Source organism: Acidaminococcus fermentans DSM 20731 (assembly GCF_000025305.1).
In the GTDB taxonomy this organism is placed as follows: domain Bacteria; phylum Bacillota; class Negativicutes; order Acidaminococcales; family Acidaminococcaceae; genus Acidaminococcus; species Acidaminococcus fermentans.
In genome coordinates this window covers 632,392-863,077 of the sequence record NC_013740.1, presented here as the reverse complement: position 1 = coordinate 863,077, position 230,686 = coordinate 632,392, and the positions used below count along the sequence as shown (strand labels likewise).

201 protein-coding genes, 17 tRNA genes, 3 rRNA genes and 2 pseudogenes (2 of these 223 running past the window's edge) are annotated in these 230,686 nt (G+C 53.4%); 21 read left to right on the top strand and 202 right to left on the bottom strand.

The window, feature by feature from the left end; translation table 11 throughout:
- The 5 genes and pseudogenes from ACFER_RS10990 to ACFER_RS03910 form a co-directional block, all read right to left on the bottom strand.
- A protein-coding gene (locus tag ACFER_RS10990) for a glycosyltransferase family 2 protein (RefSeq protein WP_012938125.1) crosses the window boundary here: on the bottom strand, positions 1–98 show its 5' portion. 877 nt of this gene lie to the left of the window's left edge; only the first 98 of its 975 coding nucleotides appear in the window; its start codon is at positions 96–98; its stop codon lies beyond the left edge, outside the window.
- Between the two features lie 64 nt (positions 99–162).
- Positions 163–1,212 carry an NAD-dependent epimerase/dehydratase family protein gene (locus tag ACFER_RS03925; RefSeq protein ID WP_012938124.1) on the bottom strand — a complete coding sequence of 350 codons (1,050 nt, stop codon included), beginning with the start codon at positions 1,210–1,212 and terminating at the stop codon, positions 163–165.
- 14 nt (positions 1,213–1,226) lie between these two features.
- A complete protein-coding gene (locus ACFER_RS03920) occupies positions 1,227–1,949 on the bottom strand; it encodes an IspD/TarI family cytidylyltransferase (protein ID WP_012938123.1) in 723 nt (240 codons plus the stop codon).
- Complete coding sequence (locus ACFER_RS03915; protein ID WP_012938122.1) at positions 1,946–2,809, bottom strand: LicD family protein; 864 nt, start codon at positions 2,807–2,809, stop codon at positions 1,946–1,948. The genes ACFER_RS03920 and ACFER_RS03915 overlap by 4 nt, the downstream gene beginning before the upstream one ends.
- 219 nt (positions 2,810–3,028) lie before the next feature.
- Positions 3,029–3,271 (bottom strand): annotated as a pseudogene (locus ACFER_RS03910) (haloacid dehalogenase-like hydrolase); the annotation flags it as partial.
- A gap of 389 nt (positions 3,272–3,660) precedes the next feature.
- Between ACFER_RS03910 and ACFER_RS10790 the strand changes: the two are divergent.
- Together ACFER_RS10790 and ACFER_RS03900 are read left to right on the top strand one after the other, a co-directional pair.
- Positions 3,661–4,029 (top strand): HTH domain-containing protein, encoded by a 369-nt coding sequence (locus ACFER_RS10790; RefSeq protein WP_012938116.1) that lies wholly within the window; start codon positions 3,661–3,663, stop codon positions 4,027–4,029.
- Positions 4,030–4,075: 46 nt separating this feature from the next.
- Positions 4,076–5,074: an IS3 family transposase gene (locus ACFER_RS03900; protein ID WP_012938121.1), complete on the top strand. Its 999-nt coding sequence runs from the start codon at positions 4,076–4,078 to the stop codon at positions 5,072–5,074.
- A gap of 221 nt (positions 5,075–5,295) precedes the next feature.
- Here ACFER_RS03900 and ACFER_RS03895 read toward each other — a convergent pair whose 3' ends face one another.
- The 5 genes from ACFER_RS03895 to ACFER_RS03875 all read right to left on the bottom strand — a co-directional run bounded on the left by ACFER_RS03895 (position 5,296) and on the right by ACFER_RS03875 (position 10,076).
- Entirely contained in the window at positions 5,296–6,462 is a 1,167-nt protein-coding gene (locus ACFER_RS03895; RefSeq protein ID WP_041666098.1) for a lysozyme family protein, read from the bottom strand.
- Positions 6,463–6,640: 178 nt separating this feature from the next.
- Positions 6,641–7,558 (bottom strand): HAD family hydrolase, encoded by a 918-nt coding sequence (locus ACFER_RS03890; protein WP_012938119.1) that lies wholly within the window; start codon positions 7,556–7,558, stop codon positions 6,641–6,643.
- Between the two features lie 37 nt (positions 7,559–7,595).
- Entirely contained in the window at positions 7,596–7,874 is a 279-nt protein-coding gene (locus ACFER_RS11345) for a hypothetical protein (RefSeq protein WP_148213916.1), read from the bottom strand.
- A gap of 209 nt (positions 7,875–8,083) precedes the next feature.
- Entirely contained in the window at positions 8,084–8,746 is a 663-nt protein-coding gene (locus ACFER_RS03880; RefSeq protein WP_041666096.1) for an RloB domain-containing protein, read from the bottom strand.
- Positions 8,747–8,759: 13 nt separating this feature from the next.
- Positions 8,760–10,076, bottom strand: coding sequence for an AAA family ATPase (locus tag ACFER_RS03875; RefSeq protein ID WP_012938117.1), 1,317 nt, complete (start codon positions 10,074–10,076; stop codon positions 8,760–8,762).
- Between the two features lie 316 nt (positions 10,077–10,392).
- Between ACFER_RS03875 and ACFER_RS10785 the strand changes: the two genes are divergently transcribed.
- Both ACFER_RS10785 and ACFER_RS03865 read left to right on the top strand, forming a co-directional pair.
- Positions 10,393–10,761 (top strand): HTH domain-containing protein, encoded by a 369-nt coding sequence (locus ACFER_RS10785; protein ID WP_012938116.1) that lies wholly within the window; start codon positions 10,393–10,395, stop codon positions 10,759–10,761.
- Positions 10,762–10,807: 46 nt separating this feature from the next.
- Entirely contained in the window at positions 10,808–11,302 is a 495-nt protein-coding gene (locus tag ACFER_RS03865) for a transposase (protein ID WP_012938115.1), read from the top strand.
- 159 nt (positions 11,303–11,461) lie between these two features.
- Here the strand turns inward: ACFER_RS03865 and ACFER_RS03860 are convergent, their stop codons facing one another.
- The 4 genes from ACFER_RS03860 to ACFER_RS03845 form a co-directional block, all read right to left on the bottom strand.
- Positions 11,462–12,235 carry a DUF4422 domain-containing protein gene (locus tag ACFER_RS03860; RefSeq protein ID WP_012938114.1) on the bottom strand — a complete coding sequence of 258 codons (774 nt, stop codon included), beginning with the start codon at positions 12,233–12,235 and terminating at the stop codon, positions 11,462–11,464.
- A 334-nt stretch (positions 12,236–12,569) separates the two neighbouring features.
- On the bottom strand, positions 12,570–12,923 hold the full coding sequence (locus ACFER_RS03855; protein WP_012938113.1) for a four helix bundle protein: 354 nt from the start codon (positions 12,921–12,923) through the stop codon (positions 12,570–12,572).
- Positions 12,924–13,191: 268 nt separating this feature from the next.
- The gene (gene glf, locus ACFER_RS03850; protein WP_012938112.1) at positions 13,192–14,313 is read right to left on the bottom strand and encodes a UDP-galactopyranose mutase; all 1,122 of its coding nucleotides are present in this window, start codon (positions 14,311–14,313) and stop codon (positions 13,192–13,194) included.
- A gap of 503 nt (positions 14,314–14,816) precedes the next feature.
- Positions 14,817–15,119, bottom strand: coding sequence for a hypothetical protein (locus ACFER_RS03845; RefSeq protein ID WP_049763442.1), 303 nt, complete (start codon positions 15,117–15,119; stop codon positions 14,817–14,819).
- 112 nt (positions 15,120–15,231) lie between these two features.
- On the opposite strand from ACFER_RS03845, the gene ACFER_RS03840 reads away from it, so the two are divergent.
- On the top strand, positions 15,232–15,750 hold the full coding sequence (locus ACFER_RS03840) for an ATP-binding protein (RefSeq protein WP_081443253.1): 519 nt from the start codon (positions 15,232–15,234) through the stop codon (positions 15,748–15,750).
- A 215-nt stretch (positions 15,751–15,965) separates the two neighbouring features.
- Here ACFER_RS03840 and ACFER_RS03835 read toward each other — a convergent pair whose 3' ends face one another.
- From ACFER_RS03835 to ACFER_RS03570, 55 genes are all read right to left on the bottom strand, one after another.
- Positions 15,966–16,685 (bottom strand): hypothetical protein, encoded by a 720-nt coding sequence (locus ACFER_RS03835; protein ID WP_148213913.1) that lies wholly within the window; start codon positions 16,683–16,685, stop codon positions 15,966–15,968.
- Entirely contained in the window at positions 16,619–16,816 is a 198-nt protein-coding gene (locus ACFER_RS03830; RefSeq protein WP_012938109.1) for a hypothetical protein, read from the bottom strand. The genes ACFER_RS03835 and ACFER_RS03830 overlap by 67 nt, the downstream gene beginning before the upstream one ends.
- 215 nt (positions 16,817–17,031) lie before the next feature.
- A complete protein-coding gene (gene wbaP, locus ACFER_RS03825; protein ID WP_012938108.1) occupies positions 17,032–18,483 on the bottom strand; it encodes an undecaprenyl-phosphate galactose phosphotransferase WbaP in 1,452 nt (483 codons plus the stop codon).
- A gap of 744 nt (positions 18,484–19,227) precedes the next feature.
- Positions 19,228–19,413: a hypothetical protein gene (locus tag ACFER_RS11340; protein WP_148213912.1), complete on the bottom strand. Its 186-nt coding sequence runs from the start codon at positions 19,411–19,413 to the stop codon at positions 19,228–19,230.
- 302 nt (positions 19,414–19,715) lie between these two features.
- On the bottom strand, positions 19,716–20,237 hold the full coding sequence (locus ACFER_RS03820) for a phosphatase PAP2 family protein (protein ID WP_012938107.1): 522 nt from the start codon (positions 20,235–20,237) through the stop codon (positions 19,716–19,718).
- Between the two features lie 127 nt (positions 20,238–20,364).
- A tRNA-Cys gene (locus tag ACFER_RS03815) sits at positions 20,365–20,438 on the bottom strand.
- A 9-nt stretch (positions 20,439–20,447) separates the two neighbouring features.
- Positions 20,448–20,522 (bottom strand) — tRNA-Gly (locus ACFER_RS03810).
- 8 nt (positions 20,523–20,530) lie between these two features.
- Positions 20,531–20,606, bottom strand: a tRNA-Phe gene (locus tag ACFER_RS03805).
- Positions 20,607–20,608: 2 nt separating this feature from the next.
- Positions 20,609–20,685 (bottom strand) — tRNA-Asp (locus tag ACFER_RS03800).
- A gap of 119 nt (positions 20,686–20,804) precedes the next feature.
- The gene (locus ACFER_RS03795; RefSeq protein WP_012938106.1) at positions 20,805–21,488 is read right to left on the bottom strand and encodes a hypothetical protein; all 684 of its coding nucleotides are present in this window, start codon (positions 21,486–21,488) and stop codon (positions 20,805–20,807) included.
- Positions 21,489–21,494: 6 nt separating this feature from the next.
- Positions 21,495–22,199 carry an FAD-dependent thymidylate synthase gene (gene thyX, locus ACFER_RS03790; RefSeq protein WP_176767952.1) on the bottom strand — a complete coding sequence of 235 codons (705 nt, stop codon included), beginning with the start codon at positions 22,197–22,199 and terminating at the stop codon, positions 21,495–21,497.
- The gene (locus ACFER_RS03785; RefSeq protein ID WP_012938104.1) at positions 22,199–22,672 is read right to left on the bottom strand and encodes a Mini-ribonuclease 3; all 474 of its coding nucleotides are present in this window, start codon (positions 22,670–22,672) and stop codon (positions 22,199–22,201) included. The genes thyX and ACFER_RS03785 overlap by 1 nt, the downstream gene beginning before the upstream one ends.
- Entirely contained in the window at positions 22,669–24,114 is a 1,446-nt protein-coding gene (cysS, locus tag ACFER_RS03780; RefSeq protein WP_012938103.1) for a cysteine--tRNA ligase, read from the bottom strand. The genes ACFER_RS03785 and cysS overlap by 4 nt, the downstream gene beginning before the upstream one ends.
- Before the next feature lie 15 nt (positions 24,115–24,129).
- A complete protein-coding gene (gene gltX, locus ACFER_RS03775; RefSeq protein ID WP_012938102.1) occupies positions 24,130–25,602 on the bottom strand; it encodes a glutamate--tRNA ligase in 1,473 nt (490 codons plus the stop codon).
- 22 nt (positions 25,603–25,624) lie between these two features.
- Positions 25,625–26,812, bottom strand: a complete 1,188-nt coding sequence (ispD, locus tag ACFER_RS11900) for a 2-C-methyl-D-erythritol 4-phosphate cytidylyltransferase (protein WP_012938101.1) — start codon at positions 26,810–26,812, stop codon at positions 25,625–25,627.
- 16 nt (positions 26,813–26,828) lie between these two features.
- Positions 26,829–27,938 (bottom strand): PIN/TRAM domain-containing protein, encoded by a 1,110-nt coding sequence (locus ACFER_RS03765; RefSeq protein ID WP_012938100.1) that lies wholly within the window; start codon positions 27,936–27,938, stop codon positions 26,829–26,831.
- A gap of 124 nt (positions 27,939–28,062) precedes the next feature.
- The gene (locus tag ACFER_RS03760) at positions 28,063–28,542 is read right to left on the bottom strand and encodes a CarD family transcriptional regulator (protein ID WP_012938099.1); all 480 of its coding nucleotides are present in this window, start codon (positions 28,540–28,542) and stop codon (positions 28,063–28,065) included.
- A 234-nt stretch (positions 28,543–28,776) separates the two neighbouring features.
- Positions 28,777–29,646, bottom strand: a complete 870-nt coding sequence (locus tag ACFER_RS03755) for a M48 family metalloprotease (protein WP_012938098.1) — start codon at positions 29,644–29,646, stop codon at positions 28,777–28,779.
- Between the two features lie 139 nt (positions 29,647–29,785).
- Entirely contained in the window at positions 29,786–30,970 is a 1,185-nt protein-coding gene (locus ACFER_RS03750) for a pyridoxal phosphate-dependent aminotransferase (RefSeq protein ID WP_012938097.1), read from the bottom strand.
- An 88-nt stretch (positions 30,971–31,058) separates the two neighbouring features.
- Entirely contained in the window at positions 31,059–31,508 is a 450-nt protein-coding gene (locus tag ACFER_RS03745; RefSeq protein WP_012938096.1) for a GatB/YqeY domain-containing protein, read from the bottom strand.
- A gap of 31 nt (positions 31,509–31,539) precedes the next feature.
- The gene (gene rpsU / locus ACFER_RS03740; protein ID WP_012938095.1) at positions 31,540–31,716 is read right to left on the bottom strand and encodes a 30S ribosomal protein S21; all 177 of its coding nucleotides are present in this window, start codon (positions 31,714–31,716) and stop codon (positions 31,540–31,542) included.
- 108 nt (positions 31,717–31,824) lie between these two features.
- Positions 31,825–32,160 (bottom strand): histidine triad nucleotide-binding protein, encoded by a 336-nt coding sequence (locus ACFER_RS03735; RefSeq protein WP_012938094.1) that lies wholly within the window; start codon positions 32,158–32,160, stop codon positions 31,825–31,827.
- 27 nt (positions 32,161–32,187) lie between these two features.
- Complete coding sequence (gene mtaB / locus ACFER_RS03730) at positions 32,188–33,501, bottom strand: tRNA (N(6)-L-threonylcarbamoyladenosine(37)-C(2))-methylthiotransferase MtaB (RefSeq protein WP_012938093.1); 1,314 nt, start codon at positions 33,499–33,501, stop codon at positions 32,188–32,190.
- A gap of 12 nt (positions 33,502–33,513) precedes the next feature.
- Positions 33,514–34,248 carry a 16S rRNA (uracil(1498)-N(3))-methyltransferase gene (locus ACFER_RS03725; protein WP_012938092.1) on the bottom strand — a complete coding sequence of 245 codons (735 nt, stop codon included), beginning with the start codon at positions 34,246–34,248 and terminating at the stop codon, positions 33,514–33,516.
- A gap of 1 nt (position 34,249) precedes the next feature.
- Positions 34,250–35,191 (bottom strand): 50S ribosomal protein L11 methyltransferase, encoded by a 942-nt coding sequence (gene prmA / locus ACFER_RS03720; RefSeq protein WP_012938091.1) that lies wholly within the window; start codon positions 35,189–35,191, stop codon positions 34,250–34,252.
- 107 nt (positions 35,192–35,298) lie between these two features.
- Complete coding sequence (locus ACFER_RS03715) at positions 35,299–40,017, bottom strand: hypothetical protein (RefSeq protein WP_148213910.1); 4,719 nt, start codon at positions 40,015–40,017, stop codon at positions 35,299–35,301.
- Between the two features lie 11 nt (positions 40,018–40,028).
- Entirely contained in the window at positions 40,029–42,101 is a 2,073-nt protein-coding gene (locus ACFER_RS03710; protein WP_012938089.1) for a two-partner secretion domain-containing protein, read from the bottom strand.
- Between the two features lie 27 nt (positions 42,102–42,128).
- Positions 42,129–43,898 carry a ShlB/FhaC/HecB family hemolysin secretion/activation protein gene (locus ACFER_RS03705; RefSeq protein WP_012938088.1) on the bottom strand — a complete coding sequence of 590 codons (1,770 nt, stop codon included), beginning with the start codon at positions 43,896–43,898 and terminating at the stop codon, positions 42,129–42,131.
- Between the two features lie 236 nt (positions 43,899–44,134).
- Complete coding sequence (gene dnaJ / locus ACFER_RS03700; protein ID WP_012938087.1) at positions 44,135–45,304, bottom strand: molecular chaperone DnaJ; 1,170 nt, start codon at positions 45,302–45,304, stop codon at positions 44,135–44,137.
- Between the two features lie 22 nt (positions 45,305–45,326).
- The gene (dnaK, locus tag ACFER_RS03695) at positions 45,327–47,180 is read right to left on the bottom strand and encodes a molecular chaperone DnaK (protein ID WP_012938086.1); all 1,854 of its coding nucleotides are present in this window, start codon (positions 47,178–47,180) and stop codon (positions 45,327–45,329) included.
- A 52-nt stretch (positions 47,181–47,232) separates the two neighbouring features.
- A complete protein-coding gene (gene grpE / locus ACFER_RS03690) occupies positions 47,233–47,850 on the bottom strand; it encodes a nucleotide exchange factor GrpE (protein WP_012938085.1) in 618 nt (205 codons plus the stop codon).
- A 10-nt stretch (positions 47,851–47,860) separates the two neighbouring features.
- Complete coding sequence (gene hrcA / locus ACFER_RS03685; RefSeq protein ID WP_012938084.1) at positions 47,861–48,901, bottom strand: heat-inducible transcriptional repressor HrcA; 1,041 nt, start codon at positions 48,899–48,901, stop codon at positions 47,861–47,863.
- A gap of 109 nt (positions 48,902–49,010) precedes the next feature.
- On the bottom strand, positions 49,011–50,144 hold the full coding sequence (hemW, locus tag ACFER_RS03680) for a radical SAM family heme chaperone HemW (RefSeq protein ID WP_012938083.1): 1,134 nt from the start codon (positions 50,142–50,144) through the stop codon (positions 49,011–49,013).
- A gap of 20 nt (positions 50,145–50,164) precedes the next feature.
- Positions 50,165–51,625, bottom strand: a complete 1,461-nt coding sequence (locus ACFER_RS03675; RefSeq protein ID WP_012938082.1) for a nicotinate phosphoribosyltransferase — start codon at positions 51,623–51,625, stop codon at positions 50,165–50,167.
- Positions 51,626–51,700: 75 nt separating this feature from the next.
- Positions 51,701–53,113 carry an anion permease gene (locus tag ACFER_RS03670; protein ID WP_012938081.1) on the bottom strand — a complete coding sequence of 471 codons (1,413 nt, stop codon included), beginning with the start codon at positions 53,111–53,113 and terminating at the stop codon, positions 51,701–51,703.
- Between the two features lie 169 nt (positions 53,114–53,282).
- The gene (locus tag ACFER_RS03665; RefSeq protein ID WP_012938080.1) at positions 53,283–54,368 is read right to left on the bottom strand and encodes a flavodoxin family protein; all 1,086 of its coding nucleotides are present in this window, start codon (positions 54,366–54,368) and stop codon (positions 53,283–53,285) included.
- A 27-nt stretch (positions 54,369–54,395) separates the two neighbouring features.
- A complete protein-coding gene (locus tag ACFER_RS03660) occupies positions 54,396–55,382 on the bottom strand; it encodes a Rossmann-fold NAD(P)-binding domain-containing protein (RefSeq protein WP_012938079.1) in 987 nt (328 codons plus the stop codon).
- A gap of 28 nt (positions 55,383–55,410) precedes the next feature.
- Positions 55,411–60,345: a phosphohydrolase gene (locus ACFER_RS03655; RefSeq protein WP_012938078.1), complete on the bottom strand. Its 4,935-nt coding sequence runs from the start codon at positions 60,343–60,345 to the stop codon at positions 55,411–55,413.
- A 225-nt stretch (positions 60,346–60,570) separates the two neighbouring features.
- On the bottom strand, positions 60,571–60,843 hold the full coding sequence (locus ACFER_RS03650; protein ID WP_012938077.1) for a helix-turn-helix transcriptional regulator: 273 nt from the start codon (positions 60,841–60,843) through the stop codon (positions 60,571–60,573).
- A gap of 74 nt (positions 60,844–60,917) precedes the next feature.
- Positions 60,918–61,739: a MetQ/NlpA family ABC transporter substrate-binding protein gene (locus ACFER_RS03645; protein ID WP_012938076.1), complete on the bottom strand. Its 822-nt coding sequence runs from the start codon at positions 61,737–61,739 to the stop codon at positions 60,918–60,920.
- Between the two features lie 119 nt (positions 61,740–61,858).
- The gene (locus ACFER_RS03640) at positions 61,859–63,109 is read right to left on the bottom strand and encodes an NAD(P)-dependent malic enzyme (protein ID WP_012938075.1); all 1,251 of its coding nucleotides are present in this window, start codon (positions 63,107–63,109) and stop codon (positions 61,859–61,861) included.
- A 15-nt stretch (positions 63,110–63,124) separates the two neighbouring features.
- Complete coding sequence (locus ACFER_RS03635) at positions 63,125–63,625, bottom strand: metallophosphoesterase (RefSeq protein WP_244830049.1); 501 nt, start codon at positions 63,623–63,625, stop codon at positions 63,125–63,127.
- Positions 63,604–64,197: an RdgB/HAM1 family non-canonical purine NTP pyrophosphatase gene (rdgB, locus tag ACFER_RS03630; protein ID WP_012938073.1), complete on the bottom strand. Its 594-nt coding sequence runs from the start codon at positions 64,195–64,197 to the stop codon at positions 63,604–63,606. The genes ACFER_RS03635 and rdgB overlap by 22 nt, the downstream gene beginning before the upstream one ends.
- A 397-nt stretch (positions 64,198–64,594) precedes the next feature.
- The gene (locus ACFER_RS03625) at positions 64,595–65,239 is read right to left on the bottom strand and encodes a coenzyme F420-0:L-glutamate ligase (protein WP_012938072.1); all 645 of its coding nucleotides are present in this window, start codon (positions 65,237–65,239) and stop codon (positions 64,595–64,597) included.
- Positions 65,232–65,771, bottom strand: coding sequence for a hypothetical protein (locus ACFER_RS03620; RefSeq protein WP_012938071.1), 540 nt, complete (start codon positions 65,769–65,771; stop codon positions 65,232–65,234). Before ACFER_RS03620 ends, ACFER_RS03625 begins: the two co-directional genes overlap by 8 nt.
- Positions 65,768–66,190: an acyl-CoA thioesterase gene (locus ACFER_RS03615; protein WP_041666094.1), complete on the bottom strand. Its 423-nt coding sequence runs from the start codon at positions 66,188–66,190 to the stop codon at positions 65,768–65,770. The genes ACFER_RS03620 and ACFER_RS03615 overlap by 4 nt, the downstream gene beginning before the upstream one ends.
- Positions 66,191–66,349: 159 nt before the next feature.
- A tRNA-Arg gene (locus ACFER_RS03610) sits at positions 66,350–66,424 on the bottom strand.
- A 73-nt stretch (positions 66,425–66,497) separates the two neighbouring features.
- Positions 66,498–66,932 (bottom strand): Rrf2 family transcriptional regulator, encoded by a 435-nt coding sequence (locus tag ACFER_RS03605; protein WP_012938069.1) that lies wholly within the window; start codon positions 66,930–66,932, stop codon positions 66,498–66,500.
- A gap of 117 nt (positions 66,933–67,049) precedes the next feature.
- Positions 67,050–69,548, bottom strand: coding sequence for an EAL domain-containing protein (locus ACFER_RS10780; protein ID WP_148213909.1), 2,499 nt, complete (start codon positions 69,546–69,548; stop codon positions 67,050–67,052).
- A gap of 5 nt (positions 69,549–69,553) precedes the next feature.
- Positions 69,554–69,952 (bottom strand): PAS domain S-box protein, encoded by a 399-nt coding sequence (locus ACFER_RS03595; protein ID WP_199846777.1) that lies wholly within the window; start codon positions 69,950–69,952, stop codon positions 69,554–69,556.
- 538 nt (positions 69,953–70,490) lie between these two features.
- Positions 70,491–71,444 (bottom strand): DUF542 domain-containing protein, encoded by a 954-nt coding sequence (locus tag ACFER_RS03590; RefSeq protein WP_012938066.1) that lies wholly within the window; start codon positions 71,442–71,444, stop codon positions 70,491–70,493.
- A 109-nt stretch (positions 71,445–71,553) separates the two neighbouring features.
- Complete coding sequence (locus tag ACFER_RS03585) at positions 71,554–74,064, bottom strand: excinuclease ABC subunit UvrA (protein WP_012938065.1); 2,511 nt, start codon at positions 74,062–74,064, stop codon at positions 71,554–71,556.
- Positions 74,065–74,536: 472 nt separating this feature from the next.
- Entirely contained in the window at positions 74,537–76,171 is a 1,635-nt protein-coding gene (locus ACFER_RS03580) for a spermidine synthase (RefSeq protein ID WP_012938064.1), read from the bottom strand.
- A 266-nt stretch (positions 76,172–76,437) separates the two neighbouring features.
- Positions 76,438–77,178, bottom strand: coding sequence for a dihydrofolate reductase family protein (locus tag ACFER_RS03575; protein WP_222831716.1), 741 nt, complete (start codon positions 77,176–77,178; stop codon positions 76,438–76,440).
- 304 nt (positions 77,179–77,482) lie between these two features.
- On the bottom strand, positions 77,483–77,779 hold the full coding sequence (locus ACFER_RS03570; RefSeq protein WP_041666093.1) for a hypothetical protein: 297 nt from the start codon (positions 77,777–77,779) through the stop codon (positions 77,483–77,485).
- A 101-nt stretch (positions 77,780–77,880) separates the two neighbouring features.
- On the opposite strand from ACFER_RS03570, the gene ACFER_RS03565 reads away from it, so the two are divergent.
- Positions 77,881–79,026, top strand: a complete 1,146-nt coding sequence (locus tag ACFER_RS03565; protein WP_012938062.1) for a M20 metallopeptidase family protein — start codon at positions 77,881–77,883, stop codon at positions 79,024–79,026.
- Positions 79,027–79,030: 4 nt separating this feature from the next.
- A complete protein-coding gene (locus ACFER_RS03560; RefSeq protein ID WP_012938061.1) occupies positions 79,031–80,380 on the top strand; it encodes an MATE family efflux transporter in 1,350 nt (449 codons plus the stop codon).
- Positions 80,381–80,428: 48 nt separating this feature from the next.
- On the opposite strand, the gene ACFER_RS03555 is transcribed toward ACFER_RS03560, so the two are convergent.
- The 40 genes and pseudogenes from ACFER_RS03555 to ACFER_RS03365 form a co-directional block, all read right to left on the bottom strand.
- On the bottom strand, positions 80,429–80,992 hold the full coding sequence (locus tag ACFER_RS03555) for a chromate transporter (RefSeq protein ID WP_012938060.1): 564 nt from the start codon (positions 80,990–80,992) through the stop codon (positions 80,429–80,431).
- Positions 80,989–81,573: a chromate transporter gene (locus ACFER_RS03550; RefSeq protein WP_012938059.1), complete on the bottom strand. Its 585-nt coding sequence runs from the start codon at positions 81,571–81,573 to the stop codon at positions 80,989–80,991. Before ACFER_RS03550 ends, ACFER_RS03555 begins: the two co-directional genes overlap by 4 nt.
- Positions 81,570–81,893 carry an ArsR/SmtB family transcription factor gene (locus ACFER_RS03545; RefSeq protein WP_012938058.1) on the bottom strand — a complete coding sequence of 108 codons (324 nt, stop codon included), beginning with the start codon at positions 81,891–81,893 and terminating at the stop codon, positions 81,570–81,572. Before ACFER_RS03545 ends, ACFER_RS03550 begins: the two co-directional genes overlap by 4 nt.
- Positions 81,894–82,392: 499 nt before the next feature.
- Positions 82,393–83,427: a threonine aldolase family protein gene (locus ACFER_RS03540; RefSeq protein ID WP_012938057.1), complete on the bottom strand. Its 1,035-nt coding sequence runs from the start codon at positions 83,425–83,427 to the stop codon at positions 82,393–82,395.
- A gap of 545 nt (positions 83,428–83,972) precedes the next feature.
- Complete coding sequence (locus ACFER_RS11960) at positions 83,973–84,173, bottom strand: DUF4160 domain-containing protein (RefSeq protein ID WP_012938056.1); 201 nt, start codon at positions 84,171–84,173, stop codon at positions 83,973–83,975.
- Positions 84,157–84,426 (bottom strand): hypothetical protein, encoded by a 270-nt coding sequence (locus ACFER_RS03535; RefSeq protein WP_012938055.1) that lies wholly within the window; start codon positions 84,424–84,426, stop codon positions 84,157–84,159. Before ACFER_RS03535 ends, ACFER_RS11960 begins: the two co-directional genes overlap by 17 nt.
- 344 nt (positions 84,427–84,770) lie before the next feature.
- The gene (guaA, locus tag ACFER_RS03530; RefSeq protein WP_012938054.1) at positions 84,771–86,315 is read right to left on the bottom strand and encodes a glutamine-hydrolyzing GMP synthase; all 1,545 of its coding nucleotides are present in this window, start codon (positions 86,313–86,315) and stop codon (positions 84,771–84,773) included.
- Positions 86,316–86,393: 78 nt separating this feature from the next.
- Positions 86,394–87,662: a uracil permease gene (uraA, locus tag ACFER_RS03525; RefSeq protein ID WP_012938053.1), complete on the bottom strand. Its 1,269-nt coding sequence runs from the start codon at positions 87,660–87,662 to the stop codon at positions 86,394–86,396.
- A 111-nt stretch (positions 87,663–87,773) separates the two neighbouring features.
- Positions 87,774–87,862: transfer RNA gene (locus ACFER_RS03520), tRNA-Leu, on the bottom strand.
- Positions 87,863–87,875: 13 nt separating this feature from the next.
- Positions 87,876–87,949 (bottom strand) — tRNA-Cys (locus ACFER_RS03515).
- A gap of 9 nt (positions 87,950–87,958) precedes the next feature.
- Positions 87,959–88,033, bottom strand: a tRNA-Gly gene (locus ACFER_RS03510).
- An 8-nt stretch (positions 88,034–88,041) separates the two neighbouring features.
- Positions 88,042–88,117 (bottom strand) — tRNA-Phe (locus tag ACFER_RS03505).
- A gap of 4 nt (positions 88,118–88,121) precedes the next feature.
- Positions 88,122–88,198, bottom strand: a tRNA-Asp gene (locus tag ACFER_RS03500).
- 214 nt (positions 88,199–88,412) lie between these two features.
- Positions 88,413–88,679 carry a 30S ribosomal protein S15 gene (rpsO, locus tag ACFER_RS03495; protein ID WP_012938052.1) on the bottom strand — a complete coding sequence of 89 codons (267 nt, stop codon included), beginning with the start codon at positions 88,677–88,679 and terminating at the stop codon, positions 88,413–88,415.
- A 149-nt stretch (positions 88,680–88,828) separates the two neighbouring features.
- Positions 88,829–89,204 (bottom strand): annotated as a pseudogene (locus ACFER_RS03490) (toxin-antitoxin system HicB family antitoxin).
- Between the two features lie 88 nt (positions 89,205–89,292).
- The gene (gene rplT / locus ACFER_RS03485) at positions 89,293–89,646 is read right to left on the bottom strand and encodes a 50S ribosomal protein L20 (protein ID WP_012938050.1); all 354 of its coding nucleotides are present in this window, start codon (positions 89,644–89,646) and stop codon (positions 89,293–89,295) included.
- Between the two features lie 45 nt (positions 89,647–89,691).
- Complete coding sequence (rpmI, locus tag ACFER_RS03480; RefSeq protein WP_012938049.1) at positions 89,692–89,889, bottom strand: 50S ribosomal protein L35; 198 nt, start codon at positions 89,887–89,889, stop codon at positions 89,692–89,694.
- An 18-nt stretch (positions 89,890–89,907) separates the two neighbouring features.
- Complete coding sequence (infC, locus tag ACFER_RS03475) at positions 89,908–90,441, bottom strand: translation initiation factor IF-3 (protein ID WP_012938048.1); 534 nt, start codon at positions 90,439–90,441, stop codon at positions 89,908–89,910.
- Positions 90,442–90,605: 164 nt separating this feature from the next.
- Positions 90,606–91,208: an energy-coupled thiamine transporter ThiT gene (thiT, locus tag ACFER_RS03470; RefSeq protein WP_012938047.1), complete on the bottom strand. Its 603-nt coding sequence runs from the start codon at positions 91,206–91,208 to the stop codon at positions 90,606–90,608.
- Positions 91,205–92,050, bottom strand: coding sequence for a deoxyribonuclease IV (locus ACFER_RS03465; protein ID WP_012938046.1), 846 nt, complete (start codon positions 92,048–92,050; stop codon positions 91,205–91,207). Before ACFER_RS03465 ends, thiT begins: the two co-directional genes overlap by 4 nt.
- A gap of 20 nt (positions 92,051–92,070) precedes the next feature.
- The gene (locus tag ACFER_RS03460) at positions 92,071–93,405 is read right to left on the bottom strand and encodes a sensor histidine kinase (protein WP_012938045.1); all 1,335 of its coding nucleotides are present in this window, start codon (positions 93,403–93,405) and stop codon (positions 92,071–92,073) included.
- Between the two features lie 18 nt (positions 93,406–93,423).
- Positions 93,424–94,572, bottom strand: a complete 1,149-nt coding sequence (locus ACFER_RS03455) for a S41 family peptidase (protein WP_012938044.1) — start codon at positions 94,570–94,572, stop codon at positions 93,424–93,426.
- A gap of 163 nt (positions 94,573–94,735) precedes the next feature.
- Positions 94,736–95,869 carry a murein hydrolase activator EnvC family protein gene (locus ACFER_RS03450; protein ID WP_012938043.1) on the bottom strand — a complete coding sequence of 378 codons (1,134 nt, stop codon included), beginning with the start codon at positions 95,867–95,869 and terminating at the stop codon, positions 94,736–94,738.
- A 12-nt stretch (positions 95,870–95,881) separates the two neighbouring features.
- A complete protein-coding gene (ftsX, locus tag ACFER_RS03445; protein WP_012938042.1) occupies positions 95,882–96,769 on the bottom strand; it encodes a permease-like cell division protein FtsX in 888 nt (295 codons plus the stop codon).
- Positions 96,759–97,445 carry a cell division ATP-binding protein FtsE gene (gene ftsE / locus ACFER_RS03440; RefSeq protein ID WP_012938041.1) on the bottom strand — a complete coding sequence of 229 codons (687 nt, stop codon included), beginning with the start codon at positions 97,443–97,445 and terminating at the stop codon, positions 96,759–96,761. The genes ftsX and ftsE overlap by 11 nt, the downstream gene beginning before the upstream one ends.
- Positions 97,446–97,507: 62 nt before the next feature.
- On the bottom strand, positions 97,508–98,596 hold the full coding sequence (csaB, locus tag ACFER_RS03435) for a polysaccharide pyruvyl transferase CsaB (RefSeq protein ID WP_012938040.1): 1,089 nt from the start codon (positions 98,594–98,596) through the stop codon (positions 97,508–97,510).
- Positions 98,589–100,688: a DUF5693 family protein gene (locus ACFER_RS03430; protein WP_012938039.1), complete on the bottom strand. Its 2,100-nt coding sequence runs from the start codon at positions 100,686–100,688 to the stop codon at positions 98,589–98,591. The genes csaB and ACFER_RS03430 overlap by 8 nt, the downstream gene beginning before the upstream one ends.
- Positions 100,689–100,707: 19 nt before the next feature.
- Positions 100,708–101,808, bottom strand: a complete 1,101-nt coding sequence (gene prfB, locus ACFER_RS03425; protein WP_012938038.1) for a peptide chain release factor 2 — start codon at positions 101,806–101,808, stop codon at positions 100,708–100,710.
- 130 nt (positions 101,809–101,938) lie between these two features.
- A complete protein-coding gene (gene secA / locus ACFER_RS03420; protein WP_049763480.1) occupies positions 101,939–104,401 on the bottom strand; it encodes a preprotein translocase subunit SecA in 2,463 nt (820 codons plus the stop codon).
- A gap of 186 nt (positions 104,402–104,587) precedes the next feature.
- The gene (hpf, locus tag ACFER_RS03415) at positions 104,588–105,133 is read right to left on the bottom strand and encodes a ribosome hibernation-promoting factor, HPF/YfiA family (protein ID WP_012938036.1); all 546 of its coding nucleotides are present in this window, start codon (positions 105,131–105,133) and stop codon (positions 104,588–104,590) included.
- Positions 105,134–105,280: 147 nt separating this feature from the next.
- The gene (locus ACFER_RS03410; protein ID WP_041666435.1) at positions 105,281–106,000 is read right to left on the bottom strand and encodes an amino acid ABC transporter ATP-binding protein; all 720 of its coding nucleotides are present in this window, start codon (positions 105,998–106,000) and stop codon (positions 105,281–105,283) included.
- A 1-nt stretch (position 106,001) separates the two neighbouring features.
- Entirely contained in the window at positions 106,002–106,658 is a 657-nt protein-coding gene (locus ACFER_RS03405) for an amino acid ABC transporter permease (protein ID WP_012938034.1), read from the bottom strand.
- A gap of 27 nt (positions 106,659–106,685) precedes the next feature.
- The gene (locus ACFER_RS03400) at positions 106,686–107,465 is read right to left on the bottom strand and encodes a basic amino acid ABC transporter substrate-binding protein (protein WP_012938033.1); all 780 of its coding nucleotides are present in this window, start codon (positions 107,463–107,465) and stop codon (positions 106,686–106,688) included.
- 115 nt (positions 107,466–107,580) lie between these two features.
- On the bottom strand, positions 107,581–108,366 hold the full coding sequence (locus ACFER_RS03395) for a basic amino acid ABC transporter substrate-binding protein (RefSeq protein WP_012938032.1): 786 nt from the start codon (positions 108,364–108,366) through the stop codon (positions 107,581–107,583).
- 97 nt (positions 108,367–108,463) lie between these two features.
- Entirely contained in the window at positions 108,464–109,549 is a 1,086-nt protein-coding gene (locus ACFER_RS03390; protein WP_012938031.1) for a glycosyl hydrolase family 18 protein, read from the bottom strand.
- A gap of 30 nt (positions 109,550–109,579) precedes the next feature.
- Positions 109,580–110,338, bottom strand: coding sequence for a peroxide stress protein YaaA (gene yaaA, locus ACFER_RS03385; protein WP_012938030.1), 759 nt, complete (start codon positions 110,336–110,338; stop codon positions 109,580–109,582).
- The gene (gene bcp / locus ACFER_RS03380) at positions 110,335–110,790 is read right to left on the bottom strand and encodes a thioredoxin-dependent thiol peroxidase (RefSeq protein WP_012938029.1); all 456 of its coding nucleotides are present in this window, start codon (positions 110,788–110,790) and stop codon (positions 110,335–110,337) included. The genes yaaA and bcp overlap by 4 nt, the downstream gene beginning before the upstream one ends.
- A 63-nt stretch (positions 110,791–110,853) precedes the next feature.
- Entirely contained in the window at positions 110,854–111,447 is a 594-nt protein-coding gene (locus ACFER_RS03375) for an HD domain-containing protein (RefSeq protein ID WP_012938028.1), read from the bottom strand.
- Positions 111,448–111,493: 46 nt separating this feature from the next.
- Positions 111,494–112,834: an MATE family efflux transporter gene (locus tag ACFER_RS03370; RefSeq protein WP_012938027.1), complete on the bottom strand. Its 1,341-nt coding sequence runs from the start codon at positions 112,832–112,834 to the stop codon at positions 111,494–111,496.
- A gap of 435 nt (positions 112,835–113,269) precedes the next feature.
- The gene (locus tag ACFER_RS03365) at positions 113,270–114,289 is read right to left on the bottom strand and encodes a YeiH family protein (RefSeq protein ID WP_012938026.1); all 1,020 of its coding nucleotides are present in this window, start codon (positions 114,287–114,289) and stop codon (positions 113,270–113,272) included.
- Between the two features lie 111 nt (positions 114,290–114,400).
- On the opposite strand from ACFER_RS03365, the gene ACFER_RS03360 reads away from it, so the two are divergent.
- The gene (locus ACFER_RS03360; RefSeq protein WP_012938025.1) at positions 114,401–115,276 is read left to right on the top strand and encodes a LysR family transcriptional regulator; all 876 of its coding nucleotides are present in this window, start codon (positions 114,401–114,403) and stop codon (positions 115,274–115,276) included.
- 236 nt (positions 115,277–115,512) lie between these two features.
- On the opposite strand, the gene rsmI is transcribed toward ACFER_RS03360, so the two are convergent.
- The 7 genes from rsmI to leuS form a co-directional block, all read right to left on the bottom strand.
- Positions 115,513–116,343, bottom strand: coding sequence for a 16S rRNA (cytidine(1402)-2'-O)-methyltransferase (gene rsmI / locus ACFER_RS03355; RefSeq protein WP_012938024.1), 831 nt, complete (start codon positions 116,341–116,343; stop codon positions 115,513–115,515).
- Positions 116,333–117,067, bottom strand: a complete 735-nt coding sequence (locus ACFER_RS03350; RefSeq protein WP_012938023.1) for a tRNA1(Val) (adenine(37)-N6)-methyltransferase — start codon at positions 117,065–117,067, stop codon at positions 116,333–116,335. Before ACFER_RS03350 ends, rsmI begins: the two co-directional genes overlap by 11 nt.
- The gene (locus ACFER_RS03345; RefSeq protein ID WP_012938022.1) at positions 117,067–117,909 is read right to left on the bottom strand and encodes a PSP1 domain-containing protein; all 843 of its coding nucleotides are present in this window, start codon (positions 117,907–117,909) and stop codon (positions 117,067–117,069) included. Before ACFER_RS03345 ends, ACFER_RS03350 begins: the two co-directional genes overlap by 1 nt.
- A 15-nt stretch (positions 117,910–117,924) precedes the next feature.
- Positions 117,925–118,962 carry a DNA polymerase III subunit gene (locus ACFER_RS03340; RefSeq protein ID WP_041666428.1) on the bottom strand — a complete coding sequence of 346 codons (1,038 nt, stop codon included), beginning with the start codon at positions 118,960–118,962 and terminating at the stop codon, positions 117,925–117,927.
- Between the two features lie 25 nt (positions 118,963–118,987).
- A complete protein-coding gene (tmk, locus tag ACFER_RS03335; RefSeq protein ID WP_012938020.1) occupies positions 118,988–119,608 on the bottom strand; it encodes a dTMP kinase in 621 nt (206 codons plus the stop codon).
- Entirely contained in the window at positions 119,605–121,050 is a 1,446-nt protein-coding gene (locus ACFER_RS03330) for an aminotransferase class I/II-fold pyridoxal phosphate-dependent enzyme (protein ID WP_012938019.1), read from the bottom strand. The genes tmk and ACFER_RS03330 overlap by 4 nt, the downstream gene beginning before the upstream one ends.
- Positions 121,051–121,173: 123 nt before the next feature.
- Complete coding sequence (gene leuS / locus ACFER_RS03325; protein ID WP_012938018.1) at positions 121,174–123,663, bottom strand: leucine--tRNA ligase; 2,490 nt, start codon at positions 123,661–123,663, stop codon at positions 121,174–121,176.
- Between the two features lie 155 nt (positions 123,664–123,818).
- Between leuS and ACFER_RS03320 the strand changes: the two genes are divergently transcribed.
- Together ACFER_RS03320 and lgt are read left to right on the top strand one after the other, a co-directional pair.
- Positions 123,819–124,523 carry a metallophosphoesterase gene (locus tag ACFER_RS03320; RefSeq protein WP_012938017.1) on the top strand — a complete coding sequence of 235 codons (705 nt, stop codon included), beginning with the start codon at positions 123,819–123,821 and terminating at the stop codon, positions 124,521–124,523.
- Between the two features lie 261 nt (positions 124,524–124,784).
- On the top strand, positions 124,785–125,564 hold the full coding sequence (lgt, locus tag ACFER_RS03315) for a prolipoprotein diacylglyceryl transferase (RefSeq protein ID WP_012938016.1): 780 nt from the start codon (positions 124,785–124,787) through the stop codon (positions 125,562–125,564).
- 29 nt (positions 125,565–125,593) lie between these two features.
- On the opposite strand, the gene ACFER_RS03310 is transcribed toward lgt, so the two are convergent.
- Genes ACFER_RS03310 through ACFER_RS03300 form a run of 3 tightly spaced genes read right to left on the bottom strand, consistent with a single transcriptional unit; the run spans position 125,594 to position 130,320 of the window.
- Entirely contained in the window at positions 125,594–127,867 is a 2,274-nt protein-coding gene (locus ACFER_RS03310) for a hydratase (protein WP_012938015.1), read from the bottom strand.
- Positions 127,868–127,888: 21 nt separating this feature from the next.
- Positions 127,889–129,154, bottom strand: coding sequence for an SLC13 family permease (locus tag ACFER_RS03305; RefSeq protein ID WP_012938014.1), 1,266 nt, complete (start codon positions 129,152–129,154; stop codon positions 127,889–127,891).
- A 23-nt stretch (positions 129,155–129,177) separates the two neighbouring features.
- A complete protein-coding gene (locus tag ACFER_RS03300; protein WP_012938013.1) occupies positions 129,178–130,320 on the bottom strand; it encodes a 2-methylaconitate cis-trans isomerase PrpF family protein in 1,143 nt (380 codons plus the stop codon).
- 341 nt (positions 130,321–130,661) lie between these two features.
- Between ACFER_RS03300 and ACFER_RS03295 the strand changes: the two genes are divergently transcribed.
- Positions 130,662–131,570 carry a LysR family transcriptional regulator gene (locus ACFER_RS03295; RefSeq protein ID WP_012938012.1) on the top strand — a complete coding sequence of 303 codons (909 nt, stop codon included), beginning with the start codon at positions 130,662–130,664 and terminating at the stop codon, positions 131,568–131,570.
- Between the two features lie 34 nt (positions 131,571–131,604).
- Here ACFER_RS03295 and ACFER_RS03290 read toward each other — a convergent pair whose 3' ends face one another.
- The 9 genes from ACFER_RS03290 to ACFER_RS03250 all read right to left on the bottom strand — a co-directional run bounded on the left by ACFER_RS03290 (position 131,605) and on the right by ACFER_RS03250 (position 138,446).
- Positions 131,605–132,381 (bottom strand): ADP-ribosylglycohydrolase family protein, encoded by a 777-nt coding sequence (locus ACFER_RS03290; protein WP_012938011.1) that lies wholly within the window; start codon positions 132,379–132,381, stop codon positions 131,605–131,607.
- A gap of 11 nt (positions 132,382–132,392) precedes the next feature.
- Positions 132,393–133,145 (bottom strand): exodeoxyribonuclease III, encoded by a 753-nt coding sequence (locus tag ACFER_RS03285; protein WP_012938010.1) that lies wholly within the window; start codon positions 133,143–133,145, stop codon positions 132,393–132,395.
- Between the two features lie 52 nt (positions 133,146–133,197).
- Positions 133,198–133,908 carry a hypothetical protein gene (locus ACFER_RS03280; RefSeq protein WP_012938009.1) on the bottom strand — a complete coding sequence of 237 codons (711 nt, stop codon included), beginning with the start codon at positions 133,906–133,908 and terminating at the stop codon, positions 133,198–133,200.
- Entirely contained in the window at positions 133,901–134,647 is a 747-nt protein-coding gene (gene recO / locus ACFER_RS03275; RefSeq protein ID WP_012938008.1) for a DNA repair protein RecO, read from the bottom strand. Before recO ends, ACFER_RS03280 begins: the two co-directional genes overlap by 8 nt.
- Positions 134,637–135,521, bottom strand: a complete 885-nt coding sequence (locus tag ACFER_RS03270) for a hemolysin family protein (protein WP_041666091.1) — start codon at positions 135,519–135,521, stop codon at positions 134,637–134,639. The genes recO and ACFER_RS03270 overlap by 11 nt, the downstream gene beginning before the upstream one ends.
- 114 nt (positions 135,522–135,635) lie before the next feature.
- Positions 135,636–136,562: a GTPase Era gene (era, locus tag ACFER_RS03265; protein WP_012938006.1), complete on the bottom strand. Its 927-nt coding sequence runs from the start codon at positions 136,560–136,562 to the stop codon at positions 135,636–135,638.
- 15 nt (positions 136,563–136,577) lie between these two features.
- Positions 136,578–136,964, bottom strand: a complete 387-nt coding sequence (locus ACFER_RS03260) for a cytidine deaminase (RefSeq protein WP_012938005.1) — start codon at positions 136,962–136,964, stop codon at positions 136,578–136,580.
- Positions 136,954–137,436 carry an rRNA maturation RNase YbeY gene (ybeY, locus tag ACFER_RS03255; RefSeq protein WP_012938004.1) on the bottom strand — a complete coding sequence of 161 codons (483 nt, stop codon included), beginning with the start codon at positions 137,434–137,436 and terminating at the stop codon, positions 136,954–136,956. The genes ACFER_RS03260 and ybeY overlap by 11 nt, the downstream gene beginning before the upstream one ends.
- Positions 137,433–138,446: a PhoH family protein gene (locus ACFER_RS03250; RefSeq protein ID WP_012938003.1), complete on the bottom strand. Its 1,014-nt coding sequence runs from the start codon at positions 138,444–138,446 to the stop codon at positions 137,433–137,435. The genes ybeY and ACFER_RS03250 overlap by 4 nt, the downstream gene beginning before the upstream one ends.
- Before the next feature lie 134 nt (positions 138,447–138,580).
- Here ACFER_RS03250 and ACFER_RS03245 point away from each other — a divergent pair.
- Positions 138,581–138,657 (top strand) — tRNA-Val (locus ACFER_RS03245).
- A gap of 80 nt (positions 138,658–138,737) precedes the next feature.
- Here ACFER_RS03245 and ACFER_RS03240 read toward each other — a convergent pair.
- Entirely contained in the window at positions 138,738–139,598 is an 861-nt protein-coding gene (locus tag ACFER_RS03240; protein ID WP_012938002.1) for a fumarylacetoacetate hydrolase family protein, read from the bottom strand.
- 164 nt (positions 139,599–139,762) lie between these two features.
- Between ACFER_RS03240 and ACFER_RS03235 the strand changes: the two genes are divergently transcribed.
- Both ACFER_RS03235 and ACFER_RS03230 read left to right on the top strand, forming a co-directional pair.
- Positions 139,763–139,948 carry a hypothetical protein gene (locus ACFER_RS03235; protein ID WP_012938001.1) on the top strand — a complete coding sequence of 62 codons (186 nt, stop codon included), beginning with the start codon at positions 139,763–139,765 and terminating at the stop codon, positions 139,946–139,948.
- A gap of 277 nt (positions 139,949–140,225) precedes the next feature.
- Positions 140,226–141,899, top strand: a complete 1,674-nt coding sequence (locus ACFER_RS03230) for a carbon starvation CstA family protein (RefSeq protein ID WP_041666090.1) — start codon at positions 140,226–140,228, stop codon at positions 141,897–141,899.
- Between the two features lie 182 nt (positions 141,900–142,081).
- On the opposite strand, the gene ligA is transcribed toward ACFER_RS03230, so the two are convergent.
- Positions 142,082–144,109, bottom strand: a complete 2,028-nt coding sequence (gene ligA / locus ACFER_RS03225) for an NAD-dependent DNA ligase LigA (RefSeq protein WP_012937999.1) — start codon at positions 144,107–144,109, stop codon at positions 142,082–142,084.
- 13 nt (positions 144,110–144,122) lie between these two features.
- Positions 144,123–146,375: a DNA helicase PcrA gene (pcrA, locus tag ACFER_RS03220; RefSeq protein WP_012937998.1), complete on the bottom strand. Its 2,253-nt coding sequence runs from the start codon at positions 146,373–146,375 to the stop codon at positions 144,123–144,125.
- A 109-nt stretch (positions 146,376–146,484) separates the two neighbouring features.
- Here pcrA and ACFER_RS03215 point away from each other — a divergent pair, with 109 nt between their 5' ends.
- Positions 146,485–147,870 carry an NCS2 family permease gene (locus ACFER_RS03215; RefSeq protein ID WP_012937997.1) on the top strand — a complete coding sequence of 462 codons (1,386 nt, stop codon included), beginning with the start codon at positions 146,485–146,487 and terminating at the stop codon, positions 147,868–147,870.
- 57 nt (positions 147,871–147,927) lie between these two features.
- On the opposite strand, the gene ACFER_RS03210 is transcribed toward ACFER_RS03215, so the two are convergent.
- From ACFER_RS03210 to ACFER_RS11530, 3 genes are all read right to left on the bottom strand, one after another.
- Positions 147,928–149,244 (bottom strand): L-cysteine desulfidase family protein, encoded by a 1,317-nt coding sequence (locus ACFER_RS03210; RefSeq protein ID WP_012937996.1) that lies wholly within the window; start codon positions 149,242–149,244, stop codon positions 147,928–147,930.
- Positions 149,245–149,263: 19 nt separating this feature from the next.
- Positions 149,264–149,755: a GNAT family N-acetyltransferase gene (locus tag ACFER_RS03205; protein WP_041666419.1), complete on the bottom strand. Its 492-nt coding sequence runs from the start codon at positions 149,753–149,755 to the stop codon at positions 149,264–149,266.
- A gap of 292 nt (positions 149,756–150,047) precedes the next feature.
- Positions 150,048–150,215 (bottom strand): hypothetical protein, encoded by a 168-nt coding sequence (locus ACFER_RS11530; RefSeq protein ID WP_187287529.1) that lies wholly within the window; start codon positions 150,213–150,215, stop codon positions 150,048–150,050.
- 59 nt (positions 150,216–150,274) lie between these two features.
- Here ACFER_RS11530 and ACFER_RS11525 point away from each other — a divergent pair, with 59 nt between their 5' ends.
- On the top strand, positions 150,275–150,439 hold the full coding sequence (locus tag ACFER_RS11525) for a hypothetical protein (protein WP_012937994.1): 165 nt from the start codon (positions 150,275–150,277) through the stop codon (positions 150,437–150,439).
- A 61-nt stretch (positions 150,440–150,500) separates the two neighbouring features.
- Here ACFER_RS11525 and ACFER_RS03200 read toward each other — a convergent pair.
- The 5 genes from ACFER_RS03200 to ACFER_RS03180 form a co-directional block, all read right to left on the bottom strand.
- Positions 150,501–150,584: transfer RNA gene (locus ACFER_RS03200), tRNA-Leu, on the bottom strand.
- Between the two features lie 16 nt (positions 150,585–150,600).
- Positions 150,601–150,676, bottom strand: a tRNA-Lys gene (locus ACFER_RS03195).
- Positions 150,677–150,679: 3 nt separating this feature from the next.
- Positions 150,680–150,755: transfer RNA gene (locus ACFER_RS03190), tRNA-Gln, on the bottom strand.
- A gap of 18 nt (positions 150,756–150,773) precedes the next feature.
- Positions 150,774–150,849 (bottom strand) — tRNA-His (locus ACFER_RS03185).
- Positions 150,850–150,945: 96 nt separating this feature from the next.
- A complete protein-coding gene (locus tag ACFER_RS03180) occupies positions 150,946–151,374 on the bottom strand; it encodes a HutP family protein (RefSeq protein ID WP_012937993.1) in 429 nt (142 codons plus the stop codon).
- A 112-nt stretch (positions 151,375–151,486) separates the two neighbouring features.
- On the opposite strand from ACFER_RS03180, the gene ACFER_RS03175 reads away from it, so the two are divergent.
- Positions 151,487–151,717 (top strand): hypothetical protein, encoded by a 231-nt coding sequence (locus ACFER_RS03175; protein WP_012937992.1) that lies wholly within the window; start codon positions 151,487–151,489, stop codon positions 151,715–151,717.
- A gap of 34 nt (positions 151,718–151,751) precedes the next feature.
- Here ACFER_RS03175 and ACFER_RS03170 read toward each other — a convergent pair whose 3' ends face one another.
- From ACFER_RS03170 to cdaA, 5 genes are all read right to left on the bottom strand, one after another.
- Positions 151,752–152,960, bottom strand: a complete 1,209-nt coding sequence (locus ACFER_RS03170) for an NADP-dependent isocitrate dehydrogenase (RefSeq protein ID WP_012937991.1) — start codon at positions 152,958–152,960, stop codon at positions 151,752–151,754.
- A gap of 324 nt (positions 152,961–153,284) precedes the next feature.
- Positions 153,285–154,214 (bottom strand): manganese-dependent inorganic pyrophosphatase, encoded by a 930-nt coding sequence (locus ACFER_RS03165; protein WP_012937989.1) that lies wholly within the window; start codon positions 154,212–154,214, stop codon positions 153,285–153,287.
- 130 nt (positions 154,215–154,344) lie between these two features.
- On the bottom strand, positions 154,345–155,946 hold the full coding sequence (locus tag ACFER_RS03160) for an NAD(P)/FAD-dependent oxidoreductase (protein ID WP_148213908.1): 1,602 nt from the start codon (positions 155,944–155,946) through the stop codon (positions 154,345–154,347).
- On the bottom strand, positions 155,927–156,895 hold the full coding sequence (locus tag ACFER_RS03155) for a CdaR family protein (protein WP_012937987.1): 969 nt from the start codon (positions 156,893–156,895) through the stop codon (positions 155,927–155,929). Before ACFER_RS03155 ends, ACFER_RS03160 begins: the two co-directional genes overlap by 20 nt.
- Complete coding sequence (gene cdaA, locus ACFER_RS03150) at positions 156,882–157,751, bottom strand: diadenylate cyclase CdaA (RefSeq protein WP_012937986.1); 870 nt, start codon at positions 157,749–157,751, stop codon at positions 156,882–156,884. The genes ACFER_RS03155 and cdaA overlap by 14 nt, the downstream gene beginning before the upstream one ends.
- A 153-nt stretch (positions 157,752–157,904) precedes the next feature.
- On the opposite strand from cdaA, the gene ACFER_RS03145 reads away from it, so the two are divergent.
- Positions 157,905–159,161, top strand: a complete 1,257-nt coding sequence (locus ACFER_RS03145; RefSeq protein ID WP_012937985.1) for a M20 metallopeptidase family protein — start codon at positions 157,905–157,907, stop codon at positions 159,159–159,161.
- Between the two features lie 97 nt (positions 159,162–159,258).
- Here the strand turns inward: ACFER_RS03145 and argH are convergent, their stop codons facing one another.
- From argH to argB, 5 genes are read right to left on the bottom strand one after another with little or no spacing between them, the layout of a single operon-like run.
- Positions 159,259–160,677, bottom strand: a complete 1,419-nt coding sequence (gene argH, locus ACFER_RS03140; protein WP_012937984.1) for an argininosuccinate lyase — start codon at positions 160,675–160,677, stop codon at positions 159,259–159,261.
- Complete coding sequence (locus tag ACFER_RS03135; RefSeq protein ID WP_012937983.1) at positions 160,677–161,897, bottom strand: argininosuccinate synthase; 1,221 nt, start codon at positions 161,895–161,897, stop codon at positions 160,677–160,679. Before ACFER_RS03135 ends, argH begins: the two co-directional genes overlap by 1 nt.
- A gap of 36 nt (positions 161,898–161,933) precedes the next feature.
- Positions 161,934–162,875 carry an ornithine carbamoyltransferase gene (gene argF, locus ACFER_RS03130; protein WP_012937982.1) on the bottom strand — a complete coding sequence of 314 codons (942 nt, stop codon included), beginning with the start codon at positions 162,873–162,875 and terminating at the stop codon, positions 161,934–161,936.
- A gap of 18 nt (positions 162,876–162,893) precedes the next feature.
- Positions 162,894–164,084: an aspartate aminotransferase family protein gene (locus ACFER_RS03125; RefSeq protein WP_012937981.1), complete on the bottom strand. Its 1,191-nt coding sequence runs from the start codon at positions 164,082–164,084 to the stop codon at positions 162,894–162,896.
- 15 nt (positions 164,085–164,099) lie between these two features.
- Complete coding sequence (gene argB, locus ACFER_RS03120; RefSeq protein ID WP_012937980.1) at positions 164,100–164,987, bottom strand: acetylglutamate kinase; 888 nt, start codon at positions 164,985–164,987, stop codon at positions 164,100–164,102.
- A 366-nt stretch (positions 164,988–165,353) separates the two neighbouring features.
- Here argB and ACFER_RS03110 point away from each other — a divergent pair, with 366 nt between their 5' ends.
- The gene (locus ACFER_RS03110; protein ID WP_012937979.1) at positions 165,354–166,151 is read left to right on the top strand and encodes a transglycosylase domain-containing protein; all 798 of its coding nucleotides are present in this window, start codon (positions 165,354–165,356) and stop codon (positions 166,149–166,151) included.
- A gap of 132 nt (positions 166,152–166,283) precedes the next feature.
- Here ACFER_RS03110 and ACFER_RS03105 read toward each other — a convergent pair whose 3' ends face one another.
- The 8 genes from ACFER_RS03105 to ACFER_RS03070 all read right to left on the bottom strand — a co-directional run bounded on the left by ACFER_RS03105 (position 166,284) and on the right by ACFER_RS03070 (position 175,880).
- A complete protein-coding gene (locus ACFER_RS03105) occupies positions 166,284–167,723 on the bottom strand; it encodes a glucose-6-phosphate isomerase (RefSeq protein WP_012937978.1) in 1,440 nt (479 codons plus the stop codon).
- A gap of 222 nt (positions 167,724–167,945) precedes the next feature.
- The gene (locus tag ACFER_RS03100; protein WP_012937977.1) at positions 167,946–169,457 is read right to left on the bottom strand and encodes a capsule assembly Wzi family protein; all 1,512 of its coding nucleotides are present in this window, start codon (positions 169,455–169,457) and stop codon (positions 167,946–167,948) included.
- 297 nt (positions 169,458–169,754) lie between these two features.
- Entirely contained in the window at positions 169,755–170,552 is a 798-nt protein-coding gene (locus tag ACFER_RS03095; protein WP_012937976.1) for a dCTP deaminase domain-containing protein, read from the bottom strand.
- Between the two features lie 519 nt (positions 170,553–171,071).
- Positions 171,072–171,860: a DUF1828 domain-containing protein gene (locus ACFER_RS03090; RefSeq protein WP_012937975.1), complete on the bottom strand. Its 789-nt coding sequence runs from the start codon at positions 171,858–171,860 to the stop codon at positions 171,072–171,074.
- On the bottom strand, positions 171,857–172,372 hold the full coding sequence (locus tag ACFER_RS03085; protein WP_012937974.1) for a DUF6978 family protein: 516 nt from the start codon (positions 172,370–172,372) through the stop codon (positions 171,857–171,859). The genes ACFER_RS03090 and ACFER_RS03085 overlap by 4 nt, the downstream gene beginning before the upstream one ends.
- Positions 172,373–172,504: 132 nt before the next feature.
- A complete protein-coding gene (gene tnpA / locus ACFER_RS03080) occupies positions 172,505–172,816 on the bottom strand; it encodes an IS66 family insertion sequence element accessory protein TnpA (protein ID WP_041666088.1) in 312 nt (103 codons plus the stop codon).
- A gap of 223 nt (positions 172,817–173,039) precedes the next feature.
- Entirely contained in the window at positions 173,040–174,767 is a 1,728-nt protein-coding gene (locus ACFER_RS03075) for an AAA family ATPase (protein WP_012937973.1), read from the bottom strand.
- Positions 174,768–175,880 (bottom strand): DUF3644 domain-containing protein, encoded by a 1,113-nt coding sequence (locus ACFER_RS03070; RefSeq protein WP_012937972.1) that lies wholly within the window; start codon positions 175,878–175,880, stop codon positions 174,768–174,770. It lies immediately after the preceding gene.
- Between the two features lie 767 nt (positions 175,881–176,647).
- On the opposite strand from ACFER_RS03070, the gene ACFER_RS11950 reads away from it, so the two are divergent.
- Positions 176,648–176,839 (top strand): helix-turn-helix domain-containing protein, encoded by a 192-nt coding sequence (locus ACFER_RS11950; RefSeq protein ID WP_222831715.1) that lies wholly within the window; start codon positions 176,648–176,650, stop codon positions 176,837–176,839.
- On the opposite strand, the gene ACFER_RS03065 is transcribed toward ACFER_RS11950, so the two are convergent.
- The 34 genes from ACFER_RS03065 to ACFER_RS02910 form a co-directional block, all read right to left on the bottom strand.
- Entirely contained in the window at positions 176,814–177,278 is a 465-nt protein-coding gene (locus tag ACFER_RS03065) for an ATP-binding protein (RefSeq protein ID WP_049763439.1), read from the bottom strand. The two genes, ACFER_RS11950 and ACFER_RS03065, sit on opposite strands and share 26 nt — an antisense overlap.
- Before the next feature lie 214 nt (positions 177,279–177,492).
- On the bottom strand, positions 177,493–179,748 hold the full coding sequence (locus tag ACFER_RS03060; RefSeq protein ID WP_012937971.1) for a S8 family peptidase: 2,256 nt from the start codon (positions 179,746–179,748) through the stop codon (positions 177,493–177,495).
- The gene (locus ACFER_RS03055) at positions 179,732–180,805 is read right to left on the bottom strand and encodes an AAA family ATPase (protein WP_012937970.1); all 1,074 of its coding nucleotides are present in this window, start codon (positions 180,803–180,805) and stop codon (positions 179,732–179,734) included. Before ACFER_RS03055 ends, ACFER_RS03060 begins: the two co-directional genes overlap by 17 nt.
- Positions 180,806–180,970: 165 nt before the next feature.
- Complete coding sequence (locus tag ACFER_RS11945; RefSeq protein WP_081443249.1) at positions 180,971–181,243, bottom strand: VanZ family protein; 273 nt, start codon at positions 181,241–181,243, stop codon at positions 180,971–180,973.
- 237 nt (positions 181,244–181,480) lie between these two features.
- Positions 181,481–182,086 carry a dTDP-4-dehydrorhamnose 3,5-epimerase gene (rfbC, locus tag ACFER_RS03045; protein ID WP_012937969.1) on the bottom strand — a complete coding sequence of 202 codons (606 nt, stop codon included), beginning with the start codon at positions 182,084–182,086 and terminating at the stop codon, positions 181,481–181,483.
- Positions 182,087–182,350: 264 nt separating this feature from the next.
- Positions 182,351–183,256 carry a dTDP-4-dehydrorhamnose reductase gene (gene rfbD, locus ACFER_RS03040; RefSeq protein ID WP_012937968.1) on the bottom strand — a complete coding sequence of 302 codons (906 nt, stop codon included), beginning with the start codon at positions 183,254–183,256 and terminating at the stop codon, positions 182,351–182,353.
- 23 nt (positions 183,257–183,279) lie between these two features.
- Positions 183,280–184,299, bottom strand: coding sequence for a dTDP-glucose 4,6-dehydratase (gene rfbB / locus ACFER_RS03035; protein ID WP_012937967.1), 1,020 nt, complete (start codon positions 184,297–184,299; stop codon positions 183,280–183,282).
- A 166-nt stretch (positions 184,300–184,465) separates the two neighbouring features.
- Positions 184,466–184,831 (bottom strand): four helix bundle protein, encoded by a 366-nt coding sequence (locus ACFER_RS11620; RefSeq protein WP_012937966.1) that lies wholly within the window; start codon positions 184,829–184,831, stop codon positions 184,466–184,468.
- 69 nt (positions 184,832–184,900) lie between these two features.
- Positions 184,901–185,782, bottom strand: coding sequence for a glucose-1-phosphate thymidylyltransferase RfbA (gene rfbA, locus ACFER_RS03025; RefSeq protein WP_012937965.1), 882 nt, complete (start codon positions 185,780–185,782; stop codon positions 184,901–184,903).
- A gap of 58 nt (positions 185,783–185,840) precedes the next feature.
- Positions 185,841–187,244, bottom strand: coding sequence for a lipopolysaccharide biosynthesis protein (locus ACFER_RS03020; RefSeq protein ID WP_012937964.1), 1,404 nt, complete (start codon positions 187,242–187,244; stop codon positions 185,841–185,843).
- 43 nt (positions 187,245–187,287) lie between these two features.
- A complete protein-coding gene (locus tag ACFER_RS03015; RefSeq protein WP_012937963.1) occupies positions 187,288–189,807 on the bottom strand; it encodes an AAA family ATPase in 2,520 nt (839 codons plus the stop codon).
- A 100-nt stretch (positions 189,808–189,907) separates the two neighbouring features.
- Entirely contained in the window at positions 189,908–190,876 is a 969-nt protein-coding gene (locus ACFER_RS10775) for a glycosyltransferase family 2 protein (protein WP_049763438.1), read from the bottom strand.
- A gap of 20 nt (positions 190,877–190,896) precedes the next feature.
- On the bottom strand, positions 190,897–191,412 hold the full coding sequence (locus ACFER_RS10970) for a serine O-acetyltransferase (protein ID WP_012937961.1): 516 nt from the start codon (positions 191,410–191,412) through the stop codon (positions 190,897–190,899).
- Positions 191,413–191,442: 30 nt separating this feature from the next.
- On the bottom strand, positions 191,443–192,507 hold the full coding sequence (locus ACFER_RS10965; protein WP_012937960.1) for an EpsG family protein: 1,065 nt from the start codon (positions 192,505–192,507) through the stop codon (positions 191,443–191,445).
- A 2-nt stretch (positions 192,508–192,509) separates the two neighbouring features.
- Positions 192,510–193,640 carry a glycosyltransferase gene (locus ACFER_RS03005; RefSeq protein WP_012937959.1) on the bottom strand — a complete coding sequence of 377 codons (1,131 nt, stop codon included), beginning with the start codon at positions 193,638–193,640 and terminating at the stop codon, positions 192,510–192,512.
- 86 nt (positions 193,641–193,726) lie between these two features.
- The gene (locus ACFER_RS03000) at positions 193,727–194,962 is read right to left on the bottom strand and encodes a nucleotide sugar dehydrogenase (protein ID WP_012937958.1); all 1,236 of its coding nucleotides are present in this window, start codon (positions 194,960–194,962) and stop codon (positions 193,727–193,729) included.
- Between the two features lie 17 nt (positions 194,963–194,979).
- Positions 194,980–195,867, bottom strand: a complete 888-nt coding sequence (locus ACFER_RS02995) for an ATP-grasp fold amidoligase family protein (protein ID WP_012937957.1) — start codon at positions 195,865–195,867, stop codon at positions 194,980–194,982.
- Positions 195,868–195,882: 15 nt separating this feature from the next.
- Positions 195,883–196,653 carry a glycosyltransferase family 2 protein gene (locus ACFER_RS02990; RefSeq protein WP_012937956.1) on the bottom strand — a complete coding sequence of 257 codons (771 nt, stop codon included), beginning with the start codon at positions 196,651–196,653 and terminating at the stop codon, positions 195,883–195,885.
- Positions 196,647–198,044, bottom strand: a complete 1,398-nt coding sequence (locus ACFER_RS02985; RefSeq protein ID WP_012937955.1) for a sugar transferase — start codon at positions 198,042–198,044, stop codon at positions 196,647–196,649. The genes ACFER_RS02990 and ACFER_RS02985 overlap by 7 nt, the downstream gene beginning before the upstream one ends.
- A 97-nt stretch (positions 198,045–198,141) precedes the next feature.
- On the bottom strand, positions 198,142–198,864 hold the full coding sequence (locus ACFER_RS02980) for a CpsD/CapB family tyrosine-protein kinase (protein ID WP_012937954.1): 723 nt from the start codon (positions 198,862–198,864) through the stop codon (positions 198,142–198,144).
- Complete coding sequence (locus tag ACFER_RS02975) at positions 198,852–200,300, bottom strand: GumC family protein (RefSeq protein WP_012937953.1); 1,449 nt, start codon at positions 200,298–200,300, stop codon at positions 198,852–198,854. The genes ACFER_RS02980 and ACFER_RS02975 overlap by 13 nt, the downstream gene beginning before the upstream one ends.
- 17 nt (positions 200,301–200,317) lie before the next feature.
- Positions 200,318–200,971: a polysaccharide biosynthesis/export family protein gene (locus ACFER_RS02970; RefSeq protein WP_012937952.1), complete on the bottom strand. Its 654-nt coding sequence runs from the start codon at positions 200,969–200,971 to the stop codon at positions 200,318–200,320.
- A gap of 432 nt (positions 200,972–201,403) precedes the next feature.
- Positions 201,404–202,198, bottom strand: a complete 795-nt coding sequence (locus ACFER_RS02965) for a tyrosine-protein phosphatase (RefSeq protein ID WP_012937951.1) — start codon at positions 202,196–202,198, stop codon at positions 201,404–201,406.
- A 46-nt stretch (positions 202,199–202,244) separates the two neighbouring features.
- Positions 202,245–203,687, bottom strand: a complete 1,443-nt coding sequence (locus tag ACFER_RS02960) for a TrkH family potassium uptake protein (protein WP_012937950.1) — start codon at positions 203,685–203,687, stop codon at positions 202,245–202,247.
- 15 nt (positions 203,688–203,702) lie between these two features.
- Positions 203,703–205,058 carry a Trk system potassium transporter TrkA gene (gene trkA, locus ACFER_RS02955; protein ID WP_012937949.1) on the bottom strand — a complete coding sequence of 452 codons (1,356 nt, stop codon included), beginning with the start codon at positions 205,056–205,058 and terminating at the stop codon, positions 203,703–203,705.
- Positions 205,059–205,190: 132 nt separating this feature from the next.
- The gene (locus ACFER_RS10770) at positions 205,191–205,742 is read right to left on the bottom strand and encodes a hypothetical protein (RefSeq protein WP_012937948.1); all 552 of its coding nucleotides are present in this window, start codon (positions 205,740–205,742) and stop codon (positions 205,191–205,193) included.
- A gap of 55 nt (positions 205,743–205,797) precedes the next feature.
- Complete coding sequence (locus tag ACFER_RS02945) at positions 205,798–206,880, bottom strand: acyltransferase (RefSeq protein WP_012937947.1); 1,083 nt, start codon at positions 206,878–206,880, stop codon at positions 205,798–205,800.
- A gap of 336 nt (positions 206,881–207,216) precedes the next feature.
- The gene (gene pyk / locus ACFER_RS02940; protein ID WP_012937946.1) at positions 207,217–208,965 is read right to left on the bottom strand and encodes a pyruvate kinase; all 1,749 of its coding nucleotides are present in this window, start codon (positions 208,963–208,965) and stop codon (positions 207,217–207,219) included.
- A 114-nt stretch (positions 208,966–209,079) separates the two neighbouring features.
- Positions 209,080–210,102 carry an electron transfer flavoprotein subunit alpha/FixB family protein gene (locus tag ACFER_RS02935; RefSeq protein ID WP_012937945.1) on the bottom strand — a complete coding sequence of 341 codons (1,023 nt, stop codon included), beginning with the start codon at positions 210,100–210,102 and terminating at the stop codon, positions 209,080–209,082.
- Positions 210,103–210,114: 12 nt separating this feature from the next.
- Positions 210,115–210,906, bottom strand: coding sequence for an electron transfer flavoprotein subunit beta/FixA family protein (locus tag ACFER_RS02930; RefSeq protein WP_012937944.1), 792 nt, complete (start codon positions 210,904–210,906; stop codon positions 210,115–210,117).
- Between the two features lie 306 nt (positions 210,907–211,212).
- A complete protein-coding gene (locus ACFER_RS02925; RefSeq protein ID WP_012937943.1) occupies positions 211,213–214,629 on the bottom strand; it encodes a DNA polymerase III subunit alpha in 3,417 nt (1,138 codons plus the stop codon).
- Positions 214,630–214,780: 151 nt separating this feature from the next.
- On the bottom strand, positions 214,781–215,104 hold the full coding sequence (locus ACFER_RS02920; protein WP_012937942.1) for a cell division protein SepF: 324 nt from the start codon (positions 215,102–215,104) through the stop codon (positions 214,781–214,783).
- A 197-nt stretch (positions 215,105–215,301) separates the two neighbouring features.
- Positions 215,302–217,122, bottom strand: coding sequence for a translational GTPase TypA (typA, locus tag ACFER_RS02915; RefSeq protein ID WP_012937941.1), 1,821 nt, complete (start codon positions 217,120–217,122; stop codon positions 215,302–215,304).
- A 127-nt stretch (positions 217,123–217,249) separates the two neighbouring features.
- Positions 217,250–218,857 (bottom strand): MBL fold metallo-hydrolase RNA specificity domain-containing protein, encoded by a 1,608-nt coding sequence (locus ACFER_RS02910; protein WP_012937940.1) that lies wholly within the window; start codon positions 218,855–218,857, stop codon positions 217,250–217,252.
- Positions 218,858–219,198: 341 nt separating this feature from the next.
- Between ACFER_RS02910 and ACFER_RS02905 the strand changes: the two genes are divergently transcribed.
- Complete coding sequence (locus tag ACFER_RS02905; RefSeq protein ID WP_187287526.1) at positions 219,199–219,489, top strand: hypothetical protein; 291 nt, start codon at positions 219,199–219,201, stop codon at positions 219,487–219,489.
- Between the two features lie 207 nt (positions 219,490–219,696).
- Here ACFER_RS02905 and ACFER_RS02900 read toward each other — a convergent pair whose 3' ends face one another.
- The 11 genes from ACFER_RS02900 to ACFER_RS02855 all read right to left on the bottom strand — a co-directional run.
- Positions 219,697–220,485 (bottom strand): enoyl-CoA hydratase-related protein, encoded by a 789-nt coding sequence (locus ACFER_RS02900; protein WP_012937938.1) that lies wholly within the window; start codon positions 220,483–220,485, stop codon positions 219,697–219,699.
- Positions 220,486–220,781: 296 nt separating this feature from the next.
- Positions 220,782–220,898, bottom strand: a 5S ribosomal RNA gene (gene rrf, locus ACFER_RS02895).
- Positions 220,899–221,037: 139 nt separating this feature from the next.
- A 23S ribosomal RNA gene (locus ACFER_RS02890) occupies positions 221,038–223,942 on the bottom strand.
- A gap of 274 nt (positions 223,943–224,216) precedes the next feature.
- A tRNA-Ala gene (locus ACFER_RS02885) sits at positions 224,217–224,292 on the bottom strand.
- Positions 224,293–224,358: 66 nt separating this feature from the next.
- Positions 224,359–224,435, bottom strand: a tRNA-Ile gene (locus tag ACFER_RS02880).
- Positions 224,436–224,538: 103 nt separating this feature from the next.
- Positions 224,539–226,095, bottom strand: a 16S ribosomal RNA gene (locus ACFER_RS02875).
- The 16S, 23S and 5S rRNA genes sit together here with 2 tRNA genes alongside, the layout of an rRNA operon.
- 299 nt (positions 226,096–226,394) lie before the next feature.
- On the bottom strand, positions 226,395–227,789 hold the full coding sequence (gene scfB / locus ACFER_RS02870; RefSeq protein ID WP_041666085.1) for a thioether cross-link-forming SCIFF peptide maturase: 1,395 nt from the start codon (positions 227,787–227,789) through the stop codon (positions 226,395–226,397).
- Between the two features lie 89 nt (positions 227,790–227,878).
- A complete protein-coding gene (gene scfA, locus ACFER_RS10960; protein ID WP_071142269.1) occupies positions 227,879–228,022 on the bottom strand; it encodes a six-cysteine ranthipeptide SCIFF in 144 nt (47 codons plus the stop codon).
- A gap of 87 nt (positions 228,023–228,109) precedes the next feature.
- A complete protein-coding gene (locus tag ACFER_RS02865; protein ID WP_012937935.1) occupies positions 228,110–228,961 on the bottom strand; it encodes a polysaccharide deacetylase family protein in 852 nt (283 codons plus the stop codon).
- Positions 228,958–229,887 carry a DNA-binding protein WhiA gene (gene whiA, locus ACFER_RS02860; RefSeq protein ID WP_012937934.1) on the bottom strand — a complete coding sequence of 310 codons (930 nt, stop codon included), beginning with the start codon at positions 229,885–229,887 and terminating at the stop codon, positions 228,958–228,960. The genes ACFER_RS02865 and whiA overlap by 4 nt, the downstream gene beginning before the upstream one ends.
- A gap of 2 nt (positions 229,888–229,889) precedes the next feature.
- Positions 229,890–230,686: the 3' portion of a gluconeogenesis factor YvcK family protein gene (locus ACFER_RS02855; protein WP_012937933.1), read on the bottom strand. 577 nt of this gene lie beyond the right edge of the window; the window shows 797 of its 1,374 coding nt (coding positions 578–1,374); its start codon lies off the right edge, out of view; its stop codon occupies positions 229,890–229,892.

Below are 230,686 nucleotides of genomic sequence, written 5' to 3'. Positions count from 1 at the left end.
ATTTCTAAATTCTTATAAGTCTGCTGGATAATACTATCAAGACATTTACAAAGGTATTTTTCTACGTTATAAACTGGCACTATTACACTTAGAAGCATGCAAAGCACCTCCATCTTTTTCATCTTTATTATTACATGACAAACATTTTATTAATTTTAAGAGTTAAAAGTATTGCAAAATCTTAATGGTTTTCTTAATTCCGCTCTTCAAATCATCAAAAGGCTTCCATCCTAATTTTTGCAATTTAGTTGAATCCATTACCCCAACTGTTACCTTAGAAAAGCCCTTTTGTTCCGTAACATCCGGTAGATCAAATACTACCTTACAACCATTCAGACTAGCTATATATTGAGTTATATCTTTAAGAAGCATATTGCACTTTACATCTGCAATATTATAGGCTTCACCACATTTCCCCTTGAGCAAACAATACAGCAAACCCTGGACTACATCACCCACATAACAGTAGGAAAATTTTTGTAAGCCCTCACTTTTGAGAACGATATCTTCTCCTCGCACTCCATTCATCAAAAATTGACTCATTGCTTTGCTGTCGTCCAAACGCATAGTAGGCCCGTAGACCCGAGAAAGACGCGGGATCACTATATCTAAATTATATTTTGAAATATAGGCATTGCAAAGAGCTTCCCCTGCTCGTTTACCTTCAGGATAACAAGCGCGTACAGCATTGCAATCAATATATCCACAATATTTTTCATCAAAAACATCTTCTGTTTTCAATGCCTGACCATAAATTTCAACAGAGGAAAGGAATAACATCCGTTTCATCTTATGAGTGCGACCATATTCCAGCAGATTATATGTTCCTTCCAAGTTAGTCATAAGAGATCCAACCGGATCAGATGCATATAACCGAGGATGCGTATTGCTAGCTGCATGGATAATAAAATCAACTTCATGCTCAATTCGTATTGGGTAATTTACATCCATGGTTACAAAATGAAAATAAGGTCTGTCCCAGTAGTCTCCAAATCTTTCCTGTGCTTTTTGTATATTTCGTCCTGTAGCATAAATTTTACAGTTAAGTTGCTCCTGTTCATTTTTCATCATCAGAACGTCAATTAACATTGTTCCAATAAGCCCAGATGCTCCGGTAATCATCAAGGAAGAATTGTGCAATTTATTCCATGGCAAATTCACTTTGCTAATATTGTGAAGATCTTGCTGATATAAAAGCGACTTAAGATACATAATCTTATCCTCCCTTATTTAAGCCAATCAGCTTGATCCAAATGCAGATAAGCTTTGAACAGTTCCAAATCATCCTTTGTGGTAAGCTTTATATTTTTATCAGATCCCGCAGCAAAATGCAACGTTACTCCCAATTCGACCATCATAGTATTGGTATAGGAAGATCCATAAATCCCAATTTCCTTTTCAAAAGCTTCATGATACTTCTGATCCAACAAATCAAAACGATATGCCTGAGGCGTAGAAACCCGGCGCAGCGTTTCTCTTGGAATATACTGCTTGGTTGTGGAACTATCATCCGGATTGATGATGAAAATCTGTTCATTATAAGGCATGGAAGTAACTGCATTACCATATTTTTGGGCCTTAGTCAGCACATCCGTCAAAACAGAATCATCAACCAAAGGGCGGATACCATCGTGAATCACAATAATGTCGTTTGGCTTTACCTTCCCCTCCAGATTATAGACTCCGTTTCGAATGGATTCCTGGCCAGAAGTGCCGCCAGATACAATCCACTTTAACTTGCTGATGTTAAATTGCCTGGCATAAGCACGGAGTACATCGTGCCATCCATCAATACAAACTACTTCAATAGCATCAATTTGAGGATGCCTTTCAAAACTTTCCCGCGTATAAAGCAGTATCGGTTTATCATATACATTAATAAACTGTTTGGGGATGTCTTGCCCCATTCGCTTTCCAGATCCACCTGCGATTAAGATGGCTATGTTCATTTTTCTCCTCTTCTCCAATATGCTTTAAAATCATGATGTGTAACCCGGTTTTTTAAAGGAGGTAATTCCATAAAATCCCCGTACATATTTCTTAAATAAAGTTTCCAAGCTGCAGATCCCCAAAAATAAGTTTTTTCAAATTCAAAGGGAATTTGTTTTTCAAATAGCTTTCTTGGCATCCGCTCACGGCTTCCACCATAATGGCAGTCAACAATCGCTGCAACTTCATTAGCCTGATTATAATCAAACCGCATTGCATTTTTATTAATAAGGTGAATTAAAGAACTAGTAGGCAATGGATTTAAAATAGTAATTGCAATATATTTTAACAGAGTTCTCAATTTACCTTTAAATTTTGCAAGATAATCCTTTGAATCAGCATACTTAAAACTTTTCGTGTAATTCCATGCTGACCCGTGATACAAAAAATTTAAAAATTCTTGTTCCTTAAAGAAAATAGCTTGTCTAATTCTTGACTTAGGTAAACCATCTACGGGAAAAATATCAATAAAAACTCCATTATCTTTTTTAGGAACGCGTATGCAATCTTCCTCTAAATATGTATGTAGATCAAATACCTTAGCAAAGGTACGCCAATAATCAGCACTATTTTCTATCGATTTGACAATATATCTTTTATTACTGCCATTATACGATTTCACAAATTTTAAATAATCAGGACGTGGCATTAAGATATCAATATCATCGTCCCAAGGAATAAACCCCTTATGTCTTACCGCTCCCAATAATGTGCCACCGCAAATATAGTAATGCAAATTATTATCATCACAATATTTAGCTACATCTTTTAATATATCTAAAGATATTTTTTTCATTTCACTTATAGTTATTTCTTTCATCGGGCTCCCCCACTCATATATTAAAAAAATATTATTCTTTATCCAATGTCTTTACATATTTTTTATAAAACGCAACTACATCCTTGTCTTCCAACATATAAGAAACTTGATGATTTACTTCCCCAATACGGATAATCCTTTTAGCTCATCCTGTGACCAATTTTAAATTCAATTCATTTTCTCAATGATCTTATGAGTTTGGGCAAATGAACCACTTTTCTCCATAATTTTCTCTTTATTGAATACCATCGCTCTGCGGGATTTCTTGGTCATCATGTACATATAAGCTAAATTCTGATCCATATCATTATCCGCAGCCAAGCCATTTAATTCTTGCCAAAAATCTTTTACATCGTAACCGAGTGATTGGATGAATCCCTGTGCCTGCATATCATCAGGAGACAGCGTTTTATCGAAGTCATAGCAGATAGCAATTACGGACTTTTTATAACCTTCATCCAGATCAATCACCCCTTTACAATTTCTTCCATTATAGCAGAGTTAACATAATTCGACAAAAATCTTTTGCGATTGCCAGTCTGCCCCCTGGGCGGGCCGCCGGAACGGCATCTGCCCGGCAGATGGTCTCCAACAACGTGGGACATTGGGCCGTGAGACGTATGCACCAGCGGGCCGCCCGGCGTGCGGCCCCTACGGCATCGCAATGGACCATTTGCACTATACTGTACCCATAAGTGTGGACACTTTTTAAGAGTAGCACCTGCCCACAAAATTAGACAGGCTACAATTTGAATCCTTTAAAATTGACGTGCTCATTTTGGACCCAACCTATTGAACACAATCATATGCATGTGGTATTCTCAAATCCAATAAAGCCAAGGAGAATCCACATGAGCAGAAAACTTTTTACTGAGGAGCAGATTGCAGCGTTGCGCCAGAACCCTTATGTGTATAGCGTAAGCCGCTCTACCCTGGTCCTGAGGAAGTCCTTTAAAGAAATCTTTTACACCGAATATATGGAAGGAGTCTATCCTAAAGACGTCTTCAAAAAATACGGCTTTGACCCTGCTGTGCTGGGCGAAAGACGCATTGGCGGTGCTCTCCAGCATATCAAAGAGGAATATGCCAAATATGGTTGTTTCTATGAAGGCAGGAGACCCGCCGACAGGTCTGACACCGCCGCCAAGGTCAAGCCTGAAGATGACATTAAGGCCCTCAGACATGAAGTTGAATACTTGCGGCAGGAAGTGGAATATTAAAAAAAATTTCCGCGATCAAGAACACAAAAAGGTAGGTTCTCTGCTCATGAACGATTCCTCTTGTGTGTTCGAAATCATAGAAAAGACGGTAAGTACCAGCGAGAACAGACTTTCCATCAGCAGTTTATGCAAGATGGCAGGCGTGTCCCGAAGCGGTTATTATGCCTGGGTAAAGGCGGAAGCATTTCGGCAGGCCCAGGAAGAACAGGACCGCAAGGACTTTGAACTGATCCTTGCCGCTTACAAAAGACGAGGGTACAAGAAGGACGCCCGCAGCATCTATATGGAGCTGCTCCACATGGATCCGCCCGTCATTATGAATGTGAAGAAAATCCGTCGTCTGATGAAAAAGTTCCACCTGCTTTGCCCCATCAGGAAGGCGAATCCCTATCGGCAGCTGGCGAAAGCCCTGAAGACCAATACGGTGGCCGATAATCTGCTGCAGCGCCAGTTTGAGGACTATGGTCCTCGCATGGTACTGCTGACAGATATTACCTATCTTCCTTACAATGGGATTTTTGCTTATCTTTCCACCATACTGGATGCCTATACCAAGCAGATTCTGGCGTATGTCCTCAGCGATTCTTTGGAGGTGGATTTCGTGGTAGAAACGGTGAACAACCTGATTCGAGATCACGGCGTCTCACTGCATGCTGAAACCATCGTGCATTCTGACCAGGGTTGCCATTACACGAGTCACAGCTTCATCGATATCCTCCATGACAAGGATCTCAGACAATCCATGTCATGGCGGGGGAATTGCTGGGACAATGCGCCGCAGGAAAGCTTCTTCGGCCGTATGAAAGACCATGTGAAAAAGAAAATTGCAGCAGCAGTGAGCTTCGAGGAGGTGAAAGCCATCGTAGATGATTACATGGATTATTACAACAACAAGCGCTACCAGTGGGAACTGGCGAAACTGTCGCCAAACGAGTTCTATCAATTTGTAACAACAGGGGTTTATCCGCTCGATATTCCCAAGATGCCCGAGGTTCTTATATTGAAGCGGAGAGCCTGTGAGCTGGGGAACCAGCTCACCTCATAAAATAGCAAAAGCAGCCATTTTATGAGTAAGGAGCCAGTGCATAAGATTGGATGGTTAGGGGCCTTCTGATAGACAATTACCAAACGTCCATTTTAAAGGTACCAGGATTGTTGAACTGTCTAAAACAAGGGGTCCTACTTTTAGAAACTGTCCTTGACAAGGGGTACGTTTTAGTTTAGACTACCCCTTTGCACTCTTTTCTCTTCACTCTACATTATTCATCACGCTGGCAGTGGCGCTTTTAAATTACCTCTAAAACATTGATTCCTCTTATTTTTAATTTTTAGCCTACTATATAAATCGAGTCTACTTCGTTCTCTTAAAATAGCTGCATACAAAACGGCATTATACATTGTTGCATCTGTTGCTCCAATATAATTTTTTGCAATATAATCATATAAATCATTATACCTTGCAGCAATAAATGGATGTTTCTTGTCCTCTAAATATTTATTAATCAATAGACGAATATAACGCGCACAAATTTCAATATTTCTCCCTGGTTTCGCCAACTCTTCTAATGCAGCTCCCTCCGAAATACTTAATAGTTTGCTTGCTGTTGAAATTTTAATTTGTCCAAACCCAATTGACATATCTTTTCTCAGCACAAAAGCAGGAAATCCGTTAATTAATAATCGTTCAATAAAGCATTGAATGATAGAACCTCTATTAAATTCTTCAATAGAAAGAACAGATTTTAATAAATCTGGATCAATTCCATAAACTTTCGCATATTTTTCTATATCTAATCGGTAATGTTTAACAATACTATTTTCTCGACTCATTATATCAAGATTTCTTAGCATTATTGCCGTATCAGTATGCAAGAAATTCATTCTATCTAAATTTATCGTATCATATCTCCATTGTACAGAAAATTGAATAAACAGCGGGAACATGTAAATAAATATACCTAGCGTAAAATTAACAAAGGGGTACGCCATATCGATATAACCCTTTTCACCATAAATTGCAGGAATCATAAATTCTAAACAGGCAAACCCCATAAAAAACAGCACTGCTACATAAAATAAATTAGTACAGAAAAGTCTGAAACGATAAATACTCTTCCAAAATTTATATAATTGGTACCTTACAATAACAGGAAAGACCTGAATCAAAGATACCAACCCTAATGCTGAATAATAGACTGCAGAATTTCTAATATCAAATTTATAGTATCCTAAGAATATAATTGCTCCGATAAAAAAACATCGAATATTTGATGATGTCCAAAACCGCTTTACATCAAATAAGTATACTATTTCATTTAATGCAAAGTATCCTTTAGGGATAATCTTTCTATGAATCGTAAAGCTGGATAGAAACAGAAACATAAAGATAAAAATGGTAAAGAGTTCAGATAAATTATGGATAGCATACAACACTTTTTAAGTACACTCTTTCTTTTATACTTCGGCAGTTTTTAAGATTGAATTCTTAAATTATGCCTACTAAGTCAAAAAATCACGTATTTCAATTCAAAAAGTCATTTATAAGGGTTCTTTGTCTACCTGTTCCTTTCTCTATTCGTCTAATTTAAACAGAAAAATAACATCGTGTTTTTTATTCTTGTATAATATGACGCGGTCCAGAAGATACTGCACTTTCTAATTTATTTTTCTCACTCTTATAAATCCGATCAGCAAATTCTCTAACTTTGTTTGTTATCCACATATAAGCAGTGGTATCTCTCCGATAATCGGCTTCTGCAAACATATTAATTCTACCATCTTTTCGCATCTTTTCTACTTGCCTAAAAGCATTTATATTTCCTTTCGGGTATATTGCAAATGTAGCCCCTCCATTTTTATTTACGAGAGAAAATGCAGGAATATCACTTGGACCATCTGCAATATAAATCATATTCTGGAACTTTACCCTTCTTAATTCTTCGGGCATCTTGTCATTTACATTTATATCAAGGCCTTTATTAATTTCAAAAATAGCTCTTGTTTTCGTAGTGTTATCAATCGTATACCCTACTTCAGAAATCATACCATTCTCCAAATTTTCGTCTAAAGTATTATTATCAATAAATTCACATCCCCATATTTTTTTTACTAAAGGTGCGACCTCTGATCCCTCAATGATCTTCTTGATTCCTGTACTCACAATGTAATTTTCTACTTTAATACCATATTCATCATATATTTTGTTGTTTTCCTTCAGAACTCCATCATTCAAATATTGAATCAAATCCAAAGCCCCGGGATAGAAATTTTGCTTTGAGCCATAACTCTTTAGTTTTTCATTATTAAGATCTGTTAAATTATGCTTTTTTGCATATTGAATCATGTAATTCAAATAAATCGTATCAGCATTAACTTGAATTCCCTTTTCCCTATATAAAATGGGTAATTCGTTGACTTCTTTCCAAAACTGTTGAGGATCAATATTATATTCCGCGAAAAAAGGATCTTGCATGTATCCATTGATCAAAGTTTTATCAAAGTCCCAAATTACCGCAATTATATTTGACATTTTATACCTCTTAAAATCAATACCAGGGTTAAAATCTTTATCTCAAGATCAAAGCGCAATATCTTACCAAACTAATCCCATATCCAAGTAATAGCCCCAAGACTCCAAACTTTATAATATTTTTGGTTTTTACTGATGCATTTGAGTTTTCTGTAGGAATTCCTGCGTCTTTGATAACTTCAGCTTTAGCCAAAGGGAGAGTTTTCTCCAACTGAGACAAATTAATAGATGAGTTACTTTGAACCATTGAAACTTCAAAATCATTGATTGCCGTTTCATTTATAAACCGATTCATTCCATATAGCAGAATTAACATAAATCGACAAAAATCTTTTACGATTGCCAGTCTGCCCCCTGGGCGGGCCTCCCGGCGTGAGGCCCCTACGGTTTTGCAACGGATCGACCGATTTACGCCGTCCCTGCTCTTCACTCTGCACTCTTCACTCTGCACTTGGTTACACCATTCCTGGAATCTGCCCCAGCGGATTCCTTTCTTCGGCTGTTGGCTAGTGACTGTTTTGGCTTTTATCCTTTTTTCATCAGTCCACACTCTGTCAGCACGTCTTTTATCGCCTCCTGGAGCGAACAGTCGGGATTGTCCTTAAAATAAATATATTTCCTTTTATAAACCTCTTTATGGAAATTTTCCTCATTGTATTTTCTTATTCTTTCAGCTCTGGCAATTGCCTTTTTTACATCATCCAAAGTGATATTCTGTAAAATGTTTTGGAAATTCTTTTCCTGCTTATACTTTTTCAACGTCTCAAAATTCTTATGAAACGCCCTGTTTAGTTGTTCCAGATACTGTGCTTTGGTGGTTAAGGGAGTTCTATAATCAATTTTATGCAACAAAATCCATAGTTCAAATGTGAGATTCGAATAACCCAGTTGACAGTCAACCTGCTTTATCCGAGACGCCTGATGCATGTCGTCCAGCATATTCAAAAATGTCTGGCGATCATTGGGCTGGTTTCCTTCATAATCGACAACCTGGACAATTCGGGTCTTTCCCATAAGGGATAAGTGCTTGACCCAGCTTACCATTTTCACATCCCGCTTTATGGTAAAAGATACATTCACAATCCGATTCGGTTCCTGATTAATCAAGTTTTGAAGCCAACGCAAATAACGTTCTTCACATTCCCCTTCAACCAAGAAATAATACTGATTGGATGCTCTTCTTTGCACATCGTCACTTCCCTTACTTGTTATCCTGTTCCTCCAAAATTTTTAGGAAAATATCACTTAAATCAATATTACGGATAGCTCCGTAACGATTTACAAAATAGTTGGTCATGTAATTATTGGTGTTTTTTGCTCTGGTGCTTCCTTTAGTGCCAAAATCTGACAATGCATAAAGTTCACTGCAATGGGTTTCATCATTCCTATCTACGAACTTGATTTCGTCTGTCCGGAAAATATTCCGGTTCAAATAAATAGGATTCTGGGTATTAAAAATCAGCTGCGCATGATTCCTGTTGATTTCATCATTATGGAATACGTTGATGAGGCTGATAATGGCCATGGTATGGATACTGGCATCCAGCTCATCGACCAAAAGGGTTGCTCCATTTAAAAATGCCTTGGCAATAGCAGGAAAAATGCTTACAATCCGGCGGGTACCCAGGGATTCGAACTGGTTGGCCGGTATCAACACTTTTTTATTAGGTGTACCAAATTCGGAAAACAATTTGGGTTGTCCGTCTGGATCATTGATATAGACCATTTCATTGGCACTGCTGCCGATGGCTTTTGCCAAATCATTGATCATGCCAAAAGAGGCATTGGATCTGTTATCTGCCAGATTGGGAAGAATATCTACAAAGGCAGCCTCATAGACAATGAAGAGTTTGTTGGTAAACCAGTCTCTGATCAGTTTGACCAGTTTGGAACTGTAAAAAGCTTTGAAATTTCCTGTAAGAAAAAGTTCCGTAGGTTCTGTCTGCAGGGAGAGCTTGGAAATCCCCTTCAATTCTTCAGTTCCATTCCGATATGCCATGGGAACTCTATTCACAAACTTGACCTTATTCCCTTTGCGGATATAGATTTCTTTACCATTTACAGAAAGTGATTCTGATAAGATTTCCCGTTCTATATGACTGTTGAGGAGATTTTCGCATTGGAAACTGATTTCGTAAGAAAAAAGCAGTCCCTCTGTTACGGCTTCTACTCCCAAGGTTACTGGTTTAATGATTTTATCTCCAGATAAAAAGTAACGGATATTGGGAATGTATTTCAACTGATTGACACTGATATTATTGGTCATCCGTTCTTTATCCCGGATATGCCCTTCCAGGACGATGGCTTTCAGGACTTCTAAGGCTCCTAGGAAAGATGTTTTTCCTGCCGCATTGGGTCCATAGACTACACTGGAGCAAAGTCCACGAACTTTTTTCCTTCCCGCCTTTTCATTCAATACGCTGTAAGAAAGCTGCTGCAGCCGAGGTGCAGGCTGCATATGGAATTCTGCCCGCTTATAAAAAGATTTATAATTCTCGATCCAATATTTTATCAGCATAACCACACCTCCTCTTACTCATATTTTATCGTATACAGGATATATTTCAAGTTTTAATTCCATTTATTGGAAAAATTATAGCGTTTTTTCAAAAAGTCTATAGGTTGTCTGTTAGCAACTAATGACTGTCCCCACAATGGATCTATACTGTCCCCATAAGTGTGGACACTTTTTAAGAGTAGCACCTGCCCACAAAATTGGACAGGCTACAATTTGAATCCTTTAAAATTGGCGTGCTCATTTTTGGACCCAACCTATTGAACACAATCATATGCATGTGGTATCCTCAAATCCAATAAAGCCAAGGAGAATCCACATGAGCAGAAAACTTTTTACTGAGGAGCAGATTGCAGCGTTGCGCCAGAACCCTTATGTGTATAGCGTAAGCCGCTCTACCCTGGTCCTGAGGAAGTCCTTTAAAGAAATCTTTTACACCGAATATATGGAAGGAGTCTATCCTAAAGACGTCTTCAAAAAATACGGCTTTGACCCTGCTGTGCTGGGCGAAAGACGCATTGGCGGTGCTCTCCAGCATATCAAAGAGGAATATGCCAAATATGGTTGTTTCTATGAAGGCAGGAGACCCGCCGACAGGTCTGACACCGCCGCCAAGGTCAAGCCTGAAGATGACATTAAGGCCCTCAGACATGAAGTTGAATACTTGCGGCAGGAAGTGGAATATTAAAAAAAATTTCCGCGATCAAGAACACAAAAAGGTAGGTTCTCTGCTCATGAACGATTCCTCTTGTGTGTTCGAAATCATAGAAAAGACGGTAAGTACCAGCGAGAACAGACTTTCCATCAGCAGTTTATGCAAGATGGCAGGCGTGTCCCGAAGCGGTTATTATGCCTGGGTAAAGGCGGAAGCATTTCGGCAGGCCCAGGAAGAACAGGACCGCAAGGACTTTGAACTGATCCTTGCCGCTTACAAAAGACGAGGGTACAAGAAGGACGCCCGCAGCATCTATATGGAGCTGCTCCACATGGATCCGCCCGTCATTATGAATGTGAAGAAAATCCGTCGTCTGATGAAAAAGTTCCACCTGCTTTGCCCCATCAGGAAGGCGAATCCCTATCGGCAGCTGGCGAAAGCCCTGAAGACCAATACGGTGGCCGATAACCTGCTGCAGCGCCAGTTTGAGGACTATGGCCCTCGCATGGTACTGCTGACAGATATTACCTATCTTCCTTCGGCGCATCCCTCCAGTATCACCGGAATCGTTTGAAATCGTTTGAATCTGTTTCCTGTCAAACTTGACAAAAATAAGTCATTTTGTCCGGATTCACAAAAAACAATAAATATTTCAGTGAACAAGCTGACATCTGACATCTTTCAGCCCCGTCAAGGGCGGTCTGACTTCTTTACATGCGCGGTCTGACCTCTCTTACTGCTTCTTACCAAGAAATTTACGGGCCAAAAACTCCCGAATCTTCTTCGGCCAGTCCACTCTCTCCAAAAATACCACGGGCACTTCCACTTCTTTCAGCCCCTGTTTTTCCAGCCAGACGTTAAAGAGGCGTTCGGACAGGAAGCCGTAGATCCGGGCTTCATAAGGGCTGTAGCTGCTGATGTCGATGCGGCTTTCCAGGGTGAACAGGATATCAAACAGCCAGCTGCAGTACTGGTCGAACAGGGTCTTTTTCATGGCAAACATGTTCAGGATGTGGAGCTTGCGCCGGTTCATGACGGTGGTGAAAGCAGCGCTGTATTGGGGATATTTTTCGGCAATGATGGCTTCCACTTCGTCAAGGTCTTTTTTGTAATGGGCGTGTTCGTACTGGCTGCGCACAGTTTCGATGTAATAGTTCCGCTTTACGGGCAGGATCACATCATACTGGCCCAGCAGCTTTTCGTAATCGGCACCGCTGAAGATGGCCGCCTTTTTCTTTTCCAGGTCGTCCGTATGGACCTGGTGGCCGAAGTACCGTCTGTAATGGCACAGGCCGATATACTCACAGGAAAGATTCTTCCAGGCCCAGTACAATCCGGTTAGTTCGCAGTAATGGGGATTCTTGGAGGAAATATTGTCCCCGGTGTTGTCCGGCGTATATCCCGGAATCAAAGATTTTCCCTCAGCCCCCACCTGCAAAGGCAGGTAAACAGGGTCGGAGGGCATCCAGTAGGGTTTATGGGCGGCAATGAGGATTTTGAGGTCCATTGGTTTCGTTCCTTTCTTTTGAAACGGCGTATGTCGATTAGCAACGTCGTTGTAGATACGGTAGTTTTATGAGATGTCAGATGTCAGAGCGACCCTCACGGGCCTTGAGAAGTCAGCTTGGTAGTACGGGTAGTTCAATTCTACATCCAACCGCTACTTTTACATAAATTCTTCACTTTTGTCCAATTTAGTAGTACTAGCCTACATCTTATCGCCAGACAAGCTGACTTCTGACATCTTTAAGCGAGCAAAGCGAGCGCTCTGACTTCTTATCCAGAGCAAGCTGACATCTGACATCTTTCAGCCCCCTCAGGGGCGGTCTGACTTCTTTATCCTAGTCATAAGACTCTTTCGCTATAAGTGACGTCAGCATCCTTCTTACTTCATCTGACAACGCCATCAGCGGTTTGACTTGCGCTTGAGTCAGATATTCCAGTTCCTGGCAGACTATCAGTTGCGCATGAAGCTCGTTAACAGATCCACGGGCAATGCCCAAAAAATAGCGAGTTTCTCGAGCCGTGACTCTACCAGAACCTTCTGCAATATTGGATATGATAGAAATGGCAGCGCGTCGCATCTGGTCAGATAAGGAGTACAATTCTTCTTTGGGTAAAAATTTTACAAGTCGATAGGTATCAATGGTCAATTTTTTTGCTTTATCCCATACAATCATCTTTTGGAAGAACAATTATCTCACCATCCTTTTCAAGATGTCAGAAGTCAGAGCCGGCCTTCGGCCTTGAGATGTCAGCTTGGTAGTGTGGGCAGTTCGGCCCTGCCTCTAACCGTTACATTTGCGTAAATTCTTCACTTTAGTCCGGATTAGCAATAATATCCTACTACTTATCACCAATCAAGCTGACATCTGACTTCTTTCAGCTCCCTTTAGGGAGCGGTCTGACATCTTTATCCTCGTGGCGGTCTGACTTCTTAACTAACGGGGCAATCCAATAGTACTACTTACGCAATTCTTCCTTTGCCGCAGCCAGTGCGACTCCAAGGACTGCATCCATATCGTAATACTTATACTCTCCGAGCCGGCCACCGAACAGGACATTTTTCTCGTCTGCGGCACGCTGTCTGTACTTTTGATACAGGGCGCTGTTCTTCTCATCGTTTACTGGATAGTAGGGTTCATCCCCTACTTTCCATTCGGAGCTGTATTCCCGGCTGATGACGGTTTTGGACAGGTCGTTGCCGTTATCGTCTTTGCCGAACTGGAACCATTTGTGTTCGATGATCCGGGTCCAGGGTGTTTCCCGGTCGGTGTAGTTCATGGCGGCTACGCCCTGGTAATTGGGTTTATCCAGCAGTTCTGTTTCAAACCGGACGCTGCGGTATTCCAGGGGACCATATTCATAGTGGAAATAAGCATCGATGGGACCGGTATAGACCACTTTATCCGCCAGGGCATCCCATTTTTCTTTGTTCTCCAGATAATCCTCGTTCAGGCGCACTTCGATGCCTTCCAGCATATTGGCCACCAGTCTGGTGTACCCGCCCACAGGGATGCCCTGATACAGGGCATTGAAGTAGTTGTTGTCAAAGGTCAGCCGCACCGGCAGGCGTTTGATGATGAAAGCCGGCAGTTCTGTGCAGGGACGGCCCCACTGTTTTTCCGTATACCCCTTGATTAGTTTTTCGTAGATGTCGGTACCCACCAGGGAAATGGCCTGTTCCTCCAGGTTTCGGGGGTTGGTGATCCCCGCCTGGCGCTTCTGTTCCTCAATTTTGGCAGTGGCTTCTTCCGGTGTCGCCACACCCCACATTTTGTTGAAAGTGTACATGTTGAAGGGCAGAGAGAACAGTTCCCCATGGTAGTTGGCCACTGGGGAGTTGGTGAAGCGGTTGAAGGTGGCAAACCGGTTCACGTAGTCCCATACTTCCTTATTGTTGGTGTGGAAGATGTGGGCGCCATACTGGTGCACATGGATGCCTTCCACGTCCCGGGTATACACGTTGCCGGCAATCTGGGGCCGCTTGTCGATGACCAGGACGGATTTGCCTGCTTCCCGGGCCTGCTGCGCAAAAGCGGCGCCATACAAGCCGGCGCCGACGATGAGGTAGTTGTATTTCATGAATTCTCTCCTTATAGTAGATGCCAGATGTCAGACTCGGCCCTTACGGGCTTCGAGATGTCTGCGTCTATAAAGATGTCAGATGTCAGACTCAGCCCTTACGGGCTTCGAGATGTCAGCTTGGTAGTGCAAGCAATTCGATTCTACATCCAACCGCTACTTTTGTGTAAATTCTACACCTTTGTATGACATAGCATTACTATCCTATGTCTTATTGCCAGACAAGCTGACTTCTGACTTCTTTCAGCTCCCTTTAGGGAGCGGTCTGACTTCTTTTCCGGGGCAAACCGACATCTTGAGTTATAGTCAACCATAATATTACCATTATACGTTTCGCACGGAGAAAAGGCAATGGAAGAAAGACGCAGGCGAGTCGAACAGGACAATCGACCCCTATGGCGGCTGGATGAACCGATAATTCCAACGCCGTAGGGGCCGCCCTTCTGGTCGGCCCGCAATCGCAGTCTTCATAAAGAAAGCAGGGCCGCAGCCCTGCTTGTCCTTTACAACATACCATTCAATTTTCCCAGTTCCCGGATCTGCTCCACCGATACTTTCGTGATGCGGGCGATGGTCTCCATGGGGATCTTTTCCCGCAGCATGCCGAGGATGTTGCTGTTGCGCTCCTGCTGGATGCCTTTTTCCAGGCCCTTTTCCAAGCCCTCTGCCCTACCTTTTTCCGCATATTTCCTGGCAAGGCCTCTGCCATAATCACACATTGTTTCCGCCTCCTTCTCCATTTCCACGGTCATGGGAATTCCATATTCTGCATTTCGTGCCAAATGCTCCAGTTCCATGGAAAACACGGATTCAAGTTTCCCCTGGCAGTATGCTTCCAATACAATATCGTAAGATGCAGGGCAGTGCGGTGTAAGGTCAAAAATATCCGCACCCCTCCATGGCTAACGGAAATCAACGATATGCATATACCAAGGAATCACCCCGCATACGTGGGGTCTACTACTTACGGCTGTAAAACCAGATGAGCACGATCATCTGAACCCGAAGCAAATCCAGGAATTGCGTACGCTTGCTTTTGTGGAACGGAGTGAAAACTTGATTCTGCTGGGCCCGCCAAGAGTGGGCAAGACGCATCTGGCCACTGCGTTTGCGGTAGAAGCCTTGCACCATGGTAAAACCGCATACTTCATTACATTAGCCCACCTTATTGAAGATCTGGAGAAGCGCCGGGAAAAAGGTCTATTGTCCAGGCGATGCAAATTTTACGCCCGACCAGATATCCTGGTAACAGATGAAGTTGGCTATATGCAGCTGAGCCGGCAGCAGGCAGAATTGCTGTTCCAGATTATCTGCGCCCGCTATGAGCGGGGCACCATAATTATGACCAGCAACAAGTATTTCAGCGACTGGGGTGAATTCATGAGCGATTCAGTGATTGCGACTGCTATCCTGGACCGAACTTTACACGCATGCTGATTTTTTGTCAAATAGGAGCGTGGATGTTAAAGTTGTGGGCAAGAATGGAAAGACAAAAGCTAAATGGGCTGACCGGGCGACACGGCTGCACCCGTCTGGTTCAGCCCCTGCGGATTTCCAACGAAGGTTGGTGCAGTTGGCGGGCCGCCCGGCGTGCGGCCCCTACGGTTCCGCAATGGAGCCGTCGATCCAGGCCGTCCAATGCTCTTCACTCTTCACTCTGCACTGTTTTTCTTCCCTCTTCTCTTCTTCGCCGGGCTCATGACGGTTTTGGCCCAGTGGAAGAATTCCTGGGCTCCGTCCCAGAGGAAGTGGAAGTCCAGCACCATAGTAATCAGTTCGCTGCGAGTGAAGGGTTGGTAATAATTCATGTTGGCACCTTCATAGAATACGTTTCCTCCTGCTGCAGCATCCCGAAGGAAGTTCTGGAATCCATTGTACTGGGTCTTAAGCCGTTCTAAAATAACTTGAGCTTCTTTCCATTTTCCCTGTCTGAATTTCAGGAGCGCCATGGACATGGCAAAGAAACAACGATTTTCTTCCCCTTTATTTTCCTGAATCAGCTTACTGGCATTGAATTCGTCTTCGCTGTATACATGCAGGGCCATCAGATAAAAACGAATCCCCTGGTTGTCATTCCTGTTTAGTTTGAGCATTTCTCTGGCTACAGTAATGGCCTGCTGGATCATGCAGCAACTCTCAAGGAGTTCAAAATAATACTGCATGGCCCGCATATAGGGACGGGTATCAATGACCATATAGAAATTCCCCATGGATTCTTTGTACAATTTCTGCCGCTTCAGGTTTTCTTTGCCCAGATCCAGGATTTTTTGACTTCCTGAATGTATTCCCATTTCTGTTTCTTTTCCTATAGCAAGAGCTGCATAAGGACATCCACATCGAAGGGATCCAGTTCTTTGGCTTTTTCCAGGCATTCTCGCTTGGCTTTTTTCGTTTTTTGCTGATCGGACAGTTCCAGCCAGTCGTAAACGGTTTTGGCATCCTCTTTGGACAAAGGAGGTGCATCATCCAAGCTGACATTGTACTGTTCCATGAATTCCTTCAACAGAGCCTCCAGCTGTTCATCAGATTCCAGATTGTGCCCCCCGTTTTTTTATCGACGAATTCATAGAATTGCGAAATGACATTTTCAGAAAGTGTGCTTATTGTTTTTTCCTCCCTATAAGTATAAAGAAGTCAGACCGGCTCTTCGGGCCTTTCAGAAGTCAGACGTCAGCTTGGTGGCTATAAACAAATCTGACCTCTATCTAAAACCGCCTCTCAGTACGCTCCCTTATGCTGCAATACTACCCCGAACGTCCTCCACAGCAGCATGATATCCAGCCATACGCCCCAGTTGCGGACGTACCAGGAGTCCATCTGGACCCGTTCTTCGTAGGTGGTGTCGCTACGGCCGTTCACCTGCCACATGCCGGTGATGCCGGGATGGACCATGTAGAAGTCCTTGATGTAGGGCCCGTATTTGGGGATTTCCGCCGTGACAATGGGCCGGGGGCCCACCAGGCTCATCTGGCCGATAAGTACGTTGAACAGCTGGGGCAGTTCGTCCAGACTGGTTTTTCGCAGCACTTTCCCCACCCGGGTCACCCGGGGATCATCCTTCAGCTTGAATTCCGCTTCCCATTCTTTCCGGGCTTCCGGATTGGCCGCCAGGTATTCTTTCAGTTTCTGATCCGCATCCACGCACATGGTCCGGAACTTCAAACAGGGAAACAGCTTGCCCCCCTTGCCGATCCGCTTATGGGCAAAGATCACAGGGCCCCGGGAATCCAGCTTGATCAGGATGGCCAGGAGCAGGAAAATGGGGCTCAGAAGGACCACGCCGATGGTGGTCAGCACCAGGTCAAAGATTCGTTTGATGACCCGGTTGTAGGACCGGGCCAGGTTGTTCTTCAGGCTCATGAACATCAGCCGTTCGTTGAACAGGGAATCCACTTCAATGCCGTTCACCGGCAGACCGATCAGATCCGGAACAAAGGACAGATTCCGCACATGGGGCTGGATCACATGGATCAGCCGGTTCAGTTTTTCCGGAGTCATCCCAGGCACGGCAATGCACACATCCTGGACCTGGGTCTTTTCGATGACCTCCACCACCTGGCCAAAGGTGCCCAGATAGGGCAGGTTTCCCACGTTTTCTTCCTGAGGACCGGCGTCATCCACATAACCGATTACATTGAAGTTGAGACCGATGTCGTCCCGGATGCCCTGGAGCACCAGACGGGCCGTTTTTCCGGCCCCCACCAGGAGCACCGGAACACTCCCCACCCCAGCCCAGTTCAGCACATGGGTGAAGAAGTACCGGAACAGGGTCACCAGGATAATGGAAAAGATCCAGAGGAGTCCTACGAAAAGCCGGGAGGTGCTGGCAGAAATATGGGACAGGTACACAAAGACCACAATGGCCCCGGCCGCATAGGTACAGGCCCGGAAAATGGTTTCCAGCAGCTTCCAGTACCCAAGATGCTTGGTGTAGATGCCCCCCTGGCGGAAAAACAGCAGGAAAAGCAATGGAAAGGCCACCCAGAAGTTCAGCCAGGGCATATGGAAATGGGTGTTCCCGGTAACAGCCCCCCGCAGGTGGTACGCCAGGAATTCCGCCAGCAGGATCATCACCCAGTCGGTGATGGTATAGATGGTGGGCAGGAAATAATTCAGGTGATGATGGATGAAGGAATCGGGATCGGATTCCGAAAAGGCCGTATGGAACATAAAGAGGCTCCTTTTGCACAACAGAATGGGTATTTGGATATAATTTTCATTTTACCATAAAAACCCGGGGAAATGAAGGAAAAGGGCGGGGAAGTCTGTATCAACAGGTTCTCGGTAAACCCTTCATCATTGACCCATTGCGATGCCGTAGGGGGCGCAGGCCCGGCGCCCCGCCAGACGCCCGTCCCTACCTGTGTCCCCCTGAAAGGGGGAAAGGACCCGCGTCAGCGGGTAGGGGGTTCTGTCAAGGCAAAGAAACCTATACCCATCCACCCACAAAGGCTCCCCGCCGGATTACCATACGAATTTCAATCCACGCCCCCATACGGGGGCGACCGTATTGCTCTAAAATCGGGGCGATGGTCTGGCTATTTCAATCCACGCCCCCATACGGGGGGCGAACCAGAGCCTGTCCACCATGCAGGCTACTGAGGCGATTTCAATCCACGCCCCCATACGGGGGGCGACGTCAGACGGGCCAGCTTGAGTTTCTCAAGTTCTTCCATCTTTTTCCGCGAAAGGCGGTTTCCAGATTTTCCAGTTCCCGTTTCCAGATGCTTGTTCTTTCTGTTCGCTTCCCTCTCGCACTTGCAGGATTATGGAAGCTTCCAGATTGTAGGTCTGTTTGACTCCCGCGAGAACGATAATGATGGTCTCCCATTCTCCCTATATGGGGAAGTTCTCTGTTGTCGAAAAGCTATAGATAACGGAAGAGGATGATATTTTCTTCTTCTACTTCTTCTACTATACCATATTCCCGGTGTAAAAAAACGCCTGGTTTAAAGATATATCGTTCATCGCGACAGTTGATAAAGACGTCAGATTGTCCGGTTTGGATATTGTACCGGCTGCTGGACCATGTTCTTCTGTTGTCCAGGGGGCCTGCAAAATATCGGCTGTTGCCGATGCCCCCATCACCATGCTGCGCATGGTCCCCCGCCCCTCCCGGGGCGGACTTTGGGACGTGCAGTCCTATTATGCGGTACTGCAGGCGGGCCGCCGGGCCTGCGTCCCCTACGGATTCGGCATGAAGCAATCTACGATTTTTTCAGGCACACGAGATGGGGCCAGATGCGCGAATGCGGATGGCCTCCCGGATTCCTCCAGGCGCGGCAGATGTGCCCAGATACGCGAAAGGAGGGATTTGTAAGTTTGGCATAGTACAAAGTGGTACATGCCCAGCTTACAAATCCCTCCTGACAAAGCAGATGGCCTGCTCTGGCGCCCAGGGGTTATGCGAGAGCCCAAAGCAGCAGTCCGGCCACAACCCCCGCCCCCATTCCCGCTGCCACATCGCTGGGATAGTGGACGCCGGCCAGGACTCTTACCACCGCACTGGCCAGGCTGACGGCCAGGAAGGCCAGGCCCAGGGGTGGTTGGAAGTACAGGTAGGTCATGGCGATGATGGTGGAGGAAAACACATGGCGGCTGGGGAAGGATTCTCCCTGCTTGTTCCGGGGCAGCAGGGGCTGCAGGGTCCAGAACTCGTAGGGCCGGGGCCGGTTGATTTTGCTGCGGACCAGGGTGAGCAGCAGGAAGGAAAGGGCCGGGATCCAGAAGGCTTTCTGGAGGGCGGTATTACCGGCCAGGCCGCCCTGCTGCCACAGCTGCCACAGAAGCAGGGGATAGGCGATGTACATGAGGATCACCAGGCCCCCGTTCAGAAGAAACAGGCCCCGGATGGCCCAGGGGCGGGTCCGGAAGGGCCGGGTAAGGCGGGCATAGGTGCGGTCGTAATGGGTTTCCAGGTGCATGGGAAGTCCTTTCTGTAAAAAGGGGCTGTTCAGCCTCATCAACTGTCAGCGGCCAAATGACCAGTTACAAAAGAGGGTGCCGCATGTGTGGGTTTTCACACATGCAACACCCTCTTTAACTTTCATTTGGAGGCGACGCCCAGAATCGAACTGGGGATAAAGGTTTTGCAGACCTCTGCCTTACCGCTTGGCTACGTCGCCATAAAAAATTGGAGCGGAAAACGAGATTCGAACTCGCGACCCCCACCTTGGCAAGGTGATGCTCTACCACTGAGCTACTTCCGCTTGAAGAATGGTGCCTCAGCGCAGAATCGAACTGCGGACACAAGGATTTTCAGTCCTTTGCTCTACCAACTGAGCTACCGAGGCATTGGCGACCCAGGACGGACTCGAACCGACGATCTCCGCCGTGACAGGGCGGCATTCTAACCAACTGAACTACTGGGCCGTTGCGGCGTCTTCTTCAAGCGCCGACTTGTATAGTATAAGAGATAAGGAGAAAAAAGTCAAGGACTTTTTTCTCCTTATCCCCCGCCCTTGTATGGGCGGATATTTCCAATTTCCTTCTTACAGATCATGATCTGCCTGGGTCACTTTCTGCAGGGTGGGTTCCAGGTGTTCTTTCAGTTTGGTTTCCAGTTCTTTCAGGTTCCGGCTGTCAAAATCCATGGACGCATGGAACACGGAATTGATCTTCACCTCTCCGAAAAACTGGTCCCGCAGCCGGTTGTACATGATGATCAGCTGGTCCATCCGCTGAAAATCGGAATAATCGATGAGGATGATGGATCCGTTGATGTGCTCGATGGCATGGGCGGGTTTGATATACAGCTCAAAGGGCCCGATTTTTTCCGGCAGATGGTTGCCGTATTCCCAGGTCAGGATCCCGTGCTCGGCCACCTGTTCCCCCAGGTTCACACTGGTGGGGTCTTCCATGCTGTGGAGGATCCCGGGCAGGTAGGCCCTGACGTTTTTGGCGAACACGTCCCGGTCCTTGTAGATGAACCGGATGTCCCGATAGGAATTCATGCCCATGGTGTGGATCACAATGTAATCGAAAGTTTCCGAGGTGTAGATGATATCCAGTCTGGCCCGGAGTTCCGGAGCCTCATACCGGCAGATGGTGAGCACCTGGCCGCTGATGGTATCCACCAGTTTTTTGGTGAACGGACCCACCTGGTCCGGCAGCTCCCGGATAAAATCCCACTCCCGGGTTTCCTTCTGGATTTCTTCAATCGGTTTGTACCCCATGGCCGGTTACGCCTTCTCCCCGGCTTTGGCGGCATCCTGGGCCAGGAGCTTTTCCAGCCGTCCGCAGCTCATTTTCCCTTCGTGGCAGACCCGGTCACTTTCGCAGGTGGGGCCGGCTTTTTCAAAGAGGATAGGCGCCACTTCCTTCACCTGCCGGAGCATTTCCCAGGCCAGGGCACGGATTTCCCACTGGGCCCGGGAGCAGCACCGGAGCTGGAAGAAATGGAGCAGGCTCCGGGCATTCATGGTGACCACGATCTTGGTCTCCGCCGCGTTGGGCAGGATATACCGGGCATCTTCCGCCGGCACCCCCGCCTCCGTCCATTTGTTGTACAAATCCTGGATCTTTCCGCACAGCTCCTCGAATTCTTTTTTGCATTCGGGCCGGGCAGCCAGGGTGGGCGGCAGGATGGTCTCGAAATCATGTTCCTTCACATACCGCTGGCTCTGCTGGCTGTAGGAAGCGATCCGGTGGCGCACCAGCTGATGGGTCAGTACCCGGGATACCCCTTCGATGGCAAAGGTGAAGCTTACATGCTCAAAGGTGGAGGTATGCCCCATCTGGCCCAGCCGGCGTACCAGGCTGGCCACTTCCTGGTCCGTCATTTTGTTTTCCAGTTCCGCCGCCCCGATGGGAGAATAGCAGAGCCGGGCGCTCATGGCCACGGTCCGGTCCGGTTCGGGGGTATAGCGGAGCAGTTTTACGTGCATCATTTTCTCTTCTGTTTCCTTTCCTCCTCCATGGCCTGGCGGATCAGTTCAAAGGAATGGTCCATCAGGGCCTGGAGCCGGTCTTTCCGGTCCATGAGATACAGATAGCCCATAAGGGCCTCAAAGGCCGTGCCCTGACGGTATTCCCGGACACTGGCGCTTTTGGGCACGGTGCTTTTGGTGTTCCGTCCCCGGCGGGCAATCTGGGCTTCTTCTTCGGTGAGTTCCGGTTCCAGGGCGTCCATGGCTTTGGCCTGCATCACTGCAGACACCATCCGGCTGGCCAGATCGTGGAGCACCTGTACATGGCTGCTGACGGGCAGGATCCGCATCCGCACGTACAGGGAAAACACCGCATCCCCGATATAGGCCAGTTCCACCGGATGGATCAGCCGGGGTTCCGGCATAGTCTGGGTTTCTCCGCAGGTGGCCAGCACATGGTCCAGGAGCCGCTGATACTGTTCGTATCTCACTTTCTCTTCCACCGTACGCCCTGGGGCGTGTCTTCCAGGATGATTCCCTTGGCAGCCAGTTCGTCACGGATGGCATCGGCTTTGGCAAAATCCCGGGCTTTCCGGGCAGCCTGGCGTTCTTCGATCCTGGCGGCGATTTCCGCTTCCTCGTTGCTCACCGCGCCCCCTTCTCCGTTGGCAGCCGGCTGGTTTTCCAGGATCCCGATGACCCCGATCATTTCCTTCCAGGCCTTGTCGATCTGTTCCACCAGTTTGCCATCAGGCTTCTTGGCACCGCTGATGATAGCATTGTGGTATACGTTGATTTCCTTGGCCAGGGCAAACAGGTAGCTGATGGCCAGGGAGGTGTTGAAGTCGTCGCTCATGGCATCGAAGAACCCTTTCCGCAGTTCTTCCACTTTGTCCCGGAGCGCCAGGCTTTCCGCATCCGGCCCCACGGTGATCACCTGCTGGATTTCCTGCAGGTTGTTCTGAGCCGTACGCAGCCGTTCCAGGCTCCGTCCCGCTTCCGCCAGCCGTTCCTGGCTGAAGTCCAGGGGACTGCGGTAATGGGTGTTCAGGATGAAATAGCGGATGGTTTCCGGTTCGTATTCCTTCAGCAGATCGTACACGGTCTTGAAGTTGCCCAGGGATTTGGACATTTTTTCTTCGTTGATGGTGATGAATCCGTTGTGGACCCAGTACCGGACAAAGGGATGGACCCCGGTGGCCCCTTCGCTCTGGGCGATTTCGTTTTCATGATGGGGGAAGATCAGGTCGCTGCCGCCGCCATGGAAATCCAGGGTGTTGCCCAGGTATTTGGTGCTCATGGTGGAGCATTCAATGTGCCAGCCCGGCCGGCCTTTGCCCCAGGGGCTGTCCCAGGAAGGTTCTCCCGGTTTGGCGGATTTCCACAGGGCGAAATCCATGGGGTTCTCTTTCCGTTCGTCCACGTCCACCCGGGCGCCGGCCATCATGTCGTCCAGTTTCCGGCCGGACAGTTCCCCGTAATGGCTGAATCTTTCCACCCGGTAGTACACGTCCCCGTCCACCACATAACCGTAACCGTTGTTGATGAGCTCCTGGACGGTGTGGATGATGTCGGGAATGTGTTCGGAAACCCGGGGATAGATGTGGGCCCGCTTCACATGGAGTTTGTCCATCACTTCGAAATAAGCCTTGATGTACCGGTTGGCAATCACATCCCAGGTGACCCCTTCTTCATTGGCGGCCCGGATGATCTTGTCGTCCACATCGGTGAAGTTCTGGACATAGGTCACATCGTACCCTTCGTGGTCCAGGAACCGGCGGATGGTATCCCACACCACAAAGGGGCGGGCATTGCCGATATGGGGATGGTTGTAGGGGGTGACCCCGCACACATAGATCCCCACTTTCCCCGGATGGAGAGGAACGAATTCCTCTTTCTGCCGGGTCATATCATTATAAACACGGATGCTCATAGGAAGCTCCTTTCCTTACAGGTTCACGCCGGCTTTGGCCAGGCTGCCCCGGATCCGGGATGCCACACGTTCTTTGCCCAGGAGGGGAATCATTTCCGCCAGTTCCGGTCCGTGCTGATTGCCGGTGAGAGCCACCCGGACGGGCATGAATACTTTCTTGCCCCCCAGTTTGGTTTCTTTCTGTACGGCCTTGAACAGGGCCTTGGTGGCTGCATGGTCCAGGCCTTCCGCAGCGGCCAGTTTGTCCAGGAACAGGCCCATCACCTGGGGCACCGTTTCTTCCTTCAGGACAGCTTCCGCTTCCGGGGTTTCGAAATCGAATTCATCGGTGAAGTACAGGGCCACTTTTTCAGGGATTTCCTTCCCGAATTCCGCCTGGTCCCGGGCGGTGAGGATGACCTTCTTCAGCCATTCCAGCTTTTCGCCGGTTTCTTCCCCGGTCATGTAGCCGGCTTCCTTCATGAAGGGCACCGCAAAGGCCACATAGTCCTCATCGGACAGCTGGCGCATATAGTGGGCGTTCAGCCAGTTCAGTTTCTTGATGTCGAATACGGCCGGGTTCTTGGCCACATGGTCCAGAGAGAACTGCTGGATCAGTTCTTCCCGGGAGAAGATTTCCTGGTCGGAATTGGGAGACCAGCCCAGGAGTGCCAGGAAGTTCACAATGGCATCGGGCAGATAGCCCATCTGCCGGTACTGATCCACGGAGGTGGCCCCGTGCCGTTTGCTCATCTTCTTGTGGTCCGGTCCCAGGATCAGGGAAATATGGCCGAAGGTGGGTTTTTCAAAGCCCAGGGCATCGTACAGCAGCAGCTGCCGGGGGGTGTTGGACAGATGTTCTTCTGCCCGGATCACGCAGTTGACCCCCATCAGGGCATCGTCGATGACCACGGCGTAGTTGTAGGTGGGGATGCCGTCGCTTTTCACGATGACAAAGTCCCCGATGCCGTTGGAATCGAAATGCACATCCCCGCGGACTTCATCATGGACCACGATGTCTTCATTTTCCGGTACCCGGAACCGGATGGTGGGTTTCCGGCCTTCCGCTTCGTAGGCGGCCCGCTGTTCCGGAGTCAGGTTCCGGCATTTGCCCATGTACCGGGGCATTTTCCCCTGGGCGGTCAGGGCTTCCCGTTCCGCTTCCAGTTCTTCCGGGGTGCAGTAGCAGTAATAGGCCTTGCCTTCTGCCAGCAGCTTGTCAGTGTATTTTTTATAAATATCCAGCCGTTCCATCTGGCGGTAGGGGCCGTTGGGACCTCCCACGTCCACGCCTTCATCCCAGTCGATGCCCAGCCATTTCAGGGCAGCCTTGATGTTGGCTTCCCATTCCGGTTTGGACCGGTCCCGGTCGGTATCTTCGATCCGCAGCAGCATGACCCCGTTTTCCTTCCGGGCCAGCAGCCAGTTGAACAGAGCGGAACGGGCGCCTCCGATGTGGAACGGCCCGGTGGGGCTGGGTGCAAAACGTACTTTCAGTTTCTTTTCCATTGTATCTTCCTCCCAAAGGTTTTTATCTTGTAAGACTGGCCACGGCTTCGGCAGCGATGCCTTCTCCCCGGCCGGTAAAGCCCAGTTTTTCCGTGGTGGTGGCCTTTACGTTCACAGCGTCCCGGGGCAGCCCCAGGTCTGTGAGCAGATTCTCCAGCATGGCCGGCTCATAGGGAGCCAGTTTGGGCCGCTGGGCGATGATGGTCACATCCACATTGTTCACCTGCCAGCCGGCAGCGCGGAGTTTTTCCAGCACAGCCGCCAGCAGTTTCCGGCTGTCCGCCCCCAGATAGGCATCATCCGTATCCGGGAACAGCCGCCCGATATCCCCCATGCCGGCCGCCCCCAGCAAGGCATCCATCAGGGCATGGAGCGCCACATCCGCATCGGAATGGCCATCCAGTCCCCTGTCCCAGGGCACGGTGACCCCGCAGAGGATCAAGGGACGGCCTTCCACCAGACGATGGACATCATAGCCGGAGCCGATTCGAAATTCCATGTTCTTTCCCTCCCTGCGTGCTGCCAGATCCTGGGCCCAGTCCAGGTCTTCCGGCGTGGTGATCTTCCGGTTGTCATAGGAGCCCATCACCAGGCCCACTTTTTTCCGGAGCGCTTCCACCAGGCTGGCGTCGTCGGTTACATCCAGATGCTGCTCCCGGGCCAGAGAAAAGCCTTCCCGGAGCAGGCCGGGGCGGAAAATCTGGGGGGTCTGGACCGCCCACAGACGGCTCCGGTCCAGGGTCCGTTCCACGGATTTTTCCAGGTCCGCCATTTTGATGGTGTCCTTGCAGGGCACTGCCGCCACAGCCGCTCCCGTTTCCCGGGCCTTGTCCCAGACCCGCTGGATCAGTTCCGGATCCGCAAAGGGACGGGCGCCGTCGTGGACCGCCACCCACTGGGTATTTTCCGGCAGCCGGGCCAGGGCATTGGCCACGGAGTCCTGCCGTTCTTTCCCGCCGGTGACGATGTTCCAGGACAGGTTCGGGAACTGCCGGGGCTGCCATTCTTCCAGCAGCTGCCGGGCCCCCTCCTCTTCTCCCGGGGCTACGGCCACCAGGGCCAGGTCCAGGCCGGGCACCTGGCTCATCTGGTGCAGGCTGCGGACCAGGATGGGGATGCCACGGATACAGGCATAATTTTTATTATACCCCAAACCCAGCCTTTTTCCCATACCTGCGGCGGCAATGATGCAAACCAATTCGTTGTTCATCCCATCATTCCTTATCTTATTTCAGTTTGGCAAAGATCATCCGGCCGGCAGAAGTCTGGAGCACGGAGGTTACGGTCACCGGAACGGTGAAGTTCACGCAGCGTTTGCCCCCTTCCACTACCACCATGGTCCCGTCATCCAGGTACCCGATGGCCTGGCCCGGTTCCTTGCCTTCCTTGGCCAGATAGATCTGGAGTTCTTCCCCGGGCAGGACGGACTGTTTCAGGGCATTGGCCAGGTCGTTGATGTTCAGCACCCGGACTCCCTGGATTTCCGCCACCTTGCTCAGGTTGAAGTCGTTGGTGGCCACCATGCCGCCCCGCTCTTTGGCCAGACGGACCAGTTTGGTATCCACTTCCGTAATGTCGTCATAATCCTTCTCGGCGATTTCCACCACCGCATTCTTGTCTGCCTGGATGGCCCGGACGATGTCCAGTCCCCGCCGGCCCCGGTTCCGTTTCAAGGTATCCCCGGAATCAGCGATTTTCTGGAGTTCTTCCAGGACGAATTTGGGGATCACGATGACCCCTTCCAAAAAGCCCAGGCGGATCACATCCAGGATGCGGCCGTCGATGAGAACGCTGGTATCCAACAGTTTATAAGTGCGGGAAGCATTCCGAGTATTGTTTTTCCGGGTATTGTCCTTGTTCCGGGCAAACCAGACTCGATTGAAGAATAAAAGGATATCCTCGCGTTTGTTCAAAGCCACTTTGGCCCCGATGATGGCCCCCATGATGCTGAAGATCAGGGAAATATAGGGTCCCACAATGGGCAGCCGGGAAAAGGCCGTCCCCAGCAGGGTGGCCACGATCAGCCCGGTAATCACTCCGATGGACAGGACAAAGATGTCCCCGGTGGGCAGATCAGCCAGATAGGAAGCCAGGATTTCGGAATAATGGAGGGTGTAATGGATCAGGGGCGTGGCGGCTGCTTTGCCGATATAGCCGAAGATCAGGGCACCGATGATCCCCATGATCAGATTCAGGGGCGTCACTCCCAGAAAGCCCAGTTTCAGGGTATCGGAAGACACAAATTCACCCAGCAGAGGGGTCGCGATTTCCATAAGGAAAACACCCAGGGCAGCGAAAATCAGGATAATGACAAATTTGATGATTTTTTCAACCATAGTTTCACCTCCTTGTATAATATTCTAAACTTTATTGTACAATAATACGAAAATAAAGAAAAGAGATTGCAACAGAAATTGGAAGAAAGTGTAAAAAATGGGATGCACTTCTCGTGCACCCCTTTCAGACAAATTGATCCAGCCACTTTTCACTTTTTTCTTCGTCCACGCTTTCCACCAGCATGAATTCGCTGAGGAGGATCTGCTTGGCGGTGGTCAGCAGCCGCCGTTCTCCGGCGGACAGTTTCTTTTCCGTTTCCTGTACGGCCAGGGTCCGGACCACATCGGCCACTTCAAAGATGTCCCCGGTCTTCATTTTATCCACGTACATGTTGTACCGGCGGTTCCAGGTGATCCGCTTCATCTTGTTTTCCGGGCGGGCCTTCAGCACATCCTCCACCTTGGGGAGAATGGCTTTGTTCACAATGGGGCGGAGCCCGATTTTATCCACATTGACTTCCGGGATCAGGACCTTCATATCGCTGAGCAGCATCTTCAGTACGAAATAATTCACCGGATGGCCGTCGATCTGCTTCTGCTCCACATTCTTTATCACAGCTGCCCCATGCATGGGGTACAGCACCTTGTCTCCCACTGTAAACATTCTGCTACCTCCTTACGTACAGAGTCGATACAACAACTACAACTGTATTTATTGTAGCACGGAAGCAGCAGAAAGTCAAATTTTTAGATTATAACACTTATCTTATGTTCCTGTCAACATTTTTTCGTGAAAAATCAGGTGCCGTTTTCACGGCTCCTGATATCATTCCTTATCCGTCCCCTGCAAAGGACGGTGGTGGAGTTCGGCCAGAGGCCTTGTACTTTTCTCCGTTCCTCACATTCCGCACTGCTCTCTTATCCGTTCCAGCCTGTCATCGGTGGCAGGATGGTCGGAGAGCATTTTCCCGAAGAACCCCAGCTGGGGACTGTGGTACAGGCTGTCCAGTTTGGCCAGGCCGCTGTACAGTTCCGGTCCCAGGCCCAGCTGGCAGGCGTAGGCATCGGCGGCATATTCATCCTGCCGGGAGCAGTACCGGTTGAACAGGGTAAGAGGCCACCCCAGGAGCCAGTTCCCCAACCGGAGGATGAAGTTCATCACAATACAGAAGAACACCAGGATGAACCCCAGGATGGGGATGAACTGGAGCACCGTCAGAAGGGCCAGGAACAGGCTGTAGATCCGGAAGCAGGCCCGGTTGGCTGTGGACATGCCACAGAGCAGCAGCAGCTTCCATGTGTGCCCTTTCTGCAGGTGACCCATTTCGTGGGCCAGGATCCCGGACAGTTCCTCTACCGTAAAATACTGGAACATGGGCTCGTTGACAATGATGTTGTTGTCCCCCAGGGCACAGGCGTTGAAGGATTTTTCCGGGTTCACATACAGGTGAAAGGTTTCCCCCTGGAGCCCGCCCCGTTGGATCACCGGTTCCAGGGCCTGTTCCAGCACCTGTTGGTAAGGTCCCCGGGCGGATTTCCAGCCGCTGGTAAAGATCATCACCCGCTGGAAAAAGGGAAGCTGCATCAGCAGCCCCGGTACCAGGATCAGCACCGTCATCAGCCATTCCTGCCACCCGGGATTGGCATCCAGGGTGCGAATGGTCTGGGGCGGCAGCAGGAATGCCGCCAGCAGCAGGAAGAACGGGCTCCACAGGGACAGGAGCATATAGTTGACAAAAAAGGATACGATCATCAAAAGGGCGCTCACAGCGTGGACCTCCTTTTTACAGACAGGGGCGGGCCGCCCGGCGTGCGGCCCCTACAGCTTCCCGACTCCGTCCATCGGCTCCGCAGGGGTTCCACGCCGGGGAACCCGCCCTAAACTGGTCCCTCATGGGTAAATGGTTTTATTTGTATTCCTCCGCCAGTTTCTTGAACAGGGGCAGGGATTTTTTGATGGTATCATAGCTGATGCAGTAGCTGGCGCGGAAATAACCCGGGCAGCCGAAATCCGTCCCCGGCACCAGAAGCAGATCGTACTTTTTGGCCCGTTCACAGAAGGCGTAATCGTCCTCTTCAAGGCATTTGGGGAACAGGTAGAAGGCCCCCTGGGGCTTCAGCACGGTGAATCCGGCTTCTTTCAGGCCCTGGTACAGCAGCTGGCCGTTCCGTTCATAGGGCGCTATGTTGGAGGGTTTCCCGGCGCACCGGGCCACCACCAGCTGCCACAGGGACGGAGCATTCACATGGCATTCCACCCGGGCAGCCCCGGCAATGGCGCCGAACACTTTGGCAAAATCTGCCACTTCATTGGGCACCACGATGTACCCGATCCGTTCCCCGGGCAGGGAGAAAGATTTGCTGTAGGAATAGCACACCAGGGTATTTTTGTAGTACAGGGGAATGTAAGGCACCTGGATATCCCCATAGACGATTTCCCGGTAGGGTTCATCGGCGATGATGAAAATGGGATGGCCGTATTCCTTTTCCTTCTTTTCCAGCACCGCGGCCAGATTTTTGATGGTTTCTTCCGAATACACCACCCCGCTGGGGTTGTTGGGAGAGTTGACGATGACCCCTTTGGTGTGGGCATCCACCAGTTTTTCAAAGGCGTTGAAATCGATCTGGAAATCTTCCGTCCGGGCCGGCACCACTTTCAGGCTGGCTCCGGTGGATTCCACAAAGCACCGGTATTCCGGGAAGAAGGGAGCAAAGGCGATGAAGTTGTCCCCCGCTTCCGCCAGGGCCTTGAAGGAGATGGTAATGGCCGCTGCAGCGCCGCCCACCATGAACAGGTTGGCCCCGGTGAAATGGGTGCCAAACCGGCGATTGATGTCTTTGGCCAGGGTTTCCCGGACTTCCGGTTTCCCGGGAGCCACCGTATAGCTGTGGATGGCCTGGGGCGGCAGTTCGTTCATGATGTCGATGACCGCATCCTTGATATAGTCCGGCGCCGGCACATTGGGGTTGCCCAGACTGAAGTCGCAGATGTTCTCCGCCCCCACCTCTTTGGCTCGTTTCTGGCCGTATTCAAAAATGGTCCGGATGGTGGATTTTTTGGAACCCAGTTCATACATTTTTTCGTTTACCATAAGATCACCTGTGTTTCTGTGTGTATTGGTATCATTATAGCATAAAAAAAGAGCCGTTGCTTATGCAACAGCCCTTCTCTCTTTTCTCTCAGCCCAACAGGGATTTCACCATGGCGTTGACCCGCTGACCGCTGGCCTGGCCTTTGGTCCGTGCCATTACGGTGCCCATGACCTTGCCCATATCCTTCATGGATTTGGCGCCGGTCTTTTCAATGGCTTCCGCTACAATGGCCTTCAGCTCTTCGTCACTGAGCTGCTGAGGCAGATACTTCTTCAGCACTTCGATTTCCTGCTGATTTTTCTCCACCACATCAGGACGGTTGGCATCCTTGACCTCTTTGATGGTATCTTCTCTCTGTTTGACTTCCTTCATGATGACAGCCAGAACGGCGTCATCCTTCAGTTCTGTCTTTTCGTCAATTTCTTTGTTCCGAATGGCAGCCCATACCATACGCAAAACGGCCAGCCGAAGCTTGCCGTTTTCCCGGTCTTTCATGGCCTGTTTCATATCGGTTTGCAGAATCTCTCGTAAAGACATCTTCCACGCCCCCAAATCAAGTCAATGAAGATTATCTGGATTTGCGTTTTCTAGCAGCTTCAGACTTCTTTTTCCGTCTTACGCTGGGTTTTTCATAATGTTCGCGTTTTCTCACTTCGGACAGAACGCCAGCCTTCTGCGTAGCCCGTTTGAAACGACGCAGAGCGCTGTCCAAAGATTCGGTTTTGCCAACTCTGATCTCAGTCATCTATATCCCTCCCTCCACGATCTCTTTCGGGAAGTGTAATTTAACATTAACACCTAGCCATTATACCGTAAAAACGCAGTCTCTGTCAACAGAAAATCTGCTGTTTTCTCAGCAGGGCGGCCAGCCCAATTCTTTTCCGCCTAAAATGTGGAAATGCAGATGGGGCACGGTCTGTCCCCCTTCCACGCCGGTGTTCACCACAACGCGGAATCCTTTTTCGGCAATGCCCAGTTTCTTGACGATTTCGGGCAGAACCTTTTTCACATGGACCAGGATCTCAGGGGATGCGGTGAGGATGTTCTCCGTATGTTCCTTGGGAATCACCAGCACATGGACCGGCGCCCCGGGATTCAGATCGTTGATCACGATCACCTGGTCATCTTCGTAAACCCGTTTGCTGGGAATCTCCCCGGAAACGATTTTGCAGAATACGCAGTCAGTCACAGTCTCACCCCCTGTTCATGGAATCCCTTATATTATACCACCCTTCAGCCCGTCCTCAAAGAGATTTTCCAGCCGAACGGCAGAAATTTTTCCCTTCATGTTTTCCGGGCTGTCCGCGTACACCCGCACATAACCGGGAGTCAGTCCTTCCCACAGGCCGTTGTTTTTGTTCCGGCGTTCCCAGAGCACGGTGCTTTCCTGACCGATCTGTTCCTTCCGGTAGGCCAGATTCCCTTCCCGGTCCACCTCTTCCAGCCGGTGGACCCGTTCCTGTTTTTCCTGGTTGGAGATCTGGTCCGGCATCACCGCTGCCGGGGTCCCCTTCCGCTGGGAATAAGGGAAGATGTGGATCTTGCTGAACCGGCACTGGCGGATGAAGTCCAGGGAAGCCTGGAAATCTTCTTCCGTCTCGCCGGGGAAGCCCACGATCACGTCCGTGGTAATGGCCACATTGGGCACCAGGCTCCGGATCTTTTCCAGCAGCTGGGCGAATTTGGCCGTATCATAGGGACGGTGCATCCGGGCCAGGGTGCTGTCGCAGCCGGCCTGGAGGGGCAGATGGAGATGGGCGCACAGCCGGGGCTCCCGGGCCATCAGGTCCAGCAGGGCATCTTCCACTTCCACGCTTTCCAGGCTGCCCAGCCGCAGCCGGGGCACCTGGGGCTCGGCGGAAAGGGCCGCCTTCACCGCATCAGAAAGATGGGGACCGCCGGGGATTTCCTTGCCGTAGCAGCCCAGATGGATACCGATGAGGACGATTTCCTTGTACTGTTCCGCCGTCAGTTTGGCCACTTCTTCCCGGATGTTGTCCAGGGACCGGGAACGGAGATGGCCCCGGGCATAGGGGATGATGCAGTAGGCGCAGTACTGGTCGCACCCTTCCTGGATCTTCAGGAAGGCCCGGTTCCGGCTGGCATCCACCGCCGCATCCAGTTCTTCGAATTCCCGTCCCACCGGCAGGTCGTGGACCGCATTGATGGGGGCTTCGTCCGGGCTTTCTCCCAGCCGTTCCCGGACCAGTTCCACCACTTTGCTCCGGTCCTGGTTGCCGATGATCAGGTCCACCCCGTCGATGTGGACCACTTCGTCCGGAGAAGTCTGGGGATAGCAGCCGGTGACCACGATCAGAGGCTTGGGATCCCGCCGGGCCGCCCGGTGGATGATTTTCCGGCTTTTGCTCTGGCCCATGTTGGTGACCACGCAGGTGTTGATGAGACAGATGTCCGCCGGCTCTTCAAAATCCACGATCTGGAACCCGGCATCCCGGAAGAGTTTTTCCATGGATGCGGTATCCGACTGGTTCACCTTGCATCCCAGTGTATAAAAAGCGATTTTCTTCATGCTGTGTTTTCCTTATCCTCCCAAATTCCCTGTTTCGTACATAATGGCCGTCAGGGTGGCCAGAGCCGCCGTTTCCGTCCGCATGATCCGGGGCCCCAGGCTCACCGAATGCCAGCCCAGTTCCTGGGTCAGGGCGAACTCGTCCTTGGAAATGCCCCCTTCGGGGCCGATCAGGAAGGCGATGGTTCGGGCGTCCTTGTGGGCTGCCAGCACCTCCCGGATGCCCCGGGTATCTTCCACTTCATAGGCCACGATCTTCAGTTCCGCCGGGCACTGGGTCACAATGTCCCGGAATTTCGCCGGCAGGGCCACCTGGGGAATGATGTCCCGCTTGCTCTGCTTGGCCGCCGCTTCGGCGATTTTCTGCCACCGTTCCTGTTTTTTGGCCGCCTTGGCCGGATCCACCTTCACCACGGAATGGTCCATGATGGCCGGGCGGATCTCCGTGACCCCCAGCTCGATGGCTTTCTGGATCACCCATTCCAGTTTGTCCTGTTTGGGCAGCCCCTGGATCAGGGTCACCTTCACCGAAGGTTCATGGCTTTTTTCCAGGGTCTCCACCAGGGCCAGGTCTACCCGGTTTTCTCCGAAGCCGGTGATTTTCATCACTGCCGCCACCTGGTCCAGGCTGACGATCTGGAGCTGTTCCCCCAGCTTCATCCGGAGCACATGGGTGATGTGATGGGCGTCCTGCCCGTCGATGGACATGGTTTCCCCGAAATCCCGGGGTACAAAGAACCGGTACACGTCAGTCTTCCTTTCCCATGGTCACGGCGCACCAGCCCGCCTTCCGTTTCACATCCAGGAAGGTGAAGCCGTTTTCCTTCGCCGCTTTTTCCACATCCGGCAGCCGTTCCTCGATGATGCCGCTGGCCAGGAACCGGCCGTTCTGCCGCAGCTTCACCGCCACTTCCGGCAGCACCAGGATGATGATGTCCGCAATGATGTTGGCAATGATCAGGTCTGCCTGGCCCGGGGTGCCATCCAAAAGGTTCCCCTGGTTCACGGTGACCCGGTCGCTGAGGCCGTTCTGGGCAATGTTCTCCCTGGCCACTTCCACGGCCTTTTCATCGATGTCCACCGCGTGGATGGTTTTGGCTCCCAACAGAGCTGCTGCCATGGCCAGGATGCCGCTGCCGGTGCCCACATCGAACACTTCACAATCCGGCGTCACCAGTTCTTCCAGCCGCTGGATGCACATGCTGGTGGTGGCATGGGTGCCGGTGCCAAAGGCCATGCCCGGATCCAGGGCGATGACCTTTTCTTCCCCCTGGGGTTCGTAGGTTTCCCAGGAAGGTTTGATCACGATTTTCTTTCCCACTTTGGTGGTGTGGAAGTACTGTTTCCAGGTGTTGGCCCAGTCCTTTTCACTGATCTGCCGGAACAGGGTGGGCCCGAAGCGGAATTTCCCGATCCGTTCTTCAATGGTCTGGAGGCCCTGTTCGATGGCATCCAGTTTTTCCTGGAGCTGGTCATTTTCCGGATAGTAGGCGGAAACGGTGACCACCTCCGTATTTTCCTGATGGGGAATGTCGCAGAGTTCCCAGGTGGCGCTTTCCCGCAGCTGGTTCAGCAGCAGAGGGTCTTCGATTTCCACCCCGTTCCGGGCCCCCACTTCCCGAAGCAGATCCGCCACGGCTTCCACAGCCTCATGGGTGACTTTTATACTCACTTGCAGCCAAGATTCCATATGTAACGCTCCTTTGTACAGATATCGTATTATTATACCATATTGTGAGGAAAGAAAAAGGGGGTGTGGAAAATTTCCACACCCCGGTCGCGGTCCGCGACCCTTATTCAATTGAATCTCACATACACTGCCTTCAGGTCTTCCAGCCCCAGGCCCATTTTCTGGAACCCGGTGTGGAGGGCAGCTTCGGACAGTTCTTCGTTTTTCTTCGGGTCCCCTGCTTCCAGCAGCTGGCGGGCTGCTGTATCTACCGGGTGGATATCGAAGGATACTCCGTTGTACACCAGCCGGTAGGTCCCGTCCCCGCCCGGCAGGGTCAGGGTGGTGGTGTATTCCCGGTGCTGGGTCTCAGGCTGATCCGGTTCCGGCAGCCGCATGCCGCTGGGAGTGATCTCCACCTTCTCCGGCATGCTTTCCACGTCAAAGGTTCCGTAGTTGGTCACTTTGCCGTCCAGCACTTTGAAGAAGGGGATGGATTTCTTTTCCCGGTACCAGGTCCGTCCACCGTCCCGGTGTTCTTCTTCCCCACGGAAATCGTCCATGGAAGGTTCTTCCACTTCGCCTTTCCCTTCGGGCACCGGATTGGGTTTCTCCGGGGTGATGTCCGGCTTCACCGGTTTGTCCACCGGGGTGATGGTCACCGTGGCATCCCCGCCCAGGGTGTTGTAGTTTTTCAGGAAGTCCAGGTACTGGTTGGTGGTCTCCGTGGTGAACTCATACCGCCCGGGAGCGTTGGTGTAGGAATTGTTGTCCAGGTAGGCGTTCCCGTAGGACCCGTAGTTGAACTTCAGGTCGGATACGTTCTTTTCGTCCCCGTTGGTCAGGCCCTGCACCCCGGACGTAGTGAACTTCACGGTGCCAAAAGGCGTGGTCACATCCTTGGTGTTGACGTGGAGGTCCGCCTTGTTGACGATGATGACCCCTTTGATGGTGACTTTGTAGTTCCCGCTGGATTCGGTGGTTCCATCCTCATGGACGATCCCGCCGCCGCTGAATGCCAGGTCATCCTTGTAGGTTCCGACATCCGCCGTGGTCCGTCCGGCCCGGTTGGTTTCATAGGCCCCGCCAGCTTTGGGGGCCATGGTGAGCCCAGCTGTGGAAATGGTATCCCCATTCACCAGAGGCGGCGTAGCGATTTCCTTGAAGGACCGGTCCGCCGAACCGTAGGTCTGGATCATCTCGTTATCCACGGTGATGGCCACCGGGGTCAGGGTGACGGTACCAGGTTTATCCAGTACCACATCGTAGTTGTCCAAGGACTTGTTGAATTCCGTGGTAATTTCATAACTATCCGGAGTTTTTCCATCAGCTTTGTACTTCACATCAGCAGTTCTGCCCGTGCCAGGAGTGGTTTCTTCTTTGAGAAGAGCTCCAGAAGTATTCTTGATACCGATTTGAGGAACCAAGTCAGTCAACTTATCCCCATTGGTCTCGCCTTTAATCGTAGTAGCACTCTGCAAGTCCGTTGTTACTTTATCTGCTGCCCCATAGGCTGCCTCATAGTCACCCGTGGACAAATGGAGAGTGGCCTTCTGAATCTTTTCCTTCCCTACGACGCCTTTCGTTACCGTATAGTTCGTCAGGTCCTTGTTGAAAGCCGCCTTGATGTCATAGCCTGGATCCGTATTGGCATCACCTGTCTTTATTTTGCCAGTTGTATCCGTTACCAGAGCACCAGAGGACGTGGTCAGGTTCAGTTCTCTCAGGATGCTGTCTACTGCATCCCCATTGACCGTCTGATCCGTGCCGCCTGCCACATGGAAGCTGGCTGCATTTTTCACATCCTTGGCTACGTTGGTCACATCCCCGTAAATCCGGGTATCTCCTTTCGTGTCTACTACAAGAGCGGCTTTCTCGATTTTTTCCTTCCCTACATTCCCTTTCGTAACTGTGTAGTTCGTAAGTTCTGTCTTGAAAGTTGCATCGATATCATAACCGTCCAGGTTGGCATTGCCGGTTTTCACCACATTGCCTTTTTCATCCTTAATCTGCGCTTTGGAATCCGTAGACAGATTCAGTTCTTTCAAGATACTGTCTACCGTATCCCCGTTGACCGTCTGATTCGTACCGCCTGCCTCATGGAAGCTGGCTGCATTCGCCACGTCGTCGGCCACGTTGGTCACATCACCATAGGTACGGGTGTTCCCTTTCGTGTCTACCACCAGAGTTGCTTTTTCCACCTTAGAAGTCCCCGGCTTCACCACTTTGATGTTGTAGTTGTCCAGGGTCTTGGAGGTGCTGCCGATGATCTGGTAGCTGCCTGCGTTCTGGGTCTTGACAGCTTGGTTGTCGGGATCGGATTTCGCCCCGCCGTTCACATACGTAAAATCGCTGTCCTTGAGGACATCGGTGATGGCCGTTGCGGCATCCCCGTTGGTCAGCCCCTGCAGATCCGCCGCATCCTTTTTATACCCATAGGTTTTGCCGTCAAACTCCTTCCCGTAGGTGGTGGAAACGTCTTTCAGGGTTAAGGTCAGATCCGCTTTATTGACTTTAATAGAACCAATGCTGTTGGTGGTATCGAAAGTATAGTTTTCGTTGAAGAAGTCGCTATCATCTGTCCCATCGGCATTTTTTTTACCGGAAATAGTCGGATTGCTATAATAAACAGAATTCTGATATTCTCCTGCATCTGCTGTGGTCCGACCGGTTGTCTTATTCAGATTGGTTTCGTAAGCACTTCCGCTCTTGATACCATGCTCATAAGTGAAGTTCTTCTCATCGCCATTTGCAAATCCGTTTTTTTTATCGTTCCAAGAGGTATAGGTTTTGTCCCCATATGTCTGTTCACTGGAGCTGGTAATGGTGACAGAACGTTTCTTGATTTCCAGTTTGCCGTTTTCCATATCAATGGCATATCCATCCAATGCCTTGGCATCATTCAAGTTTACCGTCAAATCGTAAACAGCATTTTTACCATCAGCACCGCTCTTTTCAGTAGCTTCATACTTCCCGCCTATACGGGTAGCTGTCGCGTTCGAACCAACACTGGTAACGGTAACTGTATCCTCTCCGGAAACATACTCCGTATAGTCTTTTTCCTGGAAAGCAGAGCTATAATCCGTCATATTATGTTTTTGGCCATCCAGGCCAGTAAAAACTTCCTTGCCATGCAAGAGCTTTTTCAGCGTATGAGCAGAAACCTCATCGCCATAGGTCTTCAGGTAATCGTCAGCGTAGAGAGTAATCACCGGAGTCGCCTGGAAGATGAACTTGTTGCTGCTAGTATCGGAATAGCTGTTGGGAGTCTTGCCATATTTGTTTTTCGTGGCAATGGTGTTAGAAGCCGATATGGAAGTCCACTGGGCATCCGTTCCACTATTAAGATTGGTTCCAAAAGTATCCTTATCCGGAGAAGCACTATAGACCTGCCAGGTGCCTGTAACTTTTTTACCATTAGCATCTGTTGTTTCACCGGTGACAATGGCATTCTCAGCAGTGGTCTTGTTCACAAATCCACCTTTGCTTCCCTGTGCGTCGATAATGACAGCGCCTTGTGTCGTGCTGGCTGCTTTCAGCACACCGCCATTGGTATTTTTCCCATTGTAGTCCACCCCATCACCCAGTGTGATGGTGCCTTCGGTGCCGGTGGAAGTCAGCTTGATTTTGCCGCCTTCTACGTCTGTTCTGGAAGTAGTATTGCCTTTAGAATCAGTAGACGCATTGACTTCAATCCCATGGACGATCAGATTACCGGAAGACTGGATGGTCACGTTGTCCAGATACTCCTTAAAGGAAGCGTCTGCATTTCTCGTGGCTTCCACATTGGTACCGCCGGAATGGATTTCGCCGCCTACGGTTACCTCACCACCATTGATATATACACCATGATCCGCATAGATGGTACCATGATTATATTTGGTAGCCGTATTAGTAGTATTACCGGTAGTCACAGAACCAGAGCCGGCATCAATCTTGACCGTATCCAGACCTACAGATTTCCCGAGATCCCCCTGGAGGGTGACCTTGCCGCCGTCCGTCTTGATGTTCAGGCTGGAGTTGTACAGATTGGTTTCCTGGACGAAGCCTACGGTGGTTCCCCCATCGATGGCAGCATCATCCCAGGCATTGTTGTTGCCATAGCCTACAGTCAGGAAGGGAGCGCTGTTGTCCGGCTGTCCACCGCCGCTCCAGCTGGACCATTTGGTATAGCCATAGACCTGTTCCCCATAATTGGACTTTTTAAGATCTTTGTTCCAGTAAGATTTACTGGTGTCCCAGAATTTTGTTCCCTTCGTCCCGTTTTCATTGGTGACAAGCCCTTCGGGCCCGGTCACCCAATAGAATCCGTCCTGATGGCTGGGATCGGCCGGATACTGGGAATAGGGATTGGTATTTTTATCGTTGGTCTTGTTGCGTACACCGGACCCCATGCCACCGACCCAGAGGGTTTTCTGGGAGTTGGGAGTGGAGAGGGAGTTCTCCAGTGCCGTAGTAATGGTAGCCAGATAGCTGTCCCCGGGATTAGCACCAGTACCGGATTGGGCCAGTTTTTCACTGGCAAACCAGTTATGGGCAATGAGCGCACTGATGTCACTTTTCAGCGTTTCCATTTTGGTGGCATCATTTTTAATCGTATCATAGGTCACCAGATTGGTCTTTGCATTGGTGTTGCCGTTGGCATATTTTACTGCATAATTCTCCGGCTCCGTCCGCCGGTAATAGATCAGCCATTCATTGATGGACATCTGGGAAGTTTCCGGAGTAGTCCCTTCCATGATGAACGAGTTGTATCCTGTTCCAGCCGTAGTCGTTGCATACCAGCGGGTATGCTGGGTATCCAGAGTCGATTCTGAATCCTTGTAAGTCCAGTTTGTACCATTCACATCTCCAGGTTTCAATTCATGGAAAGCATAATGGGATTCCCCTTGTTCGAAAGATTTGGCTTCTGTAGTGTAGCTGTACGTCCCATCTGCATTTTTTTTGTATAGTTGATCCCTACAAAACGATAAGAAGGAACGGAATTGTGATCCAGGTATTCCTGAACCAGCTTTTCTACCAGTTGATTCCATTTTTCTGTCCCGTAAATATAGGTATCATAACTATTCCCAGAATTGACAATTCCAGTAATGTTGACGTTACCGACGGGACTCCCATCTTTTTTACTGGTATCTAAAGTGAGGACACCGCCATTCAAGCCGATGGCCACTTCCCCATCCAGTGTGATGGCTCCGCCATTGGTCGTGATTTTCCGATTGTTTTGTTCCCCTGACAAATCAATAGCGGATTTCCCTTCTGGAACAACATAACCGAAATACGTACCAACCGTATGTCCTGCAATATTGGCCTTACCTTCTAATCCTGTATCAGCATAGGCACCATTGGCCGTCCCATTCGGTACCTTAATCGTTACAGTACCGCCGCTTCCGGAAGTGAAGAAACCGCCATTGGTAGAGATGTCCGCATTGATGATGACCGCACCGACCCCATCTCCGTCCGTATCGGAATTCAGTTTCACATTCAGTTTGCCGCCGTCTTTGTCAGCCGCAATTTCTTTGTTGATGGTGACATTCCGCTGGGCTTCCAGGGTCAGGGTAGCTTCCCTATCCTCTTTCACCTTGGGTTTGATGGCCGAATTCACGGTGATGCTGGCGGCCTGGCTGGTGGAAGCAGCCTGGATGGTTACGTCCGTCCCGGCATTCAGAATATCCGTAATTTTACTGGTTTTAATCCAAGTGGTAGAGCTGTAGGTGGCGTCGGCATTCTGGGTGGCAGAAGGAGGATCATTGTAGGTAATCTGGGTTTCTTTCCCCCCATTCACCGTAGGTAAACTCTGATCACCGGCAGCCTGAAGAGGCTGCTCATCCTGAATCAGGATTTCCAACGGGTCCAACAGCCATTCCCCATGTTTCCCCTTCACACCGGACGCATCAATGGTCAGCCCGTCTCCCAGGTTCAGCACGTCGCCGGAGGTTTCGATCTTGCCCCCGTCCACATCGCCTTTGGCAATAAGGTTGGTGTCATCGTGGACGATGGTCTTCTGGCCGATGACTTTGATGCTGCCTGCGCTCTGTCCGTCTTCCATGCCGGAGGCATCCAGGGTACCGCTCACTTCCACCTGGCCTCTCTTGCCCCCATCCAGGAGGATCTGGCCTTTTTCGTCTTTTCGCAGGGTCCTGGCTTCGAGAGTTCCGGTGTTGTTCACCACAGTCCCCAGCAAATCCTGGGCACTTTTGGCGGTCATCACCACATAGCCCCCGTCGGCCTGGATCCTGCCGCTGTTCAGGGCTTTGGCCTGGGCCAGGTCCCCGTCTACAGCGTAATTCAGTTTCCCGTCGCCGTCAGGAGACAGGGTCAGCTGTTTGGCCGCAGCCAGGGCCACGGTACCGCCCGGATTGCTGATGGTGCCGGTATTCTCCACCTGGGCTGCATGGAGGGCCACCAGGCCGCCCTGGGCCGCAATGGTGCCTTCATTCAGGATGGTGCTGGTGTTCCCCTCCCCGATGGTCAGGTTCAGGTTGGCAGTGCTGCCAGCGAAGCTCTTCATAAAGGTATCGTTCAGCTGGGCCGTGGAAGCCACCAGGCTCCCCACGTCTACGGTGGCGGTCTTGCCGAACACCACCCCGTTGGGGTTCACCAAAAGCAGATTCCCGTTGGCGGAAAGGGCCCCGTCGATCACGGATTTCTGTCCCCCGGTGATCCGGTTCAGGGCCACGGCGTCCCGACCGGGCTGGGCGAATTTCACTGCTTCGTCTTTGGCGATATTGAACTGGGTCCAGTCCACCGCCATTTTCCCGCTGTTCTGGGTCACGGTCATATTCTTCCCGTCCTGGGCAATGGCTCCCTGGCCGGACTGGATCTGGCCCCCGGTGGGCATGGCATAGCCGGTGCCCCCCAGCGCCAGGGCCAGCAGTACGCCGGCCGTCAGGCTGTTCTTCCATTTTCTGCTGTATTTCAAATGGTTATCCATGGTTTTCCTCCGTAAAGTTTCGTTCCATCAGAAGTAAACGCCGCCGATCAGCCAGAAATGGCCGTTCTTGTGGCTGGTGTCGCTGACCGGTTCTTCGGCCCCCAGTCTCCAGGCATAATCCGCCCGGACGAACCAGTCCTGATACCGGGACCAGATCAGCCCGATGCCCACATCCTGGAGATTCCGGTGGTTCTTTTCTCCCGCCGGGGTCAGGCTGCTGTCGTGGTTCATCCACACGCCCCCATGCTCCAGGTAGAAGGCCATGTGCAGCTGCTGGTCCTGTTTTTTAAGGGGCAGCAGCCAGCGGAGTTCCGCCCGGGTCAGATAGCCCGTGTCCCCGGACCCTTCACTGGTGGGATAGGCCCGCAGGCCGTAAGGACCGCCCAGGTAGAAATGTTCGGACGAATCCAGGTTGGAGAAGGCGTACTGGCCCCGGGCGGTCAGCAGCAGGTACGTCCGGTCATTCATATTCTGCCGGCGCTGGATGTAGCCGGTGGCCTTGTGATAGGTGCCATTGGTCCGGTCGCTGCCGGCCAGCCACCGGGTGTAGATGTCGTCGGAATAGAAGGCATCGTTGGTGATGTTCCCCCATTTGTATTCCACCCGCCAGTCAGTGGCTCCCAGGGGGTCCTCGTCGTCCCCGTAAAGAGCCAGTACCCCGGCATCCCCGGTTTTGTCCCCATAGGTGGAATTCCAGATTTTCCGGTATTCGTCCTTGATGTCACTGTGTTCGTAGCGGATCCCGGCGTACAGGTTGTGCTTCCGGCTCCGGCGGATGGCATAATCCAGCCCAAGGGATGCCACTTTGGAATGGCCCACCCCGTCGTATTGGGCGAATTCATCTCCCAGATCGTAGCTGAGCACGTTATACCCGGCAGACAACCGCCACCCGTCCCGAATCACCGGCAGGGTGTAGTTCAGTCCCCAGTCGAACATCTTCCGGCCGGAGGTGGACAGGTTGGCGGTTAGATGATCCCCTTCGTGGGCCAGGTTCAGGAAGTCGTAGTTCACGGAATACTGGTTGTACCCCATGGACCGGCTGCCGTAGTTGCTGGCGGTGAAGAGCCCCTGTTTGCCCTTGTATGCATCCACATCCAGCACCACATGGACGCTGCCGGGCTGGGAGCCTTTCTGGAGGGTGGCCTTGGCATCGGCGCCGGCCAGGTCGGTGAGCAGCCAGACGGCCCGTTCCAGGTTGTCCCGGGTAAGGTATTTTTCCTTTTTCAGGAAGTTGGTTTCCCGTTCCAGGGCTCCCTGGTGGATGCTGGTGTGATTGTTGATGGTAAAGCCATCCAGGGTTCCCACGGTAACGGTGTATTCCACAATACCGTCATTGATTTTCTGTACCGGCAGATAGGCGTGAGCCACCAGATACCCTTTGCCCCGGAAGTACCGGGTCAGAATGTCGGCTCCCTCCTGGAGGTCTTTGAAGGTAAGCAGCTGGCCTTTTTTGTCCGCCAGCAGGGCCTGGAGTTCCGGTTCCGGGATCACATCCTGCCCGGTGATCCTGAAACCGTTCACCTGGACTTTCAGGGTATCCGGGAGATCCAATTTGGGCCGTTCCGTTTCTTCCACCGCGATCTGCCCGGTGGCCGCCGCAGCCCGCTGGGCTTCTGCCCGGGCCCGGTTCCGGGCTTCGTTCTGCAGCATGGAGGCATCACTCTGCCGCTCACGGACATTCCGCAGGGCCGCAGCTTCTTCCCGGCTGGGTGCTGCCCCGGCCACCGCCGCAGGCAGGACCCCCAGGCTCAGGGCAATGGCCGCCCCGATCATCGGATTCCAATGTTTTCTCATCATCCTTACTCCCCTCAGTTTTACTGTAAACTTTTCTGTAATGAATAGTCTATCCATAGTATACACTTGTGTTTCTCAAAATTCTTTTCTCTATTATACAAGAACTATTATTGTATATCTATATTTTTTACAAGATTTTTAATCGAATTACAGATGTTTGCATTTTTGTCACAAAGAAAAAGGAGCTGTGAAGAAATGAGGATTCATTTCTTCACAGCTCCGTATTTCCCTGCCCTGACTTACTTGAACAGGTCCTTTATTTTGTTCAGGAAACTTTTTTCTTCCGGGTTGATGGCGGTCCCGCTGGCTTCTCCAAATTTCCGGAGTGCCTCTTTCTGGGTATCGCTGAGCCCGGTGGGAATCACCACTTTGATCCGGACCATCTGGTCGCCCTTCTGGCCCGTCCGCAGGGATACGATCCCTTTGCCCTTCAGACGCAGGATCTTGTTGGGCTGGGTTCCTTCCGGAATCTTCACCTTCACCTGGCCATACAGGGTAGGAACTTCGATTTCCGCCCCCAGGGTGGCCTGGACGATGTTGATGGGCACTTCACAGGTTACGGTGGTGCCTTCCCGTCCAAAGAACTTGTGGGGTTTCACGTACAGGTATACGTACAGATCCCCAGGCCGTCCGCCCCGGATCCCGGCTTCGCCCTCGCCGGCCACCCGCAGACGGGAACCATTGTCCACCCCGGCGGGAATCTTCACCGTCAGGACTCTCCGTTTCTTCACCCGGCCCTTGCCATAACAGTCCTTGCAGGGATGGGTGACGATCTTGCCGGTCCCATGGCATTTGGGACAGCTCCGGACATTGACCACCTGGCCAAAGAGAGAATTCTGGGTAACCCGGATCTCCCCTGTACCATGGCAGTCCGGACAGGTTTCCGGCGTGCTGCCGGGGGCTGCCCCGGAACCATGACAGGTTTCACATTCCTCTTCCCGGTTCACGGTCACCTTCTTCTCCGTACCAAAGGCCGCTTCCTCAAAGGTGATCTGGGTATCCATCCGCAGGTCAGCCCCCTGCCGGGGGCCATTGTCGGCCCGGCGGCCGGCGCCCCGTCCGGCACCTCCAAAGAACATATTGAAGATGTCGTCCATGCCTTCTCCGCCGCCGAAACCGCCAAAGCCCTGGAACCCGCCGCCGAAGGGGTTGCCGGCACCAGGGCCGGCCCCTCCGCCGTTCTGGAAAGCGGCATGGCCGTACTGGTCATAGGCCGCTCTCTTCTGGGGATCGCTGAGGACACTGTAGGCTTCATTGGCCTCTTTGAATTTATCCGCTGCTTCCGGATTGTCTTTGTTCAGGTCAGGGTGATACTTCCGGGCCAGTTTGTGGTAGGCCTTTTTCAGTTCATCGGCTGTGGCGTTTTTGGAAACGCCCAGCACCTCATAGTAGTCTCTCTTCTCTGCCATCCGTATCTCCCTCTAGGAAAGCTTATTTCTTGTCGTCGTCAACGACTTCCGCATCCACTACGTCGTCGTCGGCTTTCTTGCTTTCGTTCCCTGCATTGGCACCAGCGTTGGCATTGGCACCGGCAGCACCCTGGGCAGCGCCCTGATTCTGCTTGTACAGTTCAGCGCTCAGTTCATACAGAGGTTTCTGCAGGGCTTCGGTATCGGCTTTGATCTTGTCGGTATCGTCGCCTTTCATGGTTTCTTTCAGGGTGGCGATGGCGTCCTGGACCTTCTTGATCAGGTCGTCATGGCCCTTGCCGTTCATGTCTTTCACGGTCTTTTCAGCCTGGTAAATCAGGGTATCGGCCTGGTTCTTGGCTTCCACGGCTTCCTTCCGTTTCTTGTCAGCGGCTTCGTTGGCCTGGGCTTCCTTCACCATCTTGTCCACTTCTTCCTTGCTCAGGCTGCCGGAAGAGGTGATGGTGATCTTCTGTTCCTTGCCGGTACCCAGATCCTTGGCGCTTACGTTTACGATACCGTTGGCATCGATATCGAAAGCCACTTCGATCTGAGGCACCCCCCGGGGAGCTGCCGGAATGCCGGACAGTTCAAAACGGCCCAGGGTCTTGTTGTCCGCAGCCATTTCCCGTTCGCCCTGGAGTACGTGGATATCCACAGAGGGCTGGTTGTCGGTAGCCGTGGAGAATACCTGTTTCTTGGAGGTGGGGATGGTGGTGTTCCGGTCAATGATCTTGGTCATCACACCGCCCATGGTTTCGATCCCCAGGGACAGAGGCGTTACATCCAGCAGCAGGACGTCTTTTACATCCCCAGCCAGCACGCCGGCCTGGATGGCGGCACCCATGGCCACACATTCATCCGGGTTCACCCCGTGAGCCGGTTCCTGGCCCATGGTCCGTTTGATGGCTTCCTGTACCGCAGGGATACGGGAAGAACCGCCCACCAGCAGGACCTTGTTGATGTCTTTGGAGGTCATGTTGGCATCGCTCAGGGCCTTGTTCACGCAGACGATGGTCCGGTCAACCAGGTCGCTGGTCATTTCATCGAATTTGGCACGGGTCAGATCCAGGTCCATATGCACAGGGCCGTTGGGGCCTGCAGAAATGAAGGGCAGGTTGATGTTGGTGGTCAGCATGTTGGACAGTTCGATCTTGGCTTTTTCAGCCGCTTCACGGATCCGCTGCATGGCCATCTTGTCGCCGGTCAGGTCGATGCCGTTCTGTTTCTTGAATTCATCGCACATCCAGTCCATGATCCGTTTGTCGAAGTCATCGCCGCCCAGATGGGTATCCCCGTTGGTGGATTTTACTTCGAACACGCCGTCGCCCAGTTCCAGGATGGACACATCGAAGGTGCCGCCACCCAGGTCATAAACCAGGATGGTATGGTCGTCGGATTTGTCAATGCCGTAAGCCAGGGCTGCAGCCGTGGGTTCGTTGATGATCCGTTTTACATCCAGTCCGGCGATCCGGCCTGCATCCTTGGTGGCCTGACGCTGGCTGTCGTTGAAGTAAGCCGGTACGGTGATGACGGCTTCGGTGACTTTTTCACCCAGATACCGTTCCGCATCGCCCTTCATCTTTTCCAGGATCATGGCGGAAATCTGTTCCGGCGTGTAGTCCTTGCCATCGATGGTCACAGTGTATTTGGTGCCCATGTGCCGTTTGATGGAGCTGATGGTCCGTTCCGGGTTGGATACAGCCTGGCGTTTGGCCAGCTGGCCTACCAGTCTTTCCCCGTTTTTCGTAAAGCCAACCACGGAAGGAGTCAGCCGGCCGCCTTCCTGGGTGGTGATAACCGTAGGTTCGCCGCCTTCCATCACAGCGACTACGGAGTTGGTGGTCCCCAAGTCAATACCAATAATCTTAGACATAATGAATTCCTCCTGTCAAATCTGGAATTGTCAATCGTTCAACACGTTGTTTTCAGTCATTGCGGACAACCCGCACCTTGGAATGACGGATGACGTCATCACCGATCTTGTAGCCCTTTTCCAGGACCAGGTCGATGCTTTCATCCGGCAGATCCGGGTTGCTGCCCTGCATTACGGCTTCATGGATCTGGGGGTCGAAAGGCTTGCCTTCCGCCGGGATCTCTTCGATGTGCAGGGTCTGGAGTGCCTTTTCAAACTGCTTGTGGATCATTTCCATGCCTTTTTGGATGGCCGCTCCGTCTTTGCTGGATTCCATACTGGCTTCCGCCCGTTCGAAATTGTCCAGCACCTTCAAAAATTCCCGGGCTACCTGACCGGTTACATACCGGCCCAGCCGTTCCCGTTCTTCGTTGTTCCGTTTCCGGAAGTTGTCGAAATCCGCCTGCAGCCGCAGGAGTCTGTTCTGCAGGTCAGCGATCTGCTGTTCCTGCCGGGCGATTTTCTCGTCTTTGGGATCAGGAGCCGCTGCTTTTTCGTCTTTTGCCTCAGCCTGGTCAGCTTCCGCTGCCTGGGCCTTTTCTGCGGTTTCTTCTGCCGCTGCCTGGGCTTTGGCCGCTTCTGCCGCTTCCGCCTGGGCGGTTTCTGCGTTCTTCTGCTGGTCCTCTGTCATTGGTCCTCCCCTACTTTTCATCCATTTTATTCATGACCACCCGCAGGTAGTTGTGAAGGTAATCCATGACGGAAATCACCTTCCGGTATTCCATACGGGTCGGTCCCAGGACCGCCAGGGTCCCTACCACCTGTCCGTTGAGACGGTAGGTGGCCTGGATCATGCTGCAATCCTGGATGCCGGAAAATTTGTTCTCGCTGCCGATGGTCACCTTCAGGCCCGAGTCCTTGTCGGCCATCAGCATGTCTTTCAGCATCTGCTCTTCCTCCAGCACGCTCAGCAGCTCCCGGATCCGTTCCGGATCCTTGAATTCCGGCTGGCTGAGCAGCTGTTTGGTGCCGCCCAGGTACATCTTGTTCTCTGACTGGCCGCTCCGCATCTGTCTGACCACCTGGATCAGAGAAGCATACAGGGCTTTGTCCCCGGCCAGGGCATCCCGGACGTCTTTCAGGATCTGGTCTGTGATATCATTCAGCTTCATCCCATGGAGTTTGTTGGTGACTCTCTGGGCCAGGGTGTCCATTTCCAGGCGGCTCATGCCGGCCGGGATCTGGATCACACTGTTGTCCATCCGCCCGTCATTGGCCACGATGCACAGGATGGCCTGGTGCTCGTTCAGGGGCAGGAAGCGGAGATAGGAAAAGACGCTTTCGCTGTCCTTGTTGGCCAGCACCACGGACACGTTCTTGCTCATCCGTGACAGGATCTTGGCGGTGGACTGGAAGATATCGTCGATGCTGTGGACCCGTTCCCGGAACCAGCTGTTGATCAGCGCCACATCATTGGGCGCCAGGGCATCGGGCTTGGCAATGGAATCCACATAGTACCGATAGGCAGCCGCCGACGGGACACGGCCCGCCGAAGTGTGGGGCTGCTCCAGATAACCCAGCAGCTCCAGGTCGGACATTTCGTTCCGGATGGTTGCCGGGCTGATCCCCAGATTGTATTTCCTGGCGATGCTGCGAGATCCTACAGGCTCCGCCGTTTCAATATAGTCTTCAATGATCAGTTGAAGAATTTTTTTCTTGCGGTCACTCAGCACTGTAATCATCTCTCTTCTGGATTGTTAGCACTCTAATTATTGGAGTGCTAACATCTAAGTGTAAAGATACACCTCTTTAGTCAAATTGTCAATAGTTCTTAAAAAAATATTTGCCTTTTTACAAAAATTCCTCAAAGGCCAGATTTCCGTACCGCATCCCCTGTTCCGTCAGCCGGATCCGGTCCCCTTCCCGGGTGATCCAGCCCTGTTTCCGACAGTGGGTGAAACCTTCTTCATATATATGGAAGAAATCTTCTCCCGTCCGTTGGGTGAATTCTTCCAGAGACAGGCCCTTGACGGTGCGCAGGTTCATAAAGACCAGCTCCGCCCGGCGGTCTTCGCAGGTGAGGATTTCCCGTTCCGGCGGGGCTTCCTGGAGATAGGCCTGGAGATTCCGGGGATTGGTCTCCCGGATTTTCCCGTCGAACCGGCAGGCGGCTGCCCCGAAGGCCATATAGGGATCGTAGTGCCAGTACACCTGGTTGTGCCGGGATTCCTGGCCGGGACGGGCGAAGTTGGAAATTTCGTACCGGTGGTACCCGGCCTGGGGCAGGGCCTCCATGAGAAAATCGTACATGGTCCCGGAAGCATCTTCCGAAGGAAGCAGGGCTTTGCCTTCCCGTACCTGTTTCGCCAGCAGGGTCCCCTCTTCCACCGTAAGGCCGTAGACGGACACATGGTCCACCCCGGTATCCAGCAGCCGTTCCAGGGAATCCCGGACGGTTTCCACCGTCTGGCCGGGATAGCCGTAGATCAGGTCTCCGCTGATCCGCCGGAAGCCTGCCTCCCGGGCCAGGGCAATGGCTTCTTCCGCCTGTTCCGCCGTATGGATCCGGCCCATGGCGGCCAGTTCTTCCGGCTGGAAGGACTGGATGCCCAGGCTCAGCCGGTCGAAGCCCAGCTGCCGGTAAAACCGGAGTCTTTCCCGGTCCACCGTCCCCGGATTGGCTTCCAGGGTGGCTTCCGCCGGGTGCTGCCAGAAGCCCCGTTCCTTCAGGGCGGTGACGATGGCCGCCAGATCCTCCAGAGGCAGCACGCTGGGGGTGCCTCCGCCGAAATACACCGTGGCCGTGGGCGAAACCGGCAAAGCCGGCGTCCAGGCGGAGATTTCCTCCACCAGGCGCCGGGCATAGTCGGTCATGATATGGTCGTTGTAAATCTGATAAGAAGCAAAATCGCAGTAGGCGCATTTATGGACACAGAAAGGGATGTGGACATAAAGGGCCTGATAGGATTCCCAGGGATGGGACATGGTGTTCTCCTTTGACCGTCTTATTTCCCCTTCTTCACATCTTCCAGCAGGGCCATCTTCATGGCATAGTACCGGGGACTCATGTCCAGGAAATGCATGTGGGGATTGCTGAAACGCTGTTCTTCGGGCCAGATTTCGTGATTCAGCTGTTTCCGCACGTACCGGCGGATTTCTTCCAGGGACGGGGACGGATGGATCCGTTTCCCTTTTTCCAATACCAATTCCTGGAGTTCCCGGAAGGTGCAGTCCCTGAAAGTCATCTTCTTCCAGGGCCGCTGGGTATCCACAAAGGGAAACTCGGCGCTTTCCCGGGGATCTTCGTCCTGGAGGGTCAGGAGGTCCGCGATGGCATGGCCGGTTTTGTCATACACTCTCCAGGCCCGTTTCCGTCCCGGGTTGGTGATCTTTTCGAAAGTCTCGGAAATCTTGATTTTGGGAATGATGGCTTTGTCTTTGTGGACGGCCACCAGTTTGTACACAGCCCCGAAGACCGGATCACTCTTGGCGGTGATCAGCCGTTCCCCTACCCCGAAGGAATCCACACAGCCCCCCTGTTCCAGGATGGAGCTGATGGTGTATTCGTCCAGGGAGTTGCTCATGACGATGATGGCATCGGTAAGACCGGCATCGTCCAGCATCTTCCGGGCTTTCTTGGAAAGATAAGCCAGGTCCCCGGAATCGATCCGGATACCCTTCAGCCGTTTGCCCATGGGTTCCAGCACTTCCTTGGCCACCCGGATGGCATTGGGCACCCCGGAATCCAGTACATCGTAGGTATCCACCAGGAGGATGGCGTTGTCCGGATAGATTTCCGCAAACCGCTTGAAGGCGGTATATTCGTCATCATAGTACATGACCCAGCTGTGGGCCATGGTTCCGCTGACCGGGATGTTGAACATCTGGCCGGCCAGGACGGTAGCGGTGCTGTCGGCACCTCCGATATAAGCAGCCCGGGCACCGTAGACGGCCGCATCCATGTTGTGGGCCCGGCGGGCACCGAAATCGGATACTCCCCGGCCCTGGGCAGCCTTCACGATCCGCTGGGCCTTGGTGGCGATCAGGGACTGGTGGTTGATTTCGCACAGGATGGCGGTTTCCACCAGCTGTGCATCCACCAGAGGGGCGTATACCGTCAGCAGGGGTTCATCGGGGTAGATGACGCTGCCTTCGGGCATGGCATACACATTCCCCCGGAACTGATAGGTTTCCAGCCACTGGAGGAAGGGTTCGCTGAACACGTGGAGGCTCCGGAGATAGGAAATGTCTTCAGTGGAAAAATGCATGTTTTCCAGGTAGTCCAGCACCTGTTCCAGACCGGCGAAGATGGCGAAGCCCCCTCCGTCCGGATTGTTCCGATAAAATACATCAAAGGACACATAGTCGTCCCTGTCCCGTTTCTTGTCTTCAAAATACCCGTTGGCCATGGTCATTTCATAGAGGTCAAACATCATGGACAGATTGCGTGCATCAAATTGTTTCATGGGTCTCCGCCTTTCCAGGTACAGTATTTGTTACCCATTGTACCACAGTTTCCCCGTTTTCGGAAAATTAAATTTTTACCACATTCCCAGGACCTTCCCCCACAGGCAGCCCACGCCGCCCCAGATCAGCAGGGACAGCAGGGACAGGACGAAGCCGATTTCCCACCAGCGGTTCTGGGACACATACCCGGCACCGAAGAAAATGGGTGCGGGACCGGAGCCGTAATGGGTCAGGCATCCGAACAGGCTGCTGAACCAGGCCAGCACATAGGCGGCCATGGTGGGCGGAGCCCCGGCACTGGCCATGACACTGAGAAAGGCGGCATACATGGCGCTCACATGGGCGGTACTGCTGGCAAAGAGATAATGGGAGTAGAAATACACGGTCCCCAGGATGGCCATGGCCACCAGGCCGTTGGATCCGGATACCAGGAGCCCCATTTCCCGGCTGAACCAGGGAATCATCCCTTTGGTATTCAGGAACCCGGCTTCCATCACCAGGATGGCGAACCAGATCAGGGTATCCCAGGCGGCTTTTTCACTTTTCACATCATCCCAGGTAAGCACGTTGGAAAGGAGCAGCAGACACAGGCCCAGCAGGGCCGTAAGGGTTTCGGTGAGCCCCAGATACCGGCCCCCGGCCCACAGGACGATGAGCAGCAGGAAAATGGCGGCCATGGCTTTTTCTTCCTGTTTCAGGGGCCCCATGGCATCCAGTTTTTTCCGGGCCAGGGCCGGGGCTTCCGGAGTCTCCTTCAGTTCCGGCGGGTTGATCTTGTAGATTACCAGAGGATACAGCACCAGGGACAGCAGGGCCGGCACGCAGGAAGCCGCCAGCCAGCCGCCCCAGGTCATGTTCACCCCCAACAGGTCGCTGGCGAAGCTGACAGCCATGGGATTGGCGGCCATGGAGGTAAGGAACACGGCGGAAATCACCACATCGCACTGGAACACCACGGGCACCAGGAAATTCCCCAGTTTGTTTTCCGTTCCCTCTTTGGGGTCGGAGCCGAAGGTGGTGTTCAGGGATTGGACAATGGGGGCCAGGATGCCTCCGGCCCGGGCAGTGTTGCTGGGCATGGCGGGAGCGATCACCAGATCACTGGCAATGAGCGAGTAGGCCAGGAACAGGGGCTTTTTCCCGAACCGTTCCACAAAAAGATAGGCGATCCGCTCTCCCAGACCGGTCTTCACGATGCCCCGGGAGATGAAGAAGGCCACCACCACCAGCCAGATGGTGGGATTCCCGAAGCCGCTGAGGGCTTCTTTCAGAGTAAGGGTCCGGGCCAAACACAGGCCCACCATCCCCAGCAGGGCCATGACCCCCATGGGCAGGGGTTTCAGGATCAGCCCCACAATGGTGGCGGCAAAGACGCCGAACACATGCCAGCCAGCCACTTTCAGATCTTCCGGCGGAGGAACCAGGAAGAAAAGGGCACCCAGGAGTCCGCAGAAGATCAGTTGTTTCCATTTTTTCGACAGGGTCACGGTTTGCAGGCCTTCTTTCTCGGATAGTTGCCGCTGCGCAATGGACAAAAAGAAGCTGTCCCGCAACAGCCGGTTACAGCTTCTTATTGTACAACATTTAAATTGTTTTAAAAAGGGGGACACAATCTTCGCCGTCCGGACATTCTGCCAGGACGGTGGATGATTCCCCTTACTGTCCGATTCTTTCGGCCATTTCCTCCACCCTTTGCTCCAGCCCTTCATTCTGCAGGATGCTGCCCGGATCGTTGGCGGTTTCCATCAGGGCAAAATGGGGCGGCAGGATGAAATGTTTGTTGCAGTTCAGGGCATCGATCACCTGTTCCGCCACAATGTCTCCCCCGCTGTAACCGCTGACCACCAAGGCAAAGATCCGCTTTTTGGCGAACTCCCGGAAGTCGGTCCGGAACAGGGCGGTCATCCGGTTGAAGAAGGCCATGATGTTGGCACTGACCGCATCATTGTAATTGGGGCAGGCAAAAATCAGGGTATCGCTTTCCCGGATGGCCGGATATCCTTCTTCCACCATGACCCCTCCGTAGAAGCAGTCCCCCTGTTCTCCAAAGTGGAGACAGGCTTCATAGCTGCAGCCCCGGCAGTCCACCACGGTGCCGTTCCGGAGGCTCACTTCCCGGATCAGGGCCCGGTCTTCCATTTTTTGCCGGATCAGGCTCCACAGCAGCAGGGTGTTGGAGGTCTTCCGGCTGCTGGCGTGGAACAGGGCGATCCTGTGCCGTCCTCCTTCCGGTGCCGGTGCCCCGGTAAAGGCCAGGAGTTTTTCCACCAGCCGGTCCACGGCGTTTTCGTAGGCCTCCTGGTTGCCGATTCCCTGGATTTTGGCCCGGATGTTGAAATTGTACAGGGAACCGGTGGCTTCCACCAGGGGGGCTCCCGGAAAGGCGCAGCCGGACCGGTTGGCCATGAAGATCATTTCCCGTCCGGCCTTTTTGGTGAACAGTTCATCTTCCCCATCCACCACCACGCTGCCCACGCAGTTTTCCAGACAATGGGGGTGTAGGGAAATGTAGGCGATGACCCGGGCAAAGCCCACACTGATGCCGCCCCGGGCCAGATTCACTGCAAAGAGCAGCTGGTGAGGCCCCGGTTCCGCAGGACCGCCGGCCGGAAACAGCCTGGCAAAATCACTGACCCGCTCCACCACCTGATGGTGTCTGCCTGCCAGGGCACGGGCCAGGGCCCTGTCCACCCGCCGGGTGGTCCCTTCTTCCTGCCAGCCCATTTTGATCACATAGAACATACCAATCCCTTCCCGCTTTTCCGCCGGTTATTTCATCCGGCACAGATTCAGATAGGCGTGGCGGATCCGGTCATACAGTTCCGGGCACAGGGCCGCGTCTTCATATTCGAAGCCTTTTTCCGTGAGGCGATTCTTCATGCCCAGGAAGGCGCCTTCCTTTTCATCCCCCAGATACAGGGATCCGTAATGCCAGGCGCCCCGAAGGGTGAGCAGGATGGAAATGGCCGCACTGGACAGGGCCGGAGCGATGTAGGGCTTGTACCCCAGCTCCCGGACCGCCAGATTGCAGGTGACGGTTTTCCGGGTCAGTTCCCGGGACAGTTCATCATTGTAGTGCTCCAGGCTGTCGGCGATCACCAGGTCCTGGCCATGGGGCCCGAAAGCCCGACCTTCGGTAAGGTAATGGGCCAGCCGGGGATCCTTTTCCGCATAATAGCAGGCCCGGGCGTTCATGACCCCCAGCCCGTACCCCTGGACCTGCCAGGGAGCCAGTCCGGAACTTTCCAGGAAGGCCCGGCACAGGTTGTCCACTGGGTCGGAAACGATGCAGGCCAGCCCCTTATAGTCCGCCTTCCGGGCCAGATCCCCGAAATGGCGGACCAGCTCACTGTTGGCAGCCAGCTGCACCATCCGCATGTCGCCTTTGGCCCCGATGGGCGGAGTCCCTTTGGTGGCACAGAAAATGAACACGTCACAATCGAACAGTCTGTCTTCGGTGACCATATCCACCGGCGGCAGCACCTGTTCTCCTTCTGCAAAGGGATAGCGGATCTGGTTGATTTCGATTTCCAGCCGCTGGAGGTTCTTTTCGTTCAGGTCACAAAGGCCGATGGAAGCGATTTTATCCGCTCCCAGGAGCCGGAGCCCGATGAGCATGGTCCGCCCCACATCCCCCAGGGCCAGGATATGGACCCGGTTCTTTTCCTTCAGGGCCGGCCGTCCGGCCAGGGACAGGGGCTGATCCACCCCCGCTTCTTTGGGCAGATCGCTGATGTGATGCCAGTTGTTTTCCATAATTCAGTTCTCCTTTCCAGGGGACGGCTCATTCGCCGCCCCGGTTCCGGTCATACAGTCCGCTGCCCGCTTCTCCCCAGCGCAGCCGGACCAGCCGTTCGATATCGTTTTCAATGAACCGGGTGGGATCCATGTTGGGATCGAATTTCACCCCGATGTCCATATCCGGGATCCGGAGTACGGAAATCACTTCTCCCAGCCGCTTCAGGGTCAATCGTTTTTCGTACAGGGCCTGGTATTCGTCCTGAAGGGTCTCCATGATCAGTTTGGCGTTCTGGAGACAGGTGAGGGAATACTGATAGGCTGCGTCCGCATTCCCCTGGCAGATGAATTCGGGTTTTACATAGGGCAGGATCAGATTCACGGAAGGATTCCGGTCGTACCCGCTGTAGTTGTTGGCATTGTCGATGCTGTCCCCGCCAATAAAGGGATAACAGTCCCTTTCATTGAGCCACAGTTCCAGGGAGGGCAGGAAATAGGCGCACTGGCACCGGTAGCCCTGCTGGGCCATGAGATCCATGGCATAACCGGTCATGACCCCCACCAGCACTTCCCGGACATCCACATTGTTCTTTTTCAGGTAGGGGGTAAGCATCCGCATCCGGTGGCCCTTTTCCAGCAGGTCATCGATGAGGATCACCGGCCGGTTGAAGGACCGGATGGTCTTTACCTGGTTGTCCACGGTGGCGTAATGATGGGCTTCCGCCAGGGTAAAGCCCTTGACGGCCCGGTTGAAGTACTTTTCGATGTGGAGAGCCTTGGTCACCGTATTGGGCACCAGCACATCGCTGAGGGCCTTGCCGAAGGGGACGGACATAAAGGGTCCCCGGCGCTTCTTGGGATCTTCCAGGGTGGAAACCCCGTTGAGCCGGGCCACTTTCTGGATGATCCGGTAATGCATGGCGCTGGTGTTGAAGGACAGGATCAGTTTCCCCGGATACAGCTGCCGGAGCACGGCCAGCAGGTTGTTGTGGGCTTTGTCCAGGGCTTTCTGGACCCGCAGGTTTTTGTTGAAGGGATTCTTGATGGTGGTTTCCACATCCCGGAACAGCACCACCGGAGAATTGATGTGGGCCGCATAGAGCGGGTGTTCCGACCCTTCCGGGGCGATATCCACAAATCCCTGGCGGACCAGTGCGGCGATGGCCTTTTCATTGTATCCGGAAGGGTCCACCGGATGGTAAACCACGTAGGTGAAATCCCGGTTCAGCAGCTCCGTCATCATTTCCGTCAGCAGGATCTGTCCCGGATGGGAAATGGAGCTGTCCCCGCTGACGCAGAAGTAGCCCAGGGAGGCAATGCGGCCGGCAGCTTCTTCCCGGATATGCTCGGCCACCCGGGGATCCCGGAATTCCATCAGGAGGCTCCGGGTGGACACCTGATGGACGGCGCCGAATGCCGCCAGACTGTCCCCCCTCTCCCCGGTATCCACATACTGGGTATAGACCCGGGGCTGCCCGTTTTCTCCTTTCCACTGGAGATACTGCTGGAGCACCGGATTGGCCCCGGGATTTCCCAGGAGATTCTGGAGGGCCGGCAGCTGGGCCCAGGTCCGGGGCTGGAATTCCCCGATGCCGATTTCCCGGGCTTCCAGCACATGTTTGTAGGCCGGTTCCCGGAGATACAGGTTGTTGGCATAGATGAAGTTCTGGGCCACCGGATCGATCAGGGCGGAAATGTCCCGGTTCTGGTCGATATTCTCCCGGATCCGGGTGGAGCTCACATCCTCGAAAAATTTATCCAGCTTCAGATGGAGGATTTTTCCCCGGATCTGCTGTTCTGCCAGTTTCTTCTTCTGGACGGCTGCCGGGGCATCAGTATACCAGTTGGCATTCTCCCGGGTCTCCCGTTCAAAGATGATGTGATTCAGGGAATGGATGGAATCCGGAGACGGTTCCAGCCGGTAGGCGGAGGCGTTTTCCACCACATCGGACCCCACCGCCAGGTACAGGTCCTTGTGGGCAAAGACCTGCTTCAGCTTCCGGATGTCTTCCGGGTTGGCGATGTTCACGGACAGGTTCTCCGAAAAAGGATAGATATCTTCCATGTCCGCCACGGACATGTTCATGATTTTCCGGCGCATGAGCCGGGGCTGGGTATGCTTGGACCAGGAAAATTCGTCCAGGGCCAGGTACACCACAAAACCCAGATCCCGGATCCGTTTGGCCACGGCCTTGTGACCGCTGCTGAAGGGGTCGAAAGTGCCGGGGTAGAAGCAGACTTTCTGCTGCCTGGGAAAGACGAAGGGTCCATGGAGGGTCTCTTCCTGGCCCATGTACCGGTACAGGTGGTTAAGCACCCCGGCATTGGTGTAGAAATCCAGCATGTTTTCCGTGTTTTCGTTGAGCAGCACCCAGATTTTCCGGAAGCTGTGGAGGAACAGAAAACTTTTCCGTTCCGCCGGCATCCGGGAACTGGAAAACACATAGGCCGCCAGACTCCGGAAAGCGTCCCGGCTCAGTTCCTTGTTGTAGTGGGCATAGGCCCGGAGGATGGCGTAAAGCAGCCGGAGCTGCCGCTGCTGATTCTTCTTTTCTTCCCGGGGAAAGCGGCTGGAGAAATCCTGGAAATTCTCCAGGACTACTCCCATGGTATTCACCGCCGCTCCCGCCAGCTGGAAATTGGTGGAGTCGATTTCTTCCCGGAGAGACCCCAGGAATTCATCCAGTTCATCCGGCAGCAGTTTCAGGATCATCTTGCCCAGGTATTCCGGCACGTATTTGGTGATCTGGAGGTCGCCGATTTCCAGTCCGTTGAACAGTTCCACGGCCATTTCGTTCCGCTGGGCCCAGGTCATGGAATCGGCGATCCGGAGCAGAGCCTCCCCGGCTGCCTGGCGCACCGCCAGATATTCGCTGACCTTCACCAGATTGCACAGGTGCATGCCCAGATGCATCACATTGCCCTTGTCCTGCTGCCGGAGCAGGGCATGGCACATCAGGTGGATGTTGGCGATCTTGATCAGCCAGTGGATGCCGCTTTTCAGGTCTTCCAGGAACAGGCTGCTTTCCTTTTCCGCGAAAGCCCGGGGATCTTCCGGCAGATCCATGGTCCGGAGCAGCCGATGGACAAAGGCATCTTCGTCCCCGGGCCCGCCGAACAGATGATGGTACCCGTACAGGGCTCCGATCCGCACAATGGAGCTGGGATCCCGGTACCCGTTCTGGAGGGTTTTCTCCACCGCCTGGCGGAAGGATTCCGTCAGGTCTTCAGGACGGAGGGCCAGCAGGGCCTGGAGCAGGATCATCTGCTGCTCCGCCGTTTCCGCCGGTTTCTCGTACCAGGGCTGGAGGATTTCCAGGTAGAGAGCGGTGGGATGTTCCTCTTCTGCAATGTTGGCCAGGGCCGTCCCCACCCGGTGATACCGGGTGGCCAGCACGGAACGGACAAAGGGACCCAGGCAGGATCCGATCCGGTTCTTGTGCTGCTGGGTGTACCGGAGTCCCGGATCGATGATCTGTTCCAGGTACTGGCGGAACAGGGTCCGGTTGGTGATTTTTTTCCGGGGCAGCAGCACTCCCTTGGGCAGCTCCTTGGTGTACCGGTCGTTGAAGTTGGCCACGATCTTCCCCATCAGTTCGGCGGCCTGGACCCGGATATCCTCTTCCTGATGGCTCAGCAGCTCATACAGGAACTGGAGGGTCATCATTTTCTGCCGTTCCGTCATGTAGGTGGAATATTCTTCGAAGATACTGATGTAGGCCCGGAGGTTTTTCCAGTTGGGTTCGCTGCGGGCCGCTTCGATGAGATTCCCGAAATCCCGTTCGCTGCGGAAGATGCTCATGAGCCGGATGTTGTGGGCAATGGCGGCGTATTTCAGCTGCCGGACCACTTCCTGGCCCTCCATCAGCACCTTTTCCTTATGGGGCAGGATCCGTTCCCGTTCCGGAGCCAGGGCAAAATCCACCGGCAGATCGGTGGTGACCCCCAGTTCTTCCATATAGGCTTCAAAATCCACCAGTTTCACATAGACTTTCTGGTACCGCTGGCGTTTGGCCCCGTCCACATCATCCAGTTTGCTGAGAATCACATCGAAAGCTTCCCGGAGGGTATAGAAATGGATGATTTCCCTTCCCTTTTCATCCCGATAGCTTTTCACCCGGAAATCCGCATAGATCAGCAGCAGGGATTCCACGGACAGGTTCTCCAGTTCCAGATCCCATACAGAATGGTTGGCGGCGATGTGCCCCATCTGGGGCACTCCTTCCCGCTCGCAGAACACGTCCGTATAGTAATAATGGAGGTAGGGAACCCGCTTTTCCTCGTCCTTTTTACAGCCGTATTTGCCCATGTCGTGAAGGGCCGCCGCTCCGGCGATCAGGGCCACGTCCACGGGCACCCCCCGGCGGTGGAGCTGCCGGGCCATATAGACGGCCACATAGGCCACTCCCCCGATGTGACCCAGGGTGTTGTAGGGGGTCACTTCCGTCCCCAGGCGCATGAATTCGTAGAGGTACAGGTCCCGGACCAGGGTGCGGAACCGCAGATATTCCCGGGTGCAGTGCTCCTGCCGGATTTCACGGGCGGACAGCAGTTCGATATTCCACCTGGGATCAAAGGGACAGTAGAGCTTTTCGTAGTGGTACAGCCCCCGGAGAATCTGGAGCAGCAGCCGACGGCCGGCCTGATAGCAGATGGCATCGGCAGCCGGTTCCGGTTCCGTGGTTTCCGGAAAGATTTTCCGGAGCAGGGTCTGGTAGCAGTCCATGAGCCATCCTCTGGGTGGCTCATCAGCCAGGGAGGGCAGGAACCCCCGGAAAATTTCCAGCACCACCCCGGCGTTGAACCGTCCCTGGTCATCCAGGGCGTTTTCCAGCAGCGGGCAGGCTTCCTGGAGCCGGCAGGACCGGATCTGCCCTTCCATCTGTTCCCGGGTGAATCCCAGAACCTGGCAGAAATCCGGATCCAGAAGGGCCTCCTGAAGGATTTCCCACAAAGAGGCAGTGTTTATGGTATTGTTCATAATGGATCTCCCATAATAAATCTAAAAATTCCGTTAGTGACAGTTCCATTATACCACGGGGGCGGTTAAGGGGTTAAGGGGTCAGGCGCGGATCCGTAGGGGCGGCAGGCCCGGCCGCCCGCCAAAGCAGCAGTTGTACGTATATTTTGCGGGCCTCCCGGCGTGAGGCCTCTACGGGTTTGCGCAACTAAAAAGGGGGTGTGAAAAAAGTTCACACCCCCCTGTTTACCCCTTCTTATGCGCCTCCACCTTTTCGTCGAACATGAACTGGAGATTCAGCCAGGCGGCGGCGCTGATTTCTGTGGCTTCTTCCAGTTTGCTGGCCAGTTCCAGATCCACCGGGATTTCTCCAGCCAGGAGCTGATCCACGGTTTCCAGGGGTTTCCCCAGTTTGTGGGCGAACTGGGCCGGGGTCATCTGCCAGTCATCCAGCAGGTCTTCCAGGTAGGAACCGGGGTGGAATGCAGTGCCGTCTTCATAAACAATGGTATTGGACATGATGGATAAGGCCTCCGAAGTTTTTCTTTCAGTATAGCAAAAGAGGTGTTGCCGGTGCAACACCTCTTTTGTCATCAGAACGCCGGGATGATGGCGCCCTGGTATTTTTCTTCGATGAATTTCTTCACTTCCGGGCTGTTCAGAGCCTTCATCAGCTTCTGGATTTCCGGACGGTTTTCGTCCCCTTTCCGGATGGCCACGATGTTGGCATAAGGAGAATCCTTGGCTTCGATGAACAGGGCATCTTTGGTGGGATTCAGCTTGGCTTCCATGGCGAAGTTGGAGTTGATCACGGCCAGATCCACATCATCCAGGGTCCGGGGCAGCATGGCGGCTTCCGCTTCGGTGATTTTCAGGTTCTTGGGGTTGTCCACAATGTCATTGGCGGTGGCCAGTACCCCTACCCCTTCCTTCAGTTTCAGCAGTCCGGCTTTTTCCAGGATGGCCAGGGCACGGCCCCCGTTGGTGGGATCGTTGGGAATGGCGATCTTGGCGCCGTCGGGCACGGATTTAATGTCTTTGACTTTCTTGGAATACACGCCCATGGGTTCAATGTGGACTTTGCCCAGGGAAACCAGGGACAGGTTCCGGTCTTTGCAGAACTTTTCCAGATAGGGCAGATGCTGGAAAAAGTTGGCGTCGATTTCCTTGTCGCTGAGGCTCAGGTTGGGTTTCACATAGTCGGTGAATTCCACCACCTGCAGGTCAACCCCTTCCTTGGCCAGGATGGGTTTCACTTTTTCCAGGATTTCCGCATGGGGAACCGGAGAAGCCCCCACCTTCAGGACCACTTTCTTGTCTCCCCCTGCGGGTTTGCTGCCGGTGGAGCTGCCGCATCCTCCGGCGATCCCGGCCAGGGCCAGGAGCCCGGCCAGTACCAGTGCCAGTTTTTTCATCGTTTTTCCTCCCTTTTTTGCATTGACTGGATTTTCAGCAGTCAACGGCCGTTGACCGCTGACCGTTGACACAGGGCGGGTATCCGCCCGTCAGCCGATTTTTCCGCTCTGGGGAAAAATCAGGCATTCCAATTCCGTTCCACCCGTTCTGCTGCTTCTTTCCGGATGTCTTCGGGATCCCGTCTGATCCGGGCAATGCCCTGTTCCATGGCAGTTTTGGCCACGGCGGCGGCAATGGCCGGAACGATCCGCCGGTCAAAGGCGCCGGGAACCACATAGTCTTCCTTCAGTTCGTCGTCGGCGATCAGACCGGTAATGGCCTTTACCGCCGCCACCTTCATTTCTTCGGTGATAGCGGAAGCCCGGACAGCCAGGGCACCACGGAAGATCCCCGGGAACACGCATACGTTGTTCACCTGGTTGGGCGCATCGCTGCGGCCGGTACCAGCTACGGCAGCGCCGGCCGCCTTGGCTTCTTCATAGGTGGTTTCCGGCACCGGGTTGGCCAGGGCGAATACCACGGCATCCTTGTTCATGCTCTGGATGATTTCTTTGGTGAACAGCCGGGGAGCGGAAACCCCCAGGAGCACATCAGCCCCTTTTACGGCCCCTTTCAGATCCCCCTGGTAATGATCTTTGTTGGTGACGCTGGCCAGGTAGGCGGTTGCCATGTCCATATCCCCGGGACGGCCTTCATACACAGCCCCATGGACATCGATCATGGTCAGATCCTTCACGCCCAGACGCACCAGCAGTTTGCCGATGGCGGAACCGGCAGCACCGCAGCCGTTGACCACAACCTTCACCTTGCCGATGTCTTTCTTCACATAGCGGAGAGCCCCCATGATGGCCGCACAGGCGATGATGGCCGTACCATGCTGGTCGTCATGGAACACGGGGATTTTGCACCGTTTGATCAGTTCCGCTTCAATGGCATAGCATTTGGGGGAAGAAATGTCTTCCAGATTGATGCCGCCGAAAGAAGGCTGGAGCTTTTCCACGATGTTCACGAATTCTTCCGGATCCTTGGTGTCGATGCAGATGGGCACGGAATCCACATCCCCGAATTTCTTGTACAGTACAGCTTTCCCTTCCATAACAGGCATGGCGGCTTCGGGACCGATGTCCCCCAGGCCCAGTACCCGGGTGCCGTCACTGATGACGGCCACCATATTGCCCCGGCAGGTGTATTCAAAGGAAAGATCCGGGTTCTCTTTGATTTTCCGGCAGGGTTCCGCAACCCCTGGAGTATAGGCCAGGGACAGGTCGTGACCATTTTCCAGGGGCACCTTGCAGCGCACCTCCAGTTTGCCGTGGTTTTTGGCATGGAGTTCCAGTGCCTCTTTGTTCAGTTCTTCCGTATTTGCCATTTGTTGGCTCCTTTCCTATTCTTTCAATTCCTGCACTTCGAATACCGGTTTTTTCCCTGCTTCCAGGGTCAGGATGCCAAAGCTGGGCACTCCGTTCCGGGGACGGCTGGGACTGCCGGGGTTGATCAGCAGGATCCCGTCTGCTTCCCGGTTCACCGGTACATGGATGTGGCCGAAGACCACCACATCCGCCTGTTTCTCTTCTCCCCAGTACAGCAAACGGCTCCAGTCATTGTACCGGACGTACCGGTGGCCGTGGGTCATGGCCAGGGTGAACCCCAGCTGCTTTGTCACCAGTTCCGCCGGAGCCCGGTCTTCATAGCTGTCACAGTTGCCGCATACTGCATACACCGGAATGCCGGTGATTTCTTCGATATACGGGGCATCCTGGCTGTAGTCACCGGCGTGGAGCCACAGATCCACTTCCCCCGCCTGGTCCAGTACCTGTTCCAGGGCCTGGAAATCTCCATGGGTGTCACTGACCACGCCGATTCTCATCGGTTCATTTTTTTCCATTGATTTACCAGCTTCCGAATGGCCTTGGCCCGATGGCTGATGCCATTCTTTTCTTCCATGGTGGCCTCTCCCAGCGGTTTGTGGAGTTCTGTGGACCAGAACAGGGGGTCATAGCCGAAGCCATTGGTCCCGTGGGGTTCGTGGAGCAGGATCCCGTCACAGATCCCGGCACTTTCCACCAGGATCTTCCCTTCCGGATTGGCCATGGCCAGAGCGCAGAAAAACCGGCAGTTCCGCCGGACCTGCATCTTCATATTGGCCAGGAGCAGTTCGTTGTTTTCTTCATCGGTGGCCTCTTCCCCCGCATAGCGGGCGGAACGGACACCGGGTGCCCCTTTCAGGCTCAGGACCTCCAGCCCGGAATCATCGGCCAGGCAGATCTTGCCAAGGACCTTGGCATAGTACCGGGCTTTCAGCCGGGCATTGGCCGCAAAGGTCCGGCCGGTTTCTTCCGGTTCGGGCACCGGGGCATAATCACTGAGGCAGGTAAAGGTGATGCCGAGTTCATCCATCAGCGACTTGAATTCCTCTACTTTGCCCAGGTTATGGGTTGCGATTACAACTTCCAACATCGTTTCACCTACCTTTTCTATAACTGTTATTGTACCTGTTATGGGGGGAGAAATCCAGAGGAAAAAGTTCCCTGACGGGAACTTTTTCCTGTCACTGGTCCGATTGTCACTGGTCACTGGCCGATGGAAGCCGGCATACGCCGGCCTTGAACATTTTATTTCTACAAATTCCCAGTTTCTTCCAGGCGCACAAGATATGCCCGGATGCGCGAAAGCGCGGAATTTGGTTCGTGGCATAGTACCCCCGATTGCTTCCCTGAGCGTCAGAGTAGGTCAGATGCGTGAAAGGAGGGATTTGGAAGTTGGGCATAATACACGGCGGTATATACCCGGCTTCCAAATCCCTCCTGACAAAGCAGATGGCCTGCTATGGCGCTCAGGGGTTATGCGTTAGCCCTTAGTCGATATAATTCTTGATCACACAAATCGGCGTCTTCTGGCTGTCGTTCCCGAAGGGGTTGTCGATGAGGATCTTTTCCACCTTCCGGGGATCCACGCCTTTGGTGCAGCCCAGGCAGCAGGACCGTTTCAGGTCGTTGACGTCGGCCACGGCAGCCCCGAAGCAGCCCAGTCCTTCCTTGATGCTTTCAGACACCCGCACCGGATTCTTGGGGCCCAGGACGATGTGTTTGTCATAAGGGGGCATGGTACCGGTGATGTCATCGATGAGCCGGGCCTGTTCGCCGCCCAGCTGATAGAACACCCCGTTCTTTCCCAGGCATTTGGCGAAGAAGCCCACCACCACGGCGAACAGCACTTTCAAGGTGCCGGATTCATTGAGCAGGCTCTGCATGGCGGACCAGTTGCCGATGCTCCCGACACCCGGGAACAGCTGGCTCAGGACCTTGGCCGCAAAGGAAATCTTCAGGGTTTCCGGACGGATGGCCCGGTTCTGGGTAATGGCCACCACACTTTCAGCCACACAGACCACATCCCGGGGACCGATCTTGTCGCCGCCGAACTCCCGGACAGCGTCCACGATATTGTCATGGACCGTCAGAATCCGGGTGGGAATTGGAATGATTTCATATTTCTCAGCCATTGTAGGCACCCCCCGCCATTTTTTTCAGTTCATCGGCAAATACCGTGAAGAAGAATTTCCGTACATAATGGGCTTTCCGGCCCACGCCGCAGACGAAAACGGCTGCATCCATATCCACCATCCGTTTCAGGATTTCCCGCATGTCCCGGCCGTTCCGGGCGTGGAGGGTGAGGGTAACGATGAGCTTCCATTCAGACCATTCCTTCAGCACCAGGGCTTCAAAATAATGGTCGTCCCGGCGCCGGTCGCTTTTTTCCACAGTGCCTTCGCACCAGGCATCCGGGAACTGTTCCTGGGGCAGGTAGGGCCGGACGAAGCAGTCGGTGATGGCAGCGCTTTCGCCGCTTTTGTTCCGCAGAGGCACTTCAAAGGACAGCACCGCCTTGTCGTGGTCCAGGCTTTCCAGTTTCAGGGGCGTCTTTTCCTCCATTACCACCCGGGTATCATCGGTGGGTTTCAGAGCGGCGTAGACGATCATTACCAGAAGGCCCAGTACGCACAGTCCCAGAATCAGCAAAATCACATTGATCATGGTTGGATCTCCCTTTCTTGTGCAGCCAGCTGCTGCAGTTTTTCATAATAAACAGGTGTCAGCCGTTCCACCTTCCCCTCCAGGTTCACAAAGGCATTCTTGGATGTGCCTTCGGCCAGCAGAACTCCGTCTTCCTTCCGGAGGATCCGATAGCTGAACTGGATCATGGCCCGGCTGCAGGCCTTGAGGGTGGTCTGGATTTCATACACATCGTCGAACCGGGCAGACTGCCGGTACTTGCATTGGACTTCCACGATGGGGACCATGTAGCCAGCTTCCTGAAGCTGGTTCAGGTCGATGCCCGCCTGTCGGAAATACGCCACCCGGCCCATTTCGAACCAGCGCAGGTAATTGGTATGATGGACCACCGCCATCAAATCGGTTTCTGAAAAACGCACACGATCAGTGATACTAACCACGGCATAACCTCTTTTCTCTCTCATGGAGAAGGAAACCTTTCCATGGATTGACAACTTGTTCATTATACCACTTTTTTCTCTTTGCGGCTTTCTGAAAAAAAGCCCGGGCAACAAAAAACCTCATACCCCGCTGACGCGAACTATGAGGTAAGTTTTGAATGGTACGCCCGAGTGGAATCGAACCACCGCACACGGCTCCGGAGGCCGTTGCTCTATCCACTGAGCTACGGGCGTGTTTACCGAACGAATGTTATTATAGCAGGGTTTCCTAAAAGATGCAAGGGATTTTTTAAATTTTCTTTTGGAATTATTGGCTGCCGATGGCTTTCTGGAGATCCCCCACCACTTCCGCCAGGGTATGGCCCCGAAGATCCTCCTGGAACTGCTTCTGGATATCCAGGAGCTTTCCATCCAGAGCCTGGTGGATGTTCCGCCCCACCGGGCACAGAGGATTGGGATTCTCGTGAAAGTTGAACAGCCGGTCTTTGCGGGTTTCCACCGCATCATACACATCCCGGAAAGTAATCTGGTCCAGAGGACGGGTCACTTCCACCCCTCCGGGTCCCCGGCGTACGGAAATCAGACCGGCTTTCTTCAGGTCCATCATCAGATTCCGGACAATCACCGGATTGCAGCCGATGCTGCCCGCCAGAAATTCACTGGTCACCTTGTGGTCTTTTCCAAAATAAGAAGCCGCTGCCAGGATATGGATGGCAATGGTGAATTTGGTCGATACCTGCATAACGAATCCCGTTCCTTTCTCTTATTGCTCTCATTGTACCAAAGGCTTCTTTTATTATCAATATTTATATTACATCATTGCGGAAAGAAAAAGGGAACCGCTGGCTGAGCAGTCCCCTCAACAGTCTTCCTTTTTGGCGCCCGGGTAATATCTCCAGGCGGCCTGTTTCTCCAGCTCATCCTCCATGGGAGAATGACGGGTGGTATACAGCATATACTTCTTTCCTTCCCGACTCACGGGAAAGATGGAATGGACATCCCAATGGTATTTCCCATCATTGCCCAGGGTCCGGAAAAAGCCGGAAACAGTCCCCGCCGGATTCTTCCGGATCCGGTCCTGGAGGGTCGACCGGTCATTGAATTCCAGGAACCGTTCCCGGTCCTCCGGATAGATCAGATGCCGGGCATATTCCTGGATCATCGCCTGGAGTCCCTTCCGTTTTTCAAAAAAGTACTGCCGGTACGGAGAATTCATCAGAAAAGGAACCGCTTCATCCTTTTCCTCATCCACCAGGGAGATGTTCTGGTACAGGTACAGGATGTTCCGGGTGGCCCAATCCAGATTCCCGATATCCTCTTCCTCCGTATTGATGGAAATGTTAGTCAGGTGGCAGAGGAACAGATGATTTTCCCCATTGGAAGCCAGGTGCCGGGCATCCAGTTTCATGTACTGGCCGTTTTCCGTATAGGTGAGTGTCTTCCCGGTCCGGGTGTGCAGGATATCTTCCATGAAGTTCCACAGGTTCCGGCCGATGGGACCGGATCTGCCGGTAATGATGCTTTCCGCTTCCTCCAGGCTGTTCCGGCCTACGGACCGGAGCGTTTCCCGGAATTCCTCATTGGCAAAGAGATAATGGTAGTGCTTCCGGCTGAATTCCACAATGGCCATGGACTTGTCCGTCAGGAAATCGATGTCTCCCAGGCTCCCGTAATACTGGCGCAGCTGGGGTGTTTCCACTTCCCACTGCTTTTTCCGACGGACATGTTTCAGTTCCGGAAGAGCCATGGGCTTGCCGAAATAATAGCCCTGGAGCAGCTCACAGCCAATGGACCGGGCAAACTCTACCTGTTCCCGGGTTTCCACCCCTTCCACCAGGGTATGGATGCCGATTTCCTTGGCCATCCGGACAATGGCCCGGATGATGTCCTGAGATTTTTCCGTAAACTGGGACAAAAAGGCCATGTCGATCTTGATCTCGTCAAAGGTGTAATCTTTCAGGGTATTCAGGGACGAATAGCCGCTGCCGAAATCGTCCATCCACACTTCATAGCCGGCTTCCCGGAAACGGTCGATTTCCTGCCGAAGCACGTCCCCTTCAGTGACGAAGGCGCTTTCCGTGATTTCCACATACAGCATGTTCCGTGGCATCTGGTACCGCTCCCGGATGGTTTCCACATCCTCGAAAATGGAACCCTGGAAAAAGTCCAGCCGGGACAGGTTAAAGGAAGTGGGAATCACCGTTTTTCCCATTTCCTTCTGGCCCTGGTACATCCGGCAGATTTCTTCCAGCACGTACAGATCCAGTTTCCGGATCTGCCGGCTTTCTTCCAGATAAGGAATGAAAATCCCGGGGGAAATTGTGCCCTTTTTCGGGTCCACCCAGCGGGCCAGTGCTTCCACACTGGCCATGGTGCCGGAAATGCTGCGGATCACCGGCTGGAAATACACCTGGATCCACCGGTTGTCCATGGCTTTCTGGAAATGGTCGATCACATAGCTGCGCAGCCGGCGGGCTTCTCCCATGGCCTTGGTGTAGAAGGAGATGTGCCGGTCCGGGATATCCCGGATCCGGTCGCAGGCCAGCTGGGCCATGCCGCAGGCGCTTTCCACCGGCATATAGGCATCTTCCACCGGATAGATGCCGAACTTCACTTCCAGATGGCTGGAGTCATACAGTTCATGGATTTCCCGGCTGATCACCGGCAGTCTCTTTTCCAGGGAAGACAGGGTGGTCAGCACCATGAAATGGTCATCGGTGAACCGGGAAATCAACCGGTTGGGAAAGTTCTTCTGCAGCACACCGGCCATTTTGATCAGGAACTGATTGCCCTTTTCACTGCCGTTCCGGAGATTGTACCGGTTGAAATTGTGGATGTTGGCATAGACAAAGGCCATCTGCGGCGCCCTTGCATCCAGGGCCGTCAGGGCCAGAACCGTGGCAGCATGCTGAATGAACCGGTTCTTGCCGGGCAGACCGGTCAGGGAATCGATGTCGTAGGCTCTGTATTTGTTGTCATAATCCAGAAAATAGACATAGAAAACCGGGCCCACCCCATCCACATACACCCGGTGGCCAAATTCCTCCACACGCCGGATGGAGCCGTCATTTTTGCAGATCCGGTAATTGACAAAATCTGTTTTGCTCTTGTTTTCCAATATCTGCTCCCGGATTTCCCGTTCCACCCGGTTCCGGTCCTCCGGATAGACCAGGGTGGCAAAGGATCCTCCCGAAAGTTCCAGGAACTCCTCCAGAGAGGAACAGCCAAACATGGTGCAGAGCCGGGTATTGGCATAGAGGATTTCTTCGCCGGGATTGTCCCGATAGATCAGGAGCCCGCCGGGGAGATGCTCCGTCAGATCCCGGAGCAGTACGGACAAGGTACCTTTTTCCGTCATGGAGATCACCGTTCTTCGGGTACAGGATATTCAGCTTCCGGAAGCAACCGGAAATATTCAATGGCTCCCAGGGTCTTTTCCCCTTTGAAAAGGGGTTCCGTATGGACCAGGACCGGAATCCGCCGGCCTGCTTTGTTTTTCAGGAATACTGGCTGTTCCCGGGATCTGCCATCGAAAATGGTGGCCATCATGGGACAGAAATCATGGCACAGGTGGGTGCCTTCCTGATCGATATGGTCCAGCCCCCCGTCAAAACAGTGGCAGCCTGCCATTTCTTCCCGGCTGTAGCCGGTAATGCGTTCCGCCCCCCGGCTCCAGTAAACAATTTTCCGTTCCGTATCCAGTACATAGATTCCAAACGGTGCTTCCTCAACGATGTTGTGGAACAAGTTTGTCATTTCCATATCCATGCGATCACCCCAAGGGAAGTTTTGTTACAGTTAATTCACAGTATAGTATACGGCGTTTTTTTATAAAAATCCATATGATGCTGTAAATTTTCCAGTATAAGACGCCGCTGCGGACAGCTGTAAGAAAAGGAAGCCAGCAAAGCTGACTTTGAACAACGGCAACCGTTATATAAATCGTTCCCGTAGGGGCGCCAGGCCCGGGCGCCCGCCAAATCAGCAGTTGCCCATGTGTTTTGCGGGGCGCCGGGCCTGCGCTCCCTACGGTTTATGCTGTTGCAAAATCAATTGGCAAAAATTGATCTCTATCGACTTCTTCCAGGCGCACGAGAAGGGTCCAGATGCACGAAAGCGGAAAATGGGCCCCGTCTCTCCTTCCAGGAGCGGGAGATGTACCCAGATACGCGAAAGCAGCAGATTGTTGCTGGGGCATAGTACATGGACGTACATGCCACAGTCAAAATCTGCTGCTGACAAAGTAGATGGGTGCATATCCCGCGCCTGGGTTATGCGTCAGCCTTTTCAGCCCTGGCCCTTAGTCCTGATTCGGATTCCAGCTGCTTCCGGAATATTCGATGGGATGGGCGTGACTGAAAGAAGCGCCGCAGCTGGGGCAACCGGTTTCGCCGCAGTCATTGCAGTAGAGGGCACCGCAATTGCCGCATTCATAGAGAACGGGGCTCTTTTCCTCTTCCCCTTCAGCGCTTTCACAATACCCACAGGAATTGCTGTTCCGGCCGGCTTCGTTTTCCAGAGACACTTCCACCTGACGGTCCAGGGATTCCTGGCTGGGGGCTTTTTCCGCGTATTCCGGGAATACGATGGAATTTTCCTTGAAAATGTGGACGAACACATCATTGACGAATTCTTCCAGCAGCTGATAGGTCCGTTTGAAGGTGGCACAGGCATCAGCCGGCACGGTGAAATGATCGGTGAGGGCTTCGATTTCCTTGATGATGTCCCCGGCAGCGGAATGATCGGCTTCCAGGTTCTGGACCAGGGTGAGGATTTCCAGGTTGGGACGGGGATAGGTGCGCATCAGCGGGAACACCAGTTTTTCTTCCCGGGCGAAGTGTTCTTCCAGGTCGGTGCGCAGCAGACCGAACAGATGATGCAGTTTCGTCAGCATCACACCATGATGGGCATAATGGACCAGGAGGATCTTGTTCAGGTCCGTGTCGATTTCGGCCCACAGTTTCCGTTCCACCACATGGTGGGTGGCTTCCAGGTCGGAGAGCATGTCAGGGATGGACAGGCTCTTGAAATGTTCCAGAGAATCGTTCTGGCTGCCCGGTTTGGCATTGTGTTCCGCAATATAGTCATTCAGGTCGGCCGCAATTTTATTGGCATCGAGGTCGGTGCCCTTCACGGCTTCTTCCAGAGGGATCCCGCCGCCGCAGCAGTAATCCAGGTGCAGTTCATTGAAAAAGGGAATCGTTTGGGGATAATCCCGTACCACTTCCGCCAACGTATTTTTTACAGTAATCATGGAGCATTCCTCCCGCATTTGTTTGATGGTTTAAGTATAGCGGAGCAGTGGGAATATTTCCGTTGGTATGACAACGAGCTGACGTCTTTCTAATTTCCCCGCATCCGGGTTATTTGTCATCCCCCAAATAGTATCCAGTCCGGCTCTCCTTACACCTCTCCACCTGTTCAGGCGTCCCGCTGGCCACGATCCGTCCGCCCCGGCAGCCGCCGCCCGGCCCCATGTCGATGATGTAGTCGGCACTGCGGATCAGGTCCAGGTCGTGTTCGATGACGATGACCGTAGCTCCCTTATCCAGGAGACGCTGGAAAACCTGGAGCAGGGTCTGGACGTCCAAGGGATGGAGACCGATGGTGGGTTCATCAAAGACAAAGACAGAATCTCCCTGGCTTTTTCCCAATTCACTGGCCAGCTTCAGACGCTGGGCCTCTCCGCCGGAAAGTCCGGGAGTGTCTTCTCCCAGGGTCAGGTAGCCCAATCCCAGGTCCTGGAGAGCTTGTAGCCGTTTGGATACCAGAGGCAGGTCCCGGCAGGCCTCCAGGGCTTCCGAAACGCTGCAGTTCATCAGTTCCGTCAGGGAACAGGGCTGGCCGCCCTTTTTCGGCTGCCGGCGGATTTCTGCCACGGCCTTGGCATACCGTGATCCTTTGCAGTCCGGGCAAGGGATATCCACGTCCGGCAGGAACTGGACATCTAGACTGATGACCCCGGTGCCGTCACAGGTGGGACAGCGTAGCTGTCCGGTATTGTAGGAAAAATCTCCGGCCTTCCAACCCCGTTCTTGGGCTTCCACCGTCCGGGCATAGACCTTCCGCAGTTCATCATGGATGCCCGCATAGGTGGCCACGGTGGAGCGGATGTTGATACCGATGGGAGTGGCATCGATGAGCTTCACCTGTCGGATGCCCTGGGCTTCCACGGTTTTCACATGGTCCGGCAAGGGATTCCCTTCCAGCTCAGCTTTCAGGGCTGGAACCAGGCTTTCCAGCACCAGGGTGGTCTTGCCAGAGCCGGAAACACCTGTGACCGCCGTCAGTCGGCCTTTGGGGAAATCCACCGCCAGGGGCTGCACCGTATGGATGGGACCGGTGGCCAGATGGATCCGTCCCTCGGCAAAAAGCGGCTGGGATTTTTTTGTCCGGACAATCTCGGCCTTCCCAGAGAGAAAAGGTCCGATCCGGGAGTGGGGATCGGCCGCTACCGCCTCCACCGTTCCCTGGGCAATGACCTGACCCCCGTCCGCCCCGGCTCCCGGTCCCATCTCCACCAGCCAGTCGCTGTGCGCCAGCAGCTGGACATCGTGGTCCACCAAGACAACAGAGTTGCCGTCCGCCAGCAGGTCGTCCATGACCCCGGCGAGCCCCTCCAGATTGGCAGGATGAAGGCCGATGGAAGGTTCATCCAATACATAAAGCACTCCGGTGGTCCGGTTCCGCACCGCCCGTGCCAGCTGCATCCGCTGCCGTTCCCCGGTGGAAAGGGTGGAGGCTGCCCGGTCTAGGGTCAGGTAGTCCAGGCCCAGATCCAGGAGACGGCGGGCAGAAGTCTGGAAGGATTCGCAGATGCTTTGGGCCATGGGACGCATTTCTTCCGGTAGGGACGCCGGCACCCCGTCCACCCACACCACAAGGTCCCCCAAAGTCATCCGGCAGGCATCCGCCAGACTAATGCCCTGGAGCCGGGGAGCCCGAGCCGCTTCGCTGAGCCGGGTACCACTGCAGTCCGGGCACACTTCCTGTTTCAGGAACTTTTCTACTCGTTTCATGCCCTTTTCGTCCTTCACCTTGGACAGAGCATTTTCCACCGTGCGCACCGCATTGAAATAGGTGAAATTCAGCTCCACCAAATCATGGCCCTTGTTGGACTGGACAAGGATGTGTTTCTTTTCCGCCGGGCCATGGAACACTATAGCCTTCTCTTCCGGGGTCAAATCCCGGAAAGGTACATCCGTCCGTACCCCCATGGCCTGGCACACCTTGATCATGACAGTGAACATCAGGGAACTCCAAGGAGCCACAGCCCCCTGTTCTATGGTCTTGCTCTCATCGGGAACCAAAGTGGATTCGTCCACAGTCCGTACAATGCCCGTGCCTCCGCACCGGGGGCAGGCACCCCGGCTGTTGAAAGCCAGGTCTTCCGCTCCCGGAGGTTCCACCCGGGCCCCGCATTCCGGACAGAAAATAGGCTGTTCCGCCGCTACTTTCAGGGTAGGCGGCAGATAGTGGCCGTTGGGACAGCAATGGCTGGAGAGCCGGGAAAACATCAGCCGGAGACTGTTGAGCAATTCCGTTCCAGTGCCGAAGGTACTGCGGATCCCTGGGACCCCGGGCCGTTGGTGGAGAGCCAGAGCCGCTGGGATATACAGCACCTGATCCACCGCCGCTTTGGCCGCCTGGGTCATCCTGCGCCGGGTGTAGGTGGAAAGGTATTCCAGATACCGTCTTGATCCTTCCGCATACAGGACCCCCAAGGCCAAGGAGGATTTCCCGGACCCGGATACCCCTGCGATCCCCACGATTTTGTGAAGGGGGATGTCTACATCGATATTTTTCAGGTTATGGACCCTGGCGCCTCGGACCTCGATGTGTCCAGGAACGGAGGGGAAATGCTTTTCGCTCATGCAGCAAGCCTCCTTGTAGAAAAGCTGTTTCATTTATCATAGCATAAAAAATCCAGTTACGTAAAACAAGACTGGCCCTCTCAGGCCTCTCAGCCGTCAGACTTCAGCTTTGTTCGCTTTGGATGCAGTACCGATCTGCTCATCGCCAACAAGCTGACTTCTGACATCTGCAGGCCTCCGGCCGTGTCTGACGTCTTTCTTCTCCTCCGGCTTCTTCCAGGCGCACGAGATGGGTCCAGATGTGCGAAAGCAGCAGATTTTGGCTGGGGCATAGTACATGGACGTACATGCCGCGGACCAAATTCCCCGCTGACAAAGTAGATGGGCCCAGTTCTCTTCCAGGCGCGGGAGATGTACCCAGATACGCGAAAGCAGCAGATTTTGGCTGGGGCATAGTACATGGACGTACATGCCACAGTCAAAATCTGCTGCTGACAAAGTAGATGGGTGCATATCCCGCGTCTGGGTTATTTTACAGGTCCTGGAGTACTCCCTCAATTCCCTCTTTCCGGTAAATTTCCTTATATCTTTCCGCCTCCTGCCTGATCAGCCCGTCCAGCTCCTGCATCCCCAGCAGCTCCACCGGCGCCTTGTCATCGGTGAACTTCCGGCCGCCGGAATGATACAGGACGGCCCGATTCCCGATGGTCGCCAGCAGGTCCTTCAGCTGGGGATCCCGGACGGTTTGGCTGTTCTGAGCCAGGCTGGCCTTTAGCCCCCGTTCCCCGGCAAACAACTCCCGGTTGGTGTTCCCCGGTACGTCGATGGTCATGACCTCCGGGAACACGCCGGCCACCGTGTCTGCCAGCCAGTCAGCGATGCCCCCCTGCTCCGTGCCGTGCATGTTCAGGTTCACCACCATGACGCCGCCGGGTTTCAGGTGCTGCCGCACGCTCTGAAAGAATTCCACCGAGGACATCTGGAACGGGATGGTGATGTCCTGGTAGGCATCCACCATGATCACATCATATTTCTGCGGGTCCTCGTTGAGGTAGGCCCGGCCGTCATACTCCGTCACCGGCACCTGTGCCGGCAGCTGAAAATACTGGTGGGCCAGGTCCGTGATTTTCCGGTCGATTTCCACCCCGGCCACCTTCGTGCCCGGCAGGTACCGCAGCAACTGCCGGGCATATGTACCCGACCCCATGCCCAGGATCAGCACATCCTGGGCTTTTTGCGTACCACTTTTGGTCAGGAACGGAGCCGTCAGGGCATAGTCGTAGTACATGCCTGTCAGGCCATCACTTTTTTCCAGCACCGATTGGACCCCGAACAACACATTGGTGGAAAGGACCGTCCGCTTCGGGCTGTCCTGGACCCGCAGGTAATTGTACACCGACTCTCCCTCGTACAAAAGCCCCTCCCGGGATTTCCAGAAGGCGAAATCCGTTTTGTACCCCAACAGGCAGGCGGCCACAAAGAGGATGGCAGCAGCCCCGACTTTACGCAGCCTCTTTCCGCTGCTGAGGAAGTACACCGCGGACAGCACCAGCAGGATGCCGGAGAAAATCAGGAACGTGAGATTCGTCCCTATGGCCGGGATGGTCACAAAGGTGGGCAGGAATGTCCCAAGGATGCTGCCGATAGTGTTCATGGCCCCCAGGGTCCCCACGATTTTCCCGTTGTCGGAAAGGGAATCCATGGTGTATTTGGCCAGGGAGGGCGTCACCGTTCCCAGCAGGAACAGGGGGAACACAAAGAGCAGCAGACAGGTGGCAATGGCCGCAATGATCAGGTAGTTGGCATTTACGGAAAAAATCACCACCGCCGAAATGCCCACAATGATGTACTTCCCCAGGAAGGGGATCAGGGCCAGCCAGATGGATGAAAACAGGATCCGCCCGTACAGTTTGTCCGGGTTGGGATCTTTGTCCGCTGTTTTGCCGCCATACACATTGCCTCCCGCCATGGCGATCATGATCATACCGATGATGATGGTCCAGACCACCTGGGACGAGGAAAAATACGGGGAAATCAGGCGCTGGGCTCCAATTTCCACAGCCATCACCGCCATCCCCGCAAAGAATTCCGTGAGATACAGATAGTATTGATTTTGTAAGAGCCGCCGGCCACCCGGTGCAACAGCAGGTGATTGAACAGTATCCATTATGGTTCCCCCCATATATGTCTGATAAGGGAATTGTAGCATAAAATCAGGGACAGGTGATGGATCCTAACGTCTGGGTGTTAAACCCTCTACCCGCAAGCGGGTCCTTTCCCCCTTTCAGGGGGACACAAAATAAAAAACGGGCATCCTATCCCCCGACTCCTTCCAGACGCGGGAGATGTGCCCAGATACGCGAAAAAAATGGTGAGGATTCATCCGTCGGTGGAACAACTGAAAAGTAAAATCCTCAAATCATGCACTGGTCTCTATCTATGAGAGCGGATCATCTCCATGGTTTCTTTGAATTCCGGATCGCTTTCGAAATCAAAGTCCACCTTTTTACCCACCTGATAACGGATCCAGATGGCATCATCCGGCATGATTTTCACTTCCAGCGGTTTGAACAGGACCGGTTGGTCGGTGGTGATGCCTGGTTTGGCCATAAAAAGGGTCTGGGTTTCCGTGCTGCCATCCGCAGCGGGTGCCATGACCAGGCTCAGTTCGTCCACCAGCCCGGCCTGCACCATGCTCCAGTTGAGGACGGCACCGCCCCCAAGCATCACGGAATCCACATGCAGGACATTCTTGATCTTGGCGCAGAGCAGCGGCAGGTCTACGCTGTCCTTACCGCAAATCAGATAGCTGATGCCCTTTTTACGCAGGAACGCCTTGTAGCTGTTGGAAGCTGCTTCCGTGAGGATTTCCACGATATGGCTCTTGACGCCGTCGTATTCATTGAAGTTTTCCTGCCAGGCCAGTTTGCCGTGTCCATCCACCGCCAGCAGGAACTGGCCCAGAGAAACGCCTTCCGCCAGGTAGTCGCCGGCCGGGACCTGAGGCGCATTTTCATCCAGTTCCGGTTTGGCATAAAAAGTGAAATTATCGTCGATAGTCGTACGTCCGTTAAGCATGGCCTGATAGTGGTATTGGGCATCCGGTCCATTCACGAGGGTGCTGAAGCTGTCCGGATTCTCACTGGTGGAGGGCAGCCACAGATACTTACCCATGATTTTCCCATCCGGTGAAATTTCCATATGACAGAAAATAAATGGTTTATCCATTGCGCATCGTCTCCTTCAGAGTTGTATTTTGCACAGCTTACTATATCGAAAAAAACAGGATTTGACCAATGCTTTTTATCTAAGATCCATCATACAGAATGGCTATACCAGCTGCAGGGCTTTCCTTGCCCAGCAGCAAGGAAAGTAAGAATCGAATACCCCGCATCATAAGAACACTCCCCTTTGTTGTGTTTTTGGGGAAGGCTTTTCTTCTACGATATGGACATGCACCGGTTCTACCGGATTGTTTTCATTGGACCAGAAATAAATCAGATAGTACATGCCGCGTTCCAAAATTCTCTCTGACAAAGTAGATGGGTGCATATCCCGCGTCTGGGTTAAGGGATATATATTCTTTTTTGGTGAGCTCCGGCTGCGCCTGGGGACAGGCTGCCTTTCTTCCTTTGTATAACGAAAAGTACAGACTGCAGTCGGTGGCCGTAATGGCCGCACAGCCGCCCCGTTTCATCCAGCAATCCTGGGTGAACCAGTCCTGGCTGCCACCAAAGGCCCCTTCTACACGAAAATACGGAAGTTCCTTCCGCATGGAATCACCGCCCTTTTCCAATATCCCTATCAGTTTACCATATTTTCGACGATTTGTAGTAAGATAGGAGGGAAACGAAATAAAAAGGAGCAATATGACCTATGGATACGACTCTTTTCTCCCAGTCCGACTGGGAAGCCATACTGGAGCTTCGCCACACCCTCCATGCCCATCCGGAACTGTCCGGTGAGGAGCAGGAAACAAAAAAACGGCTGATGGATTTCATCAGCCATCATACCCATTTGCAGCTGGTGGACCGGGGCAGCTGGTTCTATGCCCTGTATGAACCGAAAAAGCGGAACGGGAAACCCGCCATCGGGTTCCGGGCGGACATGGATGCTCTGCCCCTGCCCGAGGCCCGGGACCTGCCCTATGGTTCTACAAAAGCCTGTGTGGCCCACAAATGCGGCCACGACGGACACTCCTCCGCTCTGGCGGCGCTGGCCCTGCTTCTGGAAAAAGATGCGGAAATCCGCCGGCCGGTGTATCTGCTTTTCCAGTCGGCGGAAGAAACGGGAAGAGGAGGCAAACCCTGCGCGGATTTCATCCAAACCGTAGGCATGGGGGAAGTCTATGCCTTCCACAACCTGAGCGGATATCCGGAAAATGCGGTCATGGTCCGGGATGGCCTGACCCAGTGCGCTTCCAAAGGTCTGACCTTTCGGTTCACAGGCAAACGGGCCCACGCCGGTACTCCGGAAGAAGGAAATAACCCCGCCCCGGCCCTGGCGAAGCTGACTCTGTTCGCCCAGGACCTGGTGAGAAAAGTCACCACCGATCCCTTAAAGACCCTGCTGCTCACCCTGGTGGGGCTGAACGTGGGCGGGAAGGATTTTGGCATTTCTCCCGGTGAAGGAGAGATATCCTTTACCCTGCGGGCAGACGAGGAAAAGGACCTGGCAGAGCTGGAACAGTGGCTGCGCCGGAAGGCAGACCAATTGGCAGCGGAATATGGCCTGCGCCGGACCGTCACTGAGGCAGACCCGTTCCCGGCCACAGTGAACCACAAAGAATGTGCGGAAAAGGTGCGCCGGGCCGCCAGGGACCTGGGCCTTACCCTGGTCCCCATGGAAAAACCCTGGCGGCCTTCGGAAGACTTCGGCTGGTATCTGAAAGTCTGTCCCGGTGCCTTGTTTTATGTGGGAAATGGAGAAAACTGGCCGGCGCCCCATCATCCGGCCTATGATTTCAATGACCGGATCCTCCCCACCCCGGCTGCCCTGTTTCTGAAACTGGCGGAGGATTGATGCCATGAAAAACGACTATCTGATCACGGAGAATCCCCTGAAGGCCCTGCTCTATTTTGCTCTCCCCATGATCATCGGGAACTTCTTCCAGCAGACCTATACCATGGCCGACTCCGCCATTGTGGGCCGGTATGTGGGGGAACAGGCCCTGGCAGCGGTGGGCGCCTCTTACGCATTCACTAATATCTTCATCTGGATTGCCATCGGAGGCGGCATCGGGGCCTCCGTAAAGGTCAGCCGGTATTTTGGCGCCGGCCAGTTCCAGAAGATGAAAGAGGCCCTCTATACGGCCCTCCTGACTTTCCTGTTCCTGAGCCTGGTGCTGGGAGGCATCGGGTGGGAATTCAGCCTGGACATCATGAAGCTTCTGGATACCCCGCCGGATGTGCTGGGCCTGGCGGATGTGTATCTCCGGGTATATTTCCTGGGACTGCCCTTCCTGTTCATGTATTCCGTACTGTCCGCCATGTTCAACGCCCTGGGAAAATCCCGGATTCCCCTGTTTTTCCTGATTTTTTCCTCCCTCTTCAATGTGGGGCTGGATTGGATTTTGGTCACCCGGTACGGGCTGGGAGTTGCCGGCGTAGCCTGGGCCACTCTCATCGCCCAGGGGATCGCCGCTCTCCTGTCCTGCGGGGTCCTTGCCTGGGTCCTCCGGCGCATGCCTTCCGAAAAGCCCCGTTTCTTCGCTTCCGAAGAACTGCTGCCCATGGCCCGGATCGCCCTGCCTTCCATCCTTCAGCAGTCCACGGTCTCCATCGGCATGATGCTGGTCCAATCGGTGGTCAACGGGTTCGGTTCTGAAGCCCTGGCCGGTTTTTCCGCCGCTATGCGGGTGGAAGGGCTGTGCGTGGTCCCCATGTCTGCCATTGGCAATGCCATGAGTCCCTATACGGCCCAGAACCTGGGGGCATGCCGTCCGGAGCGGATTCCTGCCGGTCTGAAAGCCGCTTTCCGCCTGGTATTTGCCTTCGCCCTGCTGAACTGTCTCCTTCTGGAACTGGGGAGCCATTCCCTTTCCCTCTTTTTCCTGGGCAGCGAAGGATCTCCTGCCGCTTTCCAGACGGCGGAAAACTTCTTCCGCTTCATGGGCTTTTTCTTCTGTTTCATCGGTTTGAAGATGTCCGTGGACGGAGTGCTCCGGGGTGCCGGCGATATGCAGATGTTCACCATCGCCAACCTGGTGAACCTGGGTCTCCGGGTCAGCCTGGCCATGGCCCTGGCTCCCCGTTTCGGCATCGCCTTTGTCTGGTATGCCGTCCCCCTGGGCTGGCTGGCCAATTTTCTCCTTTCCGGCTGGGAATACAGGCGGGGAAAGTGGAGGGGAAAGACAATGGATCAGTCGGCTGTGTGAGTGGCTGGAAGGGAGTTGCCTGGTTCCAGCCGCGTCTTGTTCTCCTTTCTACCCTCCATAGACGATGATGCCCAAGACAGCGGAAGCCAGGATCAGCCCAATGGGAGAAAGTTTCTTTTTCGTGACCCGTTGGTAACCCATTTTTCCCAAAACCAGGCCAAAGATCACGAAAAGTGCCTGGAACACCTGTTGGGGCTGCTTCTCTTGACCGAGGCAATGCTGGAAAGTCATATAGAGGCCGGTCGCCAGCACAATACCCGTTACGCAGGGTTTCATCCCTCGGAGAAGACTCTGGATATACCGGTTGTCCAGCAGGTGATGGAGCAGCGCCGTGACCAGGAGGATGATCAGGAACGAAGGCAGGACAACGGCGAACGTGGCGATGAGGGCTCCCAGGAAGCCCCCCTGGCTGCTCCCCACATAAGTCGCCAGATTGACCATGATCGGTCCCGGTGTACTTTCACTGACGGCAATCATATAGGTCAGCATGTCGTCATTCAGCCAGCCGTAGGACATGACCACATCCCGGATCAGAGGAATCGCACCGTAAGCACCTCCGAAGGCAAAACATCCGACTTTCAAAAATCCTGCAAATAAATCCAGATAGATCATTTTCTTCCACCGCTTTCTTGATGGGATAGCGCCTGGAGCCTGGAAGATACCAGACTGACCCCTGCTGCCAGGAGCATCAGCCGGATGGAAGAAATCGGCAGGCGAAAAATATCGCTGCAGAGCATGGCCAAGCAGGAACCCAGGAGGATGCCCCGTGACAGCCTGGTCCTGGAGCCTTTTCTCAGCATCATCATGGCTGCCTCCAAGATCAAAAGCCCTACAGCGATCTTGATTCCCTGGAATGCGGCAGCCAGCAGTTTCCACGTAAAGAAATCATACAGGAACAGTGAAACCGCCAGAATGACCAGAAAAGGAGGGACGACAATCCCAAAGGTAGCCGCCAGAGCTCCCGCCATTCCGGCCTGCTTATATCCGGTAAAGGTGGCACAGTTGATGGCGATGGGTCCGGGCGTGGATTCTGCAATCACGGTGATATCCATCAGTTCATCATGTGTGATCCAGTGCTTTTCTTCCACACAGCTGTGCTCGATCATGGAAATCATGGCATACCCGCCCCCAAAGGTAAACAGTCCGATTTGGGCAAAAGTCAAAAACAAATCCCTGAGCTGATCCCGTTTCATACTTTTCTCCCCCGATATTCACATTGGCAGGCTTTTTGCTCGCGATCCACCTGCAGAGAAGCCCTCCGCATCTGTTCCACCTGCTCCGCCAGGAAGTCGATGGCTCCCTGGTCCGGCAGATAGTGCATATGATAGCCGTACTTTTCTCCATAAACCAAACCTGCTTCCCTCATGATCTTCAGATGCTGGGAAATGGCCGATTCCGAGATCCCGAACTTTTTGGAAAGAGACCGGACGCAGTGCTTTCTTTCCAAAAGTGCCTGATAGATCTTCAGCCGCATGGGTTCTCCCAGTGCTTTCAATATACGGTCAAGTTCCATCGTTCCACCCCTTTGATTTAGTATTTACTTAATTATAATCGATGGTCTTTGATTTAGTAAATACTGAATTAAATTTTGATCCCGTGAAGCAGATAGCTCCGACTCTCTCCAGACGCGGGAGATGTAGCCAGATACGCGAAAGCAGCAGATGTTGGCTGTAACATAGTACATGGCCGTATATGCCCGGCTTCCAAATCCCTCCTTCCAAAGCAGATGGATGCATATCCTGCGGGTTCCGGCCAGGCGCACGAGATGGGTCCAGATGCGCGAAAGCAGCAGATTTTGGCTGTAACATAGTACATGGCCGTATATGCCCGGCTTCCAAATCCCTCCTTCCAAAGCAGGTGGATGCATATCCTGCGGGTTCCGGCCAGGCGCACGAGATGGGTCCAGATGCGCGAAAGCGGGGATTTTCGAATGCGGCATAGTACATAATAGTACATGCCGCTTTCGAAAATCCCCGCTGACAAAGCAGATGGGCCCATATCGTGCGCCTGGGTTATGCGTTAGCAATGTCGGCGACTAGCGCCTCCACCTCCCCCTCCTTCGTACTCCAGGAGGTGCAGAAGCGGACCAGGAGACGGCCGTCTTCCAATGTCCCCTCCCGTTCAAAAGCGTATTTCTTTTCCAGATGGGCAGCCTGTTCCGGAGTCAGGAGCACGAACTGCTGGTTGGTGGGGCTGACCACGTATTCAGGGATTCCCTTTTTCCGGAAGGCATCCCGGATCTTCAGGGCAAAAGCATCGGCCCGGGCCGCCATTTTGAAATAGAGGCCATCCTGGAGCAGGGTGCAGAACTGGAGCCCCAGGAGCCAGCCTTTGGCCAGGACGGCACCGTTCTGCTTCATAGAAGCCTTGAACCGGCGGACAGTTTCCGGATGGGTGAGAACCAGTGCTTCCCCGAAGAGAGCGCCGCATTTGGTGCCCCCCAGGTAAAAAGCATCGGCAAGCCGGGCCAGATCCGGCAGGGTCAGGTCGTTTTCAGGGGAAGCCAGCCCGTAAGCCAGCCGGGCTCCGTCCACAAAAAGAGCCATCCCATACTTGCGGCATACTTCGGAAATGGCCGTGAGTTCTGCTTTGGAATAGAGGGTCCCATATTCGGTGGTAAAGGAAATGTAGACCAGGGAAGGCCGGGTGAGCCATTCAGCCTCGCCGGCTTCATAATAGGCCCGGGCTTCTTTTTCAATCTGTCCCGCCGTGATTTTGCCGTCCTGCTGGGGCAGGGCCAGGATCTTATGGCCCGTATTTTCGATGGAAGCACATTCATGGCCGTTGATGTGGCCGGTGGAAGCGCAGATCACACTGTCACAGGAACCTAAGAAAGCAGCGATGGTCACCAGATTGGCCTGGGTAGCCCCCGGGAAAAAATACACCTTCCCCTGGGGACATTGGCACTGGTCCAGGATCAGTCTTTCTGCCTTGTCACACCATTCATCAGTGCCATACCCGCTGAACTGGGTATCATTGGTACGGGTCAGGGCTTCCAGGATGGCAGGATGGGCCCCGTGGTTATAGTCGTTGTTGAAACGGATCATGATACGTCCTCCCTGAAAAAAGTATTTTCTCCCTGATTCTATCATAAATCCGGGCGGTTGGCACAGAACAGGGGAATCACGTATGTGTCAACAAATTCCCGGGAAGACCTTCATCACAGTATAGTTATGCAGCAAAGTGCAAAGTGCACCAATGACCCATTGCGATGCCGTAGGGGGTGTGAAAAAAATTCACCCCCTGGTCAACGGTCAGCTGTCAACGGCCAAAGGAAGCCAGGAAAGCGGGCTTTGAGCAACGGCAACCGTTATATAAATCGTTCCTGTAGGGGCGGCAGGCCCGGCCGCCCGCCAAATCAGCAGTTGACCATGTGTTTTGCGGGGCGCCGGGCCTGCGCCCCCTACAGTTTATGCTGATTCAAAATCAATTTGCAAAAATCGAATACCCCAGATCATGAGAACACTCTCCTTTGCTGTGTTTGATAAATGGTTATTTTATCATATTGTTTGCCATCAGCAATAAAAATGCAGTTCCTCAAAATGCTTTTTCCAAGCTTGCAAAATATAGTCACTGTTGGCCTCGATAATCCTTAAAAGCATGACCAGCGTCCGTTGTGGAATCTTGGAATGGGTTGTTGCTGAGAAGAGCCCCCGCTTTCTGTAATCCACACTTTCGTGGCATTTGGGGAAGGCTTTCCTTCTGCGATATGGACATGCACCGGTTCTACCGGATTGTTTTCATTGGACCAGAAATAAATCAGGTAGGGTCCGATTCTAAACAGCTGTGGCATGGGTGAAACCTCCGGTCTGCGCCAGTTCCAGGATCATATGAGCATTATGATGCAGGAAAACATCGAATTCCTGTATTTTCTCCGCCGAATAGCCCTGTATATCTTTCCATTGATATCCAGGCAGGATACATTCTGCATGATGGAACCCGCCTTCACAAGGTGTTTCGATATATACCCGGACAGTCCCATCATCTCCCATGCTGGAATGGCTGATTTCCGTTTCATCGGCCAAAGTCATATAAGGATACCGCATCTCCTCCACCGCCTTTCTTGATCGTTTGCTATTCATTTTACCATATTTTCAGACAGTTGTCCCTGAGCCTTAGAAGATGGTATGTGTCAACAAATTCCCGGGAATACCTGCATCACAGTGTGGTTATGCAGCAAAGTGCAGAGTGAAGAGTGCAGAGCACGGACGATGAAAACCCAATGACCCATTGCAATACCGCAGGGGGCGCAGGCCCGGCGCCCCGCCAGATGCGCGAAAGCGGGAATTTTGGGTCGTGGCATAGTACTAAAGCGTACATGCCGCGAGCCAAAATTCCCGCTGACAAAGCAGATGGGCGTATATCGTGCGCCTGGGTTATCCGATGGGTATTACTCCCATTCAATTGTCGCCGGCGGCTTGCTGGTGATATCGTAGACTACACGGTTCACCCCGGGAACTTCGTTGACGATCCGGCGGGACACGATGTCCAGCACGTGGTAGGGAATGTGGGACCAGTCGGAGGTCATGCCATCGGTGCTGTTGACGGCACGGAGGGCGATGGTGTTGCTGTAGGTCCGGAAGTCACCCATGACACCGACGCTGCGGATGTTGGGGAGGCAGGCGAAATACTGCCAGATGGACCGGTCCAGACCGGCTTTGGCGATTTCTTCCCGGAAAATGGCATCGGCTTCCCGGACGATGTGGAGCTTTTCTTCGGTCACTTCACCCAGGACACGGATGGCCAGACCGGGGCCCGGGAAGGGCTGGCGCCATACCAGTTCGGAGGGGATGCCCAGTTCTTCGCCTACGGCACGGACTTCATCCTTGAACAGTTCCCGCAGGGGTTCGATGAGGCCCAGTTTCATGTCTTTGGGCAGGCCGCCCACATTGTGGTGGCTTTTGATGGTGGCAGAAGTGCCGGTACCGCCGGATTCCACCACGTCAGGATAAATGGTCCCCTGGACCAGGAAGTCCACGTGACCGATCTTTTTGGATTCTTCTTCGAAGACCCGGATGAATTCTTCCCCGATGATCTTCCGTTTCTTTTCAGGGTCGCTGACCCCTTTCAGTTTGCTGAGGAAACGGTCCTGGGCATTGACCCGGATCAGGTTCATGTCGAAATCCCGTTTGAAGACCTGTTCCACCTGGTCCCCCTCATCTTTCCGCAGGAGACCGTGATCCACGAACACACAGGTGAGCTGCTTGCCCACTGCCTTGTGGACCAGGACGGCGGCCACGGAGGAATCCACCCCGCCGCTCATGGCGCAGAGCACGTTCTTGTCCCCCACTTTTTCCCGGATTTCCCGGATCTTGTTCTGGGCAAAGGAGGACATGGTCCAATCCCCGGACAGGTTGCAGATATTGAACAGGAAATTGCTGAACATCTGCTTCCCAAAGGGAGTGTGCATCACTTCCGGATGGAACTGGACGCCGTAGAGTTTCTTTTCCTCATTCTGCATGGCAGCAATGGGGCATTCTTCCGTGGTGGCAATGACGGAAAAGCCTTCCGGGGCCTTTTCCGCATAGTCCTGATGGCTCATCCAGCACACATTGTTCTTTTCCAGACCGGAGAAGAGACGGGTTTCATTGTCCAGCACTACAGCGGTCTTGCCGTATTCCCCGCTGCCGGCATGGGCCACCACACCGCCCAGAGCCTTGGTCATGAACTGGTCGCCGTAGCAGATGCCCAGGACAGGGATGCCCATTTCGAAAATCCCTTCATCCACGCTGGGGGTATTTTCCGCATAAACACTGTTGGGACCGCCGGACAGGATGATGGCCTTGGGATTCTTGGCTTTGATCTTGTCCAGGGTGTAATTGTAAGGAATGATTTCGCAGTACACACCGCATTCACGAACTCGTCTGGCAATCAGCTGGCTGTACTGTGCGCCGAAGTCAACTACCAGGACAACCTCATGCTGTAAATTATCCATACTCTGCCTCCCTTTGGTACTTTGTAATATTTAAAACAGTATACTATAATTTGCCGTTTCTTTCAATTCCAATTCCGATTATTTTTCGTTGGACAGCCCCAATTTTTCGAAAATCAGGAAAGCCAGGCTGGCCAGGATGGCCACTACCGTCGCCAGCCCCATACCTTTGAGCTGGACGGGCCCGATGTGGACCGCTGCCCCGGAAAGACCGCTGATCATGGTCACAGCCGTGAGAATCAGGTTTTTGGGCTGGGTAAAGTCCACCTTCCGTTCCACCATCATCCGGAGACCGGAAGCGGCAATAAAACCGAACAATAAGATGCAGACGCCGCCCATTACCGGAGTAGGGATCCCATGGATCACCGCAGCGATTTTCCCGATGAAGGAAAACAGGATGGCGAAAATGGCCGCCCCGCCGATGACCCAGGTGCTGTAGACACCGGTAATGGCCATGACCCCCATGTTTTCCCCGTAGGTGGTATTGGGCGTGGATCCCAGGAGCCCGGACAGCACGTTGGACAGCCCGTCAGCCATCAGGGAACGGTGGAGCCCGGGATCCTTGATGAGGTCACGGCCCACAATGTCGCTGGTGACGAACAGATGGCCCAGGTGTTCCGCCAGCACCACAAAGAGCGCCGGAAGGATCATCATGATGGCGGACAGGTTGAACCGGGGCTGATAGAAGGTGGGAAAGGAGAACCAGGCAGCCGTTTCCACGGCGGAAAAGTCCACTACCCCCATGAACCAGCTGAGCACGTACCCGGACACCACCCCGATCAGGATGGGGATGATGGCGATGAAGCCCCGGCCCAGGACCGTGGCCAGGATGGTAACAATCAGGGTGAACATGGAAATGGTCATGGCCTGTCCGTTGGTCATGCCCTGGACCGGATCCATGAAACCGCTCATGTTCAGGGCCAGCGGCGCCAGTTCCAGGCCGATGATGGCCACAATGGACCCCATGGCCGCCGGCGGAAACAGCACGTCGATCCAGTTGGTGCCGATTTTCTTCACCATGAGCCCGATCAGGATGAAACAGAGCCCGAAAGCAATGAAGCCTCCCTGGGCGTCTCCGTAGGTCATCCCCGGGGTGGCGCATACGGCCAGCACAGGGGAAATGAAAGCGAAACTGGACCCCAGATAGGCAGGCAGCTTCCATTTGCAGATGGTCAGGTACAGCAGGGTGCCAATGCCGTTCATGAACAGGGCCGTGGCCGGATCCACATACAGCAGAAAAGGCACCAGCACGGTGGAGCCGAACATGGCAAACAGGTGCTGGAGGCTGAGAGGAATGGTTTCCAGGACGGGAAGTTTTTCCTCCACGTGGATGATTCGTCGTTCTTCCATGGGACAGATCTCCTTTTTCTTTTTTGTTATCTTTTATTGTACCATATCTTTCTTTGGATTCGGCACAAAAAAAGAGACTGTTGCCTGCGCAGCAGTCTCTTTGAATTTCAATGGTGCCGGGGACCGGAATCGAACCGGTACGGAGATCACTCTCCGAGGGATTTTAAGTCCCTTGCGTCTGCCAGTTCCGCCACCTCGGCGAAATAGTTGAATTGGAGGCGACGCCCAGAATCGAACTGGGGATAAAGGTTTTGCAGACCTCTGCCTTACCGCTTGGCTACGTCGCCATATGAAAATGGAGCGGAAAACGAGATTCGAACTCGCGACCCCCACCTTGGCAAGGTGATGCTCTACCACTGAGCTACTTCCGCATAAAGAATGGTGCCTCAGCGCAGAATCGAACTGCGGACACAAGGATTTTCAGTCCTTTGCTCTACCAACTGAGCTACCGAGGCAAATTGGCGACCCAGGACGGACTCGAACCGACGATCTCCGCCGTGACAGGGCGGCATTCTAACCAACTGAACTACTGGGCCGTTGTCTTTCAGCACCCTCAGGCGCTGCCGACTTGATTAGTATACTGTATAGTGAAGAAAATGTCAAGGAGAAAATTTGGGGATGGGAAATGATTTTCCCATCCCCGTCAATGGTCAATGGTCAGATGGCCACAGGAAGGAACCTGGGCGGCGGGTTCCTTTTTGCAAAAAAAGACTGCCCTCTTTGCGAGAACAGTCTTCCTGGCTTTGGGAATTATTTCCGCAGGCCCAGTCTTTCCACGATGCTTCTGTACCGTTCGATGTTTTTCTTCATCAGGTAGTTCAGCAGGCCACGGCGCTGACCAACCATTTTCAGCAGGCCGCGACGGGAATGATGGTCCTTTTTGTTGGCTTTCAGGTGTTCGGTCAGATAGCTGATCCGTTCGGTCAGGATGGCAATCTGTACTTCAGGGGACCCGGTGTCCTGTTCGTTGATGCGGTAGGTTTCGATGAGTTCTTTCTTTCTTGCAGGCGTTAACATTGTTCTTTTCCTCCTTGGTCATAGAAAAGCCCGTGGCTGCAGCTGGCGTCGGAGTGTCGCGCAGCAGCGCCAAGGTTGAAATTATCATGCCCTTTTGGCACGTTGGCATTATAACATACTTTACAGTTTGGTGCAAGAGCGGGTACCCTTCACTCTGCACTCTCCAGTGCATCATTTCTAGATAACAGGTATACACAATACTGATTCATGCTGCCCCCTTCTTCTTTGGAGTGTTCAGCCAGCCGGCGGTGCAGACTTTTGGGAATCCGCAGCTTGAACTGCCCGGAATATCCGTTTGGGGATGCTGGTTCTGCAATCTCCACTCCGCTTTCCAGTGCAGCTGTCAGCCATTCCTTTTTCGCATCTTCTGCATCTTCTGCATTTTTTGCAGCCTCTTCCATGGAACACCCAACGGTAATACATCCGGGCAGATCCGGATAACGGGCCACGTATCCTCCCTCATCCGGATCCGGGAGAATTTCCAGCCGATAGGGAAAGAGCCATATAGTATTCAATCGTTTTTATTTCCAGATTCCTCCACCACCACCAGTGGTTCCCTGCTTCCGTACAAAAAAAGCTGCCTGCGCAGATACGCAGACAGCTTTTGTCTCTCTTACAGAGCAGCCTTGGCAGTTTCCACCAGTTTGGCGAAAGCAGCGGCATCGTTCACAGCCATGTCGGCCAGGACTTTCCGGTCCAGCACAACGCCGGCTTTGGTCAGGCCGCAGATGAAACGGCTGTAGCTCAGGCCGTTGGCCCGGGTAGCAGCGTTGATCCGGGCGATCCACAGCTGACGGAATTCACGTTTCTTGGCTCTTCTGTCACGACGGGCATACATCAGAGCCTTCATGACGGTTTCATTGGCTTTTTTGAACAGCTTGCTCTTGGAACCTCTGTAGCCTTTGGCCAGCTTCAGAATGTGTTTATGACGTCTATGGGCAGTTACGCCGACTTTAATTCTTGCCATTGTTGTTTCCTCCTTGGAATCTCAAAAATCTCGCTTGCAGTGGAATTATGCGTAGGGCAGCATCTTGGCCACGCGTTCGTGATCAGTCTTGTGGACCAGAGCAGCTTTACGCAGGTTTCTCTTACGGGTAGGAGATTTGTGTTCCAGGATATGGCTCCGGAAAGCTTTGCCACGTTTGAATTCACCGGAAGCGGTGGCTTTGAAGCGTTTAGCAGCGGATCTGCGGGTTTTCATTTTCGGCATGATTGGACATCCTCCTTGTTATTTGGAACTTTTGGGAGCAACGATCATGATCATGTTGCGTCCTTCCAGTTTCGGCTTTCTTTCCACAGTGGCAATCTCCTGCAGTTGGTCAGCCATTCTATTCAGTAATTGTTCGCCCAGTTCCGGATGGGTCATTTCCCGTCCCCGGAACATGATGGTCACTTTTACCTTGTCACCGCCCTGTAAGAAGCGGATGGCATTCTTGGTCTTGACTTCGAAATCGTGGTCTTCGATGCGGATCCGGAGTTTGACTTCCTTCACATCGATGGTTCTCTGACGCTTCCGCGCTTCTTTCTCTCTTTTCTGCTGTTCATAGAGATACTTGCCGTAATCCATGATCCGGCAGACCGGAGGTTTGGCTTTGGGAGCGATTTCCACCAGGTCCAGGTGTTTTTCTTCGGCCAGGTGCAGGGCATCGTGCAGGGACATGATACCAAACTGTTCCCCGTCCGCAGAGTTGACACGAACTTCTCTTGCGCGGATGGCTTCATTGATCCGCAGTTCATCTTTTGCTATGACGTTCACCTCCAATAGGTTAAACAGACGATAAAAATAAAACGGGCGAACCAAAGTCCACCCGTCGCAAATCTCTATCACTGACCCTGTCGAGCATTGCCGCAAGGTGAGAAGCAGGTGGCCTCTACTTTGGTTACTCGAATATTATACCACAGAGAAATATTTTTGCAAGCCTTATTTTACATCATCTGCCGGAACCGTTCCATGGGCAGCAGACGGTACAGCACCAGGCAGATCACCAGATCCGGGATCAGGTAGGTTCCGTTGGCCACCAGGGAATACACTGCCGGGGACATGCCGGCCGGTGCGTAGCTGGCAAAAAATGCCACCCCGGAAATGAAATGAAACAGGTACCGGACGGCCACGCCCACCGCCATGCCCAGATAGGGATGACGGGGAAAGAATCCGCAGAGCCCCAGGGCCATGAAGGGCAACGGATAATCGAACAGCACCTGGACCGGCTGGAGGATATAGGGATTCAGCAGCAGGTTCAGGAGCCCGTACACAAACCCGGCCATGATCCCCACTTCCGGCCCGTAGGCGAAGGCAATGAGCATGATGGGCAGCATACCTCCCAGGGTGATGGTGCCTCCATAGGGCATCCGGTACAGGGGCAGAAGGCTCAGCACCAGGGTCAGGGCCAGGAGCAGTCCGCAGCAGGTGGCCTGATGGGTGGTGAGCTTCACTTTCCGGGTCCGCAGCAGGAAAGCCAGGATCAGGAACACTCCGGCCAGGGCCAGCAGGGTCATGGGACTTTTTTCCAGCATGGCAAAGAGTTTCATGCTTTCTCCCCTTCTTCCCGGGCCTGGCGCATCAGGGCGATTTCTTCCTGGTACCCGGTCAGGTCATTGGGGGTTTCCAGGATAAAGGGCAGGTCTCGGAGCGCCGGATGGTTCACCACGTTTTTCAGGGTTTCCAGCCCGATGCAGCCCTGGCCCAGCTTTTCATGCCGGTCCTTGTGGGCTCCCAGGGGATTTTTGCTGTCGTTGAGATGGATGGCCTTCAGCCGGTCCAGGCCCAGGGTCCGGTCAAATTCCTCCAGCACCCCGTTCAGGTCGGATCCGATGTCATAGCCGCCATCCCACACATGGCAGGTGTCCAGGCAGACCCCCACTTTTTCCGGATGATCCAGCCGGTCGATGATGGCCCGGAGCTCGCCAAAAGTCCGGCCCACTTCCGTCCCTTTCCCCGCCATGGTTTCCAGGAGCAGGGTGGTGGACAGGGCCGGATCCAGCACGGCGTTCAGGCACTGGGCAATCAGGCTGATGCCGGTTTCCGACCCCTGCCCCAGGTGGTTCCCCGGGTGCATGTTGTAGTAATTCCCCGGCACCATTTCCATTTTCCGGAGATCATCGGCGATGGTCTCCCGGGCAAAGGTCCGCACATCCTCTTTGGTGGAAGCCGGGTTCAGGGTATAGGGGGCATGGGCCACCAGTGGAATGGCCCGGTTGGTTTCCCACAGGGCCTGGAATTTTTCCACGTCTCTGGGATCCGTTTCCCTGGCTTTGCTTCCCCGGGGATTCCGGGTGAAGAAAGCAAAGGTATCCGCTCCGATGGAAAGGGCCGTCTTCCCCATGGCGGCAAGCCCTTTGCTGGAGGATAAATGACATCCGATATGAAGCATCCTGATTTTTCTTCCTTTCGTTATTTCACGCTGCTGGCAAAATCAAAGGGCAGTTCGATGATGTACCGTACGCCCCTGCCTTCCGCATTGTCCGCCCGGATCTGGCCTCCCAGCAGGGTCACCAGACGCTGGGTCACCACAAGGCCCAGGCCTCCGTGGACTTTAGCGCTGCCCACCTGACGGGTCAGTTCAAAGGGCAGGAAGGCTTTTTCCACCATTTCCTGGGGCACCTTCATGCCAGCACAGAGCACGGTGAACTCCAGGGACACCTTTTTGTTCTTCACCAGCTGCTCCCGGACGGCACAGAGGACTTTCTGTCCCCGGTCCGTAAACAGCAGGGCGTGGGTCAGCAGATTCAGCAGCACCTGTTCCAGCCGCTGTTCATCCCCGATCAGGTTGGGATACAGCAGGGGTTCCACCGTACAGCTGTAGGCAATCCCCCGTTTTTCCGCTTCTTTCCGGAACAGCTGGTTGAGTTTTTCCAGGGTTTCATCCACATTAAATTCTTCGCTGCGGATTTCCAGGTTCCCGTTTTCGATATCGGACAGTTCCTTTACATCCTCGATCATGGACATCAGGTACCGGGTTTCCTGCTGGCTTTCGTCCAGATATTCCCGGCGCCGGTCCGGATCCATTTCGTCCCGGGTCAGTCCCAGGTTTCCCATAATGTCCCGGAGGGCTTCCCGGGTATCCTGGCTGAACCGGTTGAGGAATTCATTTTTGGCCTGGGCGGCTTCCCGGGCCGCGTTCATGTCCAGGCTCAGCTGGGCCCTTTTTTCCATTTCCGCACTGCGGCTGTCGTCCACATCCCGTTTCAGCAGCAGGCAGCTGCGGCTGTGGATTTTGTCATTCTTTACCCCCTGGAACAGGAAGGATTTCCAGTGGAACGTGCCGTCCGCACCTTTTTCCCGGGCGGTGAATTCCACCGGGCAGCAGGTCTTCATGGCCTTTTCGATGGCCCCTTTCAGATAGTCTTCCGTATATTTCAGGGCATCACTGGGATGGAGAGGGCCGATCAGGTCCCCCACCCCTTCGATATCCCGTTCCTGGATTTCCAGGTCACCATTCACAAAATGGTACCGGTACACCTTCTGTTTTTTCCAGTCCACATCTTCCAGACTGTCATAAGTGTCGCACAGATGGGCGATCATCCGGGCAATCCGGTAGCGGATCTTCCGTTCCCGGCGCACCTGGTGGGTGCGGAACCGATAGGCGATCAGCAGCAGGACCAGAAGTCCCAGCAGGACTTCAGCCCCTGTTTTCAGGAGAGGTACAGGGGGCAGATTCCCTGCGGCACCGGTGAGAAAATTCTTCCAGACTGCAATCTGACTGGTCAGGCTATTGATGATTTCCATAATCCACGCTCCTTGCCCTTACTGTTGGAGCTGCTGACGGAGGTACTCTTCCGCCGCCTGCAGCTGGTTGGATCCTTCTTCGTCAGTGGCTTCCACCGCCTGGTCAGGGGTGATGCCCACCTTGTCGATGCTCCGGCCGCTGGGAGTGTAATACCGGGCTACGGTAAGCTTTACGGCCGTTTTGTTGCTCAGGAGGAAGATGTTCTGGACCACTCCCTTGCCATAGGTCTTCACCCCGAAGAGTTTTCCGGAACCGGTATCCTGGATGGCTCCGGATACGATTTCCGCCGCACTGGCCGTACCATGGTTCACCAGCACCGCCAGAGGGAAATCCACCGTTTCCAGGCTGGAAGATTCCGTCTGGGTGTTCCCGTCCTTGTCCGTGACGGAAACGATGGGGCCTTTGGGCACCAGGTACCGGGCCACCCCTACGCCGCTTTCCAGAAGCCCCCCGGGATTGTCCCGGAGATCCAGCACCAGGGCCTTCATGCCCTTGTCCCGGAGGTCCTGGAGACTGGCTCCGAAGTCCCTGGCCGTGTCTTCGTTGAAATTGGTGATCCGGATATAGCCGATGCCCCCGTCTTCCATGCGGCTGTACACGCTTTTCAGCTTGATGTCGCTGCGGGTGACGGCAATATCCCTGGGTTCCTCACTGCCCCGTTTCAGGGTCAGGGTCACCTGGGAACCATCCCGGCCCCGGATCTTCTTCACCACCTGGTTCAGGTTCTGGCCGTTCAGGTCTTCCCCGTCGATCTTCAGCAGGATATCTCCGGCTTTGATGCCGGCTTTGTAGGCAGGAGTGTCCTCAATGGGTGCCACCACCACAAACTGGCCGTCCTTTTTCTGTCCCATCACCATGCCCACGCCGCCAAAATGACCTTCCGTCATGGTGGAGAGGGCCTGGAAATCCTGGTTGTCCAGGTAGGTGGAATAGGGGTCGTTCAGGACCCCCACCATGCCTTTGAGCGCGCCATCATAGATGGCTTTCCGATTGGTTTCCCCCACATAATGTTCCTGGATCAGGTGCATGGTCCGGACGATCTGGAAAAGGGCTCCCGGGTCTCCGATCCAGTTTTTCATCAGATAATATGTCCCGCCGCTGAAAACACCCAGGGACAGGAAGAATACCCCCAGCATCTGGGGAATGGAAAATCTCTTTTTGAACATAGTTTGCCTCTGTGGGACGCTGCCCGGCAGCATCCCTGTCACTGGTCGCTGGTCACTGGAAGGCAAACGCCGGGCGTTTGCCACTGGATGAAGAAATTCTTCGACGATGGCTGCGGCCGTTCCTGCCGCCTCTGCGGTTCGTACCTCTCTTCACTCTGCACTCTTACGGCAGATACTGGAGGGGGCTCACCACTTCCCCGTGGATACGGACTTCGAAATGGCAGTGGGGTCCGGTGGAATTGCCGGTGCTGCCGGCCAGGGCAATGGTCTGCCCCTTGCTCACCTGTTCCCCTTCTCCTACGGTAATGGAGGAATTGTGGCCGTACAGGGTCACCATACCGCCCCCGTGGTCGATCATCACCGCGTTGCCGTAGCCTCCCATCCAGCCGGCAAACACCACGGTGCCGCTGTCGGCTGCGTGGACCGGATCCCCGTAATCGGCGCCGATATCCAGACCGGCATGGAAAATCTGTGTCCCCCAGATGGGATGGACCCGCCAGCCAAAGGGAGAAGTGATCTCCCCGTTCACCGGCCAGGCCAGCTGACCGGTGCCCCCGGCCTGGGGCATCATCCGCCCTTCCTGTTCCATCCGCTGGATCATAGCGGTGATTTCCTGGCTGTTCCGCTGGAGTTCTTCATACTCCGCATCCAGCTGGGCTTTTTCCGCCAGAGCCTGTTCGTACAGCTTCTGCCGTTCCACGGTTTTCTGGGCCACGATTTCCTTTTCCTTCTGGCTTTCCGCATGGGCGGCTGCCAGCTGCTTCCGGATATCGTCCAGTTCCGCTTTCTGCTGCAGCAGGGCCTCCCTCTGTTCTTCCAACCGGTCGATCAGGGCGAAATCCCGGCGGATCACCCGCTGGAGCAGGTACATCCGGGAAGAAAAATCCCGGAAATCCGCCGCCCCCAGCAGTACGTCCAGGTAATTCACCTGACCGTTTTCGTAAATGTCCCGAAGCCGCTTCTTGTACACGGACCGGCTCTTGTCATATTCTTTCTGTTTGGCCGCCAGGGCCGCTTCATTCTGACGGATCTTAATGGACAGGGCCTGCTGCCTGGATTCGATGGCCGCCAGCTTCCGCTTGGCTTCCGCCAGCTCCTCCTGGGTCAGGATCAGCCGTTCCATGGCGTTGCTGATCTCTTTTTTCTTGTCTTCCAGCTGGGCATCCTTCTCTCCCAGTTTCTGCTGGATTTCATCCAGCTGGGCCCGTTTTTCCTCAATGGTTTCCGCCCAGCTTACGGAAGCGGACAGCTGGGTCCCCAACAGGAGGGCGGCCACCAGGGCTGCGCATTTCTTCATCCCCACCGCCTCCTACACATCCAGGAATTTCCGCAGGGAAATGCTGCTGCCCAGGGCCCCGATCAGGGTCCCCACACAGACAAGGCCCCCGCAGAGCCAGCCCATGGTGGGCCAGCTGGGCAGCATGGGGAAGAAAGCCAGGGTCCCGTAGATCTTGGCCTGGATGGCATTGTAGCCTTTGTACAGGGCCACGGAGGCGATCAGGGCTCCCACAAATCCCATGATCATCCCTTCCAGCAGGAACGGCCAGCGGATGAACCAGTCGGTGGCTCCCACGTATTTCATGATGTTCACTTCCCGGCGCCGGGCAAAGACCGTAATCCGGATGGTGTTGGAAATGATGAACAGGGTGGCAATGGCCAGCAGGATGATCAGCAGCACTCCGCCGATCCGCAGCACCCGGGTGAGCTGGAACAGATGTTCCACCACTTCCTGGCCGAACTTGGCCGTTTCCACCCCGGGCATCTGCTGGAACTGGGGAACCAGTTGGGGAATCCGTTCCGGATTGTCCACCTGGATTTCAAAAGACGCCGGGAAGGGATTGTCCTCCCCCAGGGCAGCCAGCAGCTTCTGCTGTTCCCCCAGCCGCTTCTTGAAATCTGCCAGGGCCTGCTCCTTGGTCCGGGGGGTCACTTTCACGATCCCGGGGGTGCTCCGGAGTACCTTTTCCATCTGCTTCAGCTGCTCTGCCGATGCACTGTCCTCCATGTAGATGGTGACCTGGACCTGGTTTTCCAGATGGCTGGCCAGGTTGTTCACATTCAATACCATGGTGAGGAACATGCCCAGCACCAGGATGGACAGAGCCACAGTGCTGATGGACGCGATGCTCATGAGGGAATTCCGCTTCAGAGAGGTAAAGGTCTCTTTGATGTAATACCATTTTGTACTAAACTTCATACCCGTAAACTCCTTTGCGGTCATCCCGGACCAGCCGCCCGTTTTCCAGGGCGATGACCCGTTTCTGCATATAGTCCACCATGGTCTTGTCATGGGTGGCCATAATGATGGTAGTCCCCCGGCTGTTGATTTCACTGAAGATTTCCATGATTTCCTTGCTGGTCTCCGGGTCCAGGTTGCCGGTGGGTTCATCGGCGATCACCAGAAGAGGATCATTGACGATGGCCCGGGCAATGGCCACCCGCTGCTGTTCGCCCCCGCTCATTTCGCCGGGATAGTTGTTTCCCCGGCCCTTCAGACCCACCAGGTCCAGCACTTCATTGACCCGCTGGCGGATCTTGTGGCTGGGGGCTTCGATCACCTGCATGGCAAAGGCCACGTTTTCGTAAGCGGTCCGGTCGTTGAGCAGCCGGAAATCCTGGAACACAATGCCCAGCTGCCGCCGGAGATAGGGAATATCCCCCCGTTTCAGTTTCATCACATCCACTCCGTCCACCAGGATCTGACCGGAAGTGGGTTCGATTTCCCGGGAAATCAGCCGGATGAAGGTGGATTTTCCGGCCCCGCTGGGACCCACCAGGAAAACGAATTCTCCCGGACTGATATGTACATTGATATCCTCCAGGGCCACAGCCCCGCCAGGATAGACCTTGCCTGCATGACGCATTTCCAGCATGGATTTCCTCCTGTCTTGTTGTCTTGAAGAAAACTGGCCCAAAAAAGGCCCGTGAACAGCTGTCAGCGGGCCGCAAGGGCCAGGGCCCTTCCTATATTGGCTCTGGCTTCTTCCCGGAGGGCACGGATCTGTTCCCGGCCCTGTTTCCCATCGGAATTCCAGAGTTTTTCGGCCATGGCCGTCAGTTCTTCTGCCATGATCCGGCCAATGGTATTGACCACCGTCCCTTTCATCCCATCCACGAACCGGTCCACTTTGGGATCATAGGAAATGGCCATGAAAGGCACATCATTGATGGCCGCAAACACCAGAGCATGGAGACGCATACCGATCAGCAGATGGAAGCTGCTGATCAGGTCCTGGTATTCCTGGGTGGAAAACTTCTGATCCAGGATGAACACATCCTGCCGGTTTTCCATGGTCTCCGCCACCTGGGCGGACAGTTCCCCATCAGCGGGAAACTGGAGGGGCACAAAAACGATCTGGGCCTGGAACTGTTCTTTCAGCCGGTCCGCTGTCCGGGCAAATTCCCGGATGAACCGTTTTTCCCCTTTCCAGTGACGGAGGGCAAAGCCCACCACCGGTCGGGAAGGATCCACCCCCATTTTTTCCAGCAGCCGGACACCTTCTTCTTTCCTGCCTTCCGGCAGGGAGAAGACCGCGTCGCTGGTGACGTGGATGGAGTCAGAAGCGAAGCCCATGGATTTCAGATCATCCAGGGAACCATCGTCCCGGACCGTGATCAGATCCGCCTGCCGACACACCAGCCGGGTGAGACGGCGGCTGAACCAGCCCCGGATGGGACCGATGCCCTGGGCAAAGAGCATGATTTTCTTCCCCATAAGAGCCGCAAGCCCGATAATGGAAAGATAGTAGTAGAGACTGAGCCGGCTGGTCACATTCTGGAGCAGACTTCCGCCTCCGGACAGCAGCAGGTCCGTTCCGGCCATGGCCCGGATGATACCAGGCACGTCGAACCGGTGGACCGCCTTCACCGGATGGAGCCGGGCGGTGATTTCCGGATGGCCGGACAGCACCGTCAGTTCCACCTGGGGATCCTGCTGTTTCAAACTGGTTACAATGGCCGTGAGCATGGCCTCGTCCCCGGCATTGGAAAAACCGTAATAGCCGGAAATCAGGATTTTACCCACGGGGATTCCTCCTCTTTTCATAAAACGCCGCCGCATGGGGGTAGGCCAGGGCAAAAATGCCCAAGGCAACCAGCCCCAGCACCAGGCCCACTGCATATCCGTCCAGAGCCCGTACATAGCTCATCAGGATGGGAGAACGCATATGGGCAAAAGTCTGGACGGCACTGCCCTGTCCGATGGCGGCCCCGGTGACGCAGAGCCCGTAGAACCAGGTGGGCAGTTTCTTCCAGGCAGCCCAGGCAGCCAGGAAGAAAGCCGGATGGCCGATCATGAATTCCTTTTCCCTGGGCCGGGCCCACATGGTCTCTTCCAGGAAGAACCGCAGCTTCTGTTCGAAGGCCGGCACCGGAACCCCGGCCGTATGGCCGCTGCGTCCGATGAACACCCAGGCCACAAAAGCGAAAACCCCCAGGATGAACAGGGCTTTCAGATTGAGAGGCCGGTCCAGGAAACCGATGACCCGGCGGAAGGGTTTCCGCCAGTCTTCTCCCTGCTGCCACAGACCGTGGGTCCGCAGGAACAGCAGCAGGGTCAGCAGCACCGGCAGCATGAAGGTCGCCTTCACCCCCCGGTAAATATCCATTTCCAGCAGGAACCGGGTATCGCTGAGGATGCCTCCCACCATGGCTGCCCCGATGAGAGACAGGACGATGGTTTCAAAAAGGTGGAGACAGGTCCGCAGGGCCAGCGTGAACAGGCTTCCCTGGGATCCTTTCTTCCGCCACACACACATCATCCGGTGCATGGAAAGTACCGGGAAGATCACAGCCGCTCCGAAAGCCACGCCCTGCCGGGCCAGAAGGCCCAGAGGACCGGCAAAGAGAGCCCCTGTCACCAGCACCCCGAAAATCCCCACGGCTTTGGGATAGTGCTTTTCAGGCATCACCCCCAGCAGCAGGAAATACAGACACCAGGCAGCGGCCAGGGAGAAGGCCATGGGCACATACCAGAGCCGGCTGGGCTGGTACACTTTGTAGATATCCGCCGGACCCTTGGCAAAGCCCTTGCCGGCCACATCCCGGGTCACCCGGTCCACATAGTCCAGATTGGTCTGGAGCAGGGTCTTGTTGTCCCGGGGTGTCAGGAAGGTCTTGATGTAGTTCACCCGGATGTTCCGTTCCTCGTCCGCCAGGGACCAGCGGCGGAAGGCATCGAACACCTGCATTTTCCGCTGTTCCGCATCGGCGATTACATAGGTCCGGGCCACCTGGTAATTGGCCAGTCTGGCCAGTTCCGTCATCCCTTCCAGTTTGACGAACTGGAGCTGGGTGACCCCTTCCACCATGCCCAGGGTAATGTGCCGCTGGAGCAGGTTCCGGGCCACCAGAGGCAGATACTTGTTGTTCCCCAGCATCTGCTTGCCGCTGCCGATGATCAGGCTCACATTGGCTCCGCTTTCATCCAGCCGGCGGAAGAAGGCATTGATCTGTTCTTCTTCGCTGGCAGCGGAAGCGGTGTACCGTTCACAGTAGTTGGTGGGACGGATGGCCACCATGAAGCCGTTCTTCGTCACATCCTGGAGCTCGTCCGTAGAGGGCCCCAGGTCCATTTCCCGTACACCCCGTTCATCCCCGGCAATGGGATTCTTGCTGATGATGGTGTCCCCGTCGAACCGGAGGATCAGAGGGGACGCACTCAGTTCCACGATCCGTTCCTTCCCGAACCGGAGCCGGATATCCTCTTCCGCTTCTTTCAGGGCCCGTTCACTGGTCCCGGCGGAAATGTACAGGGCATCCACCATAAAGCCCGGATTGTCCACAATGGCCTGCCATTCCGGCCGGAGCTGCTGCACCCGGGCCAGTTCCAGCAGCTGGGCCCCGGTCAGTACGTTGACGGACCCTTTCTGGGCCAGTTTGTCCAGGCTGGTGTCAAACACCGTCAGGGTGGTGACCCCTCTTTCCCGGAATTCCCGGAACACCTGTTCCTTGGGAACCCCTTCCTCCTGGGCCATCCGCACCAGACTGTTGTATTCCATGACGGTTTCGATGGTCTTGTTGGCCCGTTCCACCTGGATCCGCTGCCAGTTCAGGCACAAAGAGGCGGCCAGGCCCAGGCCCACCAGGGCCAGGAATAGTTTCTGATAGGTTTTCATGGTGTCACTCCGTTTGCAATCAGTGCTTCAGGCTGCGCAGGTAGGCTTCCACAAAGGGGTCCAGATCCCCGTCCATCACAGCCTGGATGTTCCCGGTTTCGGCCCCGGTCCGATGGTCCTTCACCATGGTGTAGGGCTGGAACACGTAGGAGCGGATCTGACTGCCCCATTCGATGGCCTGGTAATCCCCGGCCAGTTCACTGATTTTTTTATCCTGGATGGCCTTTTCGTATTCATACAGTTTGGCACGGAGCAGGGCCAGGCAGCGTTCCTTGTTCTGGAGCTGGCTCCGTTCGTTCTGGCACTGGACCACGATCCCGGTAGGGATATGGGTCATCCGGACGGCGGAGGACGTTTTGTTGACGTGCTGTCCGCCGGCACCGCTGGCCCGGTAATAATCCACCCGCACATCATCCATGTTCAGGTTCACTTCCACCGTTTCATCCAGTTCCGGCATCACATCCACAGCGGCAAAGGAGGTGTGCCGCCGGGCGTTGGCGTCAAAGGGAGAGATCCGTACCAGCCGGTGGACCCCCTTCTCGCTTTTCAGGTAGCCATAGGCATTGTGGCCCTGGACGGTCAGGGTGGCACTCTTGATCCCGGCTTCTTCCCCGGGGAGCACATCCAGCAGCTCCACAGTGAAACCCTTCTGTTCGGCGTACCGGGTGTACATCCGCAGCAGCATGTTGGTCCAGTCCTGGGCTTCCGTACCGCCGGCGCCGGCATGGAGGGTCAGGATGGCATTGTTGGCATCGTACTGGTCGCTGAGGAGCATGCCCAGTTCCAGATCCGCCAGGGTTTTCCGGGCGTTTTCCACTTCTTCCTCGATTTCGCCCTGGAGGCTGTCATCCTTTTCCTCCATGGCCATTTCCCACAGGGTCTCCACATCGTCCAGCTTGGCAGCCAGACCATGGTAGGTTTCCACTTCCGTTTTCAGGTTGTTGGCTTCCTGGGCCACGGTCTGGGCCTTGTCCGGATCATCCCAGAATCCGGGAGCCGCCATCTGGTGCTCCAGGTCTTCGATCCGTTCTTCCTTCTGGGCGATTTTCAGGCCGCCTTTCAGTTCTTCCAGTTTATCCTTCAGTTGGGTGATTGCCGGTTTCAATTCTTCCAGTAACAAGATTTTCCAGCCCTTTCTTTTCGAAATGTAAAATGGGAAAAACGAAGCCGGGTTTCCCCAGCTCCGTTTGGTTCATCCGTTTTGCAGCTCCTGCCGTTTCCGCTTCGGGACCTGCTGCCCCGGAGCTCACTTATTTCCGGGGAGCCCCTTCCGGTCCGTGGACTTCCGCCGGAGCCTGGGCTCCTTCCGCAGTGCCGTCCACATTGGGGTTGTTCACGGAAGCGTTGGACAGGTGGTCTTCCACCGTGGGCTGGGTCACCACGTTCACCCGGTACATGTACCGGACCACATCGTCCACAATGGCTTCCTTCATGCCTTCGAACATATCGTAGGCTTCGAACTTGTATTCCACCAGAGGATCCCGCTGGCCGTAGGCCCGGAGACCGATCCCTTCCCGCAGCGCATCCATGGCGTCCAGGTGTTCCATCCAGTGGGTATCCACCACTTTCAGCATCACCAGGTTTTCCAGTTCCCGCATAATGGGAGCGGTGATGGCGGCTTCCCGTTCATCATAATAGCTGTGGGCCAGGCTGTGGAGATGTTCCTCCAGTTCTTCCCGGCTCATATTGGCCAGTTCATCCGCCTTCAGGCTGCCCTGGGGCGCATAGAATTCTTCCGCATACTTGATCAGGGACGGGATATCCCAGTCTTCGCTGTAGGCTTCCTTGGGAGCGTACATGTCCATGGTCCGGTCCACAATGTGGTCCGCCATGCCCAGGACCGTTTCCTTCAGGTCTGCCTTTTCCAGGATCTTCCGGCGCTGGTCGTAGATCACTTCCCGTTGTTCGTTCATCACATCGTCATATTCCAGCACGTGTTTCCGGATATCGAAGTTCCGGCTTTCCACTTTCTTCTGGGCATTTTCGATGGACCGGGTCACCAGCCGGTGTTCGATGGGTTCATCTTCGTCCATTCCCAGCTTGTCCATGATGCCGGAAATGTTGTCAGACCCGAACAGCCGCATCAGATCATCTTCCAGGGACAGGTAGAAACGGGTGGAACCCGGATCCCCCTGCCGGGCGCAGCGGCCCCGGAGCTGGTTGTCGATCCGGCGGGATTCGTGCCGTTCCGTACCGATGATGTGGAGACCGCCCAGTTCGGCCACCCCTTCTCCCAGGGTAATGTCCGTACCACGGCCGGCCATGTTGGTGGCAATGGTCACCGCCCCCATCTGACCGGCATCGGCCACGATCTCGGCTTCTTTTTCATGATACTTGGCGTTCAGCACATTGTGCTGGATGCCCTTTTTCTTCAGCATGGCGGACAGCTCTTCGCTCTGGGCGATGGAGGTGGTCCCCACCAGCACCGGCCGTCCCACGGAATGGAGTTCCTCGATGGCCTTCACCACGGCCCGGTACTTGGCCTTCTTGGTCTTGTAGATCACATCCGGGTAGTCGATCCGGATATTGGGTTTGTTGGTGGGCACCACGTAAACGCTGAGCCCGTAGATTTTCTGGAATTCCTGTTCTTCCGTCTTGGCGGTACCGGTCATGCCGGAGAGTTTGTCGTACATCCGGAAGTAGTTCTGGAAGGTAATGGTGGCCAGGGTCTGGCTTTCCCGTTCCACCTTCACATGTTCCTTGGCTTCGATGGCCTGGTGCAGCCCTTCGGAATACCGGCGGCCATACATGAGACGGCCGGTGAATTCGTCCACGATGATGACTTCCCCGTCCTTCACCACATAGTCCCGGTCCCGGATCATCAGGGCCTTGGCCTTCAGGGCTTCCATCAGCTGATGGGACAGGTCCGTGCCGTTTTCCGGATCGTACATGTTCTTCACGCCCAGGAGTTTTTCCGCCTTGGCGATGCCCGCTTCCGTGGGAGCCACGGTCTTGAGTTTTTCATCCACGGTGTAGTCTTCTTTTTCCTTGAAGTTCTTCACCACATCAGCCATGATGTTGTACAGGTCCGTGGATTTTTCCCCGGGCCCGGAAATGATCAGAGGGGTACGGGCTTCATCGATCAGGATGGAGTCCACTTCGTCCACGATGGCGTAGTGGAGGGGCCGCTGGACCATCTGGTCCAGAGACACTACCATGTTGTCCCGGAGGTAGTCGAACCCGAATTCATTGTTGGTCCCGTAGGTGATGTCTGCCGCATAAGCTGCCTTCCGGGCCGGAAAATCCATGTCATGGACGATCAGTCCCACGCTCATGCCCAGGAACCGGTAGACCCGACCCATGTCCTCGCTGTCCCGGCGGGCCAGGTAGTCGTTGACGGTGACCACATGGACCCCTTTCCCTTCCAGGGCGTTCAGGTAGGCCGGCAGGGTGGCCACCAGGGTCTTCCCTTCACCGGTACGCATTTCCGCAATGTTGCCCCGGTGGAGGATGCATCCCCCGATCAGCTGTACATCGAAATGGCGCAGCCCCAGCACCCGGCGGGAAGCTTCCCGCACCACCGCAAAGGCTTCCGGCAGCAGATCATCCAGGGTTTCCCCCTTGGTAAGCCGCAGCCGGAATTCCTGGGTCTTGGCGCACAGACGGGCATCACTGAGCCCGGATATTTCCGGTTCCAGTGCGTTGATCTTATCCACATAGCCCTGGCAGACCTTCAGTTCTTTCTTATTGGGGTCCCCAAAGACCAGTTTCATCAGGTTTTCCAGCAAGTATATCACTCCTCAGTTCTCTAAGCGCTCCAGGCGCAAAACTAGCACTATGAATCCATTTTTTAATTGTAGCAAATGCGTATATGAAAGTCAAAAAGAGTCGGGGCAAATGCCCCGGCTCTTTGTAAAAATTTCTTGAATTTCCGGTTAAGACCGTCTTGGGGAAAATCCTCAGGCCAGTTCCGGATTGATCAGGCCATAGTCCCCGCTCTTTCTCCGGTATACAATGGCAATCTTTTCCGTTTCCGCATTGAAGAATACGAAGAAGTCATGGTTCAGCATGTTCATCTGCATGATGGCTTCCTGGACACCCATGGGCCGCATGGCGTAATTCTTGGTACGGGCTACGGTGAATTCTCCGGTTTCTTCCGGAACTTCTTCACTGTCTTCCGGCAGCGGAGCCGGTGCCGCATCCTTGAAATTGCTGTATTTCCGTTTCATCAGGCGGGTCTTGTATTTGTGGATCTGCCGTTCGATCTTTTCCACGCACTGATCGATGGATGCATACATATTATCAGAAGTTTCCTGGGCTCTCAGCACGATGCCGCTGGCCGGGACCGTAATTTCAACCGTATGGTTGCCTTTTTCCACCCGCATGACCGCGGTGATCTCACCTACCGTCTTGAACTGTTTGGTGATGGTCTGGACACGTTTTTCCACATAGTCTTTTAATGCCTGGGTTACCTCGATGTTTTTACCACGAACTTTTACTGCCATAGTAACTACCTCCTCACCAATGGGACATTTCCCATCGTTGTTATTATACATATTCTACAACTCAGCAGAAATCCCTGCAAAGAATCTTAAAAATTTGTAACTAATTTTGAAAAAAGACTGCCGTCCATACGCAGCAGCCTCTTTTCCTTACAGAATCTTGGACAGGAAATTCTGGGCCCGTTCGTTTTTGGGATGGGCGAAGAATTCCGTAGGATCTCCCTGTTCCAGGATCTTCCCGCCGTCCAGGAACAGGATCCGGTCCCCCACTTCCCGGGCAAAGCCCATTTCGTGGGTTACTACCACCATGGTCATCCCTTCCTGGGCCAGATTCTTCATAACGTCCAGCACTTCGTTGATCATTTCCGGATCCAGAGCGGAAGTGGGTTCGTCAAAGAGCATGGCCTTGGGTTTCATGCACAGGGCACGGGCAATGGCCACCCGCTGCTGCTGACCGCCGGACAGGCTGCCGGGATAGGCATCCGCCTTGTTCAGCAGGCCCACCTTGTCCAGGTACAGCTTGGCCTTTTCCACCGCTTCTTCCTTCTTTTCATGACGGACGATCATGGGAGCCAGGATCAGGTTGTCCATGACGGTCATATGGGGAAACAGGTTGAACCGCTGGAACACCATCCCCACTTCTTTCCGGACTTCGTTGATGTTGGCTTCCCCGTTGAGAGGGATCCCGTCAAAGGTAATGGTGCCGGATGTGGGCACCTCCAGATAGTTCAGGCACCGGAGAAAGGTACTTTTCCCGCCGCCGCTGGGACCGATGACCACCACCACTTCCTGTTCGGCAATGGTCACGTCGATGCCTTTGAGCACCTCGTTGTCTCCATAGCTTTTCCGGAGGCCCTCCACTTTAATCATTTCACTGTTCATCTTTCTTGTACCGCCTTTCCAGGACGCCTACCAAACGGGCCACGGCAAATGTCATGACCAGGTAGATGATGGCCACGCTGAGCCAGATTTCAAAAGAGGCATAGGTCCGGGCAATGATCAGCTGGCCCCGGCGGGTCAGTTCTTCGAACCCGATGACGGACACCAGGGAGGAGTCCTTCAGCATGGCAATGAATTCATTGCCCAGAGGCGGAATGATCCGTTTGAAAGCTTGGGGCAGGATAATGTGCCGCATGGTCTGCCACCAGGTCATACCCAGGCTCCGGCCGGCTTCCATCTGCCCTTTGTCGATGGATTCGATGCCGCCCCGGAAGATTTCCGCCACATAGGCCCCGGAGTTGATGGAGCAGGCGGAGATGGCGGCTACATAGGCGTCCACCCGATGATGGATCAGGGCCGGCAAGGCAAAATACACCAGAAAGATCTGGACCAGGAGAGGAGTCCCCCGGAGGAAGGTGACATAAATATCGCCCAAAACGCGCAGAGCCCTGATGCCGCAGAGACGGATCAGGGACACCACTACGCCGATGGCCAGCCCCAAACCCACGCTGGCCGCGGTGATTTCTACAGTAATGCCTGCCCCGGCAAGCAGCAGGGGCAGGGATTCCTTCATGATTTCAAAATTCATGCATTCTCATCCTTTTGCAGAAGCTGCTTATTTGGCAGCTTTGGCATCTTTGCCGAACCATTTGGTGTAAATTTTGTCATACTCACCGTCTTTTTTCAGTTCAGCCAGAGCCTTGTTGAAGTCAGCAGCCAGTTTGCTGTCTTTCTTGAAGGCAAAGCCGTAGGATTCCGCATCCATGGTATCCCCTACGATCTTGTCCTTGTCTTTGCCTTCCTTGATCAGGTAGTACTGGGCCACGGGCTTGTCGATGATCACTGCATCAACGCCCTTGTTTTCCAGTTCCAGGAAAACTTCCGCATTGGTATTGAAGGAAGTCACCTTGGCGCCGGGAACCTTGCCAGCCTTGTCAGCACCGGTGGTACCGATCTGTACGGCAATCTTCTTGCCTTCCAGGTCTTTGATGCTCTTTACTCCGTCGTTGTCTTTGGTGACCACGACCACCAGACCGGAAGTATAATAGGGGTCGGAGAAGGTCACGGCCTTTTTCCGTTCATCGGTGATGCTCATGCCGGCTGCGGCCACATCAATGTTGCCGGAATTCAGGGCCGGGATCAGAGCATCGAAGCCCATGTTCTGGATTTCCACTTTTTTGCCCAGTTTCTTGCCGATGGCCCGGGCCAGATCCATATCGAAGCCGGTGAATTCCTTGGAGCCTTTTTCCTGGAATTCGAAAGGAGCAAAGGTGGGTTCGGTCCCTACTTTGATCACTTTCTGTTCCTTGGCCGCCTGTTTGGTATCACTTCCGCAGCCGGCCACAGCCAGCATCAGAGCAGCCAGTACGCACATTACAGCAGAGATTTTCTTCATAATCTTCCCTCCATCTTGATAATGTAATCATTATACAGCGTTACGTATGTTTATACAACCAGTTTTCAATAAAAAGGGCAGGGATGAATTTCTCATTTCTTCCCTGCCCTTTTCTTTATTCCACCTTGAACCACTTGTCGTAGATCTTCTGGTATTCTCCGTCTTTCTTCATTTCTGCCAGGGCCTTGTTCAGCTTGTCGCACAGGTTCTTGTTCTTTTTGGCAGTGGCAATGCCGTAGAAATCACCCTTCTTGGGCGTTCCCACGCTCTTGGCATACTGGCTGCCGCCCTGTTTCAGGAAGTACTGGAGCACCGGCAGGTCACTGATCACTGCATCGGCTCCGCCGTTTTTCAGTTCCAGGCAGGCCAGGTCGGAGGAATCGAAAGTCTTGACCTTGGCCCCTTCGATGGTTTCCGCATATTTGGCCCCGGTGGTGCCCAGTTGGACGGCAATGGTCTTGCCCTTCAGGTCATCCAGGCCCTTGATGGCCTCATTGTCCTTTTTCACCACGGCCATCAGACCGGATTCATAATAAGGATCAGTGAAATTCACTTTCTGTTTCCGGGCATCGGTGATGCTCATGCCCGTAATGGACACATCGATGTTCCCGGATTCCAGGGAGGGAATCAGCCCATCGAAGGCAATGCTCTTGATGGTGACTTTTTCGTAGCCGGCTTTCCTGGCCAGGGCGTTGATCAGATCGATATCGAAGCCCATGACTTTGCCGTCCTTCTTGTCGGTGAATTCAAAGGGAGCAAAGGACGGATTGGTCCCCACCACCAGTTCTTTCTTTTCTGCCGGTTTCTTTTCGCTGGTGCCGGAACCGCCGCCGCAGCCGGCCGCCGCCACACACATCATCAAGCCGGCCAGGATTCCAGCAAACATCTTCATTTTCTTCATAAATATTCCTCCTCATTTGGCCCATATACTGGCTATTCCGTTTTAGATGTGATAATTATACATCTTTGTTTATCTTTATGCAATAAGAAAACAGTCTTCACCGCCATTTTTCCATGGCCGCCCACACTTCCGGCTCTTCCAGACCCTTCCGCCAGTAGGCGCTGCCGGCCAGATTGTACCGGCTGATCAGGGCGTTTTTCAGGGCCAGGCTCCGGGCCTCTTCCTGCCACACCCGGTGGAGCACCCCCTGTTCCCGGTATTCAAAATAATACTGGGCTTCCTCACTGTGCCAGGCGGGCACCAGTCCCTTTTCCGCAATCAGCTTCCGGGCCCCTTCCATGGACAGGGTCCGGGCGCTGACTTTGCCGTTTTCTTCTTTCCAGTCCCGCATGTACAGAGGCATCCCCAACACCAGTTTTTCCGCCGGCACTTCCTTCAGGGTATTCCGGATACCCTGCTCCACCCAGGGCAGACTGGCCACGGAACCGGCTTTGGGAGACAGCCGGGAATGTTCATCGTAGGCCATGAGCATCACATAATCCACCTTTTCCGCCAGGGCCTTCCGGTCGTAACACCGGGACCAGTTGCCGTTGTCTGAAGGCACCGTCACATCGATGGAAACCGTATACCCTCCCTGCTGCAGGGGACCGGCGATTTCTCCCACAAAATCCGTCAGCCGTTCGCTGTCCGCCGCCTGGATGTTTTCGAAATCCAGGTTGATCCCGTCCAGCTGGTACTGTTTCGCCAGGGCCAGGATCCCCTCCACCGCATTCCGCCGTCCGGCCGGGTTATCCAGAAGGCCATGGGTCCGTTCCGGATCGAAACCGTTGGTGATCAGCGCCCATACTTTGTATCCGCTGGCATGGGCCTGGGGCGCATAGTCCGGCGAAGCGTTTTTCACTTCAATATTCCCTTCCGTATCCCGGATCACGAACCAGCTGGGAGACAGCACATTGATTCCCGGCAGTTTCTTTTCTTTGGCCAGGGTGGATGTTTTTTCTCCCGGAGCCTGCCAGTCCCACACCAGTCCCACCGGCCCTTCTGTTTTCTGAGGACGGCAGGGCTCCCGGACCGGCGGATTCTGCACCAGTTCCGCAGATTCCTTTTGGGCCGGACGGGCACAGGCCGTGCCGGTAAAAGTCATCAGGCAAAGACCGAAAATGGCAATCCATCGTTTCTTCATACGCGCTCCCTCTTCTCTTTCAACAGTGCCTCAGCCCCTGGCGGATGGCTGCCGGAGGAATACATACTGGTCGGGCCGGGACCGTTCAGGATCCCAGACATATCCGCTCCAGCAGAAGTCTTTCATGTCTTCCGGGCGGCGGGCTCCTTTTCCGGCCAGATACCGGACCATTTCTCCCCGGGCCATTTTGGCATAGACCCCTTTCTGGACGATCCGTTCCCCGTTCTGCTCTCCGAAGATCACCTCCACCAGCCGGTCCCCCGGCTGGAGATAGGGGGCCACCGCCCGGCTGTATTCTTTGGATGCCAGATTGATCAGGATCCCGTCCTCATCCCGGCAGGCCCGGTACAGCCGGTCTCCCCAAAAATCATACAGGTTCCGGAATCCCTCCGGGGCACCCTTGGCCTGCATTTCCAGCCGGTAGGGCACCACCCGGTCAAAGGGTCTCAGGGCTCCGTAGAAACCGGAAAGGATCCGTACCCGCTCTCCCACCCAGTCCATCTGCCCGTCTTCGAAAACCGCAGGAGCCATGTACTGGTACTGGATTCCCTCATAGGCCAGCAGAGCCGGGGTTGCCGCCTTTTCCAGATCCATCTGCCGGAGCCGTTCCCAGTTTTCTTCCGCCAGGGACTGGCTGCAGGCCCACAGGGTCCGGAGCTGCCCAAAGGAGAGACTCCGGAGCCAGGACAGCAGCTGCCGGGTTTCCGGAAGAAAAAAAGGCGGGGTGCAGGCGCACCCCGATTCCAGATCCACCCGCATTTTCTTGGCGGGAGAAATGATCAGCCTCATCCCAGTTCCTCCAGCATCTGGGCGGGATTTTCCGCCGGTTTCACTTTCCCCAGGGCTTTGACGATGATCCCCTGTTCATCGATGAGATAGGTACTGCGGACCACACCCATGGATACTTTCCCGTACAGTTTCTTTTCTTTCCACACATCATAGGCCTGGAGCACTGTTTTTTCCGGATCGGAAAGCAGGGGAAAGGGCAGCCCGTATTTTTCTTCGAATTTTTTGTGGGATGCCACGGAATCCTTGCTGACGCCCAGCACCACAGCTCCCTTTTCCTGGAACTGGGGATACAGGTCTCCAAAGGCACAGGCCTGTTTGGTGCAGCCGGGCGTATTGTCCCGGGGATAAAAATACAGGACCACTTTCCGTCCCCGATAGTCTGACAAAGAATGCATTTCCCCATTTTGATCCGGCAGGGTGAAATCCGGTGCCGCCGTTCCAATTTCCAGCATGGTACGCCTCCTTGAAAAAAAATGTTGATCCTGCCGTTATTATAACACAGGATCCCCTCCCCGTTACGGCTTCAGGTTCCCCTTCTCCACATTCCGCTCAATGATGGCCTGGACGGCCTGGCCGATCTTTTCACTGCCTTCGTGGGTCCGGGCATTTCGCTTTTCCACCTGCTGCCAGCGGACCTGGTGGAGCCGCCAGTCCTTTCCGTCATTGGCATCGTTCAGCAGGATGGGCTGGAAATTGTCCATGGCATGGGCATACCGGGCTTCCGGGGTGTCCCCCTGTTCAAATTCTTCGAACAGCCCCCGGAACTCCCGGGCCTGGTCCTCCGGCAGCAGGCCAAAGATCCGCTCCGCCGCCTTTTTCTCCCGTTCCCGCTGGGTCTTCACCGCTTCCGGATCATAGGCAAAGGTATCTCCCGCATCGATTTCCACCACATCATGGAGGAGGATCATCAAAAGGGTCCTGGCCAGGTCAAAGGGCTCGTTGGCATATTCCTTCAATAGACAGGCCATCACCGCCATGTGCCAGGCGTGTTCCGCATCATTTTCCTGCCGCCGGTACCCGATGAGATGGGTCTGGCGGAGAATGGTCTTTTCCTTGTCCAGTTCCAGGATGAACCGGACCTGTTTGGCAAAACGTGCATCCTCATGCATTGTATTTCATTGCCTCCTGTTTTGTTTTCATTGGCTGTGGATTCTATTATAGCATGGTGCAGGCGTTTTTCCGTCTCAGCTTCCGAAACAGCCCCATACAGATGAGTACGGAAACCAGGGAGCCGCAGGCGGTGGCCAGGCCCATGGGCAGCAGGGTATACGGGAACGCTTTGCTGGCTGCGTAGACCAGGGGGATCCGGGCCAGGACAATGGAAATCACATTGTGGATAAAGGAAAATTCCGACCGGCCCCAGGCGCAGAAATAACCGCTGAAACTGAAATGGACTCCGGCAAAGAGCACATCCACGATATATCCCCGAAGGTACGGAGCTCCGGCGCTGATGACGGCGGAATCCGAAGTAAAGGTCCCCACAAAGGCCGGTGCTGCCGGCTGCATCAGCAGGATCATCAGGACCCCGAACCCCAGGGCGGTCTTCAGGGCCGTTTCCAGGATGGCCCGGGCCCGCTCCGGCTGATGGGCCCCGATGTTCTGGGCACCCAGGGCGGATACGGTGCTCAAAAGAGAGGAGGGCACAAGGAAGATGAAACTGATGATCTTTTCCACGATGCCCACCGCCGCCGCGTCGGTAATTCCCCGTTCATTGGCGATGACGGTGATCACCAGGAAGGCCACCTGGATGAATCCATCCTGGAGAGCGATGGGCACCCCGATCCGCAGCAGCTTCCGGATCACTTCCCAGCGGGGTCTCAGTTGTTCCCTGGCCAGCGTGATCCCCAGCCGGTACCGGCGGATCATAAAAAGTGAGATGGCCACACTGATGGCCTGGGACAGGGTGGTCCCCAGGGCAGCCCCTGCCGGCCCCATATGGAAGACCCCCATAAAGAGGCAGTCCAGCAAAATATTGGCGGCGCAGGCAATGGCAATGAACACCATGGGACTCCGGGAATTCCCCAGGCCCCGGAAAATGGCACTGATGATGTTGTAGGCGGTGATGAAGGGGATCCCCAGGAAACAGAGGGTCAGGTACTCCACCGTGCCGGGAACGGCTTCCGCCGGGGTATGCATCAGCGCAGCCAGCGGATGGACCAGGAAGGTGAGCCCCGCCGCCAGGACCATACTGGATCCCAGGAAAAAAGTCACCGTGTTCCCGGTAATCCAGGCGGTCTGTTCCCGTTTGCCGCCGCCCACTGCCTGGGCAATGGACACGGTGGTCCCCATGGCCAGGCCCACCAGCATCACCGTCACCATATGCATCACCTGGCTGCCGATGGATACGGCGGTAATGCTGGCCGCCCCTTCGAACTGGCCGATGATGAACAGATCCGCCATCCCATACAGGGTCTGCAGAAAATACGAAAAAAGATAAGGCAGGGCAAATTTCCCCATGGTCTCCCCTATACTGCCCCGGGTGGCATCGATTTGCATAAAAAGACTCTCCTCCGCAACAAGATTCACCTATACAGTAAACCCTATAACGGTTGGAGAGTCAAGCAAAAGGGGCTGTCAACGGTCAACTTGTCAGCAGCCGATGGAAATCAATTTTTGCAAATTGATTTTGAAACAGCATAAACCGTAGGGGCGCAGGCCGGTTGCCCCGCAAAACACATGGTCAACTGCTGATTTGGCGGGCGGCCGGGCCTGCCGCCCCACGGAAACAATTTATAGAACGGTTGCCGTTATTCAAAGGGGGTGTGAAAAAATGCTTTTTCACACCCCGTCACTAGTCACTAGTCTCTAGTCACTAGCCGATGGAAGCCAGCTGACGCAAGCGAAATAAAGGCGCTGTGGATGATTTTTTCACAGCGCCTTCCTTTGGCCGTTGACAGGGGGTGTGAAAGCTATTTTTTCACACCCCCCCTCTCACCACAGCCCCAGCGTCTTCTGGAGCACCAGGCTCACCACGGTGATGCCGATCCAGCAGCAGCCACCCAGCAGGATGGGTTTGCCGCCGGTGCGGATCAGTTTCACAATGTTGCTGTTCAGTCCGATGGCTGCCATGGCCATGACGATAAGAAACTTGCTCAGGGTCTTCATGGGAGCAAACAGGGTGGCCGAAATGCCCATCTGGAGAGCCAGGGTGGTGGCCAGGGACGCCAGGACAAAATACAGCACAAACACAGGCACAGCCTGGGCCAGACGGAACTTTTTCCCGGCCGCCGCCTCTTTCTTCCCGTAATGGAGGGACAGCCCCAGGGTAATGGGGATAATGGCCAGAGTCCGGGTGAGTTTGACCGTAACCGCCTTGTCCAGGGTGGCGGTCCCCAGGTTCCACATGCTGTCCCAGGTGGCAGCAGCCGCCGTCACGGACGAGGTATCATTCACCGCTGTACCTGCAAAGATCCCGAAACCTTCTCCGCTGACGGTGCTGAATCCCAGGGCCGTCCCCAAAAGGGGGAACAGGACGGCTGCCAGCACATTGAAGAAAAAGATGACGGAAATGGCCTGGGCCACTTCCTCATCGTCCGCCCGGATGGCCGGTGCCGCTGCTGCAATGGCGGACCCTCCGCAGATGGAGGAGCCCACCCCCACCAGGGTGGAAATCTTCGTGGGAATGGCCATCAGCCGGTGGAGTACATAGGACAGCACCAGAGAGGTGGTGATGGTGGACAGGATAATGGGCAGGGACTGTTTCCCGGTAGCTGCCACCATATGGAGATCCAGTCCGAACCCCAGGAACACCACCGCTGCCTGGAGCACGATCTTACTGGTCCACTGGATTCCCGGCGCCGCCGCCCCCTTGTCCTTCCATACCAGGGTAATGACCATCCCCAGCAGAATGGCGATGACAGCCCCTCCCACCACCGGGAACTGCTGTCCCAGCAGCCAGGCCGGCAGGGCAATGGCCAGACATGACAGGATTCCTTTTCCTCGTTTTTCCATGTTCCGATTCCTCCTTCAGGTAATTCATCCTGTTGTATTATAGACGGTATCTTTGAAAAGAGAAAATTATGGTTTATAATAATTCCATAAAATATCATTATGGAGGATCCAATGGATACCCAGCTGCGTACTTTTCTTACGGTCTGTGAAACCATGAACTTCACCCAGGCGGCCCGGAAACTGTTCCTGACCCAGCCTGCCGTTTCCCATCATATCCATGGGCTGGAAAAGAAATACGGCCTGCCCCTTTTCAGCCACCGGGGCCGGACGCTGGAACTGACCCCTGCCGGCAGGACCCTGGCCGCTTATGCCCGGCTGCTCCAGACCGATGAGGCCCTGCTGGCCCGGAAGATGGAAGCCTGCCAGAGGGGGACCCGGCAGCTGACCTTCGGCGTGACCATGACCATTGGGGAATACGGCATTGCCCGTCCGGCTGCCCGGTATCTGAAGGCCCATCCGGATGTGGAACTGACCCTGATCTTCGGCAACACCCGGGAACTGCTCCAGCAGCTGGACCAGGGGAAACTGGATTTCGCCCTGGTGGAAGGATACTACCCCCCGGATTCCTATGATCATCTGCTGTTCCGGCTGGAACCCTTTGTTCCGGTCTGCGCCGCCCGGCACCCGTTTTCCCGGGAGCCCCGGCTGTGCCGGGATCTTCTGGGAGAACGGCTGCTGGTCCGGGAACCGGGCTCCGGCACCCGGAATATCCTGGAACGGAACCTGGCCCTTCAGGGGATCACCCTGGACCAGTTCGCCCACCGGATCCAGGTGGGCAATATGCACGCCCTGATTCAGCTGCTGGTGGAAGACTGCGGGATCACCTTCCTGTACCGGATCGCCGTGGAAAAAGAGGCAGCAGCCGGATGGGTCCGGCTGCTGCCTCTGAAAGATTTTTCCATGGTGCATCCTTTTGATTTCATCTGGCCCCGGGACAGCATCTTTGCCCCGGAAATCCGGGCGGTCTGCCGGGAGCTGATGGGATAAGAAAGGAGCCGATGGAAATCAATTTTGCCAATTGATTTTAAACAGGATAAACTGTAGGGGGCGCAGGCCGGTTGCCCCGCATAGCACATGGTCAACTGCTGATTTGGCGGGCGGCCGGGCCTGCCGCCCCTACAGGAACGGTTTACATAGCCCTTGTTCAAAGCCAGCTTTGCTGGCTTCCTTTGGCCGCTGACCGTTGACGGGGATGCTGCACAATCCGTGCAGCACCCCCTTTTTCATTCCCGCACCAGACGGTTGTAGAGCTCCCGTTTGGGCACTTTGTAGGCTTTGGCCACCTGGGCCAGGGCCTCTTTTTTGTCCGTGCCCCGGGCCATCAGGTCCTTTACCGCATCCAGGGGATCCCCCTGGGGTTCCTGTTTTTCCACCGTCCCCTGCTCCACCACCAGGACAAATTCTCCCCGGGGCGGATTTTCCAGCAGATGCTGCCGGCAGGTGGAAATGGTTCCCCGGAAAAATTCCTCATGGAGCTTGGTCAGCTCCCGCCCCAGGGTCATTTTCCGGTCCCCCCACACTTCTTCCATATCCTGGAGCACATCCAGGATCCGGTGGGGTGCTTCATAGAGCACCAGGGTAGCCGGGATGTTCTTCCATTCTTCCAGTTTCTCTTTCCGGTTTTTCCGGCTTTTGGGCAGGAAGGCCCCGAAAAAGAACGGGGTACTGGGCAGCCCTGATGCCACCAGGGCCGTGAGACAGGCATTGGCTCCGGGCACCGGCACCACCGGCAGTCCGGCGGCAATGGCCTGTTGGGCGATCATTTCCCCCGGATCGGAAATCCCGGGAAATCCCGCATCGGTGACCAGGGCGATATCCTTCCCTTCTTCCAGGGCCGCCAGGAGCACCGGCCCCTGTTTTTCCTTGTTGTGTTCATGATAGCTGATCAGCTGACCGTGGATTCCGAAATGGGTCAGCAGCTGCCGGGTATGCCGGGTGTCTTCCGCGGCGATCAGGTCCGCTTCCCGGAGCACCCGCACCGCCCGGGGCGTCATGTCCTCCAGGTTGCCGATGGGGGTGGCGCACAGGTACAGGGTCCCTTTTTTATTTTCCATGGGTTTCGTCCCCTTTCAACGCATAATAGGCCAGGGTTTCCCGGCTGAAGGAACCGTCCGGATTGTACATGCACAAAGGCGGCAGCACTTCCAGTCCCGGTTTTCCTCCCTTGACGAATTCTGCCAGGAAGATCCAGGCCGGCCGGTCCACATAGGCGTGGACCCACTGGAGCCGTTTCAGTTCCAGTTGATACCGGATCCCCAGCTTCACCGCATCGGTGAACCGTTCCGGCAGCTGGACCAGGGCGAACCGTCCCCGGGTTTTCAGGGACCAGGCTGCCGCGGAGAAGAAATCCTCCAGGGTGGTGCCCACTTCATGACAGGCCGCCTGCCCCACCTGCCGGCGCCGTCCTCCGATCCGGTAAGGGGGATTGGCCGCCACCAGGTCCAGGGCATCGCAGGGCAGACCGTCCCGGAAATCCCGCAGGTCACAGACCCTTCCTTCCACCCGGTCTTCCAGATGGTTGTCCCGGATGCTCCGCTGGAACAATTCCACCACATGGGGATTCACATCCACCCCCAGCACCTTTTCCGCCCCCCGGTTGGCCAGCAGCAGGCTCACGGCGCCGGTGCCGCAGCCCAGTTCCAGCACCTTCGCCTTCCGCACCAGATGAGGGAACGCCGCCAGGAACACCGCATCCGTGGTGAAACAGAATTCCCGGCTGTCCTGCCAGATTTTCGTCCTGCCGTCCGGCAGGCAGTCCAGCCGTTCCGTGGTTTCCATTATTTCTCCGTCCGGGCGGATTCCACGATCTCATCCCAGGAGACCACCACCCGGTTCCCGGGGGACAATTCCACCGTCACCGTCTGTTCCCGGCGGCTGATGGTCATGACCATCCCCTCCCCGCTGGGGGTCACCACTTTCATCCCCGGCCGGGGCACCAGGTTCTGTTCTTTCTTCTTTTCCCGCTTTTTGCAGCATTTTCCGCAGTACATGTCGCTTTCATATTTCAGACAGCACAACAGCCGGCCGCAGATCCCGGAAATCTTGGTGGGATTCAGGGACAGGTTCTGTTCCTTGGCCATTTTGATGGACACCGGTTCGAAATCCCCCAGGAAGGTGGAGCAGCACAGAGGCCGGCCGCAGCAGCCGATGCCCCCCAGCATCTTGGCTTCATCCCGTACCCCGATCTGGCGCAGCTCGATCCGGGTACGGAATACGGCAGCCAGGTCTTTCACCAGTTCCCGGAAATCGATCCGTCCGTCGGCGGTAAAGTAAAAGATGATCTTGCCCACGTCAAAGGTGTATTCCACATTGACCAGGTGCATATCCAGCTTCCGGGCGGCGATTTTCTTTTCGCAGATCACAAAGGCTTCTTTTTCCTTCCGGTGATTTTCCTCCACCTTCCGGGCATCGGCCTCGTTGGCTTTGCGGATCACCGTTTTCAGCGGAGAAACGATCTGGCTTTCCTCCACTTCCTGCCGGGGAATCACCACTTCCCCGTATTCAATGCCCCGGGCCGTTTCCACAATGGCATGGTCGCCCTTTTCCAGGTCGTACTTTCCCGGGGAAAAATAATAGATTTTACCGGCCCGTTTGAACCGGATTCCTACGATGGTAACCAATGATTTATCTCCTTTTTACAGCATTTGATGGATTTCCAGGGCCAGCGCCTCCACCGCCATCCGGCGGGTTACGAACGAAGCGATGGCCCGGCGGCATTTTTCTTCCAGCTCCAGGCCCTTCCGGAGCATCCCTTCCGTCCAGCCGGCAAAGCACATGGCCAGCCGCTGGCGCAGATCCTCATTGTATAAAGGCTGGGACAGTCCGGTTTCCAGGATCAGGCCGTCCCGGAACAGGAGCAGCAGCAGTTCCATCAGTACCAGACTCTCCTGCCGGTCGTTTTTCAGCATCCAGGGCAGCCCGTCCGCATAGACCAGGATATCCTCCCGGCCGGCCTGTTCCACAAGGTCCAGGATTTCTTCCCGGAGGGTCAGGGCATCCAGCCGGAACCACTCCAGGGCCTTGCCTGCCGATCCGCCGGCCAGCCGGGCCAGAATGGGCAGCTGCTCACGCCACCGGGCCTCCGCCTGGGAGAGTTCCGCATCTTTCAGGCTTTCCGGCCGGTCGTTTTCCTGCAGCCGGATGGTTTCCAGCACCCGTTCCGTATCCTCCATGGACAGCGGATCGAACCGCAGTTCCATCACCCGGGACCGGATGGTGGGCAGCAGCTTTTCCCGGTCATCCGCCACCAGGATGAACAGCCAGTAATCCGGCGGCTCCTCCAGCAGCTTCAGCAGACTGTTCTGGGCCTCTTCCCGCATGGTATGGGCCTCATCGATGAGACACACTTTGAAGGGAGACAGCACCGGCCCCAAGGCGGCACTGGCCGCCAGCTGATGGATGGCATCCACCCCGATGGTCCGGCTTTTGCCTCCGGGCTCCACCTGGATGAAATCCTGATGGCTGCCGTTATCCATGGCCTGGCAGCTCCGGCAGTGACAGGGAACCAGAGGGTCTTCCAGACACAGGAAACTCCGGGCAAAGGCTCTGGCCATTTTTTTCTTGCCGATGCCTTCCGGCCCGCAGAACAGCAGGGAAGGCGTCTGTCGCTCCCCTGTAAGCATGTTTTTCAGAAAGATTTTGTTGGTTTCATGTCCGATGATGGATTCCCACATGGTGTTCTCTTTCTTCTCCTGCCGGTCACACAAATCTTTCCAGGCTGCAGATGATCTCCTCCGTAACCACTTCCGGTTCCCGGAGGGCATCCACCACCAGGATCCGTTCCGGTTCTTCCTGGGCCAGACGGAGGTAGCCCGCCCGGATCCGGTCCTGGTAGGCCAGCCCCTGGAGTTCGAATTTATCCACGGTTCCCCGGTTTTCCCGGCGCTTCACCAGTTCCCGGGGATCTCCGTCCAGCAGCAGTGTCACATCCGGGCGCAGGCCCCGGGTGGCAAAGTCATTCAGCTTCCGCAGCTGGGCCAGATCCATATCCCGGAGTATGCCCTGGTACACCATGGTGGAATCGGTGAACCGGTCACAGATCACCACTTTGCCTGCTTCCAGGGCCGGCCGGATCACCTGGTCCACATGGTCCGCCCGGGCCGCCAGCTGGAGCAGGGTCTCCGTTTCCGGAGAAAGGTCCAGTGCCGGATCCAGCACCAGTTCCCGGATGCTTTCTGCCGTAGCCGTCCCCCCCGGTTCCCGGGTGATCACCGTTTCCCGGCCGTACAGCCGGAACCAGCGGGCCAGCTGTTGGGCCTGGGTGGTCTTGCCCCCTCCGTCGGGCCCTTCCAGGGTAATGAAAAGTCCTTTTTGTTTCATAGCAATACCTCGATCTGCCGGAGCGCACTGTCCCTGGGACCGCTGACCAGCAGTTTCTTTTTCTGCATTTCCCGGCAGTACCGGATCAGTTTTTCCGTGATCCGTTCCCCTGGCATCAGGAGAGGGATCCCGGGAGGATAGAAGCTGATGGTCTCTCCGGAAATCCTTCCCGCCGCCTGTTCAAATTCCACCGGCTCATGCCGGGCAAAAAAAGCATCCCGGGGCAGCCGCACCATTTCCGGAAGGTCCGCCACCGGCGGCACCGGTTTCAGTTCCCATTCCGGTTTCCGGATGGCTTCCAGCACCCGGACCAGGGTCCCGGCCACCTGTTCCAGTTCCGGTCCCAGGTCCGCATAGGTCACCAGCAGCAGTACATGGTCCTCGTCCACCAGTTCCACGGCGATTCCCGCCTGGCGCAGGGCATCCGCCGCTTCCGGCCCGGTCACGCCCAGGGCACTGACCTGCAGGGTGATTTTCCCCGGATCCAGTGCCGCCACGCCTCCCTTGCCCACCAGTTCCTGTTCCAGCACCGGCAGGCCGGGAATCCTGTGGAGAGCCCGGCGCAGGATCTGAGCCGCCTGTACCGAAGCCTCTCCCATGGCTTTTCCCTGTTCCGTCAGCTGGGCCTGGGCTGCGTCCAGGGCGCCCATCAGCAGATAGTTGGGACTGGTGGTGGTCACCAGGCTCATGGCACCTTCCATGGCTTCCGGTGAAATCCGGTCATACCGCACCTGGAGCAGGCTGCACTGGGTCATGGCCCCCAGGATTTTATGGGTGCTCTGAGCCGCCGCATCCGCTCCTGATTCCATGGCCCCCGGAGGCAGCTGGTCCGTGAACCCCAGATGAGGTCCATGGGCCTCGTCCACCAGCAGCAGGGCCCCGTGACGGTGGGCAATCTCCGCGATGGTCCGGGTCGCCGCCGCCAGGCCGAAATAGTTGGGGGTGGTCAGGAACACCGCCCGGATTTCCGGATCCTGCTCCAGGGCCTGCTCCACCTGTTCCGGCGTCACCTGGAGGGTCAGTCTCCACTGGGGATCATAGGCCGGCTGGAGATATACCGGATGGAATCCGCCCAGCACCAGGGCTCCCAGTACACTCCGGTGGCTGTTCCGGGGAATCAGGATCTTTTCTCCGGGCTTCAGGGCCCCCAGCAGCATCCCGTGGATGACCCCGGTGGTGCCATTGACCCCCAGGAAGCACCGGTCAGCGCCGTACAGACGGGCCGCCAGGGTTTCCGTATCCCGGATGCATCCCTCCGGATGATGGATGTCGTCCAGCTCCGCCATCAGGGACACGTCGCTCTCCAGGGCCACATCCCCCACCAGATGGCGCAGAACCGGATCCGCTCCCCGTCCCCCTTTGTGTCCGGGGGTATGGAGAGGATATACATGTTGAAGACGGTAGTTTTCCACCGCCGTCAGTAAAGGTCGTTTTGCGTTCATGGTTTCACTCCTTGGCAATATCTTATTGTACCATATGGGAGAAAGGTGGGAAAGTACAGAAGCAAAAGGGCAAAAAAAGCTGCCGCATGGGTGAAAGCTTTACCCATACGGCAGCTGCCGTTTTTATTTTGCCACGATATTCACCAGCCGGCCGGGGACGGCAATGACTTTCATCACTTTTTTGTCTCCGATGGCGGCTTTGACTTCTGCCTGTTCCAGGGCCAGGTTTCCCAGATCTTCTTTGCTCATTTCCGGAGCAGCCATGATCCGTGCCTTGGGTTTGCCGTTGACCTGGATCAGCACTTCCACCTGTTCCACTTTGATGGCTTCCGGGTCGTAGGTGGGCCAGGATTCCTTGTGGATGCTGGTTTCGCTGCCCATGGCGTCATGCCACAGTTCTTCCGTGATGTGGGGCGTGAAGGGCGCCAGCATCAGCAGCAGCTTGGAAATGGCTTCGTACACCAGTCCGTCGTTCACCGGTTCGGCTTTTTCCCGGTAGGCGTACAGGGCGTTCACCAGTTCCATCAGGGTGGAAATGGCGGTGTTGAAATTGAACCGCTGGTCGATGTCTTCGGTGACTTTCTTTACGCTCACATGGAGGATGTGCCGCAGTTCCTCATCCGCTTCATTCAGGTGGGCGGTATCATAGGAGGTGGCCTTTTTGGCCAGTACATCCTTGAAATGGTACACGATCCGCCATACCCGGTTCAGGAACCGGAAGGACCCTTCCACTCCCTGGTCGCTCCATTCCAGTTCCCGTTCCACAGGAGCGGCGAACATGATGAAGAGACGGGCGGTATCGGCCCCGAACTTCCCGACGATTTCTTCCGGAGACACCACGTTGCCCAGAGACTTGGACATCTTGGCCCCGTCCTTGATCACCATGCCCTGGGTCAGCAGGTTGGTGAAGGGTTCGTCCGCCTTGACCAGGCCGGCGTCGTGGAGAACCTTCATGAAGAACCGGGAATACAGCAGATGCAGGATGGCGTGTTCGATGCCCCCGATGTACTGATCCACCGGCATCCAGTGGTTCACGGCTTCTTCGCTGAAGGGAGCCTTGTCGTTGTGGGGATCGGTGTAACGCATGTAGTACCAGGAAGAGCACAGGAAGGTATCCATGGTGTCCAGTTCCCGCTTGGCCGGGCCGCCGCATTTGGGGCAGGTGCAATTGACGAACTGTTCACTGGTAGCCAGAGGAGAAGAGGCACCGGCGTCGAATTTCACATCCAGAGGCAGCTTCACCGGCAGGTCTTTTTCCGGCACCAGCACTTCTCCGCAGTGAGGGCAGTACACCACCGGGATGGGGCACCCCCAGTACCGCTGCCGGCTGATCAGCCAGTCACGGAGACGGTAGTTGACCCGCCGTTTGCCCAGGCCTTTTTCTTCCATGTAGTCGATAATGGCCTTCATGGCCTTGTGCATTTCCATGCCCGTGAAGGGACCGGCGTTCACCAGCACCCCGTCCTTGTCCTCATAGGCATCGGTCATTTCTTCCAGCTTCAGTTCCTTGTCCTTGGGCTGCAGGGTAAGGATCTTTTTGATGCCGTATTTGGTGGCAAACAGCCAGTCACGATGGTCCCCGGTAGGCACACCCATGACGGCGCCGGTGCCGTAATCCACCAGCACATAGTTGGTGATCCAGATCTGGACCTTTTCGCCGGTAAGGGGATGGATACAGTCCACACCGGTGTACATGCCCAGCTTTTCAGATTCGCTGCTGGTCCGTTCAATGTCGGAAGTGTTCTTCACCTTGTTGCAGAAGGCTTCCAGTTCCGCCTTTCTGGGGTTGTCCTTCAGCAGCTCTTCCACCATGGGATGTTCCGGCGGAATGACCACGAAAGTGACCCCGTAAATGGTATCCGGACGGGTGGTGTACACCATGAGTTTTTTGTGGAGGCTGGGCACGTCGAACCCGAATTCCAGCCCTTCGCTACGGCCGATCCAGTTCTTCTGCATGGTCTTGACCCGGTCCGGCCAGCCCGGCAGCTTGGCCAGATCGTCCAGCAGCTGTTCCGCGTAGTCGGTGATCTTGAAGAACCACTGGCTCAGCTGTTTCTTTTCCACAGGCTGGTGGCAGCGCCAGCATTTTCCGTCTTCCACCTGTTCGTTGGCCAGCACGGTGCCGCAGGTGTCGCACCAGTTGACGGAGGCTTCCTTCTTGACGGCCAGGCCCCGTTTGTACATCAGTTCAAAGAACCACTGGGTCCATTTGTAGTAGTCTTCCTGGCAGGTGACCACTTTCCGGTCCCAGTCGTAGGACAGCCCCAGTTCCTTCAGCTGCCGGGTCATGTTGGCAATGTTTTCCATGGTCCACTTGGCAGGGGGGATCTTGTGTTTGATGGCGGCATTTTCTGCAGGCATGCCGAAAGAGTCGAATCCGATGGGATGGAGCACGTTGAAGCCCCGCATGGTCCGGAACCGGGCCACCACATCCCCGATGGAATAGTTCCGCACGTGGCCCATATGCAGGTTCCCGGAGGGATACGGGAACATTTCCAGCACATAGGATTTGGGCCGGGGATCCTCATTGCTGACCTGGTAGGTCTTGTTGTCTTCCCAATACTGCTGCCACCGGGCTTCGATCTCGTGTGGCTCGTACTTTTCCTTGAACATGAACATACCTCCTAAAAAAGAAAACCCGTCTGAAACACCTTGCATAAGTTCTCTGGATTCAGTAACATATGAGTATTACAGTGGTTTTTGTCTGTGCAATAGATTCATTATATATTTCACATCTCATAAAGTCAACGCAGGAAGGAGTGGGAACTATGGCAATTTATGCCATGGGGGATCTGCATTTTTCCGGAGAGCCCCCCACCAAGCCCATGGAGGTCTTTGGAGCCCAGTGGCTGGGCCATCGGGAAAAAGTCATCACATACTGGAAGGAAACCGTAAAGGAAGAAGACACTGTACTCCTGGTGGGAGACATTTCCTGGTCCATGGACCTGAGGGACGCAGTGGAAAAGGATCTGGGGCCTCTGGCGGCCCTGCCCGGGGAGCTGGCGATCCTCAAGGGAAACCATGACTACTGGTGGAATTCCTTAAAGAAAATGGAAGCCGCCCTGCCCCCCAAGGTGCATTTTCTCCACAATACCTTCTTCCAGACCGGAGACGTGGCCCTGTGCGGCACCCGGGGCTGGAACCTGCCCAGCATGCCCGGGTTCGGGGAACACGACCAGCTGGTGTACGACCGGGAATGCCAGCGGCTGGAACGGAGCCTGGCGGGAGCCCGGGAAGCCGGGGCCAAGCATCTCATCGCCGCCCTCCACTACCCTCCCCTGTACAATCCGGAAGAAGTCACCGGGTTCACGGAGCTGTGCAAAAAGTACCAGGTGGAACAGTGCATCTACGGCCACGTCCACGGAGACGCAGCCCATTTCCTGAACCTGTTCCAGGGGGAACGGGACGGCACCCGGTACCGGCTGGTGGCTGCGGATTACGTGGATTTCAGGCTGGTGAAGATCAGGGATTGACGAGTCAATCCCTGATCAGTCACTAGCCAAAGGAAGGGGGTGTGAAAAAATGCTTTTTCACACCCCGTCACTAGTCACTAGTCTCTAGTCACTAGCCGATGGAAGCCAGCTGACGCAAGCGAAATAAAGGCGCTGTGGATGATTTTTTCACAGCGCCAGGTTGGAAATCCTTTAAAATTTGCTTCAGCAAATTTTCTTCTTTGGCTGTCGACTAGTGACTAGAGACTAGTGACTCTTATAAGCGTAAGAAAGGACTTTACTGTGCATCAATATCTGTTTTTTATCGGCGATTTTCCTGTGCGGATGTACGGCCTGATGCTGTGCACCGCCATTTTCATGGCCACGGCGGTGGCCTATTTCCTGGCCTGGCGGGATGGCCGGGGCTGGGAGAAATACCTGCCGGACCTCGGCATCTACGGCGGCTTCTGCGGACTCATCGGGGCCCGGCTGTGGGACGTGTTCTTCTTTGACTGGGGCTATTACAGCCAGCACCTTGCTGAAATTCCCTTTGTGTGGCAGGGGGGCATGGCCATCCAGGGAGGCATCCTGGGCGGAGTGCTGGGCGGTGCGGTGTACTGCTGGCGCCACCAGGTGGACTGGATTGACATGCTGGACGTGATCTGCCCGGCTCTGTTCATCGGCCAGAGCGTGGGCCGCATGGCCAATCTGCTGAACGGGGACGCCTTCGGGGCCCCCACCGGCGGAGATTTCGGCATATTGTACCCGGCAGGGACCCTGGCCCGTTCCACCTATGGGGCGGTGCCCCTGTGGCCGGCGGAAGTGTGGGAAGGACAGGTGGATGTGATCCTGTTCGCCCTGCTGCTGCTGTTCCAGACCACCAAGCCCAGAAAAGGACAGCCCTGCTGTCTGTATGTGATGCTCTACAGCCTGCTCCGGTTCTTCCTGGAATTTCTCCGGGGAGATTACGTGGAACCCATGCTGTGGGGCCTGAAAAGCGCCCAGGTAACGGCCCTGGTGTCCTTTACTGTGGCACTGGCGCTGTTTGTATGGGTGGGTATGAGAAAAAAGCCGGCTGCGTGATGCAGCCGGTTTTTTTCTCATACCCTTTTTTATTTCTTCCGGTTGTAATTGATCAGGCACCCGTCCAGGATGATTTCCTTTTCTTCCCGGGTCAGGGGCTTGCAGTAGAGATCGATGGCCACGGGGCCTTCTTTTTTCACCACGTAGCCCCGGATGTTGTCCAGATCCCCTTCCAGGGCCTTCCGGATTTCCGGCAGGTAGATCCAGTCTCCCACCTCAAAAGCCGTGGGTTCCCCTTTCAGGTGCAGGGGCAGCATACCCCAGTTGATCACATTGCTCCGGTACCGTTTGGTGGCGTAATCCTGGGTAATGTTGGCCAGGCCCCCGATCACCCGCTGGCAGCTGGCGGCCTGTTCCCGGGCAGATCCGTCACCGGGCCGGGTGGCGTACACCAGAGACCCGATTTCCGTATTGGCCAGGGTGGCATCTCCCGGCAGTTCCCGGATCCGTTCCAGCACTTCCGCCAGTTCCGGCAGATCCTTCCCGGCTTCCCGGGCCAGTTCCAGTTCCTTCACCGCCTTGGTCCGTCCCACGTACTCCGGATCCCGGCGGCTCAGGGTGAATTCCGCCAGTCCCAGCGGGTTGGACCGGTAGGAAGAAGTCTCTCCGGAGGGAATCAGTTCGTCCGTGGTGGTCACCGGATCCAGGATCTTGGAGCACACCTGGAGGAGTACATTATCCCCCAGAGCGGGCATTTCCGGCCAGTCCTTGATATTGGGACCGTAGAACAGCTTCTCTTCCGGTTCCGGCTTCCCAAATCCGTTGCAGACCCGGGCCTTGTAGGCGCTGTCATCAAAGTGGTAGGCCGGCACCTTCCCGAACACATCGGCAAATTCTTCCGCAGAAGTGAGGATGCCGTTGTTGGCGGCAGTGGCGGCGATGCTCCGGGCATCCATCAATGCCACGGCAGCCATCTGTCCCTGGCCCGGCTTGGACCCTTCCCGGTTGGGGAAGTTCCGGGTGTTGTGCCGGATGGACAGGCCGTTGTTGCCCGGGGTATCCCCGGCACCGAAGCAGGGTCCGCAGAAGGCGGTCTTCACCACGGCCCCGGCGGCCATCAGATCACCCAGCATCCCTTTCTTCATTAAATCCATGTACACCGGCAGGGAGGAAGGATACACGTTCAGGGCAAATTCCCCGCTGCCCATGGAACGGCCCCGGAGCAGAGCGGCCGCTTCCGCCACATTGGAATAGTTGCCCCCGGAGCAGCCTCCGATGACCCCATGCTGGACCTGGAGCTTCCCGTCCCGGATCTTGTCGGTGAGGGTGTAGGGCGCCCGTCCCCGGGCCACCTCCGCCGCTTTCTTTTCCGTCTCCCGGAGGATGTCTTCCAGGTTGGCGTTCAGTTCGTCGATGGTATAAGCGTTGGAGGGATGGAAAGGCAGGGCGATCATGGGCTTCACCGTGGACAGGTCCAGGGTGATGCATCCGTCGTAATAGGCCACGGCCCCCGGATTCAGTTCCCGGTAGTCCTCTTCCCGGCCGTGTTCTTTCAAGAAGGCCCGGGTGTCCTCATCGGTCCGCCAGATGGAGGACAGACAGGTGGTTTCCGTGGTCATCACATCCACTGCGTTCCGGTAATCGGTGGTCATGGAGGAAACCCCCGGTCCCACGAATTCCATCACCTTGTTCTTCACATAGCCGTTCTGGAACACCGCCCGGCACAGGGCCAGGGCGATATCCTGGGGCCCCACCCAGGGCTGGGGACGGCCGGTCAGATAAACGGCCACCACTTCCGGATAGTCCGTATCCCAGGTGTCCCCCAGGATCTGCTTGTCCAGCTCACCGCCCCCTTCTCCCACGGCCATAGTACCCAGGGCCCCGTAGCGGGTGTGAGAATCGGACCCCAGGATCATCTTCCCGCAGCCGGCATGCATTTCCCGCATGTACTGGTGGATCACCGCCACATGGGGCGGCACGAAGATGCCCCCGTATTTTTTGGCGGCGGTAAGGCCGAAGATATGGTCGTCCTCGTTGATGGTGCCCCCCACCGCACACAGGGAGTTGTGGCAGCAGGTGAGCACGTAGGGCATGGGGAAATGGTCCATGCCGGAGGCCCGGGCGGTCTGGATGATTCCCACATAAGTCAGGTCATGGGAAGTCAGGGCATCGTAGCGGATCTTCAGCTTTTGCGGATCCCCGCTGGTATTGTGGCTCTGGAGGATGCTCCAGGCAATGGTCCCCTGGCGGCCGGCTTCCCGGTCCACAGGCTGCCCGGCTCTGGCCTGGGCGGCGGCTTGGTTTTCTTCCGGGAACAGGTCCCGGCCGTTGAGCAGATAGGCTCCGTTTTTGTACAATTCCATTTCATTCACCTCATTGACAGATTACTGGAACAGGCCGCCCAGATTGAACACGTGGAGAGCCGCCATGAGCACATTGACCCCAACATTGGCCACGCTGAGCAGGAACAGTGTCTTGAACATTTTGTTCATTTCATAGGTAGTGGTTTCCCGGGCCGCCGAATAGGAGGACATGATGATGGCGCCGCCGGTGGACAGGGGGCTGATGGCCGCCGCAAAGGAAGTGGCCGTAATGGCGGAGATCAGTTCCACATACCCCACCTGCCCGGCAAAGTTTCCGGTGATCTGGTGGGCAATGGGATACAGAGCGGGCATCACCACACCGGTGGTGGAGCTGACCCAGGACAGGATGCCGCTGGTGGCGGCCATAATGGGCACCGCCGAGGCTTCGGTCATGAGAGAAGCCAGGAAGTCGGACACCAGTTTCACGCCTCCCAGTTTGGTGATGACGCTGACCAGCACCCCCACCCCGCAGATCATCATCAGGGTGCCCCAGGGAATCTGCCGGATGGCCTGTTTTTCATCCGCGCATTTCAGAAGGATCAGTACCGCAGCCGCCACAAAGGCGAACAGGCCCGTATCCATCTTGAAGCCGATGCAGAAGATGACCATCACAAGAATGGCGGCCATGGTGATTTTCTGTTCCCGGTTGAAAGCGGGAATATCGGAAAGTTTCAGAGGATTGTCTCCGTTGACCTTGTATCCTTTGTACAGCAGATAGACCACCAGGGTGAATACGAACCCAGACAGCAGGGTGGTGAGGAACAGGTGGAGACCGAAGCCGCTGATACCGTAGGGTTCCGACAGGTTCCGGGCCAGGATCCCGGTGAGGGACAGCGGGGACGCGCAGCCGGCGTTGGCCCCCAACTTGGCGTACAGGGCAGTGGCCATGGGATTGATCTTCAGTTCAAAAGCCAGGTACACCGCAAAGGTGGTCATCAGGATCCCGGCGGCGATGTGGCCGGGCCCGATGGCGGAAATGAAGGCGCTGAGCACAAACATCAGGATGGGGATCAGATAGGTCCGTTTTCCCACCAGGGCCACCACCTTTTTGGAAAACAGGTCCAGGGTGCCGTTGGCGGAGGCCATGCCGAACAGGAAAGTAACCCCCACCAGGGTGACGAACATGGAACTGGAAAAGCCTCCCACAATGGCCTTTACGGGTACGCCCCCGGCCATGCCCAGCAGGAATGCCGCTCCGATGGAAAAGAAGCCGATGTTGATTTTTTTGATGAAGCCGATGGCGACCACCAGGGCCAGCACCAGCAGCGAGATGATACGGAAATCCATGGTACGTTCTCCTTTCCTCAGGCTCAGACCCGTACCCGGGCCAGGCCTTCCAGCAGCAGATTGGCAGTGCGGTAGCCGAAGGTGTCCCGGATGACCGGCACCGGGCCCTCCCCTTCCGGATCCACCCCGCAGGGCAGGATGCCTCCCGGATGGCCGATCCGGATGTTCTGGAGATCACAGCCGGGCCGGAGCACCTGCCGGACCAGGGTTCCGGGAACCGCCGCAGCAGCTGCTGTGCACATGGCACCTGTCATGGCATAGCTGGGATGGGTCTTCTGCATGGACATCATCCGGGCCACCAGGTCCACCTGGTCCGCCTGTACCTCTTCTCCGGCGGAGGTGGTGTATTCCTGGGGCGGGGCCACCAGGGTCATTTTGGGCAGCCCCGGGGTGACCCAGGCCGCTTCTTCCGGGGTGCTGCACAGCCCCAGCTTCACCGCTGCCAGGCCCCGGATGGTTTCCAACAGCCGGAGCAGTTCCGGATCCCCGTTGATGGCGTCCGGAAGTTCCGTACCGGTGAGCCCCAGATCCACCGCTTTGACGAACACCAGGGGATTGGCCGCATCCACCAGGGATACCTCCACCGTTCCCCGGCCGGGCACTTCCAGCACGTCCACCGGATTCCCGGTGGGCAGCAGCCCTTTCCCCAGGGTCCCGGCAGGATCCACGAACCGCAGCTTGAGAGGCGCCGCCGTACCGGGCACCCCGGCGATCCGGAAATCTCCCTCGTATTTCACCTGGCCCTCAGAAGTGGGGACTTCTTCCTGGATCACCTTGCCGGTGTTGGTGTTGTAGATCCGCACCAGGGTACTCCCTTCCAGGGCAGGCACCAGTTTCTTCTCGATGGCGAAGGGCCCCACCCCGGAAGAGATGTTCCCGCAGTTGCCCCCGTAGCTGACCACTGCCTTGTCCACGGACACCTGGGCGAAGGTGTAATCCACATCCGCATCGGGCCGGTCCGATTTCCGCAGGATGGCCACCTTGCTGGTCACCGACTGGCTGCCTCCCAGCCCGTCAATCTGTTTCTTGTCCGGACTGCCCATGAGCCGCAGCAGCAGGCTGTCCCATTCCTTCCGGTTGGCCGGCAGATCTTTTTCCAGCAGGTAGACCCCCTTGCTGGTACCTCCCCGCAGCAGCGTTACCGGTAATCTGTATACTTTCTCCATGGTGTACCCCTCTCTGGATTCGTTCCGAACCCCCAGTTCTTTTCATGGCTTTATGGTACCAGAATTATCAGAATAGGTTAAATTCATCTTTTATTGTTTTATCATGAATTAAATTCATGTTTTTAGGTAGAAAAAACCGGACAGCCCGAAGCTTATGCTACACTTTTTGGTCTGTCCGTTGTTTGATTTTTATAGATTGTAATATAGTCCTATACAGGGTCCAACAGGAGCTGTACTTTTTTTATTTTCCGTAAAATAGATTCAATTCATGAAATCCATACTTATCATGGATTTTTGCCATGGTTTACAGTATAATCGAAGAAAAAAGCAGGGAGGATGCCATGGATTTCAAAGAACTCACCTATGTGCTGGCCATTGCCCGGCACCAGAACATCACCCGGGCCGCCGAGGCCCTCCATCTCACCCAACCCACCCTGTCCAAATTTCTCAAGGCCCTGGAAACAGAACTCCACCAGCCCCTGTTCCAGCGTCTGGGGAACCGGTACCAGCCCACCTACGCAGGGGAACGGTACCTGCAGCGGGCCAGGGAGATCCTGGAGGCCAAACGGGCCCTGGACCAGGAAATGGGCGACATCATCAAGAACAACGAAGGGTACCTGAAGATCGGGTTCCCCACCATGCGGGGTACCTATATGCTGCCGGTGACCCTGCCCATTTTCCACGACCGGTATCCCAATGTGCGGATCGACGTCCACGAGGCCAATTCTGAACATCTGGTGAAACTGCTGCTGGACGGGGACATCGACCTGGCCTTTTTCAACTACCTGGACCCGGAGCCCGGACTGGCCACCACGGTGATCAGCCGGGAGGAAGTGGTGCTGGTGATGAACAGGGACAGCGAATTCACCCGGTTCGGCCGGAAAAAGAAGGACTGCCGGTATCCCCACATGGATCTGAAACTGCTGAAGGACCAGGGGTTCATCCTCCAGAACGCCACCCAGAGGACCCGGCAGGTGGTGGACCGGCTGTTCCGTCAGCAGCACATGGAGCCCCGGATCATCCTGGAGACCAAGAACATCCAGGCTGAAGCGGAACTGGCTGCCCGGGGATACGGGTTCACCTTCATCACCGAGACCCATCTGAAGTACATCCCCGACCGGAGCCAGCTGGCCCTGTTTTCCGTAGGCAGTCCCAGCACCACCGTCACCTTCGTGGCCGCCTACCGGAAAAACGGCTATCTGCCCTTCCACGCCCAGGAATACATCAAGGTGGTGAAGGAGTTTACGTGAAAAAGGGGGGCTGTTGCTCATGCAACAGCCCCCCCTATTTCACTTCTTCCCCCATCTCCGGCAGGTAATACTTCCGTCCCTCTTCCAGGATTTTCTCCGGGATCCCGAAGAAGGGCTCGGCGATGCTGCCGGCCATGGCGGCCAGGGTATCGGTATCCCCGCCCAGGGAGACGGCGTTCCGCAGGGCGTCCTCGAAATTCTCCGCCTCCAGGAAGGCCTCCAGGGCCTGGGGTACGGAACCTTCACAGGTGGCGTCCCCCTGATAACTGTCCCGGATCTCCTCCAGCCGGAAATCCAGGGGATAGTACTGGCGCAGGTAAGTGCGGATCTGTTCCTTTGTCTTGTGCTGCCGGGCCAGGAACACCGCCCCGGCCACCGCCCGGGCCGCCCGGTAGGAATCCGGATGGTTGTGGGTCACCTGGCAGGACAGCACCGCCAGATGCTGGGCCTCTTCCAGGGTGGAAGCGAACCACCCGGCCGGGGACACCCGCATGGCCGCCCCATTGCCGAAGCTGCCGTAGGGCCCCATGGCCGGATCACTGAGCCACTGCCGGAACTTGCCCCCGAATCCGGCGTTGGGGTATTTCTGCCCCAGCTGCCGCATATACCGGGCCAGGAGAGGCAGCACCGTCTCCGCCTCCAGCAGCTTCCCGGCTTTTTGGGCCTCCCGAAAGGCCCGGGCCACCGCCAGGGTCATGAGAGAATCGTCGGTAGCCCGGCAGCCCGGCTGGAAAAGAGGAAACTCCTTCCCCTTGTGCCCGGACCATTCATACACCGAGCCCACAATATCGCCAATAAAAGCACCTTCCATGATGGGACCTCCTATTTCCACTCCAGTTCCACGGGGCAGTGGTCGCTGCCCATGACTTCGTTGTGGATGATCACATCCTGGATCCGGTCTTTTCCGTTCTGGGACACCAGGAAATAGTCGATCCTCCACCCGGCGTTCCGTTCCCGTGCCTTGAACATATAGGACCACCAGGTGTAAGCGCCTTCCTTGTCGGGATACAGGCTCCGGAAGGAATCCACGAACCCGTGGTCCAGGAACTGCTGGAACTTGGCCCGTTCCTCATCGGTGAACCCGGCATTCTTGTGGTTGCTGTCCGGGTTCTTCAGATCGATGGGCTGAGCGGCCACATTCAGGTCCCCGCACACGATCACCGGCTTCTTCCGGGCCAGCCCGGCACAGTAATCCTGGAACACGTCCTCCCACTGCATCCGGTACTCCAGACGGGTGAGCCCCCGCTGGGAATTGGGGGTGTACACGTTCACCAGGTAGAAATCCGGGTATTCGGCAGTGATCACCCGGCCCTCCTGGTCATGTTCTTCCTGCCCCAGGCCGTAGGTGACGGACAGGGGTTCCGTTTTGGAAAATACGGCGGTACCGGAATAGCCCTTTTTCACCGCACTGTTCCAGTATTCATGGTAGCCGGGAAAATCGAAGGAAGCCTGTTCCCGCTGCATCTTGGTTTCCTGGACGCAGACAATGTCCGCCCCCGCCGCCGTCATAAAATCAGCAAATCCTTTGTTCATGCAGGCCCGAAGCCCGTTTACATTCCAGGTAATCAGTTTCATGGGTTATACCTCGTGTGTCGTTCATCGTGAATCGTTGGTCGTTCATGGTTCATCACTCTGCACTCTTTCCTCGTGCAAGCTCTGGCAGGATCCAGTTCATCACCCCCAGGGCTGCGGCCCACAAAACCGGGTAGGCCGGTTCCGGCAGGACAAACTGGAAAGAGGTGAGGCAGCTCCAGAAGGCCGCGGTGATCAGCCCCAGCCCTCCGTTGAACAGAATCCGGTGCTGGTACCGGGCCCCGCACCGGGCGTATTCCACCCCCAGGGCCAGGTAGAACAGCTGCTGGAGAAAGGCGGCCCCCAGGGCGCCCCGGTCCGGGTCAGCCACCGCCCACAGGGCCCCGGCGGTCTGGAGCACCGGCCACAGGGTCCACAGGATTCCCCGGGACCTGAGCATCCTCCGCTTTCCGTAAAAATGCCACAGGCTGTACCAGGTGCAGGGAACCGTCACCAGGAACCAAAGTTCCAGCAGGGGATATTCCACCTTCAGGGGCCAGGCTGCCGGGAACAGGTACAGCACTCCCAGCACCAGGGCCGCTGCCGCCAGCTGCCAGGCCCGTTTCCTCTTTTTCAGCCGCTCGATCACCGGCAGGGCCAGCCACACCCCGGACCCCACCCACAGGAGCAGAACCAGTTTCAGGGGAAAATACCAGTCCACCGCCGGGGTGGCAAAGGCGGTAAGAGTGTTGAACAGCAGCACCACCCAGAAGATCAGATCCTTCCGCTGCCGCAGGATCAGTTTGCCCAGCTGCCTTTTATCCATGGGCCGTATTCTCCATTTTCGCCAGGAATTCCAGGCTCCGCAGGGGCCGGTCCGTCTGGTACAGGATGAACTGGTGGAGGATCTTCTCCATGGCCATCAGTTCCCGGCCCCGGACGGTGAAATCCGGGGGAGCCTGGAGATCCAGATGGAGCAGCCGGTCCATCAGATCCCGGGTGGCCACCGTAAAGGGCAGTTCGTCCCCCATGGCGCATTTTTTGCACAGGAAGCCCCCCTGGACCAGACTGAAATACCCGTCTTCCGTCACCGACTCCCCGCAGCTGGTGCACTGGTCCAGGATGGGGTTCAGCCCGCACAGGGCCAGCAGCTTCAGCAGGGTGCTATCAGTAACCAGCCGCCGGTTCCGTTTCCCCAGCAGCCGGAAGGCCTCCAGCAGCAGCTGGAACACCTCTTCCTGGGGCTCCTCTTCTCCCAGAAGATGCTCTGCCGCCTCCCCGATGATGGCTCCGTAGGCCAGGTTCTCCCAGTCCATGGCAAGGGGCATCTCCAGGCTTTCGCAGCCCCGTAAGGAAGCCACCTTCCGGCCCGGATTCAGGGTCAGCCGCAGATGGGCAAAAGGCTGGACCAGTCTCCCGCTCTGGCTCCGGGGATAGGCCGCCCCATAGGCCACGAAGGAGATTTTCCCGTGTTCACGACAAAAGCAGACTGCGTATTTGTCCGCAGTCTGCCAGTTTTTCACTCGGAGGATCACTGCTTCGTCCTGAAACACTTCACTGCTCATGGCCAGCCGCTTCCTTCTTTTCTTTTTTCAGGGGGATCACCCGGACCCGGAGCACCCGGAACCCGGTGGAATCCAGCACTTCGAACTTGCAGCCATTTTCCTCCACGCTGTCCCCCACCACCGGCTGCCGGCCGATGAGGCCGAACACATAGCCGCCGATGGTATCTTCTTCCGGATCATCGAACTGGATCCCCATGATTTCCGATACCTCGTCCAGGAGCACCAGCCCATCGAACACATAGGATCCGTCAGGCATCTTGTTGATTTCCGGCATGTCCGTATCGTGTTCATCCTGGATGTCGCCCACGATTTCTTCCAGCAGGTCCTCCATGGTCACAAGACCTGCGGTGCCTCCGTATTCATCGGCCACAGCCGCCATCTGCACATGCTTGTGCTGCATCAGCTGGAGGATTTTGGCAATGGACATACTTTCCGGCACCACGTCGATTTCCCGCATAATGGACCGGAGGTCGAACCCGGGCTGTTTGTAGTCCGCATTCATGAACTCCCGGATGTGGACCATCCCCAGGATATGGTCCCGATCCTCTTCACAGAGAGGATACCGGGTGTGGCCGGATTCCCGGATCACCTTCATGTTCTCCTCGATGGGATCGTCCACGAACAGGCACACCATGTCCTGCCGGGGCACCATCACTTCCCGGGCCACCCGGTCTGCAAAGTCGAACACGTTGTCGATGAGCCGGCTTTCCACCGGATCGATGCTGCCTCCCTTTTCGCTGGCGCTGACCATCTTCCGGATGTCGTCTTCCGAATGGCTGGTGCCGGCCGTCTGGGGTTCCACCCCCATGAACCGGTACAGGGCTGCCCCCAGGTGCCAGAACACAAAAGCAAAAGGATATAGGATTGGTTTCAATATGCGCCCAAGCGCAGGTCCCGCGTCTATAGGACATCTCTCCTTTGATCAGTTTGCCGGGCCGTTCCCCGGCGGTTTGTATCTCTCAATTATACACTTCTCCCGGGGGCCCGGTCAATATTGGGACCGTTCTCCCGCCAGGCCCAGCCGTTTCAGGTCCCCTTCCTTTTCCCGCCATTTGGGCCGTACCTTTACCCACAGTTCCAGGTACACCCGGTTGCCCAGGAAAGCTTCCATATCCTCACGGGCCCGCTGGCTGATTTCCTTCAGCATCTTCCCTTTTGCCCCGATCAGGATGGCTTTCTGGGAATCCCGTTCCACGTAGATATCCGCCCGGACGTACACCAGGTTGTTGGGCCGGGTCTTCATTTCCTGGACCTGGACCGCCACTGCATGGGGCACTTCGTCCCGGGTCAGCTGGAGGATTTTCTCCCGGACGATTTCCGCCGCCATCACCCGTTCCGGCTGGTCAGTGTACATGTCTTCCGGATAGAAGCTGGGCCCTTCCGGCAGGCACCGGACGATTTCCTGGAGCAGGGGCGAAAAATCCTCATCTTCCAGGGCGGAGAGGGTGAGTACACTGCGGAAGGGATATTCCTTCCGGAATTTGTCGATGATGGGCAGCAGCACAGCCTTGTCCGGCAGCCGGTCGATTTTGTTCAGCACCAGGATCACCGGAGCATGGCATTCTTCCTTCAGCCGTTCCAGGATCACCTGTTCTCCCTTGCCCCGTTTTTCTGAGGCGTCCACCACAAACAGCACCACGTCCACTTCCTTGATGGCGTTGAGAGCCGCCTGGACCATGTGCTCTCCCAGTTTGTCCTGGGGTTTGTGGAGACCGGGGGTGTCCAGGAACACCATCTGGGCCTCCTCCGTGCTTAAAATGCTCAGGATTCGGTTCCGGGTGGTCTGGGGCCGGTCAGAGATGATGGCCACCTTTTCTCCCACCAGATGGTTCACCAGGGTGGATTTTCCCGCGTTGGGACGGCCCACAACGGCCACAAAGCCGGAGTGATGCTGTTGGGTATTCTTTTCTTCCATAAAATTCCTTTCTTTTTACAGACTGAAGTCATCGGGCAGCAAATCCGCCACCGTGGCGGACCGGTACTGGCCCTGAATATTGGTCAAATAGATCCGGGGGATGCGGAATTCCGCCATCACCTGCCGGCAGGCCCCGCAGGGGGACACCGGTCCCGGGGTATCGGCGGTGACGCACAGGGCGGCAAACTCCCGGACCCCTTCCTTCACCGCGGCGAAAATGGCGCACCGTTCGGCGCAAAGAGTCAGGCCGTAGGAGGCGTTCTCCACATTGCAGCCGGTGAAAATCCGCCCGTCCGCCGCCCGGACCGCCGCACCCACGGCAAACCGGGAATAGGGGCTGTAGGAATGTTCCCGCACGGCACAGGCTGCTTCAAAGAGTTCCCGGTCCAGTTCAGCCTCCATACTTTTCCTCCGCCAGGTCCAGTTCCCGGAGGATTTCTTCCTCCCGGGCCCGCATCACCCGTTTGTCCGCTTCTTCCATATGGTCATAGCCCAGCAGATGGAGCATGCCGTGGACCGCCAGGTAGGTCATTTCCCGGGTAAGCCCGTGGCCGAATTCCTCTCCCTGTTCCACCGCCCGGGGCGCAGAGATGATCACGTCCCCCAGCAGGTGTTCCGCTTCCCCGTCTTCCACTTCCGGTTCCTCGTCCCCTTCGTCCAGGGCGAAGCTGAGCACATCGGTGGGGCGGTCAATGCCCCTGTAGTCCCGGTTCAGAGTATGGATTTCTTCATTATTCACAATGGTAATGTCCACTTCCGTATTGTCCGTCAGATTCTCCTTCCGGGCCACAATGTCCATGGCCTTTTTCAGGGTCTCTTCCAGTTCTTCAGGAATGGCGATTTCCGTCTGGTTGTTTTCCAGGGTAACGATCATTTTCCTTCTCCTTTATTTTTCTCCGCCTGGGCCTGCCGGTGTTCCTTCCGGGCCCGGTCATATTTTTCATAGGCGCGGATAATGGCCCCCACGATTTCGTGCCGGACCACATCCTGTTCCGAGAACCGGACGATGCCGATGCCCGGCACCCCGTCCAGTACCTGGGCGGCATTCACCAGCCCGGACTGCCGGCCGCTGGGCAGGTCCACCTGGGTGGCATCCCCGGTGACCACCAGCTTGGAGCCGAACCCGAACCTAGTGAGCGCCATCCGCATCTGTTCCGCCGTGGTGTTCTGTGCTTCATCCAGGATAATGAAGGCATCGTTCAGGGTACGGCCCCGCATATAGGCCAGGGGTGCCACTTCGATGATTCCCCGCTGGAGATTCTTCTGGAAAGCTTCCATCCCCAGCATTTCGTACAGGGCATCGTACAGGGGCCGCAGGTAGGGATCCACCTTTTCCTGGAGGTCACCGGGCAGAAAGCCCAGTTTCTCCCCGGCTTCCACCGCCGGACGGGTCAGGATGATCCGCTCCACTTCCTTGTTCTTCAGGGCCTTTACCGCCATGGCCACCGCCAGATAGGTCTTCCCGGTGCCGGCTGGACCGATGGCAATGGTAATGTCGCTTTGGGCTATGGTCTTCAGGTACCGCATCTGGCCCAGAGTCTTGGCCTTCACCTGGCGGCCCCGGACAGTGGTGAGCACCGTGTCCGTGAACAGCTTGTGGAGCTGCTCCTCCTGGCCCTCCCGGACCAGCCGCAGGCTATATTTCACATCGTGCTGGGTAATGGGCATCCCCTGCCGGTACAGGAACAGCAGTTCCCGGACCAGCCGTTCCGCCAGTTCCACGTCCTGGAGAGTCCCCTGGACGATCAGCTGGTTGCCCCGGGGAATCAGCCGGCAGCCCAGGCTCTGCTGCATTTCTTTCAGATATTCATCCGTTTCACCCAGGACCGCCACCATTTCCCGGGCGTCCTGGAATTCAAACCGTTTTTCCGTCACTTCAGGCAAATTCTCTTCCTCCTGTTTGGGTGCAAAGATAGATTGACTGTTTCTTTTCATTATATCGTTTCCCGGAGAAAAAAGAAACAGGAAACCCACTTGACAAAAAATGGGATATCGTTTAAAATAATTTTGTTGCTTATGGAACTATAGCTCAGATGGTTAGAGTATCACGTTGACATCGTGGGGGTCACTGGTTCGAGTCCAGTTAGTTCCACCAGTTAAAAAGCAGAGGCTGCCGGAAGGCAGCCTTTTTTGTTGACAGCACGACAAAAAAGAGGCCCGCAGGCCTCTTTTTTCTTATTTCACCGTATTCCGCAGGGTTCCGATTCCTTCGATGGAACATTCCACCACATCCCCGCTCTTCAGGAACTGGGGCGGATTCAGACCAATGCCGGTACCGGCCGGGGTCCCGGTGGCGATGATGGTCCCGGCCCGGAGGGTCATTCCTTTGCTCAGTTCGCTGATGATGTAGGGGATCCCATGGACCAGGTATTTGGTATTGCTGTCCTGGCGCAGTTCCCCGTTCACCCGGCACTGGATGGACAGGGCCGGCGGGAAGTCGAATTCATCCGCCGTAACGATGCAGGGTCCCATGGGGGCAAAGGTGTCCAGGCTCTTTCCGAAGTACCACTGCTTGTGGGCCACCTGCACGTCCCGGGCGGTTACATCGTTGATGATGGTATAGCCGAACACGTAATCCGCCGCGTCCTTTTCTTCCACATCCTTGGCTTCTTTCCCGATGATCACGGCCAGTTCACATTCATAGTCCAGTTCCTTCACCACATTGAAATGGCCGTCGATGGTGCCCTCCGGATCCACTGTCCGGTCCACCCGTTTGGAGAAGTACACGGGCACCTGGCGCTGTACGATTTTTTCCGGCACGTATTCATCAGGCAGTTCATCGTCGTGGGATTTGTAGTTGATCCCCAGGCAGATAATGTCGTTCCGGGGATGGGTAATGGGCGCCAGGATCTTCACCTGATCCAGAGGAACCGCCCCCATGTCCACCCGGGCAATGGCCAGCAGTTCTTCAAAATCCGTCTGCTGGATCAGATCATACATGGTTTCATACTTGTTGGCCGGGATCACAAATTTCCCGTCTTCGGAAATGATTCCCACCTGTACGTCGTTGTCATATTCGAAGGTTACGATTTTCATGGCGCTCCACTCCCCTGTTCCAGATTGTCCATCCAGAATTTTATAGTCTTATGTATTCATTGTACAATGTTTGTGATAAAATTACCAGTATATGAGGGAAATCTCTCTAACTGTAAACCATAATGTTATAGAAGGGTTTTCTTTTTATAAAGGAGGACGATGCCATGTTTGCCGGGTATCAGCTGGATGACGGCCACGGGGATTACAACCGGAGCTATGAACGGAACTGGGATATCGACTACGCCGACTATTCCACCGACCACAGAGAAAACAACTACCGGAACTACGAATGGAAAGTGCCCAAAAGCAAAAAAGAGCGGGTACGGAACATATTGAACCATTACGAATGAAAAAGGGGCTGCCCATGCGGCAGCCCCTTTTGTCCATTCCCACTGCACAATAAATTGATTCTAATTGGTGAAGTTCCTTTCCATACGGACAAATTCTCTGTTAATTCCCGCATCTGTCTTTACTGTGATAACACTTTGAAAAAATAATGTATGAAGTATACAAAAAACTGTTGACAAGAGCGTGAACAAGTGATAAATTACGTACCATCAACAAGCATCCGATTTGATCACGGCACTTGCACTCAGGTGTCGGATTTTTTACGAAGGAGTGATGATGATGAACGGATTAACGCTTGTGTGTCTTGCCATTGTAATCTTCGTCTGTGCGTACATGTTTTATGGACGCTGGCTGGTCAAGACCTGGGGAATTGAACCGGATGCGAAGACTCCTGCCTATCGCTTCCGGGATGACAAGGACTTTGCTCCCGCTTCCCGTTTCACGGTATTTGCCCATCAGTTTTCTTCCATTACTGGTGCCGGCCCTGTAACCGGTCCCATTATCGCCGCCATGTTCGGTTGGGTTCCTGCATTCTTGTGGATTATTGTAGGCGGCGTATTCTTCGGGGCTGTACAGGATTTCACCGCCCTTTATGCTTCCGTGAAGAACGACGGCAAAGGCATGGGTGCCCTGATTGAAAAATACGTGGGCCATACCGGCTGCAAAATGTTCCTGATGTTCGGCTGGCTGTTCTCCCTCTTGGTCATCGCCGCTTTCTCTGACATTATGGCCAGCACCTTCAACGGCTTCTCCAAGACCGGCGAAATGATGGGTCCCAACGCCTCCGCCGCTTCCATTTCCATGATCTACATTGCCGTAGCCATGGTCTTCGGTGTAGTGACCCGCCGTTTCAACATCCACGGTTCCAAGGAACTGATTCTGGGGATCCTGTGCATGGTGGCCATGGTGAGCCTGGGCATTGCCCATCCCATCTACGCTTCCCGTACCACCTGGCTGTATGTGACCTACGCGTACTGCTTTGCTGCTTCCATCATGCCCATGTGGCTGCTGATCCAGCCGCGTGACTATCTGTCCGTATTCCTGCTGCTTGGGATGATCCTGGCCGGGGTTGTAGGGATTATCGTGGGGAATCCTTCCATCAATATGCCTGCCTTCACCTCCTTTGATGTGGCCGGCAAGCCTCTGTTCCCCATCCTGTTCGTCACCATCGCCTGCGGGGCTGTATCCGGGTTCCATTCCCTGGTTTCCTCCGGTACTTCCTCCAAGACCATTTCCAATGAAAAAGACATGCTGCCTGTTGGCTACGGCTCCATGCTGATTGAATCCACCCTGGGTGTGGTTTCCCTGGTTATCGCCTGCTCCGTGGCTGTAAACGGCCAGCTGCCCAAAGCCACTCCGTTTGCCATCTTCGGCAGCGCCATCGGCGGATACTTCACCATGTTCGGTATTCCCAAATACTACAGCACCTGCATCGTGACCATGTGCGTATCCGCTCTGGCCATGACCACCATCGATGCGGTAACCCGTATCGGCCGGATGATGCTCCAGGAAATCCTGGCTCCGGAAGAAGGCAAGGAACAGGGTTCTGTGGCCAAATTCCTGAGCAACACCTATGTGGCCACTATCGTGACCCTGATCCCCAGCTACCTGCTGTGCCTGGGCGGTTACATGAACATCTGGCCGCTGTTTGGTGCTGCCAACCAGCTGCTCAGTGCTCTGTGCCTGGTTGCCCTGGCAGTATTCCTGAAGATGACCGGCCGGAAGAGCTGGATGCTCTACGTGCCCATGACCTTCATGTTCTTCGTGACCATGAGTGCCCTGTGCCTGTCCATCTATGGCATCTACAAGAAAGCCATGGCCGGCGTGTTCTTCCCCATGGTGGAAGGCCTCCAGCTGGTAGTGGCCCTGTGCCTGATGTTCCTGGCCATCAACGTGGTCCGGAGCTGCACCAAGGAACTGTTCACCGGCAAGGTGGAAGTTGCCGACAAATAACAAAAAGACTGCCCCCGCGGGCAGTCTTTTTTCATCACTCCAACAAAAAGGCGCTGTGAAAAAATCATCCACAGCGCCTTTATTTCGCTTGCGTCAGCTGGCTTCCATCGGCTAGTGACTAGTGACTAGTGACTAGTGACTAGTGACGGGGTGTGAAAAAACATATTTTCACACCCCCTTTTTTACCTCCCCATCATCCGCAGGAACTCCGCTTCGTCCAGGATGGTCACACCCAGGCTCTGGGCTTTGGTGTATTTGCTGCCCGGGTCGGCGCCGGCCACCACATAGTCGGTCTTTTTGCTCACGCTGCCGGTGACCTTGGCTCCCACTTCCTGGGCCATGGTTTTGGCAGTGGCCCGGTCCAGGGTGGGCAGGGTGCCGGTGAACACCAGGGTCTTCCCATAGAAGGGATGGTTCTCGTCCTGGGCCGGTCCGGAGGTCATCTCCATGTTCAGCCCCAGTTCCTTCAGCCGTTCCACATAGGCCTGGTTCATGGGATCGGCAAACCAGGTGACCACGCTTTCCGCAATCACCGGCCCGATGTCCGGTGTCTGGGCCAGGTCTTCCTGATCAGCGGCCATGAGCTTGTCCATGGTTCCGTATTTCCGGGCCAGGGTATGGGCCACCTTGGCCCCCACATGGCGGATTCCCAGGGCAAACAGCAGCTTGTCCAGGCTCTGGTTTTTGCTGGCTGCAATGGCACTCACCAGGTTGTCCGCGCTTTTCGGCCCCATCCGGTCCAGGGTCTCCACCTGTTCCCGGGTCAGCAGGTACAGGTCCCCCGGGTCCTTCACCAGTCCGGCGGCGGTAAGCTGGGCCAGCACGCTGGGCCCGCAGCCGTCGATGTTCATGGCGTCCCGGCTGGTGAAATGGATCAGTCCTTCCCGTCCCAGAGCCGGGCAGTGGGGATTGGTGCAGCGCCAGGCCGCCTCCCCGGCTTTCCGTTCCACCTTCCAGCCGCATTCCGGGCAGGTTTCCGGCATGTGGAATTCCTTTTCTTCCCCGGTGCGCTTTTCCGGCACCACCCGGAGCACTTCCGGGATGATTTCCGCAGCCTTGTTGATGATTACATGGTCCCCGATCCGGATGTCCCGTTCCCTGATGAAATCTTCGTTGTGGAGGGTGGCCCGGCTGATGGTGCTGCCGGAGAGCCGCACCGGCCGGAGCACTGCAGTAGGGGTCAGCACCCCGGTGCGTCCCACCTGGATCACTATGTCTTCCAGCAGAGTCTCCGCCTGTTCCGGCGGGAACTTGTAAGCCATGGCCCAGCGGGGATCTTTGCCGGTGGCTCCCAGGATGTTCTGCTGCCACACGTCGTTTACCTTCACCACCACCCCATCGGTATCGTAGCCCAGGACGGCCCGGCGCTCTCCGTGTTTTTTAATCAGTTCATTGGCTTCCTGGATGGTGTCCACCAGTGTCCGCCCTTCGGTGGTGGTAAACCCGTACTGCTGGAGCATATCCATGGAAGCGTTGTGGGTGGGCAGGTTGCCGGCTCCCACCCCCACGCCATAGGCAAAGAAGGCCAGGGACCGCCGGGCGGTGACCCGGGGATCCAGCTGGCGCAGGGAACCGGCCGCCGCATTCCGGCAGTTGGCGAATTCCTGCTCCCCGGCTTCCTGCCGTTCCTCATTCAGCTTCACGAAAGCCTGCCGGGGCATGTACACTTCTCCCCGCACATCCAGCAGTTCCGGGATTTCTATCCCCGGAATGGGCTTCAGCACCTTGGGGATGTTGGCGATGGTCCGGACGTTTTCCGTGACGTTTTCTCCCACCACTCCGTCCCCCCGGGTAGCAGCCCGGACGAACCGGCCGTTTTCGTAGATGATGCTGCAGGCCAGCCCGTCAATCTTGGGCTCCACCACATACTGGACTTTGACATCCTGAGGCAGCCCTTCATGGACCCGCCGGTCGAATTCTTCCATCTCTTCCGGGGAAAAAGCGTTGGCCAGGCTCAACAGAGGCGTCATATGCCGGACTTCCGTGAACCCGGGCTTGGCATAGCCCCCCACATGCTGGCTGGGAGAATCCGGCGTCACCAGTTCCGGATACTCTGCTTCCAGGGCCTTCAGTTCCCGCATCATGGCGTCGTATTCCGCATCGGTGATCAGGGGATTGTCCTGGACATAATACAAATAGGAATTTTTCTTCATGACAGCCCGCAGCTGGTCGATCCGGGCTGCCGCCGCCTCTTTCGTCATTTCACTCATACTGCACCGCTCCTCAGATCTTCTCCAGGATCTTGTACTTGGTGGCCAGCTGTTTGATACCGCTGCCCGGAAAGGCCACGGTCACCAGCTGTCCTTCGCTGCCGTCGGGACGGGCCTCGATGATGGTCCCCGTACCGAACTTCTTGTGCCGGCATTTGTCCCCGGGACGGAATTCCGGCACCGCTCCTCCTTCCGGCACGAACCGGCTCCGGGGAGCCGGCGTATCCAGGATGCTGCCGCCCCGACTCCGGGCAATGGTCCGCAGGCTGGCATGGGTACCGGTGCTGCCCTGATGGCCCCGCTGGCCCCCGTATCCCCCATAGGTGCTCCGGCGCACTGCCACGTTTTCGATCAGGTTCCGGGGAATCTCCTCCAGGAACCGGGAAGGCGGGTACATGACCACATGGCCGTACACCATCCGGCTCCGGCAGTTGGTGAGATACAGCCGCTTCTTGGCCCGGGTGATCCCCACATAGCACAGCCGCCGTTCTTCTTCCAGTTTGTCCTCGTCTTCCAGGCTCCGCTGGCTGGGGAACAGACCGTCCTCCATGCCCCCGATGAACACCACCGGAAATTCCAGACCCTTGGCGGAATGGAGGGTCATCAGGGTGACGGAATCCTGGGTCAGCTTGGCGTCATCGATGTCCGCCACCAGGGCCACATGGTTCAGGAAGTCTTCCAGGGTCTTGTTGTTTTCCTCCCCGGGATCCTTGGCGAATTCGTCGGCAATCCGGAGGAATTCGTTCAGGTTGTCCAGCCGGCTCTTGCTCTGGTCGGATCCTTCCAGACGGAGGGCTTCCAGGTAACCGGATTTTTCCAATACCTGCTCCATCAGATCCTTCACCGGCAGGGTATCCTTCACCCGGGCCAGTTCCTGGATCATGTCACTGAAGGCCTGGATCTTGGGGAAGGCCCGGCCCAGCAGTTCCCGGGCCTGGACGGTCTGGAGCACTTCCGGCAGGGTCATGCCGCTGTCTTCCAGCAGGGTCCGGACCTTGGCCACCGTGGCTGCCCCGATGCCCCGCTTGGGTTCATTGATGATCCGTTCCAGCCCCTGGATATCCCGTTCGTTGGACAGGAAACGAAGGTAGCTCAGGGTGTCCTTCACTTCCTTCCGGTCGTAGAACTTCAGGCTTCCCACCATTACATAGGGGACCCCGTTGTTGATCAGGTTTTCTTCGAACATCCGACTCTGGGCATTGGTCCGGTACAGGATGGCCATATCCCCCAGTTTGGTTCCTTCCCGCTGGAGCTTCCGGATCTGGCCCACCACGAATTCCGCCTCTTCCCGGTCGTCCCGGGCCTGGTAATAGGCAATGGGCTGGCCGTTGCCGTTTTCCGTCCACAGGTTCTTGGGACGGCGGGCGGCGTTGTGTTTGATCACCTCATTGGCCGCATCCAGGATCACCTGGGTGGACCGGTAGTTCTGTTCCAGTTTGAAGATCCGGGCCTGAGGGTAGTCCTTTTCGAAATCCAGGATGTTGCTGATGTCCGCCCCCCGCCAGCCGTAGATGCTCTGGTCGATATCCCCCACGGCGCACAGGTTGTTTTCCGGTGCGGAGAGCAGCTTGGCCAGCAGGTACTGGACATGGTTGGTGTCCTGATATTCATCGATGAGCACGTAGTGGAACTTGTTCTGGTACTTTTCCCGGACTTCCGGTACGGTCTGGAGCAGTTTCACCGTCAGCAGCAGCAGGTCATCGAAATCCACCGCATTGCTCTGGACCAGGTGCTTCTGATATTCGGCATAGATCTCCGCCACCTTTTTGGCGTGATAGTCCTCCGCCTGCCGGGCAAAGGCCGCCGCGTCCACCTGAGCGTTCTTGGCGTTGGAAATGGTGGCCAGGAGCCCCGGAAGAGGATAGAATTTTTCGTCCAGGTTCAGTTTTTTCAGGGCTTCCTTCAGCACATTCTTGCAGTCGGAGGGATCATAGATGGAAAAAGAAGTGGTGTATCCGGGCAGTGCATTGATATCCCGGCGGAGCAGCTGGTTGCAGAATCCGTGGAAGGTGTACAGCCACACATCCTTTGCGGAAGGCCCCACCAGGGCATCCACCCGCTGGCGCATTTCCTTGGCCGCCTTGTTGGTGAAGGTGATGGCCAGGATGTTCCAGGGCTTGACCCCTTTTTCCAGGAGATAGGCGATTTTGGTGGTCAGGGCCTTGGTCTTGCCGCTGCCGGCCCCGGCCAAAATTAAAATAGGCCCGGCAATCTGACGGACTGCCTCAGCCTGCTGTTCATTCAATGAAGCTAAAAGGTCTCTCATTTTTTCCTCGATTCTATGTTTTATTCCCTAATATTCTAACAGATTCGGTGTTTTTTTGCTATAATAGAAGAATCCTTCAATTGAACCTGTTTGAGAAAGGAAGTTATCAATGGAACAATTCTGCGAAAAAGTTTTCCACCTGAAGGAAAACCACACCACCATGCGGACGGAAATCATCGCCGGGATCACCACCTTCATGACCATGGCCTACATCCTGATCGTGAACCCCTCCATCCTGAGCGCCACCGGCATGGACAAAGGGGCCCTGCTGACGGTCACCGCCATTGCCTCCGCCCTGGGGACCTTCTTCATGGCAGCCTTTGCCAACTACCCCTTCGCCCTGGGACCGGGAATGGGGCTCAATGCCTACTTTGCCTACACAGTCTGCCTCCAGATGGGGAACACCTGGGAAATGGCCCTGTCCGCCGTGCTGGTGGAAGGGATTATCTTCATCATCCTGTCCCTGACCTCCATCCGGGAAGCCATCTTCAACGCCATCCCCATGACCCTGAAACAGGCCATTTCCGTGGGGATCGGTCTGTTCATCGCCTTCATCGGCCTGCTGAACGCCCGGATCATCGTGGCCAACCCGGCCACCAAGGTGTCCCTGTATTCCTTCACCAAATCCGTGGCGGACGGCACCTTCCACAGTGTGGGGATCACCGTGCTGATTGCCCTGGCCGGGATCCTGCTCTCTGCTTTCCTGATCATCAAAAACGTCCGGGGGAACATCCTGTTCGGCATCCTGGGCACCTGGATCCTGGGGATGATCTGCGAAGCCACCGGGCTCTACGTGCCCAATCCGGAACTGGGCACCTTCAGCGTGTTCCCCAACCTGTCCGGGGGACTGGCTTCCTTTGCCCCCATTAATCCGGCGCCCCTGTTCCTCCAGCTGGACTTCTCCCATGTGCTGAGCCTGAACTTCTTCGCCGTGATTTTCGCTTTCCTGTTCGTGGATACCTTCGATACCCTGGGGACCCTGATCGGGGTGGCCGCAAAAAGTGACATGCTGGATGAAGAAGGCCACCTGCCCCGGATCAAGGGAGCCCTCATGGCCGACGCCTGCGCCACCTGCACCGGGGCCCTGTTGGGCACCAGCACCGTGACCACCTTTGTGGAAAGCGCTTCCGGGGTATCCGAAGGAGGCCGCACCGGGCTCACCGCCATTACCGTGTCCGTGCTGTTCCTGCTGTCCCTGTTCTTCTCCCCCTTCTTTATGGCCATCCCCTCCTTCGCCACCGCTCCGGCCCTGGTGATCGTAGGCTTCCTGATGTTCTCTTCCGTGACCAAGATCGACATGGGCGACCTGAGCGAAGCCATCCCGGCCTACATCGCCATCATCGCCATGCCTTTCGCCTACAGCATCTCCGAAGGGATCTCCTTCGGGGTCATCACCTACGTGATCCTGAACCTGCTCACCGACCACAAAGACAAGATCAGCGGCCTGATGTACGTGCTGGCCATCCTGTTTGTGCTGAAATATGTGTTGTTGTAAGACATAAATCAAAGGGGCTGTGAAAAAATGATTCTTCATTTTTTCACAGCCCCTTTTTTATTCCTTCCTCTCCGGCTGGGGCGCCAGCATGATCCGGATGATCTCCTTGTCGGTTTCCTTCATCCCTTCCCGGCCCAGCTGGCTTACGTTCCGGATGGTGGCTTCCACCCCGTTGTTCACGATTCCGTCCCCGCTCTTGAACTCGTTGCCGCTTTTGTACATGGCATAGCCCAGGAGCCCGGCTTCCACGCTGGAAGCAATCTTGGCGGCGCAAGAAGCCTTGGCCCCGTCGCAAATGATCCCGGACACAATGGCCAGGGAATTCACCAGGGTATGGGAAATGGCTTCATACCCTTCCCCGTGGAGATAGGCGATGCCGCAGCCAGCGGCGCACCCGGCGCTGACCGCCCCGCAGTAAGCGGACAGCCGGCCGATGCCGGTCTTTTCGTGGATGGCGATCAGGTTGGACAGCACCAGGGCCCGGTACAGCTTTTCCTTGTCCACATTCAGTTCCTTGGCATATTCGATGACAGGCACCGATACGGTGATTCCCTGGTTGCCGCTGCCGGAATTGATCACCACCGGCAGTTCGCAGCCGTTCATCCGGGCATCGGACCCGGCCGCCGCCTTGGCCACTGCCCGGTTCTTGATGTTGCTGCCGTAGGTCCGCAGCAGCACGGACCCGATGTTGGCCCCGTAGTTCCCCAGCAGCCCCTCTTCGGAAATGGCGCTGTTGCACTGGATCTGGGGATCCAGCATGGGCTTCACGTCTTCCACATCGCAGGTGTTGGCGAAATCCAGGATGTCCCGGATGTTCAGCAGGTTCTTGTCCGCCAGGCCCACTTCTTTGGTTTCATCCTGGCAGCCGGCGCCCCCGTCCTTTTTGGCTTCGTAGACCGTTTCCCCGTCTTTCTGGATCAGCACGATGTTGGTATGGTACTGGGCGATCCGTACCAGAGAGGAATGGTCCCCTTTCAGGAGCTTCACGATAATGTCGAAGATCAGCCCGTTGTCCACCGCTCCCACCTGGATGGGCACGTTTTTCAGGAATTCCTTCATGGCCTGCTTCTGTTCCGGGGTCACTTCCGCAATGACTTCCAGCTGCTTCTCCGATTTGCCCCCTACGATGCCGGCGGCTGCCGCAGCCTGGATGCCTTTCAGCCCGTCGGTATTGGGCACCACCACGCTCTTCACGTTCTTGATGATATTGCCGCTGACCCCGATTTCCACCTTATCCGGCAGTGTACCCAGGATTTCCCGTGCCTTGGCCGCCGCATAGGCGATGGCGATGGGTTCGGTGCAGCCCATGGCCGGCACCAGTTCTTCCTTCAGGATCTGTACATAGGTTCCATATTTTTTATCGGTCTTCTCCATTTTTTCCGCTCCTCTTTTCTTATTTCCGGTTGAAGGTCAGCCGCATCTGATGCCACACCACGTCCCCATGGGTGGAATCAGAAATCCCTTCATCCACAAACCCGAATTTCGCATAATAATGGACCAGCCGGTCCTTGCAGGTGAGCACCACCCCCTGCCGCCCTTCCTTCTGGGCCGCATCGATGAATTTTTCCAGCACCTGGCCGGCCAGGCCCTGTTTCCGGCGATGGGGATCTGTGTCCACCCCGAAGATCATCTGCCAGGCCCCGTCTTCCTGATGCATGTCCGCTTTTTCATACATTTCGTCCGTCAGGTCCGGCTGATCCGTCACCAGGCCGTTTACAAAGGACACCAGCTGATCCCCGTCCCAAAGGAGAAAAAAGTGGTTGGGATAAGCCTTCACCCGCTCCTCGATGGATTCCCGGGTAGCCGCTTCTGCCTGAGGGAAGCAGACGGCTTCCAGATGGGCAATGGCGTCCACGTCCTGGGGTTTTGCACAACGGATTTCCATATCAGTTTTCCTCCTCTTGCTGGTTTCTGTTTTTGTTCTGGAGAATGTCCACAATGGTTTTCTCCGTTCCGTCCCCCGGATTTCAGCGTACAGCGGGTCGCTGTCCCGGAGAGCCAGGTACTGTTTCAGGTCAGCATGGCTGGCCAGGATATCCACGAAATCGATCTCCGCGCCGGCGGCGGCCAGCTGGTTCAGGGCATAGAGGGTGTCAGGGCAGCAGTGGCTGCCGATTACTTTGATCTGCATAATGATTGCTCCTTTATTGTACACTATTGAACAGGAATTCTTCCAGTCATTCTTTGGTTCCGCAGCCACAGCCCCCGATCTGGGCGGCAATGGCAGCTTTTTCCGGATCGGTTTTCCGCTCGGATTTCTTGTCCATCCAGCCTTTGCCTTCCACCATCCGGCTGATCATCATGGAAGCCACCGTATCCCCGGAAGAGTTCAGGCAGGTGGCCATGGGAAGAACAGCATCCGGACCGGGTACCCGGAGAAGCCAATTACGACATCCGGATGTATATGGACATCCTGGACGAGGAGAACATCCAGATCTGCCAGCACACCTACACCGGCCGGATCACCCATTACGGGGCCCTGACCAATAAGGATCTGGCCCAGAAGCTCACCATCTCCAAAGAAGACATCCGCCTGCTGAAGCTGTACAATCTGTTTGTGGTGTTGTAAAAAAGAGGCTGTGAAAAAATGATTTCTCATTTTTTCACAGCCTCTTTTACTCTATTCTATTTGGTGCGGCTGACAGGGCTTGAACCTGCACGTCGTGGACACCAGATCCTAAATCTGGCGCGTCTGCCAATTCCGCCACAGCCGCATTTGGGTATAAAAAATGGTGATCCACCCGGGACTCGAACCCGGGACACCCTGATTAAAAGTCAGGTGCTCTACCAACTGAGCTAGTGAATCACTTGGCTGGGGCAGCTGGACTCGAACCAACGCATGCGGGAGTCAAAGTCCCGTGCCTTACCGACTTGGCTATGCCCCAAAAAGGTAAAAAAAAATATGGGGTGGATAGTGGGGATCGAACCCACGCGTGCCGGAGCCACAATCCGGTGTGTTAACCGCTTCACCATATCCACCATATTTTCTTTAGTGCCGCCATCCGACGACTCACTTATTCTAGCATGGAAAGGCGGAAAGTGTCAATAGCTTTTTTCCACTTTCCGCAGATTTTTTTAGTCGATCCCGGCGAGACTCCGATGGGCCAGGCCTACTCCCAGTTCGTTCAGGTTCAGGACCCCTACGCTCATGTACACGGCCACACAGAGATGTTCCCCATACCGGGCCACCCCGATCTTGCCCCCCACATTGAACCCGATGGCTTTTTCCATCATCTGTTCCAGGGCTTCATGGGCCGCGCCGGCCACGGTGCCGGCTCCCACATGGGTATCGGTGACGATGTTCTGCCGCTCGGCTGCCACCACCGCCCGTTCCACGATTTTTTTGATGGAAGGCAGGAACTCCCCGCCGAAATCCACCGCCGCTGCCCGGAACCCCTGTTCCCGCAGCTGTTCCTTCAGCCGGTCTTCCTCTTCCCGGGTGGCCGTCAGGGCCATCCGCAAAGCCGCCCGTCCCACATCGATGCTTGCAATGGGTCTGTTCATGGTACCACATCCCTTTCTGCCCAGAATACAAGTACTCCTATTATACCAAGATTCCCTTGTCAGGGAAAGCCGGGACTGGTAGAATGAGGGGATAACAAAGGAGGAATACCCCATGTCCGTCATTATGGCAGAAGAACTCCGTGCCGGCCTGATCCTGGGCGACCGGGACAATGACCAGTACCTGTACATGCCCGGAAGCGAAATCGGCAGCGACGACCCTGTATGCATCTTCGAAGAACACGGGAACAAAACCGATCTGCACCTGGCCGAAGCCGTGGAACTGGCCAAACGCCTGACCCTGAAGCCCACAGAGCACCCGGTATATGGAAAAAGGGCCTATTGAAAAAGGGGGCTGTTGCGTATGCAACAGCCCCCTTTTATCTTTCCTCCAACCGCTCCCGGATTGCTTCCAGGAATTCCTCGCTGTTGACCTTCTTTTTGTCCGGCAGGGTGGATACGGCCACCAAATCCCCGGTCATGATTCCTTCTTCCAGGGTCTGGATGGTAGCTTTTTCCAGCCGGTCCGCAAAGTCTGCCAGATCCGTGAGCCCATCCAGCTGGCCCCGTTTCCGCAGGGCTCCCGTCCAGGCAAACAGGGTGGCCACCGGGTTGGTGGAGGTCTTTTCCCCTTTCAGATACCGGTAGTAATGGCGCTGTACCGTGCCATGGGCCGCTTCGTATTCATAGCAGCCGTCCGGAGACACCAGCACGGAAGTCATCATGGCCAGGCTGCCGAAAGCGGTGGCCATCATGTCGCTCATCACATCCCCGTCATAGTTCTTGCACGCCCAGATCATGCCTCCTTTGGAGCGGACCACCCTGGCCACCACATCATCGATCAGGGTGTAGAAATATTCGATACCGGCGGCTTCGAATTTTTCTTTGTAATCAGCGTCATAAATGGCCTGGAAAATATCCTTGAACCGATGGTCATAAATCTTGGACACCGTATCCTTGGTGGCAAACCACAGATCTTCCTTCTGTTCCAGGGCATAGTTGAAGCAGGACCGGGCAAAATTGCTGATGGATTTGTCCGTGTTGTAGACCCCCTGGACAATCCCTGCATCCTGGAAGTCCATAATGGTCCGGCGGGTTTCCTTCCCGTCCGCCCCGGTGACCACCAGTTCCGCCTTGGCCGGGCCCTCCACCCGGATTTCCGTGTTCTTGTAGATGTCCCCATAAGCGTGCCGGGCAATGGTAATGGGCTTTTCCCAGGTGGGGATCAGGGGCCGGATGCCCTTCACCATAATGGGTTTCCGGAACACCGTTCCATCCAGGATGGCCCGGATGGTACCGTTGGGGCTGGCCCACATTTTCTTCAGGTTGTATTCCTTCACCCGGGCTGCATTGGCCGTAATAGTAGCGCATTTCACCGCCACCCCGTATTTTTTCGTTGCCAGGGCCGAATCGATGGTCACCTGGTCGTCTGTATCATCCCGGTGCTTCATCCCCAGGTCATAATATTCCGTTTTCAGGTCCACATAGGGAAGGATCAGGATATCCTTGATCATCTTCCACAGGATCCGGGTCATTTCATCCCCGTCCATTTCCACCAGCGGGGTTTTCATTTGGATTTTATCAGCCATGGGAACACTCCTTTCCAACTGCAAAACAAGCACATCCATATCTGTCCTTATGATACCACAGTCAGGAAAAAAGGAAACATACAAAAAATCCGAGGGCAGGTATCGGATAAATTTATGGGTGGGGAATTCAGTGGTCAGGTGGGCATCTTCTCCCCAATCGCAGGGGGCGCAGGCCCAGCGCTTCGCCAGCCTGGTTGCGTGCCCCCTACAGTTTATGCTGTTTCAAATTCAATTTGCAAAAATTGATTTCCATCAGCTGCTGACCGTTGACCGTTGACAGCTGACAAAAAAAGGGACTGTTGCTCATGCAACAGCCTCTTTTTCTTATCCTTTGAACGCATCCGTCAGCGGCGGTACGATCTGTTTCTTCCGGGACAGCACCTTGGGCAGATGGTAATGCCCGTCGGCTTCGGCCTTGCCGAAGGCTTTGTCCAGGATGTCCTGGTTCTTCCCGGCCCACAGCAGTTCGGTGACTTCGTCCATGATGTCGGTGACCATCAGCAGGCTGGTGTCGGCTTCCCCGCCATCCACCATGGCCTGAAGGGCTTTCTGGAGTTCCGGCCATTTGGCTTTGGCGGCTTCCCCGTTCATCACGTTCACCTGGGCCACAGTGACTTTCCCCTGGGGGAAGTCGAATTCTTTCATATCCCCATGGCAGATTTCTTCAGCGGTCATGGAGTTGATGGCGGAACCGGCCTGGAGCATTTCCAGGGCATAGGCCTGGGGATCAGCGATGCCGGCGATCTTGGCCAGGGCACCAGCAGCTTCCTTGTCCTTTTCCGTGGTGGTGGGGGACTTGAAGTACAGGGTGTCGGAGCTGATGGCAGAGAACAGCAGCCCGGCGATTTCTTTGGGCAGGGTCAGGTTGTTTTCCACAGCCACATTGTACAGGATGGTGGCAGTGCAGCCCACCGGCTGCATCCGGACAAACAGCGGGTTGGAAGTGACGATGCCGCCCAGCCGGTGATGATCGATGATTTCCACCAGATCCGCCTTGTCCAGCCCGTCCACAGCCTGGCTCATTTCATTGTGGTCCACCAGGATGATCTTCTGGCCTTCTTCCACCTTTTCCACCAGTGCAGGAGCGTCCACTTTCCAGTAATCCAGCACGAACCGGGTTTCCGGGTTCACGTTCCCGGCCCGGCAGGCAGTGACCTTTTCGCCCAGCTGGCCCTTGATCCAGGTATAGCTCAGGGCAGAGCAGATGGAGTCCGTATCCGGGTTCTTGTGCCCGGTGATGATGATGTTTTCCATAAAAGCATCTCCTTGTATTTTACTTGAACCGATATATTATACCACAGTCCCGGGAGCCCGTGGAAGCAAAACGCCACAGGCATTTTGCATTGAATGAAAACGCAGCCTTCGGCTGCCCCTCAGCCGCATCCTATTCCTCCGGTACCGCAAACCTCCCCATCAGCCTTCTGGCCTGATGGTACCCATCCATGGCGGCGCTCATGATGCCTCCGGCGTAGCCGGCCCCTTCTCCCGTAGGATACAGCCCCCGGCAGTTCACCGACTGGCCATCCTCTCCCCGGAGGATCCGCACCGGAGCCGAAGTCCGGGTCTCCACCCCGATCATCAGCCCCCGGGTGCTGAACCCGGGCAGCTTCCGTTCAAAATCCGCCAGCCCGTGCTCCAGGGATTCGATCACGAAATCCGGCAGGATCTTCCGCAGGTCCGCCGGCACCAGCCCCGGCCGGTAGCTGGGACGGAAGCCCACCTTCAAATCCGGCGCCGTTTTCTCCACAAAGCTCCGGCTGCTCTGGGCCGGTGCCCGGTAATCCCGGCTCACCTGCCAGGCCAGATGCTCATACTTCCGCTGGAATTCCATGCCCCCCAGCGGTCCCGCCGGGAAATCCCCCGGGTCCACACTCACCACCAGGGCGCTGTTGGCCAGGCCCGTATCCCGTTTGAAGGGGCTCATGCCGTTGACCACCAGGCCTCCCTGTTCCGAAGCGGAAGCCACCACCTGGCCCCCGGGGCACATGCAGAAGGAATACACCGCCCGTCCGGTTTCCTTGTCGTGGAAGATCAAAGCGTAATCCGCCGCTCCCAGTTTGGGATGGTTGGCGAACTTCCCGTACTGGGCCTGGTTAATCAGAGCCTGTTCATGCTCAATCCGTACTCCCACCGCAAAAGCCTTGGCCTCCAGATGGACGGACCGTTTCAGCAGGGTCTCATAGGTGTCCCGGGCGCTGTGGCCGCAGGCCAGGATCACTCCGTTGGTATCCAGCCACTCCCGGCCATTCAGTTCCACCGCCGTCAGCCCCCGCTCCGGATCCACCCGGAAATCCGTCACCTGGGTCTCGTACCGGATCTCGCCACCAGCCTTTTTGATCCGGCTGATCAGCCCGGTGACCATGAGCCGCAGTTTGTCCGTGCCCACATGAGGTTTCTGTTCCGTCAAAATTTCTTCCGGGGCCCCGGCTTCCACAAAGGTCCGGAGCAGATGGCCCATAATGGGGTCGTTGACCCGGGTGGTCAGCTTCCCGTCGGAAAAGGTCCCGGCGCCACCGGCTCCGAACTGCACATTGCTCACCGGATCCAGTTTCCCGGTTTTCCAGAAGGTTTCCACGTCCTTCACCCGGTGCTGCAGGTCCCGGCCCCGTTCCACCACCAGAGGTGCGTACCCCTGCCGGGCCAGTTCCAGGGCCGCCACAAGGCCCGCCGGTCCCAGGCCGATTACCACCGGCCGTCCCATGAGTTTTTCCGTTCCCAGCACCGGCGCCGGTTCCGGTTTTTCCTGCCACAGGCTCACCTGGGGATCCCGGAGCAGCCGGTCCAGCACCCCGGCCGCTGCTTCCACCCGGGCCCGCACATGGTACACCAGGCAGATGCTGCTTTTCCGCCGGGCATCCACCGCCTTCCGGACCACCTGGACCTGCCGGATGGCCCGGGGGGCCAGATGGTACTTCTTCCCGATGATCTGTTCCAGGGTATGGCTGCTGTCCAGCCCCACCCGGAGATTATTGATTCTGATTTCCACTGGCTTTGCCATCCTGCTGTTCCGTTCCTTTCTGCAAGGTGATTTCCACAATGACGCTGTGCTGATCCGCCAGCACCTGATCCGGGATCTGGAGCGGCATCTTCAGTTCCACGTCACTGGTAATGTTGTTCAGGACGATGGGGGCGGTGAGGATTTCCCGGATGCCCCCCAGCACCTTGGGTTCCGCCGTCAGCCGCACGCTATCCGGGGTGATCTTCACGCTCTTGATGGTGACCCCGTCCGGCAGCTTCCCGGACATATTGGCCTTCACCGGAAAATCATTGGTTCCCAGCTGGCGCACAATGGTCACCGTGGTCTTGATCTTCCCGGGCACCACCTTCACATCATACATTTCCCGTCCGGTCCGGTCCACTGCCACAGCCGTGGCTTCCGTGGAGAAGTTCCGGTCGTGGTGGCTGATATCCACCATCACCAGCACCTTGTCCACCTGGGAGATCCGTCCGCTGGCCCCCTTGATGGTCACCTTGGTGGGGGCCAGATCCATCTGGCTCACTGTGACCCCGCTATTGGGCACCCCTACGATCCGGGGTTCCAGGGTCATGGTTTTCTCCGCCAGGGAATCAGTTTCCAGCTGGAGCAGGCTGGGGTTCACTTCCGCCACTTCTCCCACCTTCACCGTGGCCTGGACGTTGTAGGTGTTCCGCCCCTTGGGGGCATCCGTAAAGTCGATGAAGGCCTTGATGTCCCCTTCCCGGAGCACGGCAATCTGGGACCGGGTCCCACTGACCTTCACGCTCACCGTTTCCGGCAGGTCCTTCACCACCATGTCCTCCGCCAGGTTCTGGGCCGTGAGAGGCACCTGGAAGGTCTTGGTGGTAATGGGATTCTGTTCGTTCATCACATAGACCCAAAGGATGCAGGCACAGACCACGGACATGATCCGCATCAGCCAGGAGTTCCGGTTGGGGTTCTGATTATTTTTCACCATGGCTGCCGCCTCCCTTCTGGTCATCAGAGGATGGGTGCTTCTTCCCCAGCTTGGCCAGGATGGTGTCCTTCCAGTTCAGCATGGGGGTCTTCATCACCGGCCGCAGCAGATCCTTCACATCCCCGTGGGTCAGGTACCGCTGGAGAGCACCGCCCCGGGCCAGGGAAATGGTCCCGGTTTCTTCACTGACCACCAGCACCAGGGCATCGGTCTGTTCCGAAAGGCCGATGGCCGCCCGGTGCCGGGTGCCCAGTTCCTGGCTCAGGTTCCGTGCTTCCGTCAGAGGCAGCAGACAGCTGGCCGCCGCGATCCGGTCCCCCCGGATGATCACCGCCCCATCGTGGAGGGGGGTGTTGGGGATGAAGATGTTTTCAAACAGGGCCGTACTGATCAGACCATCGATGGGAATCCCGGTTTCGATGTAGTCGTCCAGTCCCGTTTCCCGTTCGAACACCATCAGGGCCCCGATCTTGTTCCGGCTCAGGTCGTCAGCGGTGGTGGCCACCGCTTCCAGCATGTTTTCCACCTGCATTTCATTGAGCACCGTGCTCCGGCGGAACAGTTTCCCCCGGCCGATCTGTTCCAGTGCCCGGCGGAGTTCTGGCTGGAACACCACGGGCAGAGCAAACATCACTATAGTCATGAATTTTTCCAGGATCCAGTTGATCACATACAGGTTCAGCCATTTGCTGATCAGCATGATCACCAGCAGCATCAGCAGCCCTTTCACCAGGGATGCCGCCCGGGTATTCTTCAGCATCTGGTACAGCTTATTGAGAAAAAACGCCACCACCAGGATGTCGATCACATCCAGCATGGTAATGGTGTGGAGCAGGCCAATCACATGTCCTCCCATACTTTGTCCTCCTTCTGGCAGGTTTCTCTATCAGAAATGGTACAGAAATTCACCTACAATATAATATGATAATTATACGATGAAGACGAAAAAATGACAATCATTCGTGGTATACTGTGGGCAAATCCCATTTGCACAGAAAGGAACCTGCTTATGAACATCCTTGCCCTGGCCCGGGCCGAATTTCCGGAAACCGTCCGGCTCCGCCGCCATTTCCATGAAAACCCGGAGCTGAGCTGCCGGGAAGTGAACACCATCGCCTTTTTGGAAGCCTATCTGAAAGAGCTGGAGATCCCCACCGTCAACGTGCCCGACGGGGGTCTTCTGGGGATCATCGACAGCGGAAAACCCGGAAAGACTCTGCTCATGCGGGCGGACACCGATGCCCTGCCCATTGCCGAAAGCCCGGAGAACCTGAAAGAAAAGAAAGTCTGCCTGTCCCATGTGCCCGGAGTCTCCCACGCCTGCGGCCACGACGGCCACATGGCCATGCTGCTCACCGCCGGCCGGATCCTGGCGGCCCACAAAGAGGCCTTTTCCGGCAAAGTGGTGCTGTGTTTTGAACGGGGGGAAGAAGAAAGCGGGGACATCCAGAACCTGCTCCCCTACATCGTAAAAGAATCCGGCCTCACCATCGACGGCTGCTACGCCACCCATGTGCGCTGGGACCTGCCTGCCGGGAAAGTTTCCATTACCCCGGGGGCCGTCATGGGAGGGGGCTGTTCCTTTGTGATCCGGCTGAAAGGCACCTTCGGCCACGGAGCCCGGCCGGACCTGGCCAACAACCCCATGGACTGTTTCGCCGCCCTGTACCAGCAGCTGAACGAATTCCGCCAGCGGAAGGTGGATCCCTTCGAATGTCTCACCTTCTCCCTGGGCTTCGTCCACAGCGGAGAAAAATACAATGTGATCCCGGAAGACCTGACCTTCGGAGGCACCGCCCGGTTCTTCAGCTACGAAAAAGCCGGAAAACCCTTTGCAGACTTCCTGAAAAAAGCCCTGGCCGGCAATGCGGAAATCTACGGCTGTGAAGCGGAAATCCAGCACATGCCCGAAGCCCTGTTCGAGGCCCGGAACAACCCGGCCTGTGCCCGGTTGGGACGGAAGGCCGTGGAAGATGCCTTGGGGAAGGACGCCCTCCAGGATCCCCAGCCCTGGATGGCCTCCGAATCCTTTGCTCTGTTCCTCCAGGAATACCCGGGGGTACTGGCCTTCACCGGTATCGCCAACCCGGAAAAAGGCTGCGGCGCCAACCACCACACTCCGGAATTCGACATGGATGAACGGGGGCTCATGACCGGTGCCGCCATGGGCGTAGCCTACGCCCTGGCCTTCCTGAACACCGACTTCGACCCGGAATTCACCCCCAACCCGGAACCGGTGGAGCGGCTGGCCAGGAGGAATGTATAAAGATGGGTGTGAAAATAACTTTCACACCCCTGTCAACAGTCAGCTGTCAAAAAAGAGCTGTGAAGAAATGAGAAATTCATTTCTTCACAGCTCTTTTTCATATCCTCTTTTTCAATTCTTCCAGCACTTTTTTCTGTTCTTCCACCGCTTCTTTTCCCAATTCCACCTGTTTGGCGTTGTTCTGGGGAGCGGGGCCGCCGTAGCTGGTCCGGGCCGCCACGCAGTTTTCCGGTTTCAGGCATTCCAGCAGATCCTTTTCGAACAGAGGACTCATTTCCTTGTATTCCTCCAGGGTCAGCTGGCCCAGCAGCTTGTGTTCGGCAATGGCCTTGGCCACCGCTTTGCCCACCACCGCATGGGCTTTCCGGAAGGGCATCCCCTTCCGCACCAGGTAGTCCGCCAGGTCCGTGGCATTGGAATAATCCTTGTGGACTGCTTCCGCCATCCGTTCCTTGTTCACTTTGGTGGACAGGATCATGTCCCGGTACACCTGGAGAGAGAACTTCACCGTGTCGATGGCATCGAAGAACCCTTCCTTGTCTTCCTGCAGGTCCTTGTTGTAGGCCAGGGGCAAACCCTTCAGGGTGGTCAGAAGCGCCGTCAGGTGGCCGTACACCCGGCCGGTCTTCCCCCGGACCAGTTCAGAGATATCCGGGTTCTTCTTCTGGGGCATCATGGAAGAGCCGGTGGCAAAAGCATCATCCAGCTCGATGAACCCGAATTCCGTAGAAGACCACAGGCACATTTCTTCACTGAGCCGGGACAGATGCATCATCAAAAGAGAAGCAAAACTGAGGAATTCCAGCACATAGTCCCGGTCGCTGACCGCATCCATGCTGTTCCCGTACACCTGGGAGAAGTGGAGTTCTTCCGCCACCTGGAACCGGTCGATGGGCAGGGTGGTCCCGGCCACTGCACCGGCCCCCAGGGGCATGATGTCCGCCCCGTCCCACACGCCCTGGAGCCGGCGGAAATCCCGGCGGAGCATGTTGAAGTAGGCCAGCATATGATGGGCAAAGGTAATGGGCTGAGCCCGCTGGAGATGGGTATACCCGGGCATCAGGGTCTTCAGGTGCTTTTCCGCCATGGTCAGCAGGGCTTCCTCAAAGGCGATCAGCAGATCCATGATTTCGGTGACTTCCCGTTTCATGTACATGTGCATGTCCAGGGCCACCTGGTCGTTCCGGCTCCGGGCCGTATGGAGCCGGGCCCCGGCGTCCCCGATCTTGTCCGTCAGGGCCGCCTCGATGTTCATGTGGATATCTTCCAGCTGGGTGCTGAAGTCGAATTTCCCGGCCTGGATCTCTGCCAGGATCTCCTTCAGTCCCTTTTCGATGGCTGCCGCATCCTCCTGGCTGATGATCCCCACCTTGGCCAGCATATGGGCATGGGCGATGCTCCCCCGGATATCCTCATGGTACAGCCGTTTGTCGTAATCGATGGACGCGTTGAAGGCATCAACCAGGGCATTGGTATCCTTGCTGAACCGTCCACCCCACAGTTTCGTCTTGCTCATTATTTCAGTTTCCCCTGTTTCATCAGTGCTCTTACGGTGAGCGGCAGACCGAACAGGTTGATGAAGCCCTGGGCATCGGCCTGGTTGTACACTTCGTCTTCCCCGAAGGTGACGTATTCCTTGCTGTACAGGGAGTACGGGCTGGTGCTGCCGGCGGTGATGATGTTGCCTTTGTACAGTTTCATCTTTACGGTACCGGTGACGGTCTTCTGGGTTTCGTCCACGAAGGCCTGGAGAGCTTCCCGCAGAGGAGAGAACCACATGCCGTCATAGACCAGTTCCGCATACCGGATGCCGATCTGTTCCTTATAGTTGTAGGTGGCCCGGTCCAGGCACAGGTTTTCCAGTTCGTTGTGGGCGTAGTAGAGGATGGTGCCGCCGGGAGTTTCGTAAACCCCACGGTCCTTCATGCCCACCAGCCGGTTTTCCACCATGTCGGCGATGCCGATGCCGTTCCGTTTGCCGATTTCATTCAGGGTTTCCATCATTTCCACCGGTTCCATCTTCTTGCCGTTGACGGCCACAGGAACCCCCTGTTCAAAGTCCAGGGTCAGGTATTCGTCCTTGTCCGGAGCGGCTTCCGGAGTCTGGCTCATGATGTAGATTTCAGATTTGGGTTCGTTGGAGGGATCTTCCAGGTCGCTGCCTTCATGGGACAGGTGCCAGATGTTCCGGTCCATGCTGTAGTCCTTTTTCTTGGTGACAGGCACCGGAATGTTGTGGGCGGCTGCATAGTCGATGGCGTCATCCCGGGATTTGATGTTCCATTCTCTCCAGGGAGCGATTACCTTCAGCTGGGGAGCCAGAGCCTTGATGCCCAGTTCGAACCGGACCTGGTCGTTGCCCTTGCCGGTAGCCCCGTGGGCAATGGCGTCCGCCCCTTCCTTCAGGGCGATGTCCACCAGGTATTTGGCAATGATGGGCCGTGCAATGGAAGTCCCCAGCAGGTATTTCTTTTCGTAAACGGCGCCGGATTTCACCATGGGCCAGGCGTATTCTCTCAGGAATTCGTCCCGCAGGTCCAGGATGTAGGCCTTGCTGGCCCCGGATTTGATGGCTTTGTCATGGACGGGAGCCACTTCTTCCCCTTGTCCGATATCCGCCGTTACGGTGATGACTTCACAGTTGTTGTAGTTTTCCTTCAGCCAGGGAATGATACAGGAGGTGTCCAGGCCGCCAGAATAGGCCAGGACAACTTTTTTGATGTCTTTTTTATCCATTGCAGGTCTCTCCTTTATTTGTTCTATCCTTTTATTTTACAGCACAGCGTCACTCATCAGCAAGGCCATAATGGCTTTTTGCACATGGAGACGGTTTTCCGCTTCGTCGAATACCGCGGACTGGGGTCCTTCGATCACATCATCGGTGATTTCCTCTCCCCGGTGGGCGGGCAGGCAGTGGAGCACCATGGCGTCCGGACGGGCCAGGTCCAGCAGATGCTGGTTGATCTGGTAGTCGTGGAGGGCCTTTTTCCGTTCTTCCCGCTGGGCTTCCTCACCCATGCTGGCCCACACATCCGTATAGAGCACATCGGCTCCTTTGGCCGCGTCTTCCATATCCTCCTGGACGGTGATGGTGCAGCCGGTAATGGCCGCATCCATCCTGGCCTGGGCTACGATATGAGGATCCGGCTGGTAGCCCTTGGGGCTGGCGCAGACCATGTTCATGCCCACCTTGGCGCAGGCGAACATCAGGGAATGGGCCATGTTGTTGCCGTCCCCCACATACACCAGCTTCCGGCCCTTCAGCACATCCTTGTATTCCAGGACGGTGAACATGTCCGTCAGGGCCTGGCAGGGATGGAGCAGGTCCGTCAGGCCGTTGATCACCGGCACCGTGGCGTAATCCGCCAGTTCCTTCACCGCATCATGGGAGAAAGTCCGGATCATGATGCCGTCCACGAAACGGGACAGCACACGGGCCGTATCCTTCACCGGTTCTCCCCGTCCGATCTGGGAGGTGGCTTCACTCATGTAAATGGGATGGCCCCCCAGCTGATGGAAGCCGGTTTCAAAGGACACCCGGGTCCGGGTGGAGGCTTTGGAAAAGATCATGGCCAGGGTCTTGCCCTTCAGATATTCATGGGGTTCCCCCAGTTTCTGTTTTTTCTTCAGTTTTCTGCTCACATCCAGGATGGTGGCCACTTCCCCCACAGACAGATCATGGATGGAAATCAAATCCTTGTTTCTTAAAGCCATAATATACCCTCTTTTTTATCAGAATTCTGCCAGAAGCTCATCCAATCCCTTCAGCAGTGCATCAATATCTTCTTTTCCGATGATCAGCGGAGGCACGAACCGCAGCACATTCCCCGCCGTGCAATTGATGATGAACCCTTTCTTCAGGGCTCCCTGGACCAGGGACGCGCCGGGTTTGGCCAGTTCCAGTCCCAGGATCAGCCCCAGGCCCCGGACATCCGTCACTTTGTCCGGATACTTGGCCTTCAGGGCTTCCAGTCCCTTCTTGAAATAGGCCCCGGTTTCCCCTGCCTTTTTGTCCAGTTCCCCTTCCTTCATGGCCTTGATGGCCGCATAGCAGGAAGCGCAGGACAGGGCGTTGCCCCCGAAGGTGGAACCATGGTCCCCGGGTGCGAACACATGGGCCAGTCTTTCCTGGACCAGGAAGGCCCCCATGGGGAAGCCGCCGCCGATGGCCTTGGCCAGGGTCAGCACATCCGGTTTCACACCGCTGTGCATCCAGGCGAACCAGTAGCCGGTCCGGCACACCCCGGTCTGGATTTCATCGAAAATCAGCAGGGCATCGTGCTTTTCACACAGTTCCTTCACCTTTTCCAGATAGCCGGCAGGAGGCACATGGACGCCCCCTTCGCCCTGGATCGGTTCCAGCAGTACCCCGCACACCTCATCATCCATGGCCGCTTCCATGGCTGCCGTATCCCCGAAGGGCACGTACACGAACCCTTCCGGCAGGGGAGTCAGTCCTTCATGGTAGTGGTCCTGGCCGGTGGCCGTCAGGGTTTCCATGGTGCGCCCATGGAAGGAATCCCTGGCGGTGATGATCTTGAACTTTTTGGGGGCCTTGCTGTGGCCGTATTTCCGTGCCAGTTTGATGGCCCCTTCGTTGGCTTCCGCACCGCTGTTGCAGAAGAACACCCGGTCGAAGGTGGTCACTTCGCAAAGTTGTTTGGCCGCTTTGGCCTGGATTTCATAATAGAACAGGTTGGAGCCGTGCATGATCCTGGCCGCCTGGTCGCTGACCGCCTTCACCAGAGGAGGATAGGCATACCCCAGGGCGTTCACCGCGATACCCGCCAGAAAATCCGTGTATCTGTTCCCGTCCGTATCGTACAGGTAAACCCCTTCCCCATGGTCCAGGGCAATGGGGCTCCGTCCAAAGACCGGGAGATAATATTTCTCCGTGGTATCCATGATTTCTTTCGTATCCATTGTTCGCGCTCCCTTTCAGTCTCTTACAACTTCCGTGCCCACACCCTCGTCGGAGAAGATCTCCTGGAGAATGGAATGTTCCTGCCGCCCATCGATGATATGGGTCTTCACCGCGCCCCCGCTGAGTGCGGAAATGCAGGCCTTCACCTTAGGGATCATGCCCCCGTCGATGCTTCCCTTCACAATCAGTTCCTGGGCCTTTTCAAAGGTCAGGGTGGACAGGAAGGTGCTTTCATCCTTGTGGTCTTCGTAAATGCCCCGCACGTCAGTGAGCATCAGCAGCTTTTCCGCCTTCAGGGCGCCGGCCACTTCCCCGGCCACGCTGTCCGCGTTGATGTTGTAGGTTTCCCCGTCCGGTCCGATCCCTGTAGGAGCGATCACCGGGATGTAGTCGTTTTCCAGCAGCAGGTTGATCAGGTCCGTATTCACCTTTTCCACCGTGCCCACAAAGCCGATGTCCACCAGGTTCACCTGGCCGTTTTCATACACATCCGCCAGATGCTTCCGGGCCTCGATGAGCTTGGCATCCTTGCCGTTCAGGCCGATGGCCTTGCCCCCCAGCATGTTCAGCCGGCGGACCAAATCCGTATTGGTCTTGCCCACCAGAGCCAGTTCAGCGATTTCCACCGTTTCCTTGTCCGTGACCCGGAGGCCGCTGATGAATTCGGATTTCTTCCCGGCTGCCTTCAGCATGGCGGTAATTTCCGGGCCGCCCCCATGGACCACCACCGGGCGCATGCCGGCACAACGGAGGAAAACGATGTCCTCCAGGACTTTATTCTTCAGATCATCGTTGAGCATGGCATTGCCGCCATATTTCACAACCACCGTCTTGCCCTTGAAAGCGCTCAGATATGGCAGTGCTTCAACTAATATGTTCATTTCGTTGTTCTTGATCTGCATTGCATTTCCTCCTACTCCAATACCAGGTCTTGGGATTTTTTGTCCGGGTTCCGGAACCATACAGAATACGCTTTATCAGGCCATGACTTTCCTTGCTGTCCCGCTGTTTTCCCTTATGCTGCATTATTATACGCTTCAATGTATAATTTTGCAACCATTTTTTCGTATTTTTTCAGGTGGAAGCCCGTCCTGATATGTGTCTTCATTATAGTACGAAAGTGCCGCCTCCTGCACCTTTTTTTCCAAAAAGAACCGGACAATTTTGTGAAGCGTTGTAGTTCCGCCTCCTGACTCCCTTTTCCCGAATCCATTGGATTTTTCTCCCGGTATCAAGTACAATGGATACCAGTAAAGGGGGAACAGTCCATGCGCAAATTGTTATGCATCCTGGTGGTGCTGGCCGGTGCCCTGTGCTGGCACATGACCCGCCCCGCCACTATCCATGAAAAAGTGGGAGCCCCGTCCCGGCCCGCCGTCCAGGCCCAGGCCCTGCCCGCCGGCACACCCCGGCCCGGCTGGGTGGCCGATCTCCCCCAGCCCCTCCAGCTGTTCTGGCAGGGCTGGCACATCCGGGACATCGCCCGCAGCCGGATTCCCCGGGAGGACTGGGTCCCCCTGGACCAGATTTCCCCTTGGCTGCCCAAAGCCCAGGTGGCGGTGGAAGACAAACGGTTCTATTCCCACCACGGAGTGGATCCGGACGGGATCATCCGGGCCACCCTGGTGAACATCCAGAACGACGAGGTGGTGGAAGGGGCCAGCACCCTTACCCAACAGCTGGTGAAGAACCTGCTGCTCACTTCCGACCAGACCCTGGGCCGGAAAGCCGCGGAAGCCGGCCTGGCCTTCCTGGTGGAAGCCCGGTGCAGCAAACAGGAAATCCTGGAAATGTACCTGAATACCACCTTTCTGGGTGCCGGGGCCACCGGGGTGAAGCAGGCCTCCCAGGTGTACTTCGGCAAAAAGCCCAAAGACCTGTCCCTGCCCCAGGCCGCCACCCTGGCCGGACTCCCCTACGCCCCCACCGCCCTGAACCCCTACACCAACTGGCAGGGCTGCAAAAAGCGCCGGAACCTGGTCCTCAACCGGATGGCCCAGCAGGACATGATCACCCCGGAACAGCTGGAAGACGCCCTGAACGAGCCGTTGGGGATAGGGAAATAAAAAAGGGGGTGTGAAAAAATGCTTTTTCACACCCCGTCACTAGTCACTAGTCTCTAGTCACTAGCCGATGGAAGCCAGCTGACGCAAGCGAAATAAAGGCGCTGTGGATGATTTTTTCACAGCGCCTTTTTTTCATCTCTTCTTCAGCTTCTCCCCCATCAGCCGCTTGTAGATTTCCACCCCCGGCTGATCGTAGGCATCCACATCCGCCAGTTCCCCTTCGTAGGCGATGCTGAGCATCAGGAAGAAGAACAGCTGGCCCAATGAATATTCATTCAATTCCGACAGCCGGATCAGAGCATTCATCCGCCGGTCACTGGCCAGGGCCTCCTCATTGGCCTCCATGGCCACTTCCAGGGCCCGGCCCATGTCCAGTCCTGCATATTTGGCATATTCCCCGATTTCCGGGAACGAGTTCCGGATCTTCACCCGGCCCTTCCAGCTGTCGATGAACAGGAACTGGACCGCCTTGTCCCGGCGCCCGTCCTGGTGGAGCTGGGTCTGGGCATGCATGTCCGTGGTGCCGATGGCCACCACCGGCGTCCGTCCGTAGAACACCGTGTTCCCTTCCCGGTCCTTCCGTTTCCCCAGGCTTTCCGCCAGCAGCTGCACATACCATTCGCCCAGGGCCTTCAGCCGCATGGCATAGGGCATGAACACTTCCGTCACCGCGCCGTGGTCCCGGGCCCCCAGGAATTTCAGTACCGCATTCAGGAGGGCCGGATTGGTGTCCAGTCTGTCACCCCGGCAGGCCTGGTCCATCTCCCGGGCTCCCCGGAGCAGTTCCGGCAGATCCATCCCCAGCACCGCTCCCACGATCATCCCCGGGGTGGAAAGGACGCTGAACCGTCCTCCCACCCCGTTGGGCACATCGAACATGGGCCATCCATGCTTCCGGGCCAGCCGGTTCAGGGGCCCCTGTTCCATCCGTTCGTCGGTGACCACTGTCCCATCCACCTGGAACAGATCTCCCTGGTCCTGGAGCAGGCCGTAGAAATAGAGGAATGCCGCCGTGGGTTCCAGGGTGGTGCCGGATTTGGAAATGGGCACCAGCAGCACCCGCAGCCGCCGCCCCTGCTTTTCCCGGCACGCCCGGGCCATGGCTTCCAGCCGGATTCGGATCCCTTCCGCGTCTTCCGGATCCACATTGTTCCCGGCAAAGAAGATTTCCGGCCGGGAAGCCGCCGTCTGGCCGGCCCAGTACCCGCTGGTGCAGCAGTCATAGAGCACTTTGCCCCCCAGATAGGAGCCACCTACCCCGCAGAATACCACCGCATCCTCTTCCGCCCGGGTTTTGGCCCCCCAATCCACCAATTTCCGGAGCAGTTCCGGCGTATTGGGAGAATCACTCCCCGGATAAGGAAGACGGGGAAAGAATATCGGTTCCGGATTCCCATCCTTGGACAGATGGTTCTTCGCCCATCCTTCCTTCCGGATTTTCTCCACTCCGGCCGCCGCCTGACGGATCCGGGGCGCCAGCGCCTCCACTTCCTCTGGAGAGATCCGCCCTTCGCCCAGCATATTGGCTGCATGATAAGAAAAACCTTTTGAAAAGACAATTGTTTCCTGCATGGGTATCCGCTGCTCCTTCATTTGTAAAGTTTTTAAAGTTTATGTAAAATATCATACCATTTTATACAGACAAGTGCAACAGAAAAAGATAGAAAACGATTAGTTTTTAAATGATTCCGAATATTTTGTTCGTCTTCCGTAGCACAGGTTCCACCCGTAGCAGACGACTGTCAAGACAGTATTACATATGTTCGAAAAAAAGAGGGCAGCACTGCCGCCCTCCTACATCTCCCATTCCACTTCCGCACCGGCAAACAGGGCGTGGTCCTTGTTCCCCTGTTTCACCGCTGCATACCCCAGGGTCCCGTTCAGGTACAAAGCGTCCTTCAGCTTCTTTCGTCCCGTAAGCCCCAGCTCCTGGATCACCGGACCATTGCCGCCCCGGTCCTTCTCCGTCCGCTGGTAATACAGACCCAGCCGGTCCGCCCCCGGGAAGTAGTGGTTCACCCGGGCATAGTACTTCCGGGCATCATTGCCCATCCAGTCTCCCAGCATGTCCCCGCTGTAGGTCCATCCGTCCTGGTAGGTCCCATGGACGTACCAGTCCTGATTGGTATGGGCCATTTCCGCCACCAGGTCCCAGGAACCGTCCCGGGTCAGCTGGGGCAGATACACTCCGCCCCGGTAGCCCCAGTCCGAAGGCATCCCGTGAGCCTGATCCTCTCCGTACATTTCCCCGTAGAACTGGACCCCGGGCAGCCGCACCCGGAAATCAAAGCCCCCGATATCGTCCCACTTATCCCTGCTATCCGCATTATGGCCATAGGTCCACTTGCCCCAGTCATGGGAATCCAGCCCGTTGCCGTGGCCCCCCAGCAGGGAAATCCGGGACATCCCCAGAGTAAACCAGGATACCGGGGTCACATCCAGCCGCAGCCCCAGGAGCCCTGCATGGTCATAATCCTTCCGGCCCCAGGCTGCCGCATCCGCTGCCCGGTCCCCGTCCAGCCGACCGTAGAACCCGTGGAAATCCACCTGTCCCAGGAACTTCAGAAAGCCCCCGGCCTGAATGGGTTCGTTCAGATGAGCCTGGATGGTGGTGAGGGGCTTCATCCCGTTCCCCAGCAGCAGGTTTCCGCTGGCCCCCTGGCCCCAGGTCATGGCCTGTTTCCCGGCTTCCCAGGCCCAGGCCCCGGTCCGGGTCTTCACATAAGCCTCCTCCAGGCTGGCCGTGCCCTCATTGTCCTTGTCCCAGGCCGCCCGGCCCCGGATGCCCAGCGCCACCTCATGGCCCAGATTCCCGGAAGCCTCCACATCCCCGTACAGACTGTCGTTCCGGCCCTTTTTGTGCCCGTTGTTCCCGGCAAAAGGCGCCCATGTACTGGCCGTCCGGCGGTCCCCATAAGAAAACCGGTCACTGTGGAGATAGCCGGTGCCCACCCGGACATTCCGCACCTGGAACCCGTCAGATGCGGCCTGGCCATCCTGCAAAGAAGCCAGTTCCGGAGCCACGAACTTCTCCAGATCCGCCAAATCCGCCGCCAGGTACCCGGGCAGCGGCTTGTCCCCAGCCCGTTTCTGGGCCTCCAGAACCCACCGGGCCATCTGGAGCCGGCTGTAAGGCCGGGCACCGTTGGGAAGAGAAGAAAGATAGCCCATCCCTGAAAGTTTGTCAATGGTTTCATAATAATGGCTGTCCACCGGCACATTGGCCGCAACCCGGGCCAGCGCAGAAGCCGGCAGAGTCCCAACCCCCAGTCCCAGAGAAAGCAGCACAGCAAAAGTACGTTTCATGGCACAAAAGTCCCCTTTTCCGTCAATATCTATTCAGCAAAAAGCAATGTGTATTCAGGGTATTATACCATATATGAGGGGTAAGTGGTTAAGTGGTTAAGTGGTTAAGTGGGTAAGTGGTTGGAAAACGCTTTGGGCGTTTCCGTCAGAATGGAAAGCGGCAATGGCTTTTTTAATCCGACCAGGATTGGCGATTTTAACCCGACTGCTATTGGCGTTTTTAGCCCGCCTGTAACACAATTAAATAAATAAGGCCTTATGGACATGTTTTCCCATAAGACCCCTACTTTTATTCATTTATGCTTTTATAGCCAGACAGATGGCAGCAAGGAAGCATAACACACTCAATCCAACCAGGCATTTATTGATTCCTTCAGATTTTACCATCGATTGCACACATCCAATCAATGCAAAAATACTGCCAACCGTTCCCAGATTGAAAACAAGCAGACGAATCAGATACGCTCCATCAGAACCTTCTTTTACCAAATTCACATTAATATTAATCAAGCTGAACAAAGCCACGAAAATCGTCATTAAAACCATGACGTTTCCATAAATTCCCTTTTCCAGATCTTTCAGGTCTTTCAATTTATCCTGTACTTGATGCATTGCTTTTTTATATTGATTCGTATAGCCGGCCATACCTGTAAAATCAAATTCATCTTGAAAGGTACCTTGATAGGGCTGATCAACTGCTCCATCCACAGGAGAAAAATAAGCAGCTGCATATTTCTCGCCTGCCGATAAAATGATTTTTTCATTAGAAAAATTGGTCAAGCGGAAAAAGACTCGTGTATGATGCCCCGGATAATAAATCGGGCTCTCCAAGTTTAGTCCCTGGCGTAACTTGGAATTCCTTATATTAACTACAGCCGACAAATTAGCCGGCAAATTGATTGTTTCTTCTGTCGAAACAAAAACCGATTCCAAAGGAAGAAGTTCTATTTTAACTTTACTTTCAGCTTCTCCATTTTTCAGCAAATGAAACTGCCGGGCCGTTAAATCATAAGAGACCGGTCCTATAGCATCTTCTTTAAAAGGAGTAATCAGAGAGCTATTGAGTTCTTTTATCTTGCTGTCTGCAATAAACACATCCGTACCTCCCTGCTATAATATATTTTATTATACAACATTTCCGACGAAAAGCAATGATGACGCCGCATTTCGGTATGTGTCAGTGGGAGACATTAGGCGTGAGACGGAAAATCGGCAATGGCTTTTTTAATCCGACCAGGATTGGCGATTTTAACCAGACTGACATTGGCGTTTTTAGCCCGACTGTAATTGGCTATTTTAACCCGACTCTAACAAAGAGTAACACGAATGACTCGAAAAAACGACACGTTGCACACCGTAGAGAAATTCGTTTTTTCGTGCGATATTTTTAACATCCATATTATCTCAAACTGAAGGTGGTGATTCCATACACCGGATTTTTAAGCGCTTACTAACAAAAGACGTCAGACCGACCCTTGCGGGCCTTTCAGAAGTCAGACGTCAGCTTGATCCGCGACTAGAAGTTCGGTCCTACATCTAAGCTGACATCTGACGTCTCAAGGCCCGTCAGGGCCGTTTCTGACTTCTTGTCATCCCACTATGCGGCTCAATGCTTTATGCAGCATTTGCGTTCAGTTTTTCTATATTCTCTTTCTTATTTCTCTCTGAGTACAAGATATAATCAGCGCCCTTATTGCGAATGGCATCCAAATACTTTGAATCAATCGGCTTTTTCTGGTCGTTGATGATTGCCAGTCCGCTGACACTTTTTTGAGAAACCCTCTCTCTTCCCTCTTTGATGTCGCCCCAGTCGAACAAGAACGATGTTAAATTGCTCTTGTTGATCACATTGAATGTATTAATGAGGATTTCCCGTTTCCTTCCAGCAATCTGGAAAGAGAACGTAAATTCCAATCCCGTATTTCCTTTTGCAATGAAACCGGGCGTATAAATAATTTCCTGCTCTTCTAAATAATTTTGTACATCTTCTTTGAACATGGAAATTGTATTGGGTTTGGACAGCACATAAAAATCCGATATCTCCAAAATTGCACTCAAAAAATTATGTTTTGCCTGCGCAAAATTTTTCATATCCGTTTCCAGGATTAGCTCCTGATTCTTTTCTCTGATTCCATAATTGATCATGATTTGATTCATGAGCTTTTGTTTGGTCTCAGAGCGGGACAAATTAACCCCTGCCAGGCTCAAATTCCGCAAGGTTTCTCCATCATCGGACAAATAAATCTTTCCGTCTTTATTGCAGCAATAGATTTCAATGTAATCATTGAACATATTCAAAAAAGGCGTACTAATGGAATACCACTGATCATCCACCGGGGTGGCTTTCATATGTTCCTTTAAAAACTCGAAATAATTTTGAAGAGCTTTATCAATCCAGTTCATAGAAACAACCTCCCCTCATAAAGAAATTTTGTATCCAAATGGATCACTCGCTGAAATGCTTCTAACGCACTAATAAAGGAATCCATATCCATAATTTCTTTTACGGGAAATTTGCTGATACGTAACGGAATGGCCCACGCCAATGGTTTATATCCCTGTACATGAAAATGGATATGGTTTTCCTTAATATCCTGTTTTGCATATGGCTTTGCAAAATTCGGGACAAATTCATTGCATTCAACAGGATTTTGATGCGTTCCCTGATAATCCACCCGTAAAAGGCCAACAGGTTGTGTGTTCTCCTGAAAATGAAGCGTTATTTTCAAACGTCTTTTCCCTTGAAAAATCTCCAACAAAAACAAATGATATCCATCTACAGAACGAAGAAAAAATCTTTCTGAAAGGCGACTGCCACTTTTGAGCATATACTGATTCTGTGGTTCATCATCGACAATAATTTTTTTCGGAAGCATTAATAATTTTTCAGCTTCTTCATTTGTTAATGTACTCATGAGAATCATCCTTATCTACTGTTCAAGCCGTTCAACATTCAATTGAGGATTATGTGATTTACCGTCATTATACCATAATTATCCTTCTTGACATGCTGAAAATCATGTCAAGAAAAATAAGCCATGGCTTTTTTAATCCGACCTTAACACCTCAGGGATTTCAAGAGAAGCAGAACCCACGTAGACGACCATCTTCCCGCAGGAATGCTGTTGCTCCTGAGCCATAGAGACGGGCGCAAATTGAGTAGTACAGGCGGGTGCCTGAGGATTGACCAACAGCGCTTCCTCTCTCAGTCCCTTGATCCAGTAATACATGGCATGATGGCTCATCTGACGTGACCGACAGAACGCCTTGATGCAAAGACCGCTTTCCTGTTGCTCCTTTAAAATCTGGCTCCAGTATTCCAGAGCCTTCTGATGTTTTATGCGTTGGATTTCACCCAAAACAAAACCATCTCCAGAAATGAGTGACACGAATGGCTCGAAAAAAACGACACGTTGCACACCGTAGAGAAATTCGTTTTTTTTCGTGCGATATTTTGAACATCCGTATTATCTCAAACTGAAGGTGGTAATTCCATACACCGAATTTTTAAGCGCTTACATAATAAAAGAAAAAAGCCCAATAATCAGCAAATACTCTTTCCACATAGGATTCCCTCTCTAATTATAAATTCAACAGACCTAAGAATGCCCTTACCTTATCATAAACAGAATCATTTAAGTTGCGATATTTCTCCAAAACATCATTCACCCAATTCGGCCCATGCGAACTGATTTCTTTAACAAAGCATTCCAGTTCACCTACCGGTACGATAAATAAATTATGTTCTCTGGCGACTTGATTAATCTTGTTAAAAGCTTGACTCGGCTCACCCGCAGGAATCGCATTTTCACCAGACTCTTTTAATATACTCCAATAAGATTTCCCCTTTAACATTTCTTTAATCTTCCGTACATCATTTTCCGTATAGTAATCGTTTCCTTCCCCCTTTTTTGTTATCTGTTCAATTTCGGTAAGAATTTCTTTTTTCGGTTTCATGCTTAACTTAGACTTTCTGTTAACGGCATCATAAAAGACTTGGTAATCCTTTTGAATCGAATCCCAATCAATATGACAAGCCTTACATATTTTTTCAAATATAATTTTATTATTAAGCACATCAAAATCCGTAATAACCTTTGTCTCTACGCCTAAAGATGATAACGCATTTAAAATCACAGGGATCCTCTGTTTGCCACCGGAATAAGTAAAGAATGTATCAGCATATCTCCCCTGTTCTTTTTGCAAATGGTCATTCATAATAGAATAAAACCGACAATCAGAATCGCTTTCACAAAGAATCACGTTTTTGTAAAAGAGTCCTTCCAGAATATTGGAATATCTCAAGATTGGATCACGCCATACCCGTTCTATATCTTCTGCATTTAAAACTGATGCATGATTTATATTCTGATTTCTTGTTATCCTTACAATTTTAACCCTTTCAGATGCTGTGTCTAAAAGCCCTTGGATCAGCTGTTCACTATGTGTGGAAATGAAAATCTGTTTTTTCCCCGCACTTAGTTCTCCTATCAACTGTCCCATGATTCTGGCTTGTGGTGGATGAAGAAAAGCTTCAGGTTCATCAATCAGATAGACCCTATAAAAATCTAAAATCAGATACAGTAAAATACCAATGAATCCTTTGATTCCATCACCTTGTTCATGAGCTTGGGGATATTTATTCAGTTCAACTCCGTACGCTTCTACTCTTTCCGTTTCATCATTATAATCCTCGGCAGCCAAATGAATCTTGCCATCTGTCACCATAAGAGGAATCTGGCTTCCAAACAGCACATTAGGTTCGATAGATTTATGAAATGCCCTCTTAAAGTATTCAGAGAATTTTTTTCTAATAGAGGGTTCAAAAGCAAGATAATGAATTGGATGTGCTCTAATAGCATCACGTCTAATCAAATCTGCTGGTCGGCAAACTGAAAGGCGCTTTTCTGTATCGATATTACAAACGAACAAATCCCTTAATACCTCATGCTGCCTACAGCCACCCTCCATATAATAAGGTATATTTGTTATAGAAAATCCCTTACCGAGTATATAGAATATGTTATTATTTGTCTGTTGAAAACATGTTCCCTTGTCTTTAACAAGATTAATAACATCCTGTGGACACCCTTTAACCAGAGCATGCAGATTCTTTAAAATAGAAACATTTTCATCCCCTAGACCATAATAAATATCTTTTAATGTCTGACTTTTTCCTACATTATTGGCCCCCACAAAAACAATAATGTCATCCGTGCCAATATCTTCTACTTTACTTCCATCATTAAATTCAATTTCCGATACATATATTCCTGGTTCTGTATCATTTGGATTTATTTTCCACTCCATCTAGCAACCTCCATTATATTCATATTCCTTCAAGTCAAGTTTGGTCTCGCAGCGTTCTTTTATATTATCTTTATTAAATTTATATTTCTCTATAAGATTCACAATAAAATTAACCCACTCACCTGTATATAAATAATCATTGTGTGGTTCATCATACAAACAATATTTATCAATAGTATCAAATTTATCCTGAGAATTTGTTTCCGGTCTAACTCCAAAAGATTTCCATAAGCAAGTGTGATTAGCTATATTAAGTGATTCACCAGTTCTCTGTTTTACTTTTTCTATCACATCTGAAGGCTTTAATAAATCAACGTTTGACGCATTTTTATACACAATTTTATCCTTTATAATTGCGGTGACCTTTTGATAACTTTCTCTATCCTTTTCATCTATTGCATTCCAATTTACAAATTCTAAAGCCATATCGTGCCTGTTCGTATTACTCACCTTAGGAATTAATAAAAGTTTTATACTATATTCCTGACTGTCATAAACATCCTGATTTAAATCAGTTTTATATTTATCTATATAATTCTTTAAATCCCGTATTTCTTTGGACAATAACATTTTTTGTGATATACTCTGATTTTCAGATCTTCTATGTGAAAATTGCAACGCAAAAGCCAAACACCCTTCAATAGCATAACTATCACCAAAAAGTTCGTTTAGCAGCTTTTCATAGTTAAATAGAAGTGCTTGACATTCACCGAATACATACATATCCAAATCAGAACCACACCAAAATGAATGTTCTATTTTATTTCTAATCCCAATGAAAAAATATAAATTTTTTCTGACAGCTTCGCTTAATTTAAATTCTGGTTCTCTTTTATTAAACTGTTTTATACACTCTTTCAAATCCCAAGCTCTTTTTTCTCCATTAACTTTTTTATATCTTCCATTTTCAGCCTTATAAAAATACTTACTCCCAATTTTTGCTTGAAAATATGCATGCAACAATTTAGTCCATCCAATAATCATGAGTACAATATAATTTTCGCTTCTATAAAGATTATTTGGACGATTATATGTTTCGACAGCTGTCAATACACAGGATCTCGAATTTTCTAAGATGCTCTTTGCTTTTCCTTGACGCAACGCTATAGTCATGAATTTTACCCCCAAATTATTAAAGTGAAATATTAATAATATCTAAATTGCACTCAAATTTTACATCCGTCAAATTTATCTTCAGACCATTATATGAACTTCAGTTCGTTTTTCTATAGAATATCATATTTTTTCATAAATGCAAAGAGTTCCATAATTATGTTTCTATTCATAACAAAATGGCAGAAGGCCCTCAGCTTTCTGCCATTTTGCTATCATCTTCTTACCTTCCCAGCAATCCCCCGAATTTTCTCCTTCTCTTCCTCATTCATAGCCAACCTGTAAATCACAACACCATACAATACCGTGTACCCCAGTACCTTTCCAACAAACAACACTTTCCCCATTCCGACAATCCACTCATTGCCCACATCCCCAAGCAAATCAAAACAGGGACGGTAATCCGACCAATCTGTCTCCAGAAGCCGGGGATATCCAGACCTATGTGTTTTTTGTAAAACCAGTTCATCACAACTCCATTGCCCAGAAACATGGAGAGCCCTGTAGCAAAGGCACAGCCGATGCCTCCGAAGCGGATGGCCAGAGGGATTGCCAGGAACAGGTTCAGCAGGCCGGTGCAGAAGTAGACTCTTGCTCTGGAATCGTACCGGTTCATGGCTTGTAAAATAGAGAGTCCGACGTTCTGGATCAGGTCGATGGTGAAGGGTAATATGGGCGGATTTACAATGTAAGTGCAACAAAATAAAGAAATGACACATAGACTTCTGGTATAATGGTGTCTGCCAACTCAGATCCCAGGAGGAGCTATGTGCCACTACAAACATCTTACACTAATTGAGTGCGAAAAGATACTACTTTTTTATGATGAGGGGAAATCTGTCACTGCCATTGCTGAGTTACTAGGCAGAAGCAAGTCTACAATCTCGCGAGAGCTGCGCCGTACTGCCAGTGATGATGAGTACATTCCAGCTATCACATACACACTGAATCGCTCATGAGTTCACCCCAGTCACTGAAATACTTGTTGCTGGTCATAATTATGGTGCCCCGCTCATAGCGGGCGCAGACAATCTGGAACAGCAATTCTGCCTGTTGCCGGCTCAGCTGCATATAGCCAACTTCATCTATCACCAGGATATCTGGCCGGGCGTAAAATTTGCAGCGCCTGGACAGCAGCCCTTTTTCCCGTCGTTTTTCCAGATCTTCAATAAGATGGGCTAGCGTAATGAAGTATGCGGTTTTGCCGTGGTGCAGAGCTTCTACCGCAAACGCGGTAGCCAGGTGTGTCTTGCCGACCCCCGGCGGGCCCAGCAGGATCAGATTTTCACCTCGTTCCACAAAAGCAAGTGTACGCAGTTCCTGGAGCTGTTTCGGATTCAGGCTGGGCTGGAACGAAAAATCAAATTTCTCCAGTGTCTTCACGGCCGGGATCCGCACCCCCTTTAGGTCAATTATAGTCCGGCCTTAACTGCATTCATATATTGAATCAATATATCCACTGATATGCTGAAAAAGGATTAAAGTTTCACTTGGCGGTATGAGTCCAATACAATATAGGAAGATGCAGGGCATTGCGGTGTAGGTCCAAAAAAATATCCGCACCCCCATGGGTCAAAAATATTCCGCCCTTGACACTAAGCAACTTTAAATATTAATCTAGCTCTATACTTTCTTCTCCTTTCAGATAAATATCAATACGATTTTCAATGCTGACTTCATTTACAATCCAACCTTTTGCCTGACACATCTGTATAAAAGTTGCATATCTATTAACCCCATTGATTTCTTTTAGAGTGACCACCAAACCAAAAGGTATTCCTGATTGTACAGATGAAGACAATCTATTTTTACAGTAGATTTTAATTCCCCACATACCTTTTTCATAGACTGTCCGAGGTTTGACAGTGGACTTCAACACATCAGAAACAAATTTAACATTATCCCATTTCCGATAATCTCTCCTTGCATCAATTTCATAAATACCATTCCCCCCTTTTTCGGCTTGTAAATTCCCATTAATCGATTTAATATATGGCTGGTTATTTTTTTTATTGGTAGCAACTCGGCCAAAATGAAAATCCAGTTCTGTATTTGTATAATCAACACCTTGATTTCGGTTACATAACGGAAAATAAACCAAGGTCGCCCTTGCCAGATAGGGAAATTTATCATCTGTTATAGGAATCGGCAATTGATAATTATAGGTAGTATAGTTTTCTGTCGTTCCATAAACCAAAAATTTAATTTCGTCATCTTCTGATTTTAAGATGTCTTGAATGGATCTAGGTAAAACTCCGTACCCTTTTTTATTGTCAATTTTGCAATGCCATCCTGCTGCGGAATCAATTAATAAAGCTTTGGCAACTTCACGGCTCAACCCCATCACGTAAATCAGATAGGCAACTTTTCGAGTAACCCAAGGTGCTGCAAATGAAGTTCCAGTGTTATATGCTTGTCCCATATCGTCTTGACAAACAACCATATAATCTTTACATTTTCCATCCCCACCATAATAACTTACATCTGGTTTTACAAAAAAGGACAAAACAGGACCGGTCCGCGAATAGGATGCACTTTGGCCTTTATTATTTACAGCATTCACTACGATACCATTTAAAGAATCCGCTGGAGCTCCTATTCTATAATTGGGGTTTCCTTCTTGACCATGCGGCAAATTAGTCCCAGCTATTACAAAAATGACGTCAAATTCATTTTGTAACTTATCCAATTCAGCTGCTTCTGGAGAAATAAAATTTTCATTGATCTCCAAAATAGATCCTAAAGACAAATTCCATACTTTAATATCCTTATTCAAGCTTATAATTCTTCTAATATTCTGAATTACAGAAAATGAGCTAAATCTTCCGGAAAGAGCTACGCCAAAATGTCGGACTCGAAATCTCCCACATCCATCATCATACTGTGGATTCCCCTTAGGTCCATCCACAATAATAGATGTAACTTCCGTTCCATGAGTGTAATCTTTATCTTGGATTGGAATCCCATCAGGAATGTAATTAATATATTCTACCCATTCATGAAAATACACGTTCTCTCTAAATGGAGTATCGATAACTCCGACAATCGGTTCATTTTTCGGAGACGGAATGATTCTTTCTTCCTGATCCGAAATAAGTGGAACTTCTTCAGGCACATAAGTTGTCAAGTCATTAACACCCATAGAAACCAGATAAGGCGCTTTATCCAATAATATTGCAAGTTCCTCAGGTCGCATTTGTATAGTCAGTTCGTCAATAATCCGTTCTTGTGGGATATAAATACCAAATCTTGCAAGAAGCTTCCTTGTTGGAAGGTTTTCATTAGTTTTATAAATCGTTACCAAAGTATCCTCTTGGACATCTTTTACTACTCTATCAATCTGAAAATATGACACATTCGAACCATCAATGATCACTTTTTGAAATGGATACCTTTTTATCTTCTTACTATGGAAATTCTTCTTAATGGATTCAAACTTGTTATAATCTATAACTCCGTCATATTCATTTTGAATAACCTCTGCAGTTATTTTTAGTAGATTGATTGCTTTTTTTACTATTTCCAATGGCAAAAAATATGTAAACACATGACATTTCTGCTCTGATTTATCATCTTTTTTTTCAAATTTTGCTCCAACAACAAAATCATTGGGTACTGATTTTCCTTTGGAAAATAAAAACTGTAGCCGCATGGATTTAGGAATCACCCTATCATGATGTGCACTTAATAAAGCCCCTTCTAATTCTGTATGTTTTTCCCAATAAGAAGAAATTTTTTCCAATTCATTAGCAAGTTCTGAAAGATGTTTTGCTTCCACCACCTGTTTTTTCTTCAGGCTTAGGGAACCTCCACCAGGAATATTTTTCATATGCTGAAATTCACCTTTTAGCTCAAGCAGATTGTTCATCAGACTTTGCCTCCTTTAATTCACGATCAATGGTGCTTTTTGATTTTCCAGTCAATATGGCCATTTCTCTAACTGTGAAATTGTCTTTTCTCAACTGTTGTAAATTATTGGAACGTTTACCCGTAATCTCACTATATAGCCTTCTAAAATAATCTTCCTCGTCATTCGGGTTGCTGAAGGCAATAGCCGTGCGAATCATATTTTTTAAATCCCCTGGATACGGTAAATTCTTCTTTAATTGCATGATTTTCCGAAATAAACGAATATCCCGTTTTTTCAGATGCGCCTGGTCTAAATAGCGATTTAAGATTTTTTCAGCAATTGTAAGTAAATCCTCATTTGTATATCGATTAAAACTAATAACAGAATCAAATCTCCTTAATAATGCTTTATCAAAATACATGACCAGGTTAGTTGTAGCCACTAAAATAACTTCTTTATCCAGTTGGTCCAAGCTTTTTAATAAAGCAGACGTCGCTCTTCCCATTTCTCTTACATCATGATTATTGGTTCTATCCAAAGCTAAAGCATCAATTTCATCAAACAAAAAAATAGCCTTTTGTTTTTCATAAAATCCATTCATCTGCTTAAATAAACAATCAATATTTTTCGTAGTTTGTCCTAATTTACTATCAATAATTTCTGAAAAATTGATTACATAAACATCCCTTTTTAAAATTCTCCCCAATTGTTTCACGGCTTCTGTCTTTCCTGTTCCAGGGGCTCCCTCAAAAAGGAATCGGTGAAGACCCATATGATAGTTAATAGCATTTACAAGGCCCAATACATCATTCGTAATGGAATCTGGCAATAACAACATTTCTTCGAAGTCAGTTACTTTTTCAAAAAACTGTGGTTGATCCAATATTGTCGTAGAATCCTGTACTTGTGGAATAAATGAGTTTGCTTCTGATAAAAGCGACATGATATAGAGTGCAAGTTGGGTATCACCATTCTGATCAAAATCATGAGCAATTTGAATGGCGGTCGTTTTAAAACCAGTTTTATTGCCCTCTACAAAACACCTGATTAAATTTATAATATCTTTCTTTTTCATCACACTCCAGCTCCTTCTGCCTCTTTGTATCAGTATATCCTTCTGGGACAAAAAAGTCAATTTGGGGACAAAAATAAAATTCTAAATACCATTTCATCAAATCAATGGGACTTAGAATTTTATACTCATGCTTAATATATCTTAACTGGAAGCAATAATACTACCCTATCTTTTCAACAAATTCCCCATCTCATTTCCCATTCTCCACATCACAATCCCGGCCACTACCCCTGCCCCATCCAGACACACATCCTTCCAGGTGGCCGTCCTTCCTCCGGCAAAATATTGGAAGATTTCATCCATGGATGCAACAGCGATGCCCAGAGCGATGATGCGCGCCGAAAAGTTTTTTCCCCATCTTCTCCAACAGTACAGACTGGTAAAAAGGCCCAAGGATGAGTATTCCGTTAAATGGGCCAACCGGCGGATCCCCCCCATCGTTGAGCCAGATTCCTATTCGATTTCCCGAAAGCAGCCTCTGGACCATTTTCAGTACCCATTGGCTCTCCCTGTGGGAGAGGCTTCCTTGCTGGAAGGATTGGAGCCAGATAAAGAGAATAGTCAGCAAAAGAAATGCCAGAAGCCCATATGCTTTTCTATTTTTTTGCGTCATCAGAGATACACTCTTCCTTGTTGACCGAGGATATCCATGCTGCTATTGGTTTGTCCTCTCCATCAAAACTTGAACGTATCCCGAATCCCCAGCCACTTTGTATCTTTCTCGCTCAAATTCAGCGGTGTGCCATCTTCCATCTGGTATCCTTCGCTACTGGCAGAGCCAGGGTATTCTCCCACTACCTGAGGCCATTTGATCCCGATTTCCGGATCATTCCAGGCCATGCCGCCTTCGTCATTGGGATGCCAGTAGTCGTTGACTTTATAACAGAATTCGGCTTCGTCGCTGAGTACCAGGAATCCATGGGCAAAGCCTTCGGGAATCAGGAACTGTTTTTTGTTTTCGTCGGTCAGTTCCACACCATACCATTTCCCATAGGTCTTGGAATCCGCCCGCAGGTCCACGGCTACATCGAATACGGAACCCCGCACTGCACGGACCAGTTTGCACTGGGGACAGTGTTTCTGGAAATGCAGTCCCCGCAGCACACCTTTGGTGGACATGCTCTGGTTGTCTTGGACAAAATCAATGTGGAACCCGGCTTCCTCCATGTCCTTCTTGTTATACGTTTCCATAAAATATCCCCGTGCATCCCCATGCACAGCCGGTTCAATGATACAGAGGCCGTCAATGCCTCCCACGTTTTTCGTCACTTTAATTTGCATGTTTTTCACCTTTCCTGGTTGAAGTGGTTAGGTGATTAAGTGGCTAAGTGCTTTGTTGTCTTTGATTTTCCTTCTTTCGAAAGAACTACGCTTCATAGACAATATCACCGACCCGATTAATAGCCAAAACACTGATTCCAAATCACTTAGCCACTTAACCACTAATGTTATAAATCACTTAGTCACTTAACCTCTGGCTAAGCAATGCTATCCTCCATCTCCATTCGGCCATCCAACGACGAACGATGAACGACAAACGATGAACTACTCCAGTTCCTCCAAATACCGTCTCACCCCATCCCGCCAATCCGGCAGGGGCTGGAAGCCCTGTTCCTTCAGCTTGCTCTTATCCAGCCGGGAGTTGAAGGGCCGTCTGGCTTTACTCAGACCATACTCTTCCGTGGTCACCGGGATCACTTTCGTGGAATACCCGGCCTGGCGGAAGATCTCCGTGGCAAAATCATACCAGGAAATGTACCCGCCCTCGTTGGTAGCGTGGTACGTTCCGTATTTTTCCGTCTCCAGCATATCCACCAGCAGCCGGGCCAGATCCGCCGTGTAGGTGGGCGTACCGATCTGGTCATTGACCACCCGCAGGGTGTCGTGGTTTTTCCCCACTTTCAGCATGGTCTTTACGAAGTTGTTTCCATTGCGCCCGAACACCCAGGCAATGCGGACGATGAAATACTTCTCCAGCAGCTCCTTCACCGCCAGTTCCCCGTACAGCTTGCTCTTGCCGTATACGTTCAGCGGTGCGAACTCCTGGCTGTCTGCCTTCCAGGGCTCGGTTCCCTGGCCGTTGAACACATAGTCCGTAGAGATATACATGAACTTGGCATCCAAAGCCTGGCAGGCCCGGGCCAGATTCCGTGTCCCGTCCACATTCACGGCAAAGACCTTATCCTTGTTCTCCGGTTCCTCGGCAGCATCCACGGCCGTCCAGGCTGCACAGTGGCACACACAGTCCGGCTTGATCTCCTGCAGCACCCTATCCACTGCAGCATCATCAGTAATATCCAGCGACACATAGGGCAGCTTTGCCACAGCGTCAGCCATGCCCCGATACTCTGGCGAGGACCCGCACCCCACGGCCTCATATCCCCGTTTCTGTAATTCCAGCATCACATCATACCCCAGTTGTCCATTGACGCCGGTGACGAGAGTTTTCACGATTCAGGACCTCCTTGGGTAGTTCATCGGTTACCATACATTTTTTCGTAGTAGTTCTGATATTCCCCACTAACAATCTTTTCCCACCACTCCTGGTTTTCCAAATACCACTGGATGGTTTTCTTGATTCCGTCAGCAAACTTTGTCTCCGGCAGCCAGCCCAGTTCGTTGTGGATCTTTGTGGGGTCGATGGCATACCGTCTGTCATGCCCTTTCCGGTCCTTTACGTACGAAATCAGGCTTTCCGGTTTGCCCAGTTCTTTGCAAATCAACTTTACGATATCGATGTTCCGCATTTCATTGTGGCCGCCTACATTGTATACTTCTCCCACCCGGCCTCTGTGCAGAATCAGGTCAATGGCCCTACAGTGATCTTCCACATAGAGCCAGTCCCGGACGTTCAAACCATCTCCATACACCGGCAGGGGTTTGTCATGGAGGGCATTGATGATCATCAGAGGAATCAGTTTCTCCGGAAAGTGATAAGGTCCATAGTTGTTGCTGCACCGGGAAATGGTCACCGGCAGTCCATAGGTCCGATGATAGGCCAGAACCAGCAGATCCGCCCCGGCCTTGGAACTGCTGTAGGGGCTGGACGTATGGATAGGCGTGGTCTCCGTAAAGAACAGATCCGGACGGTCCAGGGGCAGATCCCCATAGACTTCATCCGTAGAAACCTGGTGATACCGTTTGATTCCATATTTCCGGCAGGCATCCATCAGCACAGAGGTCCCAATGATATTCGTCTCCAAAAAGATTTCGGGGTTCAGGATGGACCGGTCCACATGGGATTCCGCCGCAAAGTTGACCACAATGTCAGGGTGTTCTTCTTCGAAGAGACCATAAACGGCATCACGATCACAAATGTCCATCTTTACGAAGCGGAAATTCGGTTTGTCCATGATAGGTTCGAGTGTAGAAAGGTTTCCTGCGTACGTTAATTTATCAAGACAAATGATTCTATCTTCAGGATATTCCTTTAACATATGGAAGATGAAGTTAGAGCCGATGAACCCGGCCCCGCCGGTGACAATGATGTTCATTATCTTTTCCTTTCTTATCATAATCTATAAGTGATTAAGTGGCTAAGTGAGTAAGTGATTTGGGCTCACTGAATCCTTTTCGTGTCGAAAGTTCTGTGACTCCGATACAATCATCTCAGCAGTAGATTCTTTAGATTATAATCACTTAATCACCTAATCACTATCTTTACATCTTTTTTTCCAGGCTTCTAATCAACAAGTTCAGAAGCATTCCTACTTCGTCACTTTGCTGTTTTACCGTTTGGAATTCTTTTGTGGGGATATATTCAAATGAATGGCACAGCATTAAGTGAGTCATCAGTTCTGCATTAGAACCTTTGGCTATATACAGAAAATGAACAAAATCTTTTGTGGTTCTCCTTGATTGACCTTCTGCTATATTGGCGGGTATGGATACTACGGCCCGCCGCATCTGATCACTCAAAGCATATTTTTCTTCCTGGGGCAATTTACGAGTTAAGCAATAAACGTTTTTTGCCAAATTCATTGCTTTCTGCCAAACCATCAGATCCTGGTACGATATAACAGCCACTGCGTCAACTCCTTTGGTTTTCACTGAGCCACTTAATCACCTAATCACTTAACCACTGCCTTTACAAGATCACTCCCGCAGCACGCGCCCTTCCACCACCTTCTGGAGATACTGTCCGTACGGGCTCTTGCCATACTGCTTGGCGCTTTCTTCCAGGATGGATTTGTCGATCCAGCCGTTTGCATACGCCACTTCTTCCGGCGCCGCAATCTGGATTCCTGCTCTGGTCTCCACTGCCTTTACGAACTCCGAGGCCTCGGACAGGCTGTTGATGGTCCCGGTATCCAGCCAGGCGTAACCTCTTCCCAGGGTCACTACCTTCAGATTCCCCTGTTCCAGGTACATCTTGTTCAAATCCGTAATTTCCAGTTCTCCCCGTGCCGAAGGCTTTACTTTTTTTGCATATTCGCAGACTTTGGCATCATAGAAATACAGTCCCGTCACCGCATAGTTGGATTTGGGATACTGGGGTTTTTCTTCGATGGAAATGGCCTTGCCCTTTTCATCAAATTCAATGACCCCGAACCGTTCCGGATCATCCACATAATACCCAAATACCGTAGCCCCCGTTTCATTTGCCGCCGCTTCCTTCAAATGCTTCGTCAGCCCAGCCCCGTAGAAGATGTTGTCCCCCAGAATCATGGCACAACGGTCCCCGTCAATAAACTCTTTCCCCAAAATAAACGCCTGGGCCAGCCCATCGGGAGAAGGCTGCACCTTGTAGCTCAAATGGATTCCATACCGGGACCCATCCCCCAGCAGCCGCTCAAAATTGGGCAGATCTTTGGGTGTGGAAATGATCAGAATATCCCTGATGCCAGCCAGCATCAGGGTAGTCAGGGGATAGAAAATCATGGGTTTATCGTATACAGGTAACAGCTGTTTGGATGTTACCATGGTCAATGGATATAAACGGGTGCCGGAACCACCGGCGAGGATTATACCTTTCATTTTACGCCTCCAATATATTCATAATCATAAATCGATATATTTCTTTGCTTATCTAAAACTACTCCTTTAGCGCTCTTAGAATCTGCTGCAGATTGCATCTATGAATCAAAACAAAAACTGCGTAGGCCACTCCATAAACCACCATGCATAAAAAATTGTCAAAGGCCCATCCACTGACAATAAAAATAGTACACATCAACAAATCCTCTATCATATTCTTTCGAAAGTTCAACTTGAGAAGCTTAGTTATATAGTACTCAGACAAACCACATCGGAAAGCATAAATTATCACGATAGAAAAAACAGCAACATCTAAATTGTGCCACATCCCAACTGTGAATACTGTAATAATTAACGAAAAAATAACACTTACTATATTAATTTTCAGCATGAGGAATTCCTCTCTCATACTTTTTAAATATGTATTAATCAAAAGAGACACTTTACTTGCAAAAACATATACAGGGAAAAGAATTCTCATATACACCAAGCTATCCGCATACTTTGGTAGCCACAATGAAAGAATATATCGAATAGGGTAATATCCGATAAGACCGGCGAACAACAGAAATGTCAAAACACTTCTAATGACCGTATATGTCTCTGACCTTTTATCTTCATCCATTTGTTTTACAATAGGAAAAAAGACAATACTCACTGAATTAATAAATACCATAAAAAAATTAGAAATTCCTAATGTCAGAGAAATCTTACCAAAAGTAGCCACATCCCATCCTATAGAAATACCATAGCGTACAATACCAATAATTAATATACTGGCAGTATTTGCTAGCATCAATTTGCTTCCCACGTTTAGATTTTTATAAACTTCTTGTTGAATAGCAGCAAAACTATCAAAATGAGGGCTCAAAAGGCTACGGCATAAGTAAACTCCCACCACTGCCATAGAAACTACTGCAAAAACCTGAGCCACATACATATATCGAAATTGATTCCACCCTAAAATTACCAAAAAAGACAACACTCCAAGAAAAAATATGATACGCTCTGTTATCAGCAGCCTTGCATACCCCTTTATACGGTTAGTCATTTGCATTATGAAATTACAAAGATTATTAAAATTAACAAAAGGCGCGAGCCAAATAGCACAAAGTAAAGCTAATCTTCGATCAGAATTAACCACAAAAACCTGACTAAGGATACTGATTACTACTACTAGTACTATCTGCAAAAGAATAATACAATAAAACTGTCCTGCAAATGTTTTTCGGTCTAATTCATTAAATGTTTTACCTGCATATCGAAGATAAATTCCATCTTCCCATCCAAAATGAAGAAATCCCAGATAAGAATAATAGAACAAAAAAAGCTGCCAAAGACCATAATCATTAACCGATAAAAGCTTTGGTACAAACAGGACCATAAATACAGAAATTAGAAGAGAAATCAAATTAGCAGAAAAAGAATATGAAATGTTCTTTACAACTTCTTTCAAATTCACCCAGCATCTCTCCTCATAATTAAAATACACAAATTTCAAAGACCTAATTATTTTTATAACTAGCTTCTGCAAGTACATTAATCTGCTGTAGCCATATATCTAATTGCTTCTTTAAACTTTCCTCAGTCCATTCCTTTTTGTTGGAAACATCCTTAGTATCCTTCGTTTCTAAATGTCTCAATACATGCGTTGGGTTGAGCGTGTATAAAAAACAAAGAACATACCGTGCATACTCTTGCTTTTTTTCGTTAGTCAACATACTAAAGAAATTCATATCATTAAAAGATTGTACCCTTTCTTCAAGATGGCTTTCTCCATTTAAAAAAAGGCGTATCATACAATTCCTATAGAATTCACGGTGTTTTTCATTTTTTATTTTATCAAGGACCATATTCTTATTAAATAACTCAGTTCCGCCCACTTTATATGCAAAGGTACTATACGCTTCCATAACCCGTCTCAGCATGTTACCGATTTCTGAATTCAAATTCTCACATGACATTTCTTTTGCAAATTCATAAATTCGTTGCAGCAAAAAACTGTATTCATGATATTTTTTTTCATTGATAATAGTAAGCTTAAGCTCTTTTGCTTCCAAAATATAACTTATGCTTTTTGATTCGTTTCCATCCAATTCATTGGCCATACTATCAAACATCTTATGTAAATCAAATAAAACCTGCATATCATGTGTTAAAACAAGAATTTTAGTATTTTTATTACCTTTTTTGAATTTCAATAACTCCTTTCGCAACAAAGATATAACACCTATTCTATTTTCTCTGTCAAAACTTGAAATAGGATCATCAATAACCAGGAAATACTCTCCCTGATAAAAGTTCTTCTTTTCTTTTTCTTTTTTTATATCCGAGAAAAAATACCCCAATGCGATAGCATTTCTTTCTCCTACTGACACATCTTCAGGCTTTACATCCATATGGTTTACTTTAATTTTATACTCATTGCTTGAACTATCATATTCGATTTGAAGCCGATCTGTTGACAAAAAGATGTATGCTAAAGAGGCATTGATTTCATCAACAGCAATTTTAACTTGCTTCTTTTTTTCTTCCAGTTCATTGATGACTTTCTGGATTGCACTTATTTTTCTTTTAAGACTATATACATTTTTTTCCTGTAATTCATATCGTTTTTTGGCCTCTTCCAATTCTTTGGTTAGTTCATAAATTTCCCAAAATGCTATATTATCATTGAGTTTCTCTAACTTTTCCTCTAAGTTTCGATGCTCTTTTATTGCCTTATTATAACTTGCTACTGCTTCATTCAATGCTTGAATATACTTAATCGCACTTTCATACGCTACGTTAAATCCAACTGCATTGGTTTCCACGATTAATGCTTGATATGGATTATTTATTTTTTTCTCCAGTAAGCCATTTACAAAAGCAATTTTACCTTTTAATACATCAATTGCATTTTTACAGTTTTCAACCAGCCCAGCCTTGTTCAGAGATTCAAATTCTCTCCACTCAATAGCCGGTATTTCGTTAATTCTATATTGATTCAATTGATTCGAAACATTATTTTTCGTTTGAACTTCCAACACCTTGCTGAGAGCCTTTATTAATTCCTTTTTTCTTTGAGGATCTATCTTTTGCTGGCAATAAGGACACCGTTCTACTTTCTCTTTTTCAAATTCATTTTTTACATCCTTGATAAAATCTGTACCTTTTTCCTGTAGTGTAGCTGTAATCAAAAGAATTAATTCATCCCGTTCCGTAATTTTAGGTTTTTCAACAACTTTCGCCAACGCATCAACAAATGCAACTTCATCAAATGAATTCTCTCCAAGATATATTGATTTCGAAATGGGGAGCGCATTTTGAGATGTATTTTGAAAAAGATGGAGTTGAGTATTAAATATTTCTTTTTTATCCTGTATCCAGCTATTAATCCAGTTATGCTGTTCTTCCCGTTTACCACTTATAGTTCCTGGTATATCCCGTGAAAATTTCTGGTGAGAATTTATATTATCAATCGTGCTATTATTTACTTTCGATTTTGCTTTATTATTACGGATTTTTCTAAGACGATCTGCCCAGCCACCATCTTCTCTTAATTTTTCATATATATTATTTATTATGAAGAATTTGCTTTCTCTATTCTTAAAATCTGTCAGTTTATTCAGCTTATCTTCCTCTTGCTGAAATTCTGTAGTTTCTTTATCCAACAATAATTTTTGTTCACCAATCTTTTCTTCTACATCTTTTAAATCTCCAAGAATAACAATGGAATTTAAACCAGTAGAAGAGTGAATTCCTACCATTCTCCGGATATAATCTTCATCAAAAACAAAAATATGTCTGGATGCATCATCTATGTTTAATTCATTTTCATTAGAATCTAGAAAAGCTAGCCTTATTCCATGGTTATCTGTCTGATTAGCACAATTATAAATACCCCTGGCAATTGTGCTTTTTCCTGCCCCATTTTCCCCGTATATTAGAGAGACTTTCTTCCCACTAAACAGGTTAAAAATTGTCTCGTTCTGAAAATTTGCGCCCTTAATTTTCACTGAAGAAATATCTTTAACCGTAGCCATCTTATCCTCTCTAATACTAATTAAACTTATTATGAGTGTCTATCGATAAAATAATACAATTCCTGAATCCATCTCATTTGGGAAATCTATAAGCAAAAAGCTATCTAGAAAGAATGCGATTTTCGTGAACTTCCTTTAAGAAGGATAAAATCGTTTTATCGTGTTCAATCATATAATTTCTGTTTTCCTTATAATATAAGGATTTCAGCAATAAAAGACGAATGTAATAGCACATCTGCATATTACGTAATGTCTTATCAGCCTCTTTTAAGCCATAAAACTTTTCACAAAATATCAGGATATTTTGAAATAGTTTCTTTTGCTTTATATAATTAACATTCTGTACTTCACTAGCACCGCCTAAATGGATAAGCGATACATCCGCATTAAACACAATTCTTTTATTTAAAAACGTCTGTATTTTTTTACAAAGGTCCATATCTTCCGTATACATGAAATATTCTTCAGAGAATCCATGGACAGCATTAGCATCACTTGTACGCATTATCATTTCAGCACCAATTACCCAGTCTGGCATATAATAATCTTTTTGGATTTTATAGTACTCCGGGGCAAATCTACGGCATAAGCATTTAGGCAACAATTTGCCTAAATGAAGAATATTTATGATAATTGAGTGTGAATTGATAAATGAAAGACATGAGTTTTGCCAGCTCCCATCTTTATTGGTTAAACGACAACTCACTAGCCCAATTGACATATCATTTTCCAAAAACTTTATTGATGGCAACACAATATCTTCAGTAAGAATAACATCTGGATTTATAAAACAAACATACTTAGATTTAACATATTTTAATCCCAAATTATTAGCTTTTGCAAATCCTAAATTTTCACTGCTTTCAATCAGCTTAACTTGAGAAAATTCCTTTTTTATAATATCCCGAGTATTATCTGATGATAAATTATCTACTACGATAATTTGAAATGGTATTGGAGTAAGGCAGATTATAGAAGAAAGACAGTCCCTTATTTCTTGTTCATTATTCCAAGTAACAATTATAAAAGAAATTGCTCTATTATTAACCATGATGTCACCTTCATCCATTAATCATTATTTCTATAGTTTCAATTTCCTCTTTTTACAATTTTAGCAGGGATTCCCACACATGTAACATTATCTGGCATATCTGTAGTTACTACAGCATTAGCGCCAACTTTAACATTATTTCCAATCGTAACTCCCCCTAAAATTTTAGATCCGGCGCCAAATAAACAATTATCACCGCAAACTGGTGCGATTGGAACACCATTGCGGACAGTACCACCAAATGTTACTTGGTGTAAAATCGTGCAATTCTTTCCAAAATATGTTCTTTCGTGAATTACTATGCCATTTAATCCATGAGGCAACCGTGGAGGACTATCAAAATGTGCTCCGTAACCTATCCCAGTTCCGATAAATGCACAGTGATATTCATCCATAATTTTTATAAAAATTAAAAATATGCATTTAATAATTTTGGGATACTTTGAACGAGGATTAACCACTATCGCCCGCATTTTCCAATACAAGCTGTGATTATATACTTTTATCAGGCTCATTCCAAAACTATCTATTAATTTGATTCCTGTAATTTTCATTTATATTCTCCCAAATATATGTTGCATTTTTTAAAAAGCAAATTCATAAGGAAATAATTGTAACCAATCTGGTCTTACAATAAACGTGACTATTTGATACGCAGATAATAGTACTATCAAGCAAATTACCCCAATCTTTCTAATATAACTAATATATTTAAAGGAATTCGAAATATAAATAATTCCGAACGGAACAAAAAATCTTTCAATTCTATTAAATGGATTGAATATCAATCCTAAGAACGAAATTCCTACAAGTATAAAATATAAAAATTGCATTTCTTTTTGCTTATTCCAAATAAGTGGTATTTTCCAAGCAACTAAAATATAAAATGAAACATTAAATATGAAATCAACAATACTTGCTATACGCACTGGCCCTTCACCATACTCCGAATCAAAATAATAATGACTATATGATTCCGGTATATATGACATTATCTGATTCATAAAGATAGCCAGAAATATAAAAATTACTGTTAATATAATTTTATTTTCTAATAGTCGGTTAAGAATCTTAGATCGAAGTAATAGAATAATGCTGCAAACCAATGATGAATAATGGAACATTGTTGCTAAAAATAACCAAAAAAGAGATTGCTTTTTTTTACCTTTTAAAACATCATCTGCGAAAATATAAATAAAAGAAATTGCCAATGAAGCTCTTACCGCACTCCATGACCAATAACATAAACCGGAAACGAACCATAACAAGCACCAGCTATATTTATTTTCACAGTTTGATCTGTAAAAGTAAAACGTACATATTAAATTAATTGATGCTGAAACAAAAAGTAAAGCCGTATAATCCATAGAAAATCGGCTAATAATATAATTTAATAGAGAATACCCAGGCTCAAAACGAGTATTAGATACAATTTCCCATGGATCGTCAACGTAAAAAAAACTTCTAAAGAAATCTACATACCGAATTGTATCATTGCCAACAGTCTCAGCCCTAAAAGCAGATAAGAAAAAAGTGCTGCCCAAAAAGGCAAGTGCAAGTAAAAAAACAGCAAATTTATAATTGTTTTTATCTATAGAGAAAAGGAATAAGGCAACTGCCATAAATAGCAAAATAAAATGTATCTCCACTTTTATCTCCCTAATATGTGATAATACTCATTTACAAGTTTATCAACTTCGCAATTTATATCGAAAATGCTTCCACTCAAATCTAGTATTGTACTTTTTCTTTGGAAGCGCCGATACTTGATAATAGCTTCAGCCCAAGTTTTAGGCGAGGCATTTAATCCTAAATAATTGCAATTTACAACATCTACAATCTTAGGCACTTCTAAAGAGCAGAAAACAGGAAGTCCAGAAGCCTCAGCTTCAACACAAGCCATTCCCAACCCCTCGAATTTTGATGGTAAGACAAATACATCCATCATCTGATAATAATTATATATATCTTGATGCTTTCCGGCAAAGATAACATTGTCAAATATCTTTAACCTTTTACTTTCATTAATAATTTGCTCTTTCAGACTTCCATCTCCAACCAATAATAAAACTGCACCAGGGTTGAGAAGCAGGAATTCTTTAAAGATTTTTAATAAAAAGATATGATTCTTTTCAAGTTCGAATCTACCAACGTGACCAATAACAAAACTCTTATCTGATATTCCCCATTTACGACGCATCTGTTGCCGTATCTCAGGATTATAATCAAAATCCTGTAAATTTATAGCATTATTCATGATATATGATTCTTTTGATTTAAAAAGATTTTCTACTCTATTAAACGCAAAATTATATGCTTTTGATGAGCACGCAAAATATGCATCCGCAAATTGAAAAGAACTAATTGTCAACAAATAATTCCTAATTCTTGCTGACGGACGATTCCCCCATTGTGAGGCGTGTTCGTGCATTACTAATTTTGCATGTGTATATTTTTTTACAAAGTAAGCCAAAAAACCATTTAAAAAAATCTGGTTGTTATGAACAATATCATATTTAGAACCATAGATTGAAAAGAATTTATCCCATGCTCCTATTGAACATTTTGATAAGGTTGGCTTCGAGACATAAAATACTTTTCCGCCCATCTTTTCGACTTCCTTAATTAAATTCTCATCTGCCTTGTTAAAATAAAGAAAGTCAAATTGAACTTTCGATTTGTCCAATTTACGATAATAATTCATTAATACAGATGAAACTCCACCACTATTGACAAATCCAGAAAGCACTTGCAGCACATAAATAGGTTGGTTTGATATCATGTTAACCTCAATTTTCTTAGAAAAAATCTAATATCTTTATTAACTCTATAAAGCAGATATCACTTATACTATCAAATCATTCCTTTTTAATCTCTTTCAAATAAATCCCGCGTATACACTTTCACTTTTACATCATCAAGACAATGATCATATCTGTTGGCAAGAATACAGTGACTTTCTTTCTTAAACTTTTCCAGATCATTGACTACCTTACTCCCGAAGAAAGTACTGCCATCTTCTAGAGTCGGTTCATAAATAATAACTTCTGCGCCCCTCGCTTTAATCCGCTTCATGACCCCTTGAATAGAACTTTGACGGAAATTGTCGGAATTGGATTTCATGGTTAGACGATAAACACCAATAGTCATGTTTTTTTCTTTAGACGGTTCATATTTGCTGTTATCGTGATAATAGCCGGCCATTTCCAGGACTCTGTCAGCGATGAAATCTTTACGGGTCCGGTTGGAATCTACAATAGCCTTAATAAGGGTTTCTGGCACATTTTCATAATTGGCCAGAAGCTGCTTGGTGTCTTTAGGCAGGCAGTATCCACCATAACCAAAAGAGGGATTGTTGTAAAATTCGCCAATTCTAGGATCCAGGCAGACCCCATCGATGATTTCCTGGGTACGCAGGCCTTTTACTTCCGCATAGGTATCCAGTTCATTGAAATAAGATACCCTCATAGCCAGATAGGTATTGGCAAAAAGCTTCACAGCCTCAGCTTCTGTAAATCCCATGAAGCGGGTGGGAATGTCTTTTTTGATAGCGCCTTCCTGGAGCAGGCCGGCAAAGGTATGAGCGGACTCTACCAGATGTGCATCATCGGGATCAGTCCCTACGATAATACGGCTGGGATAGAGATTGTCATAAAGTGCCTTGCTTTCCCGCAGAAATTCAGGACTGAAAAGTATATTTTTCGTCCCCATCTTCTCCCGAATCTGCTTTGTATAACCTACCGGAACCGTAGATTTGATTATCATAATGGCATTGGGATTGTACTCCATAACCAATCTGATAACGGCTTCTACGGAAGAAGTATCGAAAAAGTTTTTCTGAGAATCATAGTTGGTAGGAGTGGCGATAATCACAAAATCCGCCTTTTTATAGGCAGCTGCAGCATCAGTCGTAGCCGTGAGATCCAGATTTTTTTCTGCCAAATATTTTTCGATGTAATCATCCTGGATAGGTGATTTTCGATGATTCACCAAATCTGCCTTCTCCGGAACGATATCTACAGCGGTTACATGACTATGCTGCGCCAAAAGCGTTGCCAATGACAAGCCTACATAGCCGGTACCAGCAACTGCAATTTTTATCATCGTTACTCCCTCCATACTTACAACTTGAGTTTATCTCCCATCATATTATTAAATTTCTCTGTAAAATAAGGAAAAACACAACAGGCGGGAGAAAATGTCAATTCGCCAAATAATACCTTCCCATGCAAATTATATAAATCTACTCGAACAAATTTGAAATCCTCTGCCAATAATTTAGCTATATACAACATTTCATCCAAGTTTTCCGGCTTGGGTACATCTCCCCTTCCCGGAATTTCAGAATTTGATTTTACTATTTCAGGTATTGGATTCCACTCAATATCGAACAAGTCCAGTGTACATTTCATGGGCTCATCTTTTTTGAAGATACGACCTGTAATAACTAAAATAAACTGTGGCTCACCATTTAAGCAGTGAATCTTATAATCCACCAAATCCGTCATTTCTTCAAGATATTGCTCCGCATAAATTCTATGAGGAATTTTTGCATAGTGAGGCTCTACAGAATAGGTACCGTAGGTCGTATCAAGCCAGTATTTCATTTCTTTTTTACATTCCCCAATATCCAACTTATTTTTATCAGGAACGAAATAATTCATCTTACAGCCATGAGTCGCCTTTAAAACAAAACTTGCTGGTAAGCTGTCAAAATCAATTTCATCTATATTATTCCAAGGACCTCCGGCTAATGGAACAAGGAGTTCATTATTCCCCTCCGTTTTATTAAGAACATATTGTCTCACTGCATATTTATCAGTACACTGTGTTGCCAAAGAGTTTTGTCCATGAAGTTCAAGATAAGAAACCTTATCGGCTAAAGTCTTTGGATGAGAAAGATCAAGATATTTATGGAACCTTAAACGGGTGTCGAATTTCTTAGCACAATCAATTCCCATAGTGCAAGTAATTGCAGATAATACCTGACTGTAAACCTTTTTTAACATAAATTGCCCACTTTCTTACCTATATGCTTTTTTGACGAGTCCAATATGTGTGCCCTTCACAAAAGCCCAGCATCCCAACTCAAAAAAGCTTCGCAAAACCCCATGATGTTCAATATCATGGTAGAGTTGCCAGTGGTATTTTGCCTGTTTCAACTTATTGCTGCTGACGGAACCCTTCCGTCCGGTCCGATACACCCCCAGCACTTCCTGAATGCCTGCACAAAAGGTGGTTTTCTTTAGAATCTGCAGCCAAAGGGCAAAATCGTTTCTCTTTTTTATAGGAGGAACCTGGAACTTTCCCAGAATTTCCTGATCATATATGGCTGTCAAGTTTCCAATGGGATTGGAAAGTCGGATGCATTTTGCGTAATCCGTTTTTTCTGGAGGAAACAACGCATAATGCAAGCTGTTCCCTTCATCATCCATGCAGGCATATGCACTGCAAGAAAAAGCAGATTTCGTATTTTTCATGAAAGAAATCTGCTTTTCCAGCTTTTCGGGCAGCCACAAATCATCACTGTCCAGAAAAGCAACATACTTTCCCTCAGCCCGTTCGATTGCCACTGTCCTTGCAACAGCAGGACCTCCATTTTGGGAAAGTCTATAGTAGTGGATTTGTGGATATTTTTCCAGATAGGGTTTCAAAATTTCTTGTGTATCATCTGTGCTACAATCATCAACAATCTGCAGTTCCCAATCGGTTATTGTCTGAGCCAGGACTGAATCGATGGACTCCAATATGTACTTTCCACAATTATAGGTGGGCATAACTACACTGACTAGCACTCTTTCTCTCCTCCATGCACCGGCTCCACCTCCGCCGTCACCTGCCCTTCGGCCACCCCTTCTGTGCTCTCTTTCATGAACAGGATCTTCACCGTGGCAAAGATGATCTTGAAATCCTCGAACAGGCTGGGCCGGGCGATGTACATCAGATCCAGCAGCAGTTTATCGTAGGGGGTGGTGTTGTACTGGCCATAGACCTGGGCGTAGCCGGTGAGTCCGCATTTGGCCTGGAGCCTTAAATTCCACTCGGGCATTTCCTGGGCGTACTGGGCGGAGATCTCGGGGCGTTCGGGTCTGGGGCCTACGATGGCCATATCCCCTTTCAGGATGTTCAGCAGCTGGGGCAGTTCGTCGAACCGGACGGCCCGGATGAACCGGCCCACCCGGGTGACCCGGGGATCGTTTTCGCCGGTGCTGAGCCGAGCCACTCCGTCTTTTTCGGCATCCATGCGCATGCTGCGGAATTTCAGGACGGAGAAGATTTTGCCGTCTTTGGTGAGCCGTTTCTGGCGGTAGAAGATGTCTCCCCCGTCGGTGATTTTGATGGCCACGGCCACGCAGAGCATCACCGGAGAGAAAATCACCAGTGCCACCAGGGACAGGACGATGTCGTAAAGGCGTTTGAAGAACAGGAATTCGGGACTGGGGTTATACCGCTGGACGGCCATCATGGGCAGGTGGAACAGGTGGACTTTTTTGGCGCTGTCCATGATCACATCCCCGATCCTGGGGATTACATAGGTCCCGATTTTATGGGCCACACAGTATTTGGTGATCCGATTCCGGTCATGGCTGTGAAGGCCGCAGCAGAACACCACTTCGGCCTGTCCGATGGTCCCGGGAAGGTGTTCCATGCATTCGTCCACGGTGACCACGGACTGGACGTCGAAATGGAGATCCATGCCGTACTGCTTCACCAGTTTGTCCACGTTCTGGCCCTGGCCCAGGATCACCACGGTCTTTTTGGGCGGGAACACCCGGAAATACCACTGGTGGGCTGCCACGGTCCACAGGGTGATCAGGAAGAACTGGAGCAGAAAGGTGGGCAAAAAAGGGAGAAAGCTGATGTAGTGCCGATTAATCAGGAGGGTGATCAGGTACAGGATGCCGTCGCTGATCAGCGCTGCCAGTCCCTGACTGTACACCAGCTCATAGATCCGGCTGATGGGCACGCTGTAACCGTTGTACAGATGGGAGGTAAAGTAGTAGAACAGCCCGAACAGGAACACCATGATCAGGTTCCCTGCATAGTAGAAGGGATGGATGATATGGGATTCATAGAAATGTTGCCAGCAGAGCCAGAATGCCCCGGTGACCAGCAGGATGTTCAGTCCATTCAGGAGTTCCTGCAGTATTTTGTTGTACATGGATGTATTCATATAGCGGCTCATTTGGACCTCCTTATCGTTGATTGTTCATCGTTGGTCGTTCATCGTTCATCGTGGGATTGTGCGGAAAGCGGGCCGCCCGGCGTGCGGCCCCTACGGGTTATTCTTCCCGCTTCCCCTTTTTCTTGTGATGCTTTACGTGGTTCTCGTCGTAGTAGTCGTAATAGTAATAGCCGTACCCGTAGCCTTTGTGCTGCTGGGGAACGCCGTTTAAGACGACCCCCAGGATATTGGCTTTGCCGGCCTGGAGACGTTTTTTGGCTTCCTGGACCTCTTCCGGAGCCACCATGCCGGAATGGACCACCAGCACCACTCCGTCGGCCAGGTTCCCCAACAGGGCGGCGTCGGTGACGGCCAGCACCGGAGGCAGGTCGATGAGCACATAGTCATAGGCGTTGCCCGCCCGGTCCAGCAGCTGTTCCATTTTTTCCGATCCGATAAGCTCGGAGGGATTGGGCGGCACGGGGCCACTGGTCAGCACATCCAGGTTCCGGAACACGTTGGGATGGACCACCTGGGCAAAGGGGACTCCCTGGGCCAGGCAGTTGGTGACCCCCTGGTTGATGACCCCGAAGATCTTGTGCTGGACCGGCTTCCGCAGGTCGCAGTCCACCAGGAGGACTTTTTTCCCGTCCTGGGCCAGGGTCAGGGCCATATTGGAAATGGTGGTGGACTTCCCTTCCCCAGGGACGCTGGAGGTGAAGCAAATGTATTTCAGGTCCTGACCGGCTCCTGCAAACTGGAGGTTGGTCCGGATGGCCCGGTAGGTTTCCGCAATGGGAGACTTGGGGTCATTTTCCACAATGAGTTTTATTTCTTCCATAATTTCCTCCGCAGGCCGGCCCAGAATCCTTCTTCTTCCGGCTGTTTATGGTCTCCCGCTTCCGGGATCACCCCCAGGACGGGCAGTTCCAGATACTGTTCCACATCGGCAGCAGTACGGATTTTCCGGTTCAGCAGGGTCCGGGCGATGGTGTAGCCGGTGCCCCCAAAGAGCCCCAGGAACAGGGCCAGCACCAATGTCAGCAGCTTCCGGGGTTTGATGGGTTTATCCGGCAGGGTGGCTTCGTCCACCACCTGGACTTCGGTAGGCACCATCACTTCCGCCACTTTGGCTTCTTCCAGCCGTTTGGCCAGCATCACATAGATTTCCTGGGCCACGTCCGCATCCCGTTTCACCTGCAGGTACCCCTGCTGGGTCTGGGGCAGCCTGGCGATTTCGTCGGCATTCTTTTTTTCCAGCTGGTCGATGGCGTTGTTCTTCCCCTGGGCCACGGCAATCAGGGCCTCGTTGGTGAACTTGTCACTGAGGAGCTTCTGCTGGACGCTGCTGGAAGATGGCGCCTTCTGGGCGATGATGGCCTGGATTTCCTTCCGGAGGCTGTACCGGGCGGCCCCGATCTGCCGGTTGATTTCCTTCATCTTGGGGTTTTCGCTGGTGTATTTGCCGGTATAGCCGGCTTTCTGGGTTTCCAGATCCACCAGCTTGTTCTTGGCCTGCTGGATGGAGGGACTGTCGGCCAGGGCGGCACCGGCGCCGGCCAGCTGGTCGTTGATGGACCCCAGGGCGGCCTGGGCCGTTTCCATATCCAATTTGTTCTGGGCCTTGGCCTTGTCCAGGTCGGTGATCCGTTCGGCCAGACTCTTCATCTGGTTGTCGGTGGAGAAGATCTTGTGCTTCACCTGGTAGTTCTTCAGCTTGGTCTCCGCATCATCCAGTTCTTTTTTGGAGGATTTCACCCGCTGTTCCAAAAATTCCCGGGTGGCGGAAGATTCCGCGTGGGACAACTGGGCCAGCCGGTCCAGGAACCCCTGCACCAGCAGCTGGTTGGCTTCCTGGGCCTGTTCCGGACTTTTGCCGGTAACGTCCACTTCCAGGATTTCCGTATCCTTGTAGGGCTTGGTGACGATGTGGCTCTTTACGTAGTCTTCGTACCGGGGGTACTTGCCGTCTTTTTCCTCTTCGGTCTGTTCGATTACGGGAATCACCACATGACGGCTTTTCAGAATTTCCGCATTGGTGTTCATCTGCTGTTTGGTCAGCTGAGCATTGCCGATGGGCAGCTGTTCCATAATGGAGCTGGACAGGCCTCTTTCCTGTTTGATCCGCAGCAGGGCGGTGGATTGGTAGGTGTTGGGGACAATGAGCAGATAGGCCACGGCCAGGCCCAGGAAGCCACCGGTGATCTTGGCGATGGTTTTCTGGTTGGTCCGGACGATCTGCCACAGTTCCCGCAAATCGATTTCCTGTTCGTTCAAGATGGTTTCTCCTTTCCTCAGTCGTTGTTGTCTTTGATTTCCGAAATCATGTAAGCACCGCTGAGGAACGGAACGATATCCCGGGCGAAGTCGATGCGGCCGTTTTTGGTCAGGTAGAGGATGTCTCCCTCTTTCAGTTCCAGGTTGTCCTTCAGGTTGCCGGTTTTCAGCATGTTGTTCAGATTGATCTTGATGGCCTTGTTGGTGTCATCCTGGTGGATCAGAAACACCTTCTTCTTGGCCGCATCCCAGGTGAACCCCCCGGAAGCCCCCAGCGCGTCCATAATGGTGTGACCCTTGGTAAGTTCATAGGTGCCGGGCTTCTTCACTTCCCCGAACACATGGACCCGCACGCCCCCCAGTTGGACGATATTCACGGTCACATCCGGTTCCACATAGTACCGGGACAGTCCGTCCCGGAGATACCGGGTGAACTGGTCCACGGTCATGCCGCTGGCCTGGATCTGCCCCACCAGGGGGAATGATACGGTGCCGTCGGGCCGGACTGTGTAGGGTGTCTCTTTGGAGTTCTGGAGGTTGGAGCTGATGTCCTGCTCCTGGACAATGACGATGTTCAGCTGGTCACCGGGACGGAGGGTGTAGTTTTCCGCGCAGGCCGGAAGGGCCAGGGATGCCAGGGCAAAAGCCATGGCCAGGATTTTCTTCTTCATGGGGTCTCCTTTGTTTTTTATGATCAGACAGTAACTTTTCCGTAAACAGCAGGTTTTGTACAGGAAAGTCATTCTGTTTTGAAATAACGTAAGAGAGGGCACAGGTAAACGCCTGTACCCCCCCCGAAAAGTTGTTCGCAAGTTCTCTATTCAGTTTACAGCAAACCGCAAATGTCTTTCTTTTACAGGCAGTGTTCCAACTTTCTATATACATTCGTATAATGAGATATATAGTAGTATAGCAAAAGAATGGACTGTCTGCAACAAAAACTTGACAAAAGGGAAAATCTGGTGAATTTTCATCGCCATCTGAGGTTTTCTCCGCGTATTTTGTTGATTTTTTCCAGAGGATACTCCTTCCAGGGAGGGGAAGTTTTCCATTAGTTTTATTGTACAAAAATTGATGGGTAAAAATCCTCCCTGAATGGGCTTTCAGCCAAAAATCCTGGACCAGAATCCCCGTTTTTTCTTTGAGGGTTCGTGGGGCGGATCGGGATAGAACACCCGGCCCTGGAGCAGCAGACTGCCATGGGCATCGCAGTCCCCCAGGAATTTTTCCCCACCCGGCAGGGCCGCAATGGCGGCATCGGCCTTCCGGGTATCGGGGCTCCGCCAGTTGGTCCGGTGGGCGTCGCTGCCCAGGAAATGGACGGCGCCCCGATCGTAGAGCCAGCGGGCGCTGCGCTGGGCGGTTTCTCCGAAGTCCCCCAGAAAGCTGCCTTTGTTGCTCTGGAACAGGATGCCCTTTTCCACCCACTGGAGGACGGCATCGGGATGGGACATAATGTGCCGGTACCGTTCCGGGTGGGCCAGGATGGGCAGGTAACCCCGGAGCTGGAGCTGATACAGCAGGTTCCAGGTTTCCAGAGGGGCTGCCGTGGGCAGCAGTTCCACCAGGAGATAGGCGGTGCCCGCCAGGCAGTACGCCCTGCTTTCCCCGGGCCCGGGCAGGTAGTTGAGGGTGTCCGCGTCCAGGCTCACCTCCGCCCCGCTGTGGAGCCGGATGGGGATACCGGTATCATCCGCGGCCTGTTGGAGCTGTGCCAGCCGTTCTGTGATGACGTCCCAGGAGGGACAGATGCCCCGGCGGTGGAAATGGGGGGTGGCGAAAAGTTCCCTGGTCCCCGCCTCCGCCGCCTGGCGCAGCATGTCCAGGGACATGGAACGATCCCGGGCCCCGTCGTCCCCGGGGATGTCGTACAGGATATGGGAATGGATGTCAATCATAAGTTGGTACCTCGTAAAAAGGGTTGCTGCATGAGCAACAACCCTATCAATGTTTCATCCAGGTCCTGGGATAGAACAGGATCAGCATGGGCAGCAGTTCCAGTCTTCCGGCCAGCATGTCGAAGATCAGCACCAGTTTGGAGGGGAGGCTGTAGTCTCCGAAGTTCCTGGTGGGCCCTACCCCTGCCAGGCCGGGACCGATGTTGTTCAAGGTAGCGGCCACAGCAGTGAAGTTGGTCTCGAAATTGAACCCGTCCAGGCTCACGGCCAGGATGGACAGGAAGAAAATCAGGAAATAGGTGATCAGGAAGATGTAGATGGAATTGAGCATTTTGCTGTCCACGGACTTCCCGTCCATGCGCATCCGCTGGACCCCGTGGGGATGGAGTACCTGTCCCAGTTCCAGGAAAATGGACTTGCAGGTGAGCACGACCCGGCTCACCTTCACACCGCCGCCGGTGCTGCCGGCGCAGGCCCCCACCACCATCAGGAGCACCAGGATGGTTTTGGAAAAGCTGGGCCACAGGTCAAAATCCACGGTGCTGAACCCGGTGGTGGTCATGATGCTTCCCACCTGGAAAAAGGCGGACCGGAGGGCCTGTTCCAGGGTGTCGAACCGGTCCCGGATCTGCCAGGTGATGGCCAGCCCGGAAGCCAGGATGATGCCCACATAGGCCCGGACTTCTTCCATGGCCAGGGCTTCCCGGAACCGGAAAATCAGGGACAGATAGTAGAAGCCGAAATTCACCCCGAAGGCGATCATGAACAGGGTGATGATCCACTGCTGGATTGGCGTATAACTGGCGCAACTGTCGTTGAGGATGCCGAAGCCCCCGGTGCCGGCGGTACCGAAAGTGATGCACAGGTTGTGGAACCAGTTCATGCCGGTAAGGGCCAGCAGGGCGATCATCAGCAGGGTCATGCCCAGGTAGATCTTGTAGAGCACAATGGCGGTGTTCCGCACCCGGGGCACGAACTTGGACACGTCCGGGCCGGGGCTTTCCGCCTTCATCAGATTCATCTGGGTGCCGCCCCGGTTGGTGGGCATCAGCATCAGGATGAACACCAGCACCCCCATGCCCCCGATCCAGTGGGAAAAGCTCCGCCAGAACAGGGAGGTGTGGGACAGGGCCTCCACATCGCTGAGGATGGAGGACCCGGTGGTGGTAAAGCCGGAGACGATTTCAAACACCGCATCCACATAGGAAGGGATCTCTCCGGTGAGCACAAAGGGAATGGCGCCGTACAGGCTCAGGAGCACCCAGGACAGGCCCACGGACACGAACCCTTCCCGCTGATAGATGGCCCTGTTCCGGATTTTCCGCCGGCTGGTCACATACCCGATGGCCAGGGCCAGGAGGGCCAGGGCAAAATAGATCATCCCCTGGTCTTCTCGGTAAATGAGGGAAATCAGGCTGGGCAGCAGCAGCAGGGCTCCTTCGGTACAGAGGATCCAGGACAGCACCCGCCCGATCACAGGATAATTCATGGCGTTCAGACTCCTTTATGCCAGGATGTTTTCGATTTCGTGGAAGCCCAGGTTGGTGGTGACCACGATCACCGTATCCCCCGCCTGGAAGGCATCCTGGCCGCCGGGGATGATCAGTTTCCCTTCCCGGACGATGCCGGCGATCAGCACGTTCTTTTTGATCCGCATATCCGCCAGTTTGGTGCCGATCAGGGAGGATTTGCTGTCCAGAAGGAATTCCAGGGCCTCCACCCTGCCGTTCATGAGCCGGTACAGGGTCTCCACATTGGATTCCATACTGTTGCCGGCGGCCCGGACGTACTGGACGATCTGCTGGGCAGTGAGCTGTTTGGGGTTGACGATGCTGTCCAGCTGGAGCCCTTCGATCACGTCCCCGAAATCCACATGGTTCACCTTGGTGATGACTTTCTTGCTGGAATGCTTCAGTGCGTACAGGGACAGGATGGCGTTGACTTCGTCCATGCCGGTGCAGGCCACGAAGCCGTCCATGCTTTCCAGGTGTTCTTCCCGGAGCAGCTCCTCTTCGGTGCCGTCCCCGCAGTCGATGGTGGCCCCGGGCAGGGCTTCCACCAGTTCTTCGCACCGGGCCATGTCCCGTTCGATGATGGTCACTTCCGTATGGCTCTTCAGGAGCATCTTGGCCAGGTAGTAGCTGAGCTGGCCGCCCCCCACGATCATGACGTTTTTGCATTTGTTGGTGCGGACGCCGATTTTCTTGAAGAAGGCCTGGGCATCCCGGGGCATGGCGATGATGGTGAGGATGTCCCCCTGCTGGATCACCGTATCCCCGTTGGGGACCAGGATGTTGCTGTTCCGTTCGATGATGCACACCAGCAGGTTCACTGTGAGATGGGCAATTTCCTTCAGGGACCGACCGATGAGCACGGAGCATGGGGGCACCCGGAACCGGAGCATGTCGATCCGGTCCTTGGCAAAGCTGACGATTTCAATGGCGGAAGGGAAGTTCAGCAGCCGGGAAATTTCCTTGGCGGCTTCCATTTCCGGGTTGATGGTCATGGACAGGTTCAGCCCCTTCTGGAGGTAGTGCCGTTCGTCGGAATAATGGGGACTCCGGACCCGGGCGATGGTATGGCACTGATGGTTGTTCAGTTTGGCGATGACGCAGGTCAGAAGGTTCACTTCGTCGCTTTCGGTGACGGCGATGAGCATGTCCGCATGAGCCAGGTCGGCCTTGGCCAGGATGTTGAAGCTGGAACCGTTGCCCACGATCCCCATTACATCGTAATTGGTGGAAATATTCCGGATGATGGTGGGGTTGGTGTCGATGACGGTAACGTTGTTGTCTTCCTGGGTGAGCTGGGAGATGATGCTCCGTCCCACTTTCCCGCATCCTACAACTATGATTTGCATGGTTGAACTCCTTTTACGCAAGCGCTGCCGCGCCTGTGTTCAATTGTCAATGGTCTCTTGTTAATATCTCCTACTATACATCAGCTGTTTGAAAAAATCCACAGTTTTGTTACATTTCGTACAAAATTGCTGTTACTTTCTTTTTTTCTTCCTGGGAGTGGATTTTTGGGGGACTTTCGGGGTTCGGGGACCAGGAATCCTTTTCTCCACCCCCAGGGCCAGCAGCAGCCCCAGGATGCCGGTGGCCAGCTGGAGAGGCAGGAAAATGGACAGGGTTTTGGTGACGGCGCCCCAGGGCAGCTGGAGCAGCCGCAGGGCCCCCACCATGCCGATGGCCAGCACCAGGGTCTTGCCCAGAGGTGCCCCCAGGAACAGGGCCGATCCCTTGGACCCGGTGCGGGTGAGTTCCACGTACATACCATTGCCCAGGGCGATCACCGGCACCACCGGCCCCAGGATATGGCCCTGGAAAAAGGCGATCACCGCCAGGGCCACGCAGATGGTCCAGGCCAGGACCCGGGTGGTGTACCGGCCGGCCAGTACCAGGGTGGCGTTCACCAGGGTACCGATGAGCAGGGTCATGACGGGCACCGGCAGGGGCAGCACCAGCCGCAGCTGCTGGCTGAGCGCCCCAATGGCCAGCAGCAGGGCCCCCCGGACCAAAAGACGGACAGAATCGGACAAAGGTATCGGCTCCTTTCTTTTTGATGGTACAATTGCCAATTAATGCACAAAAGCCTTATGCTTTTGATGCCCTGAACCGGTGCCAGAGTTCCGCACATCCCCATGACAGCAGGAGTACGGCTATATAGAACGCTTCCATAGGTACTTGCTGTATCCCTGCTGTCCGGTTCAGCACATATTCCAGCTGGTCGATGAATATGGGGTGGATCAGGTAGATGGGAAAGGAGCGGCCACTCATTTCTTTTAAGGCCCCTTTCAGGGGATATCTGCCGCTCTGGATCACCATACTGAAGAACAGTACCGAAGCGATGGTATACACCAGCCCCGGCAGGCTCAGCTGCTGCAGGTAGTTCACGGTATTTTCGTAGGGCATCTGCCATTTGAAGGTCCACCGATAAAAAAGCCAGGTGTTGAATCCGGCACTGGCGGCAAAGAACGCCATCAGCAGGGCCTTGTGCCGGGTAATCAGCTTTTTGAATCCTTCATAATGTCGGGCAATCACCCCGCCCAGCATGAAGATGAACAGGTAGAAGAAGGGGAAATAGTTCAGCCGGTAATTGCACAGGTTCAGCAAAGCCGGGCTGGAAGCAATCCAGTCCGGATAGGTCCAGAAATGGAAATTTCCTTCAAACAGCAGCACCTGGGCCACGAACAGCAGGGGCAGGGCCACTTTCAGCCCGATTTTTTCCATGGCTCCCATCAGGCTCCGCCACAGGGGGAACAGCAGGTAGAACCAGATCAGGATCACCAGGAAGTAAATGTGGTACTGGGCGGTGCCGAAGAACAGGGAAAACAGGATGTTGGACGGATCCAGCACATTGGGGTCCCGGTTCAGCAGGGCATAGTAGCACAGATAGAACAGAGAAGCCAGCAGATACGGACGGCCGATGCTCTTCATCCGCTTTTTCAGGAAGCTTCCATAATGGAGAGGTTCTTCCAGGGGCTTACTGTAAAAAAGCCCGTAGCCGGAAATGAAAAAGAAGGCCGGCACACTGTAGCGGCTCAGGATGTTGGTAATGAGCACCAGGAAGGGAGAAGCCACGGCGTCGCTTACCGCCATGCTTCCCACATGGATGGCAATGACCCCCAGCATGCAGATGCCCCGGAGGTTGTCGAATACAAGGTTGCGCTGTTTCACAAAAAGCTCCTTTATGGTTTACAGGAATATGGATTCCGCAGGGGCGTCACCAGCCCTATTGGAATGAATCTATCTTATTAATTATAATGACCAGCGACTCGATTCTCAACCCCCTCTTTGAGATCCTCCAGAAACGGACGGACCAGGCGGGATTGCCAAGGCAACCCTGGGTCCGCCCCTACAGGTTCTCACCGGCCAGCCGAGGGCAAGGAGCCGGAACCGTTTGAAATCAAAACAAAAAATCCTGCCCCAATCGGCAGGATTTTTTGTCCCCAACGGCCGTTGACCGTTGACAGCTGACTGCTGACGGTACTGTTGCCCATGCAACAGTACCAGTTATTTCACATTGATCTTCCCTGCATACACGCTCCCCGTGGTTACGTCCAGGGTTACCAGGTCGCCGGTTTCCAGGGCTTCCATGGCTCCTTTGGCTCCTACGATCACCGGGATGCCGTAGTTGATGCCAATGATGGCGGCGGGAGAGGTGAAGCCTCCTTCTTCGGCGATGATGCCGCCAGACTGGGCGGCGCAGGTCCCCATTTCATTTTCCAGGGCCGCCACGGCCAGGATCATCCCGGGCTTGAACTGCTCCAGATCCGCTTTCTTTTCCACCCGCAGGACGATGCCGCTGGCGGCTTTCTTCCCGATGCCCTGGCCGGACACGATTTTCTGGCCCACATTGACCACCTGGATCAGGTTGGTGCTGCCCACCTTTCCCACGTTCATGCCGGCGGTGACCACCAGGGAATCGCCTTTTTTAATCAGCCCTGCGTCCAGGGCATTTTTCAGGGAGGCTTCGATCAGCGCATCGGTGCTGGCCTTGTTTTCCCCTTTGAGCGGTGTCACGCCCCAGTACAAGCTCATCCGCCGCAGGCTTTCCTCTTTGGGAGAAACCCCCAGCACATGGGCTTTGGGACGGTATTTGGCCACCAGACGGGCGGTGTAGCCGCTTTCGGTAATGGACATGATGGCGTTGGCTTCCAGTTCCTGGGCGATCTGCACGGTGGCATGGCTGATGGCATCGGTCATCTGGACCTGGGCCCCGATGCCCTTGTGTTTGAACACAGTGACATAGTCGATGGCGTCTTCTGTCCGTTTGGCGATCCGGGCCATGGTCTGGACGGCTTCCAGGGGATAGGCCCCGGATGCGGTTTCTCCGCTGAGCATAATGGCGTCGGTGCCGTCAAAGATGGAGTTGGCGATATCGTTGGCTTCCGCCCGGGTGGCCCGGTAATTGGTGATCATGCTTTCCAGCATCTGGGTGGCGGTGACCACCGGCTTGCCCAGGGCGTTGCATTTGGCGATGATTTCCTTCTGGACAATGGGCACGTCTTCCATGGGAATTTCCACCCCCAGGTCCCCACGAGCCACCATGACCCCGTCCACCACCTGGAGGATGTCATCGATGTTGTCCACCCCTTCCTGGTTTTCGATCTTGGCGATGATCCCCATGGGGGACCCCAGTTTTTCCAGGAGACGGCGGATTTCCATGGCGTCATGGGCATTCCGCACAAAGGAGGCGGCCACGTAGGTCATGCCGTGCTGGGCGGCAAAGGTAATATCGGAAATATCCGCATCGGACAGGAAGGGCAATTTCAGGAAAGCCCCGGGCACTGCCACCCGTTTCCGGGAGGAGATTTCCCCGCCGTTCACCACGATGGTATGGATTTCCTTGTCCGTGGTGGACTGGACTTCCAGGGACAGTTTTCCGTCGTTGAGCAGGATGGTGTCCCCCCGCTTCACTTCTTCCGGCAGACCGGCGTAGTTCACATGGGCCTTTTCCGCCGTCCCTTCCACATCCTCCGTGGTGAGGATGAATTCATGGCCGGGCACCAGGGTGGTCTTGTCCCCTTTGAACAGCCCCAGACGCATTTCCGGGCCTTTGGTATCGGCCACATAGCCCACCAGGCGCCCTGCTTCCTTTTCCGCTTCCTTCAGCAGGTTCAGCCGGGCTTCACATTCGCTGTGGGAGCCATGGGAGAAGTTGAACCGGGCCAGATCCATCCCGGAGCGGATCATATCCACCAGCAGTTCTTTTTTGTCCGTGGACGGCCCCAGGGTGCAGATGATTTTTGTTTTCTTCATGAAATGTTCCCCCTCTGAAATATTCATGATGCGCAGGGAAAAAGCAGTGTGTGCTCTTTCCAAAAAAAGTCCGGACTTGTAACAAGCCCGGACTTTTCAGTTCCGTGTGTACTATTAGGATTCTTTGAAGGCCTTGATCTTTGCAGTCAGCAGAGGCAGGATCTTCAGAGCATCGCCAACGATACCATATTTGGAGATTTCGAACATAGGAGCGTCCGGATCCTTGTTGATGCAGACAATGGTATCGGATTTGCTCATGCCGGCTTTGTGCTGTACAGAACCGGAAATACCGCAGGCGAAGTAGATCTTCGGGGTAACGGTTTTACCGGACTGACCAACTTGCCGGGGATGTTCGATGAACCCTTCATCCACAGCTGCACGGCTGCCGCCTACGGCACCGCCCAGAGCATGGGCCAGGTCATACAGCAGGGAGAAGTTTTCTTTGGCTTTCATGCCGCGGCCGCCGGAGCAGACGAACGGTGCATCGTCGATGGCCATTTCGCCTTCGCTGACCACTTCTTCTCTGCGGATGCAGGTTACCCGGTCATCCACATGGTTCTTCAGGGTGTAGTTGATCACTTCGCCGGTACGGGAAGCATCCGGTTCCATGGCCTTGAAGGTCTTGGGACGAACGGTACCCATCTGCGGACGATGTTCTTTGCACAGGATGGTAGCCATGATGTTACCACCGGCAGCAGGACGGGTCCATTCGATCAGGCCGTCTTCTTCAGCGTCCAGGATGGTGCAGTCTGCGCACAGACCGGTGTTCACCCGGGCAGCGATACGGGGCCCCAGGTCACGGCCGTCGTTGGTGGCGCCGATGAATACGGAAGAAGGCTGATATTCATCGATCATTTCACAGAAAGCATTGGTGTATTCGTCAGTGGAATAGTATTTGAAAGCAGGATCCTGGCAGACGTAAACCAGATCAGCGCCCCGGGCAATCAGTTTGGACGGAACGTCTTTGGCATCGTCGGTGATCAGGACAGCGGCCAGTTTCTGGTTGCATTTGTCAGCCAGTTTCCGGCATTCGCCCAGCAATTCGTATACAACGTGAACAGGTTCGCCTTTGTAATGTTCAACATAGACCCATAAATCTTTTTCGTTACCGGTCTTTAAACCTTTCGTGTTAGCCATTTATACCCAACCTCACTTCGTAATAATCTTGTCTTCGATCAGTTTGTTAACCAACTTATCGACTGCCACAGCAGGATCTTCATCGTCGAAGATTTCACCGTGTACCTGGGTCACTTTCGGAGTGAAGCTCTTCATAACCTGAGTCGGAGAGCCGGCCTTGCCGATGATGTCCAGAGGAATTTCCAGGGCGGCAGCAGTGTAGACAGGGATTTCAGCCTTTCTGGCTTTCATCTTGCCTCTAATGCTGGCAAAACGCAGATCTTTGCTGCGCATTACGGTAACCACGCAGGGCATCTTCATGGTGAAGGTCATGGACATTTGTTCATTGTCTCTGTCCACTACTACGGTGTCATCTTTGACCTGAACTTTCAGGGCAGCGGTGACCTGGGGCAGACCCAGATGTTCAGCGATTTCAGGACCGACCTGAGCGGTATCCCCATCGATTGCCTGACGGCCGCAGAGGATCAGATCAGGAACGCCGAAATGTTTGATGGTGTTGGCCATGGCAGCGGAAGTAGCCAGGGTATCAGCACCGCCGAAAGCTCTGTCGCTGACCAGTTTGGCTTCATCAGCGCCTACAGCCAGGCAGTCTCTCAGGACAGATTCTGCATGAGGCGGCCCCATGGTGATGACGGTTACATGAGCGCCCAGTTCATCTTTCAGCTGCAGGGCAGTTTCCAGAGCGTACTGGTCATAGGGGTTCATAATATTGGTTACACCATCTCTGACGAGGTTGTTGGTAACCGGATCGATCTTCATTTCAGCGGTATCCGGTACCTGTTTAACACATACAACGATGTTCATTACAAAGCGACCTCCTAAAAATCATATAGTACAAAACCACACAGCCCCATTGTAACACGTGTGTTCCCGGTATGCAAGGGATTGCAGGAACTTGTCAGACTAGCGTTTCAAATTTCCCCATCTCGTGTATACAATCTGTATAATGGCATTTTCTTTTGTTTTCTCTTGATTTCTAAATTAAGAGATAATTTAATCCAAGTTCTGTAACGGAAATTTCTACAGAATTGCACGACAAATAATGGGTGAATTTTTGTGAGCATAAGGACTTCCTTATAGAAAAAGGGATTGCTGCCGGCGCAGCAATCCCTACCATTCCATGCTCCCCTTCCCCAGCACCCGTTCGATGGCATCGGCGAAGCCGGGGGCATCCAGATCCACCCAGAAACGGGGATTGGTCCGGATGACTTTTTTGGTGTCGGCCACGTGGAGGTATACGGGGTTCTTGCCGTGGAAGGCGGCGAAAATGCCCCCCAGCTGCTGCTGGACCGCCTGGGTGTTCTTCCCCGGCCTGATGTGGAGATGGACTTCTTTGGCTGCTTCCTGGAGGGGCTCCACCCGGTTGGCAAAGATCCTGGCCTGCTCCTCGTCCAGCTTCAGGATGCCCTGGATCATCACGATCCGGTCCTTGTCGATGTTGGCCCGGCTGGCGGCATAGGCCCGGGGAAAGGCGATCACCGTCAGGCTGCCGGTCAGGTCTTCCAGCACAAAGGAGGCCATCCGGTCCCCGTTTTTGGTGGAGCGGAGCCGGAGATCGGTGATGATGCCTCCCACGGCAATCCGTTCCCCATCCTTGTAGTTTTCCTCCGTGCAGCGGATTAGGGGGGTGAGCCGGCGGAGGGCGTTCCGGTAAGCATCCAGGGGATGACCGGTAACATAGAACCCGATCAGTTCCCGTTCCAGCCGGAGGATCTCAGCTTTGGGGATTTCCGGCAGGTTGGGGATGGGAATGGTGTTGGCACTGGCGATGTCCTCTTCTCCAAAGAGGCCCAGCTGGCCGGTGATCCGGTCCCGCTGTTCACTGGCCGCCGCTTCCAGGGCCGGGTCCATAATGGCCAGCAGCTGGCTCCGGCGCAGGCCGAATCCGTTCATGGAACCGCATTTGATCAGGGCTTCCACCACCCGCTTGTTCACCTTGGACAGGTCCACCCGGCGGGTGAAGTCAAAGAAGTCCCTGAAGGGCCCCCGTTTCTTCCGTTCCTCCAGGATCACGGTGACCGCCGCATCCCCCACGCTTTTGATGGCCCCCAGACCGAAGCGGATGGTGTGGCCGTCCACGGAAAACCCGGCTTCACTGGTATTGATGTCCGGAGGCAGTACCTGGATGCCCATGTCCCGGCACACCCCGATGTACCAGCTCACCTTGTCCGCCACGGTGATGATGCTGTTCAGGAAGGCGGCCATGTATTCCACTGGGTAGTTGGCCTTCAGCCAGGCGGTGTGGTAGGCCACCAGAGCATAGGCCGCAGAATGGGATTTGTTGAACCCGTACCCGGCAAAATGCTGGAGCAGGGCAAAGATCTCGCTGCCCAGTTCCCGGCTGATGCCGTGGAGTTTCTGGGCGCCGTCCAGGAATTTTTCCTTCATGGAATCCAGCAGCTTGGCCTTCTTTTTCCCCATGGCCCGGCGCAGGATGTCTGCTTCCCCCAGGGTGAATCCCCCCAGGGCGGATACGATCTGCATCACCTGTTCCTGGTAGAGGATGACCCCGTAGGTGTCGGCCACAATGGGTTCCATCAGGGGATGGAGCACCTGGGCCGTACGTCTGCCGTGACGGCCGGCGATGAAGTCTTCGGCCATGCCGCTGCCCAGGGGCCCGGGCCGGTACAGGGCCACCAGAGGGATCAGATCCTCGAACCCTTCCGGAGCCAGCTGTTTCATCAGCCGGGTCATGCCGTCGCTTTCCATCTGGAACACCGCCGCCGTATCCCCCTTACAGAGCATCCGGCAGGTTTTGGGATCGTGGAGATCGATGGTCCGGATATCCACCTCCGTCCCCTGGTTCTTTTTGATCATCTTCAGGGCATCGTCGATGACGGTGAGGGTCCGGAGCCCCAGAAGATCCATCTTCAAAAGCCCCAGGCTTTCGGACCGGTCCTTGTCGTACTGGGTGCAGATGTATTCATGTTCGTCGTCGCTGCTGGAGGTGATCTGGAGGGGCACATAGTCCGTCAGTTCCCCAGGGGTGATCACCACCCCTGCTGCATGGGTGGAAGTGTGCCGGGGCATCCCTTCCACTTTCTGGGCAAAGTCCAGCAGCTGGGCGATGCTGGGATCCCCGTCCCGGAGTTCCCGAAGTTCCCGGCTGCCTTCCAGGGCGCCTTTCAGGGTGGTCCCGGGGGTATTGGGAATCAGCTTGTTCACCTGGTTCACCACGTTCAGGGGGATGTCCATGGCCCGGCCCACGTCCTTGACGGCGGCTTTGGCGGCCAGGGTCCCGAAGGTGATGATCTGGGCCACATGGCTTTCCCCATATTTCCGGGCCAGGTAATCCACCACCAGATGGCGCTTCACATAGCAGATATCCGTATCGATATCGGGCATGCTCACCCGTTCCGGATTCAGGAACCGTTCAAAGATCAGGTTGTATTTCAGCGGGTCGATGCTGGTGATCCCGGTCAGGTAAGCCACGATACTTCCGGCGGCGCTGCCTCTGCCGGGGCCCACCGGGATGTCGTGGCGCCGGCTGTAGTTGATGAAATCCCACACAATGAGGAAATAGCCGGAATACCCCATCTGTCTGATGATGCCCAGCTCGTATTCCATCCGTTTCCGGGCGGTGCCGTCGTCCTCCGGATACCGGGAGGGAAACCCCTCTTCGCAGAGTTTCCGCAGGTAACCGTCCATGGTCTCTCCCGGAGGCAGGGGAAATTCCGGCAGCAGCAGATGGCCGAATTCCAGCTGCACATTGCACCGCTCTGCAATCTCCAGGGTGTTGTCCAGGGCTTCCTGATCTTCCGGGAACAGTTCTTCCATCTCTTCCCGGCTCTTCAGGTAGTAGGAATCGTTGTTGAACCGCATCCGCTGGGGATCCAGGTACCGGGTGTTGGTCTGGATGCACAGCAGGATGTCCTGGCCGGAGGCGTCTTCCTTGCGGATGTAATGGAGGTCGTTGGTGGCCACCAGTTTGATGCCGTGCTTTTGGGCCAGCCGGCGGAGTTCCTGGCGGACAGTGGCTTCTTCCGGCAGCCCGTGGTTCTGGATTTCCAGGTAGTAATGGTCCCGGCCGAAAATGTCCAGGTATTCCAGCATGGTCTTTTCGGCGGTTTCCAGTTCACCCCGGAGGATGTGACGGGGCACTTCCCCGGCGATGCAGGCGGACAGACAGATGAGCCCTTCGCTGTACCGGCGGAGCACGTCCTTGTCGATCCGGGGTTTGTAGTAGAAGCCCTCCACTTCGCCGATGGACACCAGTTTCATCAGGTTCTGGTAGCCGGTGCGGTTTTCGGCCAGGAGGATCAGGTGGTACAGCTTGCTCCGGGTTTCCAGGCTTTTATCCAGATGGGAACCGGAAGTGATGTACACTTCGCAGCCGATGATGGGTTTGATGCCGGCTTTTTCACATTCCTGGTAGAATTCGATGACCCCGTACATGACCCCATGGTCCGTAATGGCCAGGGCGGGCATGCCCAGTTCCTTGGCGTACTGGACCAGTTCCGGGATCCGGCAGGACCCATCCAGGAGGCTGTATTGGGTATGGGTATGTAAATGGACGAATTGGTTCATGGGGACTCCTTTAAAAAGGGGGTGTGAAAAAATCACACCCCCGGTCACTGGTCTCTTGTCACTGGTCACTAGACGAAGGTAGGCAAACGCGGCTGCCGTTGCTAACCCACCACCAGTGACCGGAAGCTGTTGCCCAGGCAACAGCTTCCTCTTATCCTCTGATCGTATTCACTTCTCCCGGCAGGTACATGGTGACTTCCGGGGACACTTCGGTTTCTGTGGCGCCGATGGTGTAGGCCACACCGGCCAGGTAATCCTGGGCCCGGATCTTGTCCGGATCGGGCAGGTCATTGAGACACATGAGCAGACCCTTGCCTTCCAGGATCAGCTTTCCGTAGTCCACGATTTCCTCCAGGCTGGCCGGCGTCCGCAGGCACAGATCCAGGTTGGGCGTGTCCAGAAGCGTCAGTCCGTGATTTTCCTGCTGCCCCTTCTGGGTATTCCGGGTCTTATCCGATTTGAAACTGGCAAACATAAGGACATCCCTCCCTTCTTCGTATCTTTTTATTTTACACCAATTTGGGGGAGAAAGCAAAAGGCGCTGTGAAAAAATCATTCACAGCGCCTTAAATTTGCCAGCGTAAGCTGGCTTCCATCGGCTAGAGACTAGTGACTAGTGACTAGAGACTAGTGACGGGGATGTGAAAATCATTTTTTCACATCCCCTTTTCATTACGCCCGTGCGTTCCGTGCTCTGGTGCGCGCACGTTCCATACGGGACAGGATTTTCTTTCTCATGCGGATGCTCTTGGGGGTAACTTCCACGGTTTCGTCGTCGTTGATGTGTTCCAGGGCCCCTTCCAGAGAGAAGGTCTGGGGCGGAACCAGACGGACGGCGTCATCGCTCCCGGCAGCACGCATGTTGGATACGTGTTTCTTCTTGCAGGGGTTCACGTCCATATCGTCTTCCCGGCTGTTTTCGCCGACGATTTCCCCTTCGTACACTTCTTCACCGGGGTTCACGTACATGGTGCCTCTGGCCTGGCATTTATCAATGCCGTAGGCCGTGGTGGTACCGGCTTCAAAAGCCACCAGGCTGCCCCGGGTACGGCCCGGGATATCGCCCTTGTAGGCACCCCAGCCGGCGAACACGTGGTTCATGATGCCGTTGCCCTTGGTATCGGTGAGGAACTGGTTCCGGAAACCGATCAGGCCCCGGGCAGGGATCAGGAAGTCCATGCGCAGGTAGCCGGCCACTTCCGTCATGTTCTGGAGTTCAGCTTTCCGGATCCCCAGTCCTTCCATGACAGCGCCCATAAAGTCCTGAGGCACTTCGATGGTCAGGGCTTCCATGGGTTCCAGCAGCTTGCCGTTTTCGTCCCGGCGCATGATAACGGTAGGTTTGCCCACCTGCAGTTCGAACCCTTCCCGGCGCATGGCTTCGATGAGCACGGACAGGTGCAGTTCCCCACGGCCGGACACCTTGAAGGTATCGGCGCTTTCCGTATCTTCCACCTTCATGGAAACGTTGGTTTCCACTTCTTTGTACAGACGATCACGGAGATGACGGCTGGTGATGAAGTCCCCTTCCTGGCCGGCAAAAGGACTGTCGTTGACGGAGAAGGTCATGGACAGGGTGGGTTCGTCCACCTTGATGCCCTGGAGCTGTTCCGGATTGTCCACATCGGCAATGGTATCCCCGATTTCCGCAGTGCTCAGACCGATCAGGGCGATGATGTCCCCGGCTTTGGCTTCAGGCACTTCCACCCGCTTCAGCCCTTCGTAGGTGTACAGACGGCCGATCTTCTGGTTGGTGCGCTTGTCATCGTGCATCAGGCACACGTTCTGTCCGTTTTTGATGGTGCCGCGGACCACACGGCCCACCACGATCCGGCCCACATAGTCATCGTGGTCCAGGGTGTTCACCAGCATCTGCAGGGGAGCGTCCACGTCCACATCAGGAGCGGGAATGCTGTCGATAATGGTGCGGAACAGGGGTTCCAGGTTGTCGCTTTCGTCGTCCATGGACAGCTTGGCAACACCCTTCTTGGCGGAGGCATAAACCACCGGGAAGTCCAGCTGGTCGTCGTTGGCGTTCAGTTCGATGAACAGATCCAGGACTTCATCCACCACTTCTTCCACCCGCTGATCCGGACGGTCGATCTTGTTGATGACCACCACCGGTTTCAGGTGATGTTCCAGTGCTTTCCGCAGCACGTATTTGGTCTGGGGCATGGGGCCTTCATAAGCGTCTACCAGCAGCAGAACGCCGTCCACCATGTTCAGCACCCGTTCCACTTCGCCGCCGAAATCGGCGTGGCCCGGAGTATCCAGGATGTTGATTTTGCAGCCATCATGCATAACGGAAGTGTTCTTGGCCAGGATGGTGATTCCACGTTCTCTTTCCTGATCGTTGGAGTCCATGACCCGTTCCTGCACCTGCTGGTTGGCACGGAATACACCGCTCTGTTTCAGCATGGCGTCCACCAGGGTAGTCTTACCGTGGTCGACGTGAGCGATGATGGCAATGTTACGCAAATCGTTTCTAATCATAAAAGCCCAATCCCCTCTTATTTCCAGATAAATCAAGAGGATGCTTGTCAGGAAGCATCCTCAAAGTAAACTGCATCATTTCGACTTTCCTATTATATTCTTTTCCCTTTCAGATGTCAAATATCTGTCAGAGAGTTTTCATCACATCGTCAATGTATTTGCGGATTTTTTCCATCTTGGCCCGGATATCGGGAATCCGCCGGGGATCATGGGTAATGAGCTGTTCCAGACGGCCCTTGTAGGCCAGGTAATCCTTTTCAAAGTTCCGCAGATAATCCCGCATGTTCTGGATGGCCGGTTCGCTGGTGATCACCCTGGTTTCCTCAATCCGCCAGTCAGTGCCGTCGATGATGGCCGCATCTCCGAAGTTGGGGATGTAGGTGGCAGTGCCCAGTTCCGTGTTCAGCAGATGGGCAAAGGCGCTGGCCGCATCGTATTCCCCATGGACCACGAAGAAGGCTTTGGGCTTCTGCTGCATCCCCTTGTACAGGGCCAGCATCTGATCCCGGTCCGCATGGGCGGAGAAACCGGACAGGTTGTAGATCTTGGCGCCCACCACAATGTCTTCGCCCATGATCTTGACTTTTTTGGCCCCGTCGATGAGCCGGCGGCCCAGGCTGCCTTCCGCCTGATACCCGGCGAAGATCACCGAGCTGTCCTTCCGCCACAGGTTGTGTTTCAGATGGTGGAGCACCCGGCCGGCATCGGCCATGCCGCTGGCGGAGATGATGATCATGGGGCTGGGCATGTCGTTGATGGCCCGGGATTCCGCCGGGGTTTCCGTGTATTTCACATTGGGCATGTCGATGAGACGGCCCTTCTGTTTCTGGAAGATGGTCCGGGCTTCCTCATCATATTCCTCCGGATTGTACAGCATCACCTGGGTGGCCTTGATGGCCATGGGGCTGTCCACCATAATGGGGACCACCGGCAGCTGGCCGCTGTTCATGAGCTTCTGGAAGTAGTAGAGCATCACCTGGGTACGCCCTACGGCAAAAGCGGGGATGATCACGTTGCCCCCCCGGCTCAGGGCGTCCTTCATCACATCACACAGTTCCTTTTCCCGGTCGATCTGTTCATGGATCCGGTTCCCGTAGGTGGATTCGGTGATGATGAAATCCGCACCGGAAATCTGATGGGGATCATCCAGGATGGGTACATTGGGCTGGCCCACATCCCCGGTGAAGATCAGCTTGGTCTTCTTCCCGTTTTCTTCAATCATCAGGTTCACCAGGGCGCTGCCCAGGATATGGCCGGCCACCCGGAAGCGGAAGGTGATCCCCGGGTACAGTTCCACATCTTCATCATAGTCGTGGGTAATGAAATGCTTCAGGGCCAGATAGGCATCATCCGCCGTATACAGGGGTTCCACGGCAGATTTCCCGGCCCGGAGCCCTTTCCGGGTGGCGATTTCCGCATCGGATTCCTGGATGTGCCCGCAGTCCGGCAGCAGGATCTGACACAATTCTTCGGTAACCGGCGTGCAGTGGATGAAGCCCTTGAACCCTTCCTTGATCAGCCGGGGCAGCAGGCCGCTGTGGTCGATATGGGCATGGCTCAGGATCACCGCGTCAATTTCGCCCGGATTGAAGGAAAAAGGCTTGCGGTTCAGGTCCCGGATCAGTTTGGGGCCCTGGAACATTCCGCAGTCCAGCAGGATCTTTTTTCCGTTGACTTCCAGCAGGTGACAGGACCCGGTAACGATTTTATCCGCGCCCAGGAAGGTGATTTTCATGAAGGATCCCTCCTTGTTCAAAAGTTTTTGCCTGACTCTTTCAGGGAAAGTACCTATAGTACGGCACGATGTGGTACAATAGTTCCATGGATTGACCAGAAAGGGTGTACGTTATGAAAAAGTCTCTATTTTTTCCTCTATTGATTGTTTCTCTGCTGTCGGTGCCATCCCTGCTTTTTGCTCAGGAAGCCGGGTCCGGTGCGGAAAAACCGGCAGTTTCTGTTGCAAATAATACAAAAACCGCTACACCCTCTGGGACTGTTTCCCAGGAGGTCCTCCCCACTCCTCCCTCGGAAGATGCGGCTGCCTGGACCCTAGTGGGCGGCAACAGCAGCTATGAGGTGTATTACGATACCCGGAGCCTCCAGTACGACGAAAAGACCGGGATCATCACCATCTGGAACAAATGGGTGCAGAAGGGAGCCGTGGGCACGGGAAGAACCATCCTGCTTCAAAGTAAATACGATGTGCGTCTGCGGGTGGTGTCCGATCTGGTCCAGTACACCTACAACGGGCTGGGACAGGAAACGGGACGGGAAAAAGTGGCTGACCAGTCCTGGTATCCCCTGAGCCCCAACACCCTGGGCATGGAACTGTGCCAGGCGCTGAAAGGGTATCTGCTGAATCAGTGAAAAAAGGGGGTGCTGCACGTTCTGTGCAGCACTCCCTTTTCTGTCAACGGTCAGCTGTCAACGGTCAGCTGTCAGCAGCCGTTGGAAATCAATTTTACAAATTGATTTTGAACAGTAGAAACCGTAGGGGGCGCAGGCCCGGCGCCCCGCAGCACACATAGTCAACTGCCAGTTGACGGAGCTGTTGCCTATGCAACAGCCCCTCTTTCATTTCCCTAAAAACACCGGTTTACGTTTTTCCAAAAACGCTTTCATCCCTTCTGTCTGGTCCAGGGTGGCGAAGCAGTTGCCGAAAACCTGGGCCTCGTAGCTGAGACCGGAAGCCAGGTCCATGGACAGGCCCCGGTTGATGGCATCCTTGGCGGAGCCGATGGCAATGGGCCCCTTTTCCATGATCTTCCGGCACACGGCTTCACAGGTTTCCATCAGCTGTTCTCCCGGCAGCACCCGGTTCACCAGACCGATCCGGTAAGCCTCCTGGGCATCAATCAGATCCCCGGTATAGATCATTTCCTTGGCCCGTCCCTGCCCGATGAGCCGGGCCAGGGTCTGGGAACCCCCAAAACCGGGGATGATCCCGTACTTCACTTCCGGCTGTCCGAATTTGGCCGTGGTGGACGCATACCGGAAATCACAGGCCAGGGCCAGTCCCAGGCCCCCACCCAGACAATACCCGTGGATGGCCCCGATAACGGCCATGGGCAGATTTTCGATGGCATTGAACACTTCATGGCCGAACCGGGAAAAAGCCATGGCCTCATGGGCCGTCATCCGGCTCATGGCCATCAGATCCGACCCGGCCACAAAGGCCTTGTCCCCGGCCCCCTGGAGGATCACTGCCTTTACCCGGGAATCCCGTCGGATTTCTTCGATGCACCCTTTCAGCTCCCGCAGGGTTTGGAGATCCAGCGCGTTGAGGATGTCCGGACGGTTGATGGTGATGACAGCCACCCCGTCATCCTGGACCGTCAGCAAAAGATTTCTGAAGTTAACCATAGTCGCCTCCTAAAAGTTGGATTTTTTAGAATATTGTATCTTATTAAAGCCGGTTTTGGCAAGGGGAAAGAGGGAGGGGAATTCACAGCCCCGGTCAGCGGTCAACGGTCAACAGCCCCTGCGGTTCCGGTTGATTTTGAAGTGCCCTGATCCGTAGGAGGCGCAGGCCCGGTGCCCCGCCCTGTGCATCGGCAATCGGCATCCAGACGGGCTGCCCGGCGTGCAGCCCCTACGGGTCCGAGTGACAGCTGACCGTTGACAAAAAATTCCGCATCCATCAGATGCGGAATTTTCTTAACCGGCAGCTCCCTATCCTCCCGGACCGTTTCCAGTCGAGTACTTTCGGCGTATAAGGGCTTAACTGCTGTGTTCGGCATGGGAACAGGTGGATCCCCTTAGCTATCGCCACCGGATTATGTTACTGAAGGCATGAGCCCTCAAAACTTCATGAAGAGACATATACGTTCTTTCGGACGTAACGTTACGAGCTTCTTTCGCTCACTTGCTCTTTTATTTCGTATGCCTCAGCCGCTTCGCGGTAGGCGACTCACTTAAGTCAAGCCCTCGACATATTAGTACAGGTCAGCTTAACATATTACTACGCTTCCACACCCTGCCTATCAACCTGGTAATCTTCCAGGTGTCTTACCAGCTTACGCTGTGAGAGATCTCATCTTAAGGATGGTTTCACGCTTAGATGCTTTCAGCGTTTATCCGTTCCGGACGTAGCTACCCAACTGTACCCCTGGCGGGATAATTGGTACACCAGCGGTCCGTCCACTCCGGTCCTCTCGTACTAGGAGCAGCCCCCTTCAAATCTCTTGCGCCCGCGATGGATAGGGACCGAACTGTCTCACGACGTTCTGAACCCAGCTCACGTACCACTTTAATGGGCGAACAGCCCAGCCCTTGGGACCGACTTCAGCCCCAGGATGTGATGAGCCGACATCGAGGTGCCAAACCTCCCCGTCGATATGGACTCTTGGGAGAGATTAGCCTGTTATCCCCAGGGTAGCTTTTATCCGTTGAGCGATGGCCCTTCCACTTGGATGCCACCGGATCACTAAGCCCTACTTTCGTACCTGCTCGCCGTGTTTGGCTCGCAGTCAAGCTCCCTTCTGTCTTTACACTCCGCGCGCGGTTTCCGTCCGCGCTGAGGGAACCTTTGGGCGCCTCCGTTACTCTTTGGGAGGCGACCGCCCCAGTCAAACTGCCCGCCTAACACTGTCCCGGCGATCGTTACTCGCTCGGTTAGAATCCCGATAATTGAAGGGTGGTATCCCAACGTCGGCTCCGGCAATCCCAGAGGACTGCCTTCCATGCCTCCCACCTATCCTGTGCATCAAGTATCAGAACCCAATATTAGGTTACAGTAAAGCTCCATGGGGTCTTTCTGTCCAGTCGCGGGTAACCTGCATCTTCACAGGTATTTCAATTTCACCGGGTCCCTCGTTGAGACAGTGCCCAAATCGTTACACCTTTCGTGCGGGTCGGAACTTACCCGACAAGGAATTTCGCTACCTTAGGACCGTTATAGTTACGGCCGCCGTTCACTGGGGCTTCAGTCGAATGCTTTGGGTCGAACCCGGACATCCTTCTTTAACCTTCCAGCACTGGGCAGGTGTCAGCACCTATACTTCAGATTTCTCTTTCGCAGGCACCTGTGTTTCTGGTTAACAGTCGCTTGGGCCTCTTCTCTGCGACCACACCGGGCTCCGGGAGCAAGTCCCTTCACCTTTGTGGCTACCCTTATCCCGAAGTTACGGGTACATTTTGCCGAGTTCCTTAACGAGGGTTCTCCCGCGCACCTTAGGATTCTCTCCCCGCATACCTGTGTCGGTTTACGGTACGGGCGGCAGCTTTCTCACTAGAAGCTTTTCTCGGCAGCGTAGGCTCAATCCCTTCGGGAACAAGTTCCCTCCGCATCACGCCTCAGCCTCAGTTACCGGATTTGCCTGGTAACCAGCCTACACGCTTGCACACGATCTACCAATCTCGTGCGGACCTGCCTTCCTGCGTCACTCCTTCGTTCAAACGATCACTGCCGGTACTGGAATATCAACCAGTTGTCCATCTCCTACGCTCTTTGCCTCGGATTAGGTCCCGACTTACCCTGAGACGACGATCGTTGCTCAGGAATCCTTATGCTTTCGGTGGAATGGATTCTCACCATTCTTTTCGCTACTCATGCCAACATTCTCACTTCCCACCAGTCCACCGTCCCTTCCAGGACGACTTCAACCCGATGGGAACGCTCCTCTACCACGCATACCTACGTATGCATCCATAGCTTCGGTTCCATACTTTAGCCCCGGGAATCTTCGGCGCAGGGCCTCTCGACCAGTGAGCTATTACGCACTCTTTAAATGGTGGCTGCTTCTGAGCCAACATCCTGGTTGTTTATGAGACCCCACATCCTTTTCCACTTAGTATGGCATTGGGGACCTTAGCTGATGGTCTGGGCTGTTTCCCTTTTGACAACGGGACTTATCTCTCGTAGTCTGACTCCCAGGCTCTGCAGCATAACCATTCGTAGTTTGACAGGGTTCGGTAACCATTACAGTCCCTATCCCGATCAGTGCTCTACCGCCTATGCTTACTGCCTGAGGCTAGCCCTAAAGCTATTTCGAGGAGAACCAGCTATCTCTGCGTTCGATTGGAATTTCACCGCTACCCACGATTCATCCGAAAGTTTTTCAACACTCACCGGTTCGGTCCTCCACACGATTTTACCCGTGCTTCAACCTGATCATGGGTAGATCACTACAGTTTCGGGTCTACGAACACCAACTATCCGCCCTTTTCAGACTCGGTTTCCCTACGGCTCCGCATTTCCTGCTTAACCTCGCTGGCGCCCGTAACTCGTTGGCTCATTCTTCAATAGGCACGCCGTCGCTTGCGCTCCGACTGCTTGTAGACATACGGTTTCAGGTTCTCTTTCACTCCGCTCCCGCGGTTCTTTTCACCTTTCCCTCACGGTACTATGCGCTATCGGTCACTAAGAAGTGTTTAGCCTTGGAGGGTGGTCCCCCCGACTTCCCGCAAAATTCCTCGTGCTTCGCGGTACTCTGGATACTGGCCACTCATTCAATCTTTAATCTACCCGGCTCTCACGGTCTGTGGCTCACCTTTCCAGGTGATTCGACTAGATTGGACTTCGCTTATGCCAGTCCGTAACCCCAGGGAGCCGAAGCTCTCTGGTTTAGGCTCTGCCCTCTTCGCTCGCCGCTACTGTGGGCATCTCGTTTGATTTCTCTTCCTCCGGCTACTTAGATGTTTCAGTTCACCGGGTTCCCTTCCCGAAGGATACCATCCCATGACGGATGGTGGGTTCCCCCATTCGGACACCTACGGATCAAAGCCTGCTTGCGGCTCCCCGTAGCTTTTCGCAGCTTACCACGTCCTTCATCGGCTCTTAGTGCCAAGGCATTCACCGTATGCCCTTAGTAGCTTGACTTAAAATTGCTTCGATAAATTGTCCGCTCCTTTGTCGCTCGTCGTTCGCCACCCTCGACATACTGGAGTATAGTCTCCGATGGCTCTCTTCCTCGCTTCGCGGATCAGAGCAATTTCTCTTTGCAATTTTCTGGTTCAGTTTACTAAGGAACTTACGTTCCCTGGTATTCTCGTTACTCGTTTCTAAATTCGCATTTAGATCAGAGGTGCTTAGACATTCATCACAATGTCCAAGACTTTGTTTTGTCTCTTCTATGAAGTTTTCAAGGTTCATGTGGTGGAGACGAGGAGAATCGAACTCCTGACCCCCTGCTTGCAAGGCAGGTGCTCTCCCAGCTGAGCTACGCCCCCGCTATATTTCAGCTGTTCAGAAGAACAGATGAAAACTATTTCAACAATCCATTTCAATTCAAAAATTGGTGGGCCTAAGAGGACTCGGACCTCTGACCTCACGCTTATCAGGCGTGCGCTCTAACCAGCTGAGCTATAGGCCCATGGATTGCCTGAGGGTAAAACCCTCAAAACCAAATATTGTTTTGACAGATGTGCGTCGACGAGAATAGAAGTGAGTCCTTGGACTCCTTCGGTTCTCCATAGAAAGGAGGTGATCCAGCCGCTCGTTCTCGAACGGCTACCTTGTTACGACTTCACCCCAATCATCGGCCCCACCTTAGACAGCTGACTCCTAAAAGGTTATCTCACCGGCTTCGGGTGTTACCAACTTTCGTGGTGTGACGGGCGGTGTGTACAAGGCCCGGGAACGTATTCACCGCAGTATGCTGACCTGCGATTACTAGCGATTCCAACTTCACGCAGGCGGGTTGCAGCCTGCGATCCGAACTGGGGTCGGGTTTCTGGGATTGGCTCCGCCTCGCGGCTTCGCTGCCCTTTGTTGCCGACCATTGTAGTACGTGTGTAGCCCAAGACATAAGGGGCATGATGACTTGACGTCATCCCCGCCTTCCTCCAGGTTATCCCTGGCAGTCTCCTATGAGTCCCCACCATTGCGTGCTGGTAACATAGGATAAGGGTTGCGCTCGTTGCGGGACTTAACCCAACATCTCACGACACGAGCTGACGACAGCCATGCACCACCTGTTTTCGTGCTTCCGAAGAAGGGAACCCATCTCTGGGTCTTTCACTCAATGTCAAGCCTTGGTAAGGTTCTTCGCGTTGCGTCGAATTAAACCACATACTCCACCGCTTGTGCGGGCCCCCGTCAATTCCTTTGAGTTTCAATCTTGCGATCGTAGTCCCCAGGCGGGGTACTTATTGCGTTAACTCCGGCACAGAAGGGGTCGATACCTCCTACACCTAGTACCCATCGTTTACGGCCAGGACTACCGGGGTATCTAATCCCGTTTGCTACCCTGGCTTTCGCATCTCAGCGTCAGACACAGTCCAGAAAGGCGCCTTCGCCACTGGTGTTCCTCCCAATATCTACGCATTTCACCGCTACACTGGGAATTCCCCTTTCCTCTCCTGCACTCAAGACTTCCAGTATCCAACGCCATACGGGGTTAAGCCCCGCATTTTCACGTCGGACTTAAAAGCCCGCCTACATGCTCTTTACGCCCAATAATTCCGGACAACGCTTGCCACCTACGTATTACCGCGGCTGCTGGCACGTAGTTAGCCGTGGCTTCCTCGTCAGGTACCGTCAACACCAAAATGTATTATAGATCGGTGCTTTCGTCCCTGACAACAGAGTTTTACAACCCGAAGGCCTTCATCACTCACGCGGCGTTGCTCCGTCAGACTTTCGTCCATTGCGGAAGATTCCCCACTGCTGCCTCCCGTAGGAGTTTGGGCCGTGTCTCAGTCCCAATGTGGCCGTTCATCCTCTCAGACCGGCTACTGATCATCGCCTAGGTGAGCCGTTACCTCACCTACAAGCTAATCAGACGCAGGCCCATCTTCTGGCGATAGCTTACAAGTAGAGGCCATCTTTCATCCTCTCTCCATGCGGAAAGAGGATCTCATTCGGTATTAGCATCCCTTTCGGAATGTTGTCCCCAACCAGAGGGCAGGTTGCCTACGCGTTACTCACCCGTTCGCCACTAAGAACATTCCGAAGAAAGTTCTCCGTTCGACTTGCATGTGTTAAGCACGCCGCCAGCGTTCGTCCTGAGCCAGGATCAAACTCTCCAAAATAGAGTATTTTGAAGAGCCGCTTGGCTCTTGAAAAACTAGCTTTGATTTTTTAACCTGGTTGTCATCCAGGTGACTCGATCTCATCACCGTAAAGGTGACTTGACCCGCACATCTGTCAACAATATTCAGTTTTCAGGGTTCTAACCTTGTCGCTCATCGGCGGCTTGATTATAATATCACGGGAGTAGATTTTTGTCAACTATGTTTTCTAAAAAAATTGGAAGGGATTGGCAAAGGCTCCTTTGCCAATCCCTTCCTGCGGCCGCTGACCGTAGACAACTGACCGTTGACAAGCTGATTTACTTCTTCTCCACCTGGAATTTGAAGTTGTCGATGACGGGACGGTGGTCTGCCCCGCCTTCCTTCACGTCCTCTGTCAGCAGAGCCTGGAGGATGATGGCCATTTCCAGCCGTTTCTTCTGGATCCGGCACCCGTAGGCATAGGGTTTTTCAATGGTGCCATTGGCCAGATCCGCATTGGCATGGCAGCCGCCGCTGCAGAAGAACCGTGCCCAGCAGGTCCGGCAGTCTTCTTTTTTCATCACGTGCATGTGACGGAAATACTGGACCATGTCCTTTTTCACAATGCCCGTATCCAGGGTCCCCATCTTGTATTTTTCCCGGCCCACAAACTGATGGCAGGGATAAATGTCCCCTTCGGGAGTAATGGCGAAATATTCATGACCGGCACCGCAGCCTGCCAGTCGTTTGGCCACGCAGGGACCGTTGTCCAGGGCCACGTTGAAGTGGAAGAAGTCAAAAGCTTCTCCCGCCCTTTTCCTGGCCAGATAGGCCCGGGCCAGTTTCTCGTATTCCTTGTCCAGGGTGGGCCAGTCTTCTTCCGTCAGCACCCAGGGTTCCGTGGTGCCCACCACCGGTTCCATGGAAATTTCGGATCCCACGTCCAGCATGGCCAATACGTCATCGCAGAAATGGGTGTTGTAATGGGTATAGGTGCCCCGCAGGTAGTAGTTCTTTCCGTGACGGGATTCGATGACCTTCCGGAAGCCTTTCACAGCTGCATCATAGGACCCTACATGGCCCGGATAGGGACGCATGTTGTCATGGGTCTTTTTGCTGCCGTCCAGGGAAAGCACCAGCATCACCCGGTTGTCGTTGAGATACTTCACGATTTCATCGGTGAGCAGGGTGCCGTTGGTGGTCAGGGTCAGTTTGATGTTCTTCCCGGTTTCTTTTTCCCGCTGGCGCACATAGTCCACAATGTACTTCACCACGGGCATGTTCATCAGAGGTTCTCCGCCGAACAGGTCCAGTTCCAGGTTGTGCCGCTGTTTGCTGCCGGCAATGGCAAATTCGATGGCCTTCCGGGCCACTTCCTTGCTCATGAGAGCCCGATGGCCCCCGAAGTCCCCGGTATCTGCAAAGCAGTAGCCGCACCGCAGGTTGCAGTCGTGGGCCACATGGAGGCACAGGGATTTCAGCACCGGTTCATCGGAAAAGGTATCCGGCACCGGAAAGTCCGGAGAAAACAGCAGACCGGCCTTCTGCAGTTCCTGGAGTTCGTCCAGGGCTTCAGCCACGTCTTCCGCCGGGTATTTGCCGGCAAAATGGGCTTTGGTCGCTTCGGCGTTGGTGCCGTCGTAAAAGCCCAGAATATCATAAATCATGGCGTCGATAATGTGCACGGCGCCGCTGTTCACGTCAAGGACCACGTAATTGTCGTCCAGATGCATTCTATGGATCAAATTTCTGTCCGCCCTTCTTATTGATTACAAGAAAATAGCTCCCTGCGCATGCAGGGAGCTTCCGCGCATAATATAAATTATGCTTTTTCGCAAACCTGGTTGCCTACCGTGCAGGAAGTTTTGCAGGCAGACTGGCAGGATGCCGGGCATTCGCCGCAGCCGCCGGTTCTCAGGGTCTTTTTCAGCATTTCTTTATTCACAGTCTTGATTCTTTTTGCCATCATCGATTCCTCCCTATCTTCTTGTTTACTATCCATTTTATCTGTTTTTCAGAAAGAACGCAAGTCTTTCAACCGTTTCTATCTTTCTTACAGATGGAGTTTGCCTTTCAGTTCGTAATATTTGTGGATGAGCCAGTCCGTATCCAATCCGGTCTGGTCGATGTAGCTCTGGATCTGGGCCCGTTTCAGATCATACTGGAAGCAGCCCAGGTTTTCCGGTTTGTTCTGGAACACATTTACCCGGCGCAGCCGCATCAGATCCACTTTGTCCGTGTTCACCCCCACACGGCCGTCCACCCCGGCAATATAGCCGGCTTTTTTTACCTGGGCCGCAATGGCGTCGCTGGCAGATCCGTTGGGATAGGAGAAGGTGAGTCCTTCCGGCGGATTGTAGATGCCCCGCATATGCTGCATGGAGCTGGTCAGTTCATAGTCCACCTGTTCCGGTGTCAGGGACTGGAGGGGCTTGTGGTTGAAGGTATGGGACCCCAGGGCCCAGCCGTACTTCAGCAGTTCATGTTCCTGGTTCCAGTCCAGATAGCCGGGCCAGCCTTCATACTTCACGGCCATGTACATGTTCCCCACAAAGCCGTATTTTTTCAGGATGGGGGCCGCATAGGTCAGGTTGTCCAGGTAGCCGTCATCAAAGATCAGGACACATTCCTTGTGAAACTTCCGTCCTTCCTTCCGGCCCTTGACATATTCCGCCAGGGTCATGGTCTTCCAGCCCTGTTCTTTCAGATATTTCATCTGCTCATCGAACTGTTCCGGAGGCATGGTATAAGGGTCATCATGCCCCGGCTCTACCCGATGGTAGGCAAAGATCGGCACGGTTTCCTCACAGAAACGGGGAAAATCCCGTTTTACATATTCATAGCCCCCATAGGCAAACCCGGCCAGAGCTGCCACAATCGCCAAGAAAATAATCAGTTTTTTCATTGCTCCCCATCCTTCAGTTTTTCCGCCAGCTGTTCCAGTTTCTTCAACCGGTGATTGAAGCCGGATTTTCCCACATTGTCTTCTGTCAGGGCCGCCAGTTCTCCCACAGACAGGTCCTGATGGTCTCTCCGGAGTCTGGCTGCCTCCTGGAGCGGTTCCGGCAGGGTGCTGAGCCCCACTGTTTCTTCAATGACCCGTATGGCATTCAGCTGCCGCACCGCCGCCTGGACCACCTTGTTCAGGTTGGCGGTTTCACAGTTGACCTGCCGGTTCACCTTGTTCCGCATATCTTTCAGCACCCGGACATTTTCAAATTCCAGGTAGGAATTGCTGGCTCCGATCAGGGACAGGAACCCGGCAATGGCGTTGCCTTCCTTCAGATATACGATATAGGAGTTTTTCCGGTCCACGATCCGGGCCGGAAGGCTGAAGCCCTTCATGATTTTCTGGATAAACTGCCCCATGTCCAGGCTGTCACAGATCAGTTCCAGATGGTAATCGCTGATGGGCTTGTTCACCGAGCCCCCGGCCAGGAATACCCCCCGGAGAAAGGCTCTCTTTTCCCCTTCTTTTTTCAGCAGGGCGCTGCCCGCCTCCTCCAGAGGAGAAAGGAGATGGAGCCGGCTCAGGGCAGTCCTTGCCTCATCGGAAGGGATCACATGGACCTGGTACCGATTGTTCTTTTTCAGACGGCGGCTCCGGGTGACGATGACTTCCGTCTGCACGGGAAAATTGTTTTTCAGCAGCCGCAGCACCCGTCTTGCCAGGGCCGCGTTTTCCGTGGTGAAATGGATCCCCACTTTCCGTCCGCTGAGGGAAACCGCCCCGCTGATCCGCAGCAGCCCGAACAGCTCCGCTTTTTCACAGTCATGGTTCTCCCCTTCTGACCGTGCGATTTCATTTTTCACATCATGGGAAAAGGACATGGTCAGTGCTCCTTCCTGGCATGCTTCCGCAGTTCCTGCATGGTCTGCCGGGCGAAGAAATAGTCGAAGAACCGGATGCCCTTGCCGAACAGCTTCAGCCGGTAAATCAGGGCAATGATGGTCTTGGCCAGCTTCAGGGGATTGTGCCGGACCAGGTCGCTGTCATTCAGCAGTTTGGCCGGTACACAGTCGATTCCCAGCTGTTCGATTTTCTCCACATCCGGAGAAACGGGCATGGCCCCTTCTTTTTCGTACTTGGCCAGGATATCCGGAGAGGCCTTCTGCTCGTTGACCACCACATAGTCCAGGCACTGACAGCCCATGTGCCGGATCAGGGCCCTCACATGCTCATAGGCCCCATAGCCATCGGTTTCCCCGGGCTGGGTCATCACATTGCACACGTAGATCTTCACGGCCTTGGACCGGATCACTGCATCCCGGATGCCGGGCACGATCAGACTGGCCAGCACGCTGGTATACAGGCTGCCGGGCCCCAGGATGATGGCATCGGCCTTCAGGATGGCATCCACGGCCCGCTGGGACGCCCGGGGATTTTCCGGTTCCGTCATCAGCTGGACGATTTTATGGGGCGAAGCGGTAATGGAGCTTTCCCCCACCACGGTGCTGCCGTCGTCCATTTTGGCCTTCAGCTGGATATTGTCCGTGGTGTTTGGCCATACATGGCCCCGCACTTTCAGGATCTCGCAGGTGGCAGCGATGCCCTTTTCCATGTCCCCGCCTTCCACATCACTCATGGCGGCAATGAACAGGTTGCCCAGGTTATGGCCGCTGAGGGCAC

Bases quoted from the DNA above. Each gene is read 5' to 3' on its own strand.
- ACFER_RS03290 (WP_012938011.1), bottom strand. From the start codon at position 132,381: ATGGAAGGTGCTTTTATTGGCGATATTGTGGGCTCGGTGTATGAATGG.
- ACFER_RS03230 (WP_041666090.1), top strand. From the start codon at position 140,226: ATGAACGGATTAACGCTTGTGTGTCTTGCCATTGTAATCTTCGTCTGT.
- ACFER_RS03450 (WP_012938043.1), bottom strand. From the start codon at position 95,869: ATGAAGAAATGCGCAGCCCTGGTGGCCGCCCTCCTGTTGGGGACCCAG.
- rfbC (WP_012937969.1), bottom strand. From the start codon at position 182,086: ATGCAAATTAAAGTGACGAAAAACGTGGGAGGCATTGACGGCCTCTGT.
- ACFER_RS02900 (WP_012937938.1), bottom strand. From the start codon at position 220,485: ATGGTTAACTTCAGAAATCTTTTGCTGACGGTCCAGGATGACGGGGTG.
- ACFER_RS03285 (WP_012938010.1), bottom strand. From the start codon at position 133,145: ATGAAACTGATTACCTGGAATGTAAACGGGCTTCGGGCCTGCATGAAC.
- era (WP_012938006.1), bottom strand. From the start codon at position 136,562: ATGGAAGAAAAGAATACCCAACAGCATCACTCCGGCTTTGTGGCCGTT.
- ACFER_RS03370 (WP_012938027.1), bottom strand. From the start codon at position 112,834: ATGCAAATCGATGCCACCCGGGGCAGTATAGGGGAGACCATGGGGAAA.
- ACFER_RS03545 (WP_012938058.1), bottom strand. From the start codon at position 81,893: ATGGAACTTGACCGTATATTGAAAGCACTGGGAGAACCCATGCGGCTG.
- cysS (WP_012938103.1), bottom strand. From the start codon at position 24,114: ATGAGCATCCGTGTTTATAATGATATGACCCGGCAGAAAGAGGAATTC.
- ACFER_RS03170 (WP_012937991.1), bottom strand. From the start codon at position 152,960: ATGGCTGATAAAATCCAAATGAAAACCCCGCTGGTGGAAATGGACGGG.
- bcp (WP_012938029.1), bottom strand. From the start codon at position 110,790: ATGCTGGAAATTGGAACGGCGGCACCGGATTTCACCCTGCCGGATCAA.
- ACFER_RS03210 (WP_012937996.1), bottom strand. From the start codon at position 149,244: ATGGAGAAGACCGATAAAAAATATGGAACCTATGTACAGATCCTGAAG.
- ACFER_RS03240 (WP_012938002.1), bottom strand. From the start codon at position 139,598: ATGAAAATCGTAACCTTCGAATATGACAACGACGTACAGGTGGGAATC.
- ACFER_RS03300 (WP_012938013.1), bottom strand. From the start codon at position 130,320: ATGGAGAAAGTATACAGATTACCGGTAACGCTGCTGCGGGGAGGTACC.
- ACFER_RS03110 (WP_012937979.1), top strand. From the start codon at position 165,354: ATGCGCAAATTGTTATGCATCCTGGTGGTGCTGGCCGGTGCCCTGTGC.
- ACFER_RS03330 (WP_012938019.1), bottom strand. From the start codon at position 121,050: ATGAACGCAAAACGACCTTTACTGACGGCGGTGGAAAACTACCGTCTT.
- cdaA (WP_012937986.1), bottom strand. From the start codon at position 157,751: ATGGGAGGACATGTGATTGGCCTGCTCCACACCATTACCATGCTGGAT.
- ACFER_RS03750 (WP_012938097.1), bottom strand. From the start codon at position 30,970: ATGGTAAACGAAAAAATGTATGAACTGGGTTCCAAAAAATCCACCATC.
- ACFER_RS02985 (WP_012937955.1), bottom strand. From the start codon at position 198,044: ATGAGCCGCTATATGAATACATCCATGTACAACAAAATACTGCAGGAA.
- ACFER_RS03655 (WP_012938078.1), bottom strand. From the start codon at position 60,345: ATGAACAATACCATAAACACTGCCTCTTTGTGGGAAATCCTTCAGGAG.
- ACFER_RS03430 (WP_012938039.1), bottom strand. From the start codon at position 100,688: ATGAAAACCTATCAGAAACTATTCCTGGCCCTGGTGGGCCTGGGCCTG.
- ACFER_RS03760 (WP_012938099.1), bottom strand. From the start codon at position 28,542: ATGTTTACAGTGGGAGACAAGGTGCTGTACCCCATGCATGGGGCAGCT.
- ACFER_RS03215 (WP_012937997.1), top strand. From the start codon at position 146,485: ATGGAACAATTCTGCGAAAAAGTTTTCCACCTGAAGGAAAACCACACC.
- ACFER_RS03090 (WP_012937975.1), bottom strand. From the start codon at position 171,860: ATGAACTGGATTGATAAAGCTCTTCAAAATTATTTCGAGTTTTTAAAG.
- ACFER_RS10780 (WP_148213909.1), bottom strand. From the start codon at position 69,548: ATGACGGAAAAAGGTACCTTGTCCGTACTGCTCCGGGATCTGACGGAG.
- ybeY (WP_012938004.1), bottom strand. From the start codon at position 137,436: ATGATCGTTACCCTGGAAAACAACCAGACGGAAATCGCCATTCCTGAA.
- hpf (WP_012938036.1), bottom strand. From the start codon at position 105,133: ATGGCAGTAAAAGTTCGTGGTAAAAACATCGAGGTAACCCAGGCATTA.
- ACFER_RS03395 (WP_012938032.1), bottom strand. From the start codon at position 108,366: ATGAAGAAAATGAAGATGTTTGCTGGAATCCTGGCCGGCTTGATGATG.
- ACFER_RS03070 (WP_012937972.1), bottom strand. From the start codon at position 175,880: ATGACTATAGCGTTGCGTCAAGGAAAAGCAAAGAGCATCTTAGAAAAT.
- ACFER_RS03570 (WP_041666093.1), bottom strand. From the start codon at position 77,779: ATGCGGAAGGAACTTCCGTATTTTCGTGTAGAAGGGGCCTTTGGTGGC.
- dnaJ (WP_012938087.1), bottom strand. From the start codon at position 45,304: ATGGCAGAGAAGAGAGACTACTATGAGGTGCTGGGCGTTTCCAAAAAC.
- ACFER_RS11960 (WP_012938056.1), bottom strand. From the start codon at position 84,173: ATGCCACAGCTGTTTAGAATCGGACCCTACCTGATTTATTTCTGGTCC.
- ACFER_RS03860 (WP_012938114.1), bottom strand. From the start codon at position 12,235: ATGGACCTCAAAATCCTCATTGCCGCCCATAAACCCTACTGGATGCCC.
- ACFER_RS03620 (WP_012938071.1), bottom strand. From the start codon at position 65,771: ATGATCAATGTGATTTTGCTGATTCTGGGACTGTGCGTACTGGGCCTT.
- ACFER_RS03635 (WP_244830049.1), bottom strand. From the start codon at position 63,625: ATGGAAAAAAATGAACCGATGAGAATCGGCGTGGTCAGTGACACCCAT.
- rsmI (WP_012938024.1), bottom strand. From the start codon at position 116,343: ATGGAAAATAAAAAAGGGACCCTGTACCTGTGCGCCACCCCCATCGGC.
- rfbB (WP_012937967.1), bottom strand. From the start codon at position 184,299: ATGAACATCATTGTCACCGGCGGGGCCGGGTTCATCGGCTCTAACTTC.
- ACFER_RS03260 (WP_012938005.1), bottom strand. From the start codon at position 136,964: ATGGAGGCTGAACTGGACCGGGAACTCTTTGAAGCAGCCTGTGCCGTG.
- argB (WP_012937980.1), bottom strand. From the start codon at position 164,987: ATGCAGATCAAGAACAACGAAATGAACATATTAGTTGAAGCACTGCCA.
- ACFER_RS03180 (WP_012937993.1), bottom strand. From the start codon at position 151,374: ATGAACAGACCCATTGCAAGCATCGATGTGGGACGGGCGGCTTTGCGG.
- ACFER_RS03295 (WP_012938012.1), top strand. From the start codon at position 130,662: ATGGATTTCAAAGAACTCACCTATGTGCTGGCCATTGCCCGGCACCAG.
- ACFER_RS11345 (WP_148213916.1), bottom strand. From the start codon at position 7,874: ATGTTAATTCTGCTATATGGAATGAATCGGTTTATAAATGAAACGGCA.
- ACFER_RS03675 (WP_012938082.1), bottom strand. From the start codon at position 51,625: ATGAAACAATTTGATGCACGCAATCTGTCCATGATGTTTGACCTCTAT.
- ACFER_RS10785 (WP_012938116.1), top strand. From the start codon at position 10,393: ATGAGCAGAAAACTTTTTACTGAGGAGCAGATTGCAGCGTTGCGCCAG.
- ACFER_RS03580 (WP_012938064.1), bottom strand. From the start codon at position 76,171: ATGGATACTGTTCAATCACCTGCTGTTGCACCGGGTGGCCGGCGGCTC.
- ACFER_RS03235 (WP_012938001.1), top strand. From the start codon at position 139,763: ATGTTTGCCGGGTATCAGCTGGATGACGGCCACGGGGATTACAACCGG.
- scfA (WP_071142269.1), bottom strand. From the start codon at position 228,022: ATGGCAAAAAGAATCAAGACTGTGAATAAAGAAATGCTGAAAAAGACC.
- thyX (WP_176767952.1), bottom strand. From the start codon at position 22,199: ATGCACGTAAAACTGCTCCGCTATACCCCCGAACCGGACCGGACCGTG.
- ACFER_RS03890 (WP_012938119.1), bottom strand. From the start codon at position 7,558: ATGTCAAATATAATTGCGGTAATTTGGGACTTTGATAAAACTTTGATC.
- ACFER_RS11340 (WP_148213912.1), bottom strand. From the start codon at position 19,413: ATGCGCAGCATGGTGATGGGGGCATCGGCAACAGCCGATATTTTGCAG.
- ACFER_RS03820 (WP_012938107.1), bottom strand. From the start codon at position 20,237: ATGCACCTGGAAACCCATTACGACCGCACCTATGCCCGCCTTACCCGG.
- ACFER_RS03665 (WP_012938080.1), bottom strand. From the start codon at position 54,368: ATGTTCTATGTGATCAAAATGGGCTGGCAGGAAGAAGGGACCACCCGG.
- ACFER_RS03550 (WP_012938059.1), bottom strand. From the start codon at position 81,573: ATGAAACGGGATCAGCTCAGGGATTTGTTTTTGACTTTTGCCCAAATC.
- ACFER_RS03540 (WP_012938057.1), bottom strand. From the start codon at position 83,427: ATGATCCGTTTCAACAACGACTATAACCACGGGGCCCATCCTGCCATC.
- trkA (WP_012937949.1), bottom strand. From the start codon at position 205,058: ATGCAAATCATAGTTGTAGGATGCGGGAAAGTGGGACGGAGCATCATC.
- ACFER_RS03590 (WP_012938066.1), bottom strand. From the start codon at position 71,444: ATGATTACTGTAAAAAATACGTTGGCGGAAGTGGTACGGGATTATCCC.
- ACFER_RS03205 (WP_041666419.1), bottom strand. From the start codon at position 149,755: ATGGAAATCCGTTGTGCAAAACCCCAGGACGTGGACGCCATTGCCCAT.
- ACFER_RS03305 (WP_012938014.1), bottom strand. From the start codon at position 129,154: ATGGATTTCCGTATCATCTCGCTGCTGGTGCTGGCCCTGGTGGTCGCC.
- secA (WP_049763480.1), bottom strand. From the start codon at position 104,401: ATGAAACTGGTCTTTGGGGACCCCAATAAGAAAGAACTGAAGGTCTGC.
- grpE (WP_012938085.1), bottom strand. From the start codon at position 47,850: ATGACAGAGGACCAGCAGAAGAACGCAGAAACCGCCCAGGCGGAAGCG.
- ACFER_RS02970 (WP_012937952.1), bottom strand. From the start codon at position 200,971: ATGAAGAAGAAAATCCTGGCCATGGCTTTTGCCCTGGCATCCCTGGCC.
- ACFER_RS03060 (WP_012937971.1), bottom strand. From the start codon at position 179,748: ATGAACAATCTGCTTGAGCTAAAAGGTGAATTTCAGCATATGAAAAAT.
- ACFER_RS11530 (WP_187287529.1), bottom strand. From the start codon at position 150,215: ATGGCCACCTGCCTGAACTCTTCCGGGGATACGGTGGCTTCCATGATG.
- leuS (WP_012938018.1), bottom strand. From the start codon at position 123,663: ATGTTCAAGGAAAAGTACGAGCCACACGAGATCGAAGCCCGGTGGCAG.
- ACFER_RS03280 (WP_012938009.1), bottom strand. From the start codon at position 133,908: ATGGATAAAAGGCAGCTGGGCAAACTGATCCTGCGGCAGCGGAAGGAT.
- ACFER_RS03360 (WP_012938025.1), top strand. From the start codon at position 114,401: ATGGATACCCAGCTGCGTACTTTTCTTACGGTCTGTGAAACCATGAAC.
- hemW (WP_012938083.1), bottom strand. From the start codon at position 50,144: ATGTCCCATCCCTGGGAATCCTATCAGGCCCTTTATGTCCACATCCCT.
- ACFER_RS03585 (WP_012938065.1), bottom strand. From the start codon at position 74,064: ATGAGCGAAAAGCATTTCCCCTCCGTTCCTGGACACATCGAGGTCCGA.
- ACFER_RS02980 (WP_012937954.1), bottom strand. From the start codon at position 198,864: ATGGAAGAAATAAAACTCATTGTGGAAAATGACCCCAAGTCTCCCATT.
- ACFER_RS03465 (WP_012938046.1), bottom strand. From the start codon at position 92,050: ATGCTTCATATCGGATGTCATTTATCCTCCAGCAAAGGGCTTGCCGCC.
- ACFER_RS03410 (WP_041666435.1), bottom strand. From the start codon at position 106,000: ATGATTAAAGTGGAGGGCCTCCGGAAAAGCTATGGAGACAACGAGGTG.
- rpsO (WP_012938052.1), bottom strand. From the start codon at position 88,679: ATGTTAACGCCTGCAAGAAAGAAAGAACTCATCGAAACCTACCGCATC.
- ACFER_RS10790 (WP_012938116.1), top strand. From the start codon at position 3,661: ATGAGCAGAAAACTTTTTACTGAGGAGCAGATTGCAGCGTTGCGCCAG.
- ACFER_RS03650 (WP_012938077.1), bottom strand. From the start codon at position 60,843: ATGTCCAATACCATTGTTTATGAAGACGGCACTGCATTCCACCCCGGT.
- gltX (WP_012938102.1), bottom strand. From the start codon at position 25,602: ATGGAAAAGAAACTGAAAGTACGTTTTGCACCCAGCCCCACCGGGCCG.
- ACFER_RS03105 (WP_012937978.1), bottom strand. From the start codon at position 167,723: ATGCAGGAAACAATTGTCTTTTCAAAAGGTTTTTCTTATCATGCAGCC.
- ftsE (WP_012938041.1), bottom strand. From the start codon at position 97,445: ATGCTGGAAATGCGTCATGCAGGCAAGGTCTATCCTGGCGGGGCTGTG.
- ACFER_RS03565 (WP_012938062.1), top strand. From the start codon at position 77,881: ATGGATACGACTCTTTTCTCCCAGTCCGACTGGGAAGCCATACTGGAG.
- ACFER_RS03085 (WP_012937974.1), bottom strand. From the start codon at position 172,372: ATGAGTACATTAACAAATGAAGAAGCTGAAAAATTATTAATGCTTCCG.
- ACFER_RS11525 (WP_012937994.1), top strand. From the start codon at position 150,275: ATGGACATCCTGGACGAGGAGAACATCCAGATCTGCCAGCACACCTAC.
- pyk (WP_012937946.1), bottom strand. From the start codon at position 208,965: ATGAAGAAAACAAAAATCATCTGCACCCTGGGGCCGTCCACGGACAAA.
- ACFER_RS03350 (WP_012938023.1), bottom strand. From the start codon at position 117,067: ATGGAAACCACGGAACGGCTGGACTGCCTGCCGGACGGCAGGACGAAA.
- ACFER_RS02995 (WP_012937957.1), bottom strand. From the start codon at position 195,867: ATGTTAAAAAAGGTTTACAGTCAGGTATTATCTGCAATTACTTGCACT.
- ACFER_RS03745 (WP_012938096.1), bottom strand. From the start codon at position 31,508: ATGTCTTTACGAGAGATTCTGCAAACCGATATGAAACAGGCCATGAAA.
- ACFER_RS02865 (WP_012937935.1), bottom strand. From the start codon at position 228,961: ATGAAAAAACTGATTATTTTCTTGGCGATTGTGGCAGCTCTGGCCGGG.
- guaA (WP_012938054.1), bottom strand. From the start codon at position 86,315: ATGGATAATTTACAGCATGAGGTTGTCCTGGTAGTTGACTTCGGCGCA.
- glf (WP_012938112.1), bottom strand. From the start codon at position 14,313: ATGAAATACAACTACCTCATCGTCGGCGCCGGCTTGTATGGCGCCGCT.
- ACFER_RS03575 (WP_222831716.1), bottom strand. From the start codon at position 77,178: ATGGGTAAGTATCTGTGGCTGCCCTCCACCAGTGAGAATCCGGACAGC.
- typA (WP_012937941.1), bottom strand. From the start codon at position 217,122: ATGATTAGAAACGATTTGCGTAACATTGCCATCATCGCTCACGTCGAC.
- ACFER_RS03660 (WP_012938079.1), bottom strand. From the start codon at position 55,382: ATGGAAAACAACTGGCATCACATCAGCGATCTGCCCAAAGAAGCGGGG.
- rplT (WP_012938050.1), bottom strand. From the start codon at position 89,646: ATGGCAAGAATTAAAGTCGGCGTAACTGCCCATAGACGTCATAAACAC.
- argH (WP_012937984.1), bottom strand. From the start codon at position 160,677: ATGAGCAAGACGAAACTGTGGGGTGGACGGTTCAGCAAGGATACCAAT.
- ACFER_RS03005 (WP_012937959.1), bottom strand. From the start codon at position 193,640: ATGATATCAAACCAACCTATTTATGTGCTGCAAGTGCTTTCTGGATTT.
- ACFER_RS03375 (WP_012938028.1), bottom strand. From the start codon at position 111,447: ATGCATGAGGATGCACGTTTTGCCAAACAGGTCCGGTTCATCCTGGAA.
- ACFER_RS03365 (WP_012938026.1), bottom strand. From the start codon at position 114,289: ATGGAAAAACGAGGAAAAGGAATCCTGTCATGTCTGGCCATTGCCCTG.
- ACFER_RS03710 (WP_012938089.1), bottom strand. From the start codon at position 42,101: ATGGATAACCATTTGAAATACAGCAGAAAATGGAAGAACAGCCTGACG.
- rpmI (WP_012938049.1), bottom strand. From the start codon at position 89,889: ATGCCGAAAATGAAAACCCGCAGATCCGCTGCTAAACGCTTCAAAGCC.
- ACFER_RS03865 (WP_012938115.1), top strand. From the start codon at position 10,808: ATGAACGATTCCTCTTGTGTGTTCGAAATCATAGAAAAGACGGTAAGT.
- ACFER_RS03165 (WP_012937989.1), bottom strand. From the start codon at position 154,214: ATGGAAAACATCATCATCACCGGGCACAAGAACCCGGATACGGACTCC.
- ACFER_RS03595 (WP_199846777.1), bottom strand. From the start codon at position 69,952: ATGGAAATGACAAACTTGTTCCACAACATCGTTGAGGAAGCACCGTTT.
- ACFER_RS03555 (WP_012938060.1), bottom strand. From the start codon at position 80,992: ATGATCTATCTGGATTTATTTGCAGGATTTTTGAAAGTCGGATGTTTT.
- ACFER_RS03055 (WP_012937970.1), bottom strand. From the start codon at position 180,805: ATGAAAAAGAAAGATATTATAAATTTAATCAGGTGTTTTGTAGAGGGC.
- ACFER_RS03405 (WP_012938034.1), bottom strand. From the start codon at position 106,658: ATGAATTTTGAAATCATGAAGGAATCCCTGCCCCTGCTGCTTGCCGGG.
- recO (WP_012938008.1), bottom strand. From the start codon at position 134,647: ATGAGCAGTGAAGTGTTTCAGGACGAAGCAGTGATCCTCCGAGTGAAA.
- ispD (WP_012938101.1), bottom strand. From the start codon at position 26,812: ATGAACAACGAATTGGTTTGCATCATTGCCGCCGCAGGTATGGGAAAA.
- thiT (WP_012938047.1), bottom strand. From the start codon at position 91,208: ATGAAACTCTTTGCCATGCTGGAAAAAAGTCCCATGACCCTGCTGGCC.
- ACFER_RS11950 (WP_222831715.1), top strand. From the start codon at position 176,648: ATGTGCCACTACAAACATCTTACACTAATTGAGTGCGAAAAGATACTA.
- ACFER_RS03125 (WP_012937981.1), bottom strand. From the start codon at position 164,084: ATGGATACGAAAGAAATCATGGATACCACGGAGAAATATTATCTCCCG.
- rfbA (WP_012937965.1), bottom strand. From the start codon at position 185,782: ATGAAAGGTATAATCCTCGCCGGTGGTTCCGGCACCCGTTTATATCCA.
- ACFER_RS03900 (WP_012938121.1), top strand. From the start codon at position 4,076: ATGAACGATTCCTCTTGTGTGTTCGAAATCATAGAAAAGACGGTAAGT.
- ACFER_RS02910 (WP_012937940.1), bottom strand. From the start codon at position 218,857: ATGAAAATCACCTTCCTGGGCGCGGATAAAATCGTTACCGGGTCCTGT.
- tmk (WP_012938020.1), bottom strand. From the start codon at position 119,608: ATGAAACAAAAAGGACTTTTCATTACCCTGGAAGGGCCCGACGGAGGG.
- ACFER_RS03100 (WP_012937977.1), bottom strand. From the start codon at position 169,457: ATGAAACGTACTTTTGCTGTGCTGCTTTCTCTGGGACTGGGGGTTGGG.
- ACFER_RS03795 (WP_012938106.1), bottom strand. From the start codon at position 21,488: ATGGGGTACAAACCGATTGAAGAAATCCAGAAGGAAACCCGGGAGTGG.
- ACFER_RS02960 (WP_012937950.1), bottom strand. From the start codon at position 203,687: ATGAATTATCCTGTGATCGGGCGGGTGCTGTCCTGGATCCTCTGTACC.
- ACFER_RS03135 (WP_012937983.1), bottom strand. From the start codon at position 161,897: ATGGATAAAAAAGACATCAAAAAAGTTGTCCTGGCCTATTCTGGCGGC.
- ACFER_RS03645 (WP_012938076.1), bottom strand. From the start codon at position 61,739: ATGAAAAAACTGGCACTGGTACTGGCCGGGCTCCTGGCCCTGGCCGGG.
- ACFER_RS03765 (WP_012938100.1), bottom strand. From the start codon at position 27,938: ATGGTTGAAAAAATCATCAAATTTGTCATTATCCTGATTTTCGCTGCC.
- ligA (WP_012937999.1), bottom strand. From the start codon at position 144,109: ATGAGTGAAATGACGAAAGAGGCGGCGGCAGCCCGGATCGACCAGCTG.
- ACFER_RS10970 (WP_012937961.1), bottom strand. From the start codon at position 191,412: ATGAAAATTACAGGAATCAAATTAATAGATAGTTTTGGAATGAGCCTG.
- ACFER_RS03310 (WP_012938015.1), bottom strand. From the start codon at position 127,867: ATGGAATTGTACAAAAACGGAGCCTATCTGCTCAACGGCCGGGACCTG.
- hrcA (WP_012938084.1), bottom strand. From the start codon at position 48,901: ATGATTACAGTGCTGAGTGACCGCAAGAAAAAAATTCTTCAACTGATC.
- ACFER_RS03560 (WP_012938061.1), top strand. From the start codon at position 79,031: ATGAAAAACGACTATCTGATCACGGAGAATCCCCTGAAGGCCCTGCTC.
- ACFER_RS03155 (WP_012937987.1), bottom strand. From the start codon at position 156,895: ATGGTGAAAAATAATCAGAACCCCAACCGGAACTCCTGGCTGATGCGG.
- ACFER_RS03605 (WP_012938069.1), bottom strand. From the start codon at position 66,932: ATGCAGGTATCGACCAAATTCACCATTGCCATCCATATCCTGGCAGCG.
- ACFER_RS03145 (WP_012937985.1), top strand. From the start codon at position 157,905: ATGAACATCCTTGCCCTGGCCCGGGCCGAATTTCCGGAAACCGTCCGG.
- ACFER_RS03535 (WP_012938055.1), bottom strand. From the start codon at position 84,426: ATGCGGTATCCTTATATGACTTTGGCCGATGAAACGGAAATCAGCCAT.
- ACFER_RS03925 (WP_012938124.1), bottom strand. From the start codon at position 1,212: ATGTATCTTAAGTCGCTTTTATATCAGCAAGATCTTCACAATATTAGC.
- whiA (WP_012937934.1), bottom strand. From the start codon at position 229,887: ATGTCCTTTTCCCATGATGTGAAAAATGAAATCGCACGGTCAGAAGGG.
- ACFER_RS03835 (WP_148213913.1), bottom strand. From the start codon at position 16,685: ATGCCTGGAAAAAGCCAAAGAACTGGATCCCTTCGATGTGGATGTCCT.
- ACFER_RS03075 (WP_012937973.1), bottom strand. From the start codon at position 174,767: ATGGAGTGGAAAATAAATCCAAATGATACAGAACCAGGAATATATGTA.
- prmA (WP_012938091.1), bottom strand. From the start codon at position 35,191: ATGGAATCTTGGCTGCAAGTGAGTATAAAAGTCACCCATGAGGCTGTG.
- ACFER_RS02920 (WP_012937942.1), bottom strand. From the start codon at position 215,104: ATGTTTGCCAGTTTCAAATCGGATAAGACCCGGAATACCCAGAAGGGG.
- ACFER_RS03625 (WP_012938072.1), bottom strand. From the start codon at position 65,239: ATGGCTGAGAAATATGAAATCATTCCAATTCCCACCCGGATTCTGACG.
- yaaA (WP_012938030.1), bottom strand. From the start codon at position 110,338: ATGAGGCTGATCATTTCTCCCGCCAAGAAAATGCGGGTGGATCTGGAA.
- ftsX (WP_012938042.1), bottom strand. From the start codon at position 96,769: ATGAAGTTTAGTACAAAATGGTATTACATCAAAGAGACCTTTACCTCT.
- ACFER_RS03000 (WP_012937958.1), bottom strand. From the start codon at position 194,962: ATGATAAAAATTGCAGTTGCTGGTACCGGCTATGTAGGCTTGTCATTG.
- ACFER_RS03400 (WP_012938033.1), bottom strand. From the start codon at position 107,465: ATGAAGAAAATCTCTGCTGTAATGTGCGTACTGGCTGCTCTGATGCTG.
- ACFER_RS03920 (WP_012938123.1), bottom strand. From the start codon at position 1,949: ATGAACATAGCCATCTTAATCGCAGGTGGATCTGGAAAGCGAATGGGG.
- ACFER_RS02930 (WP_012937944.1), bottom strand. From the start codon at position 210,906: ATGAACATCGTTGTATGTGTTAAACAGGTACCGGATACCGCTGAAATG.
- ACFER_RS02935 (WP_012937945.1), bottom strand. From the start codon at position 210,102: ATGGCTAACACGAAAGGTTTAAAGACCGGTAACGAAAAAGATTTATGG.
- ACFER_RS11945 (WP_081443249.1), bottom strand. From the start codon at position 181,243: ATGGGGGGGATCCGCCGGTTGGCCCATTTAACGGAATACTCATCCTTG.
- pcrA (WP_012937998.1), bottom strand. From the start codon at position 146,375: ATGAGAGACCTTTTAGCTTCATTGAATGAACAGCAGGCTGAGGCAGTC.
- ACFER_RS02965 (WP_012937951.1), bottom strand. From the start codon at position 202,198: ATGATTGACATCCATTCCCATATCCTGTACGACATCCCCGGGGACGAC.
- ACFER_RS03640 (WP_012938075.1), bottom strand. From the start codon at position 63,109: ATGGCAAATACGGAAGAACTGAACAAAGAGGCACTGGAACTCCATGCC.
- ACFER_RS03705 (WP_012938088.1), bottom strand. From the start codon at position 43,898: ATGATGAGAAAACATTGGAATCCGATGATCGGGGCGGCCATTGCCCTG.
- wbaP (WP_012938108.1), bottom strand. From the start codon at position 18,483: ATGTTCCATACGGCCTTTTCGGAATCCGATCCCGATTCCTTCATCCAT.
- ACFER_RS10775 (WP_049763438.1), bottom strand. From the start codon at position 190,876: ATGGATGAAGGTGACATCATGGTTAATAATAGAGCAATTTCTTTTATA.
- rpsU (WP_012938095.1), bottom strand. From the start codon at position 31,716: ATGACTGAGATCAGAGTTGGCAAAACCGAATCTTTGGACAGCGCTCTG.
- ACFER_RS02925 (WP_012937943.1), bottom strand. From the start codon at position 214,629: ATGAACCAATTCGTCCATTTACATACCCATACCCAATACAGCCTCCTG.
- ACFER_RS03340 (WP_041666428.1), bottom strand. From the start codon at position 118,962: ATGTGGGAATCCATCATCGGACATGAAACCAACAAAATCTTTCTGAAA.
- scfB (WP_041666085.1), bottom strand. From the start codon at position 227,789: ATGCATCTGGACGACAATTACGTGGTCCTTGACGTGAACAGCGGCGCC.
- ACFER_RS03460 (WP_012938045.1), bottom strand. From the start codon at position 93,405: ATGGAAATCATCAATAGCCTGACCAGTCAGATTGCAGTCTGGAAGAAT.
- ACFER_RS03915 (WP_012938122.1), bottom strand. From the start codon at position 2,809: ATGAAAGAAATAACTATAAGTGAAATGAAAAAAATATCTTTAGATATA.
- ACFER_RS03875 (WP_012938117.1), bottom strand. From the start codon at position 10,076: ATGCTGATAAAATATTGGATCGAGAATTATAAATCTTTTTATAAGCGG.
- uraA (WP_012938053.1), bottom strand. From the start codon at position 87,662: ATGGAAGAACGACGAATCATCCACGTGGAGGAAAAACTTCCCGTCCTG.
- ACFER_RS03320 (WP_012938017.1), top strand. From the start codon at position 123,819: ATGGCAATTTATGCCATGGGGGATCTGCATTTTTCCGGAGAGCCCCCC.
- ACFER_RS03175 (WP_012937992.1), top strand. From the start codon at position 151,487: ATGTCCGTCATTATGGCAGAAGAACTCCGTGCCGGCCTGATCCTGGGC.
- ACFER_RS03455 (WP_012938044.1), bottom strand. From the start codon at position 94,572: ATGTTCAAAAAGAGATTTTCCATTCCCCAGATGCTGGGGGTATTCTTC.
- argF (WP_012937982.1), bottom strand. From the start codon at position 162,875: ATGGCTTTAAGAAACAAGGATTTGATTTCCATCCATGATCTGTCTGTG.
- mtaB (WP_012938093.1), bottom strand. From the start codon at position 33,501: ATGAAGAAAATCGCTTTTTATACACTGGGATGCAAGGTGAACCAGTCG.
- dnaK (WP_012938086.1), bottom strand. From the start codon at position 47,180: ATGTCTAAGATTATTGGTATTGACTTGGGGACCACCAACTCCGTAGTC.
- ACFER_RS03015 (WP_012937963.1), bottom strand. From the start codon at position 189,807: ATGGCTACGGTTAAAGATATTTCTTCAGTGAAAATTAAGGGCGCAAAT.
- rdgB (WP_012938073.1), bottom strand. From the start codon at position 64,197: ATGTTGGAAGTTGTAATCGCAACCCATAACCTGGGCAAAGTAGAGGAA.
- ACFER_RS03390 (WP_012938031.1), bottom strand. From the start codon at position 109,549: ATGAAGAAACGATGGATTGCCATTTTCGGTCTTTGCCTGATGACTTTT.